This is a genomic window from Paracoccus sp. (in: a-proteobacteria) (assembly GCF_030538695.1).
GTDB lineage: Bacteria > Pseudomonadota > Alphaproteobacteria > Rhodobacterales > Rhodobacteraceae > Paracoccus.
This window is the reverse complement of sequence record NZ_JAUNTN010000003.1, coordinates 1-164,773: the sequence shown is the minus strand read 5'-3', so window position 1 is coordinate 164,773 and position 164,773 is coordinate 1. Positions and strand designations below refer to the sequence as shown.

At 64.0% G+C, this 164,773-nt stretch carries 148 protein-coding genes and 1 riboswitch; of the genes, 61 read left to right on the top strand and 87 right to left on the bottom strand.

Features of this window, described 5'->3' with window-relative positions:
- A partial coding sequence (locus Q4G24_RS02675) for a JAB domain-containing protein (protein ID WP_303364961.1) occupies positions 1-215 on the top strand: 215 nt, incomplete at its 5' end.
- Positions 216-342: 127 nt separating this feature from the next.
- Here Q4G24_RS02675 and Q4G24_RS02670 read toward each other — a convergent pair.
- From Q4G24_RS02670 to Q4G24_RS02615, 12 genes are all read right to left on the bottom strand, one after another.
- Entirely contained in the window at positions 343-1,929 is a 1,587-nt protein-coding gene (locus tag Q4G24_RS02670; RefSeq protein WP_303364960.1) for an ABC transporter ATP-binding protein, read from the bottom strand.
- A 1-nt stretch (position 1,930) separates the two neighbouring features.
- Positions 1,931-3,052 carry an ABC transporter permease gene (locus Q4G24_RS02665; RefSeq protein ID WP_303364959.1) on the bottom strand — a complete coding sequence of 374 codons (1,122 nt, stop codon included), beginning with the start codon at positions 3,050-3,052 and terminating at the stop codon, positions 1,931-1,933.
- Positions 3,045-3,968, bottom strand: coding sequence for an ABC transporter permease subunit (locus Q4G24_RS02660; protein WP_303364958.1), 924 nt, complete (start codon positions 3,966-3,968; stop codon positions 3,045-3,047). Before Q4G24_RS02660 ends, Q4G24_RS02665 begins: the two co-directional genes overlap by 8 nt.
- Positions 3,969-4,028: 60 nt before the next feature.
- Entirely contained in the window at positions 4,029-5,615 is a 1,587-nt protein-coding gene (locus Q4G24_RS02655; RefSeq protein WP_303364957.1) for a peptide ABC transporter substrate-binding protein, read from the bottom strand.
- Between the two features lie 78 nt (positions 5,616-5,693).
- Positions 5,694-7,043 (bottom strand): metallophosphoesterase, encoded by a 1,350-nt coding sequence (locus tag Q4G24_RS02650; protein ID WP_303364956.1) that lies wholly within the window; start codon positions 7,041-7,043, stop codon positions 5,694-5,696.
- 62 nt (positions 7,044-7,105) lie between these two features.
- Entirely contained in the window at positions 7,106-8,068 is a 963-nt protein-coding gene (locus Q4G24_RS02645) for a succinylglutamate desuccinylase/aspartoacylase family protein (RefSeq protein WP_303364955.1), read from the bottom strand.
- Entirely contained in the window at positions 8,065-8,928 is an 864-nt protein-coding gene (locus Q4G24_RS02640) for an N-formylglutamate amidohydrolase (RefSeq protein WP_303364954.1), read from the bottom strand. The genes Q4G24_RS02645 and Q4G24_RS02640 overlap by 4 nt, the downstream gene beginning before the upstream one ends.
- Positions 8,925-9,917: an ABC transporter ATP-binding protein gene (locus Q4G24_RS02635; protein ID WP_303364953.1), complete on the bottom strand. Its 993-nt coding sequence runs from the start codon at positions 9,915-9,917 to the stop codon at positions 8,925-8,927. Before Q4G24_RS02635 ends, Q4G24_RS02640 begins: the two co-directional genes overlap by 4 nt.
- A complete protein-coding gene (locus tag Q4G24_RS02630) occupies positions 9,914-10,891 on the bottom strand; it encodes an ABC transporter ATP-binding protein (protein ID WP_303364952.1) in 978 nt (325 codons plus the stop codon). The genes Q4G24_RS02635 and Q4G24_RS02630 overlap by 4 nt, the downstream gene beginning before the upstream one ends.
- Complete coding sequence (locus Q4G24_RS02625) at positions 10,888-11,928, bottom strand: ABC transporter permease (protein ID WP_303364951.1); 1,041 nt, start codon at positions 11,926-11,928, stop codon at positions 10,888-10,890. Before Q4G24_RS02625 ends, Q4G24_RS02630 begins: the two co-directional genes overlap by 4 nt.
- On the bottom strand, positions 11,925-12,902 hold the full coding sequence (locus tag Q4G24_RS02620) for an ABC transporter permease (protein ID WP_303364950.1): 978 nt from the start codon (positions 12,900-12,902) through the stop codon (positions 11,925-11,927). The genes Q4G24_RS02625 and Q4G24_RS02620 overlap by 4 nt, the downstream gene beginning before the upstream one ends.
- A gap of 72 nt (positions 12,903-12,974) precedes the next feature.
- Positions 12,975-14,591 carry an ABC transporter substrate-binding protein gene (locus Q4G24_RS02615; RefSeq protein ID WP_303364949.1) on the bottom strand — a complete coding sequence of 539 codons (1,617 nt, stop codon included), beginning with the start codon at positions 14,589-14,591 and terminating at the stop codon, positions 12,975-12,977.
- Between the two features lie 151 nt (positions 14,592-14,742).
- On the opposite strand from Q4G24_RS02615, the gene Q4G24_RS02610 reads away from it, so the two are divergent.
- A complete protein-coding gene (locus tag Q4G24_RS02610; RefSeq protein WP_303364948.1) occupies positions 14,743-15,654 on the top strand; it encodes a LysR family transcriptional regulator in 912 nt (303 codons plus the stop codon).
- Here the strand turns inward: Q4G24_RS02610 and Q4G24_RS02605 are convergent.
- Genes Q4G24_RS02605 through Q4G24_RS02575 form a run of 8 tightly spaced genes read right to left on the bottom strand, consistent with a single transcriptional unit; the run spans position 15,651 to position 23,612 of the window.
- Entirely contained in the window at positions 15,651-17,417 is a 1,767-nt protein-coding gene (locus Q4G24_RS02605) for a gamma-glutamyltransferase family protein (RefSeq protein ID WP_303364947.1), read from the bottom strand. The genes Q4G24_RS02610 and Q4G24_RS02605 overlap by 4 nt on opposite strands.
- Positions 17,417-18,277 carry an ABC transporter permease gene (locus Q4G24_RS02600; RefSeq protein ID WP_303364946.1) on the bottom strand — a complete coding sequence of 287 codons (861 nt, stop codon included), beginning with the start codon at positions 18,275-18,277 and terminating at the stop codon, positions 17,417-17,419. Before Q4G24_RS02600 ends, Q4G24_RS02605 begins: the two co-directional genes overlap by 1 nt.
- Entirely contained in the window at positions 18,274-19,221 is a 948-nt protein-coding gene (locus Q4G24_RS02595) for an ABC transporter permease (protein WP_303364945.1), read from the bottom strand. The genes Q4G24_RS02600 and Q4G24_RS02595 overlap by 4 nt, the downstream gene beginning before the upstream one ends.
- 59 nt (positions 19,222-19,280) lie before the next feature.
- Positions 19,281-20,786 carry an ABC transporter substrate-binding protein gene (locus tag Q4G24_RS02590; RefSeq protein WP_303364944.1) on the bottom strand — a complete coding sequence of 502 codons (1,506 nt, stop codon included), beginning with the start codon at positions 20,784-20,786 and terminating at the stop codon, positions 19,281-19,283.
- Positions 20,787-20,811: 25 nt separating this feature from the next.
- Complete coding sequence (locus tag Q4G24_RS16605; RefSeq protein ID WP_368660918.1) at positions 20,812-21,468, bottom strand: oligopeptide/dipeptide ABC transporter ATP-binding protein; 657 nt, start codon at positions 21,466-21,468, stop codon at positions 20,812-20,814.
- Complete coding sequence (locus Q4G24_RS16600; RefSeq protein WP_368660917.1) at positions 21,453-21,866, bottom strand: ATP-binding cassette domain-containing protein; 414 nt, start codon at positions 21,864-21,866, stop codon at positions 21,453-21,455. The genes Q4G24_RS16605 and Q4G24_RS16600 overlap by 16 nt, the downstream gene beginning before the upstream one ends.
- Positions 21,863-22,867, bottom strand: a complete 1,005-nt coding sequence (locus Q4G24_RS02580; RefSeq protein ID WP_303364943.1) for an ABC transporter ATP-binding protein — start codon at positions 22,865-22,867, stop codon at positions 21,863-21,865. Before Q4G24_RS02580 ends, Q4G24_RS16600 begins: the two co-directional genes overlap by 4 nt.
- On the bottom strand, positions 22,857-23,612 hold the full coding sequence (locus Q4G24_RS02575) for a FadR/GntR family transcriptional regulator (protein WP_303364942.1): 756 nt from the start codon (positions 23,610-23,612) through the stop codon (positions 22,857-22,859). Before Q4G24_RS02575 ends, Q4G24_RS02580 begins: the two co-directional genes overlap by 11 nt.
- A gap of 132 nt (positions 23,613-23,744) precedes the next feature.
- Between Q4G24_RS02575 and Q4G24_RS02570 the strand changes: the two genes are divergently transcribed.
- From Q4G24_RS02570 to Q4G24_RS02515, 12 genes are all read left to right on the top strand, one after another.
- Positions 23,745-24,206 (top strand): MarR family winged helix-turn-helix transcriptional regulator, encoded by a 462-nt coding sequence (locus Q4G24_RS02570; protein WP_303364941.1) that lies wholly within the window; start codon positions 23,745-23,747, stop codon positions 24,204-24,206.
- A 46-nt stretch (positions 24,207-24,252) separates the two neighbouring features.
- Positions 24,253-25,353: a C4-dicarboxylate TRAP transporter substrate-binding protein gene (locus Q4G24_RS02565; protein WP_303364940.1), complete on the top strand. Its 1,101-nt coding sequence runs from the start codon at positions 24,253-24,255 to the stop codon at positions 25,351-25,353.
- A 58-nt stretch (positions 25,354-25,411) separates the two neighbouring features.
- The gene (locus Q4G24_RS02560) at positions 25,412-25,951 is read left to right on the top strand and encodes a TRAP transporter small permease (RefSeq protein WP_303364939.1); all 540 of its coding nucleotides are present in this window, start codon (positions 25,412-25,414) and stop codon (positions 25,949-25,951) included.
- Positions 25,951-27,231 (top strand): TRAP transporter large permease, encoded by a 1,281-nt coding sequence (locus tag Q4G24_RS02555; protein ID WP_303364938.1) that lies wholly within the window; start codon positions 25,951-25,953, stop codon positions 27,229-27,231. The genes Q4G24_RS02560 and Q4G24_RS02555 overlap by 1 nt, the downstream gene beginning before the upstream one ends.
- An 8-nt stretch (positions 27,232-27,239) precedes the next feature.
- Complete coding sequence (locus tag Q4G24_RS02550) at positions 27,240-28,007, top strand: SDR family NAD(P)-dependent oxidoreductase (RefSeq protein ID WP_303364937.1); 768 nt, start codon at positions 27,240-27,242, stop codon at positions 28,005-28,007.
- Positions 28,008-28,018: 11 nt separating this feature from the next.
- Complete coding sequence (locus Q4G24_RS02545; protein WP_303364936.1) at positions 28,019-28,783, top strand: crotonase/enoyl-CoA hydratase family protein; 765 nt, start codon at positions 28,019-28,021, stop codon at positions 28,781-28,783.
- Between the two features lie 10 nt (positions 28,784-28,793).
- The gene (locus tag Q4G24_RS02540) at positions 28,794-30,662 is read left to right on the top strand and encodes a feruloyl-CoA synthase (protein WP_303364935.1); all 1,869 of its coding nucleotides are present in this window, start codon (positions 28,794-28,796) and stop codon (positions 30,660-30,662) included.
- Positions 30,663-30,671: 9 nt separating this feature from the next.
- Complete coding sequence (locus Q4G24_RS02535) at positions 30,672-31,547, top strand: amidohydrolase family protein (RefSeq protein ID WP_303364934.1); 876 nt, start codon at positions 30,672-30,674, stop codon at positions 31,545-31,547.
- Positions 31,544-33,175, top strand: coding sequence for a tannase/feruloyl esterase family alpha/beta hydrolase (locus Q4G24_RS02530; protein ID WP_303364933.1), 1,632 nt, complete (start codon positions 31,544-31,546; stop codon positions 33,173-33,175). Before Q4G24_RS02535 ends, Q4G24_RS02530 begins: the two co-directional genes overlap by 4 nt.
- Positions 33,172-34,614 carry an acyl-CoA dehydrogenase family protein gene (locus Q4G24_RS02525; protein WP_303364932.1) on the top strand — a complete coding sequence of 481 codons (1,443 nt, stop codon included), beginning with the start codon at positions 33,172-33,174 and terminating at the stop codon, positions 34,612-34,614. Before Q4G24_RS02530 ends, Q4G24_RS02525 begins: the two co-directional genes overlap by 4 nt.
- Positions 34,615-34,784: 170 nt before the next feature.
- Positions 34,785-35,825 carry a hypothetical protein gene (locus Q4G24_RS02520; RefSeq protein ID WP_303364931.1) on the top strand — a complete coding sequence of 347 codons (1,041 nt, stop codon included), beginning with the start codon at positions 34,785-34,787 and terminating at the stop codon, positions 35,823-35,825.
- Between the two features lie 7 nt (positions 35,826-35,832).
- The gene (locus Q4G24_RS02515; protein WP_303364930.1) at positions 35,833-36,579 is read left to right on the top strand and encodes a hypothetical protein; all 747 of its coding nucleotides are present in this window, start codon (positions 35,833-35,835) and stop codon (positions 36,577-36,579) included.
- 3 nt (positions 36,580-36,582) lie between these two features.
- On the opposite strand, the gene Q4G24_RS02510 is transcribed toward Q4G24_RS02515, so the two are convergent.
- Together Q4G24_RS02510 and Q4G24_RS02505 are read right to left on the bottom strand one after the other, a co-directional pair.
- Positions 36,583-39,687 carry an efflux RND transporter permease subunit gene (locus tag Q4G24_RS02510; protein WP_303364929.1) on the bottom strand — a complete coding sequence of 1,035 codons (3,105 nt, stop codon included), beginning with the start codon at positions 39,685-39,687 and terminating at the stop codon, positions 36,583-36,585.
- A complete protein-coding gene (locus Q4G24_RS02505) occupies positions 39,687-40,829 on the bottom strand; it encodes an efflux RND transporter periplasmic adaptor subunit (protein WP_303364928.1) in 1,143 nt (380 codons plus the stop codon). Before Q4G24_RS02505 ends, Q4G24_RS02510 begins: the two co-directional genes overlap by 1 nt.
- Positions 40,830-40,946: 117 nt before the next feature.
- Between Q4G24_RS02505 and aroQ the strand changes: the two genes are divergently transcribed.
- Together aroQ and Q4G24_RS02495 are read left to right on the top strand one after the other, a co-directional pair.
- Positions 40,947-41,378, top strand: coding sequence for a type II 3-dehydroquinate dehydratase (gene aroQ / locus Q4G24_RS02500; protein WP_303364927.1), 432 nt, complete (start codon positions 40,947-40,949; stop codon positions 41,376-41,378).
- A gap of 51 nt (positions 41,379-41,429) precedes the next feature.
- A complete protein-coding gene (locus tag Q4G24_RS02495; protein WP_303364926.1) occupies positions 41,430-42,641 on the top strand; it encodes a PLP-dependent aminotransferase family protein in 1,212 nt (403 codons plus the stop codon).
- Positions 42,642-42,717: 76 nt separating this feature from the next.
- Here Q4G24_RS02495 and Q4G24_RS02490 read toward each other — a convergent pair whose 3' ends face one another.
- From Q4G24_RS02490 to pcaD, 9 genes are read right to left on the bottom strand one after another with little or no spacing between them, the layout of a single operon-like run.
- A complete protein-coding gene (locus Q4G24_RS02490) occupies positions 42,718-44,037 on the bottom strand; it encodes a TRAP transporter large permease (protein WP_303364925.1) in 1,320 nt (439 codons plus the stop codon).
- Positions 44,034-44,573 (bottom strand): TRAP transporter small permease, encoded by a 540-nt coding sequence (locus Q4G24_RS02485; protein WP_303364924.1) that lies wholly within the window; start codon positions 44,571-44,573, stop codon positions 44,034-44,036. The genes Q4G24_RS02490 and Q4G24_RS02485 overlap by 4 nt, the downstream gene beginning before the upstream one ends.
- A 9-nt stretch (positions 44,574-44,582) precedes the next feature.
- Positions 44,583-45,599, bottom strand: coding sequence for a TRAP transporter substrate-binding protein (locus Q4G24_RS02480; RefSeq protein ID WP_303364923.1), 1,017 nt, complete (start codon positions 45,597-45,599; stop codon positions 44,583-44,585).
- Positions 45,596-46,903 carry a lyase family protein gene (locus tag Q4G24_RS02475; protein ID WP_303364922.1) on the bottom strand — a complete coding sequence of 436 codons (1,308 nt, stop codon included), beginning with the start codon at positions 46,901-46,903 and terminating at the stop codon, positions 45,596-45,598. The genes Q4G24_RS02480 and Q4G24_RS02475 overlap by 4 nt, the downstream gene beginning before the upstream one ends.
- Entirely contained in the window at positions 46,900-47,733 is an 834-nt protein-coding gene (locus Q4G24_RS02470) for a 3-keto-5-aminohexanoate cleavage protein (RefSeq protein WP_303364921.1), read from the bottom strand. The genes Q4G24_RS02475 and Q4G24_RS02470 overlap by 4 nt, the downstream gene beginning before the upstream one ends.
- Positions 47,726-48,370: a protocatechuate 3,4-dioxygenase subunit alpha gene (pcaG, locus tag Q4G24_RS02465; protein ID WP_303364963.1), complete on the bottom strand. Its 645-nt coding sequence runs from the start codon at positions 48,368-48,370 to the stop codon at positions 47,726-47,728. Before pcaG ends, Q4G24_RS02470 begins: the two co-directional genes overlap by 8 nt.
- Positions 48,367-49,089: a protocatechuate 3,4-dioxygenase subunit beta gene (pcaH, locus tag Q4G24_RS02460; RefSeq protein WP_303364920.1), complete on the bottom strand. Its 723-nt coding sequence runs from the start codon at positions 49,087-49,089 to the stop codon at positions 48,367-48,369. Before pcaH ends, pcaG begins: the two co-directional genes overlap by 4 nt.
- Positions 49,086-49,481, bottom strand: coding sequence for a 4-carboxymuconolactone decarboxylase (pcaC, locus tag Q4G24_RS02455; RefSeq protein WP_303364919.1), 396 nt, complete (start codon positions 49,479-49,481; stop codon positions 49,086-49,088). The genes pcaH and pcaC overlap by 4 nt, the downstream gene beginning before the upstream one ends.
- Positions 49,474-50,256, bottom strand: a complete 783-nt coding sequence (gene pcaD, locus Q4G24_RS02450; protein ID WP_303364918.1) for a 3-oxoadipate enol-lactonase — start codon at positions 50,254-50,256, stop codon at positions 49,474-49,476. Before pcaD ends, pcaC begins: the two co-directional genes overlap by 8 nt.
- Positions 50,257-50,343: 87 nt before the next feature.
- Here pcaD and Q4G24_RS02445 point away from each other — a divergent pair, with 87 nt between their 5' ends.
- The 3 genes from Q4G24_RS02445 to Q4G24_RS02435 all read left to right on the top strand — a co-directional run bounded on the left by Q4G24_RS02445 (position 50,344) and on the right by Q4G24_RS02435 (position 55,695).
- The gene (locus Q4G24_RS02445) at positions 50,344-51,246 is read left to right on the top strand and encodes a LysR substrate-binding domain-containing protein (protein ID WP_303364917.1); all 903 of its coding nucleotides are present in this window, start codon (positions 50,344-50,346) and stop codon (positions 51,244-51,246) included.
- Between the two features lie 61 nt (positions 51,247-51,307).
- Complete coding sequence (locus tag Q4G24_RS02440) at positions 51,308-53,020, top strand: AMP-binding protein (protein ID WP_303364916.1); 1,713 nt, start codon at positions 51,308-51,310, stop codon at positions 53,018-53,020.
- A gap of 236 nt (positions 53,021-53,256) precedes the next feature.
- The gene (locus Q4G24_RS02435; RefSeq protein WP_303364915.1) at positions 53,257-55,695 is read left to right on the top strand and encodes a membrane-bound PQQ-dependent dehydrogenase, glucose/quinate/shikimate family; all 2,439 of its coding nucleotides are present in this window, start codon (positions 53,257-53,259) and stop codon (positions 55,693-55,695) included.
- A 90-nt stretch (positions 55,696-55,785) separates the two neighbouring features.
- On the opposite strand, the gene Q4G24_RS02430 is transcribed toward Q4G24_RS02435, so the two are convergent.
- Genes Q4G24_RS02430 through Q4G24_RS02420 form a run of 3 tightly spaced genes read right to left on the bottom strand, consistent with a single transcriptional unit; the run spans position 55,786 to position 58,868 of the window.
- Entirely contained in the window at positions 55,786-56,508 is a 723-nt protein-coding gene (locus tag Q4G24_RS02430; protein WP_303364914.1) for a gamma-glutamylcyclotransferase, read from the bottom strand.
- A gap of 31 nt (positions 56,509-56,539) precedes the next feature.
- The gene (locus Q4G24_RS02425) at positions 56,540-58,012 is read right to left on the bottom strand and encodes a nucleobase:cation symporter-2 family protein (protein ID WP_303364913.1); all 1,473 of its coding nucleotides are present in this window, start codon (positions 58,010-58,012) and stop codon (positions 56,540-56,542) included.
- A 31-nt stretch (positions 58,013-58,043) separates the two neighbouring features.
- Positions 58,044-58,868, bottom strand: a complete 825-nt coding sequence (locus Q4G24_RS02420; RefSeq protein ID WP_303364912.1) for a bifunctional allantoicase/(S)-ureidoglycine aminohydrolase — start codon at positions 58,866-58,868, stop codon at positions 58,044-58,046.
- A 178-nt stretch (positions 58,869-59,046) separates the two neighbouring features.
- Between Q4G24_RS02420 and Q4G24_RS02415 the strand changes: the two genes are divergently transcribed.
- Both Q4G24_RS02415 and Q4G24_RS02410 read left to right on the top strand, forming a co-directional pair.
- Entirely contained in the window at positions 59,047-60,318 is a 1,272-nt protein-coding gene (locus tag Q4G24_RS02415) for a 4-aminobutyrate--2-oxoglutarate transaminase (protein WP_303364911.1), read from the top strand.
- A gap of 122 nt (positions 60,319-60,440) precedes the next feature.
- Positions 60,441-62,582, top strand: coding sequence for an esterase-like activity of phytase family protein (locus Q4G24_RS02410; RefSeq protein ID WP_303364910.1), 2,142 nt, complete (start codon positions 60,441-60,443; stop codon positions 62,580-62,582).
- Here Q4G24_RS02410 and Q4G24_RS02405 read toward each other — a convergent pair.
- Positions 62,572-62,754, bottom strand: coding sequence for a hypothetical protein (locus Q4G24_RS02405; RefSeq protein WP_303364909.1), 183 nt, complete (start codon positions 62,752-62,754; stop codon positions 62,572-62,574). The two genes, Q4G24_RS02410 and Q4G24_RS02405, sit on opposite strands and share 11 nt — an antisense overlap.
- Between Q4G24_RS02405 and Q4G24_RS02400 the strand changes: the two genes are divergently transcribed.
- The gene (locus Q4G24_RS02400; protein ID WP_303364908.1) at positions 62,744-63,946 is read left to right on the top strand and encodes an efflux RND transporter periplasmic adaptor subunit; all 1,203 of its coding nucleotides are present in this window, start codon (positions 62,744-62,746) and stop codon (positions 63,944-63,946) included. The genes Q4G24_RS02405 and Q4G24_RS02400 overlap by 11 nt on opposite strands.
- Before the next feature lie 11 nt (positions 63,947-63,957).
- Positions 63,958-65,895 (top strand): MacB family efflux pump subunit, encoded by a 1,938-nt coding sequence (locus Q4G24_RS02395; RefSeq protein WP_303364907.1) that lies wholly within the window; start codon positions 63,958-63,960, stop codon positions 65,893-65,895.
- Positions 65,896-65,981: 86 nt separating this feature from the next.
- On the opposite strand, the gene Q4G24_RS02390 is transcribed toward Q4G24_RS02395, so the two are convergent.
- The 4 genes from Q4G24_RS02390 to Q4G24_RS02375 form a co-directional block, all read right to left on the bottom strand.
- Positions 65,982-66,269, bottom strand: coding sequence for a hypothetical protein (locus Q4G24_RS02390; RefSeq protein ID WP_303364906.1), 288 nt, complete (start codon positions 66,267-66,269; stop codon positions 65,982-65,984).
- A 119-nt stretch (positions 66,270-66,388) separates the two neighbouring features.
- Positions 66,389-67,555 (bottom strand): MlaD family protein, encoded by a 1,167-nt coding sequence (locus Q4G24_RS02385; protein ID WP_303364905.1) that lies wholly within the window; start codon positions 67,553-67,555, stop codon positions 66,389-66,391.
- A 3-nt stretch (positions 67,556-67,558) separates the two neighbouring features.
- The gene (locus Q4G24_RS02380) at positions 67,559-68,296 is read right to left on the bottom strand and encodes an ABC transporter ATP-binding protein (protein ID WP_303364904.1); all 738 of its coding nucleotides are present in this window, start codon (positions 68,294-68,296) and stop codon (positions 67,559-67,561) included.
- Between the two features lie 26 nt (positions 68,297-68,322).
- The gene (locus tag Q4G24_RS02375; protein WP_303364903.1) at positions 68,323-69,432 is read right to left on the bottom strand and encodes an ABC transporter permease; all 1,110 of its coding nucleotides are present in this window, start codon (positions 69,430-69,432) and stop codon (positions 68,323-68,325) included.
- Positions 69,433-69,674: 242 nt separating this feature from the next.
- Between Q4G24_RS02375 and Q4G24_RS02370 the strand changes: the two genes are divergently transcribed.
- The 6 genes from Q4G24_RS02370 to mnhG are packed head-to-tail and all read left to right on the top strand — an operon-like array spanning position 69,675 to position 75,750.
- Entirely contained in the window at positions 69,675-72,599 is a 2,925-nt protein-coding gene (locus tag Q4G24_RS02370) for a monovalent cation/H+ antiporter subunit A (protein WP_303364902.1), read from the top strand.
- On the top strand, positions 72,596-72,940 hold the full coding sequence (locus Q4G24_RS02365; RefSeq protein WP_303364901.1) for a Na+/H+ antiporter subunit C: 345 nt from the start codon (positions 72,596-72,598) through the stop codon (positions 72,938-72,940). Before Q4G24_RS02370 ends, Q4G24_RS02365 begins: the two co-directional genes overlap by 4 nt.
- Positions 72,937-74,598, top strand: coding sequence for a monovalent cation/H+ antiporter subunit D (locus Q4G24_RS02360; protein WP_303364900.1), 1,662 nt, complete (start codon positions 72,937-72,939; stop codon positions 74,596-74,598). Before Q4G24_RS02365 ends, Q4G24_RS02360 begins: the two co-directional genes overlap by 4 nt.
- A complete protein-coding gene (locus Q4G24_RS02355) occupies positions 74,595-75,095 on the top strand; it encodes a Na+/H+ antiporter subunit E (protein WP_303364899.1) in 501 nt (166 codons plus the stop codon). The genes Q4G24_RS02360 and Q4G24_RS02355 overlap by 4 nt, the downstream gene beginning before the upstream one ends.
- Positions 75,092-75,373 carry a K+/H+ antiporter subunit F gene (locus Q4G24_RS02350; protein ID WP_303364898.1) on the top strand — a complete coding sequence of 94 codons (282 nt, stop codon included), beginning with the start codon at positions 75,092-75,094 and terminating at the stop codon, positions 75,371-75,373. The genes Q4G24_RS02355 and Q4G24_RS02350 overlap by 4 nt, the downstream gene beginning before the upstream one ends.
- Positions 75,370-75,750: a monovalent cation/H(+) antiporter subunit G gene (gene mnhG / locus Q4G24_RS02345; protein ID WP_303364897.1), complete on the top strand. Its 381-nt coding sequence runs from the start codon at positions 75,370-75,372 to the stop codon at positions 75,748-75,750. The genes Q4G24_RS02350 and mnhG overlap by 4 nt, the downstream gene beginning before the upstream one ends.
- A gap of 371 nt (positions 75,751-76,121) precedes the next feature.
- Here the strand turns inward: mnhG and Q4G24_RS02340 are convergent, their stop codons facing one another.
- Both Q4G24_RS02340 and Q4G24_RS02335 read right to left on the bottom strand, forming a co-directional pair.
- Positions 76,122-78,803, bottom strand: a complete 2,682-nt coding sequence (locus Q4G24_RS02340; protein WP_303364896.1) for a molybdopterin-dependent oxidoreductase — start codon at positions 78,801-78,803, stop codon at positions 76,122-76,124.
- A 174-nt stretch (positions 78,804-78,977) separates the two neighbouring features.
- On the bottom strand, positions 78,978-79,898 hold the full coding sequence (locus Q4G24_RS02335; protein WP_303364895.1) for an AraC family transcriptional regulator: 921 nt from the start codon (positions 79,896-79,898) through the stop codon (positions 78,978-78,980).
- A 223-nt stretch (positions 79,899-80,121) separates the two neighbouring features.
- On the opposite strand from Q4G24_RS02335, the gene Q4G24_RS02330 reads away from it, so the two are divergent.
- On the top strand, positions 80,122-80,463 hold the full coding sequence (locus tag Q4G24_RS02330) for a carboxymuconolactone decarboxylase family protein (RefSeq protein WP_303364894.1): 342 nt from the start codon (positions 80,122-80,124) through the stop codon (positions 80,461-80,463).
- A 367-nt stretch (positions 80,464-80,830) separates the two neighbouring features.
- Positions 80,831-81,631 (top strand): phosphodiesterase, encoded by an 801-nt coding sequence (locus tag Q4G24_RS02325; protein WP_303364893.1) that lies wholly within the window; start codon positions 80,831-80,833, stop codon positions 81,629-81,631.
- 11 nt (positions 81,632-81,642) lie between these two features.
- Here the strand turns inward: Q4G24_RS02325 and Q4G24_RS02320 are convergent, their stop codons facing one another.
- From Q4G24_RS02320 to Q4G24_RS02310, 3 genes are read right to left on the bottom strand one after another with little or no spacing between them, the layout of a single operon-like run.
- Entirely contained in the window at positions 81,643-82,539 is an 897-nt protein-coding gene (locus Q4G24_RS02320; RefSeq protein WP_303364892.1) for a U32 family peptidase, read from the bottom strand.
- A 4-nt stretch (positions 82,540-82,543) separates the two neighbouring features.
- Complete coding sequence (locus tag Q4G24_RS02315; RefSeq protein WP_303364962.1) at positions 82,544-83,521, bottom strand: peptidase U32 family protein; 978 nt, start codon at positions 83,519-83,521, stop codon at positions 82,544-82,546.
- Positions 83,521-84,072 (bottom strand): SCP2 domain-containing protein, encoded by a 552-nt coding sequence (locus Q4G24_RS02310; RefSeq protein ID WP_303364891.1) that lies wholly within the window; start codon positions 84,070-84,072, stop codon positions 83,521-83,523. The genes Q4G24_RS02315 and Q4G24_RS02310 overlap by 1 nt, the downstream gene beginning before the upstream one ends.
- Before the next feature lie 123 nt (positions 84,073-84,195).
- On the opposite strand from Q4G24_RS02310, the gene Q4G24_RS02305 reads away from it, so the two are divergent.
- From Q4G24_RS02305 to Q4G24_RS02270, 8 genes are all read left to right on the top strand, one after another.
- Entirely contained in the window at positions 84,196-85,692 is a 1,497-nt protein-coding gene (locus Q4G24_RS02305) for a UbiD family decarboxylase (RefSeq protein WP_303364890.1), read from the top strand.
- Positions 85,689-86,258, top strand: coding sequence for a UbiX family flavin prenyltransferase (locus Q4G24_RS02300; protein ID WP_303364889.1), 570 nt, complete (start codon positions 85,689-85,691; stop codon positions 86,256-86,258). Before Q4G24_RS02305 ends, Q4G24_RS02300 begins: the two co-directional genes overlap by 4 nt.
- Positions 86,259-86,524: 266 nt before the next feature.
- Positions 86,525-87,904, top strand: coding sequence for a sucrose-specific PTS transporter subunit IIBC (locus Q4G24_RS02295; protein ID WP_303364888.1), 1,380 nt, complete (start codon positions 86,525-86,527; stop codon positions 87,902-87,904).
- A gap of 52 nt (positions 87,905-87,956) precedes the next feature.
- Complete coding sequence (locus Q4G24_RS02290) at positions 87,957-89,249, top strand: glycoside hydrolase family 32 protein (protein ID WP_303364887.1); 1,293 nt, start codon at positions 87,957-87,959, stop codon at positions 89,247-89,249.
- 27 nt (positions 89,250-89,276) lie between these two features.
- Positions 89,277-91,904: a phosphoenolpyruvate--protein phosphotransferase gene (gene ptsP, locus Q4G24_RS02285; RefSeq protein ID WP_303364886.1), complete on the top strand. Its 2,628-nt coding sequence runs from the start codon at positions 89,277-89,279 to the stop codon at positions 91,902-91,904.
- Between the two features lie 12 nt (positions 91,905-91,916).
- Positions 91,917-92,948 (top strand): LacI family DNA-binding transcriptional regulator, encoded by a 1,032-nt coding sequence (locus Q4G24_RS02280; RefSeq protein ID WP_303364885.1) that lies wholly within the window; start codon positions 91,917-91,919, stop codon positions 92,946-92,948.
- A gap of 93 nt (positions 92,949-93,041) precedes the next feature.
- A complete protein-coding gene (locus Q4G24_RS02275; RefSeq protein ID WP_303364884.1) occupies positions 93,042-94,100 on the top strand; it encodes an alpha/beta hydrolase in 1,059 nt (352 codons plus the stop codon).
- Between the two features lie 51 nt (positions 94,101-94,151).
- Positions 94,152-94,586, top strand: a complete 435-nt coding sequence (locus Q4G24_RS02270) for a cyclophilin-like fold protein (RefSeq protein WP_303364883.1) — start codon at positions 94,152-94,154, stop codon at positions 94,584-94,586.
- 64 nt (positions 94,587-94,650) lie between these two features.
- Here the strand turns inward: Q4G24_RS02270 and pobA are convergent, their stop codons facing one another.
- Entirely contained in the window at positions 94,651-95,820 is a 1,170-nt protein-coding gene (pobA, locus tag Q4G24_RS02265) for a 4-hydroxybenzoate 3-monooxygenase (protein ID WP_303364882.1), read from the bottom strand.
- Between the two features lie 147 nt (positions 95,821-95,967).
- On the opposite strand from pobA, the gene Q4G24_RS02260 reads away from it, so the two are divergent.
- Positions 95,968-97,410 (top strand): aldehyde dehydrogenase, encoded by a 1,443-nt coding sequence (locus Q4G24_RS02260; protein ID WP_303364881.1) that lies wholly within the window; start codon positions 95,968-95,970, stop codon positions 97,408-97,410.
- Here Q4G24_RS02260 and Q4G24_RS02255 read toward each other — a convergent pair.
- From Q4G24_RS02255 to Q4G24_RS02170, 18 genes are all read right to left on the bottom strand, one after another.
- Positions 97,405-98,238, bottom strand: coding sequence for a helix-turn-helix domain-containing protein (locus tag Q4G24_RS02255; RefSeq protein WP_303364880.1), 834 nt, complete (start codon positions 98,236-98,238; stop codon positions 97,405-97,407). The genes Q4G24_RS02260 and Q4G24_RS02255 overlap by 6 nt on opposite strands.
- Before the next feature lie 89 nt (positions 98,239-98,327).
- Positions 98,328-99,068, bottom strand: a complete 741-nt coding sequence (locus tag Q4G24_RS02250; RefSeq protein WP_303364879.1) for a hypothetical protein — start codon at positions 99,066-99,068, stop codon at positions 98,328-98,330.
- Positions 99,069-99,071: 3 nt separating this feature from the next.
- Positions 99,072-101,273, bottom strand: a complete 2,202-nt coding sequence (locus tag Q4G24_RS02245) for a glycosyltransferase family 4 protein (protein ID WP_303364878.1) — start codon at positions 101,271-101,273, stop codon at positions 99,072-99,074.
- A gap of 10 nt (positions 101,274-101,283) precedes the next feature.
- Positions 101,284-102,144 (bottom strand): NAD-dependent epimerase/dehydratase family protein, encoded by an 861-nt coding sequence (locus Q4G24_RS02240; protein WP_303364877.1) that lies wholly within the window; start codon positions 102,142-102,144, stop codon positions 101,284-101,286.
- 77 nt (positions 102,145-102,221) lie between these two features.
- Positions 102,222-103,052, bottom strand: a complete 831-nt coding sequence (locus Q4G24_RS02235) for a shikimate dehydrogenase (RefSeq protein ID WP_303364876.1) — start codon at positions 103,050-103,052, stop codon at positions 102,222-102,224.
- A 7-nt stretch (positions 103,053-103,059) separates the two neighbouring features.
- Positions 103,060-104,949, bottom strand: coding sequence for a bifunctional sugar phosphate isomerase/epimerase/4-hydroxyphenylpyruvate dioxygenase family protein (locus Q4G24_RS02230; protein ID WP_303364875.1), 1,890 nt, complete (start codon positions 104,947-104,949; stop codon positions 103,060-103,062).
- Positions 104,950-104,952: 3 nt separating this feature from the next.
- Positions 104,953-106,485, bottom strand: coding sequence for a tripartite tricarboxylate transporter permease (locus Q4G24_RS02225; protein ID WP_303364874.1), 1,533 nt, complete (start codon positions 106,483-106,485; stop codon positions 104,953-104,955).
- Positions 106,485-106,985: a tripartite tricarboxylate transporter TctB family protein gene (locus Q4G24_RS02220; protein WP_303364873.1), complete on the bottom strand. Its 501-nt coding sequence runs from the start codon at positions 106,983-106,985 to the stop codon at positions 106,485-106,487. The genes Q4G24_RS02225 and Q4G24_RS02220 overlap by 1 nt, the downstream gene beginning before the upstream one ends.
- Before the next feature lie 57 nt (positions 106,986-107,042).
- Complete coding sequence (locus Q4G24_RS02215) at positions 107,043-108,035, bottom strand: tripartite tricarboxylate transporter substrate binding protein (RefSeq protein ID WP_303364872.1); 993 nt, start codon at positions 108,033-108,035, stop codon at positions 107,043-107,045.
- 122 nt (positions 108,036-108,157) lie between these two features.
- Positions 108,158-109,108: a LysR family transcriptional regulator gene (locus Q4G24_RS02210; protein ID WP_303364871.1), complete on the bottom strand. Its 951-nt coding sequence runs from the start codon at positions 109,106-109,108 to the stop codon at positions 108,158-108,160.
- Positions 109,109-109,183: 75 nt separating this feature from the next.
- Entirely contained in the window at positions 109,184-110,611 is a 1,428-nt protein-coding gene (xylB, locus tag Q4G24_RS02205; RefSeq protein ID WP_303364870.1) for a xylulokinase, read from the bottom strand.
- A 1-nt stretch (position 110,612) separates the two neighbouring features.
- A complete protein-coding gene (locus Q4G24_RS02200; protein ID WP_303364869.1) occupies positions 110,613-111,272 on the bottom strand; it encodes an HAD family phosphatase in 660 nt (219 codons plus the stop codon).
- A complete protein-coding gene (locus Q4G24_RS02195) occupies positions 111,269-112,726 on the bottom strand; it encodes a mannitol dehydrogenase family protein (RefSeq protein ID WP_303364868.1) in 1,458 nt (485 codons plus the stop codon). The genes Q4G24_RS02200 and Q4G24_RS02195 overlap by 4 nt, the downstream gene beginning before the upstream one ends.
- Before the next feature lies 1 nt (position 112,727).
- Complete coding sequence (locus Q4G24_RS02190) at positions 112,728-113,492, bottom strand: L-iditol 2-dehydrogenase (RefSeq protein WP_303364867.1); 765 nt, start codon at positions 113,490-113,492, stop codon at positions 112,728-112,730.
- On the bottom strand, positions 113,489-114,487 hold the full coding sequence (locus Q4G24_RS02185; RefSeq protein ID WP_303364866.1) for an ABC transporter ATP-binding protein: 999 nt from the start codon (positions 114,485-114,487) through the stop codon (positions 113,489-113,491). Before Q4G24_RS02185 ends, Q4G24_RS02190 begins: the two co-directional genes overlap by 4 nt.
- A gap of 9 nt (positions 114,488-114,496) precedes the next feature.
- Positions 114,497-115,321, bottom strand: coding sequence for a carbohydrate ABC transporter permease (locus tag Q4G24_RS02180; RefSeq protein ID WP_303364865.1), 825 nt, complete (start codon positions 115,319-115,321; stop codon positions 114,497-114,499).
- Between the two features lie 11 nt (positions 115,322-115,332).
- A complete protein-coding gene (locus tag Q4G24_RS02175; RefSeq protein WP_303364864.1) occupies positions 115,333-116,202 on the bottom strand; it encodes a carbohydrate ABC transporter permease in 870 nt (289 codons plus the stop codon).
- Positions 116,203-116,257: 55 nt separating this feature from the next.
- Positions 116,258-117,574, bottom strand: a complete 1,317-nt coding sequence (locus Q4G24_RS02170) for a sugar ABC transporter substrate-binding protein (protein WP_303364863.1) — start codon at positions 117,572-117,574, stop codon at positions 116,258-116,260.
- Positions 117,575-117,671: 97 nt separating this feature from the next.
- Between Q4G24_RS02170 and Q4G24_RS02165 the strand changes: the two genes are divergently transcribed.
- The 3 genes from Q4G24_RS02165 to Q4G24_RS02155 all read left to right on the top strand — a co-directional run bounded on the left by Q4G24_RS02165 (position 117,672) and on the right by Q4G24_RS02155 (position 121,276).
- The gene (locus Q4G24_RS02165; RefSeq protein ID WP_303364862.1) at positions 117,672-118,619 is read left to right on the top strand and encodes a sugar-binding transcriptional regulator; all 948 of its coding nucleotides are present in this window, start codon (positions 117,672-117,674) and stop codon (positions 118,617-118,619) included.
- A 100-nt stretch (positions 118,620-118,719) separates the two neighbouring features.
- The gene (locus tag Q4G24_RS02160; RefSeq protein ID WP_303364861.1) at positions 118,720-120,708 is read left to right on the top strand and encodes a DEAD/DEAH box helicase; all 1,989 of its coding nucleotides are present in this window, start codon (positions 118,720-118,722) and stop codon (positions 120,706-120,708) included.
- A 94-nt stretch (positions 120,709-120,802) separates the two neighbouring features.
- Positions 120,803-121,276: a cell wall hydrolase gene (locus Q4G24_RS02155; protein WP_303364860.1), complete on the top strand. Its 474-nt coding sequence runs from the start codon at positions 120,803-120,805 to the stop codon at positions 121,274-121,276.
- Between the two features lie 3 nt (positions 121,277-121,279).
- Here the strand turns inward: Q4G24_RS02155 and ureG are convergent, their stop codons facing one another.
- From ureG to Q4G24_RS02115, 8 genes are all read right to left on the bottom strand, one after another.
- Complete coding sequence (gene ureG, locus Q4G24_RS02150; protein WP_303364859.1) at positions 121,280-121,888, bottom strand: urease accessory protein UreG; 609 nt, start codon at positions 121,886-121,888, stop codon at positions 121,280-121,282.
- Entirely contained in the window at positions 121,885-122,511 is a 627-nt protein-coding gene (locus Q4G24_RS02145) for an urease accessory protein UreF (RefSeq protein WP_368660919.1), read from the bottom strand. Before Q4G24_RS02145 ends, ureG begins: the two co-directional genes overlap by 4 nt.
- Entirely contained in the window at positions 122,504-122,986 is a 483-nt protein-coding gene (locus Q4G24_RS02140; protein WP_303364857.1) for an urease accessory protein UreE, read from the bottom strand. The genes Q4G24_RS02145 and Q4G24_RS02140 overlap by 8 nt, the downstream gene beginning before the upstream one ends.
- A 10-nt stretch (positions 122,987-122,996) precedes the next feature.
- Positions 122,997-124,679 carry an urease subunit alpha gene (gene ureC, locus Q4G24_RS02135; protein WP_303364856.1) on the bottom strand — a complete coding sequence of 561 codons (1,683 nt, stop codon included), beginning with the start codon at positions 124,677-124,679 and terminating at the stop codon, positions 122,997-122,999.
- Positions 124,679-124,984, bottom strand: a complete 306-nt coding sequence (locus tag Q4G24_RS02130) for an urease subunit beta (RefSeq protein WP_303364855.1) — start codon at positions 124,982-124,984, stop codon at positions 124,679-124,681. The genes ureC and Q4G24_RS02130 overlap by 1 nt, the downstream gene beginning before the upstream one ends.
- Positions 124,985-125,136: 152 nt before the next feature.
- On the bottom strand, positions 125,137-125,685 hold the full coding sequence (locus Q4G24_RS02125) for a HupE/UreJ family protein (RefSeq protein ID WP_303364854.1): 549 nt from the start codon (positions 125,683-125,685) through the stop codon (positions 125,137-125,139).
- 9 nt (positions 125,686-125,694) lie between these two features.
- A complete protein-coding gene (locus tag Q4G24_RS02120) occupies positions 125,695-125,997 on the bottom strand; it encodes an urease subunit gamma (protein WP_303364853.1) in 303 nt (100 codons plus the stop codon).
- 10 nt (positions 125,998-126,007) lie between these two features.
- Positions 126,008-126,787 (bottom strand): urease accessory protein UreD, encoded by a 780-nt coding sequence (locus Q4G24_RS02115; protein ID WP_303364852.1) that lies wholly within the window; start codon positions 126,785-126,787, stop codon positions 126,008-126,010.
- Between the two features lie 208 nt (positions 126,788-126,995).
- On the opposite strand from Q4G24_RS02115, the gene xdhA reads away from it, so the two are divergent.
- The 5 genes from xdhA to Q4G24_RS02090 are packed head-to-tail and all read left to right on the top strand — an operon-like array spanning position 126,996 to position 134,741.
- Positions 126,996-128,351, top strand: coding sequence for a xanthine dehydrogenase small subunit (gene xdhA / locus Q4G24_RS02110; protein ID WP_303364851.1), 1,356 nt, complete (start codon positions 126,996-126,998; stop codon positions 128,349-128,351).
- Positions 128,348-130,609 (top strand): xanthine dehydrogenase molybdopterin binding subunit, encoded by a 2,262-nt coding sequence (gene xdhB / locus Q4G24_RS02105; protein ID WP_303364850.1) that lies wholly within the window; start codon positions 128,348-128,350, stop codon positions 130,607-130,609. Before xdhA ends, xdhB begins: the two co-directional genes overlap by 4 nt.
- Entirely contained in the window at positions 130,606-131,334 is a 729-nt protein-coding gene (gene xdhC / locus Q4G24_RS02100) for a xanthine dehydrogenase accessory protein XdhC (protein ID WP_303364849.1), read from the top strand. The genes xdhB and xdhC overlap by 4 nt, the downstream gene beginning before the upstream one ends.
- A complete protein-coding gene (gene guaD / locus Q4G24_RS02095) occupies positions 131,322-132,614 on the top strand; it encodes a guanine deaminase (RefSeq protein WP_303364848.1) in 1,293 nt (430 codons plus the stop codon). Before xdhC ends, guaD begins: the two co-directional genes overlap by 13 nt.
- Positions 132,615-132,626: 12 nt before the next feature.
- Entirely contained in the window at positions 132,627-134,741 is a 2,115-nt protein-coding gene (locus tag Q4G24_RS02090; RefSeq protein WP_303364847.1) for a malate synthase G, read from the top strand.
- A 108-nt stretch (positions 134,742-134,849) separates the two neighbouring features.
- On the opposite strand, the gene Q4G24_RS02085 is transcribed toward Q4G24_RS02090, so the two are convergent.
- The 3 genes from Q4G24_RS02085 to uraH all read right to left on the bottom strand — a co-directional run bounded on the left by Q4G24_RS02085 (position 134,850) and on the right by uraH (position 138,324).
- Positions 134,850-136,658 carry an SLC13 family permease gene (locus Q4G24_RS02085; protein ID WP_303364846.1) on the bottom strand — a complete coding sequence of 603 codons (1,809 nt, stop codon included), beginning with the start codon at positions 136,656-136,658 and terminating at the stop codon, positions 134,850-134,852.
- Between the two features lie 94 nt (positions 136,659-136,752).
- Complete coding sequence (locus Q4G24_RS02080; protein WP_303364845.1) at positions 136,753-137,994, bottom strand: urate hydroxylase PuuD; 1,242 nt, start codon at positions 137,992-137,994, stop codon at positions 136,753-136,755.
- A gap of 3 nt (positions 137,995-137,997) precedes the next feature.
- Positions 137,998-138,324, bottom strand: a complete 327-nt coding sequence (uraH, locus tag Q4G24_RS02075; protein WP_303364844.1) for a hydroxyisourate hydrolase — start codon at positions 138,322-138,324, stop codon at positions 137,998-138,000.
- A 99-nt stretch (positions 138,325-138,423) separates the two neighbouring features.
- Between uraH and puuE the strand changes: the two genes are divergently transcribed.
- Genes puuE through dgt form a run of 3 tightly spaced genes read left to right on the top strand, consistent with a single transcriptional unit; the run spans position 138,424 to position 141,643 of the window.
- Positions 138,424-139,839: an allantoinase PuuE gene (gene puuE / locus Q4G24_RS02070; protein ID WP_303364843.1), complete on the top strand. Its 1,416-nt coding sequence runs from the start codon at positions 138,424-138,426 to the stop codon at positions 139,837-139,839.
- On the top strand, positions 139,836-140,327 hold the full coding sequence (locus Q4G24_RS02065) for an ureidoglycolate lyase (protein WP_303364842.1): 492 nt from the start codon (positions 139,836-139,838) through the stop codon (positions 140,325-140,327). Before puuE ends, Q4G24_RS02065 begins: the two co-directional genes overlap by 4 nt.
- Positions 140,327-141,643 carry a dGTP triphosphohydrolase gene (gene dgt, locus Q4G24_RS02060; RefSeq protein WP_303364841.1) on the top strand — a complete coding sequence of 439 codons (1,317 nt, stop codon included), beginning with the start codon at positions 140,327-140,329 and terminating at the stop codon, positions 141,641-141,643. The genes Q4G24_RS02065 and dgt overlap by 1 nt, the downstream gene beginning before the upstream one ends.
- A gap of 44 nt (positions 141,644-141,687) precedes the next feature.
- Here the strand turns inward: dgt and Q4G24_RS02055 are convergent, their stop codons facing one another.
- The 11 genes from Q4G24_RS02055 to Q4G24_RS02005 form a co-directional block, all read right to left on the bottom strand.
- Positions 141,688-141,912 (bottom strand): hypothetical protein, encoded by a 225-nt coding sequence (locus Q4G24_RS02055; RefSeq protein ID WP_303364840.1) that lies wholly within the window; start codon positions 141,910-141,912, stop codon positions 141,688-141,690.
- Between the two features lie 60 nt (positions 141,913-141,972).
- Positions 141,973-142,338 (bottom strand): hypothetical protein, encoded by a 366-nt coding sequence (locus Q4G24_RS02050; protein ID WP_303364839.1) that lies wholly within the window; start codon positions 142,336-142,338, stop codon positions 141,973-141,975.
- Positions 142,339-142,661: 323 nt separating this feature from the next.
- The gene (locus Q4G24_RS02045) at positions 142,662-142,973 is read right to left on the bottom strand and encodes a S24 family peptidase (RefSeq protein ID WP_303364838.1); all 312 of its coding nucleotides are present in this window, start codon (positions 142,971-142,973) and stop codon (positions 142,662-142,664) included.
- Between the two features lie 170 nt (positions 142,974-143,143).
- A complete protein-coding gene (locus tag Q4G24_RS02040; RefSeq protein ID WP_303364837.1) occupies positions 143,144-143,950 on the bottom strand; it encodes a copper resistance protein NlpE in 807 nt (268 codons plus the stop codon).
- A 93-nt stretch (positions 143,951-144,043) separates the two neighbouring features.
- Positions 144,044-145,375 (bottom strand): FAD-binding oxidoreductase, encoded by a 1,332-nt coding sequence (locus tag Q4G24_RS02035; RefSeq protein ID WP_303364836.1) that lies wholly within the window; start codon positions 145,373-145,375, stop codon positions 144,044-144,046.
- A gap of 66 nt (positions 145,376-145,441) precedes the next feature.
- Positions 145,442-146,218, bottom strand: coding sequence for a MetQ/NlpA family ABC transporter substrate-binding protein (locus tag Q4G24_RS02030; RefSeq protein WP_303364835.1), 777 nt, complete (start codon positions 146,216-146,218; stop codon positions 145,442-145,444).
- Positions 146,219-146,247: 29 nt separating this feature from the next.
- Positions 146,248-146,922 carry a methionine ABC transporter permease gene (locus Q4G24_RS02025; protein ID WP_303364834.1) on the bottom strand — a complete coding sequence of 225 codons (675 nt, stop codon included), beginning with the start codon at positions 146,920-146,922 and terminating at the stop codon, positions 146,248-146,250.
- On the bottom strand, positions 146,912-147,946 hold the full coding sequence (locus Q4G24_RS02020) for a methionine ABC transporter ATP-binding protein (protein WP_303364833.1): 1,035 nt from the start codon (positions 147,944-147,946) through the stop codon (positions 146,912-146,914). Before Q4G24_RS02020 ends, Q4G24_RS02025 begins: the two co-directional genes overlap by 11 nt.
- A 142-nt stretch (positions 147,947-148,088) precedes the next feature.
- A complete protein-coding gene (locus Q4G24_RS02015; RefSeq protein ID WP_303364832.1) occupies positions 148,089-148,775 on the bottom strand; it encodes an ATP-binding cassette domain-containing protein in 687 nt (228 codons plus the stop codon).
- Entirely contained in the window at positions 148,768-150,309 is a 1,542-nt protein-coding gene (locus Q4G24_RS02010) for a thiamine/thiamine pyrophosphate ABC transporter permease ThiP (protein WP_303364831.1), read from the bottom strand. Before Q4G24_RS02010 ends, Q4G24_RS02015 begins: the two co-directional genes overlap by 8 nt.
- Positions 150,285-151,259 carry a thiamine ABC transporter substrate binding subunit gene (locus tag Q4G24_RS02005; protein ID WP_303364830.1) on the bottom strand — a complete coding sequence of 325 codons (975 nt, stop codon included), beginning with the start codon at positions 151,257-151,259 and terminating at the stop codon, positions 150,285-150,287. Before Q4G24_RS02005 ends, Q4G24_RS02010 begins: the two co-directional genes overlap by 25 nt.
- 24 nt (positions 151,260-151,283) lie before the next feature.
- Positions 151,284-151,379, bottom strand: a riboswitch (TPP riboswitch).
- An 88-nt stretch (positions 151,380-151,467) separates the two neighbouring features.
- Between Q4G24_RS02005 and aroC the strand changes: the two genes are divergently transcribed.
- The 6 genes from aroC (at position 151,468) to Q4G24_RS01975 (ending at position 156,865) form a co-directional block, all read left to right on the top strand.
- Entirely contained in the window at positions 151,468-152,565 is a 1,098-nt protein-coding gene (gene aroC, locus Q4G24_RS02000; RefSeq protein WP_303364829.1) for a chorismate synthase, read from the top strand.
- Positions 152,565-152,933, top strand: a complete 369-nt coding sequence (locus tag Q4G24_RS01995; RefSeq protein ID WP_303364828.1) for a TfoX/Sxy family protein — start codon at positions 152,565-152,567, stop codon at positions 152,931-152,933. The genes aroC and Q4G24_RS01995 overlap by 1 nt, the downstream gene beginning before the upstream one ends.
- Entirely contained in the window at positions 152,920-154,113 is a 1,194-nt protein-coding gene (locus Q4G24_RS01990) for an MFS transporter (protein WP_368660916.1), read from the top strand. The genes Q4G24_RS01995 and Q4G24_RS01990 overlap by 14 nt, the downstream gene beginning before the upstream one ends.
- Positions 154,106-155,158, top strand: coding sequence for a glycosyltransferase family 4 protein (locus tag Q4G24_RS01985; RefSeq protein WP_303364826.1), 1,053 nt, complete (start codon positions 154,106-154,108; stop codon positions 155,156-155,158). Before Q4G24_RS01990 ends, Q4G24_RS01985 begins: the two co-directional genes overlap by 8 nt.
- Before the next feature lie 3 nt (positions 155,159-155,161).
- A complete protein-coding gene (locus Q4G24_RS01980) occupies positions 155,162-155,776 on the top strand; it encodes a glycosyltransferase family 29 protein (protein WP_303364825.1) in 615 nt (204 codons plus the stop codon).
- 66 nt (positions 155,777-155,842) lie between these two features.
- The gene (locus Q4G24_RS01975) at positions 155,843-156,865 is read left to right on the top strand and encodes an aspartate-semialdehyde dehydrogenase (RefSeq protein WP_303364824.1); all 1,023 of its coding nucleotides are present in this window, start codon (positions 155,843-155,845) and stop codon (positions 156,863-156,865) included.
- Between the two features lie 81 nt (positions 156,866-156,946).
- On the opposite strand, the gene Q4G24_RS01970 is transcribed toward Q4G24_RS01975, so the two are convergent.
- Positions 156,947-157,591, bottom strand: a complete 645-nt coding sequence (locus tag Q4G24_RS01970; RefSeq protein ID WP_303364823.1) for a carbonic anhydrase — start codon at positions 157,589-157,591, stop codon at positions 156,947-156,949.
- 138 nt (positions 157,592-157,729) lie between these two features.
- Here Q4G24_RS01970 and Q4G24_RS01965 point away from each other — a divergent pair, with 138 nt between their 5' ends.
- The 3 genes from Q4G24_RS01965 (at position 157,730) to Q4G24_RS01955 (ending at position 160,392) form a co-directional block, all read left to right on the top strand.
- A complete protein-coding gene (locus Q4G24_RS01965; RefSeq protein WP_303364822.1) occupies positions 157,730-158,107 on the top strand; it encodes a hypothetical protein in 378 nt (125 codons plus the stop codon).
- Between the two features lie 72 nt (positions 158,108-158,179).
- Entirely contained in the window at positions 158,180-159,559 is a 1,380-nt protein-coding gene (locus tag Q4G24_RS01960) for a M17 family metallopeptidase (protein ID WP_303364821.1), read from the top strand.
- Entirely contained in the window at positions 159,556-160,392 is an 837-nt protein-coding gene (locus Q4G24_RS01955) for an NlpC/P60 family protein (protein WP_303364820.1), read from the top strand. The genes Q4G24_RS01960 and Q4G24_RS01955 overlap by 4 nt, the downstream gene beginning before the upstream one ends.
- A 77-nt stretch (positions 160,393-160,469) precedes the next feature.
- Here the strand turns inward: Q4G24_RS01955 and Q4G24_RS01950 are convergent, their stop codons facing one another.
- Positions 160,470-162,182 (bottom strand): methyltransferase domain-containing protein, encoded by a 1,713-nt coding sequence (locus tag Q4G24_RS01950; protein ID WP_303364819.1) that lies wholly within the window; start codon positions 162,180-162,182, stop codon positions 160,470-160,472.
- Between the two features lie 352 nt (positions 162,183-162,534).
- Here Q4G24_RS01950 and Q4G24_RS01945 point away from each other — a divergent pair.
- Positions 162,535-164,773 (top strand): calcium-binding protein (locus Q4G24_RS01945; RefSeq protein WP_303364818.1); only part of this gene is annotated, 2,239 nt, incomplete at its 3' end.

The following is a 164,773-nucleotide window of genomic DNA, read 5'->3' as shown; positions in this document are numbered from 1 at the left end:
ATCTAGAAAATAAATTGTTTTATATCATTCAGTTATGCCATATCAACAGGAAGATCCATAATCATCCATCAGGCGACCCAACCCCTTCCGAAGCGGATATCAGCATGACAGCCCAAGTCAACCGCGCCGGACAAGCTTTGGGGATCACCCTGCATGACCACCTGATCATCGGCAAATCCGCCGAGGTCAGCTTGCGGGCGGCAGGGCATTTCTAACATGAAAAGCCGGTTTATTGCCCTGCGACGCCTTGCAAGACTGTTCCGATGGCGGATCGGATGGCCGCAAAGGCCAACGCCTGCCCCCCCGAACGGCCTTGGCCCCCGCAGGGGCAAGGTCCTGCCCCTAACCCAACGCTGCCGCCATCAGGTTGCGGGTGTAATCCTGCTGCGGGCGGTCGAATACATCTGGCGTGGCGCCTTCCTCGACCACACGGCCGTCCTTCATCACCAGAATATAGTCGGACAGCGCCCGCACCACCGCAAGATCATGGCTGATGAACAGGTAAGACAACCCGTATTCCGTCTGCAAATCGCGCAGCAGGGTCACGATCTGCTTCTGAACCGAGCGATCCAGCGCCGAGGTCGGCTCGTCCAGAACGATCACCTTGGGACGCAGGATCATCGTGCGGGCGATGGCGATGCGCTGACGCTGGCCGCCGGAAAACTCATGCGGGTAGCGGTTGCGCATCGAGGCGTCCAACCCCACCTGCACCAGCGCCTCACCCGCGCGGCGGTCGCGTTCGCGCGCGGTCAGGCCGGGTTCATGGATCAGCAGGCCCTCGGTGATAATGCGGCCCACCGTCATGCGCGGCGACAGGCTGCCGAACGGGTCCTGAAACACCAGTTGCAATTCCCGCCGCTTGGGCCGCATCGGCCCCGGCTCATGCGGCAATTCGCTGCCCAGATAGGCCACCCGCCCGGTCGAGGGCAGCAGCCGCAGCACCGCGCGGCCCAGCGTCGACTTGCCGGAACCGGATTCGCCCACGATGCCGATGGTCTGCCCCTGTCGCAGCGCCAGCGAGATCCCGCGCACGGCATGAACCTGATTGTCCTTGTGAAACAACCCCTTGGGCCGCCCAAAGGTCACTTGCACATCATCGGCCTGCACCAGCACCGGCGCATCGGGCGCGGGCGGGGGCTTGATGCCTTCGGGTTCGGCGTCGATCAGCATCCGGGTATAGGGATGCGCGGGGGCGTTGAAAATCTGCGCGGTCTCGCCGGTCTCGACGACCTCGCCCTGACGCATCACATAAACCCGGTCGGCAAAGCGGCGCACGATGCCAAGGTCATGGGTGATGAACACGATGGCCATGCCCAGCCGCACCCGCAGATCGGCCAGAAGGTCGAGGATCTGCGCCTGAATGGTCACATCCAGCGCGGTGGTGGGTTCGTCCGCGATCAGGATGTCGGGATCATTCGCCAGCGCCATGGCAATCATCACCCGCTGGCGCTGCCCGCCGGACAGTTCATGCGGATAGCTGTCGATGCGGCGTTCGGGTTCGGGGATGCCGACCAGATGCAGCAGCTCGATGATCCGGGCGCGGGCCTGCGCCCCCGTCAGCCCGCCGTGATAGCGCAGCGGTTCCGCAAGCTGCGTGCCGATACGATAGAGCGGGTCCAGCGAGGTCATCGGCTCTTGAAAGATCATGGTGATTTTCGCGCCGCGGATGCGGTTCAGATCGCGGTCGCGCATCCCGATCAGGTTCTGGCCACGGTAATCGGCCACCCCCGTCGCCCGCCCGTTCGCCGCCAGCAGGCCCATCATCGCCATGGTGGTCTGGCTTTTGCCGGAACCGGATTCGCCCACGATGGCGACCATTTCCCCGGCACCCACGTCCAGATTGATGCCGCGCACGGCATGAACCGGCCCGTCATTGGTTTCAAACGTCACCGTCAGATCGCGGACTGACAGAATAGGTTCATCACTCATCTTATCGGTCCTTCGGGTCCAGAGAATCGCGCAGGCCATCGCCAAGGAAGTTCAGCGCGAACAGGATCGTGGTCAGCGTCAGCGCCGGCCAGATCAGCAGCCAGGACGCCCCGCGCATGTTCTGCGCCCCCTGCGAAATCAGCAGCCCCAGCGAGGTCAGCGGTTCCTGCACCCCAAGCCCGAGGAAGGACAGCAGGCTTTCCAGCAGGATCGCCTTTGGCACCAGCAGCGTTACGAAAACGATCACCGGGCCAAGCGTGTTGGGAATGATATGACGGCGCAGAATACCTGCCTTGGTGGCGCCAAGGGCCTCGGCGGCCTGCACGAACTCCTGCCGCTTCAGGCTCAGGGTCTGGCCGCGCACGATCCGGGCCATGTCCAGCCATTCGGTCGCGCCGATGGCGATGAAAATGATAATCATGCTGCGCCCAAAGAACACGACCATCAGGATCACGAAAAAGATGAAGGGCAGCGAATAGAGGATGTCCACAATGCGCATCATCACGTTATCGACCCGCCCGCCAAGGTATCCGGCGGTCGCGCCGTAGGCCACGCCCAGCACCAGCGCCATGGTCGAGGCCAGCAACCCGATGGCCAGCGAGATCCGCAGCCCGATAAAGATCCGCGTCATCATATCGCGGCCCAGCGCGTCGGTGCCGAACAGGAAATGCACCCGCTCCACCCCAAGCACCAGATTGCCGCTGGTGCCGTCCGGGTTGAGTTCCAGCCGGGGGTTGTTGAAGGTCTCGGACCGCTGGAAATAGCGCAGCACGCGCTCATCAATCGGTTCGGCCTGCGACAGCGGCACGGTCATGGTGGAACCGTCCAGCACGGGTTCACCCGCCGCTGCCGTCAGCCGGGCGCGGGCCAGTTCGCGGTCCAGCGCCGGGATCAGCGTGTCCTGACGCGGGTAAGCCTCCAGACTGGCGGGGACGCGGACAAATTCGCGGTATTGGCGGTCATAGGAATGAGGCGACAGCATCGGCCCGAACACGGCCACCAGCGTCAGGATTGCCAGAACGATGGCGCTGGCCACGGCGGCGCGGTTGCGGCGCAGCCGCGCCCATGCGTCCTGCCACAGCGACCGGCCCGGCGCGGCAATGTCGGTTGAAATGTCAGTCATAGCGCACCCGCGGGTCCAGCAAAGCATAAAGCAGGTCAACGATCAGGTTGAACAGCACGACAAAGACGGCGATCACCACCACCGTTCCCATGACCAGCGTGTAATCGCGGCCCAGCGCGCCCTGCACGAAATAGCGCCCGATGCCGGGGATGCCGAAGATGGTTTCCACCACGACCGAGCCGGTCAGCAGCCCCGCCGCCGTCGGTCCCAGATAGGATACGGCGGGCAGCATCGCCCCGCGCAGCGCATGGACCCCGACCACGACCCGCTGCGGCAGGCCGTAAGCGCGGGCGGTGCGCACATGATGCGAGCGCAGCGCCTCGATCGTGGCGCCGCGCACCAGACGGGCAATGACCGCGATTTGCGGCAGCGCCATGGTCGCCACCGGCAGCACCCAGTAAATCGGGTTCGACCCGGACCAGCCGCCGGTGGGGGTCAGCCCCCAGATGACGCCGAACAGCAGGCTCAGCGTCGGCGCGACGACAAAGGTCGGCGTGGTGATCCCAAATGTCGCCAACGCCACGATGGCGTAATCAAGGCCCGAGTTCTGGCGGATCGCCGCAATCGCCCCAAGGATGGTGCCAATCACCACCGCCAGCGACAGCGCCATCGCGCCCAGCATGATCGACACCGGCAACCCATGGGCGAACAGGTCGTTCACGCTGAAATCGCGGCGGGTAAAGCTGGGACCAAGATCGCCCTGCAACAGATTGCCCATATAGGTCAGATATTGCGACCACAGCGGCGCATCCAGATTATACGCCCGGTTCAGGTTCGCCATGATCAGCGGGTCCAGCGGTCGTTCCAGATCGAACGGCCCGCCCGGTGCCAGCCGGATCATGAAAAAGGTCAGCGTCACGATGATGAACACCGTTGGAACCGCGCTGAGCAGCCTCCGCAGCGTATAAGCCAACATGCAAATGTCCTTACGAAAAGGACGGGCCAGAAAAGGCCCGCCCGTCTGATTGTCAGACGCTTAGTTCAGCGACAGGAACCGCGACATATGAACGTTCATAATGTTGTCCTCGAAACCCGCCACATTATCGGCAACGAGGTTGGTCGAGGAGTAATACATGATCGGAATGAACGGTTCTTCCGTCAGGAACAGGGTCTCGGCCTCGGCCAGAACTTTGGCGCGTTCGTCCAGATCCAGCGTCGCCTCGGCCTTTTTCATCAGCGCGTCATAGTCGGCGTTCGACCAGCGGGCATAGTTGAAGGACACGCCGGTTTCTGCCAGCATCAGGAAGTTCTGCGGGTCGTTATAGTCCCCGATCCAGCCCGCGCGGGCCAGATCGAAGGCACCATCTTCGCGCATATAGTTGAAATAGCTGCTGCCTTCCATCTCGTTCAGCGTCGCCTTGATGCCGATGCTGCCAAGCTGGTCGGCAATCGCCGCCATCGTGTTACGGTGGTTTTCCGAGGTGTTGTAGTTCAGCTGCACCGTCAGGCTGCCATCCGCCACACCGGCTTCGGCCAGCAGGGCCTTGGCCTCGTCCTCGCGGTCAAGGATGTCCTTGTCCTTGAAATCAAGCTGCGGCGCGGGTTCGACATAGTTGGCGATGCCCGGCGGCACCAGCGAATAGCCCGGCAGCATCGTGTCGCGCCAGACCTGCGAGGCGATGAACTCGCGGTCGATCACCAGCGAAATCGCCTTGCGCACGCGGGCGTCTTTCAGCGGACCGCCATCCGCGCCCTTCACCGGCAGGTAATACACGCCCAGATAGGGGGCCAGCCGGAACTGATCGCCCAGATTGGCCTTGACGTAATCCATCTGTTCCGCCGCGACATCGGGACAGATCTGAACCTCGCCCGCCTCGAACCGGCGCATACAGGCGGAACGGTCCTCGAACGGGATCCAGTTCACCACGTCGATCTGCACGCTGTCGGCATCGTAGAAGTTCGGGTTCTTCTTCATCACCATCTTGTCGTTCGGCGCAAAGCTGTCCAGCATATAGGCGCCGTTCGTGACCAGATTGCCCGCGCGGGTGAACTGGTCGCCATGGGCCTCGACGCTGGCCTTGTGCATCGGCAGGCCGGTCTGGTGGGTCAGCAGCTCAAGAAAATAGGGGGTCGGCTGGTTCAGGGTGATCTCGAACGTGTGGTCATCGACGGCACGCACGCCCAGCTCCTCGGGCTGCTTGTCGCCCTTGGTCACGGCCTCGGCATTCACGATGGCGAACAGAACCGACGCGTAACCGGCAGCGGTCGCGGGGGTCATGATGCGGCGAAAGGCAAATTCAAAATCCTGCGCCGTGACCGGATCGCCGTTCGACCATTTGCCGTCTTCGCGCAGCTTGAAGGTATAGGTCAGGCCATCGTCGGAAATCGTCCAGCTTTCGGCGGCACCCGGCACAACCTCGGCCTTGGCGTCCTGAATGACCAGACCTTCGTAAAGATCCTTCAGTACGCGGCTTTCGGAAACGGTCGAGGTCTTGTGATGGTCCAGCGTCGCCGGGTCGGTGTCGTTGCCGCGGTTGATGACGACCTGCGCACCGGCCATGCCGACCGATGCGGCCAGCAGCGCGGCAGCGGCGACCGAGCGGGTCAGATAGGGTTTGAACATTGCAGTCTCCCTGTTTGTTGATCGAGCGATACTAGCGGGTTTTTGCCGATGCTCAAGATCAACAGAGGGGCGCTGTCGTTATAACGCTTCGGCAATCAGCGGCTTCAGCCGCACATCGGGAAGTTCGGTAAAGGCAATATCCTCGCGCCCGAAATATTTGGCGCTGTTTTTGGCCGACCAATCGTTGCAGACGATAGTGTAGGTGGCCTTGCCCGGCACCGGGTCAGGCGCGGCATAAAGAAAATCGCCGGTCCGCCGGTCCAGCGGCATGTCACCATCCTGATTACAGCGCGCCATGATCGCGGCCATCGTCCCGGCATCGACCGTGGCCCGCATCAGGCTGCCATCAAAGCGCAGCGCCGCATCGTAAGCATAGGCGGAAACCGCCCCCCCAGGCAGGCCGGTGCCAAAGGATGTGTGGCCGATAAACCCTACATCCGCTCCCGTCGCCTGCGCCATGGTCCGGGCGGTCAGGCGGGCCAGTTCGGCAAGGCTCATCGCAGCAGGCAGGGTTGCAATGGGGCTGCGCTCGGCCTCGGTCAGATGCGCCGCCATCACCTGCGGGATCAGGTCGCGCAGGCTGTCAGCCACCGGCCCGGCCTGATCGACGGGCAACTGCCGGATCTCGGCGGGCTGGCCGCCGCCAGTCATCACCGCCACCGTCAGCAGACCCGCCCATGATCCCGTATGCACATAGCGCGTTGCCCCCTGCGCGTGCTGCAAGATCAGGTGGTCATGGCCACCGATCAGCAGCGTGCCGTCCGGCAGGTCATCGATAAAGTTCCGGTCCGCGACGACTCCGGCATGGCTCAGCACGATATTGGTATCGCCCGTCAGCAGCTCCGGCAGGTTCCGCGCCGCCCATTCGGCAGGGTCCGGCACCGCGATCATGTCGCGCGTTGCCTTGGGATAGGTCGCCATCGCCGGTGTGCCAAGCGCCGCAATGCTGACCACCAGCCCGCCAATGTTCAGCCGCGCCCCGGCCTGCGCATAGGGCTGGCCGCTGCGGGTGTCGGTGATATTGCTCAGCACCGTGATCCCCAGCGCCCCGGCCCGCGTGACCAGATGCGCCAGATCGGGGTCGAAATCCGGTTCATGGTTGCCGATATTCAGCACCGTTGGCGCCAGCGCCGCCAGCCCGGCCAGAAACGCCCAGTCGATTTCCCCACTTGAGCGGCTGGCGACGACATTGCCCGATTCGAACACATCCCCATTCACCAGAATCAGCGTTGGCAGAGGTGACGCCTCGACCTGCGCCGCCATCATGGCCAGCAGCGGCCCCGTGCGGTCATAGGCCGAATGTAAATCCGACAGGATCAACAGTTGCACCCCCGGCCCCGGCTGCGCCCGTGCAGCGCCAAAGCCCGCAAGCGCCAGCACCGAGGCGGACCCCAGCAGAGCCAGAACCGAACGACGGGATGCTCTCATTATGTTTCCCCTTTGATTTTCACCCCGCCATAGCGACAGCCCGTGACAGGGATGTGACGACGTCAGCCGCCGATCCGCGCCAGCCGCACCGCCGTTTTACCCGGCCACAACCGGCGCGAGGGCATAATCAGCACCGTAGGGTCATGCGGCGCGCGGATGTCCTGCCCGCCATCGGTGGCAATCAGCGTGCCTTGCGGCAGGCGCTCGAACCCCACCCAATCCTGCGCGAAACGGAAATCCGCGCTGGCGATGGTGACGGCCTCGGTGACGTGCAAAATCTCGGCACGGGCCGCAGGGGGCTGGCCCTCGATCAGCCTGGTATGACGCAGGAAGCCATCCACACAGTCATGTGCGACGGTTTCCGACGCAGCCTCCCAATGCTGGCCACATTCGATCAGAACGGCCGCCTTGCTGCCCTGATCGCTGGCGAAACCGCCATAATCGCGCATCCTGACGCCCTCGGCATGACCATGGTCGCAGACGATCACCGGCGGGCAGCCGATCCCCTGCGCCAGCGCCACGCCCCGGTCCTGCCAGCCGGCCAGCGCCAGCGGCGGGGTTTTGTGCTGCATCGAATGCAAATCCAGCAGCAGATCGACCGTTTCCAGCCAAGGCCGCAATTCCCGCGCCCGTGACAACTCGGCAGTCAGCGGGCGGCTGGCGTCATCCAGCACCGCAGGCGACCAGAGGCGGTTCATGTCCTCATCCAGCCAGCGCGAGGCATCGGGTTCGGACGGGTCAAAGGCTGCCGCCGCCTCGGTATTCACGAACACCAGCGACAGCCGCCCCCTGAGAGGGCGGGTATCCGCCCGCAACAGCCGGTCCAGCGCCAGCGCTCCGCAGGGTTCGTTCCCATGCACCAGCGCGGAAATCGCCACATGCGGGCCTGGCTGGCCGCTGTCGAATGTCCACAGATAGGGCGTGCCGGTATTGCCCTTGGCATAGGCGGAAATGTCGGGCGTGGTGATCTGCACCGGGTAAGGGTTGGGCAAGCCGGTGCCAGAGCCTTTTCCTGAAATGCTCATGCCTGCACCCCCTTGATAAACGTGGCGATTTCTCCGGACAGATCGGTGAACAGCGCCTTGATCCCGGCATAGCCTTCGTTCGGCTCGCGGGTTTCCTCATCCATATGCAGGCGGCGGTTGACCTCAATCTGGATCGAGTGCCGCCCCTGCGCGGGCTGGCCGTGGCGGCGGACAAGCTCGACCCCTTTATAGGGATCGTTGACCGTCACCTTGAACCCACGCCCGGCCAGAAAATCCCGCACCAGGGCCGTCAGGCGCGGGTCGCAGGTGGTGCCGTCGCGGTCGCCGATCACTAAATCAGGGCGCGGCGTGCCTTTGGCCTGCGTGGACATGGCCGAAGCCCGATCCTGCATGGAATGACAGTCAATATGCCAGACCTGCCCCCAGTGCTGATGCGCGTGATCGGTCAGCGCCTGCAAGGCCGCGTGATAGGGCCGGTGATAGGTCGTAATCCGGTGATCCAGCATGGCAGCCGTCAACTTGCCCGCATACAGCGGCAGACCGTCGGGCGGCACTTTGGTCCAGCACAGCCCGATGCCAAGGCGGCTTTTCTCGCCCGGCAACAGCGAGACCAAGGGCGTTCCGTCTATATCCGCAGGGTCCATGTCGGTTTCGGCACGGTTGGCGTCGATATAGCTGCGCGGAAAATGCGCGTGCAGCAGCACCGCACCATGATCCAGCGCCCCGCGCCAGAGGTCATGCACATGCGTATCCTCGGCCCAGCGCAGCCGCAGCGGGTCAGCGATATGGCCGAAATCAGCAGGGTATTCGGTGCCGGAATGAGGGCTGTCCAGCACCAGCGGAATCCGCCAGCCCTCGCGCCCTTCGATGGTCAGAACGCCGGGAATATGATCGGTCATTGAACGCCTCCGTCGATCAGGTGACAGGCCGCAGCGTGGTCGCCCTGCGAAATAAGGCGCGGGGCCTCGGCCTTGCAGCGCGGCCCCGCAAAGGGGCAACGCGGGTGGAAATGACAGCCCGAGGGCGGATTCACCGGGCTGGGGATCTCGCCCTTGATCGGGGTAAAGTCGCGGGCGCCGGAATCAATCCGGGGGATCTGCGCCAGCAGGGCCTGCGTGTAGGGGTGACGCGGCGCGGCGAACAGGGCCTCGGTCGGGGCGGTTTCGACCACGCGGCCCAGATACATCACCACCACCCGATCCGCGATATGTTCCACAACCCCAAGATCATGGCTGATGAACAGATAGGTCAGCCCAAGCTGGCGGCGCAGATCCTGAAACAGATTGATGACCTGCGCCTGAATCGACACGTCCAGCGCCGCGATGCTTTCGTCGCAGATCAGGAAATCCGGCTTGACCGCCAGCGCGCGGGCAATGCCGATGCGCTGGCGCTGGCCGCCGCTGAACTGGTGCGGATAGCGGCCCGCATAGGACGGGTCCAGCCCGACCTGTTGCAGCAGCCCCGCAACATAGGCCGGCATGTCGGCGCGGCTGATGATGCCGTGATGCACCGCCGCCTCTCCGATAATATCGCGCACGGCCATGCGCGGGTTCAGCGAGGACATCGGGTCCTGAAAGATCATCTGGATACCCAACCGCTTACCGCTCGCCGTCCCGGCATGGGTAATGTCGGCACCGTCATAAATGATGCGCCCGTCAGACGGCGGCAACAGCCCGGCCACCATCCGCCCCAGCGTGGATTTCCCGCAGCCGGATTCACCCACCAGCCCGACGACCTCGCCCCGCTGAACGGTAAAGCTGGCCTGATCCACGGCCTTGACGCTGATCCCGCGGATATTCGCCCCAAGTTTCGCGGCAAGGCGTTCGATCGCGTCGGGTTTGCGCTCGAACCGTTTGGACAGCTTGTCGATGGTCAGCAGCGCCGTCATGCGGTGGCCTCCTGAAGCAGCGGGTGGAAACAGCGCAAGCGGCGGTCGGGGCCAAGCGCGGCCTCATCCGGCGGGGCGGCCTCACAATCTGCGCGGCGATGGGCGCAGCGTGGTGCAAAGGCGCAGCCTTGCGGCAGATTGGCCAGCGAGGGCGCCATGCCGGGGATCTGCACCAGAGGTTGCCCCCGATGGTTATGACTGGGAATCGAGCCGATCAGCCCTGCCGTATAAGGATGCGCGGGGGCCGCCAGCACGGCATCGGTCGGCCCGGCCTCGACCACGCGGCCCGCATACATCACGCAAAGCGATTGCGCCAAACCGGCGACGACCGCCAGATCATGCGTAATCCAGATCATCGCCGTGCCGGTTTCCCGCGCAAGCCCCTGCATTTCCGAAAGGATCTGGCTTTGGATCGTCACATCCAGCGCGGTTGTCGGTTCGTCCGCGATAATCAGCTCTGGCCCGTTCAGCAGCGCCGTGGCAATCGCAACCCGCTGCCGCATCCCGCCGCTGAACTGGTGCGGATAGGCGGTGATCCGTTCCTCGGGCGAGGGTATCCCCACCCGCGCCAGTGCTTGCACCGCCCGGTCCCGCGCGGCACGGTGGCTGACCTTTTCATGGGCGCGAATGGCCTCGATCATCTGCGTGTCGATGCGCAGAACCGGGTTCAGCGTCATCATCGGGTCTTGAAAGATCATCGCAATGTCGCGCCCGCGCAGGCTGCGCATCTCACGCGCGGAAAGTTTGGTCAGGTCACGGCCCTTGAACAGCACCTCGCCGCCGACAATCCGGCCCGGCGGGTCGATCAGCCGCAGGATGGAAAAGCCGGTGACGGATTTGCCCGAGCCGCTTTCCCCCACAAGGCCCAGCACCTCGCCCGGCCCGACGGTGAAATCCACCCCATCCACGGCCTTGACCACCCCGGATTCCGTAAAGAAATGCGTCCGCAGCCCGCGGACCTCCAGAACGCTCATCGCCGCAACCTCGGGTTAAGAACATCGCGCAGGCGGTCGCCCACCAGATTGATCGAGGCCACCACCCCCAGCAGGGCAAGGCCCGGGAACATGCTCATCCAATATTGCCCCGACAGCATGTAGCCATAGCCATTCGCAATCAGCAGCCCCAGCGACGGCTGCGTGATCGGCACCCCAACCCCAAGAAAGGACAGCGAAGATTCGATCACGATGGTATTGGCCACCTGCACCGTGGAAATCACGATCAGCGGCGGGATACAGTTCGGCAGCAGGTGCCGCAGCAGGATGCGCCATGACGGCAGGCCAAGGCCGCGCGCGGCGTCGATATATTCCTTGCGTGCCTCGGACAGCGCCGCGCCGCGCACGGTGCGGGCGTAATAGGCCCATTGCACGATAATCAGCGCGATAATGACCTTATCGACGCCACGCCCGAATGCAGCCATCAGCATCAGCGCGACAAGGATCGTCGGAAAGGACAGTTGCAGGTCCACAATGCGCATCAGGATCGCATCGCCGCGCCCGCCGGCCCATGCGGCGTAAATCCCCACGACAATCCCGATCACCATTGCCGTAAAGGTCGAGATCACCGCCACCATCAGCGACACCCTCAGCCCGTAAAGGATACCCGACAGGATGTCGCGCCCCTGCTCATCCGTGCCAAGGTAATAGGTCATGCTGCCGTCCATATTCTGCGCCCCCGGCGGCAGGCGGCCATCCATGAAGTCAAGCTGGCGCAGATCATAGGGGTTCTGCGGCGACAGTTCCGGCGCAAACAACGCAAGGATCAGGAAAAACAGCAGAAAGGCCACGCCGACATAGGACATCGGTCCAGTGAAATAGGCCCCGATCCTATCGCCCAAGGCCCGCCTGCCGCCCGCCACCAGCGCCAGCAGCAAGGCGGCCCGCGCAGGCAAAGACAGCCACTCCGGCCCCCATATCGCCGCCACCGCTGCCACGGCAATGACCGCCGCAATCACCGTCGCCGAGGGCAAAAACCCGCCCCACGGACCACGCATCACGCTTGCCGCCCCGCTCATGCGGCACCTGTGGCGATGCGCACACGGGGATCAAGCAGGGTGTAAATCATATCGACCACCAGATTGATGATGATAAAGACCAGCACCGTCAGCATCAGATAGGCCACCACCACGGGCCGGTCCAACTGGCGGATCGAGTCAATCAGCAACTTGCCCATGCCGGGCCATGAAAAGACGCTTTCCGTGACCACGGCAAAGGCGATCATCGACCCCAGTTCCAGCCCCAGCACGGTGACAATCGGAATCATGATGTTTTTCAGCACATGCACGATCAGGATGCGGGTCTCAGAGAGGCCCTTGGCGCGGGCGAATTTGACGTAATCCTGCGTCAGCGCCTCTTGCGTGCCGGCGCGGGCCAGACGGATCACCAGCGACGCCTTGTAAAGCGCCAGCGTCAGCGCGGGCAGGATCATGTGGCGCAGCCCGTCCATAGTGAACACCGACAGGCGGATGCCGAACACATCCACCGTCTGCCCCCGCCCGGTCGAGGGCAGCCATTGCAACTGCACCGCGAAAATCAGGATCAGCAGCATCCCGACCCAGAAGTTCGGCAGCGAGAACCCAAAGATCGAGCCGGTCATGATCGCCCTGCCCTGCCAGCGGTCGGATTTATAGCCCGCATAAACCCCCAGCGGCACGCCGATCACCACGGCAAAGATCAGGCCCAGCGCGGCCAGCTCCATCGTGGCGGGCATGTAATGCAGGATCAGCCGCACCGCGCTTTCGCCATGCACAAAACTGCGGCCAAGGTCGCCTTGCAGCGCATTGCCGACAAAGTTCAGGAATTGCATATAGACCGGCTGATCCAGCCCGAACCGCGCCTTGGCGGCGTCGATTTCGGCGGGTGTGGCGTCAGGGGCAATCAGAATATCGACCGGATTGCCGACCATATAAATGCCAAAGAACACAATCACCATCATCGCCGCAATCACGAACAGCGATTGCGCAAGGCGGCGCAACAGATAGACCAGCATTGATGCCTTCCTTCGGGGTGGGCCTGTCGGTGGTCCGGCGCCCCGGATCAGGGCGCCGGTCTGTGGCTGGTCTTATTCCGCCGGGCGGATGTCATAGGGCAGCGTATATTGATCGACACGCGGCACATAGGTCACGGTCGAACGCATCGCCCAGGGGCTGACCTCGAAATGGATCGGCAGCACCGCATAATCCACCGTCATCGCCTGCGTGGACAGGTCGCGCAGCATCTGCGCCCGCGCATCGTCGTCAACCGTGTTCAGCGCCCGCGTCAGCCCGGCGTCGAACTCGGGGTTCGAGAACCGCCCGCCATTCGCCCCGCCATAGCCCTTGGCCGGGTCATGTGTCGCCACCAGCGCCTTCAGCGGCGAGGACATCTCTCCGGTGCCGGACCCCCAGCCTGCCAGATAGGCCGAGAACTCCAGATTATTGCGCCGCGAGAAGAAGGTGGCAGAGGTCGAGGCATCAATGTCCGTCGCCACACCGACCCGCGACCACATCTGCGCAATCGCCTGACTGACCTGCGCATCGTTGATATAACGGTCGTTCGGCGTGGCCAGGGTGATCTGGAACCCGTCGGGATAGCCCGCCTCGGTCAGCAATTCCTGTGCGCGGGCGGCATTGGCGGCGGGGGCAGGCATCTCGCCTTCGGCATGTGCGCCGAACATGCCTGCGGGCAGCAGCTCGCCCGCCGGAACCGCAACGCCCTGCATGATCCGGTCCACAATCGCCTGCCGGTCGATCGCCAGCGACAGCGCCTGACGCACACGCGGGTCTTTCAGCGGGTTGGCATCGGTGCCACGCACCATCGGCGTCTGGTCGCGGTCGCTGTCCATATGCAGATAGATCACCCGGTTCGAGATCCCCTGCACCACATCCACGCCATCGGTCGCTTCCAGCCGCGCAAGATCCTGCAACGGCGGGTTCTCGATCAGGTCCACATCGCCCGCCAGCAGCGCCGCGACACGCGGCCCGTCAGCGGTCAGCGGGCGGATCGTCACCTTATCCCACGGCGCGGCCTCGCCCCAGTAATCCGGGTTGCGTTCCAGCGTGATACCCTCGCCCCGGCGATAGGCCGTCATCAGGAACGGGCCGGTGCCAACCGCCGCTTTGCCATCATTGAAATCCTGCGTCGTGGGGTAAGCCAGATCACCGCAACCTTCAGGGCTGAAATCAATCGGTCCCGTCACCCCATTAGCCTTGGCCGAGATAATCCCCCAGGTCGAAAACTCGGTCGGCAACAGCGGGTAAGGCTCGGCGGTCTTGACGATCAGCGTATGCGGGTCCGGCACCTCGAACCCGATGGCGGCCTTGGTATAGGTCGTAAAGGGCGAGGGAGAATCCGCCACGTTCGGGATACGGCAAACCGTATAAACCACGTCCCAGGCGTCGAAATCCGACCCGTCGCTGAACTTGACCCCCTTGCGCAGATTGAACCGCCATGTGGTATCGTCCACGGCCTCCCAGCTTTCGGCCAGACCGGGCAGCAGCGCCTGCGTCGCATCGGTATCGACCAGCGATTCAAACACGCTGCGACGCAACTGGTTGTTGGTGCCGATGTTGTGGAAATGCGGATCGGCGGAACTGGGTTCGGCGGCAACCCCCACCCGCAGATCGGCGGCGGCGGCTGGCATCACCAGCGCCAGCGCGGTGGCAGCAGCAAGACATGAGGCGGCAAGGGGCTTGGTCATCTGGTTCTCTCCTGTTGAGGCGGTCCGCTTGTTTCTGGTGCCGAAAGGCCCGTGCGGTTGCGATCAGGCTAACCCGCCATTGCGCCAAGACAATGGTTAATCCTATCCGGTTTTGTTATACGATTATGCGTAATTGCCATACAGGGACATCATGGCGCGAAATCTGGGACGACTGCGGGAATACGAGGTCATGCGGGCGGTTATGGTCACGGGGTCCACCACCGCCGCCGCGCGTCAGCTTGGGGTGTCGCAACCCGCCGTCAGCCGCAGCCTTGCGCAGTTAGAGGCCCGGCGTGGCGTCATCCTGTTTTCCCGGCGTGGCGGCAGGCTGCACCCCACCGCCGAGGCCGTGCGCCTGAACACCCATCTGGACCGGCTGTTCGACGCACTGTCCCTGATCGAAGGCATGGAACGCGACCCCAGCGGCCCCGCCCCCTTGCGGCTGATCGCGCCACCCAGCCTGTCGCACGGGTTTCTGCCCGCCCAAATCGCCCGGTTCATCGCGTTGAACCCCGGCCAGCCGGTCAGCCTGCAAACCACACATTCCCGCGATATGGTCGCGCGGCTGGCCGCAGGCGAAGCCGACATCGGCATCACCACCGCCGAGCTGACCCATTCCATGCTGGAGCGCGTGCCGTTTCATCAGGCGCTGGCGGTTTGCGTCATGCACCGCGATCACCCGCTGGCGCGGCTGTCCAAAATCGGGCCAGAGCATCTGGACGGACTGCCGATGGTAATGATGGCACCCGGTCAGATGATCCGCAACCGGCTGGAGCGGATCTTCACCAGCGCCGGGATCGAGCCGTTGCGCATGGCCGAAGTCACCACCGGCGCTGCCGCGGCCATGCTGGTGCGCGAAGGGGTGGGCGTCTCGGTCCTGTGTCCGTTCCCGATCATTACGCCGCAGGAAACCACGCTGGTCACGCGCCCGTTCCGCCCGGAAATCCTGTATCAGACCAGCTTTCTGCTGTCAGCCACCCGCCCGCAAGAGGCCCCCGCCCGCGCCTTCATGCGTCAGATGCGGGCCGCCGTCGCGCAATGGAGCAAAGCCGCCGGACGTTAGCGCCCCATTGCATAGGCTTGCCCCATACGGCTGGTCGCAGCCGCCGAAACCAGCCCGTCAGGGTCACGGCGGGCGGCAGTCAGGCGGGCGGCGCTTTGGGCCGGGATCAGGGTCACATCATGGCCGCGCTGGCGCAGGCCCTCGATCGAGGCGGCGGGCATGTCGGATTCCACCGCAATCTGCCCCGGCTGACGGCTGCGCGGGTAAAAGGACGACGGGATATGCAGGGTATGAAGCACCGGCGCATCAATGGCGCGTTGCAGGTCCATCCCGAACACCGCATGGCGCAGGAAAAATTGCAATTGCCACTGATCCTGCTGGTCTCCGCCCGGTGTGCCAAAGGCCAGATGCGCCCCGTCCGGCGTGGTAGCAAAGCCCGGCGTCAGGGTCGTGCGTGGACGGCGGCCGGGCGCAAGCGAGGTCGGCGCCCCCTCCTCCAGCCAGAACATCTGCGCCCGGCTGTTCAGGCAGAACCCAAGGCCCGGAATAACCGGCGAACTTTGCAGCCAGCCACCCGAAGGCGTGGCTGACACCACATTCCCCCAGCGGTCGATCACGTCCAGATGCACCGTGTCCCCGCGCGGCGCATCACCCAGATGCGCCATGGTGGGTTCATAAACCGCCCCTTCAGGCAGGCTCAGCCGGTCCAAAAGGCCGCGCATATGCGCCACCTGCGCATCAAACCCCGGCACCACGCCGGGGCGCAGGTCATAGCTGGCACGATCCCCGATCAACGCGCAGCGGGCGGCATTATATTCCGGCGAGAGAAGCGCCTGCACCGGAATATCGCTGAAATCCGGGTCGCCGTAATAGGCTTCGCGGTCGGCAAAAGCCAGTTTCATCGCTTCGGTCAGCAGGTGCAGATATTCGGAACCAAGCGGGTCCAGCGCCGCAAGATTTTCCCCCGCCATCAGCGCCAGCGTTTGCAGGAAAGCCGGGCCTTGAGTCCACGGGCCAGCTTTGGTGATGCGCCAGCCGTGAAAATCCAGCGTCACCGGAGCTTCCCAAGTCGCCGCATAACCGGCCAGATCATCGCCCGTCAGCACGCCCGCATGGGCCGCACCGGATTCATCCATGAACGGCTGGCGGCAAAAAGCGTCGATCTGTTCCGCAATAAAACCACGATAAAAACAGTCGCGGGCGGCATCAATCCGGGCCTCACGCGTGGCTGCACCCGAGGATTCCGCCAGCACCCGCCGCCATGTCGCAGCCAGCGCCGGGTTACGAAAATTGCCCCCGCCCTGCGGCGGCTGGCCATCCGGCAGCCAAAGCGCCGCAGACCCCGGCCAATGGGCGCGAAAAAACTCTGCCAGCCCGGCAATCGCCGCCGCCGCACGGGGCAGGATCGGGTGACCGCGCTCGGCATAAAAGATCGCGGGTTCCAGAACCTCGGCCAACTCCATCGTGCCGTAATCGCGCAGCAAGGTCAGCCAGCCGTCAAACGCGCCGGGAATGACCGTGGCCAACAGACCGTTGCCGGGGATCAGCTTCAGCCCCTGCCCGCGGTAATGCGCAATCGTCGCGCCTGCCGGGGCCGGGCCTTGCGCACACAGCACCCGCGTTTCCCCGCCCGCATGAATGATCGCCGGCAGATCGCCGCCGGGACCGTTCAGATGCGGCTCGACCACCTGCAAGACCAGCCCGGTGGCGACGGCGGCATCAAAGGCATTGCCGCCGCGTTCCAGCACTGCCATGCCCACCGCCGTTCCCAGCCAATGTGTGCTGGTGACAGCCCCGAAATAGCCCTGAACAATCGGTCGCATCAGTGTTCCCTTGGGTCCAGAGCGTCGCGCAAGCCGTCGCCCATCAGGTTAAAGCCCATCACCACAAGAAAGATCGCGGTGCCGGGCCAGATCGCCATGAAAGGCGACTGTTCCAGAAAGTTCTTGGCCGTTGACAGCATCGAACCCCAGCTTGGCGCGGGCGGCTGCTGACCAAGGCCCAGAAAGGACAGCGACGCCTCGGCAATGATCGCGGTCGCAACGGTCAGGGTGGATTGCACGACAATCGGCGGAATCACATTGGGCAGGATGTATCGCAGCATGATCCGCAGATGACCAAGGCCGATGGCACGGGCACCCTCGACGTAATCTTCGGTTTTAACGGACAGCACCTGCCCGCGCGTCAGGCGAATAAAGATCGGCACCGCCGACAGGCCAATGGCAACCATCGCATTTTGCAGCGACGGGCCAAGGAACGCGGCCAGCGCAATCGCCATGATCAAGAACGGCATCGCCAGCAGCGCGTCGGTCATCCGGGCAATGATCTGATCGGTCCAGCCGCCGAAATAACCCGCGACCAGCCCCAGCGGCACCCCGACCGCCAGCGCAATCCCGACCGAGATCACCCCTGCCATCAGCGAGGCCCGCGCCCCCCAGATCATCCGTGACAGAATATCCCGGCCCAGCTCATCCGTGCCGAACCAATATTCTGCCGAAGGCGGTTTACGGATCGCGGTCCAGCTTGTCGCCGCCGGGTCCGCGATTGGCAGGACCGGCGCCAACAGCGCCACAATCACAAAGAACAGCACCAGGCCCCCGCCCACCAGCGCTGGGCGGTTCGAGGCAAACTTTTTCCACGCCCGGTTCTGACGGCGCGGCGCGAGAGTATCAGTCGCAGTCACAGATTCGCCCTCATGCGCGGGTTCAGCACGACGTAAAGAACGTCGGCCAACAGGTTAACCAGAATGAACATCGTCGCCGTCACCAGCACGACGCCCTGCACCACGGCATAATCGCGGGTAAAGACCGCATCGACGACCATCTTGCCAAAACCGGGGATAGTGAAGATCTGCTCGGTCAGCACCGCACCCGCCAGCAATTCGCCAAACAACAGCGCGGTCAGCGTGACCACCGGCAGCAGCGCGTTGCGGAACGCATGTTTGCGCACCACGACGCCTTCGCGCAGACCCTTGGCGCGGGCGGTGCGGACGTAATCGGCCTGCAAGACGCCCAGCATGGCCGAGCGCGTATGCCGCATTAATGTGCCGGCAATCGCGGTCCCCAGCACGACAGAGGGCATCAGCATGGTCAGAAAGCTGCGCTTGAAATCGACCCAGGGCTGCACATAGCCCGATGCGGGCAGCCAGCCCAGATTCACCGCGAACAGCAGGATCATCATAATCCCCAGCCAGAAGTTCGGCACCGACAGGCCCGACAGCGCAAAGATATTGGCGGCGTAATCGACCACCGTTCCCTTGCGCACCGCCGAAATCACCCCCATCGGAATCCCGACGATCAGCGCAAAGAACATCGACATCACCGCAAGCTGGATCGTGACCGGCAGCTTTTGCGCAATCAGTTCCGTGACCGGCAGGCCGGTGCGCAGCGAGGTGCCAAGATCACCGCGCAGCACGTCAAACAGCCAATAGCCATACTGAAAGATCAGCGGATCGTTCATGCGGTATTGTTCGCGCAGGAAGGCGATGGTTTCGGGATCGCGGTCCTCGCCCGCCAGCACCAGCAGCGGGTCTCCGGGCAGCAGCTTGGTCAGCAGGAACACGAAAACCGTCACCAGAAACAGCGTCGGAATCGCCACCAGCAATCGGTTCAGAATATAGCGCAGCATCAGGGCGGCCTTTCAGGGCGGACCCCGCCCGACGCGATGCCGGGCGGGAAAGGTTCAGATCAGCCGGACACGCCGCGCAGGCGGATGATACCGTCAGGATAAGGGGTGAACCCCTCGACCCCCTGCCGCAGAGTGTAGAAATACTTGATATGATACAGGTAAATCAGCGGCAGATCTTCTTTCAGGATCGTGTGTGCCTGATCGTAAAGGGCCTTGCGCTCGGCCGGGTCCGCGATGGTGCGGGCTTCGGACAGCAGGCGGTCAACCTCGGGGTTGGAATAATGCTCGTCGTTATTCCCGGCCCCGGTGAAGACAAACGGATGGATATTTGCATCCGGGTCGATCCGGCCCGACCAGCCCTGTTGCGACAAGTCGAAATTGCCCTGAACATTTTCGGCCAACAGCGTGGCGAATTCGGTCGGGCGCAGGGTAATGTCGATGCCAGCTTCGGCGGCCATGGCCTGAATCACCTGCCCCTGCTGCTGCGCCTGCGGCGTGTTGCCAACCTGCATTTCCACGGCAAGGCGGCCTTCAACCCCGGCTTCGGCCAGCAGAGCCTTGGCCTTTTCCACATCGCGCGGCGGCACCGGGTCGCTTTCGTCATACCAATAAGACCCCGGCGCGGCCCATTGGTTGCCGGGAACATACAGCCCCTCGAACACGACCTGATTCAGCGCCTCGCGGTCGATGGCATGGGACAGCGCCTGACGCACCAGCTTATCGCGGCCCAGCGGACCTTCCGAACGCGGGCCATTACCAACGTTCACAGTGATGCCCTGATAACCGATATTGGCGACCTCGAACAATTGCAGGCGGCTGTCATTGCGAACCTGCGGCACGTCGGTCGGCTGGGTGCGCTCGGAAATATCCAGATCACCGGCTCGGACATTGGCCAGACGCACGGTGCCATCGGGGATCGGCATATAGATCACCCGGTCATAGTGATACTGGTCAGCATCCCAGTATTCCGCAAATTTTTCCAGCACGATGCGGTTGCCTTCGACCCGCTCAACGAATTTGAACGGACCGGAACAGATCGGCTTGGTGCCAAAAGCCGCACCTGCGGCCTCGGCCGCATCGGGGGAATACATGCGGCCCGCGTGATGGGCCAATTGCGCCAGAATCGTCACATCGGGCGATTTCAGATTCACGGTCAGTTCATATTCGCCGGTCGCCTCGACCGACTCGATCGACGACAGTTCGGATTTGCGCCGCGATTCCTGAAGGTTCATATTGCGGTCCAGCACACGCTTGGCCGAGGCCGCATTGAACGCCGTGCCGTCATGGTGAGTCACGCCTTCGCGCAGGGTAAAGACCAGCGCCTTGCCATCATCAGACCATTCCCATGCCGTTGCCAGTTCAGGAATGATCTCCATTTCGGCATTGGTGTTCACCAGCCGGTTGCACAGGGATTCATAAACCAGCGAAGACACAAAAGTCCGCGACTGCGCCGGGTCCAGCGAATCCGGGTCTTCGTTCAGGCCGATACGCATATCGGCGGCAAAGGCCGGGGCGGCCAATGCGCTGGCCAGCAGCGCGGCCAGCAAGGGGTTGCGGATGGACATTTCTTTTATCTCCCTGTTGTGAAAGTCAATTTCCGACGGCGGCACGATAAAGCGCAAAGCGTTCCTCGGCCACCGCACTGCGCGGCACATCCAGCCGCGCCGCATTGTCCACCGGCGGCAGGTCTTGCCAATGGTGGCAGGCGGTCTGATGCGGCTCGCCCGTCAGGCTGGGGCGTTCACGGGCGCAGATTTCGGTCGCATGGGGGCAGCGGGTATGAAACTTGCAGCCCTTGGGCGGGTTCGCGGGCGACGGAATATCACCGCCCAGATGCGTGGTCTTTTGCCGCGCGCCCGGCACCGGCACCGGAATCGCGGACAAAAGCGCACGGGTATAGGGGTGGCGCGGGCTGTTATACAGATCTTCGGTCGCGGCCAGTTCGACCACTTCGCCCAGATACATCACCGCCACCCGATCAGCCATATGCCGGATCACCGACAGATCATGCGCAATGACGATCAGGGTCAGGCCGAAGTCATCCTTGAGATCTTCCAGCAGGTTCACGATCTGTGCCTGAACCGACACGTCCAGCGCCGAGACGGGTTCATCCCCGATCAGCAGCTTTGGCCCTGAAGCCAACGCACGGGCCACGCAGATACGCTGACGCTGACCGCCGCTGAACTCATGCGGGTAGCGGTCGGCGTGTTCGGGGCGCAGCCCGACCTTGGTCAGCAACTCGCGCACCCGCGCCCGGCGTCGCGGCGGGACAGGCGGCTGTGAACCATCAGCGGCTCGCCCACGATGGTTTCCACCGTCATACGCGGGTTCAGCGAGGAAAACGGGTCTTGAAAGATGAACTGCAATTCCGACCGCAGCGCCCGCATATCGGCCGGGGCCAGCGCGGTCAGGTCGCGCCCGTCATAGGTGATTTCCCCTGCCGACGGGTCGATCAGCCGCAGCAAAAGCCGCGCCAGCGTCGATTTCCCGCAGCCGGATTCACCAACAATGGCAAAGGTCTCGCCCCGTTGTATGTCCAGATCGACGCCGTTCACTGCATGGATAATCACCGGCGCGGATAGCAGGCTGCCACCCGTTTCAAAGCGCTTTTCCAAGCCTCGGGCGGTCAGGATCACGTCGCTCATGCGGCCCCCTTGATGTGCTGTTCCAGCGGCGCGCGGATGCAGGCCCAGTTGTGATTAACCCCGTCACCCGCCATATCAGGCCGGGCCGCATTGCAGGCGTCCATGACAAAGGGGCAGCGGCTGGCAAAGCGGCAGCCGGGCGGCATCGCCTCTGGCACCGGGACCGCGCCAGGAATGGTCATCAGCCGCGCACCGCGCTGCCCCCGCCCGCCAAGCGCCGGCATCGAACCCATCAGGCCAAGGGTATAAGGGTGCTGCGGCTCACCGAATATCCGGGCGGCGGGACCGGATTCGACCACGCGGCCCGCATACATCACCGCCACATGATCCGCGATTTCCGCAACCACACCAAGGTCATGCGTAATCATCATCAGCGCCGTGCCGCTTTCGGCCTGTAATTCGCGCATCAGGTCCAGGATCTGCGCCTGAATCGTCACATCCAGCGCAGTCGTGGGTTCGTCCGCGATCAGCAACGCCGGATCATTGGCCAGCGCCATGGCAATCATCACCCGCTGGCGCATCCCGCCCGAAAGCTGGTGCGGGTAATCGTCCAGCCGCTTTTCTGCCGCAGGCATCCGCACCCGGCGGAACATCTCCAACGCGCGGTCGCGGGCCTCGGCTTTCGAGCATTTGCGGTGGCGGCGCACGGCCTCGGCCACCTGATCGCCGACGGTGAAGACCGGGTTCAGGCTGGTCATCGGCTCCTGAAAGATCATCGCCATCTGGTTGCCGCGCAATGCCTCGATCTGGCGCGGGGATTTGGTCAGCAGGTCAGAGCCGTTGAACAAGACCTGCCCGCCGGTGATCGTCGCGGCGCGTTTCGGCAGCAGCCCCATGGCCGCCAGCGAGGTCACGGATTTGCCGCAGCCCGATTCGCCCACCACCGCCAGCGTTTGTCCCGGCATGATCGACAGATTCACCCGGTCGATCAGGTCAATGGGCTGTCCGCGAAAGCGGATGGACAGGTCGCGCACTTCCAGCACGGGCGTATCAGATGTCATGGCCGGTCGTCTCCTCGGTCGCGTAGCGCAGGAAAACCTGCTGCAAGCTGGTCAGATGGCTGCGCATGGCGGTGGCGGCGGCATTGCCCTCACCCGAAGCGATGGCATCCAGCAGGATGCGATGTTCGTCGATCACCGGACTGATGGTCCCGGCATGGCGGCGGGCGCGCAGGCGGATGCGACGCATCCCTTCGTCATAGCGCCAACCGTTGATCTGATCGAACAGCGCCAGCAGAATCGGATTTCCTGTGGTCCCCGCGATTTCGCGATGCAGGGCGCTGTCCCAGAGGTCGGCCCCGTCAATATCCTCGGCAGAGGCAATCCGGTCGGCATAGGTCCGCATCCGCCGCATCTGTTCCGGCGCGTGGCGCAGCGCGGCCAACCGGGCAAGACCCGGTTCCAGCGCCAGCCGCGCCTCGATCATATGCATCAGGCTGGCCGGGCTGGCGGGCAAGGACTGCGCCAATGGCCGGGATGCGGGCGGCAAAGCTGGCCGGGGGCCGATATAGGTGCCGGACCCGTGCTTGCGCCAGATCAGCCCCTCGGCCTCCAGCACCTCCAGCGCACGGCGGATGGCGCGGCGACCCTTGCCCAGACGCTCGGCCAATTCACGCTCGGTCGGCAGGCGACCGGAATCCTTGCAGGCCACATCGCCCAGAATGGCGCGGATCTGATCCAACGCCCGCGCCGAGCTTTGCGGCAGATCGGCAGTACTGCCCCCTGTCAGATTCGAACCACTTTCCATTGGTTCAGGCTAGTGGTTCACAGCCGCTTTGCAAGCATTTTATGACATCTTCGTGACCGAAATGTACTTCGAAAATAGTTATTGACCATAACTATTATATCATGCAACCATTCTGGCAGAGAGGGGATTCGCATGACCGATGCCGCCGAACAACAGGATCAGACCCAGACGCTGAACGACAGCGTGATCGGCGGGCTGTTGGGCTATAACCTCAAGCGCAGCTATCTGGTCGTGCGGGCCGCCGCGCAGGACGCGCTGGCACCGTATGATCTGCGGGTGGTGTCGATGACGGCGCTGTCGGTGATCGTGGACAACCCCGGCATTGCCCCCTCGCAGATCGCTGATGCCTTGCAGATGGAGCGGTCCAACATCGTGGTGATTCTGGACGATCTGGAAACCCGCCAGCTTATTACCCGCACCCGGTCCAAAACCGACCGCCGTCGCTTTGCGCTGACGGCAACACTGCGCGGCCGCCGGATGCGCGACAAGGCCGCCGAAGATACCGCCGCCGCCGAAGATACCGCCGCCGCACTGACGGCGGCGGAGAAAACCGAATTATTGCGCCTGCTCGGCAAGCTGCGAACAGGGGCGTGACACAGACGCGAACGGGGAGGTTCGCGTTCCAAGGGAGGGAAACACCATGAAGGCAAGACTGACATTGACCGCCGCCACCATCGCCATGCTGATGGCCGGAGGCGCATGGGCCGACACGATCCGCGCGACCTCGGGCTTTGGTCCGGCGCATGTGCTGGCGACCGATATTTACCCCGAAATCAACGCCCGCCTGTCCGAGTTCACCGGCGGCGCGTGGGATTTGAACGACACGCCATCGGGCCTTGTCGCGCCCAACGAAATGAGCGCGGGCCTGCGCGATGGCGTGACCGAGATGGGGACGCTGCTGCTGCCTTATTTCCCGGCCGATTACCCCGAGGCCGCCCTGCCCGCTGAGCTGGCGTTTCTGGGTTCATCCAACGCGGTTTCCTCGTCTGCGGTGACGGAATATGTCGCCACCTGCACCGAATGTCAGGCCGAATTTGCCCGCAACGGCCAGGTGTATCTGGGGTCTGACGCAACGCCGGTTTACAACCTGCTGACCACCAAACCGATCCGCAGCGCCGCCGATATGCGCGGCACCCGCATCCGCACCGGCGCACCGCTTTACGCGGCTTTTGTCGAGAAAATGGGCGGGGTCGCGGTGCAGATGCCCTCGTCCGAGCTGTTCGAATCGCTGTCGCAGGGGGTTATCGACGGCACCTTCAGCGGCACCCATGAGATCATCGCCAACCGCCTTGGCGATGTGGTGAAATATGTGACCGAGGTCGAGCAGGGTATGTTCAACAGCTCGGCCCCCGGCGGCGTCAGCGCGATGTTGTGGGACCGGATGTCGGCGGAGGACCGGCAGGCGCTGGCCCGCGCAACGCAATACGGCATTGCCAAAGGGCTGGCGGCCTTTATGCGCGACGCCGAAGCCGCGCGTGAGGTTGCAGGGCTGGAGTTCATCCCTGCGGACGAGACCCTGAAAACGGCGCAGGAACAGTTCAACGCCGAATATCTGGCCAATGTCGCCGCCACGCTGGAAAGCCGGGGCGTGACCGACGCGCAGGCCAAGGTGGACCGCTACAAGGCGCTGATCGAGAAATGGGAAGGGCTGATCCAGCCCGGCATGACGCCCGAGCAGATCGGCCAGCTTCGTTACGACGAAATCTTCGCCAAGCTGGACCTTGCCACCTACGGCCAATGACGCCACCGGGCCGCGCCCGTCGCGGCCCGTCCCAAAACCTGCGTAGAGGGAGGCGCAGATGAAGGCAATCGAAACCACGATCTCGCGTGCGAGCATCGTGCTGGGATCGTTCGTCCTGATGGCGATGATGTTGCAGGTCGTCGTTGATGTGATCTCGCGCAAGGTTCTGGGCGCCGGGTTCCCCGCCACCGCCGATCTGGTCGGAAAATATTACATGGTCGCGGTCAGCTTTTTGCCGCTGGCGATGACCGAGGTTCACCGCCGCCATATCGAGGCGACGATCTTTACCCAACGCCTGCATGGCCTGCCGCGCAAGATCGTGTTCCTGTTCGGCTTTGTGCTGGCGCTGGTGGTGTTCTGCCTGCTGACCAAAGGGTCGTTTGACGAGGCGATGAAACAGACCGCGCGCGGGGCCTATGTCGATGCCGGCACGATGCGCTTTCCGACATGGCCAAGCTATTGGATCCTGCCGGTTTCCTTTGCGCTGATGGCGCTGGTTCTGGTGCTGCGGATCATTGAAATCCTGACCGGACGGTTTGACGACGAGGACAACAAGCCCGTCGAGGATGTCCAGCATAACGTGATCGAGGTGCGCTGATGGACCCGTTTAGCATTGGTCTGATGGCCGTCGCCGCACTGTTGTTCCTGATCGCGCTACGGGTGCCGATTGGCGTCAGCCTGATTGCGGTGTCTTTCGTCGGCATCTGGATGATTGCGGGCCAGCGCCCGGCCATGTCGATGCTGACCACGGTGCCCTATTCCTCATCGGCAAGCTGGACGCTGAGTTCGATCCCCATGTTCCTGCTGATGGGCTACATCGCCTATCACTCGGGCCTCACGCGCGGGCTGTTTGAGGCCGCGCGGGTCTGGTGGGGCTGGATGCCGGGCGGGCTGGCGATTGCCTCGCTCGCGGGGGCGTCTGGCTTTGCGGCTGTGTCGGGCTCATCTGTCGCCTGTTCGGCGGCCATCGGGCGGATCGCGGTGCCGGAAATGGCGCGGCAGGGCTATGATTTGCGCATCGCCACCGGCGCGGTGGCGGCGGGCGGCACCATCGGCGCGCTGATCCCGCCCTCGATCATCCTGATCCTGTTCGGGATCCAGTCGAACAGCTCGATCAACGCACTGTTCATGGGCGGGCTGATTTTGGGGCTGGCTTCGCTGGCGTTCTACATCCTTGCGGTGCTGGCGGTCTGGGCGCTCTACCCCGAGCGGCTGCCGCGCGCGCCGGCCTATACGATGGGTGACCGCTGGGCCAAGACGCTGGAAATCTGGCCGGTTCTGGTGCTGATTATCGCGGTGCTGGGCGGGCTGTTCAGCGGTTTCCTGACCGCAACCGAAGCCGGGGCGTTCGGCGCGTTTGTCGCCCTGCTGATCGGGCTGGTGCGGCGGTCGCTGAGCTGGGCCGGGTTCCACGACAGCCTTGTCGATACGCTGCTGTCCTCGGGCGGGCTGTTCATCATCGCGGTGGGCGCGAACCTGTTCACGCGACTGGTCGCCATGTCGGGCCTGTCCGCCGAGATCGGCCAGTTCGTCGAAGGGCTGGGCCTGAACACGCTGACCCTGCTGTTACTGATTACGCTGATCTATCTGGCGCTTGGCATGTTTCTGGAACCTATCGGGGCGCTGCTTCTGACCCTGCCGCTGTTCCTGCCTTTGGTGCAGGCGCATGGGGTCGATGTGATCTGGTTCGGCCTGCTGGTCGCCAAGCTGTTGGAGATCGGGATGATTACGCCCCCCGTGGGCCTGAACGTCTTTGTCATCCATTCCGTCGCACGAGATTATGTGCGGCTGGAGCAGGTTTTCGCGGGGATCATCCCCTTCCTGATCGCCGATCTGGCACTGGTCGCGGTGATGCTGCTGACCCGCAGTTTTTTCTGAGGTGAGCCATGAATATCAATGAAACCATCGCTCTTGTGACCGGCGCGGGCAGCGGGCTTGGCGAAGCCACGGCGCGGCGGCTGGCCCGCGCGGGCGCTCGCGTCGCGGCTCTCGACCGCAGCGAGGATGCCGCCCGCGCGGTGGCGGATAGCATCGGCGGGCTGGCTCTGGCGGCGGATGTGGCGGATGCGGCGCAGGTGCAGGCCGCATTTGACCGCGTCAGCGCCGAATGGGGCGCACCCCCGCGCATCGTGGTCAGTTGCGCAGGCATCGGCACCGCCGCCCGCATCCTGCCGCGCGATGGCACCCTGTCGCTGGATGCGTTCGACCGCACGATCCGCGTGAATCTGATCGGCACCTATACGGTCCTCTCCACCGCCGCCCGCGCCATGGCCGTGGCCGCGCCACTGGACGCCGACGGCGCGCGCGGGGTTATCATCAACACCGCCTCCGTGGCTTATCAGGACGGCCAGATCGGGCAGGCGGCCTATGCCGCGTCAAAAGGCGGCGTCGCCTCGCTGACCCTGCCCGCCGCGCGGGAACTCGCCCGCTTCGGCATCCGCGTCATGGCTATTGCACCGGGCCTGTTTGAAACCGCGATGAGCGCGGGCCTGCCGCCCGAGATCAAGGCGAGCCTCGAAGCCGGCCTGCCCTTCCCCTCACGCATGGGGCGGCCTGACGAATTTGCCATGCTGGTTCAGCAGATCATCGAAAACCCCATCCTGAACGGCGAAGTCATCCGCATCGACAGCGCCGTCCGGCTGGCCCCGAAATAAGGAAGAACGACATGGGCAGCTATACCGAGGGCCGGATCGACGGCCGCATCGCTGAACTGGAACTGATCCGCGAGGACAAGCGTAACGCCATGTCCGACGGGTTGATGGCCGAGATCGAGGCGTTCTATGCCAGCCTGCCCGCTGACGTGCGGGTGGTGATCCTGCACGGGCGCGGCGGGCATTTCTGTTCGGGGCTGGACCTGTCCGAACATGTCAGCCGCAGCGCCGAGGAGGGCGTTTACCATTCCCGCAACTGGCACCGGGTTATGGATATGATCCAGTCGGGCGGGCGCATCACGGTCTCCGCCATGACCGGCGCGGTGATCGGTGGCGGGATGGAGCTGGCCACCGCGACCCATGTGCGGATCGCCGAACCCTCGGTCATTTTCCAACTGCCCGAGGGGCGGCGCGGCATCTTTGTCGGCGGTGGAGCCGCAGCCCGTGTGACGCGCATCCTTGGCGCTGACCGCATGGTGGAAATGATGCTGACCGGGCGCAAATACAGTGCGGATGAGGGGCTGCGCCTTGGCCTGTGCCATTACGCCGTGGCTGAGGGTGAGGCCCTGCCGCTGGCCCGCAAGCTTGCCGCGACGATTGCGGAAAATGCACCGATGTCGAATTACTTCATCACGCAGGCCCTGCCCCGCATCGCGGATATGAGCCACGCCGACGGGCTGTTCACCGAAAGCCTTGCCGCCGCACTTGTCCAGACCACGCCCGACGCGGCCGAGGGGCTGAACGCTTTCCTTGAAAAGCGCCAGCCGGTGTTTCGCTAGAGGGGCCGCCATGGATCACATCGACATCCCCGTCACCACGCCCGACAATTTCCACGAACGGGCCGCATGGGCCAAGGCGCATACCGTCACCCGCTATGTCCCCCATTCGGTCAAGCGCGAAGACCGCGCCGATGGCACCATCCTGCTGCGATCCCGCATCCCGCTGCCGGGTCACGTCCCGAACACCGGCGCGTGGCTGCATCATTGGGCCGACAAAGCCCCCTATCGCGTGGCCGTGGCTGAACGTGAGGGGCCGGGCTGGCGCAATGTCACCTATGCCGACCTGTTGCGCTTCGTGCGGCGCACGGCCTCGGCCCTGCTGGCGCGGGGGATGGGGGCGGATGACCGCATCGCCATCATCTCGGGCAACAGCGTCGATCACCTGATCCTGTCCTTGGCCGCGCAATATATCGGCGTGCCAGTGATCCCCTTGGCCGAACAATACGCCCTGATCCCCGAGGCGCATCCCCGCCTGATCTATGTGCTGGAGAAGACCCGCCCGCGCATGGCCTTTGCCGATGACGCGGCCCGCTATGGCAGCGCGCTGCAACTGCCCGAACTGGAGGGGGTCGAGCTGGTCACCTCACGCCCAGCAGGGCTAGGGCGTCCCCTGACCGATATGGTCGATTTCCTGAACCATGATCTGCACCCCGATCTCGACGCGGTTCATGCGAGTGTCGGGCCGGATACGCTGGCGAAGATCATGTTCACCTCGGGGTCGTCCTCGGACCCAAAGGGCGTGCTGACCACGCATCGGATGATGTGCGTCAATCAGGTGCAGATGGGCGCGGTCATGCCCTATCTGGCCGACACGCCGCCCCGGATCACCGACTGGCTGCCATGGAACCACGTCTTTGGCGGCACGCATAACGTCAACATGATGCTGTCGAACGGCGGCACGCTGCATATCGACAGCGGCAAGCCGACGGCGCGCGGCTTCAAGGACACGCTGGCCAACCGGGACGCCTATCCGGGGACATTGGCCTTCAACGTGCCGGTAGGCTACGCGATGGTGGCCGAGGCGATGTCGGAAGACGCAGCCCTGCGCCACCGGCTGCTGCGCGACATCGACCTGCTGTTCTATGCGGGCGCGTCCTTGCCGCAGGATGTCTGGGACAAGCTGGAACGCGCCATGATCGACGTGCGCGGCGGCTTGCCGATGATGGCCTCAAGCTGGGGACTGACCGAGACCGCGCCCGCCTGCGTGATGGTCCACGAACCCATCGGGCGCTCGGGCGTGATCGGTGTGCCGCTGCCGGGGGTGGAGCTGAAACTGATCCCCGACGCCGATATGCGCTGCGAGATCCGGGTGCGCGGACCGAATGTCATGCCGGGCTATTTCGACGACCCCGAAAAGACCGCTGCCGCCTTTGACGACGAGGGCTTTTTCATCACCGGCGACGCGGTGCGCTTTGTGGACGAAGGCAACATGAACCACGGCCTGATCTTTGACGGCCGCGTGTCCGAGGATTTCAAGCTGGACACCGGCACCTGGGTTCAGGCCGGCAATTTGCGCATGGCGGTGCTGAAGGAGCTGGCCGGCATCGCGCAGGACGTGGTGATCTGTGGCCATGACCGGGGCGAGGTCGGGCTGTTCGTCTTTCCCCTCCCCGGCACCGCCCTGCCCGACACACGCGGGGCCATCACCGACGACCGGCTGAAGATCGAGGTCGAGAACCGCCTGCGCGCGATGAATGCGGGCGTCACCGGCTCGGCCAAGCGCATCACCCGCGCCCTGATCCTGTCCGAGCCGCCTTCGGTCGAGGGGCAGGAGATCACCGACAAAGGCTCGCTGAACATCAAAAAGATCCTCACCCGCCGCGCCGATCTGTTGGAACGGCTTTACGACAACGAAGACCCGGCGCTGATCCGGGTATAGGGGGCTGACATGGTCGATTTTTCCAAAATCCGCGCGATTGATTTCCACACCCATGCCGAAGAACCCTGCGGCTGTCATGCCGATGACGGCTATGACGACCTGCAATCGACCATGGCCCAATATTTCGGCGCGCCGTGGTCGCATCCGCCGACCATCGAACAGACCGCCGCGCATTTCCGCGAACAGAACATCGCGGCGGTGATCTTTCCCGTCGATGCCGAACGCGAAACCGGCTACCGCCGCTATTCCAACGATCAGGTGCTGGAGGAGGTCGCCAAGCATGACGACATCCTGATCCCCTTTGCCTCGATCGACCCGTGGAAGGGCAAGATGGCCGTGCGCGAGGCGCGCCGCCTGATCGAGGATCACGGCATCAAGGGCTTCAAGTTTCACCCGACGATGCAGGGGTTCTATCCGAACGACCGCATGGCCTATCCCTTCTATGAGGTGCTGGCCGAACATGGCTGCGTGGCGCTGTTCCATACCGGGCAGACCGGCGTCGGATCGGGGATGCGCGGCGGCAACGGGATGCGGCTGAAGTTCTCGAACCCGATCTATCTCGATGATGTGGCGGTCGATTTCCCCGACATGAATATCGTCGCGGCGCATCCCTCTTTTCCGTGGCAGGAAGAGGCGTTAGCCGTCGCGCAGCACAAGCCCAACGTCTATATCGACCTGTCGGGCTGGTCGCCGAAATATTTCCCGAAAATCCTGATCCAATATGCCAACACGATGCTGCGCAAAAAGATGCTGTTCGGCTCGGACTGGCCGATGATCTCGCCGGAAAAATGGCTTGACGCCTTTGACAAGGCCGAGTTCCGCGATGAGGTCAGGCCGCTGATCCTGAAAGAAAACGCGATGCGTCTGCTGGGGGTGTCACAATGAAAACGCTTGCCATTTTGCTGCTGACCGCCACCCCCGCCGCCGCGCTGACCTGCGACGGGCCGACGCCCGAGGCACTGGGCCTGAAAGGCGTGACCTTCACCGAGGTTGCCGCCGTCCCTGCGGGCGAGGACAGCCCGGTTGCGCAATGCCGTATTCGGGGCCTCATGGCCGAACGGACCGGCAGCGACGGGCAGGATTACGCGCTGTCTTTTGAGCTGGCCCTGCCCGATGACTGGAACGGCGATTTCGTTCACCAGTTCAACGGCGGCAATGACGGTCAGGTGCGCCCTGCCACCGGTGCGCTTCAGGCCGGGACCGGGGATCGCTCGCCGCTGGCGCGCGGCTTTGCGGTTATCAGCTCGGACGCGGGGCATGACGGCGCGGCGCGGCCTGATCGTGGCATCGCTGGCGGCGCGGCCTTTGGTGCGGATTTCGAGGCGCGGCAGATGTATGGCTACAAGGCCGTCGCCACCCTGCAACCCGTGGCCGAACAGATGGTCGCGGCCTATTACGGGCGCGAAATTGGGCATAATTACGGCATCGGCTGTTCCAACGGCGGCCGTCACGCCATGGTCGCCGCCAGCCGTATGCCCGAGGCGTTCGACGGGCTTTTGCTGGGTGCGCCCGGCTTCAACCTGCCGCGTTCCGCGCTGCAACATGCGCATGATGTGCAGGCGTTCAGCGCGGTGAACGAGGACATCAGGCAAGCGTTCTCGACCGAGGATCTGACGCTGGTGGCCGATGCGATTCTGGCGAAATGCGATGCTCTGGACGGGCTGGCGGACGGGATCAGCCATGACACCGCCGCCTGTCAGCAGGCGTTTGACGTGACCACGCTGCAATGCGCCGAGGGTCAGAATACCGCCTGCCTGTCGGCGGCGCAGGTCACGGCGCTGGTTGCCATCCACGAAGGGCCGCAAGGCGCAGATGGCCCGCTTTACAGCGATTGGTCATGGGATGCGGGGATCGGCGCGCCGAACTGGCGGACTTGGAAGCTGGAATCGGGCAATCCGAACTGGGACCGGATGCCGATCATTGCCGTGATGGGGGCATCCTCGCTGGCGCAGGTGTTTACCACCCCGCCAACCGAAGTGAGCGGAACCCCCACCGATCTGCTGGCCTATCTGCGCAGCTTCGACCTGACGACGCAGGCAGGGCAGATCGACGCCACCAGCGACGCCTATCCGGAATCGCCCATGCAGGTGATGCAGCCGCCCGGTGCCGATAACCCGGACCTGACGGCTTTCCGCGATGCGGGCGGCAAGATGATGATTTATCACGGCGTTGCTGACCCGGTATTTTCGGTCAATGACACCGCCCGCTGGTTCGCGCGGCTGAATGACAACATGGGCGAGGCGCAGGACTTCGCGCAATTCTACCCGGTGCCCGGCATGACCCATTGCGACAAAGGCCCGGCAGCGGATGCGTTCGACCTGCTGACGCCGCTGGTCGCATGGGTCGAGGGCGGCACCACGCCCGAACCCGTCACTGCCACCGTCCGCTCTGACAACGACGCCGCGCCAGAGGCGCTGCGCGGTGCCACCCGCCCGCTTTGCCCCGCACCGCTGGTCGCCCGTTATCAGGGCGGCGATGTGGCGGATGCGGCCAGTTTTGCGTGTGCGCCATGAGTGCCTTTCACGCCCCGGTGGATGACATCCTGACCTCGCTGCGGATCGCCGCGCGGGGTCTGGACTGGGACGCCGACACCGCAGCCGAAATCATTGGTCATTTCGCCGGTTTTGCCGAAGGCGTGATTGGGCCTTTGGACGAAACCGGCGACGTGCAGGGCTGCCGGCTTGACGGCGGCCGGGTGCGGATGCCCGATGGCTTTGGCGCGGCCTATGCCCAACTTGCCGAAGGCGGCTGGCAGGGCCTTCGCGCGCCCGAAGCGTTCGGCGGGATGGGCCTTGACCCGCTGACCAATGCGGGCGTGTCCGAGATTTTCAGCGGCGCGAACCATTCGCTGCAAATGGTCACGTCGCTTGTTCCCGGCGCGGTCGAGGTGCTGACCCATTTCGGCACCCCCGACCAGCAGGCACGGCTGATCCCGCGTCTGGCCTCGGGCGAGTTGCTGGCGACGATGGCGCTGAGCGAACCGGGCGCGGGGTCCGACCTGGCCGCGATCCGCACCAAAGCCACGCCCGAGGGCGACCACTGGCGGATCAACGGGGAAAAGATCTTCATCTCGGGCGGGGATCAGGACATGTCGGCGGGCATCCTGCATCTGGTGCTGGCCCGTTCGGGGGGCGAGGGGGTCAAGGGCCTGTCGCTGTTCCTGAGCCTGTCCGAATGGGGCGGCGTCAGCGTGACCCGGATCGAGGAAAAGATGGGCCTTCACGCCTCGCCCACTTGTCAGCTTGCCTTTGACGGCGCACGGGCGGAACTGATCGGGACCGAAGGCGGCGGCCTTCGCGCAATGTTTGCGATGATGAACCACGCGCGGCTGGACGTGGCCTTGCAGGGCGTGGCCCATGCGGCGCGGGCCGCCGATCTGGCCCGGCGCTATGCCGCCGACCGGCGGCAGGGGCGCGGGCCGGATGGTCAGCCCGTCACCATCGACCAGCACTCCGATGTGGCGCGGATGATCGCGGAATGTGACCGGCTCGCCCGCGCGGGGCGGCATCTGTGCCACCTGACACTTGCCGCGATTGAGGCAGGCGACATGGATTTCGTCGAGTTTATGACGCCCGTGTGCAAATACGCCTGCACCGAGGGGGGCATTCGCGCCGCCGATCTGGCGATTCAGGTGATGGGCGGATACGGCTATCTGCGCGAATATGGGGCCGAACAGAACTGGCGTGACGCCCGCATTTGCGCGATCTACGAAGGCGCGAACGGCATCCATGCCCGCGCCACAGCCAGCCGGGGGATCACCCTGAACGGCGGCGCAGGCGCGCGCGCCTTTGCGGCCTTTCTGACCGCGAACGGCATCGACGCCGCCCCGTGGCAGGCCGAGGTGGCGCGGCTGGCGTCGCTGAACGACACATCGGATCAGGCGCATGACTTCATGGAACTGACCGCGCGGCTGGCGCTGGATGCGGCGATGGCGGGGCTGATGGCCGGATAAACGACCGGCAAGTTTCCACCGACGAGCGAGGGGCGTTGTAAAGCTGTTACAATGCCCCCCTAACCTTTCCGGGTCACGATCTTTCAGGGAAGGCAGCCATGGGCATTGCTCCGAATGTAACAGCCGCACGGCGCGGGGCCGCAGCTTTGCAGCCCCACCGGACCAAGGGATTGACACCGCCCACAGCGGGCCGGAAGCTGCTGACGAATATCGACCGCAGCGCCTTGCAACGCGCGGCGAATCAGATCGGCGGCATCACAGGCGACGCGGCCAAGGCGACGACCGGCTATCGCGCCGCTATGTATGGTGAAATCGGCGTCGGCAACCGGGCGCTGAAAATTGGCGGCGAGATGCGCTTTGGTGCCATCGCGCCGGGCAGCACCCTTGCCGACCGCGCCTATACCAGCCGGACGACCCGCCATAACAATTACAGCATCGACGATTTTTCGCGTCAGGACAGGCGCGGTTATTTTGCCCGCAACAGCATGGCGAGCAGTCAGGCGACCGTCAATTATGGCCGCACGACCGCCACGAAAGAAGGGCTGCGGCCCTCTCAGATCAGCTTCGAGGCCAAACGGGCCGATGGCCGCGTGATGGACGTGAGCCGCCCCGGACACCTGCCCGGCACACAGATCGACACCGAGATCAAGGCGGGCAGAAGCGTAAGCTCGGGGCAGGTGCGGCTGGACGAAAAGGCTGCAAACGCCGCCCGCAAAATGGAATATGTCTTTGCAGATAATCCGGTCACAGGCGCAAAAGGCCCGAACGCCAAGGCAACCTCGCGGCTGAACACGGCGGCGGCGCGGTCGGGTGGACATATCAACAGCAGCTATCGGCCCGATATTTCGGCAAAGCCTTCGACGATGAAGGCCGTGCAGGCCAGCTCTGTCACCAGCAAGGTGCTGCGCGGCGCGGGCAAGGTGGCAATTCCGGTCGGACTGGTGGTTGATACGGTGCTGATCGGCAGCGCGGTCAAGGCCGATGGTGGCAAGTTCGGCAGCAACACGAAAACTGCCGTTGCGGCCTCGGCTGGCGGTTGGGCAGGCGCAGCAGGCGGTGCCGCCGCAGGAGCCAAGATCGGGGCCTTGGCCGGTGCGCTTGGTGGCCCGGCAGGGGCTGCGGTGGGTGCCGTCGCAGGCGGAATCATCGGCGGGATTGCGGGCGCGATCGGCGGCTCGACCCTTGGCGAAAAACTGGGGAAACTGTGGTGAGCGCCACATGCTGAACTGGCTGAAACGGCGGCGCGTGGCCGGTCCCCGGTTTTCGGATGCGCTGCATGAGCAGGGGCGCTACCGGGTCGATTACGGCGACTGGCTGCCGCTGACCCTGCCGGGTGATCCGGTGATGGTCGAGGACATGCCCCGCCGTCAGGCTTTGACGGTTTCCGATCAGCTTGTCGCCATGGCGTCTGACCGGGCCAGCGCGGCGCAGCGGTTTCTGACCACACATGGCCTGACCCCACGCCCCACCCCGCAAGACTGGCAACAGGTCGAAAACCTGCTGGCCAGCATCGCCGAAACCAGCGCCGAGCCGGAAAAAACAACCGGATTGCGCCCCCGGTTTTGGGCATTCCTGCACGACCTTGGGTTTCTTTACGCCCAGTCGCTCTGCGCGACCATACCGGGGGCGCGGCTGGTGCGGACGGGCATGGGGGTTTCGGATCAGGCGGGCTATCTGTCCCCGCTGCCGGTCATTGCACGACCCGACAACCCGTTCCCGGTGCAGCCGCTGCACACCGCACTGGCTGCCGGCTCACTGGCGCTGATGGAAGGGCGCGGCAACATGCTGGCCGACGGCTTCCGCATGATGGGCCTGACACCCACACGCCTGAGCCATCAGGACATCCTGGACTGGCACGCCGGGTTCGCAGCAACCGAGGGACGCAGACCAACCGCAGATGACATCGCCGCCTTTATGGTCGATCACGACCTGACCGAGGCTGACCTGCCCGACGCGCTGCGCTGATCGTCACGGCGTCCCCGCGCTTTGCCGCGAGAACAGCCGCTTCACCAGCACATAGAAACCCGGCACCATGAAAATGGCAATCAGGGTCGAGGTGATCATCCCGCCCAAAACCGCAATCCCGATGGCATTTTGTGCCTTGGCCCCAGCCCCGGTCGCAATCGCCAGCGGCAGCACCCCGAACATGAATGTCAGCGTCGTCATCAGGATCGGGCGCAACCGCTGTCGCGCAGCCTGAACCGCCGCACGGTGCAGGTCCATACCGCCCGCGTAAAGCGTTTCGGCAAACTCGACGATCAGAATGGCATTGCGCGCCGACAGGCCGATGGTGGTCAAGATGCCGACCTTGAAATAAACGTCATCCGACTGGCCCAGTGCCCATGCCGCCAGCAGCGCCCCCAGCACCCCCACCGGCACTGACAGCATCACCGCAAAAGGCACCGACCAGCTTTCATAAAGCGCCGCCAGCGCAAGGAATACAATCAGCATCGACAGCGCATAAAGCATCGGTGCCTGATCGCCGGACTGTCGTTCCTGATAGCTGATCCCCGTCCATGCCACACCGTAACCGCCGGGCATCTCGGCCACCATCGCCTGAATTGCGTCCATCGCCTGACCCGAGCTTGCCCCCTGCCCCGGCTCCCCGCTCATGGACAGGGCGGGGGTGCCGTCAAACCGCGCGAGGCTTGGCGCGACGGGTTCCCAACTTGTCGTCATAAAGGCGGTAAAAGGCACCATCTCGCCCCCGGAATTGCGGGCATACCATTTGCCGATGTCGTCGGGCTGCATCCGAAACGGCGCATCCGCCTGAACGATCACCGGGCGCAGGCTGGAACCAAGGGTAAAATCATTCACCTCGGTTCCCGAAAACACCGTGGACAGCATCGCATTGACCCCGGCCAGCGAAATCCCAAGACTTTCGGCCTTTTGCTGGTCAATGTTGATCTTCAGCGCCGGTTCGTCGGCATTGTTGCCATTATCCACACCGCTGGTCAGTGGATTGTCCCCGGCGATCTGGACAAGCTGATCCGAGGCCGCCCGCAGCGCATCCACCCCGCTGTCGGCGTAATCGACCAGATACATCGAGAACCCGGCCTGATTGCCCAACCCCCGCACCGTCGGCGGTTGCTGGAAACTGACCCGGCCCGCGCGGTTGTCACGGAACGCATCATTGCCACGCTGCGCAATGGCCCCGGCCGCGCGTTCCGGGGTCAGGCGCTCCTCAAACGGTTTCAGCTTGACGAACAGCATCGCCCGGCCCTGACTGGAGCCGCCGAAACCAAACCCAAGCGCCGCCATCACCGAATCCACATCGCGGGATTCATGGTCGCGCAGGTAATCCTCGACCTGCTGGACGACCGAAAGCGTCTGCTGGCTGGTCGAACCTTCGGTCAGGTTGATGCGCACCATCAGCACCCCCTGATCCTCTTGCGGCAGGAAGGAGGCGTTCAGCCGCCCCCACACCTGCCAGCTTGCCGCAATGATCGCCAGCAGCATTACCACCAGCAGAAAGGGACGCGGCAACAGCCATTCGACCGCCCGCCCATAACCATCGCGCAGCCGGTCAAGGTTGCGGTTGAACCAGCGGGCCAGCGCGAAATCCGGGGCGCTGTCGCGTTGGCGCAACAGGCTGGCGCAAAGCGCGGGCGTCAGGATCACCGCCACCGCCAGCGACAGCACCATCGCCGCAATGATGGTCAGCGAGAACTGCCGGTAAATCACCCCCGCCGCGCCGGGAAAGAAGGCCATCGGCAGGAACACCGCCGACAGCACCACGACAATGCCAATCAGCGCGCCGGTGATCTCGCCCATACTTTGCCGGGTGGCCTCGAACGGGCGCATCCCTTCGTCATGCATCAGGCGCTCGACATTCTCGACCACCACGATGGCGTCATCAACCAGCAGGCCAATGGCCAGCACCAGCGCGAACAGGGTCAGGGTGTTGATGCTGAACCCCGCAGCATACAGCACCGCCAGCGTCCCCAGCAGCACCACCGGCACCGCCACCATCGGGATCAGCGTCGCCCGCCATGTTTGCAGGAAAATCAGCAGGATCAGCACCACCAGAACAGCGGCCTCGGCCAGCGTGTGATAGACCCGTTCAATCGAGCGTTCGACAAAGGGCGACGTGTCATAGGCGACCTGAAAACCCAGCCCCTCGGGCAAGGCCGGGGTCAGCCGGGCCAGCGTTTCCTGCACCGCCGCCGATGTGTCCACGGCATTGGCCCCATCGGCCAGATTGATCCCGAACCCCGCCGCGGGCAGCCCGTTCATGCGCGAACCGCCGCGATAGCTTTCCTGCCCGACCTCGACCCGCGCCACATCGCCAAGATAGACCGCCCCACCATCCGGTTCGGTTTTCAGCAGGATATTCTGGAATTGCTCGACCGTGCGAAGCTGGCTTTGCGCGGTGACGGTGGCGGTGAACTGCTGTCCCTGCACGGCAGGCTGATCGCCCAAAGACCCCACCGAAACCGTAGTATTCTGCGCCTGCACCGCCGACACCACATCGGCAGGCGTCAGTTGAAACCGCACCAGCGACAGCGGGTCCAGCCAGACCCGCATGGCATAACCTGAACCGAAAACGCTGATCCCGCCCACGCCCGGCGTGCGTTGCACCGGACCTTCCACGGTCGAGCTGACAATATCGGCCAGTTGCAGCGAATCATAGCTGCCGGTGCTGTCCATCAGCGTCGCCACCATCAGAAAGGCGCTGGTCGATCGGGTGACATTCACCCCCTGCTGGCGCACCGCATCGGGCAGGCGACGTTCGATCTGACCGACCTGCGTCTGCACCTCGGATTGCGCATCCAGCGGGTCGATATGGGCGGCAAAGGTCAGGGTAATCCGTGAACTGCCCTGCGACGAGGCCGATTCCATATAGAGCAGCCCGTCAATGCCGGTCATCCCGTCCTCGATCACGCGGGTGACGGATGCCTGCACGGCCTCGGCCGTGGCACCGGGATAGCTGGCGCTGATCCGCACGGTCGGCGGGGCAATGTCGGGATATTGCTGCACCGGCAGCACCCGCAAGGCCCACACCCCCGCCAGCATGGTCACAATCGCCAGTACCCATGCAAACACCGGGCGCGAGATGAAAAACCCGCCCATCAGCCGCCTGCCTGCGCCACGGCACCGTCGTTCACCACCCCGTCCGCCGAGATCGTCACCGGCACCGGCGTGACCTCGGCACCGTTGCGCAGGTCTTGCAACCCGTCCACGATCACCTGATCCCCGGCCTGCGCGCCATCGGTCACGATCCAGGCGTTATCGGCGGTCCCGGCCTCGGTCAGCGTGACCTGAACCGCACGGCCATCCCGGGCCAGAAAGACGGTCAGCGTGCCATCAGCGGCGCGGCTGGTTGCCCGCTGCGGCACCAGCAGGGCGCGCGTCGTGCCAACCGTCACCTGCACGCGCAGGAACTGGCCCGGCAAAATCCGCCGCTCGGGGTTGTCGAACTGGAACCGCTCGCGCGTGGTGCCGGTAGTGGTCGAAACCGAACTGCCCGGTGTGACCATACGGCCATGCCGGGAATAAGTGCTGCCGTCCTCCAGCGTCAGGTCCACCTCCAGCCGGTCGGCAAGGGTCAGGCTGCCTTGTCGCACCCGCTCATCCCGGCGCAGAATTGCGGCGCTGGACTGCTGCACATCGACGAAAATCGGGTCCAGCCGTCGCACCGTCGTCAACGCCGCCGCCTGATTGGCCGTCACCACGCTGCCAATCGTGACCTGTGCAATATCCGGCACGCCGTCGATCGGGCTGCGGATCTGCGTTTCGTCCAGATCAAGCTGCGCCAGCTTTTCCTGCGCCTGCGCGGCGCTGAACTGCGCCTCGGCCTGCGCCAGCGCCACCTCGGCGTTTTCTATCGTGACACGGGTCGAGGCCGTCCCCGCCAGCGACCGCGCCCGCGTCAGCGCGGAACGCGCAGCGGTCACAGCGGCATCAGCACGCTTGACCTCGGCCTGCGCAGCCTGAAGTGAGGCGCTGTAGGTATCATCCTCGATGCGGAACAACAGATCGCCCGCCCGCACCGGCTGACCGGGATCATAAAACACTTCGGCAATCACGCCACCCACGCGTGGGCGGATGTCGGCGGTCTGGAACGCCTCTGCCCGGCCCGGCAGAGTCTCGATAAAAGGCACCTCACGCGGGGTCAGCGTCACCACACCGACCTCCGCCGGGCCTTGCTGCGCCAGCGCGGCCCCCGCCATCATCACCCAAAGCACGGCCAAAGCCCGCGCGATCCTGCCCATTCCCGGCCTCATTCACCTGTCCGCACCAGCATACAGATGAAAACCTAATGAAACCATAACAGCCGCTGGAAATCCTCACCCGCTCGCCGCATAGTGACCCGAAACAGAGGGTATCCGATGAAAACCATCTTTCTGCTGAACGGTCCGAACCTGAACCTTCTGGGTCAGCGCCAGCCTGAAATCTATGGCCGCGAGACGCTGGCCGATGTGGAAACCACCGCACAGGCCGCCGCGCCGGGGTTCCGCATCCATCAATTGCAATCCAACCACGAGGGCCAGTTGATCGACTGGATTCATCAGGCCCGGCATGAAGCCTGTGGCATCATCATCAACCCCGGTGCCTATACGCATACTTCAGTGGCCATTCTGGATGCGCTGAACGCCTTTGAAGGCCCGGTGATCGAGGTCCACATCTCTCAGGTGCATAAACGCGAGGCATTCCGGCATCATTCTTATGTCTCGCTGCGGGCCGATGGGGTGATTGCGGGCCTTGGTCTGGAGGGCTATGCCGCCGCAGCCCGCCGCATCTGCCAGCTTTGCAGCGATTGACTTGGCCCCCGGACAGGGCCAATTTGTGCGAATCACAACCGGGGGTCGGATATGGATTGGCAGCAGGTTCTGGCATCGCGCATGTCGCGGATGAAAGCATCCGAGATCCGGGAATTGCTGAAACTGCTGGATCAGCCGGATATTATTTCTTTTGCTGGCGGAATCCCTGATCCGGCATTGTTCCCGGCAGACGCTTTCCGCGACGCGATGAATGACGCCCTGACCGGACCGGGCGCGGCGACCGCACTGCAATATTCGGTGTCCGAGGGCTATAAGCCCCTGCGCGAATGGCTGGCCGGGCGGATGGCGCAGATCGGGATTCCCTGCGACGCCGATCACATCCTGATTACCTCGGGGTCACAGCAGGCGCTGGATTATCTGGGCAAGCTGCTGCTGTCGCCGGGCGATACCGCGCTGGTGGAATGGCCAACCTATCTGGGGGCCTTGGGCGCCTTCAACGCCTATGAACCGCGCTATGCCCGGCTGGACCCGATGGACAATCGCGACCCCGCCGACATCGCCACGGATGCAGCGCCGGGGCGGGTCAAATTCGCCTATCTCTCGGCGGATTTCGCCAACCCCACGGGCGAAACACTGGACCTTGCGGGGCGCGAACGGCTGCTGGATCTGGCGGAATCGCTGGACATCGCGGTGATCGAGGATGGCGCCTATCAACAGTTGCGCTATTCCGGCGACCCGATCCCGCCGGTTCTGGCGCTGGAAATTGCGCGTAAGGGCGATCTGGACGCCTGCCGCACGATCTATTGCGGGTCATTTTCCAAAACTCTCGCGCCGGGGCTGCGGCTGGGCTGGATCGTGGCGGCACGGCAGATCATCGACCGGCTGGTGCTGATGAAACAGGCCGCCGACCTGCACACCGCCAGCCTGAACCAGATTGCAACGGCCAATGTGGCGGCAAAGCTGTTCGATACCCATGTGGCGGGCCTGCGCGACACCTATCGCACCCGGCGCGACGCCATGCTGGCCGCGCTGGCGCGCGAGATGCCCGAGGGTGTCACCTGGTCGCGCCCCGATGGCGGCATGTTCGTCTGGATCACCCTGCCCGAAGGAATCGACGGTGCGGAATTGCTGGCACAGGCCATCAGGACCGAGCGTGTCGCCTTTGTCCCCGGCGGGGCTTTCTTTGCCGATGGGTCGGGGAAAAATACCATCCGCCTCAGCTTCTCGCTGGCTGACGCCCCGCAGATCAACGAAGGCGTGGCCCGCATCGGCCGCGTCATCCGCGCGGCAATGGCCGGCTGACAACCGCTTTCTTCTTCACAAAAATATCCCGCGGGGGTCCGGGGGCGCGAAGCCCCCGGTTCTCAGCAGGCGCAACCTAACCCAGCGCCCGCACCAGCCCCAGCGTGATGAAGGGAAAGGCGATCAGCAGCAAAATCCGCAGAATGTCACTGACCAGAAACGGCATGACCCCGCGGAAGCTGTCCCACATCGGCACATCTTTAGCCAGCCCGTTGATGATAAAGACGTTCATCCCCACAGGCGGCGTTATCAGCCCGACCTCGACCACGATCACGGCAAGGATGCCGAACCAGATCGCGGTTTCCTCGGGCGTCATGCCGAAATCGAGACCCGCAATGATCGGGTAGAAAATCGGGATGGTCAGCAACAACATCGACATGCTGTCCATCACGCAACCCAGCGCCAGATACAGCGCCAGAATCGCCGCCAGCACCAGCATTGGCGACCGGCCGGATTCGGTAATCATCTGCGCCGCCAGCATCGGTGTGCGGGTCTGCGCCAAGAAAGCATTGAAGGTTTCGGCCCCCAGCAGGATCAGAAAGATCATCGCGCTGGTGGTCGCCGTACCGCGCAGACAGGCCATCAGCCCCTTCAGCCGCATCCCACCATGCAGAACCGCCAGCACAAAGGCACCAAAGGCCCCGACTGCGGCGGCCTCGGTCGGGGTGAACCAGCCACGATACATGCCGGTAATCACCACCCCAAAAATCAGGATGATCGACCAGGTTTCGCGCAGCGCCAGCAGGCGCTCGGCCCAGGTGGCACGGGGCGCGGCAGGGCCTTCGCCCGGATGGCGGCGCACATACCACGCCACCGCCAGCATATAGCCAACAGCGGCCAGAACCCCCGGCACCATGGCGGCGACGAACATCTTGGCGATGCTTTGTTCTGTCATCAGCGCATAAAGCACCAGAATGACCGAGGGCGGAATCAGGATTCCCAATGTCCCACCAGCGGCCAGCGAGCCGGTCGCCAGCGCGCCGCTGTAGTTATAGCGTTTCATCTCGGGCAGGGCGACCTGCGCCATGGTGGCGGCAGTCGCCAGAGACGATCCGCAGATCGCGCCAAAGGCCGCGCACCCGCCCACGGAGGCCATCGCCAGACCGCCCTTGTGGTGGCCCAGAAAGGCGGCGGCGGTGCGGAACAGGGCGCGGCTCATACCGGCGCGGGTGGCGAATTCGCCCATCAGGACGAACAGCGGGATCACCGACAGGGAATAGGTCGAAAACTGGTAATACGGCCCGGTTTTCAGCATCGCCAGCAAGGGCATCCAGCCATTCACCAGGCCATAACCGCCGATCCCCACAGCCAGCATCGCCACGGCGATCGGCACCCGAATGGCCATCAGCCCCAGCAGCACCGCGAAACCCGTCAGCCCGGCGGCAATCCCGGTCATGCCCCCACCTCTGTCCGCGCCAACGCCGAATGGATATGCCCGATCAGCGTCGCCGCACAGGTCGCCACCAACAGCGCCATCGCAGGCAGAATGATGGCAAAGGCCCACCAGACCGGTGCCCGCAGCACCATGGTCTGTTCATTATATTGCCGCATATCTGCCGCCCCGTGCCACATTCGCCACAAAATCAGCGCCGCCAGCGCCAGAAAGATCACATCTCCCACCGCTTCCAGCAGGTGATTGGTCCGCGCCCCTGCCTTGGCGGTAAAGAAATCCACCAGCACATTGCCGCCATTGATCTGGCACCACGGCAGGAAACAGAAAATCGCCACGGCGCTGCCCAGCTCGATCAGCTCGAAATCACCGGGGATCGGGCGGCCGATGGTGCTGCGCAGAACAACCGAAGTCACCGTCATCAGCATCATCGCCAGCAGCGTAGCCCCGCCTATTCCTGCGAACAGGCGGGTCAGAAAGGACAGCCAGCCCGGAACCGGGACCGGATGCGGATGTTCGGTCAGGGTCTCGACCTCGGACATGCTGCCCCCTTACTGCGCCGCAATCATGGCGCGTGCGTCATCCAGCATCGCCTGACCGTCATGGCCGGCATCCACCATGGTTTTCAGCCAGGCATCAGTGATGGGCTGCGTTGCCGCCTGCCATTCTGCCAGCGCATCCGCAGGGATCACGGCAATAGTCGCGCCGCCATCCAGTGCCTTTTGCCGCTCGGCCTCCTCGGCACGGTCAAAGGCCGGGCCAGCCAGCGCCGCCAGCGCCACGCCCGAGTTGGCGTCGAGGATCGCCCGCAGATCGTCCGGCAGGCTGTCGTATTTCGCCTTGTTCATCACCAGCGCCATGACCGAAGTGGACATGCCCCCGTTTTCAGCACCGATTTCGGTGTGATCGCGGACCATCTCATTGACGCGCAGGGAACCCACGACCTCCCACGGGATCAGTGCGCCGTCGATGACGCCGGTGGTCAGCGCCTGCGGCACCTCGGGGACGGGCATCCCGACCGCGACAGCACCAAGCGCGTTCAGCGCGTCGGTCATCATCCGCGAGGGCGCACGCAGCTTCAGCCCGCGCAGATCGGCCAGCGTATTCACCGGCTTACCCTTCAGGTGGAACTTATACGCGGCGGGTGCGTGCAGCAGCAGCGGCTGAACATCGCGCAGCTCATCGGCCAGATATTTGGCCTGAAACTGTTGCAGCGCATTGGTGGTTTGGGTCGCGGAACCGGCAACGAAGGGCAGCTCGAACACCTCGGACACCGGGAAGCGGCCCGGCGTGTAACCCAGCAGCGTCCAGGAAATATCCACCACCCCATCGCGGGCCTGATCGTAAAGCTGCGGCGGTTTGCCGCCAAGCTGCATCGACGGATAAATCTGCACCTCGATCCGACCATCCGACTGTTCGGACAGGGTTTTTGCCCAAGGCTCCAACACTTCGGTCTGGATCGGGGCCTGTGCAGACAGGAAATGTTGCAGGCGCAGCGTGACCTCGGCCGCATGTGCGGCGGGGGTCAGGGCCAGCGCGGTCAGCGCGGCGAACAGGGTGGTTTTCATGGGGTCTCCTCCGTTGGTTTTATGGCCGCACGGGCCTGCGCGGGGGCCTCTCCCAAAGCCCGCGCGGGGTCCAGTTCTTCCAGCCAATCGCGGCCGGGCGCAAGCTGCATCAGCGCCTGCGCCAGTGTCAGGTCCGGGTTTGCCGCAACGTCGCGCAACGCCTGCCCGACCAGCGCCAGCGCCTGTTTGCGCGGCATGTCGCGGGACAGGGCAAAGCCCGCTGCCTCGGCCAGCATCAGGCCCCGGTCGCGGGCAAAAGTCGCGGCAATGCCATCAGGGCGCGGGGCCAGCGTCTCCGCCAGTTCCAGCGCCAGCCGCAGCGCCGCGCCGGTGCGGATCACCATGCCGGGCAACAGCGCCCATTCGATGCCCATGGCGCTGCCGTCGCGTTCCTGCGCATGGATCAGCGCCTGATGCAGCCCGCCAAGATCGCTGGCGTTCAGCCGCGCCAGCGTTACCAGCGCCTCGGCCGCAACCGGGTTGGATTTCTGCGGCATGGTGGACGAGCCGCCCCCCTGCCCGGCGCTGATTTCCGCAACCTCGGACTGTGCCAGCAGGATCAGGTCCAGCCCGATTTTGCCAAGACTGCCCGTGACCAGCGACAGCCAGCCGCCCAGCTCGCCCATGCCATCGCGGGCGTTGTGCCAGGGCATATCCGGCGCGGGCAGGTCCAGCGCCGCGCCAAGCGCCTTGCGCAACGGTCCCATCTGATCGCCAAGCGCCGCACCCGTCCCGGCGGCACCGTAAAAGGACAGCGCCAGCAGGCGTGGGCGCATCTCCCCGAGCCGCTGCAAATGCCGCTGCAAAGGGGCCTGCCAAACCGCAATCTTGGCGCCAAGCGTCGTCGGCGCGGCAATCTGAAACCGGGTCCGCGCCGGGATCGGGGTTTCAGCGTTATCCTGCGCCTTGATCGCCAGCGTATCCACCAGCCGGATCAACCGTGCCGCCAGCACCTCCAGCGCCTCGCGCAGTTGCAAAACCAGCGCCGTATCCTGCACATCCTGAGAGGTTGCGCCGAAATGCGCCCAGCCGCCCGCGTCCCCGCAGGCGGATTTCAGCGCCGTGACATAGGCTTGCGCGGCAATCCCCGCTCGTGCGACTGCCGGGGCCAGTACATCCGGGTCAGGCTGAAACGTCGCGACAACGGCCTGCACCGCCGCCGCCGCATCCGCCGGGATCACCCCCGCCTGCCCCTGAATGCGGGCCAGCGCGGCCTCGACCCGGCCCATCGCGGCCAGCCGCGCCGGGTCGCCCATGATCCGCGCCAGTTCCGGGTCGCTGAACAGACCGTCCGTCAGGCTCATGCGCTGCGCAGACCCAGAATGGCCCGCGCCTGCGCAGGTGTCGCCACCGGGCGGTCGTATTTCGCGCAAAGCTGCACCGCCCGCTCGACCAGCGCCGCGTTTGAAGGCGCCAGCGTGGTTTTATCCAGCCGCACGTTATCCTCCAGCCCGGTGCGCGCGTGACCGCCCGAGGAAATCGCCCATTCGTTCAGCACGATCTGGTTCGGACCGATCCCGGCGGCGCACCATTGCGCATCCTCACCGAACAGGCGCTTGACAGTCTGGATGTAGAAATCAAACACCTGCCGGTCCACCGGCATGGCGTTTTTCACCCCCATGACGAATTGCACATAGGGCGTATCCTTGATCCGGCCATCGGCGTGCATCCGCGCCGCCTGAAAGATATGCGACAGGTCAAACGCCTCGATTTCCGGCTTGATGTCATAGGTCAGCATCTCACCCGCCAGCCAATCCACCAGATCGGGCGGATTCTCATACACCCGCGTCGGAAAGTTGTTGGACCCGACCGAAAGGCTGGCCATATCCGGCCGTAGGGGCAGCATCCCGCCCCGCGCCTGCCCCGCGCCGGAGCGCCCGCCGGTCGAAAGCTGCACGATCATGCCGGGGCAATGCGCCTCGATCCCCTCTTTCAGCGCCGCAAAACGGTCGGGGTCGCTGGTCGGCTGGCCGTTGTCGTCGCGGACATGGCAATGGGCGATGGTCGCCCCGGCCTCGAACGCGGCATGGGTGGATTCCACCTGTTCCGCGATGGTCACGGGAACCGCTGGGTTATCGGCCTTGGTCGGCAGACTGCCGGTGATGGCCACACAGATGATGCAGGGATCAGACATCGAAAAACACCGTTTCATTGTCGCCTTGCAGGCGAATATCAAAGCGATAGACCGGAACGCCGTCGCGGTCCCCGGCGCGTTTGGCGATCAGCGTGGCGCGGCGGTTTTCCCATTCGATCAGGTTCAGCACCGGATCGGCGGAATTGTCCTCATCCTCGAAATAGACCCGCGTGTTCAGCCCGATGTTGATGCCCCGCGCCACGATCCACAGCGTCAGATGCGGCGCCATCGGGGCGGGGGCGGCAGGCACATGACCCGAGGCCAGCGGACGCCGCGCCTGCACCGGGCCGGGCTTGACGGTATCAAAGCCCCATTCGCCCGTCTCGAAATTGGTAATCACCCGGCCCCAGCCGCGAAAGCCGTCCTCGACCTCGCCCCCTTCGGGGTGGGCATAGTTGCCGTCGGCATTGGCCTGCCAGACCTCGATCAGCACGTCCTTGACCGGGCTGCCCATGCCGTCGATCACCAGACCTTCGACGCGGATGCGCTGCCCCTTGGCGTTCGGCCCGGCAATGTCATGGCCCAGTTCCTGACGATAGATGTCAAACCCGGCGGCACCGGGAGCCAGCCCGATATGAACGTAAGGGCCAGCCGTTTGCGAGGGTGATTCTTTCAGATAATCAAGCCGTTGCATCAGTTCCCCTCCAGCCGGTTTTCAAACAGGGTCGAACGCCGCCCGCGCAGCACGATGTCGAACTTATAGGCCAGACAATCCAGCGGCACACCCGCATTCATATCCAGCCGCGCAATCAACTGGTCGATGGCATCCGGGTCGGGGATGGTCTGCACAATGGGGCAAATCGGAATCAGCGGGTCGCCCTCGAAATACAGTTGGGTAATCAGGCGCTGGCTGAAGCTGGTGCCGAAAACCGAAACGTGAATATGCGCGGGCCGCCAGTTGTTGACCCAGTTGCGCCACGGATAGGCACCCGGCTTGATGGTGCGAAAGAAATAATAGCCGTTTTCATCCGTCAGCGTGCGCCCACAGCCGCCGAAATTGGGGTCGATCGGGGCCAGATAGGTGTCCTTTTTGTGGCGATAACGCCCACCGGCATTGGCCTGCCAGATCTCGACCAGCGTGTTCGGCACCGGCCGGGCGTTTTCGTCCAGCACACGACCATGCACGATGATACGTTCGCCCACCGGGTCGCCATCCTTGGCATAGTTGCGGATCAGGTCGTTGTCGATCGGGTCGATGTCATTATGCCCGAATGTCGGGCCGGTGATCTCGGACGCGGATTGTTGCAGCGAAATCATGCTGTAACGGGGGCTGCGCGCGACGCTGGTCTTGTAATCCGGCGTCAGGGCGGGCGGATGGCGACGGCGGTCGCGCTGGTAGAACTCGGCAGGCGTCATTGGCTGGCTTCCTTCTGATCGGCTTCCATTTCGGCAAAGGTCTGTCGCGCCAGTTTCAGCGCGTGATTGGCACGTGGCACCCCGGCATAGATGGCAACGTGCTGAAATGCCTCCAGCACGTCGCGCTGGCTGGCCCCGGTGCGGGCGGTAGCACGGATATGCATGGGGATTTCCTCGAAATTGCCCGTCGCGGCCAGCAATGCCAGCGTCAGCATCGAGCGCTCGCGGCGGCTGATACCGTCGCTGGCCCATACCGTCCCCCATGCGGATTCGGTAATCAGGTTCTGGAACGGCGCGTCAAAATCGGTCTTGAGCGCCTCGGCCCGGTCCACATGCGCATCGCCAAGGACGGCGCGGCGCACGGTCATGCCAGTGGCGTGACGGTCACTCATCAGGCAAACCTTTCAGGAAATCTTGCAGAATTGCGGTGAATTGCGGGGCGGATTCGACGCAAGGAATGTGGCCTGCGCCCTCGATCAGCCGGAAACCCGCGCCGGGGATCAGCGCCGCCGTTTCCGCGACCAGCGCAGGCGGGGTCGAGCCGTCCAGCCCGCCACCGATCGCCAGCGCAGGCAGGCGCAGCCCGGCGGTCGCGGTGCGGTAATCGGCAGCCGCAATCGCGCGGCAGGCGTCGGCATAGCCCTGCGGATCGGTGCGGGTCAGCATGTTGCGCCAGATCGCCAGTTCCGGCGTGGCGCGGAACGTGGGGCTGAACCACATCTGCATGATGCCGTCAGCCAGGGGCGCAATCCCCCCCGCCTGCACCTTGCCGATACGGTCGCCCCATGCTTCCGCCGTGCCGATCTTGGCTGCCGTATTCGACAGCACCAGCGCCCGGACCTTGCCCGGATGCCGCGCCACCAGCGCCTGCCCGATCAGTCCGCCGATGGACAGGCCGACGAACACCACCGGCCCCGCCCCCATATGGTCGATCAGCGCCGCGGCGTCCTCGGCCATATCGTCGATGCCCGGCGTGGCACCAAGATCAGACAACCCATGCCCCGGCTTATCGAACCGCCCGATGCGCCAGCCCGGCAGCGCGGCCACCACCCGGTCCCAGATCCGCAGATCAGTGCCAAGCGAGTTCGCAAAAACCAGCCCCGGCGCGCCCTCTGGCCCGTCGATACGGATATGCATGGCACCCCAAGGTCGCGACAACAGTTGCATGATGATTCCCCCTCTTGCAGCCGATTCTTGCATAATCAAACGGGCTGATCTAATGCGAATTACGCGTCCATTCATAATCATTTCGATATGCACCCCGGTATCAAACTGCGCCATCTGCGGCTGTTTCTGGACATTCTGACCGAAGGCAGCCTGACCGCCGCCGCTCGCCGTCAGGGGATCACTCAGCCCGCCGCCAGCCGTTCGTTGGCGGAACTGGAAACGCTGCTGGGGCAACCGCTGTTCCTGCGCCAAGGCCGCGACCTGACCCTGACGCCCGAGGGTGCGATTTTCGCCCGCCACGCCCGCACGGGCCTGCAATCGCTGGATTCTGCGGCCGCCAGCATGGGCGGCAGCCAGCGGCAGGGGCGGCTGCGTGTGGGGGTGCTGCCCACGGCGATGACCCGGCTGTTCCCCGCCGCCGCGCTGCGATTTCACGCATTGCGCCCCGAAGTGCTGATCTCGGTCCGGTCCGGCCCGCAGGACTACCTGCTGCGGCAGTTGCAGGACGGGGCGCTGGATATGCTGATCGGGCGAATGCCATCGGGCGCGGAAATGTCGGCGCTGCGTTTCGACCACCTTTATGACGACCCGGTGGTGCTGGTGATGCGGGCCGGGCATCCCCTGACCGATGCGCCGGTCACGCGGGTGCTGACCGAGGCGCCGCTGATCCTGCCGCCCGAAGGCGCGGTGATCCGGGCGATGGTGGACGCCTATCTGACCAGTCTTGGCCTGACCCGCCGCCCGGCCTTCGAGACCGCCACCCTGACCCTTGGCCGCGCTTTGGTGCAAGGCTCGGATGCGGTCTGGTTCATCAGCCGCGCGGTGGTTCTGGACGACCTGACCGCAGGCCGGTTGCAGGCGCTGCCGCTAGGCGCAGCCTATCTGGCGGGCGCGGTCGGGGCGACCCGACGGGCTGCCGCACTCGCCACCGGACCGGAACTGGATCTTTTGTGCGATTTGCTGCGTAGCGAACCGCAAGCCAGCGGATAGCACTTGCAAAATTGAACTCTCGTTCATTTACTGAACCCCGGAGGAATCAGGGGAGGGGTTCATGGCCGTTTATCATCAGGCACCGCGCAACGAACACGAAAGCCGTGTCGCCGGGCGCACCGATCTGCCGCTGCGGGATGAAACGATCCCGCAACTTCTGGCGGCAGCAGTCGCGCAAGACCCGGATCACGAGGCGCTGGTGTTTCCGCAATTCGATATCCGCATGAGCTATCAGCAGTTTTCCGACGCGGTGGACCGGCTGGCCACGGCGCTGCTGAACCTTGGCATCGCACGCGGCGACCGCGTGGGGATCTGGTCGCCCAACCGCCCGGAATGGGTGCTGACCCAATTCGCCACCGCCCGCATCGGCGCGATTCTGGTGAACGTGAACCCCGCCTATCGCGTGGGAGAGCTGGAATACGCCCTGCGCCATGTCGGTGTGCGCTGCCTGATTCTGGCGGAACAGTTCAAATCCTCGCATTACGTCAACATGATCCAGCATCTTGTGCCGGAGCTGATGTTCTGCGCGCCCGGTGCGCTGATGGCGGCGAACCTGCCCGACCTGCGCATCGTGGTGCGGATGGGAACCAGCACCTCGACGCCGGGGATGCTGAACTTTCCCGATCTGGCGGCAACGCCCGCCGATATGGCGCGACTGGACGCGATCACCCGCACCCTGCACCAGACCGACCCAATCAATATTCAATTCACATCCGGCACCACCGGCCTGCCCAAAGGCGCAACCCTGACCCACCGCAATATCGTCAACAACGGCCATTTCGTAACCGCGACGATCGACTTCACCGCCGCCGACCGGCTGGCGATTCCGGTGCCGCTGTATCACTGCTTTGGCATGGTGATGGGGGTGCTTGGCTGCGTCAGCAAGGGCGCGACCATGGTCTTTCCGGGCGAAGGTTTCGACGCCGATGTGGTGCTGAACGCCGTTGCGGATGAACGCTGCACCGGGCTTTACGGTGTGCCGACGATGTTTTCCGCCATGCTGGATTCGGTGGGTTTCGCGCATCACGACCTGTCCAGCCTGCGCACCGGCATCATGGCGGGTGCGCCCTGCCCGATCGAGGTGATGAAACGGGTTCAGCGCGACATGCACATGGAACAGGTCACGATTGCCTATGGTATGACCGAGACCGCGCCGGTGTCGTTCCAGTCTCATACCGACGACCCGGTGGACAAACGCGTGACCACCGTGGGCCGCATCCATCCGCATCTGGAGGTCAAGCTGGTGGATGAGGCCGGCCACACCGTCCCCGTCGGCCAGAAGGGCGAGCTTTGCACCCGCGGCTATTCGGTGATGACCGGCTATTGGGGCGAACCTGCCAAGACCGCTGACGCCGTTGATTCCGACGGCTGGATGCATACCGGCGACCTGGCGACGCTGGATGCCGAGGGCTATTGCAACATCGTCGGCCGGGTCAAGGATATGCTGATCCGGGGCGGCGAGAACATCTATCCACGTGAGATCGAAGAATACCTGTTCCAGCACCCCGCAGTACAGGCCGCGCAGGTCTTTGGCGTCCCCGATGCCCGCTTTGGCGAGGAGGTCTGCGCCTGGCTGGTCCTGAAACCCGGCGCAGAAACGGACGAAGATGAAATCCGCAGCTTTATCAAAGGGCTGGTCGCCCATTACAAAGTCCCGCGCTATATCCGCTTCAAGGACGAGCTGCCGATCACCGTCACCGGCAAGCCGCAAAAGTTCATCATGCGCCGCGAGATGTGTGCCGAATTGGGCATATCGGAATTGACCACCGCCTAGGATTTTCTGACCGGCATTAGGGGTTTCTTAATACCCCTGTGCCTATGCTGCCCCTGAAAGGGGAATCAGCGTGTCACGATCACGGCGAAATCAACATTCGGCCCGCCCGGCCTCTGCGCCGGGCGCAAGGCTGCATTGCGTTCTTAGGCTTTGGGCTGGACCTTTGGGCCAACAGGGGTTAGCGGGGCGGCGATTTGCCGCAGCTTTGGCGGCCTCACGCAATCCCAAGGTGATTTATGTCTGAAACACTGACACCTGCCCGCCCATCTCTGCTGGCGCGGCTGTGGCTGTATCTGCTGGGGGCCGTGTTGCTGACCGCCGGCCTGTTCTTTGTAATTATGGGCGCGCGGCTGGTGATGCTGGGCGGCAGCCCTTATTTCGCAATCGCAGGCTCGGTGATTATCGCCGCCGGCGTGCAGGTGCTGCGCGGGCGGCCTTCGGGCGTCTGGCTGTTCCTGCTGGCGCTGGCTGGCACCGTGATCTGGTCGCTGTGGGAAGTGGGTCTTGACTACTGGGGCCTGATCTCCCGGCTGCTGGCAATGGTTGTGGGCGCGGGCTTTGTGCTGATGTCGCTGCCGATCCTGCGCCGCAATATTGGCGCAGCAGCGCGCCCAGCCCTGCCGGTGGCGGGTGGACTTGGCCTGCTGGCTGCGGGGATCGCGGGCTTTGGCTCGATGTTCGTGTCCCATGCCACCATCCCGACCAGCGCCCCGGCAGCGCAGCGCGTGGCCGTAACACCTGAAACCGAGCAGCGCGACTGGGACCATTACGGCAATGACGCCGGTTCAAACCGCTTCGCGGCGCTGGACCAGATCAACGCTGATAACGTCGATCAGCTTCAGGTCGCATGGACCTTTCAGCATGGTGATGTTCCGCAATCCACCGGCGCCGGGGCCGAAGATCAGATGACCCCGCTGCAAGTGGGCGACAAACTGTTCCTCTGCACCCCGCATAACAACGTGATTGCAGTCGATGTGGACAGCGGCGAACAGATATGGCGCCATGACGTAAACGCCAGCGTCGGCGGCGTCTGGGAACGCTGCCGGGGTCTGGCCTATTTCGATGTGAATGAGCCGGTCGTGCAACCCAGCGTTCCCGGCTCGACCCCGGTGACGCCGGTTTCAGTGGCGCCGGGTGCGAATTGTAAGCGCCGTATCCTGATGAACTCGATCGAGGCAAAACTCTATGCCTTTGACGCTGACACCGGCGAAACCTGCCAGGGTTTCGGCACCGATGGCGTGGTCGATCTGAAGGAAAACATGGGCGAGATCCTGAACCCCGCCTATTACACGCTGACCTCGGCCCCGACCGTTGCCGGAACCACGGTTGTGGTGGGCGGCCGCGTTGCCGATAATGTTCAGGTCGATATGCCGGGCGGCGTGATGCGCGGCTTTGACGTCATCACCGGCGCACAACGCTGGGCCTTTGATCCCGGCACCAGCGATCCGAACCGGGTGCTGACCGAGGGCGAGACCTACAGCCGCTCCAGCCCGAATGTCTGGGCCGCGATGTCCTATGACCCGGCGATGAATACGGTGTTCCTGCCGGTCGGCAGTCCTTCGGTCGATCTGTGGGGGGCCTCGCGCACCGCGCTGGATCACACCTATGGGGCTTCGGTTCTGGCACTGGATGCAACCACCGGCGCACGCAAATGGGTCTATCAGACCGTGCATAACGATCTGTGGGACTTTGACGTGCCGATGGCACCGACCCTGATCGACTTCCCGCGCCCCGATGGCAGCAGCGTTCCGGCGCTGGTGGTGGCCACCAAGGCCGGGCAGATCTTTGTGCTAGACCGCGCGACAGGCGAACCGCTGACCGAGGTCACAGAGGTGCCAGTCAAACCCGGCACCATCCTGAACGAGCCTTATGCACCGACGCAACCGCTCTCTGTCGGGATGCCGCAGATCGGCGCACAAACGCTGGTCGAATCGGATATGTGGGGGGCGACGCCCTTTGACCAGCTGATGTGCCGGGTGCGGTTCAAATCCATGCGCTATGACGGGCTTTACACGGTGCCGGACACTGATTTGTCGCTGTCCTTCCCCGGCTCGCTTGGCGGGATGAACTGGGGTGGCCTGTCGGCAGACCCGAACAACGATCTGATCTTCGTGAATGACATGCGGCTTGGTCTCTGGGTGCAGATGTTCCCGCAAGAGGTGGGCGAAGGTCTGTCAGACGGGGGTGAGGCACCGAATACCGGCATGGGCCAGGTGCCCCTTGGCGGGACACCCTATTCGGTGGTCAAGGATCGCTTCCTGTCGCCACTGGGGATTCCCTGTCAGAAGCCGCCTTTCGGCACTATGACCGCCATCAACATGAAAACCCAGCAGATCGTCTGGCAGGTGCCGGTCGGCACGGTGAAGGACACCGGCCCGATGGGGATTCGCATGGGTCTGCCGATCCCGGTCGGGATGCCGACGCTGGGCGGCTCGCTGGCCACGCAGGGCGGGTTGCTGTTCTTTGCCGGGACGCAGGACTTTTATCTGCGCGCCTTTGACACCGCCACCGGCGCCGAGGTCTGGAAAGCCCGCCTTCCGGTCGGCAGTCAAGGCACGCCGATCACCTATAAATCTCCCAAGACCGGGCGGCAGTATGTGGTGATCTCGGCCGGTGGGGCGCGGCAATCGGCAGATCGGGGCGACTATGTAATCGCCTATGCGCTGCCGGAATAAATCTGCGCCTTTGGTTCAATGACTGGAAAAGCCCCGCCTTTGGCGGGGCTTTTTGCCTCCGGCGGGGATATTTGGGGACAAAAGATCGGGTCAGCCGTGCAACTGGCGGATTTCCTGCGCGACCAGATCCTGCAATGTCCAAAGGTTGCGGTCATGGATGCCGTAAGCGGCTAAATGCAGCACGGTATTGTAAAGATATTCCGCGCATGAGCCAACCGGACCGCAAGCGCGGGCCAGCACATGCGCCACCTGATGCAGCGGCATTTTGCTGGCAATGCGCGGACCCTTTGGCCCGGCCCAGAAGATCAGCGCCCGCTTACGACCTTCGGGTGTATGAACAGAGGACCAGCGGATCATCGGGATATTTTCGTGATAAGCGATTTCACGGGCAATCATCCGGCGCAACTGGTTTTCCGCATCCCCATCCGGTGTGCGATAGATCATCCCGTCGCAGCGCCCGCCGCGTTCCAGCGCCATCATCAGCCCATATTGTTCAGGCGAGCCGCGCCAGCGGTTCATTTTCAGACAAAAGGACCGATGCCAGCCAAAAGCCGTGGCCCGCTGGCTGTCCACCGCATCGAAATCAGGCTTCCAGATCAGCGAGCCATAGGCGAACACCCACAACGGCCCGTCACATTCCGCCGCAAAACGGGCGGCCAGCGCGTTCGTTTCGTCATCAGACAGCGGTGTCCATCCGGGTTCTTCGCCCAAATCCGGCATATCCCGCAGGGTCAGCCGCACCAGTTCCGGCGTCAGCGACATCTGGCGAACGGGGGCGGCGTTGGGGATATGGGCGATGAAATCCTCGGGCATGGGGGGTCAGATAGACCCCCAGCCCTGCATGTCAATGCCCGCCGTCGCTGTTCATGGCAGCGTCACGCAACTGGCTGGCATCGCCCGCCGCACCGTTGAAAAACGCATTCAGCCCCACCGCCGAAACCGAGGCCAGAAGAATCCCCGATTCGATCAGCGGGTGGATGGCGTGGGGCATCCACATGCGGAAATCAGGCGCAACCAGCGGGATCATCCCCATACCAAGGCTGATCGCCACGATGAACAGATTATAGCGATTCACCTTGAAATCCACCGCCGAAAGGATGCGGATGCCGGTTGCGGCAACCATGCCGAACATCACCACGCCAGCACCACCAAGCACCGCCGTCGGAATGGATTCGACCAAAGCGCCAATTTTCGGGATCAGCCCCATCACCAGCATAATCACCCCGCCCGCCACGCAGACATAGCGCGAGCGCACCCCGGTCACGCCAACCAGCCCGACGTTTTGTGAAAACGACGTATAAGGAAAGGTGTTGAACACCCCGCCGATCAGTGTGCCAAGCCCATCGGTGCGCAGGCCCGCGGTCAGCATTTGCGGGGTGATGCGGCGGCCGGTCATCTCGCCCAAGGCCAGAAACATGCCGGTCGATTCGATCATCACCACAATCATCACCAGCACCATGGTCAGGATCATCACCGGGTCGAAAATCGGCATCCCGAAATGAAACGGCAGGATCAGCTCGAACAGCGGGGCCTTGGCCACTTTGTCATAGGGCATCAGCCCCATCACGCTGGCCAGCATGCAGCCCGCGACAATCCCGACCAGAACCGCGATGTTGGAAAAGAAGCCGCGGGTGAACCGGGCGACCATCAGCACCACGGCCAGAACTGCCGCCGAAATTGCGATATTGACCGGCGCGGCATAGGCCGGGTTCGGCTGGCTGGCGGCCAGCGCCAGACCGGCGGGGCGTTCGGGTGCGCCGGGCAGGGCCGTGACCTGCACCAGCCACTCGGCCTGCGCGGGGTCCACCAGTTTCGGCGCGGTCGGGCCGACCGGCACCCCAAAAATCCAGTTGATGCCAATGCGCATCAGGGTCACACCAATCACCAGAATGATCGTCCCCGTCACCACCGGCGGGAAAAACCGCAACATTCGCCCGATCAGCGGCGCAATCAGCATCCCGATAATCCCGGCGCCGATAATGGCGCCAAAGATCAGCCGCGCGCCTTCGGTTCCGGGGTTGGCCTGCGCGATGGCAACCATCGGCCCGACCGATGCAAAGGTCACGCCCATCATCACCGGCAACCGGATGCCGAACCACGGACCTGCGCCAAGCGACTGAATGATCGAGACAATCCCGCAAACAAACAGATCCGCCGAGATCAGGAACGCCACCTGCTCCGCATCCAGTTGCAGCGCCCGGCCAACGATCAGCGGCACCGCCACCGCACCCGCATACATCACCAGCACATGCTGCAGCCCCAGCGTGAACAACGGGCCGGGCGGCAGCACGGCGTCAACGCCATCAGTTTTTGTCATTTCACTTCCCTGTCGGTTTTGTTGTTTTATTTCACAGTTTCAGCGGCATATGCCGGTTTACGTCCTTATACAGCAGATAGCGGAATGGTCCCGGCCCACCGGCATAACAAGCCTGCGGGCAAAAGGCGCGCAGCCACATGAAATCACCGGCCTCGACCTCGACCCAATCCTGATTCAGCCGATAAACCGCTTTGCCTTCAAGCACATAGAGGCCGTGTTCCATCACATGCGTTTCCGCAAAGGGGATCACCCCACCGGGTTGAAAACTCACGATATTGACATGCATATCATGGCGCAGATCGGCGGGATCGACAAAGCGAGTGGTGGCCCATGCGCCGTTTGTGTCAGGCATTGGAACCGGGGCGACATCGGCCTCATTCGTGACAAAGGCTTCGGGAACGGGCAGCCCGTCAACCAATTGATACCGCTTGCGAACCCAGTGGAATTGTGCCGGGGTATCGCCGCTGTTGCGCAGACTCCAGACTGCATCCGGCGGCAGATAGGCATAGCCACCCGGCACCATCTGATGCACCTGGCCCGCCAGCGCCAGGGTCAGGCTGCCCTGGGTCACGAACAACACCGCCTGAACCCCGGCCTCGGTTTCGGGCCGGTCTGATCCGCCGCCGGGAGCCAGTTCAGCGATATACTGACTGAACGTCTCGGCAAAACCCGTCATAGGTCGGGCGATGACCCAGAACCGCGCCTTGTCCCAAAACGGCAGATAGCTGGTGACAATATCGCTGAAAGTGCCGCGCGGAATCACCGCATAAGCCTCGGTGAACATCGCACGGTCAGTCAGCAATTGCGTTTGTGGCGGCAACCCGCCCTGGGGCGCGTAATAGCGGCGGTCGGTCATGGTATCCCCTTGAGTCCTGCGTCTTTAATCAAAGCGTCAAGCGACGGAAAGGCAAGGGAAATGCCCACAACCGGGCAGTCGGCGCATAATCTGCCCGATTTCCGGGCAGCGCCGCGAGTCCCCTTGATCCACCCCGCTATTGAGCTAGTCTGACGACAGGTTCCAAAGGGGGTTTTCCATGTCCAACGCCGCGCTTCTTGCCCGCCGCTCTGCCGCTATTGCGGGCGGGGTTGGCTTTGCCACACCGATCTTTGCCACCCGCGCAGAAAATGCCGAGCTTTGGGACGCTGACGGGCGGCGCTATATCGACTTTGCAGGCGGCATTGCGGTGCTGAACACCGGCCACCGCAATCCGCGCGTGATGGCCGCCGTTCAGGCACAGTTGGACAGCCTGACCCACACCTGCCATCAGGTCGTTCCCTATGAATCTTATGTGCTGCTGGCGGAAAAGCTGAATGCGCTGACGCCGGGTCGCTTCCCCAAGAAAACCCTGTTCGCCACCACCGGGGCCGAAGCCGTGGAAAACGCGGTCAAGATCGCCCGCGCTTATACCCGCCGCGATGCGGTGATTGCCTTTTCCGGCGGCTTCCACGGGCGCACCTTCATGGGCATGGCGCTGACCGGCAAGGTTTTCCCCTATAAGGCCGGGTTCGGGGCGCTGCCTGCGGATGTGTGGCACATTCCGTTCCCCTCAGCGATGGAAGGCGTCACCACCGCCGATTCACTGGAGGCGCTGAACCGGCTGCTGAAATCCGATGTGGACCCGGCCCGCGTCGCGGCCATCATCATCGAACCCGTGCAGGGTGAAGGCGGCTTTAACCCTGCGCCTGCCGATCTGATGCGCGGGCTGCGGCAGGTCTGCGATGCGCATAGCATCCTGCTGATCGCGGACGAGGTGCAGACCGGCTTTGCCCGCACCGGCAAGTTGTTCGCCATGGATCATTACGACGTGGTGCCTGACCTGATGACCATGGCGAAATCGCTGGCCGGGGGCTTTCCGCTGTCCGCCGTGACCGGCCGGGCCGAGGTGATGGATGCGCCGCAGCCCGGCGGGCTTGGCGGCACTTATGCCGGCAACCCGCTGGCCATTGCTGCCGCGCTGGCCGTGCTTGAGGAGATCGAGGCCCGCGACCTGTGCAGCCGCGCAAATGCGCTTGGCGAACGCCTGACAGCCCGGCTGAAAGCACTGGGCAATGAGGCCCCCGAGATCGTGGACATCCGCGGCCCCGGTTTTATGACGGCTACCGAGTTCCGCGATGGCGACGGCACGCCCCTGCCCGATCTGGTCAACCGCATCCGGGCCGAGGCGCTGGAGCGCGGGCTGATCCTGCTGTCCTGCGGGGTGCATGGCAATGTCATCCGCTTCCTTGCGCCGCTGACCATCGAGGACGCGACCTTTGACGAGGCGCTGGACATTCTGGACGATGCAATCCGCGCCGCTCGCGGATAAATCGCAGCCAGATCAGCACCTTGCACACAGGCGCTGATCTGCCACAAAAATGTCATACTGCGGTCACGGTGCCGTTACATCGCCGCATCAGAAACCCTCTGCTATCGCAATGAGGATTTCCGATGCTTCGCCTGACCCTTTGTTCCGTGCTTGCCCTTGCCGCCGCCCCCGCCGTGGCCGAGCCGGTGTTCAACCGTATTTCCAGCTTTCCCACCATCGCCAATATGGCGGCGGGCGAGGATCAGACCCGCGAGACCTCGGCCGAGATCATCACCGCGACCGAGGATGGCAACACGCTGATCTATTCCGACAGCCCGCTGGGTGTCATCGGTCTGATCGACATCACCGACCCGCGCGCGCCCAAGCCGCTGGGCAATATCAACGTGGACGGCGAACCGACCACCACCGTGGTCATTGGTGGCATGGCCTTTGTCGGAGTAAACACCTCGGAATCCTACGCCAACCCGTCGGGCGCGCTGCGCAGCGTGAACATCGCGGACCAAACCATCACGGCAAGCTGTGACCTTGGCGGCCAGCCCGATTCGGTGGCCCGCAACGCCGAAGGCACCCTGCTGGCGGTGGCGATCGAGAATGAGCGCGACGAGGACGCAGGCGATGGCGGGCTGCCGCAGATGCCCGCCGGTTTCGTGGTGACGATCCCGGTCGTCGATGGTCAGGCAGATTGCGCGAACCTGCGCAAGATCGACGTGACCGGGCTGGCCGACGTTGGCGGCGAAGACCCGGAACCCGAGTTTCTGGCCTTTAACAGCCGCGGCGATCTGGCGGTCACGTTGCAGGAAAACAACCATATCGTGATTATCGGCGCAGATGGTCAGGTCAGCAGCCATTTCAACGCGGGCAGCGTCGATCTGGACCAGATCGACACCAAGCGCGACGGCCAGATCACCCCGACCGAAAGCCTGACCAATATTCCGCGCGAACCCGATGCAATCGGCTGGCTGACCGATGACCTGCTGGTGGCCGCGAACGAAGGCGACTGGAAGGGCGGCAGCCGTGGCTTCAGCGTCTGGGACCGTGAGGGCAATGTGGTCCATGATTCCGGCGCGGAACTGGAACATTGGCTGATGCGGCTGGGTCACTACCCGGACAAACGCTCCGACAAAAAGGGCGGTGAGCCGGAATCGGTGCTGGTTGCGGAATATGACGGCCAGAAATACCTGTTCGTCGCATCCGAGCGCGGCAGCGTGATCTTTGTCTATGCCGTTGCCGCCGACGGCAGCCTGACCCCGCTGCAAGCCCTGCCCTCGGGGATCAGCCCCGAAGGCATGGTCGCCATTCCGGGCCGCAACCTGTTCGCCAGCGCGAATGAGGCGGATCTTGGCGATGACGGCGCCGCCCGTGCCCATGTGATGATCTATGAGCGCAGCGAGGCTGCCCCGGCTTATCCGTCCATTGAGGCAACTGATCTGACGCCATGGGGCGCGCTGTCCGGACTGGCCACTGACCCGGCGGACGCAACCCGGCTTTATGCGGTCAGCGACAGCTATTACGCCGCCGCACCCGCGATTTTCACCATCGACGCCAGCCAGACCCCGGCGCAGATCACCGGCCGGGTGATCGTCACCCGCGACGGCAAACCCGCTGAAAAGCTGGATCTGGAAGGCATCACCAGCGACGGACAAGGCGGCTTCTGGCTGGCCTCCGAGGGCAACCCGGAAAAGGAAATCCCGAATCTTGTGCTGCATGTTGATGCCTCGGGCGCGATCCAGCAGGAAATCGCCCTGCCCGACAGCCTGATCGCCAACGCCACCCGCTTCGGGCTGGAAGGTATCACGCTGGTGGACGGCAAGCTGTGGCTGGCGGTTCAGCGCGACTGGAAAGACGACGCCAAGGGTCAGACCAAACTGCTGCAACTGGACCCGGCGACGGGCGAATGGGCCGGGGTGCGCTATCCGCTGGACAGCGGCGAAGGCTGGGTCGGCCTGTCCGAAATCACCGCCCATGACGGCTATCTGTATCTGATCGAGCGCGACAACCAGATCGGTGACAAGGCCGTGCTGAAGGCCATCACCCGCGTATCGCTGGACGGTCTGATCCCTGCCCCGCTGGACGGCGACCTGCCGCTGGTGGCAAAGGAAACCGTGCGCGACCTGATCCCGGACCTGAAATCCACCGGCGGCTATGTGCTGGATAAGGTCGAAGGTCTGGCCATCACCCCGGACGGAACCGCCTATGTCGTGACCGACAATGACGGTGTGGATGACAGCTCGGGCGAGACGATGTTTTGGTCCTTCAAGCTGTAAGCTGGCTGACATTCCCGAAACGCGCCGGTTCATCCCCGGCGCGTTTTTCCTTTTTCCTGCCCCAGATGGAAACCGTTTGGCTTTCATTTCGGTTCTTCGGGCTATAGGCGGCAATCTGGACGCCTTTGTCCCACAACCGGAACGATCCCGAAAGAACGCCCATGCGCCGCAAGATTATCCTTTTGCTTTTGCTTGTGCTGGCCGCTGTTGCAGGCTGGTGGTGGTGGCAGGGCCAGCAACCGGCCAGCACCACTTATCTGACCGCGCCAGTCAGTCGCGGCACCGTGGAAGTGACCGTTGCCGCCGAAGGCACGGTCAAACCGACCAATCTGGTCGCCGTGGGGGCGCAGGCATCGGGGCGGATCATCCGGCTGGCGGTTGGACTTGGCGACCGGGTGGTGGCGGGCGATCTGATTGCCGAGATTGATTCCGTCAATCAGGAAAACGCCCTGCGCACCGCCGAAGCCACGCTGGCACAACTTCAGGCGCAGCGCCTTGAACGACAGGCCAGCCTGTCGCTGGCAGAAAAAACCCTGTCCCGGCAGCAACAGCTTGTCCGCAACCAGACCGTCGCCCGCAGCGATTACGACAGCGCCGAGGAGGCCGTCGAGGCCGCCAAGGCCCAGATTGCCGCACTGGATGCGCAGATCATCTCGGCCGAGGTCTCGATCAGCAATGCACAGGCCAATCTTGACTATACCCGCGTGACTGCCCCTGCTGACGGCACCGTGCTGGCGGTGGTCGCGCAGGCCGGGCAGACGGTGAACGCGGTGCAATCCTCGCCCACCATCGTGGTGCTTGGGCAGCTGGATAAGATGACCGTTCAGGCCGAAATCTCCGAAGCCGACATCGCCCGCATCAGCATCGGACAGCAGGTGCGCTTTTCCCTGCTGGGGGACAATGCGCGGCAATATGAAGGCGTGCTGGAAAGCATTGCCCCCGCACCGCGCAGCATCATCAATGACAGCGCAATCAATTCCAGCAACACTGATACAGGGTCGGATTCCGCCGTCTATTACATCGGGGAAATCCCGGTGGATAATGCCGACGGCCACCTGCGCACCTATATGACCGCCGAAGTCACCATCGTTCAGGGACAGGCGGCGGATGTGCTGACCATCCCCGCCACCGCGCTGGGCCGCCGTAACCCGGACGGCAGCTATCAGGTGCGGGTGCTGGTGGATGGGCAGCCGGAAACCCGCAATGTCACCACCGGGCTGAATGACAAGGTGATCGTGGAAATCACCGAGGGCCTGCGCGAAGGCGAACAGGTCATCACCGGCGAAGCCGACGGCACAGCCATCAATTCCGCCACCGCCCGCCGGGCGCAGGGCATGATGGGCGGCCCGCCCATGGGCCGCTGAGGGAGCGGATCATGGCTGAACCGATCATCCGCATTTCCGGCCTGACCCGCGATTACCCATCAGGCGACGGTGTGTTGCAAGTGCTGAAAGGCATCGACCTGACGATTGAACCGGGCGAGTTCGTGGCCATCATCGGTGCCTCGGGGTCGGGGAAATCCACGCTGATGAACATGATCGGCTGTCTGGACCGGCCTTCGGGCGGCAGTTACCTGCTGGACGGGCGCGAGGTTGCGCGGCTGAACCCCGAGGAGCTTGCGGCCCTGCGGCGCGAGTTCTTTGGCTTTATCTTTCAACGCTATCACCTGCTGGCAGAACTGACCGCGCTGGGGAATGTCGAGGTTCCGGCGATCTATCGCGGCACTCCCGCCGAAGCTCGCCATGCACGTGCCGCCGAGCTGCTGACCCGGCTGGGTATGGGCGAGCGGCTGGACCACCGCCCCGGCCAGTTATCCGGGGGCCAGCAGCAGCGGGTTTCGATTGCCCGCGCCCTGATGAATGACGCGCGGGTAATTCTGGCAGACGAACCCACCGGCGCGCTGGACAGCCACAGCGGCGAGGAAGTCCTCGGCATCCTCAAGGAACTGAACCGCGACGGCCGCACCGTCATTCTGATTACCCATGACCCGAAAATCGCTGCCCGCGCGGATCGGGTCATCGAGATCAGCGACGGTCGCATCATTGCCGACCGCCGCGGGACCGACCCCCCCGCCACCGCGCTGGAAACCAGCACCCCCGCCCGCGCCACCGTGCCGCTGGTCGGGCGGCTGACCGAGGCGCTGCGCATGGCCTTTCTGGCGATGCGGGCGCATAAGCTGCGCAGTTTCCTGACCATGCTGGGCATCATCATCGGCATTGCCTCGGTCGTGTCGGTGGTGGCGCTTGGCAATGGCACGCAGCAGCAGGTCTTACAGAATATCAGCGGGCTAGGAACCAATACGCTGCAAATCTATCCGGGCCGCAACTTTGGTGACATGCGGTCGGGCCGGGTCACGACGCTCGTGTCATCGGACGGGGTGGCGCTGGCGCGGCAGGATTTCGTTGCCTCGGTCAGCCCCACGGTTTCCAGCAGTCAGACGCTGCGGAATGGCTCGACCGAGGCCAGCGCACAGATCAGTGGGGTGAATGAGGATTATTTCGACGTGGCCGGCGTCAAACTGCTGCAAGGGCAGGTCTTTGACGCAGCCGATGTCACCGCCATGTCGCAGGATGTGGTGATCGACCAGAACACGCTGACAACCATGTTCCCGGATGGCAATGCCGTGGGCAAATTGCTGATGGCAGGCAAGGTTCCCCTACGGGTGATCGGCGTGGGCGAGGCCAGCAGCAGCGGCCCCGGCGGCAGCCAGAACCTGACCATCTGGGCACCCTATACCACGGTGCAGGTGCGCTATATCGGCACCACCAGCGTCAGCGGACTGACGCTTCGGGTCAAGGACGATGTGGACATGACGCTGGCCGAGCAGTCGGTCGAAAGCATCCTGACCCAGCGCCACGGCACCAAGGATTTCTTTATCATCAACAATGACCAGATCCGGCAGACGATCACTGCCACCACCTCGACCCTGACCCTGCTGATTGCGGCAATTGCCGTGATTTCGCTGATCGTCGGCGGCATTGGGGTTATGAATATCATGCTGGTGTCGGTGACGGAACGCATCGGGGAAATCGGGTTGCGCATGGCCGTGGGCGCGCGGCAATCCGACATCAAGGCGCAATTCCTGATCGAAGCGGCGCTGGTCTGCATGATCGGCGGCGCGCTGGGGCTGGCGCTGGCGCTTGGCTTTGGCTGGCTATTCGAGGCGCTGAGCAGCGATTTCAAGCTAATCTATTCGACCGGCTCGATGGTGGCGGCGCTGGTCAGTTCAACCGTGATCGGGCTGGCCTTTGGTTATCTGCCCGCGGTGCGTGCATCGCGGCTGGACCCGGTGGAAGCCTTGGCCAAGGGTTGAATAACGTCCCCGCCGGAAAAGGACGCGTGCCGCGTCCTGGCCTCCGGCGGGGATATTTCTGGACAAAAGATGCTGGTGCGCCGCGTTTATTGGGCGGGTGCCTGCGTTTTGGCGACGCGGGTGCCGGTGCCTTCGCCACGCATTTCGGCATAACCTTCCTGACGGCACAGCGCGTCAGCGGTTTCCACCGACATGCTGGCCGGACGGTTGATCGAGCGGTCCCACGTCACTTGCCGGGCCGTGTAAAGCTGGCAAGTTACCGGGCCAGCCGCAGTTTGCAGCAGAACCGGATCGGTTTCATAGTCTTCGGGCGTGATGGCGCAGGCGGTCAGGGTCAGACCGGCGGCAACAAGGATGGCAGCTTTTGCGAACATTACATTTCTCCGTTAAATATAGCGACCTGAGCGCCCCCCAACGTCAAGCCAAGTGAGCGCATCTTAACGAAAAAACTTTGCTCAGACAATAAAATACCATGTCAGGGCAATGAGTTGCGCTACAACCGCAGCGAGCGCCGCAGCACCCGCACAAAGTCGGATATATCGCGGGTTACGCTGCGCAGGTCACGGGCCAGACCGGCAAACTGCGGCAACCCCTCGCGGGTAAAGGCTTCAACCCCCGGTGCAGCGCGGGCCACCATCACCTGAACCTGCCCCGCTGCGGCCTGCGCCGATTCCGCTGCGCCACGCACCCGGCCCAGAATGGTGGGCAGATCGGCGTTGACCCGTTCCAGCGTCGTGTTCAGCCGAGCCAGCGAGGCCCGCAAATCCTGTGCCACCGGCCCGACCTCGGTGTTGATGATGCGATCGGCCCCGTCCAGCGCACGGGTGGCGCTGTCGATGGCGGGCGTGGCGCTGGCCGACAGCGCCGACAGATCAGCCGCAGTCTGCGTCACCTGATCCGACAGCCGCCGCAAATCGCCCGCCATATAATCCTGTGCCTCGTTCAGTGCGCCGGTGGCGCTGTCGGCGGCGGTCTTGATCGAGATCAGCGCCTGCCCTGCACCATCGGCCAGCGGCACAATCTTGTCACCCACCCCCGCAAACTCATCGGCAACACGGGCAATGTTATTCGCCGCCGCCGACAAATCGTTCAGCGCCTGATCCAGATTTGCCGAGGAATGTTCGACATTGGTCAGGATATTGGCCACCCGCTGCTGATTGTCGGTGCCAAGCAACTGCGTCAACTGGTCAGCGACGGTGTTCAGGCGTTCGATAATCTCTGGCCCCTGATCGCCCAGCGTTTGCAGCACCGAGCGCGTCGCCGGGATCACCGGAACGCCCTCGGTCCCGTCCATCAGCAGCGGCGCATTGGGATTGCCCGGCGTGATGCCGACGATAGACAACCCGGTGACACCCTGCGCCTCAAGCGCGGCGGTCGAGTTACGGCGCACCGGTGTATCGGCCCTGACCTCCAGCCGGACGCGGACCCGGCCCTGCTGCTGTTCCGACAAGGCCATATCCACGACCTGCCCCACCGGAAGCCCCGCAAAACGCACCTGAGAGGCGATGTCCAGCCCCGACACTTCGGTGAAATACACGTCGTAATAGTCGAACTGACGGTTGGTTTCGTAATTCGCAAACCACAACAGGAAACCCAGAATCCCCAGGAACCCCGCAATGGTGAAACCGCCGATCAGGACGTAATTGGCTTTGTTTTCCATCCGTTACTCCTTTACAGCGGCGGCAGCGCGGGCGCGGGGACCGTTGAAATATTCCCGCATCCACGGGTTATCATAACGGGCCAGATCATCCATGGTGCCGGTTGCCAGAACGCGCTTGTCCGACAGAACCGCAATCCGGTCGCAGCAGGCCCGCAGCGTATCCAGATCATGCGTAATCAGGAACACGGACAGGTTCAGCGCATCGCGCAGACTGACGATCAGCCGGTCAAAGGCCGTCGCGCCAATCGGGTCCAGCCCGGCGGTCGGTTCATCCAGAAACACCACCTGCGGGTCCAGCGCCAGCGCCCGCGCCAGACCGGCCCGCTTGCGCATCCCGCCAGACAGCTCAGAGGGGTATTTCTCGCCCGCCGACCACGGCAACCCGGCCATTGAGATTTTCAGATCCGCCAACCCGTCCAGCACTTGCGGCGGCAGGTCCAGCACTTCGCGCAGCGGCACCTGCACGTTTTCCCGCACCGTCAGCGCCGAGAACAGCGCACCATCCTGAAACATCACCCCCCAGCGGCGTTCAACGCTGCGGCGCTGGTCCGATGTGGCGCGGGCCATATCCACGCCAAAGGCCCGCACGGTCCCACCATCAGGCTGTTTCAGCCCGACAATCGTGCGCAGCAGCACCGACTTTCCGGTGCCCGAACCGCCGACGACGCCCAAAATCTCGCCCCGCTTCAGGTCAAGGTCCAGATTGTCATGGATCACATGCCGCCCGAACTGCGTGCGCAAGCCCCTGACTTCAATGACGTTTTCGGCTACCACCCCACCTCCGAGAAGAACACCGAGAACAGCGCATCCACAAGGATCACCGCAAAGATCGCCCGCACCACGGCGGATGAGGTCATCTGCCCCAGCGATTCCGCATCCTTGCCCACGCTCATACCCGCATGACAGCCGATCACCCCGATAATCACCGCAAAAACCGGGGCTTTCATCAGGCCAACGGCGGCATTGTTCAGCCCAGTGTCCTGAATCATCCGCACCACGAACAGGCCGGGCGAGATGCCAAGCGTCACCCATGACATAATGATACCGCCAAGGATACCCGCCAGATTGGCAATCAGCCCCAGAATGGGCAGGGTGATAATCAGCGCCAGCACCCGCGGCACAACCAGCACCACATCAGGATCAAGGCCCAGCGTGCGCATGGCGTCGATTTCCTCGCGCATTTTCATCGACCCGATCGAGGCCGTCAGCGCCGAGGCCGTCCGCCCCGCCACGATAATTGCGGTCAGCAGGATGCCAAGCTCACGCAGGATGGAAATGGCAATCAGATCGACGACAAAGATTTCCGCGCCAAACTGTTTCAGCAGCGTGGCCCCCTGAAAAGCGATCACCACCGCGATCAGGAACGACATCAGCGCCACAATCGGCACCGCCCGCAGCCCGGTTTCCTGCGCATGATGCACAAGCGAGGCAAAGCGGAACTGGCCAGGATGGCGAATACAGCGGCCAAGCGCGGCCAGAAACCGGCCCAGATATTCGGCAAGCGAAACCAGTAACAGCCATGTTTCCAGCGTGTTACGGCCCATGCGCTCCAGCAGGCGGCGCGGCCATGGCGCGGCGGGGGACTGAGGTTCGGGCTGAGGCATGGCAGCGGTCACACTGTCCAGCAGCGCATGATGCCGGTCGGAAAGTCCCTGGATCTGCGTCCCACCCGCCACCCGGCCTGCCAGATACCACGCCCCTGCGGTATCCAGACGCGACAGCCCCGACAGGTCCAGCCGGGCCGCCCGCTCCAGCCCGGCAGGCAGCGCGGCCAGCGCCGCGACCGTCAGATCACCAGACAAATGTGCCTGATCGCCCTGCACATGCAGGCGCAGAGGCTGATTCTCGTCAGCTTCGGCAGCAGACCGGGCGGGCATAAGAAATCCTTAATCTTTTGGGGTCATATTGCGCGTGTTGCAGCGATTCGGGAAACCAAAAATGATAAATTGAAAAATGTCACGCATGTGATCTACAGCTTGCTTGCGGACGGACCGCAATCTGCTTAGACGAAACATATCTTCATATCATGCCCTCGGGTTCTGGCATACCGTTTCGCATACCGAAGCGGGGTGCGCTTGATAACCCCACACGGGCCACCAGCCAAGGATACCTCGACCGGATGATTGCCGAGAACCTGCTGACGCTGATGGTTTTACTGCCCTTTCTCGGGGCGATCGTCGCAGCAACCATGCCGGGCGACGCGCGCAATGCGCTGACCGGCGTATCCGCCGTCGTCATGGTGGCGATGCTTGGCATCCTGTTCGGGTTGCGCGATTTCATCGGTGACGGCGCGGTGGTCTCGACCACAATCCGCTGGGTGGACAGTCTTGGCCTGAACCTGCGGTTCCGCATCGACGGTTTTGCCTGGCTGATGATGATGCTGGTCGCCGGTATCGGCCTGCTGGTGGTGGTCTATGCCCGCTGGTATATGTCAGAGGATGACGCCGCCTCGCGCTTCCATGCTGCGATCCTGACCTTTACCGGCGCCATGACCGGGGTTCTTTTGTCCGGCAATATCATCATGCTGGTGGTTTTCTGGGAACTGACCAGTCTGGCGTCATTCGTGCTGATTTCTTACTGGCACCAAAAGCCCGAGGCACGACGTGGTGCAAGGGTGGCGCTGACGGTAACGGCGGCGGGAGGGCTGTGTCTGCTGGTCAGCATGGCGATGATCGGCCACATCGCGGGCAGTTTCGAACTGGACATCGTGCTGGCGCGCGGTGCCGTGATCCGGGCGCATCCGCTGTACGAACCGATCCTGTTCCTGTTCCTGCTGGCCGCCTTTACCAAATCGGCTCAGTTTCCGTTCCATTTCTGGCTGCCCAATGCGATGGCCGCCCCAACGCCGGTTTCGACGTTTCTGCACTCGGCCACCATGGTCAAGGCCGGGGTGTTCTTGCTGGTGCGGTTCTTCCCCGTGCTTGGCGGCACCGATATGTGGTTCTTCCTCGTGACCGGCATCGGCATGATTACCCTGACGATGGGGGCTGTCACCGCACTGTTCCGGCATGATCTGAAAGGCTTGCTGGCCTATTCCACGATCAGCCACCTTGGCCTGATTACCGCGCTGGCCGGAATCGGCAGCCCGGCCGCCATCATTGCGGCGATCTTCCACATCGTGAACCATGCCGTGTTCAAGGCATCGCTGTTCATGTCGGCGGGCATCATCGACCACGAAACCGGCACCCGCGACATGCGCCGCCTTTCGGGGCTGCGGCGCTGGCTGCCAATCACCTCGACACTGGCGATCGTGGCGGCGGCTTCAATGGCTGGGGTGCCGCTGCTGAACGGGTTTCTGTCCAAAGAGATGTTCTTCGACGTGGCGCAGCACTGGAACAACGGTTCGATGCTGGATAACGCCCTGCCGTGGATTGCGGTATTCGCCAGCGCCTTCAGCGTCGCTTATTCACTGCGCTTTATCCTGAAGGTCTTTTTCGGCCCGCCCGCAACCGCGCTGCCGGTCATGCCGCCGCATGAGCCTCCTGTCGCCATGCGCCGCCCGGTCGAGCTGCTGGTGTTCCTGTGCCTTGGCATCGGCCTGTTCCCGGCGCTGCTGCTGGGTGCGGCGCTGCAAGACGCGGGGCAATCCGTGCTTGGCGCGGCAATGCCTGCTTTCAGCCTCAAGCTGTGGCACGGCTGGAACCTGCCGCTGATGATGAGCATTGTGGCCTTTGCCGCAGGCGTGGCGATTTATCTGCTGACCCGCCGCCGACTGAACCGCAGCACCCCCGGCACGCCCGAACGGCACTATATCGACGGGCTGGCCCTGTTCGACCGGCTGCAACGCGCCCTGACCGCGCAGGCTGCACCGGCGCTGCACCGGCTGATGACGGCTGCCAGCCTGCAAACCCAGCTTCGTGCCGTGGTGCTGGTGACGCTGGCGCTGACCGCGCTGGTGTTACCGGGGACCGAATGGGTGCCTGCGGTTCCCGCTTTTGGCACATCCGAGGCTGTCTTTGCCCTGCTGTGGCTGATCGGTGCGGTCTGCGCCATCGGCACGGCCTGGCAGGCGAAATACCACCGCTTTGCGGCGCTGGTCATGCTGGGCGGCGTCGGGCTGATGACGGTGATCACATTTGCATGGCTTTCGGCCCCGGATCTTGCCGTGACGCAGCTCGTGGTCGAAATCACCACCACCATTCTGCTGCTGCTGGGCCTGCGCTGGCTACCACAGCGCAGCAGCGCCATTCCCGGCGACCGTGACCTGTCGGCACATATCCGGCGCGGGCGTGATCTTGCGATTGCGGTTGCCGGCGGGCTTGGGGTGACGGCTGTTGCCTATGCGGTCTTTGCCTCGCGTGCGGTGCCGGGTGTGGGCGACTGGTTCCTGCGCAATGCCTATTCCGAGGGCGGCGGCACCAATGTCGTCAACGTGATTCTGGTCGATTTCCGGGCCTTCGATACTTTTGGCGAAATCGTCGTTCTTGGCACGGTGGGACTGACCATCTTTGCCCTGCTGCGCCGGTTCCGTCCCGCCCCGGAAAGCGCCGAACTGCCCCGCGCCCGGACCGGGGACGGCCTGCCTGCCGAAAAGCTGATCGCGGTGCCGGCGCTGATGATGCGCTGGATGTTCCCGGTGACGATCCTGCTGGCGGCCTATTTCTTCCTGCGCGGTCACGATCTGCCGGGCGGTGGCTTTGCTGCCGGGGTCACGCTGGCAATCGGTCTGACGCTGCAATATATCGCCTCGGACGTGCGCTGGATCGAGGATCGCCTGCTGGTGCTGCCAGTTCTGTGGATTGCCTTTGGCCTGTCCATGGCGGTTCTGGTCGGGCTTGGGTCGTGGCTGTTCGGCTATCCGTTCCTGACCGCCCATGCGCAATATATCACCCTGCCGGTTGTCGGGCAGGTGCCTGCCGCCACGGCGATGCTGTTCGATCTGGGCGTGTTTGCAGTCGTCGTCGGGTCCACCACGCTGATCGTGATTGCGATTGCACACCAGACCTTGCGCGTCAGCGCCGCCAAACCGCGCCGCAAGCCCGAGCCTGAACCCACCGCCACCGAGGCGACCACCGACACGACCCCTGACGGAGCCGCCACATGAGTCTGATCCTTGCACTTGCCATCGGAACCCTTGCCGGGTCTGGGATCTGGCTGCTGATGCGGCCCCGGACCTTTCAGGTGATTTGCGGGCTGTCGCTGCTGGCCTATGCGGTCAACCTGTTCATCTTTGGCGTCGGCCGCCCGCGGGTGGGGGCGCCGCCGGTGATGCCCAAGGGCTATATCATCAACCCCGCCAACTATGCCGACCCGGTGCCGCAGGCGCTGGTGCTGACGGCCATTGTTATCAGCTTTGCCACGACGGCGCTGTTTCTGGTGGTGCTGCTGGCTGCGCGCGGCATGACCGGCACCGACCATGTCGACGGGAAGGAGCGCCGCCCGTGATCCCCGGCCTGAAACCCGAACATCTGCTTATCGCCCCCTTGCTGATCCCGCTGATTGCCGGGGCGCTGATGCTGTTTTATGACGACCGCCGCCGCTGGATGAAGGCGGGGCTTGGCACGGCTTCGGTTATCGCGCTGCTGGCCGTCTCGTGGGAGTTGATCCGTCAGGCCGGGGATGACGCCACCCTGCGGGTCTATCTGCTGGGCAACTGGCCGGTGCCGATGGGCATTGTGCTGGTGCTGGACCGGCTGTCGGCGCTGATGGTGATGCTGACCGCGCTGTTGGCGCTGCCCGCGCTGATCTTTTCCATGGCGGGCTGGCAGGGCAAGGGCCAGCATTTCCATTCATTGTTCCAGTTCATGCTGTTCGGTATGAACGGGGCCTTTATGACCGGCGACCTGTTCAACCTGTTCGTCTTTTTCGAGGTGATGCTGGCCGCCTCTTACGGCCTTGTCCTGCACGGCTCGGGGGCCGAAAGGATCAAGGCCGGACTGCATTACATTGCCATCAACCTGACCGCCTCGCTGCTGTTCCTGATCGGGGTGGCGCTGATCTATGGCGTCACCGGCACGCTGAATATGGCGCAACTGGCGCAGCTTGCCGGGCGGCTGTCCGACGGGCAGATGCCGCTGTTCCACGCTGGCGCGGCCTGCCTTGGACTGGCCTTTCTGATCAAGGCCGGGATCTGGCCGATGGGCTTCTGGCTGCCGCGCGTCTATTCCACGGCGGCCGCGCCGGTGGCCGCGATGCTGGCGCTGATGTCAAAGGTTGGGGTTTACGCGGTGCTGCGCATGGCGCTGCTGTGCTTTGGCCCCGAAGGTGCGGACCCCGGTTTCGGCGGGCCACTGCTGCTGGCGGCAGGGCTTATCACAATGATTTATGGTGGTTTCGGCGTGTTGTCCGGGCCGATCGCGCAGCGGGTGGCGCATGTGGCGCTGATCTCCTCGGGGACGCTGATCGCAATGATTGGTGTCGCGTTGCTGGGCGGCGGGCCACGGATGCTGGGCGGGGCGCTGTATTATCTGGCTGGCTCGACTCTGGCGGTCAGCGCCATGCTGCTGATCGCAGACGTCGTGAACCGTCAGCCCGAAAAAAAGCCCGAGGATGACCCGGACGATCAGGACGAAGACCCCCTGGAGGCGCTGCGTTGGGGACCGATGGGCCTTGGCGCGGTCGAGGATGACGACGCCCCGGTGACAGCCATGCCCGGTTCGCTGATGACCATGGCGGCGCTGTTTGCCACCCTGACCGCCGTTCTGGCCGGGCTACCGCCCTTCAGCGGGTTCATTGGCAAATTCGCCATGATTTCCGGGGTTTTCTCTACGGCAGGAACGGACAGCGGACTGCCGCCGGTGGCCGTCTTGTTCATCGTGACGCTGATCGGCACCGGCTTTGCCGTGCTGCTGTCCTTCATGCAGTTCGGCATCAGCCGGTTTTGGGTGCAAGAAGATCACCCCCGCGTGCTGGCGCTGGAAATCGTGCCGGTCACGATTCTGGTGGCGGTGCTGGTGCTGCTGGCCTTCCGCGCCGAACCGGCCATGCGCATGACCCTGCGCGCCGCTGATGGCTTGCTGGAGGGGCGCTATTCCCAAACCGTCATGTCGGTGCGCCCGGTTGACCCCGCGCCCGCCCCCGATACCGGAGACGCCGCGCCATGATGCTGCAACGCCCGTTTCTGTCGCTTGGCCTGATTCTGCTGTGGCTGATGCTGTCCGGTTTCAGCATCGGCAATCTGGTGCTTGGCGTGCTGATCGCCGGGGTCGCCGTTCTTGCATCTGCCCCGCTGGAGCTGCCGCGCAGCCGTTTCCCGCGCCTCTGGCCTCTGATCCGGCTGGCCGGCCGGGTCTCGGTGGACATTGTGCGCTCGAATATCGGGGTGGCGCGGGTGGTGCTGGCCGGGCCGGATTACGCGGACCGCCATTCTGGTTTTCTGGACATCCACATCGACCTGAAAGACCCCAATGCGCTGGCGCTGCTGGCTATCATCCTGACCGGCACCCCCGGCACCGCATGGCTGGATTATCGCGCCGATGAGGGCGAAGACGCCTTGGGCGGGCGGTTGCTTCTGCATATTCTCGACCTCGACGACCCCGAATATTGGCGCGAAGTGGTTTGCAACCGCTATGTTCGCCTGCTGAAGGAGGCATTTGAATGAGCCACAGCCTGCTAAGCTATGCGCTGATCTATGCGCAATTCGCACTGGTCATCGGCGGGATGCTGGCCTGCTGGCGGGTGGTGGCCGGGCCGCGCGCGCATGACCGGGTGTTGGGTATTGATACGCTGTATATCAATATCATGCTGCTGACGCTGGTCATCGGTATCCGCGCCGGATCGCCGTTCTTTTTCGAAGTCGCCGCCGTCATTGCCTTTCTGGGCTTTGCCGCGACCGTGGCGCTGGCCAAGTTCCTGCTGCGTGGTGAGGTGATCGAATGACCGATCTGGCCAGCCTGCCCCCGATCATCGCCATTGCCGCCGCAATCCTGCTGGTCATCGGCTCAACCCTGACACTGCTGGGCAATATCGGGCTGGTGCGGTTCCGCAGCTTTTACCAGCGGCTTCACGCACCGACCCTTGGCACAAGCTGGGGAACGGCGGCGGTGTTTCTGGCCTCGATGCTGATTATCGGACAGGGAGACATCAACCGCGCCATCAGCGACCTGACCATCGGCATTTTCGTGATGATTACCATGCCGATTGCGCTGCTGATCCTTGGCCGCACCGCGCTGCGCCGCCAGCCGCCGAAAACCGACACCCTGCCCGATGAGGCGCTGGACCCGCCCTTGGATAAGGACGACCACCCGCCGCTGTAGAGGCGGCAAGAGCAGGCTGTTCCCAAGCGCCACAGGCCACAAAGTCCAAAGACAGCACCACGGACGGATGGCCCCGCACGTCATTCTGTCCACATCTGGCAGCCCATAAGCCTTCCGGGTGTCCCCCTGAGGCCCCTTTTGCTTGACCCCGGCGCGGTTCCCGTTCTGGCAAGCCCACTCCTTGACCGGGAAACCAGCCGCCATACGCCCGATAACCCCGCAAAATGCGGTGGCTTCATCCGGCAGCAGGCCATTATCCATCTGTATGAGGGAAAGCCCGCCGCAAAGACCGTCTGTCAAAGCGGCGGCAGTTTGCGGCATTACGCCCAAAGGCACAGCGGGCAAGGAAACCCCTGCCCGCTGCAAAGACCTTACGGTTTCGGTGCGTCGGATGCGTGCTGCATCAGGAACTCGGTCACCAGCGCCGCGTCAGCATCCTCCAGACCGGCATTCGGGATCATGGACGGCAGGATGCCGCGCCATTGCAGCTGCGTGAACGCCCCCGGATCGCGCGGGCCGTGGCAGACGGTGCAAGCCTCATAGAACAGTCGCTCGCCCGGCTGCATATCGGCATAAAGCGCCGCAACCAGATCCTGCATCCGCTCCAGCCCGAGGCTGGCCTCGTCGATCTCGGGAATCTCCAGATCAGTGATGATCTGCGGACCTTCAAAGGCGCGGTTCGGACGTTCGGGATCTTCGCATTTGCGCAGCCACGCCAGACAGGTATTGGCCGAGGTCGCTTCGGACAGACCCGACGCCCGCACGGTCGAGGTGATAAAGTTCACCTGCCCGCCGTTGCAGCGGCCCTTGCTGTCCACATCCGGCCAACCGCCTTCATAGATCGACATGACGCCCGGCATGATCTCATCCGACAGGATCGCCCCGGCAATCACCGTTCCGCGGTCGTTATACAGTTCCACGATGTCGCCATCGGTGATCCCGCGGGCCTCGGCGTCCTGACGGTTAATCAGCACGGGTTCGCGACCCTGCACCATATACATATTGCGCAGGCTTTCGCTGTTGGCCATCTGGCTGTGCAGGCGATACCACGGATGCGGGCTGACGACGTGCAACTGCCCTTCCTTGGCGTTGCCCAGATATTCATGCGGTTCCATCCAGATCGGCATACCGGGGCAGTCATCATGCCCCATCCGGGCGATGGATTCGCAGAACATCTCGATCTTGCCGGATTCGGTGTGCAGCGGGTTCTCCTCGGGGTTCTCATAGAAGGCCCCGTGACGCACCCAGGACCGTGCCTTTTCCGGCATCGGCAGGCGGACATAGCCCTTTTCCCAGAACTCCTCGAACGGGACGGTCTCAGCCGCGCTGGTGCGGTCATAGGCCGCGCGCAGGTGGTCCATATACTCCAGCCCGTCGGTGAATTGCTGCTCAACACCCAGATAGGCGCCCAGCTCGGCAAAGATGTCGTAATCCGATTTCGATTCCGCCACCGGGTCGATGATCTTCTTCATCGCATAAACCCGGTCGTTGGAATAGAACCCGCCGGATGACAGGTCATCGCGTTCCACCGGGCTGTTCGCGGCCATGATGATGTCGGCCCATTGCGTTGCCGCGCACCACCACACGTCCTGACAGACGATGGTGTCCACCTTTTCCAGCGCTTTGATCAGCCGGTTCACGTCCTGCTGGTGGGACATGAAATTGTTGCCGGCGTTATAGATCATCTTCACATCGGGATAGGTGTTCGGATTGCCGTTATAGCTGAACGCCATGCCGGGATTTTCCAGCATTTCAGTGATACGGCTGGCCGGGCAGACGGTCTTGGTGAAGTTCTTGCCCTGCGCCAGCCCGCGCGGCACACGATGGCCCGATTGCGGCATCCCGCCGCCACCAAAGTGCCACGAGAAACCAACCCCCTCACCCGGCTTACCGATCTTACCCAGCAGCGCGGCAAAGTTGATGATAACCCAGTGGGTCATTTCCCCGTGCTGCGCGCGTTGCAGCGACCACGCGCCTGCAAACTGCGTCTTTCTGGTGGCAAACAATTCGGCCAGTTCGCGGATTTTGGCCGCGTCGATGCCGCAGATGGCGGCGGCCCATTCCGGGGTTTTCGGGGTGCCGTCATCCTCGCCCTTGACATAGGCGATCCAGCGGTCGCTGCCGGTGGTATATTTTGCCAGATAGGCGTCGTCCTGCCAGCCGTTTTCCAGAACGTGATACGCCATGCCAAGGAACAGCGGCACATCGGTGTTCGGGATGATCTTCAGCCATTCCGCGTTCAGATAGGCGTCTGACGCGGTTTTCTGCGGGTTGATCGACAGGAACTGCACGCCCGCATCGCGGATCATTTCCCACGGCGCGGACATGCCGTGATCGGCCACGCGGTTTTCGATCCGGTTGTTCTTGATCGGGTCGCAGCCCAGCAGAACGAAAACTTCGGTATTGTCACGGATGACCTCCCACGCGGTTTGCGGCGAGAACACCTCCATATCCCCGATGATATGGGGCAGCGCGATCTCGCTGGCGCCGCCGGACCAGTCGCCCACGGTAATGGTGCAGCCGCCCAGCAGGTTGAACAGCCGCCCTTGCAGCACGTTGGGACGCATGGTGCCGGAATGGCTCCACCCACCATAGGACGAGCTGAACACGGCCTCATTCCCATGTTCTGAAATGGTGTCCACAATGGCTTTCGCGGCCAGCTTATAGGCGGTGTCCCAATCGACGCGGACAAAGGGTTCCTTGCCGCGCAGTTCCGGTTTGGTGTCACCGGTTTGCCAGCCTTCCAGATAAGATTTGCGCACCATCGGATAGTTGATGCGGGTCTTTTCGTCATAGGTCCGGTCAATGATGCCATGGGTCAGCATCTCGGTCGGGCGGCCGTCCAGCTCGGCCAGCGGGTTGACGGCAACCATCCTGCCATCCTTCACCACGGCCTCGAACGGGCCATAGTGGCTGGCGCTGAACACGCGCCCCTGACGGAAGGTGTTGGGGTCCATATTGGCCAGCGCCGACGTGCCAAGCAGCGCGCTGGTGCCGGTCAGCGCCAGCCCGCCAAAGATAAAGCCGCGGCGTGTGGGTTGGTGGAAGGACATGGTTGCTCCTCTCATATTCAGCGCGTGTCCCGGCCATGGGATCAGAGAGAGCGCGGCAAACTTTGATGCGGATCAAACCGGGGTCCGGTTCATATCGGGCGTCTTACAGATAGGGTTCGTCTGTCTGATCGAAATATCCCAGAAAACATAACGCCTTACACGACCGCGATTCGATCACGCGGCAGGCTGGTTGACCTCGGCGGCATAGCGGCGGCGGGCGGTGGTCGGGGTCATGCCCACCTGCCGGGCAAATGCCTTGCCAAAGGAAATCTCGCAGGAATAGCCCATATCATGCGCGATTTCCGCCACCGAACGGGTGCTGCCACGCAATTGCTGCAAGGCAAGCTGACAGCGGATCGCCAGCAGGGTCTCGGCCGGGCCGCGGTTGGCGCGTTCGGCAAAGCGGCGGGCAAAGGTGGCGCGTGACATGGCGACTTCGGATGCCAGCGAGGCCACGGTCCAGGGTTTTTCCGGGTGCCGATACATGGTGATGACTGCGGGTGCCAACGCCGGATCGCCCAACAGCGCAATGATACCGTGATCCGGGTCCGGCAACGACAGGCTTTGCCGCAGGGCCAGCACGAACAACACCGTGGTCAGCGAGGTGACGATCTCGGTTGCACCGGCATGGCGGGCCTCGGCCTCGCGGCGGATCAGCCGGGTAATGGCGTCCAGCTCGCCCGCGCCGAAATCCGGGGTCAGGTGCAGCACCGGCGGCAGCCCGTCGAACACCATCGGCCCGATCAGCCGGTCATAGCCGAACCGCCCGCAGAGCAGGTCCAGTTCCGGCGGCTGCTCGCCTTCAGGCGCGAACAGCCCGGCAGCACGGCGCATCTGCGCTGGTCCCCGGCCATTGGCATTGCGCAGCCGGTGCGCCGCCCCCTGCGGCAGAAGGATGACCGAACCGGCCCCGGCCACGAAATCCGGCTGCCCCGGCACATCGACCTGCACCCGCCCGGCCAGAACGATGTGAAAAACCGCCTCGCCCACGGGCGAAGGGTCATGGTCCACGAAGCAATCGCCCGACATATGACAGCGCAAATCCAGCGACCCGCTGAGGTCACACAGGCTGACAAGATCACCGACAATATCCATCAGATCCTCGGGGTTTCGCGGGTGGTTACGTTCAGGCGCTGACAATATGCCTGCGAAGCGGGGCAAGCACAGGGTTCAGGCGTCTTGCATAACTGTCAGATCGTCTCAACCCGCTGAGCCAGCACGATTGAGACGTTTAGACATGAAATCCTTTGCATCGGACATGGAAAAGCGCGGGCCACCACTTAGCTTGATCCTGTCACACCCATAACAGAGGCACGCCATGCTGAACTGGAAAGACTATCGCAAGCAACTGATGACCCGCATCGGTGACATCGGCAAGCGCAGCCCGGCAACCGTCAAGGGATATCAGATGCTGTCCGGCGCCGGGGCGGAAACCGGGCATCTGGACGCCAAAACCCGCGAGCTGATCTCGCTGGCGGTCGCCGTCACCACCCGTTGCGACGGCTGCATCGCCGTTCACGCAGCCGAAGCGGTCAAGCAGGGCGCGACCCAGGACGAGATCGCCGAAGCCCTTGGCGTCGCCGTCGCCATGAACGCCGGAGCCGCAATGGTCTATTCGGCCCGCGCCATGGATGCCGTCGCCGATGTGATCGAAGGCTGACAAGTCGCGTCCTTGGGCCGGCTATCCGGGCGGCGATTCCGTGCGCATCTGGCGCACGCAGCGCGACATCATCGGCACGGTGATGCGCGGCGAGGTCTCGCCCGAGGATGGGCTGAAGCAGATCGTCGATGAAACCAACGCGTTGATGAAATAACCGCATCGGGCGGGGCTGTCGCGGCCCCGCCTCCCTCGCGAGGATCATCCGGATCACCGCCGCGACTGCCTTGCCAAAGGGCCACTTTTGGCAAGGTGATGAACGGGCCGCATCGGGGGAACCACCCGGACACCGCGACCGATCCGTTGCGCCGGATGCCCCCTTCAGAGCGTCGGTAAACCGGCCAGATCCCCGCCCCAGACAGAGGCCAGCATGAAAATCATCCAGATCACCGACACCCATCTGCTGCCGCCCGGCGAAACGCTGTGGGGGATCGACCCTGCGGCGCAGTTACGGCTTGCGCTTGACGACATCCGCACCCGCCATGCCGACGCCGATCTGCTGGTGATAACCGGCGATCTGTGCAACGATGGCGACCCCTCGGCCTATGCCATGCTGCGCAAGATGCTGGAGGGGCTGCCCTTCGCGGTCAGGCTGATGCTGGGCAATCACGACGCGCGCCCGGCCTTTCTGGACGCCTTTTCCGATCATCCCCGCGACGGGGCCGGTTTCGTGCAATCATGGCTGGACAGCGATTTCGGGCGGCTGCTGTTTCTGGACAGCCACCACCCGGCCACCATCGGCGGTCGCTATTGTGCCGCACGTCTTTCGTGGCTGCGCGAGGCTTTGGGCGGCGCGGGCGAACAGCCGGTCACGGTGTTCATTCACCATCCGCCGGTTGTGGACGGTCTGGCCCATTTCGCCCGCATCGGGCTGCATGATGCGGATGCGGTCATGTCCACCCTGCACGCCCATCCGGGCGGCATCCGTCATATCGTCTTTGGCCATATCCATGTGCCGCTGACCGGCACCACCGCTGACGGCATCACCTTCAGCTCGGGTCAGGCCAATGCACATCGCTTTGTCACCGACCTGAACGACCCGACGCCGTTCTGGACCGGTGGGAACCCCTGCTATCGCATCCTGACACTGGATCAGACCGGCTTTCGCGCCTATGGGGCCGAGGTCGGACAGCCCCGCATCGCGGACAGCCGGTTCTGCGAGGGACCATAACCCATCCGCCGCTACCGGCCTGCGGAATAATCCGTGCCGCTTGGTCCCATCAGGAAACCATCCGACAGCCGCCCCAGCGGCACCGAGGTTTTCAGCATCCCGGTCAGGCTGGCAGCGTCGGTCTGACCGGCCAGCAGGGCCTCATAGCCCCGCACCACCCCGGCAAAGTCGCGGCTTTGCGGTGACAGGCGCAGGGCCGAGACGCCCGCCTCTTGCAGCGCCTGCACATGATGGGCGGCCGTAGCGGTGGATTGGCTGAGCGTCTGGATTCCGTTCACAGCAAGGAAGGGCTGGCCGTCCAGCGTCTCGACATCGCGCCCGTCCGGGTCATCGCCGCAGACGAACTGGCAACTGTCCTTGGCCCGGTCATGCAGCCGCGCGTGATAACAGCGGCCCGACACCGCCAGCGGCAGGCGACCGTGGCCCCAGACCTCGACCGCCACACCCGCATCCTGACCCGCCGCCGCCAGCGCCGCAACCGAGGCCAACGGCAGTTCCGGCGGCAGGCAGATGCGCGTGGCCCCGCGCCGGGCCAGAACGTCCAGCGTGCCTTCGTTATAGACGTTCACCAGCGGCCCGACCCAGATTTCATGCCCCTGCGGCACATGATGCAGCACCGCAAGGTCGTTGATCTCGACCGGCAGGCCCATCTCCATCAGGTCAGCGGTCAGCTTGCGTTCGCGTTTCAGGGTAATCAGCGCCAGCGTGGTCAGCGCCACCTGCTTTCCGGCCTGCTGCAAGACCTCGATCGCGCCGGGGATTTCCTGTTCCCAGAACGGCAGGCGCTTGGAACAGACCAGCTCGCCCAAGACCACCCGCGCGGCGGGGGTGGCAGCCATGTCGGCGTAAAAGCTGCGGACGGTTTCAGCGGGCCAGAAGAACTGGTTGGCCCCAATCGTCAGGTCCATGCCGTTATCTCCATGTTTTTGCATAGGCGCCGGTGGTCGCGGACTGGCCTTCGGTCAGCCGCGCAAGCGCACCCACGGGCAACGGCTGACCCGCCGCCTCGGCCTCGACTGCGGCGCGAAAGGTGCGCACGACCTCGGCCACATAGGCGCGTGACCGCTGGCGGCCCTCGATCTTCAGCGCGGTAACGCCCGCCTTGGCCAGCGCCGGGATCAGTTGCGTGGCGTCAAGACTGACCGGGTCTTCAAACACATGGCCGGTCTGCTCGCCCGAGGTAAAGCAGCCCTTGCACAGCGTCGGATAGGGTGCGGGATGCCCCGGCGGGGTCTTGTGGATGGTAAAGCCGCCCAGCCGCGCCCGCAGCCCGTCAGCTTCCTCGCTGTAGACCACATGGCTGGCCGGAGAGCAGACGCCGTTCATATTCGGCGATTTCCCGGTGGCATAAGAGGACAGCGAACAGCGCCCCTCGGCCATGACGCACAACCCGCCGAACACGAACACCTCGGTTTCCACGTCGATTTCGCGGTTGATGGCGCGGATTTCATCCACCGTCAGCACCCGCGGCAGAACGACACGGCGCACCCCGAACGCCTCAGCGTAAAAGTTGATCGCGTCGGGGTTGGCCGCCGCCGCCTGCACCGACAGGTGACGGCGCAGGTTCGGGTGATGGGTGGCGGCATGATCCAGCAGGCCAAGGTCGGCCAGAATCACCGCATCCGCCCCGGCGGCCTCGGCATTGGCGACGGCACGATGCCAGATCGCAGCCGCCCCGGCGCGGGGAAAAGTGTTGATCGCCACCAGCACCTTGGCCCCACGCGCATGGGCATAGGCGACGCCCTCGGTCATTTCCTCGGGGGAAAAGTTCAGCCCCGGAAAATTGCGGGCATTGGTGTCATCGGCAAAGCCGCAATAGACCGTATGCGCCCCGGCATCGACGGCGGCGCGCAGGGCTGCGGGTGTGCCGGCCGGGCAAACCAGTTCCATCATGCGAATCCCTCCTGTTCGGCGCGGTGCAGGAGCAGCCCGCTGAGTTTTTCGACCACAGCAACCAGACGGCGCAGCGGCGGCGCAAAGGGGCCGGAAAGCTGCGCCAGCTCTTCGGTCAGGTCCAGCTCGGCATCGTCCAGCGCGTTGCGCAGGGCCAGAACGGCCTCGGTATCGCCTTCGATGGTCAGGTCGCGGGCAAAAAACAGCGCATCCCCGTCGAACTGGCCATGCAGCATCCCCACCAGCGCCGCCACCGGCCCGGCAATCCGGGCGTCAGCCTGCGGCGCATGATGGCGGCGGTGCGCGGTGATGCGCGGTCCCGCCGCCGGGTCCATCAACAGCGTGAACGGCAGGTCGGTCGGGTCAATCAGCACCTTGCGGCTGGCATAATCACCGAGGCGGCGCAGCAGCCCCGGATGCTGGTCCGAAATCCGCGCTGCAAACCGGCTTAGCCCCACCCCCAGCAGCGGCAAGGGCAGCGGGCGAAGCGCAAGGGCAATCGGACGCGGACAACGCGGAACGTCGGTTGCGTGATGGTCGGCGGGCATGGGCATCCTTTCCTGTCGCGGGTCAGGCTAACCCTGCCGCACGGGCCGGGACTTGACCGAAGGCAAGTCTTTACCCCGCACCCGCATGTTAGCCATGAGGCAGGCTGACACAGGATGACCGGCGTGCGGACTCTGCCCATATTCACCGACCTTCGTGCTTTTCTTGAATGGAATCAGGGGCGCGGACAGGTTTTGCGCCTGTCTGACCCGCTGTCCGTGCGCCATGAGATGACCGCTGTTCAACTTGCCGCGCTGCGTACTGGCGGCCCGGTGCTGCGTTTTGACGCAGCCACCCTGCCGGATGGGCGCCCCGCCGGGATGCCGGTCGTTACCAACCTGTTCGCCACGCCAGACCGGGTTGCCGCAGGCATGGGGCTGACGCTGGATCAGGTGCCGGATTTCGGCGCGTTTCTGGCCGCGCTGCGCAGCCCGCCCCCGCTGGAGGGGATGCGCGATGCCCTGTCGCGCTGGCCGATGCTGCGCGCGGCACTGGCGACCCGCCCCCGGCTGCTGCGCCACGGCCCGGTGCAGCAAAACGTGACCGAAGCCCCGGACCTGACCGCCCTGCCAATCCAGACCCCATGGCCCGATGATGGCGGCCCGCTGATAACCTGGCCGGTGGTTGTCACCCGCCCCCATGACAGCCGGACCGAGGATGTGACCCGCTATAACCTTGGCGTTTACCGGGCGCAGGTGCTTGGTCCCGACCGGCTTGTCATGCGCTGGCTGGCGCATCGCGGCGGGGCCGCCCACGCCCGGACATGGGCGCAGGCGGGCCAACCGATGCCGGTGGCGGTGGTGCTTGGTGCTGACCCGGCCATGTTGCTGGCCGCCGCCCTGCCACTGCCCGAAACCGTGTCAGAGATGACCTTTTCCGGCGTGCTGCGCGGCGCACGGGCCGAGCTGGTGCCGGCCCGCAGCGTGCCGCTGATGGTCCCCGCCCGCGCCGAAATGGTGATCGAGGGCTGGATTCACCCCGGTGAGACCGCACCGGAAGGCCCGTTTGGCGACCATACCGGCTATTACAACGCGGTTGAGCCGTTCCCGGTGATGCGGGTCAGCGCCCTGACCCATCGGGATCAGCCGCTTTACCTGACCACCGTGACCGGGCGCCCGCCGGACGAACCCTCGGTCATTGGTGAGGTGTTCAACGCGCTGGCTCTGCCGGTGATCCGGGCGCAAATCCCCGAAATCAGCGATCTGTGGCTGCCCCCGGCGGGCTGTTCCTATCGCATCGCGGTGATCTCGGTCCGCAAACGCTATCCCGGACAAGCGCGGCGGGTGATGATGGCGCTGTGGGGGATGCTGCCGCAGTTCAGCTACACGAAATTGCTGATCGTGGTGGATGATGACATTGACGTGCGCAACTGGGACGACATCGCATGGGCGCTGGCCACCCGCATGGACCCGTCGCGCGATCTGATGGTGCTGGACCGCACGCCGATGGATTACCTTGATTTTGCCTCGCCCGAGGAAGGGCTGGCGGGCAAGCTGGGCATCGACGCCACCACCAAGATCGGCACCGAAACCGCCCGCGAATGGGGCAAGGTCATGGCGCTGAACCCCGAACATGAGGCCCGCGCCGCCGATATTCTGGCCCGCGCAGGACTGGTCACATGAGGGTCACGCTGGGACTGTCCGGCGCATCCGGCGCGGCGCTGGGGCTGGCCTGTGCGCAACATCTGCGGGCCGCCGGGGTCTTGGTCGATCTGGTGGTGTCGCGCATGGCGGGGCGCACGCTGACCGATGAGGTCGGGCCGGACGCGCTGGCCCGGTTGGAGGCGCTGGCCGACCGGGTGCATCCGGTGACGGATTTGGGGGCCTCGATCGCCTCAGGCTCGCATCCGGCGCAAGGGATGATCGTCGCACCCTGTTCGATGCGCAGCCTTGCCGCCATCGCACATGGGCTGGACGACAACCTGCTGACCCGCGCCGCCGGGGTGCAGCTCAAGGAACGCCGCCCGCTGATCCTGCTGACGCGAGAGGCCCCCCTGACGCTGGCACATCTGCGCAACATGACCGCCGCAACCGAAATGGGCGCGGTGATCCTGCCCCCGGTCCCGGCTTTTTACCTGCGCCCCGATTCGTTGGCTGAGGTGATCGACCAGATCGCCGCCCGTGCCGTGGACCTGCTGCGCCTTGGCCCGCCGCAGGCAAAGGCATGGACCGGCACAGCGGACGGCTGATCCAACCGCCGCGCTGACCCCAAACCGCCCATAATTCAGGCTGCGGCGATCTGCCCGCCGGCCTGAACATACCGGTCTGAATATGTATGAAATCGCTTTCATATTATCAGCCAATTTCCGCCATTTTACCCCGCTGATCCCGCCCCCACGCCCTGTCTATGCTGCTATGCAGCGTGGATTTTTCTTGTCAAACCGCCCTTTCTGCGCCTATGCGCTGCAATAAGAAACCGATACCACACCCTAACCCGCCACGAGGGAGGCCAATCGTGAGCATCGAAACCGCAGCCAGTCAGATCCTGCCCCTGATCGGGGGCGCCGATAACGTCGTCAGCGCCGCGCATTGCGCAACCCGCCTGCGGCTGGTGCTGAAAGACAGCAGCAAAGTGGACAAAGCCGCGCTGGATGCGCTGGAGGAGGTCAAAGGCACCTTCCAAAGCGGTGGCCAATTCCAGATCGTCATTGGTCAGGGCGCGGTGAACCGGGTCCATGCCGACCTGATCGGGCTGGGCGTGCGTCCCGTCTCGACCGAGGAAGCGAAAGAGGACGCGGGCGCAAACCTGAACCCGCTGCAACGCTTTGCCCGGCTGCTGTCCAATATCTTTGTGCCGATCATCCCGGTGATCGTGGCCTGTGGCCTGCTGATGGGTGTGCTGGGCCTGACTCGCACGATGGGTTGGCTGCCTGCCGATTCGGCGCTGCTGGAAATGCTGGATATGATCTCGAACACGGCCTTTGTGTTCCTGCCGATCCTCGTGGCCTTTTCTGCCGCGCAGCAATTCGGCGTCAGCCCGTTCCTGGCAGCCGCGCTTGGCGGCATTATGATCCACCCGGCGCTGCAAAACGCCTGGACCGTGGGCGGCGGCGTCAGCGAATATTGGGATCTGTTCGGGATGCAGGTCGCGCAGCTTGGCTATCAGGGAACGGTGCTGCCGATCCTGATTGCCGTCTGGGTCATGTCCTACGTCAACCGTGCCGTCCGCCGCGTGGTGCCGGATATGCTGGACATCGTGCTGACGCCGTTCCTGACGCTACTGATCTCGGCGTTTTTCGCGCTGATGGTGCTGGGACCGCTGGGCCGGGGCTTGGGCGATGGCATCTCGTTCGGGCTGCAATGGCTGTATAACGTCGGTGGGCCGCTGGCGGGTCTGGTGTTCGGCGGGCTGTATTCCGCCATCGTCATTACCGGCGTTCACCACAGCTTCCACGCAATCGAGGCGGGCCTGCTGGCCAATCCTGCGATTGCGGTGAACTTCCTGCTGCCGATTTGGGCCATGGCAAACGTGGCGCAGGGCGGCGCGGCGCTTGGCGTGTTCCTGCGCAGCGATGACCAGAAGGTGCGCCAGATCGCCCTGCCCGCCTCGCTGTCCTGCCTGCTGGGCATCACCGAGGCCGCGCTGTTCGGCATCAACCTGCGCTTTATCCGCGCCTTCTTTGCGGCTGCTGTCGGTGGCGCGGTCGGCGGTGCCTATGTCGTGGCGACCAAAGTCGGCATGACGGCGGTGGGCGTGACCGGGGTGCCCGGCATCGCCATCGTGCAGCCCGCCTCGATGCTGAACTATATCATCGGCATGGCGATTGCCTTTGGCGTGGCCTGCGTGGGGTCTTACCTGTTCGCCCTGACCGGACCGAAGGCCAAGCAAGCCTGAACAACGGACGGGGGCGGCCACGCCCCCGCCGCCAGCCACAAGAGGGCCAGCCATGACACACGATCCCTGGCGACAAGCCTTCCACATCAGCGCCCCGCAAGGGCTGGTGAATGACCCGAACGGGCTGATCCACTGGAACGGCCAGACGCATGTGTTCTATCAGTGGAACCCCTCGGGCTGCACCCATAGCAACAAACACTGGGGCCATGTCGCAAGCGCCGATCTGGCGCATTGGCAGCGCCTGTCCGCCGCGATTGGCCCGACCGACTGGTTTGACAAGAACGGCTGCTATTCCGGCAGCGCGGTGGATGCGGACGGGCTGACCCTGATCTATACCGGCAACGTCAAGGATCAGGACGGCAACCGTCAAACCTATCAATGCCTTGCCCGGTCCGCAGATGGGGTGGCATTTACCAAAAACGGCCCGGTCATCAGCGGCCCCCTGCCCGGCTATACGGCGCATTTCCGTGACCCGAAGCTGTGGTATCAGGACGGCGCATGGCGGATGGTGCTTGGCGTCCAGACCGAGACTGAACAAGGCACCGTCATCCTGCTGCACAGCCCCGACCTGACCCATTGGGAGCTGTCAGGGCAACTGCTGACGCCGGGCAATCACGGCTATATGTGCGAATGTCCCGACCTGTTCGCGCTGGACGGCAGCGATGTCTTGCTGTTTTCCGAGCAACGCCCCGGCAGCAATCTGGCGGGCTATGTCACAGGCCGGGTTGATCTGGCCTCGGCGGGTTATGACCACGGCCCGTTTCAGCGGCTGGATCATGGCCGCGACTTTTACGCGCCACAGACATTTGCGCACCCGGACGGGCGGCGGATCATGCTGGGCTGGATGGGCCTGCCGGAACAGGAAACCGCGCCAAGCGTCGCCCATGGCTGGTTCCACTGTCTGACGGTGCCGCGGGAATTGCACCTGCGCGACGGCCGGTTGCTGCAACAGCCGGTGGCGGAACTGGCGGCGCTGCGCGGCCCGGAAACCCAACTGGCGGGCGATGCTCTGAGCATCCCTGACGCACGGGCCTTTGATCTGCTGGTGCAGGCGGATGCACCGCTGGTGCTGACCATCCGCGACCATGCGACGCTGCGGGTCGGCAATGGTGCAATAACCCTGTATGAAGGCGAAACTCTGCTGGCTGACGCCGCGTTAACCCCGGACCAAGGGTGCCGCCTGCGGGTGCTGGCGGATCATTCGAGCGTGGAAATCTTTGCGGGCGACGGCGAAATCGCCATCAGCGCCCGCATCTATCCCCCTGCTGCGACGCAGGGGATCACCGTCACAAGCCCGGTGCCACTGGCGCTGACATACTGGCCGATGAGCCGGGGCATTGATTAAGGGCGCAGCCGCCCGGAAAGGAACCACATGAAACTGTTTGGCATGTTCGGCAGCAAATCCCCCGATTCCAAGCCAGAACCCAAAGCAGAACCCGCACAGCCCGCGCCGGACCTGTCCCCGATCAGCGGACCGGTCACGGTTGCTGCCCCTGTCAGCGGGCAATTGCTGGTGCTGGCCGATGTGCCGGACCCGGTGTTCGCGGAAAAGGTGCTTGGCGACGGTTTTGCCATTGATCCGGTAGCCGATATGCTGGTTGCCCCCTTTGACGGCACGGTGATCAGCCTGCCTGCGACTGGCCATGCCGTGACCCTGCGCGCCCGCAACGGGGCCGAGGTGCTGATGCACATTGGCATCGACACCGTGGGGCTGAACGGCAAGGGCTTTCGCCCGCAGGTGCGCGAAGGCGACGCCGTGCGGCAGGGGCAGGCGCTGATCGGCTTTGACCGTAACGCGATTGCCGCGCAGGTGCCGTCCATGGTGATTCCGGTGATCCTGACGAATGAAGGCTTCACCCTGACCGACCTTGCGGCCCCCGGCGCGGTGGCGGTGGGTGATGCGGCGCTGACCCTCACCCCCGAAGGCGCGGCAACCGAGACCCCTGCGGCGACGACCGGCGAAGCCGTCCGTGTCGAGGCCGTGCTGATCGACCCGTTCGGCCTGCACGCCCGTCCCGCAGGTATCATCGCGCAACACGCCAAATCCGCGCCGGTCGGCGTCAGCATCAGCCTGAATGGCAAGACCGTGGACGCCCGCAGCCCCATCGCGCTGATGACGCTGGGCGCGGCCAAGGGCGACCGGCTGACCATCGCCGCCGCCGGTCCCGAGGGACGCGAGGCCGTGCAGGCCATCGCGGATTTCATTGCCTCTTTCACGCCCGAAACCGGGACCGCAACCCCCGCGCCCGAAGCCCCTTCGGCGGCCCCTGTCGCTGCCCCTGTCACCGCTGCCGCCCCTCTGCTGGCTATGGGTGAGGCGCTGGATTTCAGCGGCGCGTCCGCCGTGCCGGGCCTTGGCATTGGCCAATCGCTGCGGCTGGTGCAGGCCGCGCTGGAGGTCCCCGAGACCGGCCGCGACCCGGCCGCCGAAGGCGCAGCCCTGACCGATGCGCTGAACCTTGCCCGGCAGGCCCTGCGCAACGCCACCACCGGCGCGAACCACACCCAGACCGCCATCATGGAGGCGCATCTGTCCTTTCTGGATGACGCCGCCTTGCAGGACGCTGCCAAGGCGCTGATTGAACAGGGAAAAAGCGCCGCATTCGCGTGGAAAACCGCGCTGGACGAACAGATCACCACGCTGCGCAGCCTTGGCAATGCGGTCATGGCCGAACGCGCCAGCGATCTGGCCGATGTGCAGCGCCGGGTCGTGCGCCTGCTGACCGGGCAGGCCGACAGCCGCGTAACCCTGACCGAACCCACGGTTGTGTTTGCCGAAGACCTGCTGCCCTCACAATTCGCAGAACTCGACCCGGCGCAGCTTGCGGGGATCTGCCTTGCCGCATCCGGCCCGACCGCGCATATCGCCATTCTGGCCGGCGCGCGTGGGGTGCCGATGGTGGTTGCCGCCGGTCCCGATGCGATGCGGGTGCCGGATGGGCAAAGCGTCATCCTTGAGGGCGAGACCGGCACGCTGCGCATCAACCCGCCCGCCGCCGATCTGGACTCCGCCCGCAGCCGCGCCGAAGCCCGCCGCCAGCGCGCCGCCGAAAGCCGCGCCAATGCCGCCGAGACCTGCCACATGGCCGACGGCACCCGGATCGAGGTTATGGCCAATCTCGGCCAGCTTGCCGATGTCGCCCCCGCGCTGGAAGCCGGGGCCGAGGGCAGCGGCCTGCTGCGGTCCGAGTTCCTGTATCTCGACCGCGCCACCGCACCCACCGAGGAGGAGCAGTTCCAGCAGTATCAGGCGATTGCCGATGCGCTGGACGGTCGGCCGCTGGTGATCCGCACGCTGGACGCGGGCGCGGACAAGGACGTGCCTTATGTCCAGCTTCCCGCCGATGAAAACCCCGCCCTTGGCCTGCGCGGCATCCGTATGAGCCTGTTCCAGCCCGAATTGCTGCGCGACCAGATCCGCGCCATCCTGCGGGTGAAACCTTACGGCGTGGTCAAGCTGCTGCTGCCGATGATCGCCACGCTGGAGGATCTGCGCAACGTCCGTGCCGTGATCGACGCCGAGATGGCGGCGCTTGGCCGGGCCGAACCGATTGAATTGGGCGTGATGGTCGAGGTGCCTTCGGTCGCGCTGCTGTCGGCGCGTTTCGCAGATGAGGTCGATTTTTTCAGCATCGGCACCAACGACCTGACGCAATATGCGCTGGCTATGGACCGCATCAACCCGCGCCTTGCACCGCAACTTGACCCGTTCCACCCTGCCGTTCTGCACCTGATCGCGCTGACCGCGCAGGGCGCGGCGGCAAAGGGCCGCTGGATCGGCGTTTGTGGCAACCTTGCGTCCTTTCCGCTGGCGGCGCCGGTGCTGATCGGGCTTGGCGTCACCGAACTGTCCGCCAGCGCGGGCGCCCTGCCCGAGATCAAGGCGATGGTGCGCGGACTGGACATGGCAACCTGCCGCGACGCCGCCGAAGCCGCGCTGAAGCTGGAGGACGCCGCGCAGGTCCGCGCCATGCTCGCTGAACGCTTCCCCGGTCATTAAGGCGGCCCCGCAATGAATATCCGCGAACTTGCCGAACGGGCGGGGGTTTCGACCTCGACCGTTTCGCGGGTGCTGAACAATTCCGGCTATGTCAGCGCCACGCTGCGGGCGCGGGTTCAGGCGATCATCGCGGAAACCGGCTATGTGCCAAGCGGGATTGCCAAGAACCTCAAAGCGAACCGCTCTGACGCCATCGGGATCATCATTCCGCGCATCAACTCCTATGCCTCGGGGCAGATCGTGGCAGGCATGGCGCAGGCGCTGGCGGCGCGTGGCCTGTTCCCGCTGCTGGGCAATGCCGCCAACGACCCGGACGAAGAACTGCGCTATCTGGACATTTTCCGCAGCCACCGGGTCAGCGGCGTGCTGATGCTGGCAACGCGCCTGACCGACCGGCACCTGACCACCATGCGCCAGATGGGTGTGCCGGTGGTGGTGACGGGGCAGGACGCCAGTGCGCAGGGCTTTACCTCGGTCATTCAGGACGAGCGCCGGGCGCTGCGCCAGATCACCGATTACCTGATCCGCAGCGGCCACCGCCGCATCGGCCTGATCGGCGGCCCGGATTGGGACATCCAGATCGGACAGGAACGCCGCGCCGGCTATCTGGACGCGCTGGCAGCGGCGGGGATCACGCCCGACCCGGCGCTGATGGTCTCGGGCGGGTTCGATCTGGCCGATGGCGCGGCGGGAATCGACCGGCTGGTGCCTTATATCGACCGCGGCACACCCACCGCCGTGCTGGCCGTCACCGACCGGCTGGCCATCGGCGCAATCAGCCGCCTGCACCAGCGGCGGCTTGCGGTGCCGGGGGAAATCTCGGTCGCCGGTGTGGGCGACATCGACAGCGCCGCCGCCTATAATCCGCCGCTGACTACGGTGCATTACGACTATCACGCCACCGGCCAGCGGGCGGCGGAATTGCTGCTGGCGCAGATCGGCGGGGCCAAGGCACCACTGCGCCACGTCATGCCTTTTGACCTGCGTATCCGTGACAGCGTGACCCCGCCTGCCCCATCAGCCAAAGTCAGTGCCGCAGGCTGATTAAGCAACCAGCAGTATAAGTCTATGCCGAATTACCCGTCTAATCCGGCATACCCTCTTTTGTTATCTTGTCCACAATCGAAAGGATAAGACATGCCCGATCATCGCCTCAACCGCCGCAGCCTGCTGCAATTGACCAGCGCGACAGCCCTGATGCTTGGCGCGCCCCTCACCCTCTCAACCGCAAAGGCACAAACCATGACAACCGAATGGGACAAGGTTTTCCCTCGCAGCGAAACCGTCGATCACGAAAAGATCAGCTTCAAGAACCGCTACGGCATCACCCTGTCGGGCGACCTGTATCTGCCCAAGGACCGCGGCGGCCCCCTGCCCGCCATCGTCGTGGGCGGGCCGTTTGGCGCGGTCAAGGAACAATCCTCGGGCCTTTACGCGCAGACCATGGCCGAACGCGGCTTTGCCGCGCTGGCCTTTGACGGCTCTTTCACCGGCGAGAGCGGGGGCGAGCCGCGCAACATCGCCTCACCCGACATCAACACCGAGGATTTCAGCGCCGCCGTGGACGCCATCGGCCTGCGCCCCGAGGTGGACCGGAACCGCATCGGCATGATCGGCATTTGCGGCTGGGGCGGCATGGCGCTGAACGCGGCGGCCATCGACAAACGCGTGCGCGCCGTGGCCACCAGCACCATGTATGACATGAGCCGCGTCATGTCGCGCGGCTATAATGACAGCACCACGCCCGAACAGCGGGCCGAGACGCTGGAGCAACTGGCCGCGCAACGCTGGACAGATGCCGAAAACGGCGCGCCCGCCTATGGCCCGCCCTCGCTGGATCTGACCGGGGACGAGCCGCAATTCGTCAAGGAATACGCCGATTATTACCGCACCCCGCGCGGCTATCACCCGCGTGCGGTCAATTCCGGCAATGCATGGTCCGTCACCACGCCGCTGTCCTTTATGAACATGCCACTGCTGACCTATATCGCGGAAATCTCGCCCCGCCCGGTCCTGCTGATCCACGGCGAGGCGGCCCATTCGCGCTATTTCAGCGAAACCGCCTATGAGGCGGCGGCGGAACCCAAGGAACTGTTCATCGTCCCCGGCGCGACCCATACCGACCTTTACGACAATAAGGCCGGTGTAATCCCCTGGGACAAGCTGCAAGCCTATTTCACCGAGCATCTTGCATAAAAGCCAACGGGGGCGGCGATGTCGCCCCTTTCCACAGCCAAAGGACAGCCGATGCAGACGCCCCATTTCCCGCGCCGCGCGATCCTTGCGGGCGCAACCGCCGCGCTGATGACAGCCCGCGCGACCTCGGCAACGCCCCTGCGTCTGCGTTGCCGTTTTGCGGATCAGGATTTCACCTGGCGGCTGCATGACAACCCAACCACGCGTGATCTGATTTCGCTTCTGCCACTGGATCTGATGATCGAGGATTTCTCGACGAATGAAAAAATCGCCCACCTGCCACGGCGGCTGGATGAGGGCGGGCTGGTTGATTACGATGACGAACAGCCCGGCGACCTGTGCTATTTCAGGGGTTGGGGCAATCTGGCGATGTTCCACGGCAGCTATCGCTATCGCGGCGACCTGATCCGGCTGGGCCATATCGAAGGCGGCGTGGCCCCGCTGCTGGTCAAGGGGTCATTCCCGCTGAACATCGCGCTGGCATAACGCGCAGGACATAACAGCCGGGGGCATAACGGGCGGGGACATCGCCCCCGCCCTTCATCACAGCCTAAAACGGCAGGCCAACATAGTTCTCTGCCAGTTCACGACGCGCGGTTTCAGATTCCGCCAGATGGGTCAGCGTGGCCCGGCGCATGGCGGCGGCGAATGTGTCCTCGCCCTCGAACTGGTGCAGCATGGTGGTCATCTGCCAGCTAAAGCGCATCGCCTTCCAGATCCGCGCCAGCGCACGTTCGGAATAGCTGTCCACACCCTTTTCGCTGCCCTGTTTCAGCGCCTCGATCAGCGCCTGATGCAGATAGAACACGTCAGACACCGCCAGATTCAGCCCCTTGGCCCCGGTCGGCGGCACGATATGGGCGGCGTCACCGACCAGGAACATCCTGCCCCAGCGCAGCGGCTCGCTGACGAAACTGCGCAGGGGGGCGATGGATTTCTCGATCGACGGTCCCGTGACCAGCCGCGCGGCGGCGTCTGACGGGATGCGGCGCTTGAACTCGGTCCAGAAGCGGTCATCGGACCAATCCTCGGGCGTATCGGTCAGCGGCACCTGAACGTAATAGCGCGACAGGTTCGCATTGCGCATCGAGGCCAGCGCGAAACCATGGTCCGAGCTTGCATAAATCAATTCTTCACTGACCGGCGGCGTGCGTGACAGGATGCCAAGCCAGCCAAAGGGGTAAACCCTCTCGAACTCGCGCCGCTTGGCCTCGGGGATGGTTTTGCGACTGACACCGTGGAACCCGTCACAACCCGCAACATAAGCGCAGGTCAGGCTGCGGCGTTCGCCGTTCAGCGTATATTCCACCCGCGCCCGTGTCGCATCGAGGTCATGGATGCTGACATCCTCAACCCCGTGGATAATGGTCGTCCCCATCGCATCCTGCGCGGCGTAAAGATCCTGCGTGACCTCGGTCTGGCCATAAACCATGACGCGCTTGCCCGTCAGACCCTTGAAATCAATGTGGATCGAGCGGTCGCCATCGGTGATGAAGGTGCCATCATGGGGGAACCCCTCGGCATCCATCCGGGCGCCGACCCCGGCTTCGCGCAGCATCTCGACGCTGCCCCATTCCAGAATCCCTGCCCGGATGCGCGACAGCACATGATCGCGGCTGGACCGCTCCAGCAGCACGGTTTCCACCCCCGCGCGATTCAGCAATTGTGACAGCAGCAGCCCTGACGGCCCCGCCCCGATAATGACGACTTGTGTATCCATATGTCCCCCCTGTTCAGCCAGAATCTAGCCCGACCGGAACCCGCGACGAATGGACGCAGCAGGCAATCTCTTGGATAAATCGTGCATCCTGACAGCCCTTGCACCTGCCATGCCCCCATGCCAGCCTGCCCGAAACAGGAGGAGCATATGATTAACCTGATCTATGGCGGCGCATCCCACCCAGCGACGGATAACCACAGCTTTCAGCGCATGAACCCGATCACCGGAGCTGTCGCCAGCGAGGCCGCCGCCGCCAGCCCTGCCGATGCCATCGCTGCGGCCGATGCAGCAGCCGCAGCCGCACCGGAATGGGCCGCGCTTGGCCCCAACGCCCGACGCGCTGCATTGCTGAAGGCCGCCGATGCGGTGGCGGCACGGGCCGATGCCTTTACCGCAGCGATGATGGAGGAGACCGGCGCAACTGCCGCATGGGCCGGGTTTAACGTCAACCTTGCCGCATCCATGCTGCGCGAGGCCGCCGCCCTGACCACACAAGTCACGGGCGAGGTGATCCCATCCGACAAGCCCGGCTGCCTGTCGATGGCCCTGCGCCAGCCAGTCGGGGTGGTCTTGGGAATTGCGCCGTGGAATGCGCCGGTGATCCTTGGCGTGCGCGCGCTGGCAACGCCCTTGGCCTGCGGCAATGCGGTGGTGTTCAAGGCCTCGGAAATCTGTCCCCGCACCCATGCCCTGATTGCCGAGGCGCTGGCCGAGGCCCTGCCGTCCGGCGTCGTCAGCCTGCTGACCAACGCGCCCGAGGATGCCGCCGAAATCGTCGGCACCCTGATCGACCATCCCGCGATCCGGCGGGTGAACTTTACCGGCTCGACGAAGGTGGGCCGGATCATCGCGGAGCGCTGCGCCCGTAATCTGAAACCGGCCCTGCTGGAGTTGGGTGGCAAAGCGCCACTGATCGTGCTGAAGGACGCCGATCTGGACGAGGCCGTGAAAGCCGCGATTTTCGGCGCGTTCTTTAATCAGGGTCAGATTTGCATGTCCACAGAGCGCATCATTCTGGCACCCGAAATCGCAGACGAATTCGTCGCCCGCTTTACCGCCCGCGCCGCCACGCTGAAAGCGGGCGACCCGCGCGACGGCTCTGCCCCGCTGGGCGCGGTGGTCGATGCGGTGACGGTGGACAAGGTTTCGGCGCTGATTGCCGACGCCCGCGACAAGGGTGCGACCATCCACAGCGCAGGCGCGGCCGAAGGCGTCCTTATGCCTGCGCAGGTCGTCGATCACGTCACCCCCGACATGCGCATTTATGCCGAGGAATCCTTTGGCCCGGTCGTCGCCATCATCCGCGCACAGGACGAAGCCGACGCCGTGCGGCTGGCCAATGACAGCGATTACGGCCTGTCGGCAGCGGTCTTTACCCGCGACATTGCCCGCGGGTTGGTGGTGGCGGGCCAAATCCGTTCGGGCATCTGTCACATCAACGGCGCGACCGTCCATGACGAAGCGCAAATGCCCTTTGGCGGCGTCGGGGACAGCGGCTATGGCCGCTTTGGCGGGCGGGCCGGGATTGCCGAGTTCACCGATCTGCGCTGGATCACCGCCGAGACCCAGCCCGGCACATTCCCGCTATGACGTGAATGGCGCACGATAGGCACTTGGCGACTGCCCCTGATGCAACCGGAACCGGCGCGAGAAATGCGCCGGGTCTTCAAACCCAAGCCGCCAGCCGATTTCCGCCACCGGCAAGCGGGTAAAGGCCAGCAGACGGCAGGCTTCGGTCATCAGCCGCGCCTCGATCTGGCGCGAAGCAGTCATGCCATGCGCGTCATGGCACAGCCGGTTCAGATGGCCCGGCGTGATCGACAGGGCGCGGGCAAAATCGCCGGGCCGCCAGCCAAGCGTCTGCGGATCGGCCAGAAGCTGCTGGAACCGCTGCATCTGCCGGGGCTGCGGTGCCTGATCCTGCGCGGCACCCGCCTTTGCCGCCAGAGCAATCAGCAAAGCCTGCGCCAGCAGCACCAACAGTTGTGTGCGATAAGTGCCAGACATGGGAAAGGCTGCGGCCAGTTGCCCGGTCAGCGCCTCCAGCCCCGGATCAAGCACGGTGACAAAGCTGCGGGTGATCTCGGCGGGCTGAACGGACAGCCCTGCCAGCACCGGCGCCGGAAGCGAAATCACCAGCCCTTCGCTATGCTGACGAAAGCGGAAACCATGCACCACCATCGGCGGAATATACAGGATTTGCTGTTGTTCCAGCGTGATGTCCTGCCCATCAATCAAGGCGGCGGCCTGCCCTTGCTCAATCAGGAACAACTGCGCCATGTCCCGATGCCGATGCGGAAAGATCTGCCAGTCATGCAGATGCGCCCGGTCGTGAATCCGCTCGACATGAACCACATCGGGAAAGGCAGAGGTCTCTCCGAACAGGTTGAAAACGGGGATCTGCTGGCTGGCGCTCATGCGTGATTGATACAGGCGGGAGTGGTGCCTGTCTATTGGCGCCTGTCCGCTAATGGTTATGCAGATGTCAGATCAACCCGCGCCAGCGGTCACATCTGTTGACCGGCCACAGTCAACGCAGTTCTGATGTTATCACGGCGGACCTCATCGAAAATCTCAGCAGCGTTGCCGACCATTTTCGACAAATCAGCATCCCCGAACTTTGCTGAGCGCACCTCGAAATCGAACCTTGGAATACCACAACGATACAGGATGTCCGTCAGCGTTCCGGCCATATCCTCGACCAGATCTTCGTAATAGTATGTGACCGGGATCTTGTGCTGCGTGATGCGCTGAATGTGATCGCGGCCCTGACGAATGATCGTAAGCGCCTGACGCAGCCGCCCGACCGGGATCACCGGGCGAAAATCGACGGCCTGTCCCTTTGGAATAGCCCAGCTTCGATGTTCGCCCTTTTCGCGGCCTTCGCTGACCCATGCTTCGGTGCGCAGAGCTGAAATGGCCGTCGCCAGATCATCCTTGCGGTCCAGAACAAGATAGGTCGGCGCAAGCGGGGCCATGATGTCCCGGAACGTATCAGGTTCGGCAATGCAATTCGCAGCCAGATTCAGAAACGTATCGCGCTGACCGGGCAACATCTCGGTTTCCAGCCATTCGCGCTGGTTTTTCCAGATTTCATCGCCACTGCCACCCGCCTGAACGGTCCGCGTCATAATGCCCGTCAGCGGTTCGTTGAAAACCCGCATGGCGCGTGACGACTGAATGATCGAGTTGACCAGATTGCTGCCAACACGCCCCCAAGGCATCAGGAAAATGATCGTCTTGGTCATGGCTTAACGCTTTCCCGTCAACGCATGACGCAAGCTGGCCATACGGTTGGATAACAATTGCCCGCGATGATCCAATTCCACCCGCGCAGCCTGATCCATATGAGTCAGCCGATCGCACAGGTCGCGCAGCCGGCTGATCTCGGCCCGCGCCACCTCATCCATATGATGTAAGCGTTTAATTTCATCGTGCAGGGCGGCAACCTCAGCTTCGGGAAGCTGTGTCACAACAGGCAGCGGATCGGCTGGAGCGGCTGGGGCAACAGCCGCAACGGCAGGCTGATCCGCAACCGACGCTTTCAACTCATCGAACTTGGCCTTAATTGTCATCAGCCAGGTATTCGTCTCACGCAGCTTATCCAGACGCTCCCGAAGCGCACCATTCGCCTCGGTCAGTTTTTCGCAACGATTGGTCAGTGCCTCCAGTCGCCCGTCCTTTTGCGGAATGATGGCCGAACTGTCAGCCAGAAGCGCCTGCACCAGCGCAAGGCGGCTATGTGATCCACCTTCGGCGTGGCGCTTTTCAGCCGCCGAAAACAGCCGCAACCAGTCCGGCAGCTTGGAATACCATGACCATTCTTCGATATGCTTCAGATTTTCACAGGCCAACTCGTCACGGGTTTCGGGGCTTTCCAACAAGCGTTCCAGCGCGTCAGCCATCGCATCCACGTTGCGTTCAGACAAGATGAACTGATGCTGCGATTCCCCCGACACCTCGCGCACCAAACCAACATCAGTGCTGACGAACGGCAGACCCGAAGCCATTGCCTCCAACACCGGATTGGGCGTGCCCTCATGACTGGACGAACAGACCAGCACATCAATTTCACCGTAGTAGTCGACCATTTCATCGGCATCACGATGGCGGATATTGCGATCCGCAACATGCAGGCTGATCGGCAATCCCTTGGCCTGCAACCGCTCGACCGCAGGGACAAGGATGGAATGGAAGCCCTTGGGGTCTTCCTGCAAGCTGGCATTGCCCTTGGCCCAGTTCGAGTTCCCAACCCAGCCGACAACCAGCGACTTGCGCTGTTCTCCGCGCGCCTGTTGCGCGATGCGCGCACGTTCAAACCGCCCGAACGAAACCGCATCCGGCGTTTCCGAGGCAGGCGCAGGCAGGTTCAGCCCGGAATATTCGTCATACAAACGCGCGGATGAAACAGCATAAGCATCAACCGCCGCAAATCCCCCCCGGCGCGAAGCGACATCTTCCCGGCGCAGGAACAGATGGTCATAAACCGAGGTCGAAATCGCCGGGGCTGCGATCCGCTCGGCCAGATCTTCGGCCTTCAGGCCCGACAACTCGTGGACGCGGCGCAGCATGGGCGTAAACAGCGACGAAAAGAACAGCTCGCGCCACATGAAATGCACATTGTCAAAACTGTTCTTGCAAAAGACTTCGGCAATCAGATCGGCGGGTTTCTCATAGTCGGTCACATAAAACCGCGAGACCTGATAACGCCCCTCCAGCAGCGGCGCGATGTTGTTGATGATATTGGCAAAAGCCCAATCCGGCCGGTCAATCACAATGGCCATGCGCCGCTGACGACCGGCCAGCGTCGCGGGCGACGCAATCGCCGTTTCAGTGCTGCGTGCGATGCTTTGTTCCAGTCGCACAGCAGCAGAACCGGCAGGCGCCAGCCCCCAAAAGCCCACCCACGCAACAGCCGAAGCAGGGCGCAGCGGCTCGGTGGCAGCACCCGAAATCGCGGCGTGAACGGGACCAGCCACCTGAACACTGTCAAAATCCGGCCGGGGGAAAAGCGCCACACCTTCGGCCGGGGCCGCCAGCCACCAGCCATCCGCCTGCCCAAGCAGCGCATCGCACAGGCTGCGCCATTCGGGAAACGACAGGGCATCGCGGCTGTCACGCTCTGGCAATTTGCCATAGCCCAGCCTGCCAACCTCATTTGGCTGCACGACCAGCCGCTTTGGCGCCGCATCGGCCAGCATCGACAGGCACGCCTCGGCCGGGGTATCCGCGGGAAGGCCGTTCAGCACGACAACAATATCAATCGCACCATCCGGGCGCATCCAGCCGGTCAGAACCTCTGCCGCCCCCGCCGCAACCAGCGCATCCCGCTGAAGGTCGGTTGCATCCGGCGCCCAAATGCGGGCATCAGTCAATTGTGCATCGGCAAGATGGATTGCCGCCAGCGCAATCTCGGACAAGCGGCCATTCAGGTTACTGGTTACAAGAGACATATGATCTTTCTCAGTTATCGGAAACTGTGCGCCAGAATTCACGCAGCCCTTGCTCCAGCCCGACCGAGGCAGACCAGTTCATCAGATCTGCCGCATGTGCCGGACTGCCCATCGAAAAGCGAATATCACCGGGTCGCGCCGCCGCGTGATTGACCGCGGATGCCGGCATAGCCGCCACCGTATCCAGCGTCGCAATCAGGTCCAGAAGGGTCGTGACCTTGCCGGTGCAAAGGTTGGCAACCTCGGCCCCGCCGCTGCGCAGGGCAAAGTCCCGTGCCGCGATCAGTCCGGCCACGATATCACCAACGTAAACAAAGTCGCGGCTTTGCATCCCGTCGCCAAAGACCGTATGCGCGACGCCTTTGCGCAGATTGTCGCAAAACTTCGAAATCACCCCGGCATAGGGTGAGCGCGGGTCTTGCCGGGGTCCATAGACGTTAAAAAACCGCAGACCGACACTCGGCAACCCGTGAATGACCGCAAAAGCCCGCGCCTGATGCTCACAGCCCAGCTTGTCCGCGCCATAGGGCGAAATCGGAGACGGCACCAGTTGTTCGGTGCAGACCTGCTGATTCTGGTCGCCATAAATTGCCGCCGATGAAGCATAGATGACCGGCTTGCCGCCATGCCGGGCCGCCGCCTGCATGATTGAGATTGTTGCACCCAGATTGGTCCGATGCCCACCCTGCCAGTCGGCAATGCAATCCTGAACGGACACCAGCGCCGCAAGGTGGAAAACCCCATCGCTGCGCGCAACCAACTGATCGACCAGCGGCGCATCCAGAATACTGCCTTCGACAAACTCTGCGGCCTCAGGAATGTTGTGGCGGTGTCCCGTGGACAGGTCATCAAGAACCACGACCCGGCGCAACACAGCGCCCAAACAATAAGAACCGCAACATGAGCAGCATCCGGGGCACGGCATCACCATGCCCCGGATGCGGGCATTTAATACCGGATCTGCGCCAGCCCGCGCAATTCATCGGCGGTGGTCGCGGGAAAGCCAAAGAACTCCAGATAGGCGGGGATCTGTTCGAACAGCATATCGGTGCCGATCTGGACCTGACAGCCGCGGGCGCGGGCCGCGGCGAGGAAGGCGGTTTCCTCGCGCTTCATCACCACTTCACCGACAAAAGTTTCCGGGGCAATGCGGGTGGTATCCATCGGCATCGGGTCGCCCTCGGCCATGCCCATCGGGGTGGCGTTCACCACGATGTCCCAACCTGCGGGATCGTTGCTGCCCGTCTGGACCGCAATCGGATAGGCGGCACGGATACGGCCCGCCAATGCCTCGGTCGCAGCGATGTTCAGGTCGTAAAGCCCGATCCGCGCCGCCCCGGCCTTAGCCAGCGAGGCCGCAATGGCCGAACCGACGCCGCCCGCACCAACCACCAGCGCCGAGGCCCCGGCCACCGCCCGGCCCTTGCGCAAGACGCCGCGCACGAAGCCTTCGCCGTCGAACATATCACCGATCAGCCGCCCGTCGGGGTCGCGCCGCACGGCATTGCAAGAACCGCAGATCTGCACGGTCACGCTGACCTCATCCAGCAGCCCGACCACCGGCACTTTATAGGGCATGGTGATCAGCGCCCCGCCAAAATTGCGCATCCTTGCGGCAGCAGGCAGGAAGGTTGCGAAATCGTCAGGCTCAACCCCCATCGGGACCACCACAGCATCAATGCCCCGCGCATCGAACCACGGGTTATAGATCATTGGTGCCTTGAAACTTTCGGTCGGCACACCGATATGCGGGATCAGCTTGGTATAGCCTGAAATCATTGGAAAATCATACCCTTGGAATAGCGCGGCCGCCCATCAGCCGTTTCAGTGCGGCAATGCGGAACGGCGCGTTATAGGCCCCATAGCCGTTATAGCCGCCTTTGCGTTGGACGATTTCAAAGAACATCCCGCCAAGCAGCGGCTGGCCGTAAAGCTGGAAGAACTCGCCCCCGTCCTCGTCGCGGTCATACAGGATATTATGCGATTTCAGCGCCGCCAGCAGTGCCGGGTCCAGCCCGAAACGCGCCTGAAGATCGGCGTAATAGTTTTCCGGGATCGGCAACGGCTGGAACCCCGCCGCCTGCATCTGCACGGCGCTGGCCAAAAGGTCGCGGCTTTCCAGCGCGATATGCTGCACCGTGGACCCCATGGATTCCGACAAAAACTTGCCTGCCAGCGTCCGGTGCGATTCCGCACCGTTCAGGGTAATCCGCGTCTGCCCGTCCGGCGATTCCAGCGCCTGCGAGCGCACCAGCCCGTCCGGGTCGGCCACGTCGATCATCGGGTGCCGCCCCATGTCAAAGATCGAGGTATAGAACAGCGACCATGACAGCATTTCATCATAGGGCATGGTCTCGGCCAGATGGTCCACGCGAGTCAGGCCGAAATCATTGGCAGGAGCGCCGGTCGGGTCGAACTCAACCTGCCAGACATCTGCAAGGCCGCTTTGCCGGTCGATGAAATGCAGGACCGAGCCGCCAACGCCGCGAATGGCGGGAATGTCCAGCTCTCCCGGCCCAACGGGCTGGTCAAAGGGCTTGGCGTCCAATGCACGGGCGCGGGTGATAGTGGCCCCCGCATCCTGCACACGCAGGCCAATATCGCAAACGCCGGTGCCGTGATTCAGGTAAAAGCTCTGCGCGAATCCGGTCTGCTCGGTGTTCACGATGATGCGAATATCGCCTTGCTGCCAAACGCTGACGCGCTTGTTCTTATGCTCCAGCGTGTGCCGGAAACCCATGCTGTGCAGTGATGCGGCCAGCATCTTCGCATCCGCATCATTGGCGGCGAACTCGATGAACTCGAACCCTTGCGCGGGGATATTCGGTGGCAAGGCTGGGGTGTCAGGCAGCAGGCCCGGTTCCGCCCGGCGGGTCTGATCCGCCAGCCAGATCAGGCTGCGGTGGCCGTCACGCGCGATTCCCTCGGGGCTGCCGCCGCGAAACTGGTCGTTAAAGATTTCCAGCGACAGCGGGCCAGCATAGCCCGTCGCCGCCACCGCCCGCATGAAATCAACCACGGGCAGGTCGCCCTCGCCCGGCATGTTGCGGAAATGGCGCGACCAATACAAAAGGTCCATGTCGATCAGCGGCGCATCGGCAAGCTGCACGAAAAAGATTTTGTCGCCGGGGATACGGCGGATGGTGTCAGGGTCGATCTTGCGGGACAGGGTATGAAAGCTGTCCAGAATCAGCCCAAGGTTCGGGTGATCGGCGCGGCGCACGATTTCCCATGCGTCGCGGTGGTCGTTGACATGGCGGCCCCATGCCAGCGCCTCATAGCCAATCTTCAGCCCGCGTTCTGCCGCAATGCCCGCCAGCTCGGCCAGATCATCGGCGGCGCGGTCGATGCCGCCCATCGCCGCAGGGTGCAGCGATGAACAAATCAGCATCAGGGGCGCACCCATCCCGGCCATCAGGTCGAATTTGTGCCGCGCCCGGTCAAATGCCTGCCGCCGCAGATCGCCGGGCAGCCCCTCGAAGTCGCGGAAGGGCTGGAACAGCATCACCTCCAGCCCGTGATCGCGGGCCATTGCCCCCGCCTCGGCCGGGGATGCGGCGTCGCGCAGGAAATCCTGTTCAAAGATTTCCACCCCGTCGAAACCAGCCGTCGCGATGGCGCGGAACTTTTCCCGCAGCGTCCCGGCGATGGATACGGTGGCAATGGCGGTTTTCATGGCTTACCCCCGGTTCAGCTTGTCTTCATCGGTCAGCGGCACCAGCCCCAACCGTTTCTGCCAGCGTTTCCAGATCGGCGTCTGGCTGAGGAAGATCGCCAACACCATCAGGAACAGCACCAAAGACAGCGGGCTGGTCAGGATACCTTTGAACAACGCCGGCAAGCTTTCCTGTTCGGAAATAATCGCCCGCCGCCAGTTCTCGTCCAGCAGGCGTGACAGGATCACCCCCAGAATCACCGGCCCAAGCTGGAACCCATAGCTGCGCATGAAATAGCCCAAGACACCAAAGCCAAGCATCCAATACACATCGGTGATCGAGCTGTTCACCGCATAGGCACCGACGATGGACAAAAGGAAGATCAGCGGGATCAGCACCGAGCGGGGCATTTCCACAATCTTGGTGAACAGCTTGATCCCGGTGAGGCCAAAGATCAGCATGAAGATATTAGCCAGCACCAGCGAGCCGACGATGAACCAGAACATCGAGGGCTGTTCGATCATCAGCATCGGGCCGGGGTTCAGCCCGTGGATGAACAGCGCCCCGATCATAATGGCCGTCACCGCATCGCCCGGAATCCCCAGTGTCAGCATCGGGATAAAAGCCCCGCCAACGGCGGCGTTATTGGCGGTTTCGGGTGCGACCAGCCCTTCCTTGGCGCCTTTGCCAAACGGCACTTCGGGATTGCGGGTGATGCGCTTGGCATGGTCATAGGCCATCAGCGCGGCCACATCCCCGCCCGTTCCCGGCAGCGCACCGACCACAACGCCAATCCCCGAGGTCTGCATCGACAGCGGCAGATATTTGCGGATCGAGGCCCATTGCGGCACGATACGGTTGATCTTTTGCCGCACGGCAACCGCGTCGATATGGTGCAACTGCATCAGCGCCTCAGACAGACCGAACATACCGATCATCACCGCGATAAAGCTGATCCCGCCCCACAGGTCGGTGATGCCAAAGGTGAACCGCTCCTGCGCGGTCAGCGGGTCCATACCGACGGTGCCAAGCATCAGGCCGAAGGCCCCGGCGAAGATACCTTTCAACAGGCTTTCACCCGAGAGCGAGCCGACCAGCAGCACACCCAGAATGGCGATCAGCATGAAATCGCGCGGCTGAAAGGACAGCGCAAAATCGCTGAGTGCAGGGGCGGCGACGGCCAGCACAAAGATGCCGACGAAACCACCAACAAAGGACATGACGGTGGACAGGCCGATGGCCTCGCCCGCTTCGCCCCTCTGAGCCAGCGGATAGCCGTCCATCGCCGTGGCAATGGACGAGGGCGAACCGGGAATGTTCAGCAAAATCGCCGTGCGCGACCCGCCATAGACTCCGCCCATAAAGATGCCGACCATCAGGCTGAGTGCCGAATACACGTCCCAGGTAAAGGTAAAGCCAATCAGGATCGACACCGCCATCGTGACCGACAGGCCCGGAATGGCACCGACATAGACCCCGGCGAATGTCCCCGCCGCGACCAGAAACAACAGTTTCAGATCCAGCCACGGGATCAGGAAATAGCTCAGAGCATCCATCAGAACAGCCCCCGGATCGCGGCCAGAATCTCACCCTCGGGAACGATGCCCGCAGGCAGCAGAACCGAGAAGATCAGCCGGAAAACAACGTAAACCACCGCAAGGCTCAGCACCGCCAGCCCAAAGGCCGACAACACGCCGCCACGGCGCAGGTAGAGGATCGACAGGAACAGGAATGCCAGCGAGGTCGGCAGGAACCCAAGCGGCACGACCAGCACAGCATAGGCGGCGATCAGCACCGTCAGAATCACCACCCGCGCGGGCAGAATATCGGTGAAGAAGCTGCTGCCGTCTCGCGGGCTTTGCAGCGTATTGCGCAGGATCATCCCTGAGGTGACAACCATCGCAAAGGTCAGTGCCATCGGCAGCGTGCCGGGCGAGGACAGCGACGAAAAACCCGAGATATTATAGGCCGTCCAGAGCAGGAACAGGCTGGCAAGAAACAGCAGAGCGTTAAAGACTAACTCGCCCGCGCTGCGCTGGTTACGATGGTGTTGCATGGGATGGTTCCGGCGATCAGAGAAAAGCCGCGCCCGGTCAGGGGCGCGGCACAGGCGTTACGGCTTGGGGATACCCAGCTCCTCGGGCGACACTTTCGCCAGCCCGGCATCCTGCAACAGCCAGGCGGTCGTGGACTGCCAGCCGTTCAGGAACTGCTGCGCCGGTTCGCCCGACAGGCTTTCGATGATATAGCCGCGCTCGTTCATCAGATTGACGAAATCGTCGCTTTTCGCGCCCTCGGCATAGGCGTCAACCAGCTTGGCCACAGCCTCATCCGGGGTGCCTTTCTTGACAAACACGCCAAAGAACGGACCCCAGGGCAGGTATTGGTCATATTCCGGGTTGGTTTCCGAAATCGTCGCCAGATCGGGCAGCGCCTCGGCACGGTCCTTATCCACCAGCGCGATGGCCTTCATCCGGCCGCCCTTGATTGATTCGATGGCCGCACCCAGCACGGCAGGCATCACGTCGATCGCCCCGCCTTGCAGCGCGGTCAGCGCCGGGCCGTCGCCGTCATAGGGAACCGCGGTGACGTTCAGATCATGCCTGGATTGCAGCATGGCGGTAACGACCGAAGCCAGCCCGCCCGGCCCGGTCGAGCCGAACTTCACCGCGCCCGGATTGGCCTGAATATAGGCCAGCATTTCCGGCAGAGTGTTGAACGGCGCGTCGTTGCGGGCGACCAGAATCGGCACACCACGGGCAAGGATATTGACGGTTTCGTAATCCGAATAATCCACGTCACCAAGGCCCATCACCTTGTAAAGCAGCGGGTTTTCGGCCCCCATCAGCAGGGTGTAGCCATCGTCTTTCTGCGCCGCGACAAACTTGGTCGCAATCGCGCCGACGCCGCCAGTCATGTTACGCATGACGACCTTTTGACCAAGGATACGTTCCGCATGGGGCGTGACGGTGCGCATGACCACATCAGTCGAACCGCCCGCGCCCCATTGGATCACACCCTGAATCTCTTTGGCGGGATAATCCTGCGCGGCAACCGGCAGGGCAAAGATTGCGGCGGTCAGGCCGCCGATCAGCAGATGTTTCAAAATATTCCTCCCTTGGGGTCAGAAAGTTACGGACCCTTCGGGCATAATCTGACCGCAGCCCAAGTAAAACCGCAAATATAATTATGACTGCGGCATTAACATCATGTTAATATCACGGTGGATCATGTCCCTTTGCGCAATTCCCACGGCCGCGTTTCGGTGGCGCGGCGCAGCTCGCTTCCGAACTGGCTGATCGCATATTCAGCAAAGCTGGAAAGCACCCGCCCCGTCTTGGTAACGGTATGGATTTGCAGTGTAATATCTACATCCAGCGGCACCCGGACAACGCCCGGCATATAAACTTCGGCCACGGAGAACTCGTCAATGATGGCCACGCCAAGATCATGGCGCACAAGGCTGACGACGGTCTGCGCGAAACGCCCCTGCATGGCATAATCAACCGGCAACCCGGCCTGAATCAGCGGGCGTGCCAGAATCGCGCCGTAAGGATCGGACGGGTCCACGCCGATCATCGGAAACCGCGCCAGATCGCGGACAGAGACCCGACGCTCCGCGGCCAGCACATGACCTTCGGGGACGATAGCCACCAGACTGCCTTCGGCGGTCAGGGTGCTGGTCACAGCGGGGCTGTCCAACGCGGCAGACATCATCACGAACTCGCCCCGCTCCAGCATCAGATAATCCAGCGTTTCCTCGATCTTCAGGATGTTGAGGTCGATGAACAGGTCGGGAAAGCGGTTGCGCACCTGCCGCAACGCGCGGGCGGCGATGAATTGCGCGATGGACGGGGCCGAGGCAAAGGCCAGATCCACCGCCTCGCCCCGCCGCAAACTGTCCACGGCCCGGTTCAGAGTTTCGACGCCACCGTAAACACGGGCAATCTGGTCGAAAATCACCCCGGCCTCGATCGCGGGAACAAAGACGCCGCCGCGCCGCTCGAACAGACGCAGTTTCAGCGATTCCTCGGTATGGCGCACAAGGCGGCTGATCCCCGGCGCGCTGACCCCAAGCATCCGCGCGGCCCCGGCAATGGTGCCGGTCATCATCACGGCGCGGATCACCTCGATCTGGCGCAGGGTCAGACCGGGCTTGCTGGCGCTTTGGCGTGGCATGGCACCCTTTCCCCCACCCATCGCCCTGCTGCGCGGGCAGGAGCCTCCGGCGGGGATATTTGAGGACAAAAGATATTATGCGCGATAAAGACCACGAAAACGTCCCAGAGCCTCGGCAAAGGCCGGGCGCAGGGCGGGATCGGGCGTGATCTCGGCAGCGATCCTGGGCGGGGTGCAGACCTGCGCCGGGTCCGCCCCGGTGGCCGCCATCAGCCCCAGCCGCGCCGCGCCGAATGCCGCGCCGAAATCGCCGCTTTCGGGAACCAGAACCGGAATATCCAGCGCGGTGGCAATCGCCACCAGCCAGTAATCCGACCGCGCCCCGCCGCCAAGCGCCAACAGTGCCTGTGGATCAGACCCCGCCGCCCGCAGCGCGTCGAGGTTATCGGCCAGCGCAAAAGCGACGCCTTCCAGCACGGCGCGGGTCAGGGCGGCACGGTCGCTGCGTGCGGACAGCCCGTGAAAGCTGGCGCGGATGCCGGCATCGTTATGCGGCGTGCGTTCGCCCGACAGATAGGGCAGGAACGTCACCGGCCCCGGCGCTTGCAGCGGGCCAAGTGCCGCCGTCAGATCCGCCGGGCGCGCGCCGGTGATGGTGGCGAACCATTCCATCGCGGCGGATGCCGACAGGATCACGCCCATCTGGTGCCACATGCCGGGCAAGGCGTGGCAAAAGGCGTGAACGGCGCTTTCGGGGCGCGGCAGGTAACGGTCGGTCGCGGCAAACAGCACGCCCGAGGTGCCAAGGCTGACAAAGCCCTGCCCCGCCGCAACCGTCCCCGCGCCGATGGCGGTGGCGGCGTTATCGCCTGCACCGCCCGCGACGACCACGCCCGGCGACATGCCCCAGTCGGCGACCAGTTCCGCCCGAAGAGTGCCGGAGACCGCGTTACCCTCGATCAGCGTGGGCATCTGGTCGCGGCGCATCCCTGACGCCGCCAGCAGCCGGTCCGACCATTCCCGCGCGCCGGTATCCAGCCAGCTTGTCCCCGCCGCATCCGACATTTCCGCGACATGCTCGCCGGTCAGCCACAGGCGCAGGTAATCCTTGGGCAGCAGCACCTTGGCCACGCGGGCAAAAGCGTCCGGTTCGTTTTCGGCCATCCAGACCAGCTTCGGCGCGGTAAAGCCCGGAAAGACAATATTGCCGCTGATCGCGCGGAAATCGGGGTCGGCGTCCAGCGTTGCTGCCTGCGCGTGGCTGCGGGTGTCGTTCCACAGGATCGCCGGGCGGATCACCTGATCGGCAGCATCCAACGTGACCGCGCCGTGCATCTGGCCGGACAGGCCGATCCCGGCGACCGCGCCCAGATCGTGCTGACCGCGCAGTTCTGCCATAGCGGCACGGGTCGCGCTGATCCAGTCGGCGGGGTTCTGTTCCGACCAGCCGGAATGGGGGCGCTGCACCGTCAGCGCGGCGGTTGCGGATGCGATGATGCGCTGGTCCGCGTCCATCAGCAGCACCTTGACCCCGGATGTGCCGAGGTCGATTCCCAGATACATATTAACCCCCTATATCACGCACGGCCTGCGCCAGATCGCCCATATCCGCGATAATCGCATCCGGGTGCAGCGCGGGCAAGCGTTCGGGCAGGCGGGCGGCCTGCGCATGGCTGCCGCCGGTAAAGCCGATGACCCGCATCCCGGCGGCCTTGGCGGCGGTGACACCGGCAAGGCTGTCCTCGACCACGATGCAATCAGCGGGGGCCGCGCCAAGCCGTTCGGCGGCCAGCAGGAACAGATCCGGCGCGGGTTTGCCGTTCTGCACCATGGTTGCCGAATAGATATGCGGCGCAAAACAGTCATACAGCCCGGTCAGCGTCAGGCAATGTTGCAGCCTTTCCGGCGTCGAGGACGAGGCCACCGCGCGGGGCATATCCAGCCCTGTCAGCGCCTGTGCAATGCCGGGAACGGGGCGCAGCTCGGCATCGAACCGCGCCTTCAGCCGGGCGCGATAATCGGGCAACAAGGGCGAGGCATCGACCCCATGTTCCGCCTGCACCAGCGCCACGATGCTGGCGATGGATCGCCCGATCATCCGATCAAAGATTTCCGCATCCGCGACCGGCGCCCCGGCCTGACGCAAGGTCAGGCCAAGTTCGGCCACCGACAGAGGTTCGCTGTCCACCAGCACCCCGTCACAGTCGAAAATCAGCGCCGTCATTGGCCCAGATAGGCGCGCAAGGTCGCCTCGGTCCCGTCACGCCACAGCATCCCCAGCCAGCGGGCAAAGGGCTCAGTAAAGCGCGGGTCACGGCCTGTTGCGCCGTAAATATCGGCCATGCCCAGCCATGCCTCGGGGTTTTCCCGCGCGGCCTGACCGGCCACCGTCAGCCGGTCCCAATTCGGATCGTTGGGTTCAATCACCGTGCCGCTGTCGGTGGTGCCGGCGCAATAGCGGCACCACAGCGCCGATTCCAGCGCCAGACCATCCACCGGCAGGCCCTTTGCCAGACGGTCAGCAATGGTCGGGATGATGAACTTGGGCTGGCGGTTCGACCCGTCCAGACACAGCCGCCGGATCGTGTCACCGATTTTCGGGTTGGCGCAGCGTTCCTTGACCTTTTCAAAATAGGCGGTCAGGTCGGTGTTCGGCACCGGCGGCACCACCGGGATCACTTCTTCGGTTTCCACCTTATCCAGAAAGGCGCGAACCAGATCGTTTTCCATCCCCTCATGGACAAAATGAATGTCCATCAGCCCCGAGGGATAGGCGATGATCGCATGGCCGCCGTTCAGGATGCGGATCTTCATCAGCTCCCACGGGGTCACGTCGGTGACGAACTCGACGCCGACCTCCTCCAGCGCGGGGCGACCGGCGGGGAAGTTATCCTCCAGCACCCATTGGATGAAATCCTCGGCAAAGACCGGGGCGGCGTCGTCAATTCCCATATCGCGGATCAGGGCGCGCTCGCGGTCGCCCGTCGCGGGGGTGATGCGGTCAACCATGCCGTTCGGAAAGGCGACATTGGCGGCGATCCACTCGGCAAGGTCGGGGTCAGAGAGGCGCGCGGTTTCCACCACCGCCTCGCGCGTGACGAGGCCGTTGTGGGGGATGTTGTCGCAGCACATGACGGTAAAGGGCGGGGTGCCAGCAGTGCGGCGGGCGGCAAGGCCCGCGACCAGCATCCCGAACACGGTTTTGGGTGCGTCGGGCGAAGCCCCATCGGCGGCAATCGCCGGATGGGTGGGGTCGAAGTGCCCGGTCGCGGCGTCGATGAAATAGCCGCCCTCAGTGATGGTCAGGCTGGCGATGCGGATCGCGGGATCGGCCAGCTTAGCCACAATCGCGGCGCTGTCGGCGGCGGGCAGATGATCCACCATCGCGCCAATGACGCGCGGGTCCGAGGCATCCGCCGATTGTTCGACCACGGTGTAAAGGTAATCCTGCCCTGCCAGAGCATCGCGCATCCGCGCGTCGCCCGGCATGACGCCCGCGCCGATGATGGCAAAGTCATGGCCCTTGCCGGTGTTCATCAGCCGGTCCAGATAAACCGCCTGATGCGCCCGGTGAAAATTGCCCAGACCGAAATGCACGATCCCGCCGGTCAGGGCGGCGCGGTCATAGGTTGGGGTGGCGGCGTCCAGCGCGGCCAGATTGGCGTTGTTCAGTTTCATCTCAGCTCATCCAGTTGCCGCCGTCGACGTTATATGTCTGCGCGACGATGTAATCGGATTCAGGGGTGGCAAGGAAAATCGCCATGCCGGTCAGGTCGTTCGCAGTGCCCATGCGGCCAAAGGGGACGGCGGCGCCGACCTCGGTCTTTTTCTGGCCGCGAGGTTTATTTTCATATTCCGCGAACTTGGCGTCCACGCCGTCCCAATGCTCGCCGTCCACCACGCCGGGGGCGATGGCGTTGACGTTGATGCCGTGGGAAATCAGGTTCAGGCCGGCCGATTGGGTCAGGCTGATGACGGCGGCCTTGGTGGCGCAATAGACGGCCACCAGAGGCTCGCCGCGCCGCCCGGCTTGGCTGGCCATGTTGATGATCTTGCCACCTTTGCCGCGTTCGATCATGTGGCGGGCGACGGCCTGCATGGTGAACAGCGTGCCGCCCACGTTGATTGCGAACAGCCGGTCGTAACTGTCCCGCGTGATGTCCACGATGGGGGCCAGATCGAACAGGGCGGCGTTGTTGATCAGAATGTCGATGCCGCCCATTGCCTCGACCGCCTGCGCCACGCCCGCGTCGATGCTGGCCTGATCGGTCACGTCCATGACCACCGGCACCGCACCGATTTCGGCCGCCGTGGCGCGCACGCCTTCGACGTTGATGTCGGCAATGGCGACGCGTGCGCCTTCGCGGATATAGCCTTCCGCAAAGGCGCGGCCAATGCCCCGTGCTGCGCCGGTTATCAGCGCGGTTTTGCCCTCTAACCTCATAGTGCGAGTCCTTCTGCGTCGAACTTATAGATGCGTCCCGGCTGAGGCGTCAGCCAGATGCGGTCGTCGTGATGGACCGGCACCTCGCCATTGGCGCGGGCGATAACGCTGGCACCATTGTCCAGATGCACATGCAAAAGCGTGTCAGACCCCAGATGTTCCGCCACGCCGACGATGCCACGATAGGCACCTTCGGTTGTGGACAATTGCCAGTGTTCGGGGCGCACCCCGATGGCATGCGCGCCATGGGCCGCAGCATCGGGGCCTTCGATAAAGTTCATGTTCGGGCTGCCGATAAAACCACCGACGAAACGGTTTGCGGGTTTGTTATACAGCTCCAGCGGCGATCCCACCTGCTCCACCCGGCCCGCACGAAGGACGACGATCTTATCGGCCATGGTCATCGCCTCGACCTGATCGTGGGTCACATAGATCATCGTGGTTTGCAGGTTCTGATGCAGTTCGGAAATCTCGACCCGCATGTTCACCCGCAGCGCCGCATCAAGGTTCGACAACGGCTCGTCAAACAGAAACGCCGCCGGTTCGCGCACGATGGCGCGGCCAATGGCGACGCGTTGGCGCTGACCGCCGGACAATTGGCCGGGGCGGCGGTCCAGATAGTCGGTCAGGTTCAGGATGCGGGCGGCATGTTCGATCCGCCGGTCCTGTTCCGCCTGCGGCATTTTCGCCATTTTCAGCGGAAAGGCGATATTCTTGCGCACCGTCATATGCGGGTAAAGCGCATAGGACTGGAACACCATCGCCAGCTTGCGCTGCGCGGGAGCAGCGTGGGTGACATCGCGCCCGTTAATCAGGATCTGCCCCGAGGTCACATCCTCCAGCCCCGCGATCAGCCGCAAGAGCGTGGATTTGCCGCAGCCCGAGGGGCCGACAAAGACCACGAACTCGCCCTCGGTGATGTCCAGATCGACGCCGGGAATAACCTCGACATCACCGAACGCCTTGCGCACTTGCTTCAGGGTAATGCTGCCCATGGTATCCCCTTATTTCACCGCGCCGAACGTCAGGCCGCGGACAAGTTGTTTCTGGCTGAACCAGCCCATGATCAGGATCGGCGCAATCGCCATGACCGATGCCGCCGAGAGTTTCGCCCAGAACAAGCCCTGCGGGCTTGAGAACGAGGCGATAAAGGCCGACAGCGGCGCGGCATTGGTCGTCGTCAACTGGATGGTCCAGAAACTTTCGTTCCATGCCAGAATGATGTTCAGCAGCATCGTGGATGCGATCCCCGGCACCGCCATCGGCGTCAGGATGTGAACGATTTCGTCGCGCAGGCTCGCGCCGTCCATCCGCGCGGCCTCAAGGATTTCGCCGGGAATCTCGCGGAAATAGGTGTAAAGCATCCAGACCACGATCGGCAGGTTCATCAGCATCAGGATGATGGTCAGACCGATGCGCGTATCCATCAGCCCGGTGCGCAGAAAGATCAGATAGATCGGCACCAGAACGGCGACGGCGGGCATCATCTTGGTGGACAGCATCCACATCAGAATGTCCTTGGTCCTCTTGGTGGGCGAAAAGGCCATCGCCCAGGCCGCCGGGATGGCCACGATCAGCGCCAGCACCGTAGACCCCAGCGCGATAACGACCGAGTTCATAAAGGGCCGGATATAGTTGCTTTGCGACTGCACGTCCTGAAAACTTTGCAGGGTAAAGGACGGGATCAGGTTGAACCCGGCAATCGCCTCCTGTTCGGTTTTCAGGCTGGTGATGATCGCGTAAAGGATCGGAAAGAACAGCATCAGGGCCACCGCCCATGCGGCGATGGTCCACAGGATGCGGCTGCTTTGCGGGATTGCGCGTGCCATGTGATCCCCCCTCAGTCCAGATTCTTGCCGACGGCGCGCATCAGGAACAGCGCCACGATATTGGCCAGCACAACGGCGATGATGCCGCCCGCCGCCGCCCCGCCCACGTCAAAGTTCAGACGCGCCGCGCGGTAGATCAGATAGGTCAGGTTGGTCGAGGCATTGCCCGGCCCGCCCCCGGTGGTGACAAGGATTTCGGCGTAGACGCCCAGCAGAAAGATCGTCTGGATCAGCACCACCACGGTAATCGCCCGCGCCATATGCGGCAGGGTCAGATGCGTGAACCGCGCCCAAGCGCCCGCGCCGTCCATTTCGGCCGCCTCGACCTGCTCGCTGTCCAGCGATTGCAGCGCAGTCAGCAGGATCAGCGTCGCAAAGGGCAGCCATTGCCAGGCCACGATGATGATGATCGAAAACAGCGGGAATTGCGCGAACCAGTCCACCGGCGACACACCCAGAAACCGCGCTATGTCGGCAAAGACGCCATAGCTGGGGTGCATGATCATGTTCTTCCAGATCAGCGCGGCCACCGGCGGCATGACGAAAAAGGGCGAGATCACAAGGATGCGCACGATCCCCTGCCCGAAGATCGGCTTGTCGATCAGCATGGCAACGCCGATCCCGCCGATAACGGTAATCGCCAGCACCCCCAGCACCAGAATCATCGTGTTCAGGATGGATTCCCAGAACGCCGGGTCAGTGTAGAAATACTGATAGTTGAACCACCCCGCCCAACTGGTTCCAGCCGGGTTCAGCAGATTGTAATTCAGGAACGAATAATACAGCGTCATGCCCAGCGGCACGAGCATCCAGACCAACAGCAGGATAATCGCGGGCATCCGCATCAGTCGGGCAATCCGGGCCGTTTCGCGTGTCGCCATGGCAGCGTCCCTTTGCGCAAGGAAAGCGCCGCCCGGTCAGGGGCGGCGCAAAGGGTTACTTGGGATAGCCGGCGCGGGCCATTTCACGGGCCACGTTGGATTGCGCGGCGCTCAGCGCGGCCTCGCCCGTGGTTTGCCCGGCCAGAGCCGCTGCGAATTGCTGTCCTACAGCGGTGCCAATGCCCTGAAACTCGGGGATAGCAACGAACTGACCCCCGGTATAGGGCACCTCATACACCGAAGGTTCTGCGGTGTTGGCCGCGTTCATCGCCGCCAGCGTGATCCCGGCAAACGGAGCCGCAGCCTGATAATCGGCGTTTTCATACAGCGAGGTCCGCGTTCCCGGAGGCGCAGCGCGCCAGCCTTCTTTCTCGGCCACCAGCGCAGTGTAATCCTTGCTGGTTGCCCAGGCGACAAAGGTCTTGGCTGCATCCTGCGCCTTAGACGAGGCCGGGATCGCAAGGTTCCACGACCACAGCCAGTTGCCGCGATTGTCCACGCCTTCCTTGTTGGGGAAGCTGGCGAAACCGACGTGTTCGGCCACGGTCGAGTTTTCCGGGTCGGTCACAAAGCTGGCCGCCACGCTGGCGTCAATCCAGATGCCGCATTTGCCCTGCTGGAACAGCGACAGGTTTTCGTTAAACCCGTTGGACGACGCGCCCGGCGGGCCATAATTGGTCATCAGCGCCAGATAATCGGTCAGGGTTTCGCTCCACTCGGCGCTGTCGAACTGCGGTTTCCAGTCCATATCGAACCAGCGCGCGCCATAGCTGTTGGCCATGGCCGACAGGAACGCCATGTTCTCGCCCCAGCCGGGCTTGCCACGCAGGCAGATGCCGTATTGCTCGGCCGATTTGTCGGTCATGGCTTCGGCGGCGGCCTTGATCTCGGTCCAGGTCGGGTTTTCGGAAATGGTCACACCCGCAGCCTGCGCCAGATCGGTGCGATACATCACGATGGCCGATTCGCCATAAAACGGCGCGGCATACAGCGTGTCATCCACCGAAAGCGCCTGACGCACGGCGGGCAGCAAGTCGTCGGCATCATAGCCTTCGGGCATGTCGGTCATCGGGACCAGCCATTCCTGCTTTGCCCAGATCGGCACCTCATAGTTGCCGATGGTCAGCACGTCATACTGACCGCCACGGGTGGCGATGTCGGTGGTCACACGCTCGCGCAGGATGTTCTCCTCCAGCGTGACCCAGTTCAGGGTGATGTCGGGATGCGCCTCGGTAAAGGCGCTGGCCAGACGCTGCATCCGAATCATATCGCCGTTGTTCACGGTGGCAATGGTGATGGTTTCCGCCATCGCAGGCGCGGTCAGCGCAACGACAGCACCAGCGCCCAAAAGGCTGCGCAGGGAAATGGTCATGTGATCCTCCTCACAAACAACAAATGCCCGCACTATGGGCAAATGCTCATATCGTGTTAATACTTTCAGCAAGGCGAATCTGCAAGAGTGGCAAAAAATGACCGAAGGCGACCGGAAACTGGATCAGGCCGCCCGCGCGGCGTGGCTGTATTACGTCGGCGGGCTGCGGCAGGATCAGATCGCCGCACAGATGGGCGTATCGCGCCAGACCGCGCAGCGTTTGCTGGCGCAGGCGCAGGCGGCTGGCATCGTCAAGGTGCGCATCGACCACCACACCGGGCGCTGCCTTGATCTGGCCGGGCGGCTGGCCGGCCGCTTTGCCCTGCGCCGGGCCGAAATTGCCCCTGCCGAATCCGGCGCGGTCGGGGTGGCGCAGCTTGCAGCGGCGGGACTGGAACAAGCCCTGTCCCGCCCCGATCCGCTGATTCTGGCCATCGGCACCGGGCGCGTCTTGCGGGCAGCGGTGGCGCAGATGACGCGCATCGACTGTCCGCAGCACCGGATCGTCTCGCTGACCGGGAATATCGCACCTGACGGTTCCGCAGCTTATTACAACGTGCTGTTCTCACTGTCTGAACTGATCACGGCCCGCAGCTTTCCGCTAATGGTTCCAGTGATCGCCGCCAGCCCCGAGGAACGCGCCGCCCTGCACCGCCAGCCCGGCAATATCCGCGTGATAGAGATGGCCGCCCGCGCCGATCTGGCACTGATCGGGCTGGGATCGTTCAATGCCGATGCGCCGCTGATGAAGGACGGCTTTCTGACCGCTGATGAGGTCGCTGCGCTGGCCCGGCGTGGCGCAGCGGGCGAGATTTTGGGCCGCCCCTATGACCTGAACGGGCGCTGGCTGGATCACGACGACCGCGTCGCTTCGGCCCATCTGCCGCCGCTGGACCGGGCAGAAGTCACCGCCGCCGCCCATGGCCCGGCCAAGCGCGAAGCCATGCTGGGTGCATTGCGCGGCGGGCTGGTAAACGGGCTGATAACGGACGAGGCCAGCGCCGAATGGCTGCTGGCGCAGGCTGATCCTTTCGTTTTCCTTTGACATTGGGTCGCCACGCCTCTAGGGGGCGGGTTTGCGGGAAAACCGGAATGCGATGGATGGGCTGTCGCTGGTGGTTGCGCACCGCAACTTCAGGACAGCTATGATTCATCCCGATCTTGCCCCGGCATTGGCCGAGGCTCTCGCCGCCAAGGGCTATGACAGCCTGACCGCCGTGCAACAGGCCGTGCTGGCCCCCGAGGCCGCAGGCCGCGACCTGCTGGTGTCGGCGCAGACCGGCTCGGGCAAAACGGTGGCCTTTGGGCTGGCGCTGGGGCCGGATCTGGCCGCCGTCTCCGGCCTGCCACTGGCGCTGGTGATCGCGCCGACGCGCGAGCTGGCACTGCAAGTCGCCCGTGAATTGGGCTGGCTGCATCAGGGGGCTCAGGTCGCAACCGTCGTTGGCGGCATGGAATATCGCGGCCAGTTGCGGGCGCTCGCCGCCGGGCCGCAGATCGTCGTCGGCACGCCGGGCCGCCTGCGCGACCATATCGAGCGCGGCTCGCTGGACCTGTCTGGCCTGCGCGCCGTGGTGCTGGACGAGGCCGATGAGATGCTGGACCTCGGTTTCCGCGAGGATCTGGAGTTCATCCTGGCCGCCGCCCCCGAAAGCCGCCGCACGCTGCTGTTTTCCGCCACCGTCCCCCCCGCCATCGAGGCGCTGGCCCGTGATTTCCAGCGCGACGCGCTGCGCCTGACCGTGGGCGGCGAGGCCCGCCAGCATGGCGACATCACCTATCGCGCCGTGACCGTGCAGCCGCGCGACCGCGAGCCGGCGATTTTCAACCTGCTGCGTTACTATGAACCGCGCACCGCTATCGTCTTTTGCAAGACGCGGGCGAATGTGGCGCATCTGCTGGCGCGGATGGGAAACCGTGGTTTCCGCGCCGTGGCGCTGTCGGGCGAGCTTAGCCAGCAGGAGCGCAGCCATGCGCTGCTGGCGCTGCGCGACGGGCGGGCGCAGGTCTGCATCGCCACCGATGTGGCGGCGCGGGGCATCGACCTGCCGGGGCTGGATCTGGTGATCCACGCCGATCTGCCGACCAATGCCGAAACCCTGCTGCACCGCTCGGGCCGGACCGGGCGGGCCGGAGCCAAGGGCGTTTCCGCGCTCATCGTGCCGCTGCCGGACCGGGGCAAGGCCACCCGCCTGCTGCGTTTCGCCAAGCTGGAGGCCGAATGGGTTGAGGCCCCCTCGGCCGATGCGGTGCGTGCCGCCGATGACGAACGGATGCTGACCGATCCGGTATGGAGCGGCGGCGACGAGGACGGCACCGCCCTGCTGGAGCGTTTCGGCGCCGATGCGGTGGCAGCGGCCTTTGTCCGGCTGTGGCGTGGCGGGCGTCCCGCCCCCGAGGAGCTGATCCCCGTGCAGCCTTCGGCCCCGGCGGCCCCGCGTGCCCCGCGCGGCGAGTTCGGCCCCTCGGTCTGGTTTACCGTATCCGCAGGGCATGAGGACCGCGCCGAGGCCCGCTGGCTTCTGCCCAAGATTTGCGAGGCAGGTGGCATCACCCGCGACCTGATCGGTGCAATCCGGGTCAAACAGCGCGTGACCTTCGTGCAGCTTGCCGAAGCCGCCGCCGCACATTTCGGCGCGGGTCACGAGTTGGAACCGGGGCTGACCATGCTGCGCATGGAAACCGCCCCCGATTTCGACGCGCCCACCGGCCCCGCGCCGAAAAAGCCGCATCGCAAGGGCCAAAGTTTCAGCAAGGCGGCCTTCGACAAGGCCCCGTCGGGCAAAACCTCATTTTCCAAGCCCCCCTTCAGCAAGGCCCCGCGTGATGAGGATGCGCCGCGCCCGGCGAAGCCTGCGCCAAAGGCTGCCAAACCTGCCGCAAAACCGGCAAAAACTGCGCGGACCACTGCCCCGAAACCCGCGGCCAAAGCTGCCCGTAATGCTGCGGAAAAGCCTGCGGGCAAGCCCTATGCGCCCAAGGCAAAGGCCCCACGCAGCAAGGCGGCAGCGGGAAAACCCTCTGGCGGGAAACCGGCTTATGGCAAGCCAGCGCGCCCGTCGCGTTCTGGCCCCCCGCGTTCTGGCCCGGCACGCCCCGGCGGCACCTCTGCCCCGCGCCGCCCCAAAGGTTAAGCCGCACCTTGCCGACCGGCCTGCGCGGATATTGCGTGCCATGCTGCCCTGCTGATAACCTGTCCAAAAGAGCAGGACATAAGGGGCAGAACCCATGAAACGCGCAAAAACCGCACTGGCGCTTGGCCTGATCGGGGCCACGCTGGCAGGCTGCGGCATCGGCCCGCGCCACAGCGCCCAGGAATGTATGGAACGGGCGATGTTTTTTGAATCGCACCGTTCCAGCCGCGAGGGCATGATCGCGGTGGGCAGCGTGGTGATGAACCGGGTGCGCTCGGATCAGTTTCCGAACTCGGTCTGCGCGGTGGTGGCGCAGAAGAACCAGTTCGCGCCGGGGGTGATGACCCGCAAGATGCAGTCCAAGGCTATGCCCGATGTGCGCGAGGCCGCCCGCGCCGTTCTGCGCGGCGAACGCCACCCAAGGATCGGCAATGCGATGTTCTTCCACGCCGCCACACATCGGTTTTCCTATAACAACATGCATTATGTGCTGACAGCGGGCGGCAACGCCTTTTATGAAAAGCGCAAGCCGCATCTGGTCACGCAGCCGGTGCCGCTGCCGGGTTAGGGGTTAAAGCCCGCCCAGCCTGCGGATTTCGGCCACCACCTCCGCCACCCCCGCGCCGGTTTTCAGCGAACAGAACCGCACCGGCCGGGGGCCGCGATTTTGGGCGGCATCGCGGGCCATGCGCTCGGTGTCGCAATCGACAGCCCCGGCAATGTCCGTCTTGTTGATGACCAGCAGATCGGACCGTGTGACCCCCGGCCCGCCCTTGCGCGGAATATCGTCGCCCATGCTGCAACTGATGACATAGACGGTCAGATCCGCCAGCTCGGGCGAGAAAGTCGCTGACAGGTTGTCGCCACCGGATTCAATCAGGATCACATCCAGATCGGGAAAAGCCGCCGTCAGATCGTCCACGGCGGCAAGGTTGATGGAACAATCCTCGCGGATCGCCGTATGCGGGCAGCCGCCGGTTTCGACCCCGCGGATACGATCCGCAGGCAGCGCCTGCACACGGGTCAGATATTCGGCATCCTCGCGCGTGTAGATGTCATTGGTGATCGCGGCGACCGAAAGATCGCCGGACAGCGCCCGGCAAAGCGCCTCGGTCAGCCGGGTTTTGCCTGCGCCGACGGGGCCGCCGATACCGATGCGAAGGGGTCCGTTCTGGCTCATGTGCGATAAATCCTTGGTTCAAGCGTTTCATGGCGGATAGCGGCCAGATCACCCCACAGGCAGGCCCCGCCAAGATCGTCGAGGCTGGCGCTTGCCGCCTGCCCGGCGAGGCTGCGGATCAGCGGCAGCAGCGCCGTCAGGACGCTTTGCCCCTGCGTCTGGCCCAGCGGGACGGATTTCACGCAAACCGTGGTCAGCGTGCTGGCAAAAGCCTGCAAGAACAGCACCAGCGTTTCCGGCAGGGCGGCACCGGCGCGGGCGGCAGCCTGCCCCACGACAACCGGATAAGGCGCGGCGGGCAGCGGTGCCTCGGTCGCGCTGATGATGCGGGCAAAGGCTGCGCCCTGCTCAACGGCCTCGCGCCGGCGACTGGCCGCGCCGGTCAGCGCCAGCGCCAGATCAGCCACATCCGCGCCGCGCCAGGCATGGACCAGCAGGATCGCATCATTGCGCCCCGCGCCATGGGCCAGCAGGTCGGCAATCCACCCTTGCGCCGTGGCGGCGTCATGGATCGCACCATCCGCGATGGCCTGCTCGACCCCGTGGGAGTAGGCATAGGCGCTGATCGGAAAACCCGGCGACAGCCACAGCGCCAGCTTTTGCAGGCCCGCAAGCTCAGTCATGGTGGTGGTGATGCCCGTGTTCGTGGTCATGGGGTCCATGCGAATGGCCCATGACCTGCGCCGCGCCATAAGCCCCGCCTTCGGGGGTAAAGGGCGCGCGGGCCTCAGTCACATCCGCGCCAAGCCCCTCCAGCATCGCCCGCAAGACATGATCGGCGCGGATCACCAGATGATCGGCCTCGATCTGGCAAGGCGTATGGCGGTTGCCGATATGCCATGCCAGACGCGGCAGGTCGCCCCGGATCAGCAGCACGGGTTCCGGCGCGGCGATGATCTGCACCAGCCGCCCGTCCTCCAGTTGCAGCGCATCACCATGGACCAGCGCCACGGTTTTCGGCAGGTCCACGACAAAATCCAGCCCGTAATCGCTGCGCAGGGCTTTACGGCGCAAAAAACGGTCGTCGTAATCCAGCGCGATATGGTCGGCGGGGGCGGTGGACAGCGGGGCGTGCAGATGGGTGGTGGCGCGTTGCATAAGGTGGCTTTCAGAACAGGAAATAGCGTTGCGCCATCGGCAATTCGCTGGCTGGTTCACAGGTCAGCAATTCGCCATCGGCGCGGACTTCATAGGTTTCAGGGTCCACGGTAATATCGGGCGTAGCGTCGTTCAGCATCATATCGGCCTTGCCGATGTTGCGGGTGTTTTTCACCGCGACGCAGGCTTTCGACAGCTCAGGCAGATCGGCCCCGGCGCTGGTGAATGTCACCGCGCTGGCGTGCAGCGCCCGGCCCAAAGCCCCGAACATCGGGCGCGAGTGGACCGGCTGCGGCGTCGGGATAGAGGCATTCGGATCGCCCATTTGCGCCATGGCCACCATGCCGCCAAGCAGCACCATTTCCGGCTTCACCCCGAAAAACGCCGGGTTCCACAGCACCAGATCAGCACGTTTGCCAACCTCGATAGTGCCGATTTCATGGCCGATACCATGCGCAATTGCCGGGTTGATGGTGTATTTCGCAATATAGCGGCGGACGCGGAAATTATCCGCCGGGCCGTCCCCCAGCTTGCCGCGCTGGCCCCGCATCTTATGCGCGGTCTGCCATGTGCGGATCAGCACCTCGCCCACGCGGCCCATCGCCTGACTGTCGCTGCTGATGATCGACATGGCCCCAAGGTCGTGCAGGATGTCCTCGGCCGCGATGGTCTCGCGCCGGATACGGGATTCGGCAAAGGCGATGTCCTCGGGGATGGCGCGGTCAAGGTGATGACAGACCATCAGCATGTCCAGATGCTCCTCCATCGTGTTCACGGTGAAGGGACGGGTCGGGTTGGTGGACGACGGGATCACATTCGCCAGCCCCGCCACCCGAATGATGTCCGGCGCATGGCCGCCGCCCGCGCCTTCGGTGTGAAAGGCGTGGATAGTGCGACCGTTGATGGCGCGGATGGTGTCCTCGACAAAGCCGGATTCGTTCAGCGTATCGGTATGGATCATCACCTGAATGTCGTGGCGGTCGGCCACGGTCAGGCAACAGTCGATGGCGGCGGGGGTGGTCCCCCAGTCCTCATGCAGCTTCAGCGCACAGGCTCCGGCACGGATCTGTTCCTCCAGCGCGGCAGGCAGGCTGGCATTGCCCTTGCCCGCAAACGCAAGATTCATCGGCAGGCTGTCGGCGGCCTGCATCATGCGGTGGATATGCCACGGCCCCGGCGTGCAGGTGGTGGCCAGCGTACCATGCGCCGGGCCGGTGCCGCCGCCAAGCATGGTGGTCACGCCGGAATGCAGCGCGTCATTGACCTGCTGCGGGCAGATGTAATGGATATGCGCATCCATCGCACCGGCGGTCAGGATGCGACCCTCGCCCGCGATGATCTCGGTTCCCGGCCCGATCAGCACGGTGACGGCGGGCTGTGTATCAGGGTTACCCGCCTTGCCGATGGCTGCAATGCGCCCATCGCGCAGGCCGACATCGGCCTTGTAGATACCCGTCGCATCCACGATCAGCGCGTTGGTGATGACGGTATCCATCGCACCTTCGGCACGGGATTTCTGCGACTGCCCCATACCGTCGCGGATGACCTTGCCGCCACCGAACTTGACCTCCTCGCCATAGGTGGTCAGGTCGCGCTCAACCTCGATCAGCAGGTCGGTATCGGCAAGACGGATGCAGTCGCCAGTGGTGGGGCCGTAAATCGCGGCGTAATCGGCGCGGGACAGGCTGACCATTACAAATCCCCCATGACGGCGGCGCGAAAGCCAATGGCGCGGCGCTCCCCGGAAAAGGGGATCAGCGGCACGTCCCGGGTCTGGCCCGGCTCGAACCGGATCGCCGTGCCTGCGGGGATGTTCAGCCGATGCCCATGCGCGGCCCGACGATCAAAATCCAGCGCCGGGTTGGTTTCGGCAAAGTGGTAATGGCTGCCAACCTGAACCGGGCGGTCGCCGGTATTAGCCACGGTCAGGGTAATCTGCGGGCGGCCTTGGTTCAGGGTGATGTCGCCGTCAGCGGGAATGATTTCGCCGGGGATCATAGCGGGTTCCTTTTTGGCTGAGGTGGACCGGGGGCCAGCCCCCGGACCCCCGGGGATATTTAGGGACAAAAGATGCCCATTCTTCTTCACCTCAATATCCTGGGGGTGAGGGCGTCAGCCCGAGGGGGCAAAGCCCCCTGCGGCGTCGAAAATCATGCAAAGCCAAGTGCAAGACCCGCTGCCATGGTTGCCGCGCCCAGCAGACGGGTGGCAGTCAGGCCAAAGCGGCCAAGCCCGATGCCTGCAAGGTGCAGCAATGCGGTCGCCAGCGCAAAGCCTGCGGCATAGGCGACCAGGCCGGTGGCCGGGCCTTCAGCCCCATGAGCAAAGCCATGCGCCAGACCGAACAGCGCCACCAGCGGCAGGGTTGCCGCCAGTGAGGGCCGCAGGGCCAGCGCCACCGCCGCACCGATGATGATGGATGAGGCAAGGATCAGCGGCTCCACCAGCGGCAGGGTCATGCCCACAGCCCCCAAGGCCCCACCTGCCAGCATCGCCGCAACAAAGGTCAGCGGCATGGCCCAGATGGCACGGCCTCCGGCAAGTGCCGCCCAAAGGCCGACCGCCACCATCGCCAGCAGGTGATCGGTGCCGCCAAGCGGGTGGTTCAGACCCGCCATGAAAGGCGCGCCGGTGTCATGGCCCGGATGCGCCAGCGCGGCAGAGGGCAGCAGGGTCAGAAGGATGAACAGGTTTTTCATATCAGCGCCTTATCGGATCGGGTGGTGAACGGTGACGAGCTTGGTGCCATCGGGAAAGGTGGCCTCGATCTGGATTTCGGGGATCATGTCCGGGATGCCGGGCATACAATCCTCGGCCCGCAGGATTTCGGCCCCGGCCTGCATCAGATCGGCCACGCTGCGCCCGTCCCGAGCGCCTTCGACCACCGCATCGGTGATGATGGCAATGGCTTCGGGATGGTTCAGCTTGACGCCTCGGGCGCGGCGGTCGCGGGCGATCATGGCGGCCAGCGCCACCAGCAGCTTGTCCTTTTCGCGGGGGGTCAGATTCATAGCGGGCCTTTCAGAGTTGCCAGACGCGCGGCGGGCGGCTGCCGCGCAGCAGGTGAATCAACGGGATCAGCATGGCCCGCAGCGCCTGCCCCGAGGGGGCCAGCAGCCGCACCACCAGCAGATCAGGCAAAGGGGCGGTTGCGCCCGCCGCGCCGGTCAGCATGGCGCGGGCGGCATCCAGACGGTCACCCACGCCGGGGGCGGCCAGCACCAGTGTTGCTGCCGCGCCTATGCCTGCGGTGGTCGCAGGGGTGCCGGGCAGCCCATCAAGGCGCAACGATTCCGCATGGATCAGCCGCCCGCCGCGATGGATGCGCCAGTTGTCGCGCAGGTGCAGGCGGGTGATGACCTCGCCATGCGCGGCCCGGCCAAAAATCAGGGTTTCCAGCGCCAGAAGTTGTGCGTCCCCGGCCATATGGACGGTCAGACAGCGGTCCAGCGCGGCACCGTTGAACAGGATGGTTTCCTGTGGCAGCCAATCCAGCCGCGCCCCGGCAGCAAGGGTCAGCTCATTCGTCACCCGCGCCACCCCACCCGCGCTGCGATAGATACGCTCGGCAGCCTGAGTGGTCATGGTCAAACGGTCGCCCGCACCAAGGCTGGCCGCCAGCGCGATACGATCGCCGCCGGTGATACCGCCTGCGGTATTGGTAAACACCGCCTCGTCCCGCCCGCGCGGCAGCAGGATTTTCGCGCAGCCCTGCTGAAACAGCCGCGTCAGGCGGGCGCCGTCCAGAGCGATCTCGGCGCGGCCATGGCTGCGGGGCAGGATATGGGCGGGTGCGTTCATGCCGCCAGCTTGCGCCGGGCGGGGTCTTTGTCCAGCGATGCGCCCAAAATCCGGGCAGGCCGGGGAATGGACGGCGCAATCTGCCTGATTGTGCAGCGATCTGCCTGCCAGATGGGCGGATGGTGAATCGCTCAGCTCAACGCATGTCAGCCGGTTGCCCCGGCGCAGGGTTCCGCTAAGCTGGCACGGCTGAACATGGGGGCGATTGATGGCGGCTGTGCGCTTTGTGCTGAACGATCAGGATGTGGCCCCCGAGGCCGCGCCGGGTGATATGCTGCTGGACTATCTGCGGCTGAACCGGGGGCTGACCGGCAGCAAGGAAGGCTGCGCCGAAGGTGACTGTGGCGCGTGCAGCGTGCTGGTCGGTCGCGTGGATCAGGGCCGCATGACCTATGCGCCCGTGAACGCCTGCATCCGTCCGCTGGCAACCTGTCACGGTCAGCATATCGTCACCGTCGAGGGGCTGGCAGTGCATGGTCCTGCCCCGGTGCAACAAGCAATGGTAGATCACCACGCCAGCCAATGCGGGTTCTGCTCGCCCGGTATCGCGGTGGTGCTGCACGCGCTGCGGCAGCAGAATGCGGCCCCCTCGATACATGATATTGAGGTCGCGTTGCAGGGAAACCTGTGCCGCTGCACGGGATACGGATCGATCATTGCGGCGGCGCAGGCGGCGGGACCGGCGGACCCTCTGGCCGGGGGCAATATGGTGGCGCGACTGGCGGCGATTGCCCCGGCGGACAGCCCCATGATCCCCGTGGATGAGGACGCGCTGGCCCGCGCCTATGCGGCCTCGCCGGATGCCACACTGGTGGCGGGGGCAACGGATGTGGGGCTGTGGGTGACGAAACAGATGCGCGACATCGCGCCCGCCATATTCATCGGCCATCTGATGCAGGGGATCGAGGACCGGGGGGATAGCCTGCGACTTGGCGCGGGCGTCACCTATACCCGCGCCGCACCTGCGCTGGCGGCACTGGCCCCGGCGGTCGGGCCGTATCTGCAACGCATCGGCGGCTGGCAGGTGCGCAATGCGGGGACGGTCGGTGGCAATATCGCCAACGGCTCGCCCATCGGGGATATGCCACCGCTGCTGATCGCGCTTGGCACCCGGATCGGGCTGCGGCGGGGCGACCAACGGCGCGAGATCCCCTTGCAGGATTATTTCCTGACCTATGGCAAGCAAGACCGCCAGCCGGGCGAGTTTCTGGAATATATCGACATTCCCCGCCCTGCCCCCGGTGATCTGGTCGCGGCGGAAAAGGTCAGCAAGCGGCGCGACAGCGACATTACCGCCGTGGCGATGGGGTTCTGGCTGCGCCATGAGGGTGGGCAGATCACGGACGCGCGGCTGGCCTATGGCGGGCTGGATGGCATCCCACGCCGAGCGCAGGGGGCCGAGGCCGCGCTGATCGGCCAGCCCTTTACCGCCGCCACCTTCGACGCCGCCGCCCGCGCCGCCGAGGGGGATTTCACCCCGCTGACCGATATGCGGGCCAGCGCGGAATATCGGCGAATGCTGGCCGGAAACCTGATCCGCCGCGCTTGGGAGGGCTGGCAATGATCCACCGCGACGCCCCCCATGACAGCGCCCTTGCCCATGTGACCGGGCAGGCGGATTACACCGACGATCGGGCGGAACGGGCGGATTTGCTGCATATGGCGCTTGGCCTGTCGGATTGCGCGCATGGCCGGATCACGCGGCTGGACCTTGGGGCGGTGCGGACCGCGCCCGGGGTGGTTGCGGTTCTGACCGCGGATGATCTGCCGCATAATGATGTCAGCCCGAACGGGTTGGGCGATGACCCGATCCTTGCGCCGGGGATGGTCAGTTTCCACGGTCAGCCGGTCTTTGCCGTGGTGGCGCAGACCCGGTTGCAGGCACGGGCGGCAGTGCGGCTGGCTGCGGTGGACTATGCGCCCCTGCCCGCCGTTCTGGATGCGATGGATGCGCATGAAACCGTCGTGCCGGGGATGGTCCTGCGGCGTGGCGACCCCGGCCCGGCCTTCGCGGCAGCCCCGCACCGGCTGCAAGGGCGGATGCGGATTGGCGGGCAGGATCACTTTTACCTCGAAGGCCAGATCGCCCTTGCCGAACCCGATGATGATGGCGGAATGCTGATCCATGTCAGCACACAGCACCCGTCCGAAGTGCAGCATATGGTGGCCCATGCGCTTGATCTGCCTTCCAGCGCGGTGACGGTGCGGGTGCGGCGGATGGGCGGCGGCTTTGGTGGCAAGGAAACCCAGATGAACCTGTTCGCCTGCCTTGCCGCAATGGCCGCCCGCCGCTTGGGCCGTACCGTCAAGCTGCGCCCCGACCGTGACGAGGACATGCTCACCACCGGAAAGCGCCATGATTTCATTGTAGATTACAGCGTTGGCTTTGACGATCAGGGCCGGATTCTGGCGGTGGACGGCGACTGGTTTGCGCGCTGCGGCTTTTCCGCCGACCTGTCGGGCGCGGTAACGGATCGGGCACTGTTTCATGGCGACAACGCCTATTTCTACCCCGATGTGACCCTGCGCAGTCACCCGATGCGCACCAATACCGTCAGCAATACCGCCTTTCGCGGCTTTGGCGGCCCGCAAGGGGTGATCGTGGCGGAACGCATCGTCGATGATATAGCAACTGTGCTGGGCTTCGACCCGCTGACGGTCCGCCGCCGCAACCTGTATCGCAACGGCGATCTGACCCCCTATCACCAGCCGGTCGAGGATCAGATCCTGCCGCGCCTGCTGGATGAATTGGAAAGCAGCAGCGACTATCAGGCACGGCGCACGGCGGTGGCGGAATGGAACGCGCGGGGCGGCACGATCCGGCGCGGCATCGCGCTGACGCCGGTCAAGTTCGGGATCAGCTTTACCGCCACGCATTTCAATCAGGCGGGGGCCTTGGTGCATATTTATGCCGATGGCTCAATCCGGCTGAACCATGGCGGCACCGAAATGGGCCAGGGTCTGCACACCAAGGTCGCGCAGGTGGTGGCAGACGTGTTTCAGGTCGGGCTGAACCGGGTGCGCATCACCGCCACATCGACCGATCAGGTGCCGAACACCTCGGCCACGGCGGCCAGTTCCGGCACCGATCTGAACGGCATGGCAGCGCAGGACGCGGCCCAGCAGATCAAGACGCGTCTGGTCGATTTCTTGTGTGAAACCAAAGGGCTGAACCCGGATCAGATCAGCTTTCAAGATGAAACCGTGCAGGCGGGGGATGAAACAATCAGCTTTCCCGACCTGATCCGCATGGCCTATCTGGCGCGGGTGCATCTGTCGGCGGCAGGATTTTACAAAACCCCCGACATCCACTGGAACCGCGCCGAGGGGCGGGGCCATCCGTTCTATTATTTCGCCTATGGCGCAGCCGTATCCGAGGTCAGCGTGGACAGCCTGACCGGCGAATATCGCGTGGAACGGGTGGACATCCTGCATGATGTGGGCCGCAGCCTGAACCCGGCGCTGGACCGCGGTCAGGTCGAGGGCGCCTTTGTTCAGGGCATGGGATGGCTGACCACCGAGGAATTATGGTGGGACGATCAGGGGCGGCTGCGCACACACGCGCCTTCGACCTATAAAATCCCGGTGGCCAGCGATCGGCCCCGTGATTTCCGGCTGGCGCTGGCCGATTGGTCACAGGCGGAAAAGCCGACGATCCGCCGGTCAAAGGCGGTGGGGGAACCGCCCTTCATGCTGGCGATCAGCGTGTTTCAGGCGATTCAGGCGGCGGTGGCCTCGTTCGGTGATCCGCGTCAGCCGGTCGGGCTGGACGCGCCCGCCACACCGGAACGGGTGCTGATGGCGATTGCGGCGCGGCGATGATCCGGGTGCGGGTGGAACGCCTGCGCGGCTCTGCCCCGCGCGAGGTCGGGGCGTGGATGCTGGTCCTGCCCCATGACACGCAGGGCAGTATCGGCGGCGGGGCGCTGGAATCCATCGCCATCGACAAGGCCCGCGCCATGCTGAAGGCCGGGCAGGACAGCGCCCATCTGGAAACCGCACTTGGGCCAGAGATCGCGCAATGCTGCGGTGGCTGGGTGGCGCTGTCTTTTCAGCGGGTTGATACCGCACCTGCGGCTGACCCGCGCCATGACCTGCTGATCTTTGGCGCCGGCCATGTGGGCCGGGCCTTGGCGCGGGCGGCGGTGCTGCTGCCGCTGAACGTCAGCGTTTACGACCAGCGGGCAGAGGAGCTGGCACGGTTGGACGCAGGCCGCAGCCACCTGACCGCCCTGCCCGAAGCCGCGATCCGCGCCGCCCGCCCCGGCAGCGCCTTTGTCATCGCCACCCACGATCACGCGCTGGATTTCGCGCTGGCGACCGAGGCCCTGCGCCGTGGGGACGCCGCCTATATCGGGCTGATCGGCAGCGCCACGAAACGCGCCCGCTTTGATGCTCATGTCCGGCGCGAAGGGCTTGACCCCGGCCCGCTGATCTGCCCCATAGGCGCGGGGTTTTCCCCCGACAAACGCCCTGAAATCATTGCGGCCTTTACCGCCGCCGAAATCATCGCCACACTGACGAAAGGCCCAAAATGCGCCAGTTGATCCGAGGCCGCCTGCTGAGCTTTCACGCCGACCCGTTCACAACGGCGGACAACCACCGCTATATCCCTGACGGGGCGCTGATCGTCGCGGATGGCCGGATCGAGGCGATGGGCGAATATGCCGATCTGCGGGCCGAGGGCCTGCCCGAGATCGACCACCGCCCGCATCTGATCCTGCCCGGCTTTGTCGATCCACATATCCATTTCCCGCAGCTTCAGGTGGTGGCCTCTTATGCCGATCAGCTTCTGGACTGGCTGAACGACCACACCTTCCCCGAGGAATCCCGCTATGCCGACTCCGCCCATGCGCAGGTCATGGCAGGCGCGTTTCTGGATGAGTTGCTGCGCCACGGCACCACGACGGCCTGCGTCTTTGGTTCCGCACATGCGGCCAGCGTGGATGCGCTGATGCAGCAGGCTGATGCGCGCGGCATGGCGCTGGCGGCGGGCAAGGTGATGATGGACCGCAATGCCCCGCCGGGGGTGCTGGACACGGCGCAGGCCAGCTATGATGACAGCGCCGCGCTGATTGCCCGCTGGCACGGGCGCGGGCGGCTGCGCTATGCGATTACGCCGCGCTTTGCGATCACCTCGACGCCCGCGCAGTTGCAGGCGGCGGGCGCGTTGGTGGCGGAAAACCCCGACTGCCTGATGCAAACGCATCTATCGGAAAACCATGACGAAATCGCGCTGACCATGCAGCTTTACCCGGAAGCGAGCGATTATCTGGACGTTTACGACCGCTTTGGCCTGCTTGGCCCAAACAGCCTTTTCGGCCATGCCATCCACCTGTCTGACCGCGAAATCGCCCGTATGGCGGAAACCGGCAGCCGCGCGGTTTTCTGCCCGACCTCGAACCTGTTTCTGGGATCAGGCCTTTATGACGCGCGACGGCTGCGCGATGCAGGCGTGGTCGCAGGGATCGCAACCGACATCGGCGGCGGCACAAGCTGGTCGATGCTGAAAACCGCCGACGAGGGCTTCAAGGTTCTGCAAATGCAGCGCCAGCGGATGCACCCGCTGGCCGCCGCGCATTGGATCACACGCGGCAATGCGCAGGCGATGGGGATGGCGGATGTCGGGACGCTGGACCCCGGAACCGCCGCCGATCTGGTGGTGCTGGACAGCAGCGCGACCCCAGCGATGCGCCTGCGCATGGCACGGGTGCAGGATGGGCGTGACCCGCTGGCGGATGAGCTGTTCTTGCTGCAAACACTTGGCGATGATCGCGCCGTGGTGCAAACTTATGTCGCGGGTCAGGCCGTTCGGCCACAAGAATAACAGGGGGATAGAATGACCGATTATGTCAACCGCGCGGGGCTGAGCGTCGCCGCTGAACTCGCCGATCTGGTCGAAAACGAGGTGCTGACCGGCGTTTCCGCCGATGCCTTCTGGTCAGGCTATGCCGCGCTGCTGCGGGATCTGATGCCGGAAAATGCGGCGCTTCTGGCACGGCGGGCGGAATTGCAGGCGCAGATCGACGATTGGCACCGCAACAACGCCTTTGAGCCGCAGGCTTACCGCGCCTTCCTGACAGAGATCAGCTATCTGGAACCCGAACCTGCGCCGTTTCAGGTGGAAACCACCCATGTGGACCCGGAAATCGCCAGCATCGCCGGGCCTCAGCTTGTGGTGCCGGTGATGAACGCACGGTTCGCGCTGAACGCCGCCAATGCGCGTTGGGGCAGCCTTTATGACGCACTTTACGGCACCGATGCGATACCGGGGCAGGCCGCGCCGGGCTATGACCCCACGCGGGGGGCGCAAGTCATTGCATGGGGCCGGGCGCATCTGGACCGGGTGACCCCCCTGGCCGGGGGAAGCTGGGCCGATGTGACAAAGATGCAAGTCTCGGACGGTGTGCTGCTGATTGATGCGGGCGGCGAAACCGGGCTGGCGGACCCGGCGCAATTCGCGGGCTATACCGATACGGGCGATGTGTTCCTGCGGGTAAACGGGCTGCTGATCCGTATTGTCGTGGACCGCGCCAGCACCATCGGACGCGACGATCCGGCAGGGATTGCCGATATTCGTCTGGAAAGCGCCCTGACCGCGATTCAGGATGCCGAAGATTCCGTCGCCGCCGTGGATGCTGCCGATAAGGTTGTCGTCTATCGCAACTGGCTGGGGCTGATGCGGGGCGACCTGACCGATACATTCACCAAGAATGGTGCAGAAATGACCCGCGCCCTGAACCCTGACGTCACCTATCTGGACCCGCAGGGCCAGCCGGTGACACATCCGGGCCGCGCCCTGCTGCTGGTGCGCAACGTGGGCCATCTGATGCTGACCGATGCGGTGCGTCTGGACGGGCAGGACACGCCGGAAGGGATCATGGATGCGATGGTGACAGTCGCCGCCGCCATGCACGATCTGTCCAAGGATGGTCCGCGCAACAGCCGCGCCGGTTCGGTCTATGTCGTCAAGCCCAAGATGCACGGCCCCACCGAGGCGGCTTTTGCCGACCGCCTGTATGGTCGGGTCGAACAGGTGCTTGGCCTGCCGGAAAACACCGTGAAACTGGGCCTGATGGACGAGGAGCGCCGCACCAGCGTCAACCTCGCCGCCTGTATCGCGGCATTGCGGAACCGCTGCGTGTTCATCAACACCGGCTTTCTGGACCGCACCGGGGACGAGATCCACAGCTCGATGCAGGCCGGGCCAGTGCTGCCGAAATCCGAGATGCGCGGCGCGGCATGGCTGGCGGCCTATGAGGACGGCAATGTCGATACCGGCCTTGCCGCCGGGCTGGCCGGGCGCGGCCAGATCGGCAAGGGCATGTGGGCCAAACCCGACGCCATGGCCGAGATGCTGGACCAGAAAATCACCCATCCGCAAGCCGGGGCGAACACAGCATGGGTGCCGTCCCCCACCGCAGCCACGCTGCACGCGACGCATTACCACCAGGTCAATGTCGCGGCGGTTCAGGACGGCCTGAGATCACGGGCGCGGGCCAGCATGGATGCGCTGCTGACCCCGCCGCTGATGGTCGGGCGCAACCTGACGCCGGATCAGATCACGCATGAGCTGGACAATTCCTGCCAGTCGATCCTTGGCTATGTGGTGCGTTGGGTCGATCAGGGGGTTGGCTGTTCCAAAGTGCCTGACATCAACGACATCGGGCTGATGGAGGACCGTGCGACGCTGCGGATTTCAGCGCAGCATCTGGCCAACTGGCTTCTGCATGGGATTTGCACCGAAGCGCAGGTCGAGGACAGCCTGCGTCGCATGGCGGTGCGGGTCGATGCACAAAACGCGGCCGATCCGGCCTATCGCCCCATGGCACCGGGCTTTGACGGCGAGGCTTTCCGTGCCGCACGGGATCTGATCCTGCAAGGGGCCGCGCAGCCCTCGGGCTATACCGAACCTTTGCTGCACGCAGCACGGCGACGGGTCAAGGCGGGGTAAGCGGGGGCTTTGCCCCCTTCGCCTCCGGCGGGGATATTTGGGGACAAAAGATGGGTTTTCTTCTTCACTTAAATATCCCCGCCGGAGGCACCTGCCCGCGTAATCTATCTACCAGACCAGCATCAGCATGATGACTGCCACCGGCAAAATCGCCAGTTCCAGCAACAGCCCCGCCTTCCAGTAATCACCAAAGCGGAAGCCGCCGGGCCCAAGGATCAATGTGTTGTTCTGATGCCCGATCGGGGTCAGAAAGGCACAGGACGCCCCGATCGCCACCGCCAGCAGGAACTGATCGACCGAGGCCCCAAGCTGGTTTGCCATCTGCATCCCGATGGGGGCCATGACGGCAGCGGTGGCGGCGTTGTTCATCACATCCGACAGGAACATGGTCAGAACCAGCACCAGAACCAGCCCGATCACCACGCTGTCGCCCGCCACATGACCGACCAGCGCCGTCGCGACCGAGGCCGCGGCACCGGTCTGCTCCATCGCGCCCGCAATCGGGATCAGCGCCGCCAGCAGCACAACCACCGTCCAGTCGATCGAGGTGTAAAGCTGCCGCAAAGGCAGGATACCAAAGACCACAGCAGCCACCACCGCCAGCAGAAAGGCGATGGCCGTAGGCAGCAGTCCTGCCGTTACGGCCACCAGCGCCGCGCCCATAATCAGCATCGCCCAACGGGCATTGGCACGGTCCGGCAGGTCGATTTCGCGGGTCGCCAGCGGCATACAGCCCTGATCGCTGCAAAACCGGGCGATGGCGGATTCGTCACCCTGCACCAGCAGCAGATCACCGGATTGAAACTGCGCCGTGGACAGGCGCGAGATACGCCGATGGCCGCTGCGCGACAGCGCCAGCAGGTTGATGCTGAAGTTGTTGCGCAACTGGATCGACCGGGGCGAACGTCCGGCCAGCGCCGCGCCGGGCATGACCACGACTTCGCGCAGGATGATCTCGCTGCGTTTGGGGGTGTCGGGGGTGTCCTCGGCATCAGGGTCGGCGGGCTGATCCTCGGCAGTGGCGGGGGGCTGCTCGCCCTCGGCCAGCGCAAGACCCAGCTTGCCAAGCAATTCGGGGACTTCCTCCAGTTCGGTTTCGACCACCAGAATATCGCCCGCCTGCACCGCACGGGAGCCGCGCGGCGCAAACAGATGCACGCCGTTGCGAACCAGCCCGACAACCTGACTGCCGCTTTCGGAAATCTGCTCCTCGGCTTCGTGCAGGGTGCCGCCGATCAGCGTGGATTTCTCGGCCACGCGCACTTCGGTCAGATACAGCCCGGTCGAGACCTCGGCCCCTGCCCCGTCGCGTCCCGGCACCAAACGCCAGCCGAACAGGACCAGCACCACCACCCCGGCCAGCGCCACCGGCAGGCCCACCGGGGTCAGATCAAACATCTGATATTCACCCAGCCCCGCCTCGGCCCGGATACCGGACACGATCAGGTTCGGCGGCGTCCCGATCAGCGTGGTCATGCCGCCAAGGATGGTGCCAAAGGACAGCGGCATCAGAATCTGCCCGGCGGGCATCTCCAGCCGCGCGGCCACCCGGATTGCCACCGGCATCAGCAGCGCCAGCGCGCCAACATTGTTCATAAAGGCCGACAGAAACGCCCCAAGCCCGACCAGCGCGAACATGGAAACCGTGCGCCCGGCCTGCGCAGGCAGCAAACGGTTCGAGACGGTTTCCACCGCGCCTGTCTGTTGCAGCATCCGTGACAGCACCAGAACGCAGGCCACGGTGATAACCGCCGGTTGCGAGAACCCGGCAAATGCATCCGCCGCCGGAACCAGCCCGATCAGCACAGCCGCCAGCAATGCGATCAACGCGACAATATCATGGCGCAGACTGGAAAAGATGAACAGTGCCATCGTTGCGGCCAACAGGCCAAGCACCATGATTTCCGGCAGGGTCATCGTTCCATCCGTTTGTTATACCGAACGGAACGCGGCAAGTCGGGGATTGGTTCGGGCCATCATGCAGCCCGCAGCCCGAATGTTCACAGGCGCATCAATTTGCAGCCGAGCGGCTTGCGCTTTGATACCAGCGACGGATGGCCTGACGTTCCGCCGGTTCCATGAAGGACAGATTTGCGGGCGGCATCGCCTCGGTCGCACCGGCTTGCAGGTAGATCTCGCGCGCATGGGCCGCCACATCGGCGGGGGTTTCCAGCAGCACGCCCTTGGGTGCATGGCGGATACCGGGCCAGCCGGGTTCGCGGGCGTGGCACATGGCGCAGCGGCCCGGCACGATGGCGGCAATGTCCTCGAACCCGTCGGCACTGGCGAAACGCGCCTCGTAAGGGGTCAGGGCGCGGGCCTCGGATGTCTCATAATCCTGCTGTTGCAGCGGCGCGGTGGAAATCCACACCACCGCAGCAAACAGCGCCGCGGTTACGCCCCAGGTCCACCACGGCATTCCCCGTCCCGCGTGCATGGTGTTGAAGAAATGCCGGATCGACACGCCCATCAGAAAGATCAGCGCCGCAATCAGCCAGTTATACGGGCTGGCAAAGGCCAGCGGGTAATGGTTCGACAGCATCAGAAAAATGACCGGCAGCGTCAGATAGTTGTTATGCATCGAACGCAGCTTGGCGATCTTGCCATATTTCGGATCGGGTGCCCGGCCCGCAATCAGATCCGCCACTACGATCTTTTGGTTCGGGATGATGATGAAAAACACATTCGCGGTCATAATCGTGGCGGTAAACGCGCCCAAATGCAGCAGCACCGCGCGGCCCGTGAACACCTGATTATAGCCCCAGCCCATCGCCACCAGCAGCACAAACAGCAGCACCATCAGCAGGGTTGGCCGCTCGGCCAGACCGGATTTGCACAGCCGGTCATAAACCAGCCAGCCCACCGATAGCGAGGCCGCAGAAATCAGCACCGCCTGCCACAGCGCCAGATCCGCCTTGGCCGGGTCGATCAGGAACAAATGCCCGCCGATCCAATAGACCAGCACCAGCAGGGCCGCGCCCGACAGCCATGTGGAATAGCTTTGCCATTTATGCCAGATCAGATGCTCGGGCATGTTATCCGGGGCAACCAGATATTTCTGGATATGATAAAAACCGCCGCCATGGACCTGCCATTCCTCGCCAAAGGCTTTGGGTGGCAGATGCGGCGATTTACGCAGCCCCAGATCCAGTGCGATGAAAAAGAACGACGACCCGATCCACGCCATCGCGGTGATGACATGCAGCCAGCGCACGGCAAAGGTTGCCCATTCCGTCAGAACGATGATGTCCATACGTCAGCTTCCGCGATAGGTCGAAAAGCCAAAGGGCGACAGCAGCAGCGGCACATGGTAATGATCGTCCTGCGTCATGCGAAAGCGGATCGGCACCACGTCCAGAAAATCACGGCTGCCGATATAATCACCGGCGTGAAAGACCAGCTCATATTCGCCGGTCGCAAATGCGGTTTCCGGCAGGATCGGGCCATCGGTGCGGCCATCGGCATTCGTCACCACCTCGGCAAGCCGGTCGCGGCTGGTGCCCAGCCGGAACAGCTCGATCCGCAGCCCCGCCGCCGGGACGCCCCGCGCCGTATCCAGAACATGCGTGGTCAGATAGCCCATCGCTTCCCCCGTATTGTTTTCTTTAGCCTATCGGCTTTATCCGGCCTTGCAACCCGATAGCGATTCCGCCGAAATGCCCGCAAGCAAAGGAGATCCGCCATGAATCGTTACAGCCGTGATATGCGGGGCTATGGTCCCAACCCGCCGGATGCGCAATGGCCGGGCGAGGCGAAAATCGCCGTGCAATTCGTCCTGAACTATGAAGAAGGCGGCGAAAACAGCATCCTGCACGGAGATGCGGCATCCGAGGCATTCCTGTCTGACATCGCGGGCGCGGCGCAATGGCCGGGGCAACGGCATTGGAACATGGAATCCATCTATGAATATGGCGCTCGCGCCGGGTTCTGGCGGCTGCACCGGCTGTTCACCGGGGCGCAGATTCCGGTGACGATTTACGGCGTGGCGACCGCTTTGGCCCGCAGCCCGGAGCAGGTCGCGGCGATGAAATCCGCCGGTTGGGAAATCGCGTCGCACGGGCTGAAATGGGTCGAACACAAAGACATGCCCGAGGCCGAGGAACGCGCCGCCATCGCTGAGGCCATCCGCCTGCACACCGAAGTCGTGGGCGAGGCCCCGCGCGGCTGGTATACCGGCCGGTGCAGCGTCAACACCGTGCGACTGACCGCTGAAACGGGCGCTTTCGACTATATTTCCGACACTTACGATGACGACCTGCCCTATTGGCTGCGCGTGGGCGACCGCGACCAGTTGGTGATCCCCTATACGCTGGAAGCCAATGACATGCGCTTTGCCACCGCGCCGGGCTATATCACCGGCGAGCAGTTCTTTCAGTATTTGCGTGATGCCTTTGACGTGCTTTATGCCGAAGGCGTGGCGGGCGCACCCAAGATGCTCAGCATAGGTCTGCATTGCCGCTTGATCGGACGACCCGGCAAGATTGCAGGGCTGAAACGGTTTATCGACTATATTCAGGGGTTTGAGGGCGTCTGGACCCCGCGCCGCATCGACATCGCCCGGCATTGGGCGGCAACGCACCCGCCCGCGCCGCAGGACCGGCCCAGCCAGATGGACCGCGCCAGTTTCGTGGCCCGGTTTGGCAGCGTATTCGAACATTCGCCCTGGGTTGCCGAACGCGCCTTTGATCTGGAGCTTGGCCCTGCCCATGATTGCGCCACGGGCCTTCATAACGCGCTGGCCCGCGTGTTCCGGTCTGCAAGCCCGGATGAACGGCTTGGCGTGTTGCAGGCGCATCCCGACCTTGCCGGAAAGCTGGCCGCCGCCCGCCGCCTGACCCCGGAATCGACGGCAGAACAGGCCAGCGCCGGGCTTGACGCGCTGACCGATGCGGAACGCGACCGCTTCACCGCGCTGAACGCGGACTATACGGCGCGGTTCGGCTTTCCCTTTATCATCGCCGTGCGCGACCATGACAAAGCCGGGATTCTGGCCGCGTTTGAACGCCGCCTGACCCACGACCGCGACACCGAACTGGCCGAGGCCGCGCGTCAGGTCGAACGCATCGCCGCGCTGCGGCTGGCGGATATGCTGCCATGATCCGCACGGAACCCCTGACCGCCGCCGCTTTCGCCCCCTTTGGCGAGGTGCTGGAGATCACCGGCGACCCCGACAAGATCATCAATCAGGGCAAATGCGGCCGCTTCCATGACCGCGCGGTGCTGGATTTCGGCGGCGATCAGGGCGGCGGCCGTGCCGCGATCAGCCTGTTTCACGCCGAAATCCGCAGCCTGCCCTATGCGCTGGATCTGGTCGAGCGGCACCCTCTGGGCAGTCAGGCTTTCATCCCCATGTCGCAAAGCCGGTTTCTGGTCACGGTCGCCCCCGATCAGGACGGCCAGCCCGGCCCGGTCCGCGCTTTCATCGCCGCGCCGGGGCAAGGTATCAACCTGCACCGCAACGTCTGGCATGGGGTGCTGTGCCCGCTGGATGGTTCAGGCATTTACGCGGTGGTGGACCGCGTGGGCGAAGGGGACAATTTGCAGGAACATTGGTTTGAAACGCCGCTGATCGTGGGGGCCGCATGATGGATTGGGGCCGCCTGCTATCAGACGAACGCTTCGGCGCCCGCGACCGTCGCCCGGAACCGGGCCGTTCGCATTTCGTGCAGGACCACGACCGGATCGTGTTTTCCGCGCCCTTCCGGCGGCTGGCGAACAAGACTCAGGTGCAACCGCTCTATGAAAACGACCATGTGCATCACCGGCTGATCCACTCGGTCGAGGTCAGCAGCGTGGGCCGCTCGCTGGCCATGGGGATCGGGCAATGGCTGGTCGAAAACGACCATATCCCCCGCGACCGGGTGCATGATCTGGCCAATATCGTGCAGGCCGCCTGCGTGGCGCATGACATCGGCAACCCGCCCTTTGGCCATTCCGGCGAGGCCGCGATGGGCGAATGGTTCACCGAAGGCTTTGACCACGGCAAGGGTCTGCTGGATGATCTGCCGAAAAAATTGCGCCCGCAATTCACCGCTTTCGAGGGCAACGCGCAGGGGTTCCGCATCCTCACCCGGCTGGAAATGTATCGCGGCACAGGCGGGATGCAGCTTGCCAAGGCGACGCTTGGGGCTTTTACCAAATACCCGGTCACGGCGGCGGACCGGCTGGCGCTGAAGGGCGCAGGATTCAAGAAATACGGCATTTTCCAGTCCGACCGCGACGCTTTTGCCAATGTGGCCGAAACCCTGGGCCTACCCGAGCGCAGCAAACGCAAGGCCCGCGTCTGGGGCCGTCACCCGCTGGTCTATGTGATGGAGGCCGCCGATGACATCACCTATAACATCGTTGACCTTGAGGACGCCTTCACCACCGCCGAACTGCCCTATGAAACCACGCGCGACCTGCTGTTCCGGTTGATCGGCAAAGAGGTTCGCCCTGCCCCCGAGGCGACCAACGCGGAACATATCGCCCATCTGCGCGCCCGCAGCATCGGCGCGGGGGTGGCGGCCTGCGTGGATGCTTTTGCCACGCATTACGCGGCGATCATGGCCGGGACGTTTACCGGCGATCTGGTCAGCGCCAGCACCCTTTCAGATGTGTTCAGGGACATCAAAACCCTGTCGCGCGACCAGATCTTTACCGCCCCGCGCAAGACGGAACTGGAAATCTCGGGGCGGCAGATCATCCGCAACGTCATGTCAGGTATTCTGCCGGTTTATGCCGCACATCTGCGCAAGCCGGGGAATATGCCCACCCATGAAACCCAGCTTGCCCGCGCCCTGTCGCTGGACCTGCGCGACGTGACCGATGCCGAAACCGCGCTGCACGCGCTGGCGGATTTCACATCCGGCATGACCGACCGCTATGCGCTGCGCATATCGCGGATGCTGACGGGGGCATAGGGGTGTTAATTGCATTGGGGCGGCTTGTGCGCCACCCCAACAGATCACCAGCCAAAGCCCCAATATGCAAGGCCGAGGATGATGAGTGACAGGGCGATGGCGGTCATGGCCAATGCCACTGTGCGCTTGACTTCAACATCCTGTCCAGCCCGCGCGGCACTGACCCAGCGTTCGGCCTGTGTGCGGCCACATTTAAGGGTCCGCACGATGTCAGCCGCTGTGCGGCAGTGTTCGTGCGCCATCCAGTCGAGAAAATCTTGCGCTGTCACCTGCCAGCTCCTCTCTTTTCAGGAGGCCCCGGCGACGACCGGGACCGGGCATCCAGATCTTCAGTGGTAGATGATGTTGGCGATCAACGCCACCGCCACAACAATCTGGATCAGCAGAGCGATATCGGGAAGGCTTGTGAGACATAAAAGAAAATGTAATGAAGAGGTTGGCGGGAGCCAGCCCCTTTCTGTTTGGACCAAGTGCTGATGCTGAAAATGATTCTTCCGACCGCGTTCGGTCTTGTTGTGATGTTTCTTACGATCGCCATCATCCCCCGCAGGCTGTTTTTCGCCTTGGGGTTGTCCGACCTGGCCACTGGCGTGATCGTTATAGGACTGGCGGTGGCGCTTGCCTATCTGAGCGCAAGCTGGCTTGATCGAAGGCTCAAGCGGCGCTGACGTGAGGCGAAGGGCGCGGACCAGCATAATCGTTTGCCATCTGCGGCCCTACCTCGTAGGCGCATCTTCATCTTGAACGCCACCGGGAATCAGGGTGTCCCTGCCAGCAATGGCGTCTTCATCGCTGACCTCCTGAACCTGCGAGGCGGGACCATCCCGCCCCCTCTGCACATTCACACAATGCGCTTTTGTTCGGTCAAGGCTTGGCTGGTCCAGCGGTGTTGCACGCAATGTCGATCAGAACGCCACCACGCTGACACGCAGCCATAACGCCGAGAGACCCGAACAGTTGAATGACGCTTAACAGGCGGATCGTCTTATCATATTTTCCGTTCGTTTTGCGCCCTCCGTTATGCTCTGAACGTATATCCCTGCCACGTCACGCGGCCAATGATCTCGACCCGCTCGCCGTCATCGCCTGACAAAACCCGGATGTCATAGGCCGGGTTGTCCGAGTTGATCAGCAGCACATCACCTTGCTTTTGTGGGCGCTTAACCAGCACATCATCCCCAATGCGCAGGGCGTAGATACCCTTGCGGGTCGCGTCGCGGTGTTTGTGATCGACCAGCACCAGTGCGCCATCACGCAGAGTCGGTTCCATACTGTCACCGCGCACCCGCACCAGTGAAGCCGCGCCAGGTGAAATCCCCTCGCGCCGCAACCCGTCGGTGCGGAAGGTCAGATTGCCGATGGCCTCTTAGGTGTGTTGACCGCCCCTGCACCGGTGGCCAGTTGCGCCTCATACATCTGCACCTGAGCATCGGGCGCCCTGTCAATCTCGACTGGCAGGGCGGTGGGAAGGGGCGCGGATTGCGCCCGCGCCCGGATGCATCACCCCGCGTCGCGGGTCAGACGATAGGCTTCGCCCGCAGGGGTGTCGCCTTCGCCCAGCATTTCAAGCTGGCCGGGGGCAACCTGCTTCAGCCGGGTTTCTTCGGGATCATTGCCTTCGGGACGCAGGACGATCACGCCGTCCTGAACATACCAGTCGCCCATATCCTGAAAGGTGCCGTCCGCCTGCTCCTGATAGACCTGCGTGCGGGTGAAGCTGCCGTCATCCATCAGGTTCAGATAGGTTTCGATGCCGGGACAAGAGGCGCAGGGGATCACGCCCTGATAATCGCCGCCCAGCCCAAGCGTGGCCAGATCCTCGCCACCGACATAGCCTTCGGGCGGGGTCTCGCCGCCGGTATCCACCACCGGGACCGGCTGGCCGTCTGCACCCACAGGGGCGGCGGCAATGCCGATGGCCGGGCCGCCGTCACCCTCGACCGCCAGTTGCAGGGTAAAGCTCTGCGGGCCGGGGTGGCTGGCAATGATGCCGCGAGCCATGCCAAGGCGCAGATGGTAAACGTCATTCTGCGGCAGGGTCAGCACGTCGGTTTCCAGCAGCGGCTTATCCACCGGGCTGTAAACATTCAGCGACAGCGGCGCTTTGCTGGACAGATTAACCCGCAACCGCTGGCCCTTGCGGGCGGCAAAGGACAGATCACAGGTCTGATCGCCGGTAATCACGCCGGTGATGGTCTGGAATCCTTCGCCAAGGTCGCCGGGCATGATGCCACAATCGGCGGTTTCGGCATGGGCAACACCGGCACCAAGGGTCAGCGCAAGGGCAGCAGCGGTCAGATATTTCATCGGCTTGTCCGTTGTGAAATGCAGATACAGCCAAAACTCATCCGTCTGCTTTTCGGTTTCATTACAAAACCATCTTGCGGTTGCGACCCTGCGTCAGAACCCGGTCAGGCAGCGGATTTCTGACCCGTCCGAGAACCGGCTGAAGCGAAAATCCGTGGGATCGACGACCGGCGCGGCCCCTGTCACCAGATCGGCCATCAGCCGCCCGGCAGCCGGGCCGATGCCGAAACCGTGGCCGGAAAATCCGGTGGCAATGTAAAAGCCCGGCAGCGCGTCCACACCGGAGATCACCGGAAGCGCGTCCGGCGTGGCGTCAATGGCCCCTGCCCAACGCTGCGCCACACGGGCGCCGGCAAAGACCGGAAAGGCACGACGCAGGTTTTCCATCGCACGATCTTGCAGAGACAGATGCGGTTTCGGGTCCAGAACCCGGCAATATTCAAAGGGCGACGCCTCATCCATGCGCCAGCGGTTCGGGATACGGGCTTCGTCGAAAAAGCGCCAACCGGGCCGGATCAGCAGCGACCGCCATTCATGCCGCAGCGCCGGGATAAAGTCGCGGAAAAAGCGGAAACTGTCCGGCACGATGTCTGCCACGTTCTCATGCCCGTTGGCGACGGTATAGCCGCCGTCGGCGCGTTTGCGGATCGCAAAACCCTCGGTCCAGATCGCCATATCGGGACCACCGGCCACCGGCGTCGTGCGCAGGACCGAGTTGCGGACCTTGAGCTGCGGCAGCCGCAGCCCTTCGTTCCGGGCAAACAGGCTGGACCATGCCCCGCCCGCCAGCACCACCGCACCGCAGGCTATCGGGCCGCGTTCGGTGATAACCCCGGCGATACGGCCAGCCGCCATGTCCACCCCACGCACCGCACATTCGGTCAGGATGCGGGCACCCCGGTCGCGGGCAGCCTCGGCAATGGCGGGGGCGGCAAGCTGCGGCTCGGCGCGGCCATCCATCGCGGTATAAAGCGCACCATGATGCGCCAGATCCATACCGGGGTTCATGGCCGAAAACGCGGACGCGGACAGCATCCGCGTGTCCACATCCAGCCCCTCGACATTCTTCAGCCAGCCGTGATGATGTTCGGCGTCCTTTTCGGTCGCGCAGGCAAAGGCAATCCCTGCGCGGGTATAGCCCAGATTGCGGCCCGTGCGGGCGGCAAGGCCGGGCCAGATACGCAGAGCCTCGGCCATCAGCGCGACCTCGCGCGGGTCGCGGCGGGTGATGCGGACCCAGCCCCAGTTGCGGCTGGATTGCTCATGCCCGATGCCACCCTTTTCGCAAAGCGCCACGCTGACCCCACGTTCGGCCAGTTCCAGCGCGGTCGAGGCCCCAATGATCCCGCCCCCGATCACCACCACATCAACGCGTGCGGGCAGGGTCAGATCACCATGAACGGGGGTGGTAAAGGGGCCGGGCATATCTGTCGTCTTTTATGGAAATGGTGGGCTTAATGAAAATGGCGGGCGCAAGGCCCGCCATTCGTCTTACCAGCTGGTCAGGACCGAGCCTTGATATTTCTCATCAATGAACGCCTTGACCTCGGGGGAATGATACGCCTCCAGCAGCGGCGCGACCCATTCGGCCTCCTGATCGCCCTGTTTCACCACGATGATGTTCACATAGGGGCTGTCGGCCTTTTCCATCGCAATGGCGTCGGTTTTCGGGTTCAGACCCGAGGCCAGCGCGTAATTGGTGTTGATGATTGCAATGTCCACATCAGCCAGCGTGCGCGGCAGTTGCGCGGCGTCCAGCTCCATGAAGCGCAGCTTCTTGGGGTTCTCGGTCACGTCCAGCGGCGAGGGGACCAGCCCGGTGCCATCCGCCAGCTTCAGAACACCAAGGTCTTGCAGCACCAGCAGGGCGCGGCCACCGTTGGTCGGGTCGTTCGGAATGGCGACCTGTGCGCCCTCGGGCAGATCGTCCAGCGATTTGATCTTGCTGGAATAAACCCCCATCGGCGTGGTGATGGTGGTGCCGATCTCGACCAGATCAAAGCCGCGATCCTTCATCTGGTTTTCCAGATAGGGACGGTGCTGAAAGCTGTTGGCATTCAAATCGCCATCCGCCAGCGCCTGATTGGGAATGACGTAATCGGAAAACTCGATCACCTGAATATTCAGGCCCTTTGGCGCCGCGATTTTGGCGACTTCTTCCATGATTTCGCCATGTTCGCCGGGCGAAACACCAACCTTGATGTCCAGCGCCATGGCCGCAGCCGTAGACAGGGCGAGGGCAGAAACAAAAGTAGTCAGACGCAGCATGATATGCTCCTTTTCTGGGGTTTACGCGGTTATTGGCCGCGATTGCGGGGGGCGCGTTTGTCCACGCGACCGGCGATCCACTCACCGGCCGACTGAACAAGCTGCACCAGAACGATCATAATAATGACGACAATCAGCATCACATCAGGCATAAACCGTTGATAGCCATAGCGGATGCCAAGATCACCCAAGCCACCGCCGCCGACTGCGCCGACCATGGCGGAATAGCCGATCAGCGACACCACCGCCAGCGTCAGGCCAAGGGTAATGCCCGGCAGCGCCTCGCGCAGCAGCACCTTGCGGATGATCTGGAACGGCGTTGCCCCCATGGCGCGGGCGGCCTCGATCAAGCCGCTGTCCACCTCGCGGATGGCATTCTCGACCAGCCGCGCAATGAAGGGCGCGGCGGCGATGCTTAACGGCACGATGGCCGCCGTGGTCCCGATGGATGTGCCTGCAACCATGCGGGTAAAGGGGATAATCGCCACCACCAGAATGATGAACGGGATCGAGCGCGCGGCATTGACCACCAGCCCCAGCACCCGGTTCAGCCAAGGCGCGGCCAGCAGTTCGCCCCGCTGCGAGGTGGCCAGAAACACACCCAGCGGCAGGCCAAAAATCGTGCCGATCAGCGCCGAAATCGCCACCATATACAGCGTTTCCAGCGTCGAGTTATACAGCAGGCTGATAAGATTAGCGGACATAGCCAAGCACCTCGGTCAGCAGTTTATGCTGTTCCAGATAGGCCCGCGCCTCATCCCCGCGATCCGCCGGGACCGAGATCAGCAGGTTGCCGAACGGATGCGGGCCGATTTCCTCGATGGCACCGGCAAGGATGTTGACCGGCATCCCCTGCGCCGCCAGTTGCGACAGCATCGGGTCGGTGGCATGGGTGCCGCTGAAGGTCACGCGGATCACCTCTTGCGACGCGCCTGCGGGCCGGGTTGCCACCATCCGCCCGGCGATGAAATCGGGCAGTTTGATCCCGGTCACGCCCGACAGGAAGCTGCGCGTCGTTGCATGTTGCGGGCGCACGAATACGTCATAGGTCGGCCCCGCTTCTACGATCCGGCCGCCGTCGATCACCGCCATATGGCTGGCGATGTCGCGCACGACACCCATTTCATGCGTAATCAGCAGGATGGTCAGCCCCAAATCGCGGTTGATGTCGCGCAGCAGCGCCAGAACCGTCTGCGTGGTCTCCGGGTCAAGGGCCGAAGTTGCCTCATCGGACAGCAGCACCTTTGGGCTGGTCGCCAAAGCCCGGGCGATACCGACGCGCTGTTTCTGGCCGCCGGAAAGCTGCGCCGGATAGCGGTCAGCCAGATCCTGCAAGCCGACGCGGGCAATCAGGTCGGTGACGCGGGCGCGGATCTGGTCGCCCGGTGTGCCTGCGATTTCCAGCGGCAGGGCAATATTGCCGTAAACCGTGCGCGAGGTCAGCAGGTTGAAATGTTGGAAAATCATCCCGACATGGCGGCGGATCGTCCGCAGACTGCTGCCGGTCGCCGTTCCCACATCGGTATCGTCCACCAACACCCGGCCGCTGGTCGGTTTCTCCAGCCCGTTCACCATACGCAGCAGCGTCGATTTTCCCGCACCAGAGCGCCCGATGATCCCGCAAATCGCACCCGGCTGAACATGCAGCGACACATCCGCCAGCGCCACCGCGCCGCCGGGATAGGTCTTGCCGACATTCTCAAAGCTGATGGCCGCGCCCTGGGTCATTTCCGCACCTTGTTTCATCCCGCCTTCAACTGCCCGAAACCGCCGTCTGGCACAAGCGGCGCGGCGCAGAAAAGCAAGCACGTTCCGCCGCGTGGCCCGACCGCGAAAGGATCGTTCCCACAAAAGCGCGCAGCAGAGATTCCTAACCCAGATAGGCGCGTAGTGCGGGCGGCGGGTTGTCCAGCAGCGGCCCGGTCGGCACTGGCGCAGCGGCGTGGCCTTCGCTGATGGTCACGGTCAGCGGCGCGAAACGGCGGGCATCCTCGGGGTCATGCGTGACCATCAGCACCGTAGTGTCCTGCGCGATCTGATCCAGCAGCACCAGCATTTCGGATTTCAACGCCGGACCAAGCGCCGAGAACGGCTCATCCAGCAGCAGGATCGGGCGGCGGCGCAACAGCACTCGTGCCAGCGCCACCCGGCTTTGCTGCCCGCCGGACAATTGTGCGGGCTTGCGATCCGCCATTCCGGCCAGCCCGACCTGCACCAGCGCAGCCTGACAGGCAGCGTGCTGATCCGGGGTCAGGCGCAAATCCGGGCGCAGACCAAGCCCTGTATTTTGTTTTACCGTCAGATGCGGAAACAAGTTCTGGTCCTGAAACAGCGTCGAAATGGGCCTCTGCCCTGGTCGCAGCTGGGTCAGGTCCTGTCCCTGCCAGATCACCTGACCCTGATCCGGGGCCAGATAGCCGCCGATCAGCGCCAGCAGCGTCGATTTTCCCGAACCTGACGGCCCGATCACCGCAACCCTTGCGCCCTGCGGCACGGTCAGATTGGCGTTCAGGCTGAAATCGCCAAGGGTTACAGTCAGATTGCGCAGTTCAAGCATGACGTCCCGCCCGATCGAAAATCCAGAAAATCGCAAAGGCCAACCCGGTCAGCAGCACCGCCGCCGCCATCGCATCCGCCGTCCGGTAATTGCCCATCAGTTGATACATCACCAACGGCAGCGTGGCCTGATCCGGTCCGGCGAACAGCGCGATGACCCCAAGATCACCCATCGCCAGCGCCGCCGACAGCCCTGCCGCAAAACCCAGCGGCGCCCTTAGCCGTGGCAGCACCAGCAGCCGCAATCGCGACCAGCCGCGCAGATCCAGCGATTCGGCCAACCGCCCATAATCGGCATTCAGCGTCGTGACATGCGGCAGCAGCACCCGCAGCGAGAACGGCAACGCCATGGTCGCATTGACCAGAACCGTCACCGGCAGCGCCATCGCGGCAGGCGAGGCGACCCCGCGGAAAATCAGATACAACCCGGTCCCAAGCACCAGTGACGAAACCACCATCGGCAGCATCCCCACGACCTCGATCCAGCGCCGCGCGGGGGCTGCCAGCGCGATAGCCAGCACCAACGCCACCGCCAATGCGGTCGAGGCCAGCGTCATAAGGATAGACCGCCCCGCCGCCAGCCAGACGTGATCGGGCAGTGCCGGCAGGCGCGGCACCCCCTGCGCCAGCACCAGCGCCATCGGCAGGATCAGAAACCCTGCCGCCAATGTGATCACAAACGCATCCGCCAACCGGTGCCAGCCAGCCGGGGTGGGCAGGCTCTGCCGCCGGTCCAGCCCCGCGCCAAAGCCCGATGGCACCGCTACCCGCGCCGCAATCAGCAGCGCCGCCAGGCATAGCCCGACCTGCACCAGCGCCAGCATTGCCGCGCGGCCAAGGTCGAAATCCAGCCGGAACGCCTGATAAATCGCCAGTTCGACCGTGGTGGCACGCGGGCCGCCGCCAAGGGTCAGGGCAATGGCGAAAGAGGTCAGGCAGACCAGAAACACCGCCAGCCAAATGCCCGGCAGGCTGGCCCGCAGCATCGGGCGTTCCAGATGCCGGGCCAAGTCGCGCGGGGTGAAATCCAGCGATTGCGCAAGGCGGATACGCTCGGCCGGGATGGCCTGCCAACCTTGCAGCAGCATCCTGACCGCCAGCGGCAGGTTAAAGAACACATGCGCCAGCACGACACCTTGCCAGCCATAGATCGACACCGGCGGCAGGCCCAGCATCGCCAGCCCGCTGTTCACCACCCCATTGCGGCCAAAAACCGCAATCAGCCCCATGACCGCAACAATCACCGGCAGGATAAACGGCGCACCCAACAGCGTGACCAACAACCCGCGCCCGGCAAAGCGGCGCCGGGCCAGCGCCCGCGCAACGGGAATCGCGCAAAGGGCCGACAGGCTGGCCGACAACGCGGCCTGCCATAGCGTGAACCAGACCGCCCGCCAATCCCACGGCCCCAGCGCCGACAAGCCGCGCGCCTGCCAGACCACCGCCGCCAGCGACCCAAAGATCAGCCCGGCCAGCAGCTGCGCCGCCAGCCGGCCCGGCCAGCCCGCACTCAGCGCGCGAAAGAGGTCAGCCATTCGTCAAGCATCGGGCGGCGCAGCGCCTCGGCTTCGGCCTCACTGAACCACAGCGTTTTTTCCGGGCGCGGCAGATCCTTGAACACCTGCGGCAGATCAGCGTCAGCCAGTTTCGACGGATAAGACCAGTTTGCCTCGGGGATCATCGCCTGAAAATCATGCGACAGCATATAGGCCATAAAGGCATCGGCCAGTTCGGGCTGCTGGCTGCTGGCCATGCGGCCCGCCAGTTCGACGTAAAGATAATGGCCTTCGGGGAAGATCGCGGCGTGCTTGGTCAGGTCGTTTTCCGCCGCGATATGGTAGGCGGGCGAGGTGGTGAAGGACAGCACCATGTCCACCTCCCCGCTGGTGAACATGCCATAGGATTCCGACCAGCCCTTCGTCAGTGTCAGCACATTCGGGGCCAGTTTCGCCCATGCTGCGGGGGCATCATCGCCGTAGATCGAGCGCACCCAGAAAAGTGTTGCCAGCCCCGAAGGCGAGCTGCGCGGATCTTGCAGCACGATTTTCACATCCGATTCCAGCAGCTCCGCAAAGGATGCAGGCGGATTGGGCAACCGGGTTTCGTCATAGACAAAGGCAAGCTCGCTCCAGTCAAAGGGCAGGAACGTGTCGTCGGTCCATTCCACCGGCATGGTCAGCCCCGCCAGATCCTGCCCATGCGGCGCGAACAGCCCGGTGGCGCGGGCGCGGGCGGTGTCATCGGCAAACAGCCCGATGGTGACATCGGCCGTGTGATGCTCACCCTCCAGCAGCAGGCGGGGCATGACCTCTCCGGCGACCCATTTCACGGTGCAATCACAGATTGCCTCGAACCCGGCCTTGACCTTTGGCCCCGGCCCCCAGTCCGACACGAAATAATCCGGCGCATAGACGGTCAGTTCGGGTTTTTCCGCCAGTGCGGGCGTGGCCAGCACCAGAAAAGCGACTGCGTAAAAGGCTTTCATCCTCTCCTCCATTTTTGTGATCACAAAGGAAAGGCGCACCTTCCCTTCGCCGGTCCTAACCGGATCAGGTTCAACGGGTTTGTTTGCACATCTCAGCCAAAGGCACCCCGAGGTCCGGTCAAACTAACCCGTCGCCGCATTTTCGCAAGTGTTTTCCTTGCGGCGCGGGGCGCGGGGCGGTATCGGCTAGGACAAAAGAGGGCGCGTCATGTTCAACAGCTTTGGTCATTTGTTCCGCTTTACCACCTGGGGCGAAAGCCACGGCCCGGCGCTTGGGGCGACCGTGGACGGGGTGCCGCCGGGCGTGGCGCTGGACGAAGGCTGGATTCAGCAGTTCCTCGACCGCCGCCGTCCGGGCCAGTCGAAAATGACCACGCAACGGCAGGAACCTGACGCGGTGCGCATCCTGTCCGGCGTGTTCGAGGGCCGCACCACCGGCACCCCGATCCAGCTTATGATCGAAAACACCGACCAGCGGTCGCGCGATTACGGCGAGATCGCCCGCAGTTTCCGCCCCGGTCATGCCGACATCACCTATCATTGGAAATACGGGCTGCGCGATTATCGCGGCGGCGGGCGGTCCAGCGCGCGGGAAACGGCGGCGCGGGTGGCTGCAGGCGGTGTGGCGCTGGCGGTGCTGCGCGAGCTGCTTCCCGATCTGCGGATCACGGGTTACATGGTGCAGATGGGCGCAATGGGGATCGACCGCAGCCGCCTTGATCTGGCCGAGGTCGCCCGCAACGATTTCTTTTGCCCCGATGCGCAGGCGGTGCCGGGCTGGACCGACTATCTGACCGCGATCCGCAAGGATCAGAACAGCGTCGGCGCTGCGGTCGAGGTGCTGATTCAGGGCGCCCCTGCCGGGCTTGGTGCGCCCGTCTATGCCAAGCTGGACACCGATCTGGCGGCGGCCATGATGTCGATTAACGCCGTGAAAGGCGTCGAAATCGGTGAAGGCATGGCGGCGGCGGCGCTGACCGGCACCGAAAACGCCGATGAAATCCGCATGGGCAATGACGGGCCGCTGTTCCTGTCGAACCATGCCGGCGGGATCTTGGGCGGGATTTCCACCGGGCAGGACATCGTGGTGCGCTTTGCGGTCAAGCCGACCAGTTCGATCCTGACGCCGCGCCGGACCATCGACATCGACGGCAACGAGATCGAGCTGATCACCAAGGGCCGCCATGACCCTTGCGTTGGTATCCGCGCCGTCCCGGTGGCCGAGGCCATGGCCGCCTGCGTCATCCTTGACCACTTGCTGCTGGACCGCGCCCAAACCGGCGGCACCCGCGGCGAGATCGGCTGATGAACACCAGCGCCGGAACCTGTGCCGATATTGTCGCGCAGATGATGGTATCGCCGGATGTGTCGGGGCAGGATGCGCCGGGGCAAATGACGGCGCGCAAGATGTTTGGGGAATACAGCCCGTCTTACGGCGGGCTGCTTTTCGGCCCGATTTGCGACGACAGGTTGTATCTGAAGCCTGTCTCCGCCCCCCGCGCCGCCAGCATCGAACCATCCGAGGCCCCACCCTGCCCCAAAGCCAAACCGTATCTGCTGGCCGATCCCGAAGATATGGCCGACCTCACCCCTCTGGCGCGGCTGGGAACGCTGGTGCTGGCGGGAATACGCCGGGTATGCGTCCCAAGGACAGATGCGTATGACGCTGTTTAATGCCGGAATGATTTCGCTGATGCTGGGCTATATGCTCAGCCAGTTTTACCGGGCATTTCTGGCGGTTTTGTCGCCCGTTCTGATTGCTGAACTGGGGGTGACGCCGGGCGATCTGGCCTGGTCCTCGGGGCTGTGGTTCATCGCTTTTGCCGCGATTCAGCCGGTGATTGGCTGGGGACTGGACAGTTTCGGCCCGCGCCGCACGGTCGGGCTGCTGCTGGGTCTTGGCGGCGGCGGAGGCGCGGCCGCCTTTGCGCTGGCCCAAGGGCCGGGAGCGCTGCATCTGGCGATGATCCTGATTGGGATTGGCTGTGCGCCGGTGCTGATGGGTGCCTATTACATCTTTGCCCGCAGCTATCCGCCTGCGGCCTTTGCCACGCTGGCCGGGGTGGCGCTGGGGCTGGGCAATCTGGGCAACATCCTGTCCTCGGTGCCGCTGGTCTGGCTGGTGCAGGCACTGGGCTGGCGCGAAAGCCTGTGGCTGCTGGCGGCGCTGACCGTGGTTGCGGCAGCGGCCATCCTGATCTGGCTGCGCGATCCGCCCAAAGCCAAAGGCGCAACCGCCAACGGCAGCCTGTCCGAAGTCATCGCCATTCGCCCCCTATGGCCAATCCTGCCGCTGTTGTTTTGCGGCTATGCCACCATCGCCGCGCTGCGCGGGTTATGGGCGGGACCGTATCTGGACCAGATCTTCGCCGCCCCACCCGAGCGGATCGGACAGGCCACGCTGGCCATGGGGTTAGCCATCGCCATTGGCGCCTTTGCAAGCGGACCACTGGTGCGGCTGCTGGGCGGGCCGGGCCGGGGGATCTTGCTGACAAACGCGGCAACGGCGCTGTGTCTGGCCACGCTGGCAAGTGCGCCTGATCGCGCCGAGGTTCTGGCCATCACCCTGCTGACGCTCTGCGGGTTGTTTGGCTCATCCTATGCAATGTTCATGGACATTGGCCGCCGCCTGCTGCCACCACATCTGGTCGGACGGGGGGTGACGTTCCTGAACATGTTTTCAATCGGCGGCGCGGGGGTGTTGCAATTCGCCTCGCGTTCGGTGTTTGAACATGCAGCAGCATCCGGCGATCTGCCCCACGCCTATCGGATGCTGTTTCTGTTCTTTCTGGTCCCGCTGGTTTTGGGGCTGGTGATCTTTCTGTTCCGAAAACAGGATACACCTCATGGCTGAAATCGAAGTCATCGCCCCCAACCTGAAACGCCGCCTGTCGGGCGTAACCGCAACCGTGGTCCGGCTGATCCCGATACAGGCGAAGATGATCGGGATTCGCGCCACCGGGCCGGGCCTGCCCCCGGATATTCCTCACATCCCGCTGTGGCAGGCGGCAACCCTGCCGCGCGACCGCTGGCGGGTCTGGCACGCGCGGCGCAATACGGAAATGCTGATGGGCCTGCTGCTGCGGCGGGTCTTGCGGCGGCGGTATCGGTTGCTGTTCACCTCGGCCTCGCAGCGGGAACATTCGGGCTATACCAAATGGCTGATCGACCGGATGGACGGGCTGGTGGCGACCTCGGCCAAAGGGGCCGCCTATCTGGAACATCCCGCGCAGGTGATCCACCACGGTATCGACACCAACCGCTTTGCCCCTGCGCCGGACCGCGCCGCGCTGCGGGCGCGGCTTGGCCTGCCGGACGGGCTGCTGATCGGCTGTTTCGGGCGCATCCGCACCCGCAAGGGAACCGGAGATTTTGTCGATTCCATGCTGCGCCTGCTGCCCGACCGGCCGCAAGTGACGGCACTCGTCATGGGTCGGGCAACGGAAAAGCACCTTGCCTATCTGGCGGAATTGAAGCGTCGGGTGGCAGAGGCCGGGCTGGCCGACCGCATCCTGTTCCTGCCCGAAGTGTCTGTCGATCAGGTCGCGGACTGGTATGCGGCGCTGGATCTTTACGTCGCACCGCAGCGATGGGAAGGCTTCGGCCTGACCCCGCTGGAGGCGATGGCCTGCAGTGTCCCCGTCGTCGCCACCCGCGTCGGTGCGTTCGAGGAACTGCTGACCCCCGAAACCGGCACCCTGATCGTACCCGAGGACGGGGCGGCCATGGATAGCGCCATTGCCCGCTGGCTGGACGATCCGGCCCTGTTGGCGGCGGGGCAACGGGCCGCCCGCGATCACGCCATACAAAACCACGGGATCGAGGCCGAGGCCCGCGCTCTGGTTGATCTGTATCGCCGGATGCTGGACGGCGGCCCGGTCAAAGGGCCAAAGGGTTAAGCGATGAACAGGCTGCAATTCCTGCTGGCCCGGACGCTGCGCAATGAGACCGCCCTGCAACGCCTGTCGGTGCCACAGACCGATCTGTTTGCAGAGCTGGAGGGCAAAACCGTGGCGCTGGTCGGCAATGCCCGCGCCCTGAGCGATCAGCACCATGGCCCCGAGATCGACGCGCAGGATCTGGTCATTCGCATCAACCGCGCCCCTATACCCGCCGCTGTCAGCCACGGCAGCCGCACCGACTGGCTGGCGCTGGCCGTGCGCCTGCCGGATGCCGACCGCACCCGCCTGAACCCGCACCGCATCCTGTGGATGTCGCCCAAGCGCAAGCGACTGGACTGGACCAGCGCAAAGTCGCCGGGGTTTTACCTGCATCCGCAGGCAGAACGGCAGCGGATGCAGGATCGCCTTGCCGCACCACCGACCACCGGGGCAATGATGATCGACCTGCTGGCCCGCAGCCCGATGCGTGGGCTGACCCTGTTCGGTTTCGACTTTTTCGCCTCGCAATCGCTGTCGGGGCGGCGCAGCGCCGCGCAGGTGCCGCATGATTTCAATGCCGAGGCGGATTGGGTTGCCACGCTGATGCAGGCCGATCCGCGCATCCACCGCGTCTGAGCGCCCCTTTTGTTTCGCCCCCTGAACCCCTATGTCCGGGGCAGTCACGCATAAAGGAAGCCGATCATGGGCTATCGTATCGTCGTTGCGGGTGCCACCGGGAACGTGGGCCGCGAGATGCTGAACATTCTGGCCGAACGCGAGTTTCCGGCGGATGAGGTCGTTGCTCTGGCCTCTCGCCGCAGTCTGGGGACCGAGGTCAGCTATGGCGACAAGACCCTGAAAACCCGCGATATAGAAGGGTTCGATTTCAGCGGCTATGACATTGCCCTGTTCGCCATCGGCTCGGATGCGACGAAAACCTATGCCCCCATCGCCGCCAAGGCAGGCTGCGTGGTCATCGACAATTCCAGCCTGTATCGCTATGATCCGCAGGTTCCGCTGGTGGTGCCAGAGGTCAACCCCGACGCCATCGCGAACTATAGCGCCAAGAATATCATAGCCAATCCGAACTGTTCCACCGCGCAGATGGTTGTCGCGCTGAAGCCGTTGCATGACCGCGCCCGCATCCGGCGGGTCGTGGTCAGCACCTATCAATCGGTGTCGGGCGCGGGCAAGGATGGTATGGATGAGCTGTGGAACCAGACCCGTGGCCTGTTCGTGCCGGGACAAGAGGTCGAACCCAAGGTTTTCCCACAGCAAATCGCCTTTAACGTGATCCCGCAGATCGACAGCTTCATGGAAGACGGCACCACCCGCGAAGAATGGAAAATGGTGGCCGAAACCAAGAAGATTCTGGACACGAAGATCAAGGTCACGGCCACCTGTGTGCGCGTGCCGGTTTTCGTCGGCCATTCCGAAGCCATTAACGTCGAGTTCGAGGACTTTCTGGACGAGGACGAGGCCCGCGACATTCTGCGCGAAGCCCCCGGTCTGCTGGTCGTGGACAAGCATGAACCGGGTGGTTACGTCACCCCGGTCGAGGCCGTTGGGGATTTTGCCACGTTTGTCAGCCGCATCCGGCAGGATTCGACGGTGGAAAACGGGCTGAACCTGTGGTGCGTCAGCGACAACCTGCGCAAAGGCGCGGCGTTGAATGCGGTGCAGATCGCGGAATTGCTGGGCAACCGCCATCTGAAAAAGGGCTGACAGCCCGAAAATGACCAGAAACAGCGCCATATCGACCCCATTGATTCGGGGCCAATATGGCGCAAACCTCTTAATATCCGGTTAAACCGCGATAAACCGCCCCGCGCCGGCATATTGCCACAGCTCACCCGCCGCGATGTCATGAACAAGCCCGTGCAGGGTCAGGTCTTCGGCCTCGACCGCTGCGCGGACAAAGGGAAATGTCATCAGGTTTTCCAGCGAAACCAGCACCGCTTCGCGTTCCAGCGCAGCCACCTGATCGGCTTCGGGCAGGTCTTTCACCCGGTCATAGCCGGGCCGCAGAATATCCATCCAGCGACCGACAAAGCTGGTCTTTTCCTCCAATTCGGGCGCGTGGCCGGAACACATCGCATGGCAGCCCGCGACCCCGCCGCAACTGGTGTGGCCCATGACGATCAGATGCGCGACCTTCAGCGTGTTGACCGCATATTCCACCGCCGCCGAGGTGCCGTGTTGTTCGCCATCAGGCGCATAGGCGGGGACAAGGTTGGCAATGTTGCGGTGGATGAAAAATTCACCCGAATCGGCACCGAACATGCTGGTCACATGCACCCGCGAATCACAGCAGGAAACCACCATGGCGCGGGGGCGCTGCCCCTCGTCGATCAGGCGACGATACCAGGCGCGATTTTCAGCAAAAGTCGTGGCCTTCCAGCCGTGATAGCGTTGCGACAGGTATTGCGGCAGCGGGCGCATCGGTTGCATGGACACCTCCTTGATTGGGCGCAGGATAGGTAAAGTTTTAATCAAGTGACAGGGGCGGAAACGGGTTGGCGTAACGATTTCTTGACGTTTCATCCCTATGGTCCCTGCGACAGATAAAGAACAAGGCCCGAGGTAAAGATGAGCAATGTTGCGGCACTCGCCATAGATGAACCCGTGCGCGTCGATGCGCGTCGTGTCGATGATATCGTCTGCGAACTGGGTGAATTGGCGGCGCGGAATGTGATCGGGCTGGCGCTGGAGCAGATGGCACTGACGCTGCATATGCTGGACACCGCACAGCGGGATGGGGAACTGACGCAGATCGTGACGCAGGCCGACCGGCTGGCGCAACTGGCCTGGCAGGTGGGGCTGGTGTCGCTGTCGGGCATTGCCATTGATGCCGGGGAATGTGTGCGCCAGGGCAATCATGCGGCGCTGGCGGCGGTTCTGGCGCGGCTGATGCGCGTGGGCAACCGTTCCCTGACCGAGATTTGGGAGGTGCGGCCATGGGATTGATCGGTGGCGGTGATCCCTTGCGCGGCCCGCGTCAGGGTGTAAGTCTGCATCCGCCATCACAAAGGGGCTGACATGCGGTCTGATCTTGCAAAACCTGATCTTGGGGGGCTGCCGCTCTGGCTTGTCCATGAGGGCGAGGCCCTGCCACAAGGGCTGGGTCATGCGGGCCGGGATTGGGCCATCGCAACGGATTTTGCGGGTCGTATGGGACAGCTATGCCTGTTGCCCGAAGGGGGGCGCGTTGCTGGCGCGTTATTTGGCCTTGGCAAGCCCGGCAACGGGCGTGAACGGTTTCCGCTGGCCCGTGCGGCGGCGGCGCTGCCGGAAGGCTCGGTCTGGCAAGTGCAGGACTGGCGCGGTCTGGACCCCGAGCTTGCCGCGCTGTCATGGTTGCTGGCGGGCTATCGTTTCGACCGTTACAAACGCGGCCCGGCGCGGAATATGGCGCGGCTGGTCTGTCCGCAAGGCGTCGATGCCACGCGGGTAGCCGCACTGGCCGAGGGTGAGGCGCTGACCCGCGACCTGATTAACACGCCAGCCAGCGATATGGGGCCGGACGCGCTGGAGGCTGCCGCCCGCGATCTGGCACAGCGGCTTGGCGGACAGATCGAGGTTACGACAGGCACGGCGCTGCTGGCCGCAAATCTGCCAATGATCCATACGGTTGGCCGCGCGGCGGAACAGGCCCCCCGGCTGATCGACCTGCGCTTTGGTGACAGCGGGCCTCGGGTAACACTGGTGGGCAAAGGGGTGTGTTTCGACACCGGCGGGCTGAACCTCAAGCCCGGCGCGTCCATGGGGCTGATGAAAAAGGACATGGGCGGCGCGGCAACGGTGCTGGGGCTGGCACAGATGTTGGTGCAGACCGGCGCGGTGGCGGGCAAGCGGCTGCGGGTACTGATCCCGGCGGTGGAAAATGCGGTATCGGGCAATGCGATGCGCCCCGGCGATATTCTCACCAGCCGCAAGGGCCTGACGGTCGAAATCAACAATACCGATGCCGAAGGGCGGCTGGTGCTGGCCGACGCACTGGCGCTGGCAACCGAGGAGGCGCCGGACCTGCTGGTCTCGATGGCGACGCTGACCGGCGCGGCACGGGTGGCGCTGGGGCCGGACCTGCCGCCGTTTTACTGCGACGACGACCACACGGCGCAGGCGGTGCAGGCGGCAGGCATGGCTTCGGGCGATCCGGTCTGGCGGATGCCCTTCTGGCAACCCTATGAATCGCTGATTGAACCCGGCATTGCCGATCTGGATAACGCGCCTTCGGGCGGGATGGCCGGGTCGGTGACGGCGGCACTGTTCCTGCGCCGTTTTGCCGAGGGTGCGGGGCGCTACCTGCATTTTGACATTTACGGCTGGCAACCCGTTGCCGCCCCGGCGCGACCCAAGGGCGGCGTGGGGCAAGGCGCACGGGCCTTGCTGACCGCTTTGCCGGAGGTGCTGCCATGACCGGCCCCCGCCTTGACCCCCGCTCGACCCCCGCGACCGAGCGGGTGGCGCTGGACAGCCTGCGCGGCCTGGTCGAACGCCCGAACTATACCGCGGGCCGCCCGGCGCGGGTGGTGCGCCCGGTCGTGGATCTGCGCCGCCAGCCAAACGGGCCGCGCGACCGGCAAATCCTGTTCGGCACCGATGTCATCGTGATCGAGACCCGCGACGGCTGGAGCTTTGTGCAGTCCGATGCCGACGGCTATTGCGGCTGGCTTCTGGATGAGGCGCTGGCCACGGATCAGCCGTGGATCACCCACCGCGTCCGCGCGGCGCAAACGGTGATTTACCCCGAACCCAGCTTCAAGGTGGATGAGATCGGGGCGCTCAGCCTGAACTCTCTGGTCACGGTGACGGAACATCACGGCAGGTTCATGCGGTTGGCCAGTGGCGGATGGGTGCCGGAACAGCACCTCAGCGAAGACCCCGACCGCGACCCGGCGGATGTGGCGGGGCTGCTGATCGGGACGCCCTATGTCTGGGGCGGAAACAGCCGCTGGGGGATCGACTGTTCCGGCATGGTGCAGGCGGCGGCGCTGGCCTGCGGCATTGCCTGCCCCGGCGACAGCGACCAGCAATGCGACTTTTTCCCCGAGGTAAACGACAACTGGCAGCGCGGCGACCTGCTGTTCTGGCCGGGTCATGTCGCCATGGTGACGGGGCCGGATACGATGATCCACGCCAATGCACATGCGATGGCCGTCACCTATGAACGCATCTCGCAAGCGGTTGAGCGGATTGAAGCCTCGGGCGATGGCGCGCTGATCGGGGCGCGGCGGCTGATGCCGGATTAACCGCCGGTCAGGATTGGCGGGCCTTCAGATCCAGCGCAGGAAATATGGCGTAAATGTGGTTTCCCGGCGAAGGGGCTTCAGATCAGCGCCTTCAGGTCAGGGTTCCGGTCCAGCAGCGCCGTGGTCAGCGCCGCGCGGCGGTCCCAAAGCGACAGATACCAGTCGCGCCGCATGCCGGTCTGGTGACAGATCAGGCGGCTGGCGGCGATCTCGGCGCGGGCGGTGGCGCTGATGCGGGCGCGCTCATCCGGGTTGGCCAGCAGGCGCAGCAGGGCGCGGGGCCAGTCGGGCAGGCTGGCGACGATCAGCCCGTTTTCACCATCGCGGATGGTTGCGCCGTAAATCGCGGGCGAGGCCACCATGACGGCACCCCGGCTGGCGGCCTCGACCCATTTCAGATCGGATTTGCCAATTTCCTCGGGGCGGCCTTGAATGGGGGACAGGACCACATCTGCCTGCTCCATTTGCGCAAGATATTGCGGATAATCCAGGCGATCATAGAACATTTTGTGTTCCGTCGGCAGGGCATAAAAGAAGGCCCGGTCCATGGCGACATGAAACACCGTATCGGGAAAAGCCGCAATCGCCGGGACCAGCGCAGCGGCGACGGCATCGGTGCCGGGGCGGTTCAGGGTGCCGTGAAACACCCGCGCCGGACCTTGGCGGGGGCTACGTTCGGGGGCCAGCGCAGCAACGGCATTGGGGAACAGGGCAACCTCGGGCGTGACCGTCAGGAACAGGTCGCGCAGATGCGCCGTCGAGGTCTGCACCGCATGGGCCAGCGCAAGGTTCTGCATCCGCGTCGCCGGGTCGGCGCTGCGCCGGTTCACTTGCCCGGTCAGGGCCGGATCATCGTCATATTCCACCACCAGCAGCCAGCCCGCGCGGACAAAGCGGGCCACCACCGGCAGCAGAACCTCGCGCTCCAGCCGCAGCCGTTGCAGCACCGCGACGCCGGGCGGGCCGGGTGGCACGCTGCTGTCACGAATGGCGGTTCTGACGCGCAGGCGCGGCTCGGGCAGCAGGGCGTCAGCCGGAACGGTGGTGCGCGCCTCCATCAGCGTGGGGGCCATGAACATATGGTGCAGGCGCAGCGGCGGCGGCTGATCCAGGGCCGGACGCTGAGCCAGCGCGACGCATTGCACCGCCTCGGCCCGGCTGCGAAAATCGGCAGCGTCCTGCCCCATGTCAGCGGCCAGCCGGGTCAGCGCCTCGATCCAGCGGACGGATTCGGCGGTGGGCGGCAGCGTGCGCGTGCGCAGGCGCAAGGGGTGCAGCCCGGCCTGCCGCAGCATCGCCAGCAGGGAATCACGGGTGAAAAAAGCCAGATGCGTGCGGTCGAACAGGCCCGCATCCTGACGCGGCCAGTCCCCCTGAACCAGCGCACGCAGGGCCGAATAATGGCCGATATTCGGCACCGACAACGCCAGCACCCCGCCGGGCCGCAGCAGCCCCACCATCCTTGCCAGCATCATTTCAGGCGACCGCAGATGCTCCAGCACATCGCCCATGATGACCAGATCAAACCTGCCCGCGCCGCCGGTGATTTCGGCGTCGCTCAGCGCCTCGGCATCGCCCTGAACCAGCCTGTCAAAGGCAGAGGTCGCCACAGCGGCAGGGCCGGGCGCGGCTTCAACCCCGGTCAGATGCGCCGCCGGGTTGCGCAGCCGATAGGCGCGGGCCAGCGCCCCGTCGCCGCAGCCGATTTCCAGCACCCGCCGCGCGGTCAGCGGCAGCAGCGCCAGCAAGTCGGGGTTGGCATTGGTGTAATAGCTGTCAGGCTGGCTCATGGCGGATTTTGCTGCGTTCTGCCCGATTGTGCAGCGGGACTGGCCTGCGGATCAAGCCAATATCCGCCGATTTGCGCATTATGTTTTTTATGTCTGAAATGTCCGTTGCGCTGCCCCGGCCAAAATGTTAGCGAATGATCAATGATACGGGGCCAGCGCCCATCGATTCGACCGCATATGCGGTTAGCAGTCTGAAAATCATGGAAAACGGGCAACGAATCGTCCGATTGGTTCTTCAGACATTTTGGATCGCCCAAGCGCACCCCGGCCAGCAGCAGCCTTGCCGCCGGGTGGTCCGGCGCGGGCAGAGATTGAAAGCGATGCCCGCGGGCGTCTGGTAAGGACAAAGATAATGGCTGATTTGGATTTCAACTGGACCCGGACTGATGATGCTGTCGACCCCGCTCGAACCAGCGGGGGCAGCGCCAGCTATGGGAACAACTATACGTTCAGTGCTGATACTGGTGGCGTGAAGGTTACGGCCGAGATCACCAAGGCAAATGACGGCAGCAGCGAACTCAATGGCATTCAGTTGAACGCCGGGTCGGGCTATGGGCTGGTTCCTGCGAACAACCTGGGGATCTCTACGGAATCCGTTCTGTCCCTTGGTGCCACGGCTGGGACTGGCAGTGTCGGAACGGCGGCCTTTACGTTTGAAGGCGTCGACGGGTCCGGTTATGGCGACAGCGTTGAAAATGTTAACTTCATTATCAGCAACCTCGACGTTGGCGGTGCGCGCTACGTCGACGGTGTGATCGTTCGTGCCTATGATGCGGATGGCAACCTGATCCCCGTCAGCATGACGCCGACCAGCAGCAGCCGGTCCGCGCCGACCGTGACGAACAATAACACCGGCGAAGTCACCGCAATTGCAAACAAGACGAATTATACTGGTGGCGGCGATGCTGACACCGGCGTAGCAATCAATATTGCCGGCCCCGTTTCGAAGATCGAGGTTGAATATATCCGCTCCGCCACGACCGGGGCGGGAACTTCGGGCGGAACCTCAGGCACCAGTGTCCTTTATATCTCTGATATGACCTTTGGGACGACTCCGGCCGTCAACCCCGACGGGATCGTTGACGGCACCGCTGGGGCCGATGTGATCGACGCGGTTTATGTGGACAAAGACGGCGACGTTGTGGATGGCAACGATAACACGCTGGCCGGTGTGGCTGCGGGCGGCGTGGCCGGGTCGAATGACGACCTGATCAACGCGCTGGCCGGTGATGACACGATCAATTCCGGCAACGGCAACGACACGATCTATGCCGGTTCGGGTAACGATTCGATCGTGGCCAACAACGGCAACAATGTCATTTACGGCGATCAGGATTACAACTCGTCCGTCAACCCCGGCACCGGCAATGACACGATCACCACCGGCGCGGGCAATGACCTGATCTATGGCGACCACAACCTGACCACTGGTTCCAAAGACGGCGGCGACGACCTGATCAACGCAGGTGATGGCGAAAACACCGTCTACGGTGGCGGCGGTGATGACACCATCACCACGGGCGCTGGTAATGACCTGATTGATGGCGGCGACGGTGACGATTTCATCAACTCGGGTGCGGGTAATGACACCGTTTATGGTGGCGCTGGTGATGACACCATCGTGGCGGGCGTCGGCAATGACTATCTGGACGGCGGCGAAGGCGATGACTCGATCCTTGGCGGCGCCGGGGATGACACGCTTCTGGGTGGCGATGGTAATGACACCATTCGCGGTCAGGCTGGCAGCGATCTGATCTATGGCGGCGCGGGTGACGACTCGATCCAGGGTGGTTTCAGCAGCGAGGCCGGTCACACGTTCGACGACACCATCTATGGTGGTGACGGCGATGACACGATCGACGCCAATGTCGGTGACGATCTGGTCTATGGCGACGAAGGCAATGACTGGATCCGTGGCGGCGTCGGTGAAGATACGATCTATGGCGGTGCAGGCAATGACACGCTGATCGGCAGCGAAGGCAACGACCTGCTGCATGGTGGTGACGGCAACGACATCATCTATGGCGACCGCCAGAATCCCGAATGGACCGGTGACAGCCCGGATGTTGTTCCCGGCAATGACACGCTGTTCGGTGATGCGGGTGACGACACGCTGTATGCCGGCCTTGGGAACGACTATCTGGACGGCGGCGCTGGCGCGGACTGGCTGGCGGGCAATGCTGGCGACGACACGTTCATCGCGGGCAGCGGCGACACGATTGCCGACTTTAACTTCGGCAACACCGGGCCGATCAACGATGGCGACCAGACGAACAACGATTTCGTTGATCTGTCGGGCTATTACAACGAGACGAACCTTACGATCATCAATGATGCGCGTGAGGCCGCCGGGCTGGAGCCTTACGGCAACCCGCTGGTCTGGATGCGGGCCGATCAGGAAGATGATGGCGTTCTGAACGACATCAGCACCGCGAACGGCTTTGGTGAGGACTTTGTGTTCACCATCCAGAACGGTGGCACGGCTGTCGCGGGCGATGACCTGACCTGGGACAACACCAACGTGGTCTGCTTCAGCGCCGACGCCCTGATCGAGACCGCGCGTGGCCCGGTTCGCGCCGGTGATCTGACTG

Coding starts and splice junctions, on each gene's coding strand:
- Q4G24_RS02170 (WP_303364863.1), bottom strand. CDS start 117,574: ATGACCATTTCCCTGCGCAGCCTTTTGGGCGCTGGTGCTGTCGTTGCG.
- dgt (WP_303364841.1), top strand. CDS start 140,327: ATGGATTGGGGCCGCCTGCTATCAGACGAACGCTTCGGCGCCCGCGAC.
- Q4G24_RS02575 (WP_303364942.1), bottom strand. CDS start 23,612: ATGGAAAGTGGTTCGAATCTGACAGGGGGCAGTACTGCCGATCTGCCG.
- Q4G24_RS02470 (WP_303364921.1), bottom strand. CDS start 47,733: ATGTCTGATCCCTGCATCATCTGTGTGGCCATCACCGGCAGTCTGCCG.
- puuE (WP_303364843.1), top strand. CDS start 138,424: ATGAATCGTTACAGCCGTGATATGCGGGGCTATGGTCCCAACCCGCCG.
- Q4G24_RS02030 (WP_303364835.1), bottom strand. CDS start 146,218: ATGCTGCGTCTGACTACTTTTGTTTCTGCCCTCGCCCTGTCTACGGCT.
- Q4G24_RS02050 (WP_303364839.1), bottom strand. CDS start 142,338: ATGCTGGTCCGCGCCCTTCGCCTCACGTCAGCGCCGCTTGAGCCTTCG.
- uraH (WP_303364844.1), bottom strand. CDS start 138,324: ATGGGCTATCTGACCACGCATGTTCTGGATACGGCGCGGGGCGTCCCG.
- xdhC (WP_303364849.1), top strand. CDS start 130,606: ATGATCCGGGTGCGGGTGGAACGCCTGCGCGGCTCTGCCCCGCGCGAG.
- Q4G24_RS01990 (WP_368660916.1), top strand. CDS start 152,920: ATGACGCTGTTTAATGCCGGAATGATTTCGCTGATGCTGGGCTATATG.
- Q4G24_RS02480 (WP_303364923.1), bottom strand. CDS start 45,599: ATGAAAACCACCCTGTTCGCCGCGCTGACCGCGCTGGCCCTGACCCCC.
- Q4G24_RS16600 (WP_368660917.1), bottom strand. CDS start 21,866: ATGAGCGACGTGATCCTGACCGCCCGAGGCTTGGAAAAGCGCTTTGAA.
- Q4G24_RS02225 (WP_303364874.1), bottom strand. CDS start 106,485: ATGGATGCTCTGAGCTATTTCCTGATCCCGTGGCTGGATCTGAAACTG.
- Q4G24_RS02535 (WP_303364934.1), top strand. CDS start 30,672: ATGGTCGATTTTTCCAAAATCCGCGCGATTGATTTCCACACCCATGCC.
- Q4G24_RS02350 (WP_303364898.1), top strand. CDS start 75,092: ATGAGCCACAGCCTGCTAAGCTATGCGCTGATCTATGCGCAATTCGCA.
- Q4G24_RS01950 (WP_303364819.1), bottom strand. CDS start 162,182: ATGAGCCAGCCTGACAGCTATTACACCAATGCCAACCCCGACTTGCTG.
- Q4G24_RS02505 (WP_303364928.1), bottom strand. CDS start 40,829: ATGGGCAGGATCGCGCGGGCTTTGGCCGTGCTTTGGGTGATGATGGCG.
- Q4G24_RS02165 (WP_303364862.1), top strand. CDS start 117,672: ATGACCGAAGGCGACCGGAAACTGGATCAGGCCGCCCGCGCGGCGTGG.
- Q4G24_RS02290 (WP_303364887.1), top strand. CDS start 87,957: ATGACACACGATCCCTGGCGACAAGCCTTCCACATCAGCGCCCCGCAA.
- Q4G24_RS02515 (WP_303364930.1), top strand. CDS start 35,833: ATGCTGAACTGGCTGAAACGGCGGCGCGTGGCCGGTCCCCGGTTTTCG.
- Q4G24_RS02220 (WP_303364873.1), bottom strand. CDS start 106,985: ATGCAACACCATCGTAACCAGCGCAGCGCGGGCGAGTTAGTCTTTAAC.
- Q4G24_RS02425 (WP_303364913.1), bottom strand. CDS start 58,012: ATGACAAAAACTGATGGCGTTGACGCCGTGCTGCCGCCCGGCCCGTTG.
- Q4G24_RS01960 (WP_303364821.1), top strand. CDS start 158,180: ATGCGGTCTGATCTTGCAAAACCTGATCTTGGGGGGCTGCCGCTCTGG.
- Q4G24_RS02245 (WP_303364878.1), bottom strand. CDS start 101,273: ATGTCTCTTGTAACCAGTAACCTGAATGGCCGCTTGTCCGAGATTGCG.
- Q4G24_RS02390 (WP_303364906.1), bottom strand. CDS start 66,269: ATGTTCGCAAAAGCTGCCATCCTTGTTGCCGCCGGTCTGACCCTGACC.
- Q4G24_RS02495 (WP_303364926.1), top strand. CDS start 41,430: ATGGATTGGCAGCAGGTTCTGGCATCGCGCATGTCGCGGATGAAAGCA.
- xylB (WP_303364870.1), bottom strand. CDS start 110,611: ATGTATCTGGGAATCGACCTCGGCACATCCGGGGTCAAGGTGCTGCTG.
- Q4G24_RS02610 (WP_303364948.1), top strand. CDS start 14,743: ATGGCGCGAAATCTGGGACGACTGCGGGAATACGAGGTCATGCGGGCG.
- Q4G24_RS02605 (WP_303364947.1), bottom strand. CDS start 17,417: ATGCGACCGATTGTTCAGGGCTATTTCGGGGCTGTCACCAGCACACAT.
- Q4G24_RS02005 (WP_303364830.1), bottom strand. CDS start 151,259: ATGAAAGCCTTTTACGCAGTCGCTTTTCTGGTGCTGGCCACGCCCGCA.
- Q4G24_RS02435 (WP_303364915.1), top strand. CDS start 53,257: ATGTCTGAAACACTGACACCTGCCCGCCCATCTCTGCTGGCGCGGCTG.
- Q4G24_RS01975 (WP_303364824.1), top strand. CDS start 155,843: ATGGGCTATCGTATCGTCGTTGCGGGTGCCACCGGGAACGTGGGCCGC.
- Q4G24_RS02275 (WP_303364884.1), top strand. CDS start 93,042: ATGCCCGATCATCGCCTCAACCGCCGCAGCCTGCTGCAATTGACCAGC.
- Q4G24_RS02640 (WP_303364954.1), bottom strand. CDS start 8,928: ATGACCGATCATATTCCCGGCGTTCTGACCATCGAAGGGCGCGAGGGC.
- Q4G24_RS02625 (WP_303364951.1), bottom strand. CDS start 11,928: ATGAGCGGGGCGGCAAGCGTGATGCGTGGTCCGTGGGGCGGGTTTTTG.
- Q4G24_RS02565 (WP_303364940.1), top strand. CDS start 24,253: ATGAAGGCAAGACTGACATTGACCGCCGCCACCATCGCCATGCTGATG.
- Q4G24_RS01970 (WP_303364823.1), bottom strand. CDS start 157,591: ATGCAACCGATGCGCCCGCTGCCGCAATACCTGTCGCAACGCTATCAC.
- Q4G24_RS02025 (WP_303364834.1), bottom strand. CDS start 146,922: ATGTCCGCTAATCTTATCAGCCTGCTGTATAACTCGACGCTGGAAACG.
- Q4G24_RS02595 (WP_303364945.1), bottom strand. CDS start 19,221: ATGCTGCGCTATATTCTGAACCGATTGCTGGTGGCGATTCCGACGCTG.
- Q4G24_RS02145 (WP_368660919.1), bottom strand. CDS start 122,511: ATGACTGAGCTTGCGGGCCTGCAAAAGCTGGCGCTGTGGCTGTCGCCG.
- Q4G24_RS02510 (WP_303364929.1), bottom strand. CDS start 39,687: ATGGGCGGGTTTTTCATCTCGCGCCCGGTGTTTGCATGGGTACTGGCG.
- Q4G24_RS02650 (WP_303364956.1), bottom strand. CDS start 7,043: ATGAGAGCATCCCGTCGTTCGGTTCTGGCTCTGCTGGGGTCCGCCTCG.
- Q4G24_RS02085 (WP_303364846.1), bottom strand. CDS start 136,658: ATGACCCTGCCGGAAATCATGGTGCTTGGCCTGTTGGCCGCAACGATG.
- Q4G24_RS01980 (WP_303364825.1), top strand. CDS start 155,162: ATGAACAGGCTGCAATTCCTGCTGGCCCGGACGCTGCGCAATGAGACC.
- Q4G24_RS02160 (WP_303364861.1), top strand. CDS start 118,720: ATGATTCATCCCGATCTTGCCCCGGCATTGGCCGAGGCTCTCGCCGCC.
- Q4G24_RS02410 (WP_303364910.1), top strand. CDS start 60,441: ATGCTTCGCCTGACCCTTTGTTCCGTGCTTGCCCTTGCCGCCGCCCCC.
- Q4G24_RS01965 (WP_303364822.1), top strand. CDS start 157,730: ATGAGCAATGTTGCGGCACTCGCCATAGATGAACCCGTGCGCGTCGAT.
- Q4G24_RS02195 (WP_303364868.1), bottom strand. CDS start 112,726: ATGAAACTGAACAACGCCAATCTGGCCGCGCTGGACGCCGCCACCCCA.
- Q4G24_RS02260 (WP_303364881.1), top strand. CDS start 95,968: ATGATTAACCTGATCTATGGCGGCGCATCCCACCCAGCGACGGATAAC.
- Q4G24_RS02635 (WP_303364953.1), bottom strand. CDS start 9,917: ATGACGGCGCTGCTGACCATCGACAAGCTGTCCAAACGGTTCGAGCGC.
- Q4G24_RS02015 (WP_303364832.1), bottom strand. CDS start 148,775: ATGCTTGAACTGCGCAATCTGACTGTAACCCTTGGCGATTTCAGCCTG.
- Q4G24_RS02670 (WP_303364960.1), bottom strand. CDS start 1,929: ATGAGTGATGAACCTATTCTGTCAGTCCGCGATCTGACGGTGACGTTT.
- Q4G24_RS02140 (WP_303364857.1), bottom strand. CDS start 122,986: ATGCAACGCGCCACCACCCATCTGCACGCCCCGCTGTCCACCGCCCCC.
- Q4G24_RS02300 (WP_303364889.1), top strand. CDS start 85,689: ATGAGGGTCACGCTGGGACTGTCCGGCGCATCCGGCGCGGCGCTGGGG.
- ptsP (WP_303364886.1), top strand. CDS start 89,277: ATGAAACTGTTTGGCATGTTCGGCAGCAAATCCCCCGATTCCAAGCCA.
- Q4G24_RS02185 (WP_303364866.1), bottom strand. CDS start 114,487: ATGGGCAGCATTACCCTGAAGCAAGTGCGCAAGGCGTTCGGTGATGTC.
- Q4G24_RS02315 (WP_303364962.1), bottom strand. CDS start 83,521: ATGGAACTGGTTTGCCCGGCCGGCACACCCGCAGCCCTGCGCGCCGCC.
- Q4G24_RS02560 (WP_303364939.1), top strand. CDS start 25,412: ATGAAGGCAATCGAAACCACGATCTCGCGTGCGAGCATCGTGCTGGGA.
- Q4G24_RS02615 (WP_303364949.1), bottom strand. CDS start 14,591: ATGACCAAGCCCCTTGCCGCCTCATGTCTTGCTGCTGCCACCGCGCTG.
- Q4G24_RS02440 (WP_303364916.1), top strand. CDS start 51,308: ATGGCCGTTTATCATCAGGCACCGCGCAACGAACACGAAAGCCGTGTC.
- Q4G24_RS02555 (WP_303364938.1), top strand. CDS start 25,951: ATGGACCCGTTTAGCATTGGTCTGATGGCCGTCGCCGCACTGTTGTTC.
- Q4G24_RS02335 (WP_303364895.1), bottom strand. CDS start 79,898: ATGGATATTGTCGGTGATCTTGTCAGCCTGTGTGACCTCAGCGGGTCG.
- Q4G24_RS02340 (WP_303364896.1), bottom strand. CDS start 78,803: ATGTCCTTCCACCAACCCACACGCCGCGGCTTTATCTTTGGCGGGCTG.
- Q4G24_RS02325 (WP_303364893.1), top strand. CDS start 80,831: ATGAAAATCATCCAGATCACCGACACCCATCTGCTGCCGCCCGGCGAA.
- Q4G24_RS02130 (WP_303364855.1), bottom strand. CDS start 124,984: ATGATCCCCGGCGAAATCATTCCCGCTGACGGCGACATCACCCTGAAC.
- Q4G24_RS02190 (WP_303364867.1), bottom strand. CDS start 113,492: ATGAGGTTAGAGGGCAAAACCGCGCTGATAACCGGCGCAGCACGGGGC.
- Q4G24_RS02235 (WP_303364876.1), bottom strand. CDS start 103,052: ATGATTTCAGGCTATACCAAGCTGATCCCGCATATCGGTGTGCCGACC.
- Q4G24_RS02530 (WP_303364933.1), top strand. CDS start 31,544: ATGAAAACGCTTGCCATTTTGCTGCTGACCGCCACCCCCGCCGCCGCG.
- Q4G24_RS02370 (WP_303364902.1), top strand. CDS start 69,675: ATGATTGCCGAGAACCTGCTGACGCTGATGGTTTTACTGCCCTTTCTC.
- ureC (WP_303364856.1), bottom strand. CDS start 124,679: ATGGTCAGCCTGTCCCGCGCCGATTACGCCGCGATTTACGGCCCCACC.
- Q4G24_RS02395 (WP_303364907.1), top strand. CDS start 63,958: ATGGCTGAACCGATCATCCGCATTTCCGGCCTGACCCGCGATTACCCA.
- Q4G24_RS02355 (WP_303364899.1), top strand. CDS start 74,595: ATGATGCTGCAACGCCCGTTTCTGTCGCTTGGCCTGATTCTGCTGTGG.
- Q4G24_RS02570 (WP_303364941.1), top strand. CDS start 23,745: ATGACCGATGCCGCCGAACAACAGGATCAGACCCAGACGCTGAACGAC.
- mnhG (WP_303364897.1), top strand. CDS start 75,370: ATGACCGATCTGGCCAGCCTGCCCCCGATCATCGCCATTGCCGCCGCA.
- Q4G24_RS02655 (WP_303364957.1), bottom strand. CDS start 5,615: ATGTTCAAACCCTATCTGACCCGCTCGGTCGCCGCTGCCGCGCTGCTG.
- aroQ (WP_303364927.1), top strand. CDS start 40,947: ATGAAAACCATCTTTCTGCTGAACGGTCCGAACCTGAACCTTCTGGGT.
- Q4G24_RS02230 (WP_303364875.1), bottom strand. CDS start 104,949: ATGAAAACCGCCATTGCCACCGTATCCATCGCCGGGACGCTGCGGGAA.
- Q4G24_RS02540 (WP_303364935.1), top strand. CDS start 28,794: ATGGATCACATCGACATCCCCGTCACCACGCCCGACAATTTCCACGAA.
- Q4G24_RS02180 (WP_303364865.1), bottom strand. CDS start 115,321: ATGGCACGCGCAATCCCGCAAAGCAGCCGCATCCTGTGGACCATCGCC.
- Q4G24_RS01995 (WP_303364828.1), top strand. CDS start 152,565: ATGAACACCAGCGCCGGAACCTGTGCCGATATTGTCGCGCAGATGATG.
- Q4G24_RS02200 (WP_303364869.1), bottom strand. CDS start 111,272: ATGACGGCGCTGATTTTCGACTGTGACGGGGTGCTGGTGGACAGCGAA.
- Q4G24_RS02250 (WP_303364879.1), bottom strand. CDS start 99,068: ATGACCAAGACGATCATTTTCCTGATGCCTTGGGGGCGTGTTGGCAGC.
- Q4G24_RS02330 (WP_303364894.1), top strand. CDS start 80,122: ATGCTGAACTGGAAAGACTATCGCAAGCAACTGATGACCCGCATCGGT.
- Q4G24_RS02400 (WP_303364908.1), top strand. CDS start 62,744: ATGCGCCGCAAGATTATCCTTTTGCTTTTGCTTGTGCTGGCCGCTGTT.
- Q4G24_RS02155 (WP_303364860.1), top strand. CDS start 120,803: ATGAAACGCGCAAAAACCGCACTGGCGCTTGGCCTGATCGGGGCCACG.
- xdhA (WP_303364851.1), top strand. CDS start 126,996: ATGGCGGCTGTGCGCTTTGTGCTGAACGATCAGGATGTGGCCCCCGAG.
- Q4G24_RS01955 (WP_303364820.1), top strand. CDS start 159,556: ATGACCGGCCCCCGCCTTGACCCCCGCTCGACCCCCGCGACCGAGCGG.
- guaD (WP_303364848.1), top strand. CDS start 131,322: ATGCGCCAGTTGATCCGAGGCCGCCTGCTGAGCTTTCACGCCGACCCG.
- Q4G24_RS02545 (WP_303364936.1), top strand. CDS start 28,019: ATGGGCAGCTATACCGAGGGCCGGATCGACGGCCGCATCGCTGAACTG.
- Q4G24_RS02475 (WP_303364922.1), bottom strand. CDS start 46,903: ATGAGCCTGACGGACGGTCTGTTCAGCGACCCGGAACTGGCGCGGATC.
- Q4G24_RS02020 (WP_303364833.1), bottom strand. CDS start 147,946: ATGACCCAGGGCGCGGCCATCAGCTTTGAGAATGTCGGCAAGACCTAT.
- Q4G24_RS02665 (WP_303364959.1), bottom strand. CDS start 3,052: ATGACTGACATTTCAACCGACATTGCCGCGCCGGGCCGGTCGCTGTGG.
- pobA (WP_303364882.1), bottom strand. CDS start 95,820: ATGGATACACAAGTCGTCATTATCGGGGCGGGGCCGTCAGGGCTGCTG.
- Q4G24_RS02040 (WP_303364837.1), bottom strand. CDS start 143,950: ATGAAATATCTGACCGCTGCTGCCCTTGCGCTGACCCTTGGTGCCGGT.
- Q4G24_RS02445 (WP_303364917.1), top strand. CDS start 50,344: ATGCACCCCGGTATCAAACTGCGCCATCTGCGGCTGTTTCTGGACATT.
- Q4G24_RS02385 (WP_303364905.1), bottom strand. CDS start 67,555: ATGGAAAACAAAGCCAATTACGTCCTGATCGGCGGTTTCACCATTGCG.
- Q4G24_RS02090 (WP_303364847.1), top strand. CDS start 132,627: ATGACCGATTATGTCAACCGCGCGGGGCTGAGCGTCGCCGCTGAACTC.
- Q4G24_RS02525 (WP_303364932.1), top strand. CDS start 33,172: ATGAGTGCCTTTCACGCCCCGGTGGATGACATCCTGACCTCGCTGCGG.
- Q4G24_RS02485 (WP_303364924.1), bottom strand. CDS start 44,573: ATGTCCGAGGTCGAGACCCTGACCGAACATCCGCATCCGGTCCCGGTT.
- Q4G24_RS02310 (WP_303364891.1), bottom strand. CDS start 84,072: ATGCCCGCCGACCATCACGCAACCGACGTTCCGCGTTGTCCGCGTCCG.
- pcaC (WP_303364919.1), bottom strand. CDS start 49,481: ATGAGTGACCGTCACGCCACTGGCATGACCGTGCGCCGCGCCGTCCTT.
- Q4G24_RS02255 (WP_303364880.1), bottom strand. CDS start 98,238: ATGAGCGCCAGCCAGCAGATCCCCGTTTTCAACCTGTTCGGAGAGACC.
- Q4G24_RS02010 (WP_303364831.1), bottom strand. CDS start 150,309: ATGGCTGACCTCTTTCGCGCGCTGAGTGCGGGCTGGCCGGGCCGGCTG.
- Q4G24_RS02660 (WP_303364958.1), bottom strand. CDS start 3,968: ATGTTGGCTTATACGCTGCGGAGGCTGCTCAGCGCGGTTCCAACGGTG.
- pcaD (WP_303364918.1), bottom strand. CDS start 50,256: ATGCAACTGTTGTCGCGACCTTGGGGTGCCATGCATATCCGTATCGAC.
- Q4G24_RS02630 (WP_303364952.1), bottom strand. CDS start 10,891: ATGAGCGTTCTGGAGGTCCGCGGGCTGCGGACGCATTTCTTTACGGAA.
- Q4G24_RS02115 (WP_303364852.1), bottom strand. CDS start 126,787: ATGAACGCACCCGCCCATATCCTGCCCCGCAGCCATGGCCGCGCCGAG.
- Q4G24_RS02620 (WP_303364950.1), bottom strand. CDS start 12,902: ATGCTGGTCTATCTGTTGCGCCGCCTTGCGCAATCGCTGTTCGTGATT.
- Q4G24_RS01985 (WP_303364826.1), top strand. CDS start 154,106: ATGGCTGAAATCGAAGTCATCGCCCCCAACCTGAAACGCCGCCTGTCG.
- Q4G24_RS02175 (WP_303364864.1), bottom strand. CDS start 116,202: ATGGCGACACGCGAAACGGCCCGGATTGCCCGACTGATGCGGATGCCC.
- Q4G24_RS02375 (WP_303364903.1), bottom strand. CDS start 69,432: ATGCCCGCCCGGTCTGCTGCCGAAGCTGACGAGAATCAGCCTCTGCGC.
- ureG (WP_303364859.1), bottom strand. CDS start 121,888: ATGAGCCAGAACGGACCCCTTCGCATCGGTATCGGCGGCCCCGTCGGC.
- Q4G24_RS02590 (WP_303364944.1), bottom strand. CDS start 20,786: ATGTCCATCCGCAACCCCTTGCTGGCCGCGCTGCTGGCCAGCGCATTG.
- Q4G24_RS02125 (WP_303364854.1), bottom strand. CDS start 125,685: ATGAAAAACCTGTTCATCCTTCTGACCCTGCTGCCCTCTGCCGCGCTG.
- Q4G24_RS02270 (WP_303364883.1), top strand. CDS start 94,152: ATGCAGACGCCCCATTTCCCGCGCCGCGCGATCCTTGCGGGCGCAACC.
- Q4G24_RS02490 (WP_303364925.1), bottom strand. CDS start 44,037: ATGACCGGGATTGCCGCCGGGCTGACGGGTTTCGCGGTGCTGCTGGGG.
- Q4G24_RS02035 (WP_303364836.1), bottom strand. CDS start 145,375: ATGCCCGGCCCCTTTACCACCCCCGTTCATGGTGATCTGACCCTGCCC.
- Q4G24_RS02080 (WP_303364845.1), bottom strand. CDS start 137,994: ATGGACATCATCGTTCTGACGGAATGGGCAACCTTTGCCGTGCGCTGG.
- Q4G24_RS02550 (WP_303364937.1), top strand. CDS start 27,240: ATGAATATCAATGAAACCATCGCTCTTGTGACCGGCGCGGGCAGCGGG.
- Q4G24_RS02120 (WP_303364853.1), bottom strand. CDS start 125,997: ATGAATCTGACCCCCCGCGAAAAGGACAAGCTGCTGGTGGCGCTGGCC.
- Q4G24_RS02365 (WP_303364901.1), top strand. CDS start 72,596: ATGAGTCTGATCCTTGCACTTGCCATCGGAACCCTTGCCGGGTCTGGG.
- Q4G24_RS02320 (WP_303364892.1), bottom strand. CDS start 82,539: ATGGACCTGACGATTGGGGCCAACCAGTTCTTCTGGCCCGCTGAAACC.
- xdhB (WP_303364850.1), top strand. CDS start 128,348: ATGATCCACCGCGACGCCCCCCATGACAGCGCCCTTGCCCATGTGACC.
- Q4G24_RS02580 (WP_303364943.1), bottom strand. CDS start 22,867: ATGACATCTGATACGCCCGTGCTGGAAGTGCGCGACCTGTCCATCCGC.
- Q4G24_RS02280 (WP_303364885.1), top strand. CDS start 91,917: ATGAATATCCGCGAACTTGCCGAACGGGCGGGGGTTTCGACCTCGACC.
- Q4G24_RS02065 (WP_303364842.1), top strand. CDS start 139,836: ATGATCCGCACGGAACCCCTGACCGCCGCCGCTTTCGCCCCCTTTGGC.
- Q4G24_RS02420 (WP_303364912.1), bottom strand. CDS start 58,868: ATGACCGACCGCCGCTATTACGCGCCCCAGGGCGGGTTGCCGCCACAA.
- Q4G24_RS02415 (WP_303364911.1), top strand. CDS start 59,047: ATGTCCAACGCCGCGCTTCTTGCCCGCCGCTCTGCCGCTATTGCGGGC.
- Q4G24_RS02210 (WP_303364871.1), bottom strand. CDS start 109,108: ATGCCACGCCAAAGCGCCAGCAAGCCCGGTCTGACCCTGCGCCAGATC.
- aroC (WP_303364829.1), top strand. CDS start 151,468: ATGTTCAACAGCTTTGGTCATTTGTTCCGCTTTACCACCTGGGGCGAA.
- Q4G24_RS02645 (WP_303364955.1), bottom strand. CDS start 8,068: ATGAGCATTTCAGGAAAAGGCTCTGGCACCGGCTTGCCCAACCCTTAC.
- Q4G24_RS02430 (WP_303364914.1), bottom strand. CDS start 56,508: ATGCCCGAGGATTTCATCGCCCATATCCCCAACGCCGCCCCCGTTCGC.
- pcaH (WP_303364920.1), bottom strand. CDS start 49,089: ATGACGCCTGCCGAGTTCTACCAGCGCGACCGCCGTCGCCATCCGCCC.